The sequence below is a fragment of the Hydrotalea sp. AMD genome, assembly GCF_004100315.1.
Taxonomy (GTDB): Bacteria; Bacteroidota; Bacteroidia; order Chitinophagales; family Chitinophagaceae; genus Hydrotalea; species Hydrotalea flava.
On sequence record NZ_SCKY01000007.1, the window covers coordinates 1 to 212,144 of the forward strand.

Consider the following 212,144-nt stretch of genomic DNA (forward strand, 5'->3'; position numbering starts at 1 on the left):
GAGTGAAATGGGCTGGCATTGCCAACCGGGTTTCATTAAAAATTTGCGTAACAGTTCGGGGGCATTTTGTTTCACCAATATTTTACTTTCAAAATCAATACCTGCGCTGTAGCCCCAATATTCATGCACATTACGGGCATAGCAGTAAATACAGCCATGTTCGCAACCCTGATACGGATTCATACTGTACCACATACCCACATCGGGACTATCTACTTTGTTTACAATGCCGGTGGCTTTTGTGATAATATATTGCGTAGCGCTGCGGGTTATTTCCCAATCGTCTATGGCCTCAACATGTAATTTTTCTGTATTATTTTGTAAAAAATGGTTGGGCGTATTAATTTGAGCACCCCTGCCTTTCAGGTATTGCATAGCTGCCTCTTTTTGTGCCGGTACTGGTTGTTGGTTGGGGTTAGTGTTCATGGTGCTTTTTTGTATAGGTAAATATATAAATTTAATTTCAGGTTACTGCAGTTTTTTACGTAAATGGATAACCGTTGGTAGTAGTATCTGCTGCCTTGTATTGTTGCCGTACAAGTGTGCGACGCAACAACAGCTACATGGTAAAGCAGTAGCCGGCTACAATATTAATAATGAATGCCTTTTTTGTTATTGCTGTTTGTTTTGCCAACAGTGCCACCCGATAATAACCCCTTTTCTAAAATATGAATAACGCAGGTAACTACACCCCATATGTACTGCTCACTAAATTCGGTAATTTCAATAGAGGCGTAACGACTGTTTTCGGCCAGTAAGGTAGCATGGTTAAAGTTTAACTGCAGCCTCCGCACCAATAGCTCACCGTTCACCACGGCTGCAATTATTTTACCTGAGGCTATAGCAACGCTTCGGTCAACAATTAATACATCGCCACTATGAATGCCGGCCTCCGTCATGGCATCACCGTTCATACGGAAAAAAAAGGTAGCCGGTTTGTTCATAATCAGTTGTTCATTCAGGTCAATACCCCGTTCCATATAATCATCGGCTGCAGCGCTAAGACCATTGGCATTGGCAGTAGGTACCTGGTGTTGGGTAAAGTCTTTACTGCCCCGGTAGGCAGGTGTGTACGCTATATTATCTATCATAAAATATATTTTGCAGTTAACTAAATTATTTAGCAATTTTATGCTAAATTTGTTGGTATAAAAAAATTTGTTTTATGGATGTCGTTCATTTACCTGTAGCCCCTGTGGGCACCCTTCAACAAACGGTGTATCAGTACAGTTTGTGTGTTGTATTACCTGATTGTATTACCCAGATGCTGTTGCAGCAGCAGGCGTTTTTTACGGCGCAATATGGATATGTATGCAGTACGCCCCGTTTAACCATGGCGAGTTTTAAAGCCGATGAAGCTTTAGAAGACACATTGTTGCGTTACCTGCATCGTATTGCAGGCATACAGCAGTCGTTGCCCTTAACCTTTAACAATTACAGTGGTATGCCTGAACATAGCGTGTATGTGCGGCTGCAAGAGTATATGGCTTTTGGGCAATGGGTACAGGCATTACAGCCCATAGCCAATTATATTTTGGATAATGGCTTTCCGCAGATGCAAATTATGCAGCGTCCCAATATACCTCTTGCTGCAGCCTTGCCACCCAATGTGTATCACAAAGCCATAACCCATTATGCGCAACAGGTGTTTTATGCCACTTTTACGGCAACAGAATGGGTTTTATTAAAATACAAACCCAATTACGGCAATCAGGTACCGCTATGTAAATTTCATTTGTTATAATTTATGGTACCGGCGGTGGTACTTCGTGGCATCGCCTGTTGCGTCGCAATCACTTCATCGTTCCGGGCAATGGGCATCGGGTGTTTGTTTATTTTATTATTCCGTTTGTTTTTATTGTGGTATGAATACAATACAAGCCAATAATGTAATGCCTGAAACTTCGGCAGCCAATAATTTAAAAAGCATTCATACATGGTATGCCATTGTTGATTGCAATAGTTTTTATTGCAGTTGCGAACGTTTGTTTCGGCCCGATTTATGGAACCGGCCTGTAGTAGTGCTTAGCAATAACGATGGTTGTATTATTAGTAGAACCGATGAAGCTAAGCGGCTGGGGGTAGAAATGGCCGGCCCTTATTTTAAAGCCAAACCATTGATTGAACAATATGGGGTAACCACTTTTTCATCTAACTACAATTTATATGGCGATATGAGTAAGCGGGTAATGGATACCCTACGCTTTTTGGTGGGTGAACAAAATACGGAAGTGTATTCGGTAGATGAGGCTTTTTTAGCCTTATCGGGTTTTGGGGCTACGGATTATACAGCGTTGGCCCTGCATATACGGCAAACCGTAGAGCGGTGGACGGGCATTTCGGTATCGGTGGGTATTGCCCCTACTAAAGTGCTGAGTAAAATGGCCAACCATATAGCCAAAAAAAACAAACAGAGCACCCGATGTGTGTACGTATTAGATACGCCACAGGCTATACAGCAGGCACTGGCACAAACGCCGGTAGGCGAAATTTGGGGTATTGGTCGCCGTTATGCCGAAAAGTTGAACAGTTTTGGTATTTATGATGCGCTGCAACTAAGCCTTATGCCCGAAAATTGGGTACGCAAACAGTTAGGTGGGGTTGTGGGCGCACGGTTATTAAAAGAACTAAATGGCGAGCCGGCTATTGGACTGGGCGATGAATTGGTTACCAAAAAAATGATTGCTACTACCCGCATGTTTGGTACGCCTGTTACTGCATTGCAGCAGGTAAAAGAGGCGGTAGCAACTTATATAGCCCGTTCTGCCGAAAAGTTGCGCCGACAAAAAAGTGTGGCATCGGTTATTACTGTATTTATGGTATATAAGACTGAGCAGTTACCGGGTGCCCATTTTAGGCATGGTCCTTCGGTAAGTGCTTTTATTGTATTGCCGAATGCTACTGCCAATACCCATGAGTTGATAAAACCCGCTCTGCAATTAGCTGCACAACTGTATCAAACCGGTAAAATATACAAAAAGGCAGGGGTGTTGCTGAGCGGTATTACACCTGCCGGTGCCCCACAGGGAAATTTGTTTGTGCCTAAAAGCCCCAATGCCAATGAGCGATTAATGGAGGTGATGGATAATATTAATGTTAGCATGCGCAATGATGTGTTGCATTTTGCGGCCGGTTCCACCGGCCGCAATTGGAAAATGCGCCAGGAACTGCGCAGCCCCCGCTATACCTCCCGCTGGAAAGAATTGCCAGAGGTACGCTAAAGCTACAACCGTCGGAACCTATGGAACATCCATTCATTTCATAGTGTAGGAGTCCCATACTGCTTCGTAGTTGCCCGGATAAAGGTTGGTTATTGGGTAGAAAAAACTTAAAAAAACATAAAAATAATTTTATTTCTATTAAAATTTAATTATTTTTAACATAGCTAAAATCAATTTACTATGAAAAAATTAATTACCCCCCCCGCAGCAATTGCGAAACAAATGCTGTAACAATTTTTTGCTTTTTTATTCTTTTTATCATGGTTAGTTTTTTGTTTGGTTGCCGCAAATATGACAGTTTGCCCAATATAAAAAGCCCCAATTATGCGCAATTACAACAACAGTTTTTTAATACCAATACTACAGCGGACATTGCCATAAAAAAATTAGCTGCCGATATTAGAAGGCAGGATAGTATGTTTCATTTTTTACCTGCGTTTGTAAGGAAAAATGGGATACCGAGATGGGACAAAGTAATATATAGCAGCAATCATTCTAACTCAGGTAATCAATTATCTACTTATGGGGTTAATGCAACAGGTAACACTGTAAAATACACGCAAAGTAATAAAACCGAAGGCAGTCAGGGCATATTTTTTATACCATTACAAGCGCAAAATACTAATACCATACAGTCATACATAGTGGCTTATAAACACAATGATAGTTTATATACTTACCGGTTGTATAATCGGGATTCATTAAATGCAATCAGACCAAAAACTTCAATTGCAAAAAATAATTTATTAAATACGCAGGCAGTTTTTGGTTATTTTGAGCAAACGGTAAATAATCGGGATGGAATTACTATTGAATCACCTGTATCGGGCAAAATAAAAAATGTGGAGATAGCATTTCATGCTACAAGGAATAACAGCGCCAATAGCACGCAATCATTGAACGGAACAATGGTGGGTGGTGGTTGTGAAATGAGCATAGAAGTTACGATTTCGTATTCATTAGAAGTTACCCTTGATGGGAATACAATATACATTACAGAAAGTTACTCTGTAACTTTAACCATCATTATTGATTGTACAGGTGGTGGAAGTTGTAATTGTACAACACCCAAGGATAATATTATAGATGGTGTTGGTGGCACCGGAAATACTAATGGTAATTGGTGGGATTATGGAACGGGGTATCCTTATTTTCCCTGGAATCCGGGTGGAGGAATAATTGGTGGCGGCCCCACTGAACCCGATTGGAGTTGGTGGTGGACGGGTGGGGGTGCATCAAATTATGATTTTAAAACAGTTTTTGATAATTATTCGGGCGATGAAGATAACAATACACAAGGCGATTATGATAATACGCCATATATTGAATATGATCCTAATTCGCAAAGTTGGCCCACTATTTCAAATGTTATACCTGTAAGTGAATTCGTTGGGTGGGGTACACCAGGTATAAGAAGAAATTGTATGGATTATGCAAAAGCACAAATTTCTAAAATGGGGTATAAAATTTCAAATTATTCAGATCCAGGTCAAACTATTCAAATTTATACAGCAGCAAATGGCGTAAATATTAGTGCAGCCAAAAACGGTGTTGGGTATTTATTGTCAGCACTTCAAAGAGGAATACCTGTTATAGTAGGTGTTGATGATAAACCAGGATCCTCTAATCCAAATACTGATAATACAACAGATCATTTTGTAGTAATAATCGGTGCAGGTTCAGATTCTAAAGGTAAATATTTCACTTTTTTTGATAATGCCTCTGGAAATCCTAATCAAGGAGCTAATCCAGAAAATAAACTTTACTATAATGAATTAACTGGACTTATCAAAGGGAAATCACAAACTGATTATGCAAGTGGATTGAATGATTACATTGTTACAATGATAAGAAAAAGTAAATAATTTTAACGTAGAGTTGAATACTACAGTCAACTTCCTGTTTATTTATATTAAAATAATTATTTATGAAGTTTATCTTTATTATAATTGGTTTCTTAATTTCAGTTTATACCATGGGGCAATGTGTAAGTGATATAAAGTTAGATACTGCAATTTTTTATAAACATTTAAAAAAAAATGATACTATTTATTTTAAAGCAATTTATTATTCGTTAGGGAAAATTTCTCAAAAAAATATCTTGAAGAAATTAGAATCAAAAAAAGTTATTCATTCAAAAGATTATAAAACTGCTATTTCTTTTATTCCGTTAGGAAGCAATAATTTACTCTATTTGCCATATAAAGACAATGATTATTGTATATATAATGTGTTGTATGAAGAACAAAACAAGGGCAAAATAATTTGTATTCGTGCTGTATTGATTTCCGATTTACCATTTTTTAATAAAAAGCCTTTTTTTTTAATAGACAGGATTTGGTTTGATTAGAAAAATTTATATTATATAAATATTATATTTCATTTAAATATATATATTTTCAGAGGGATACACTAAGTTCAACATTGTTAAAAGCTGCCTTAGTGATATAGCATTTTATGTTCCAAAGAACAATAGCACGCAATCATTGAATGGAACAATGGCGAGTGTTAGTTGTGAAATGAGCATAGAAGTTACGATTTCGTATTCATTAGAAGTTACCCTTGATGGGAATACAATATACATTACAGAAAGTTACTCTGTAACTTTAACCATCATTATTGATTGTACAGGTGGTGGAAGTTGTAATTGTACAACACCCAAGGATAATATTATAGATGGTGTTGGTGGCACCGGAAATACTAATGGTAATTGGTGGGATTATGGAACGGGGTATCCTTATTTTCCCTGGAATCCGGGTGGAGGAATAATTGGTGGCGGCCCCACTGAACCCGATTGGAGTTGGTGGTGGACGGGTGGGGGTGGCGGTTCTTACATCCCATCTTACAACGACTATGCTGTGCCGCCATTTACGTGGACTTTCATAGGTGACGATGGAACTAGTTTCAATGACCCTGACCCATTAAACGAACCTGATTTTCAATTTGACCCAGCCGATAATTATGAAACTAATTACCCGAGATTTACTGATATGGTAAAGAATCTAAAAACGTTCGTAAAAAATAATCCAAAGGTTTTAAATGCATTACAAACGTATTCAGGCTTTAGTAAACAAAAAATTCTGAATCATTTAACCATTGGACAAGGACCAACTATCAAAGTTGAAGAAATGACTGGTAGATTCGGTTTTTACAATAAAAATAATGGTAATAAAACTCTCCACATTAGGGCAAGCTATGTACGTGGGCTTGAACAAGCATACTTGCAAAGTACACAGGAAGCTACTGCTTTTTTGTTAGCTGTAACAATATTGCATGAATATATACACCTCGGAACAACACAAAATAACATTAGCGAAGGCGTCTATGATTTTGGTTACGGTTTCGAAAGAGATGCTTTTAACGTTATTGTTGATGATGATAATGCAGGTACCGTAGTCCTTAAATTTAGTCAATACTTTTAATATGAGAATGATTCTAATTTTAGTCATTTTTATACTCTGCATCATCGGTTGCAAAGTGAGTTCCAAGGAAACCTTTTACGAATTGGTAAATGACAATTTTTTGCAGTTGGTCGATACGGCTGCATATAGAACAGGGCGTTTAATTCAAATCCCCAACGATACATTAAATGAACTTAAGTTAGAAAATCTCTGTATAGAAATTGATACGACTTTAGGTATGCCTACTGAACTTTCCTCGTCAATTCAAAATATGTTACGCAGTGAAAAAATAACTGATTTTGAAAAACTCTTTTTGGACGGAGCAGACTTGAGTATAGATAAAATAGAGTTAACAAAGTTAAAAAAGACAGGAAGATTTAACTTATTTACTGTTGAACAAATAAACAAAAACCGTTGTAGTAAAATGGTTGGTAAGATAAGATTTTACAGACCTTTCGTTTCAAATGACAGAGCAATTATTACTTTAACAATTTCTGAATCATCAAAGGCAGGATATACTAAGGTGTATTTATTTAACAAACAAAACGGCAAGTGGAAAAATATTAAAGTTTTAGAAATTGAAAGGTGGTAAAGTACTGCCTACAAAAAAAGTATTTATGCAATCTAGGCAAACGAGAAAAATCACAGTCCATATTTTCAATCAGCAACTGCCCACCACTCCACCCACAGGAAGGGGAAGTTGTAATTGTGCAACACCCAAGGATAATATTATAGATGGTGTTGGTGGCACCGGAAATACCAATGGCAATTGGTGGGATTATGGAACAGGTTATCCTTATTTTCCCTGGAATCCGGGTGGAGGAATAATTGGTGGCGGCCCCACTGAACCTGATTGGAGTTAGTGGTGGACGGGCGGGGGTGGCGGTGGGGGATATGATCCCGATTTTGATCCTTCAAATTATCCTGAAACATTTGAAATCCTTCAATTTGAAAATGATTATCGCAATCAAATGTCAACACAGGAATTGCAAATTTTTGATAACTTGTCAAGAATAAATCAATTGCAATATTTGTATAATGCCAAATATGCATTAGATAAAGCACAGGACTTGTATCAAAACTCTGTACACAATGGAAATGGGGACGCATTTAGACACGCATTGTTCAGTGGGTTGAATGCAAAAGTTTTAAGAGTTGCTTTAGCTAAGCAACTAGGGGATGCACATGAACTTATACCTAATAACCCTTTACTGGAAATTCAAATGGACTTGTTTAACAATCAAGTTGGGAGAGACCAATTTGTTTACTTACAAACTTAAGGTCAAGTAGGACATTTTTTTAAAGAAACATTAGTAATCAACCTTATGCAAAAAGTCCAAAACGGTGAACTGCGAAGACTTGACCCATTAGATGCAAATAGTCAGATAATACCTGGAGTTACACAATTAGTTCCAACAAATTAATAAATTATATGAAGAAGCTTATTCCTATAGGTTTTACAATAATTGCATTAAATTATGGATGTAAACAATATGAATTTACGACGTTTCGTTTGTGCAACTTAAAGGATACATCATTTTATTTTCAATCTAAATTGCTGCATCCAACTTTATTGGAAATATCAATCAGGGGATATAGTGATAATCCGTTTGTTATAAATAACATCAGATTGGAAGGTGGAAAGATTGACACATTGTTAAAAATGGACTGGTATGGTGATACGGTTATCATTAATTTCAAGCGTTATAAAGCTGCTGCGGGTAATTTGACTTTCAATTGTAGAACGTATTGACAGTACTGCCTACAACAACTAAGGCTTCGTTGTGTGCTAAGCGCTAACTATGAAGCCGCCTGTTGAACGAAACCGGTAAATTATCCGGGTATTTATTGATTATGGAGTTATCTTTTTGTTACTTTATTGTAGTAATTGAAAATCGGGGGGTATTATTTTTTTCAATTTTTTGGTCATTGCTGAGTGATAGACAATGATAGCCAAATTATAATAATTATTTATGACATTTCAAATCAACATAAAAGATAAAAGTGAAACAGACAAGTTAATTAAGATCACACTGTTTAAGAAGGAGATTAGGAAAACTGAACCACATAAACACAATAATTATTTTGAAATCATTTACCTTTCAAAAGGTAGCGGCACGCATGCTATTGATTATACCAAATACAAAGTACAGCCACCCGTTATCTTCTTTGTGCGCAAGGAACAGGTGCATTATTGGGACTTACGCACGGTACCTGAAGGGTATGTATTAATTTTAAAAAAAGGTTTTATAGATAAGAGCCTTGATGTAGAACTGAAAGCATTATTGACTAAAGTAAGCAGTTTTTCTAGTTTGCAGGTAAAAGATACCAGCACCATTAATCAACTCTTTCAGTTGCTCACCAAAGAAAACGATACAACAAATGAAAACCGATTTCCTGTTGTGGAAGGACTGCTAAAAGCCCTGTTAGCAAAAATATTAGAAGTGGCTAAGCCACTTATTAATAACGTGAAAGTAAAGGCAGATATCTTTCAATCATTCATGGAACTACTCTCGCAAAACAAGGAAATAAAAAACAATGTAGCATACTATGCAGGCTTGTTAAATACTACACCGCAAAACCTTAATGCAGTCTGCCGCAAAGCTGTAAATCAGTCCGCAGCAGAAGTGCTTGCAGAACTCATAATCAGTGAAGCTAAACGCTTATTAATTTATACCGATAATACCGTTTCTGAAATCTCCTTTGCCTTAGACTTTAACGACCCTTCTCATTTCGTTAAATATTTCAAACGTTATACTGGGTATACCCCACAGACTTTTCGAAGCCAGTAACCCCAGTGCCACAGTATTTTCAAATATACCATGCTTAATTAATTTCATGTACCATCTTTGTTAAGTGATATATTGTTTTTCACACCCTAAAAATCATAATGAACAATACTTTAAAATATTTATTTTACTTGTATTGTATGCGGTAAGCAATTCATTTCTTAGATGGCTTGACTAATTTAAAAAATTAAGTTATGGATCGTAGAAAATTTATTAAATCAGCCGGGTTAGCAATACCCATTGCAAGTAATTTGCCAATGAGTAGTTTAGTGCATAGTGAACCTAATATCCACAAATTCTCGTCAGTAGCAAAGGATGTAACACTACAGGATGAAAAAGCAGATTATACAATTCATATCGGCACAGGTTTGGTAGAGGTAGGCACACAGCATATTATTTCTACAACTACATACAATGGAGAGTTTCCGGGTCCTTTATTGCGCTTTAAAGAAGGGCAAAAGGCAATAGTAGATATTTATAATGATACTGATACACCTGAACAATTGCATTGGCATGGGCAGTTTTTGCCTACTGATGTTGATGGAGCTGCAGAAGAAGGCACCCCTTATATCCCTGCTCATGGGATGCGCCGTGAAGTTTTTGTACCTAAGCCAGCCGGTTTTAGGTTTTATCATACGCACTTGGTAGCTGGAGCTAATGTAAATGTCGGGCAATACTCCGGGCAGGTGGGCCCTGTTTATATTGAACCAAAAAATGAACCTGGCAATTATGATCGTGAAGCATTTATTATACTTAAGGAGTTTGAGCCTTACTTTATGCGGGGCGGCGATATGGCTATGGATTTCCTCACTGGTGAATCAATTCCCAATTTAGCAGCCATACAGGAAAAAGCCGAAAAGAAATCTCCAATTAAAACAAAAGGGTATGAAGTTGGGTATAATATTTTTACTATCAATGGCCATCAGCTCGGTCATGGTGAGCCTATTCGTGTTAAGGAGGGCGAAAGAGTACTATTCCATATACTTAATGGGAGTGCCACTGAAATCAGAAGCCTTGCATTGCCAGGTCATAGTTTTAAAGTGGTGGCTTTGGACGGGAACCCGGTACCAAATCAACGACAAGTTCCTGTGTTATGGCTGGGTACCGCTGAGCGAATATCTGCAATTGTAGAGATGAGAAATCCTGGTATATGGGTTATGGGCGATTTGTCTGATGATGACAGAAGTAACGGTATGGGTATTGTGATAGAATATGCAAACCATACAGGGAAACCACAATGGAAAACACCGGCACCATTTAAATGGGATTATACAATTTTTGGGAATGATCGTGGAATAGTAAGTCCGCCTGATGAGGTAATAAATTTGTTGTTTGCTAAACAAAATGCTGCTGAAAATGGGTTTAATAGATGGACTATAAACGGTGTTGCTTTTAACATGATGGATATGTCGCCTACGTTTCATCTGCAACAAGGGAAGCGGTATCGTTTGCACATGCGAAATGCTTCAGATGATATTCATCCGATGCATCTACACCGGCATAGTTTCGAGATTACAAGAATTGGAGGTAAGTCAACAACAGGTATTATAAAAGATGTTGTTATGTTTGGTGGTTTTCAAGAAATGCATCTTGATTTTACAGCAGATAATCCGGGATTAACTTTAATGCATTGCCATATGCAACTTCATATGGATTTTGGTTTTATGTGTTTGTTTAATTACAAATAAAATAAATTTTATAATTATGTTTTATAAAATCATTCATTCAGATAATGCAACAACTACAATTATTATCAGGTTAATGGTGGGAACAGTATTTCTTTCGGAAGGGATACAGAAATTTTTATATGCAGATGCTTTGGGCGCAGGCCGTTTCGCAAAAATAGGTTTACCCAATCCTGATTTTTTAGGTCCGTTTGTGGGCAGTTTCGAAATAATTTGCGGCACACTGGTTTTAATAGGTCTGTTTACAAGGTTGGCAGCTATTCCTTTACTCATTATCATGTTAGTTTCAATTGCAACTACAAAAGCAGAACTTTTACACAATAATGGCTTCTGGTCAATGTTGCATGATAGCCGTACAGACTGGTCAATGTTTTTGGGAAATATTTTCTTAATCATCAAAGGAGGTGGCAAATGGTCGATCGATAAACAAATTGAAAAACAAAAATGGAAATAATTATTTTATCAGTAGCCGCATTTATAGTAGCCATACTTACTTTTTTTTCCGGGTTTGGTTTAGGTACTATCCTTACCCCAGTATTTATGATTTTCTTTCCGGTAGAGGTAGCTATTACATTAGTTGGAATAGTTCATTTATTCAATAATATTCTTATTGCAGGAATGGTTGGTAAAAGTGCAGATAAAACAGTTTTGATTCGATTTGGTATCCCTGCAACACTTGCATCATTAGCAGGTGCATGGCTCCTGATGAATATTTCAAATCTTCCTGACCTTTATTCCTATACTATTTGTGAAAAAATATTTGAGGTAAAGCCTGTAAAATTAATCATTGCAAGTTTACTTATCGGCTTTGCACTGTTCAACATTATCCCATCTTTAAAGGCAATCCAGTTTAGCAGAAACAAGCTGCCAATTGGTGGTTTACTAAGTGGTTTTTTTGGCGGACTTTCCGGCCTTCAGGGAGCATTAAGAAGCGCTTTTTTAATTAAATCAGGCTTAACAAAAGAAGCATTTATTGCATCTGCGGCAGTCTTATCTGTTTTTGTAGATATCACAAGGCTTTCTGTATACGCAACGAGATTTTCAGAAACCAGCCTCCATGAAAATTTGAGTTATGTTTTTGCAGCAACATTTGCTGCATTAAGCGGTTCTTTAATTGGTAAAAGAATTCTTAAAAAAATTACCCTAAAGTTTATACAGGTAACAATAGCTATTATGCTTTTTCTTATTGCCATTGCTTTGGGTGCAGGGCTTCTTTAATAATTAAAATAAATTTAAATATATAATAATGAAATTATATAAAAGTGTAAAAATTAGTTATTGTTTGCTATTACTGCTGCTGCACCTTGAAGGGTTTGCACAACAACCACAAACAACACTGCCTCAATTGTTGCAATTAGCAGAAAAAAACTATCCTTTACTCAAATCGAAAATGTTGGATGTTAAAGCTACCCAAGAAGGTATAAATATAAGCAAGAATACTCTGATTCCTTCTATAGATGCATCCTACCAAGTAGACTATGCCACTTACAATAATATTACCGGTATGGCATATCCGCAATTTATTATGCCTATCAGTGGGCCGCCATCTTCCTCGAATAATATGAATGGTGTATTTGGCAGTGCTACAAGTCTTTTGCTTAATTGGCAGCCCATCACATTCGGTCAGCGAAAAGCTCAGATTGATTTTGCTAAAGCGGGCTTGCAATACGCCAATGCTGATGCCGAAAATGAAATATTTCAACACAAAATAAAAGTAATCTATGCCTATCTTGATGTAATAACGGCTGCAGAGTTGGTAAAAGTGTATCAGAATAATTTACAAAGAACAGAGGTAAATCTACAGGCAGTTCGATCGCTTGTTGTAAATGGTATAAGGCCTGGTGTTGATACCGAATTATTCAAGGCCGAAAATTCAAAATCAAAAGTTGAATTACTGAACAGTCAAAAATATAAAGAACAAACCCTCATCTATTTAACTCAGCTACTTGCAACAGATAATTATGTTACTGTTGCCGATACTTTTTTCTTTTCCAAACTTCCTGTAACAAATTTTAGTGCCGATTCAGTTAAAAATCCACTGATTCATTTATACAACTCCAATATTGCTATCGGTTTTGCCCGTAAGAAGGTACTTTCAAAAACTACTATGCCAACCTTGGGCATATGGACTACACTTTATGCAAGAGGTTCTGGTGTTGCATACAATGGTACGGTAAAAGCTGCAGAAGGCCTGGGCTTTCAAAGTATAAATTACGGTATAGGTTTACAGATAAGCTTACCCCTTTTACAATCTGCAAGAATTCGACCACAGTTGCAGCAACAGAACTTTCTGATACAATCAAATCAGGAAAAACTTAACGAAATTCAATTGCAATTGAAAAAACAAAATGCATTGGCAGATACTTCGCTCAATAGTGCATTTGCCATTGCAAAAGAAAGCCCTTTGTTTTTAGAATCTGCCAGGTTTTCATACAATTCTATGCAATCCCGTTACAAGTCTGGCCTTGCTACAATTTCAGATTTTATGCAGGCCCAATATGCTTTGATAAAGGCAGAAATAGATTATAAGCTTTCATACATGAGCGTTTGGAAAGCTTTCTTATATAAAGCAGCCGTGAATGGAGACATTAACTTATTTATCAATCAGGCTAACTAAAAACAAATTATGAATTTACTAAAAGGAGCATTGCAAAAACCCGTTACTATTGTAGTAGTTATATTAGCTATCCTGTTTTTTTCATATTTGGCTATTAAAAAAATGAGGGTCGATATTTTCCCTCAGTTAGGATTGCCAACTGTTTATGTGGCTCAACCTTATGGCGGATTATCACCAGAACAAATGGAAGGTTTTGTTACTTCTTATTACGAATATCATTTTTTATACGTAACCGGTGTTAAGTTTGTAGAATCGAAATCTATTCAGGGAGCAGCGCTCATTAAAATACAATTTAATGAAGGCACTGATATGAGCCAGGCAATGGCAGAAGTGGTAGGTTATGTAAATAGGGCAAAAGCCTTCATGCCACCTGGAACCGTGCCGCCATTTATTACCCGTTTTGATGCGGGAAGTGTGCCGGTTGGAGAATTGGTCTTTACTTCTAAAACCAGAACATTAGGTGAGATATCTGATCTTGCACTTTTCAGGGTACGGCCTATGTTTGCTACGCTTCCGGGAGTATCTGCCCCACCTCCTTTTGGTGGCAATCAGAAAACAGTTATAGTAAATGTTGATCCAAATAAAGTAAGGGAATATAATCTTTCACCTGATGAGATAGTTCAGGCATTAGCAAAAGCAAATAGCATTACACCTGCTGGTAATATAAGAGAGGGAGACAAAACTTTAATTACGTCTCAGAATGCAGTTGTCAATAATGTGCAGGAATTGGCAAATGTGCCCATTAGGATAGGCGCAGGGCCAACTGTTTACATTCGGGATATTTCCAGTGTAAATATTGGTTCAGATATAACTACAAGTTATGCTTTGGTAAATGGCAAACGTTCCGTTTACATCCCTGTTACCAAACGCTCAGACGCTTCTACCTGGGATGTGGTTCAAAGAGTAAAAGCGGCTCTGCCAGATATGCAGGCAGCAGTACCCAGCGATATTAAAGTGGCTTATGAATTTGACCAGTCTGGTTATGTAATCAACTCAGTAAAGAGTCTTTCATTTGAAGGTGCTCTTGGAGCCATACTAACAGGGTTGATGGTATTACTTTTTTTAGGCGACCAAAGAAGTGCCTTAATTGTTGTGTTAACTATTCCGATGTCAATTTTGTCAGCGATTATATTGTTGAACTTGTTTGGTCAAACTATCAATATAATGACGTTGGGAGGGTTGGCGTTAGCTGTTGGTATTCTGGTGGATGAGGGAACGGTGACAATTGAAAATATTCATCGGCATTTGGAGATGGGTAAATCTAAAGGTAAAGCTATTCTTGATGGTTGCAGGGAAATTTTTATTCCCAAACTGCTAATCCTGCTTTGCATTCTTTCAGTATTTGTACCATCCCTTTTTATGAGTGGGGTTCCCGAAGGAATGTTCCTTCCTTTGTCGTTGTCAGTTGGCTTTGCGATGATTTCCTCATTTCTTATTTCAAATACAATTATTCCCGTATTCTCAAATTGGATATTAAAAGGCAATCAGTTTAATCATTCAGGCAGCCACAAAGAAACTCGCTTTGAAATATTTCGCCATAAGTATATTGTTTGGCTGGAACAATTTATTAAAGGAGCAAAATGGAAATCCATGGCTTATGTTTTAGGTTCAATGGTTTTAGTAGTAATCTTATTTTCATTAATAGGTACGGATATATTTCCAAAAGTAGATGCAGGGCAGGCACAAGTTAGGTTGAGAATGCCAACCGGAACCCGAATAGAACGAACTGAAAGTGCTACACAAAAACTTTTGCATTTAGCAGATAGTATAACGAAAGGGAATATAGCAGCTAGTTCTGCTTTTATTGGCACACAACCTTCTAGTTTTCCAATTAACCTTGTTTACTTATGGACAAGCGGCCCGCAGGAATCTGTAATTAAAATCAACCTTAATAAAGAGGCAGGTATTGGTATTGAAAATTTTAAAGAACAAATGAGAGAAGCAGTGCACCAATCACTTCCTGATGCAACAATATCTTTTGAGCCAGGTGATTTAGTAGAGCAAGTTTTAAACTTAGGTTCCAGTAACCCAATTGAAATTGCAGTATTGGGCAGAGATCTTTCTCAATCAAGAGTAATTGCGGAAAAATTAAACAATAAATTGAAAAGTATTACTTATTTAAGAGATGTTCAAATTGCAACACCATTAGATTACCCAGAAATTAAAATAGACATTGATAGAGTGAAAGCAGGCCAATTAGGGTTAACTGTTGATCAAATCAGCAAATCAACAGTGGCAGCCACTTCATCAAGCCGATTTACGCAACCCAATTATTGGTTAGATAAAAGTTCGGGGATAGCTTATCAGGTGCAGATAGAATACCCGCAATACAAAATAAACAGTAATGAACAACTGGGACTGGTACCTGTTTCGGGCAATATTGGTAACCCTGTTTATTTAAGAGATGCTGCCTCTATGCAAAGAATTACTACGCCAGGTGAATATGACCGCATTAATCAGCAACGCTTCATTACTATTACTGCCAATATTAATAATAAAGACTTAGGTACAGCCCTTAAAGAAGTAAATGTTAAAATAGCCTCTTTAAGTCAGCTTCCACAAGGTGTAAAAATAATGGTAAGGGGCCAATCAGAATTACTCCATGAAACCATGAGTGAACTACAATCGGGGTTATTGATTGCTATTATAGTGATTTTTTTAATGTTAGCAGTAAACTTTCAGTCATTTAAACTTTCACTTACTATTCTTTCCATCATACCTACAGTAGTAGCGGGATCTATATTGTTGTTATTGTTAACTGGAAAAACATTAAACATACAATCCTATATGGGTACTATTATGGCTGTTGGTGTAGCAGTAGCCAACGCAATTTTGTTTGTTACAAATGCAGAACTCCATCGTAAACGAGATTTTTCATCCGGCTTTACTCTCAGTGCTACGTTTAACCGCTTGCGACCTATATTAATGACAAATATTGCTATGATTGCCGGGATGATACCTATGTCTTTGGGTATAGGAGAAGGTGGCGATCAGTCTGCCCCTTTGGCAATAGCAGTAATAGGAGGTTTGATATTCTCTGCTGTTAGTACACTCATATTCTTACCAATGATATATTCTTATGTAGTTGGGAATCAACCTTACAAAAACCTTTCGTTTGACCCCGAAGACGAAAATAGTATTTACTATGAAGCAGGCAATACAAATAATTCATCTTTATAAACCAACATTAGCATGAAAAATATTAAAGGCATATTGATTTTTACCATTGCAACTTTTGCACTTGCAATGGGTTGTAAAAACAAAGAAAACAGATTACAAATGCCAACAGCTATAACAGATTCAGTTGCAGCTTTTATTTTGAAAAAAGAAACCTTCAACAAGGAAGTTTCCTTCCCCGGCGAATTTCTTCCATTAGAGAAGGCCGAAATATATACTAAAGTACCCGGTTATATTAAAACCCTGAAAGTAGATATTGGAGATTGGGTTCAGGAAGGACAAGTTTTAGCGGTTTTGGAAGCACCTGAAATAATTGCCAATTATGCACAAAATCATTCTGATGTTCAAACAGCACGGTCAAAATATATGGGAAGTTTGGATGCATACAATCGTACCTTGAATGCAGCAAAAGTAGAGGGTACAATTGCAGCAGGGGAAATAGAAAGAATCAAAAGTCAGATGTTGGCAGATAGTGCGACATTAGAAGCTGCAAAATACAGGCTTAATGCTTATGCACAATTAAAAAATTACCTGATAATTCGTGCTCCCTTCAACGGTATAGTAACCCAACGAAATGTTGATCCCGGCACATTGGTGGGAACAGGAAATACCAATCCTATTTTGATAGTAGAAAATAATAGTATCCTTCGTTTACGCTTGCCCGTACCGGAGGCTTATGTCTCAGCTAACGTAGAAGGCGCTTCTGTTAAGTTTACAGTCGATGCTTATCCAGATGTTTTATTCAAGGCTAAACTATCCAGAAAATCAGGTGCTTTAAATCTTACTAATAGAACGGAAATCTGGGAATTTCTTTATGTAAACAAAGAAAATCAATTAAAACCAGGCATGTTTGCAAATGCTATCTTAACATTTTACAGGTCAACACCTTCTTTTATGGTACCTTCTACTGCAATTGTAACCAATCAGGAAAAACGTTTTGTTATCCAGTTGAAAGATGGGAAAACAGAATGGGTGGAAGTTCGCAATGGGATTTCTGTGGAAAATAAAACGGAAATTTTCGGTAACTTATCGGAAGGTGATACTTTATTAGTTAACGGAACAGATCAAATAAATACAGGAATTAACCTGAACCCAAAATTTCAATAAAAATATACATAACGTGTTGTGCTATTAAAATATGTTTTCGTTTGAAACTCATTGCCTAATGGTGTTTTAGTAAACTATGTATAACTAATGGTTGTTGAGCCAAGTTTATTGAAACCTAAGTCCAGTATGATTTTCAGAGCGTAATAGCACAACGCGTTATAAATAATGATTTAGTGTTTGTTTAGAAAAAATAGATGTTTGAATAATGTATTCATTTCATTCGTTTATAGAGTTCTACAAATTGCCAAATAAATAGACGTTTCTGTTTTTGTTAAAATGAGTAATGTATTATTTAATACATGTTAATTGCCATTCAAAACTATAAACCTACCATATTAGCCGGTACAACCCATTCATCAAACTGCTCAGGAGTAACATAGCCTAATTTTACCGCCATTTCTTTTAAAGTAGTGCCTTCTTTATGTGCTTTTTGCGCAATTTCAGCGGCTTTGTAATAGCCAATTTTGGTGTTTAAAGCAGTAACCAGCATTAATGAATTGTCTACATGCTTTTTAATATTGGCTTCAATAGGCTCAATGCCGATGGCGCATTTGTCATTAAAACTTACACAGCCTTCGCCAATTAAACGGGCACTGTGTAAAAAATTGTATACCATCATGGGTTTAAATACATTCAATTCAAAATGACCGGTAGCTCCGCCAATATTAATGGCCACATCATTCCCCATTACCTGTGCAGCAATCATGGTTAAAGCCTCACATTGGGTTGGGTTCACTTTCCCGGGCATGATAGAAGAACCGGGTTCATTGTCGGGAATATGAATTTCGCCAATGCCACTCCGTGGGCCGGATGACAACATGCGTATATCATTGGCAATTTTCATTAAGCTAACTGCTACCGTTTTTAAAGCACCATGTGCTTCAACAATCGCATCATGGGCTGCTAAGGCTTCAAATTTATTTTGTGCAGTAACAAAAGGTAAACCGGTTAATTTCGCTATTTTTTTTGCCACCAATACATCATATCCTTTGGGGGTATTAATACCGGTGCCCACAGCAGTACCGCCTAAAGCCAGTTCACTTAAATGCGATAAGCTGTTTTGAATGGCTTTTAAACCATGTGTAAGTTGTGCTACATAGCCACTAAATTCCTGTCCTAAGGTTAATGGCGTTGCATCCATAAAATGGGTACGGCCAATTTTAACCACATGCATAAATGCCTTACTTTTTTCAGCTAAAGTATCTCTCAGTTTGGTGATACCGGGGATAGTCGTTTCTATCAACATTTTATAAGCTGCAATGTGCATGGCTGTTGGAAAGGTATCGTTAGATGATTGTGATTTATTCACGTCATCGTTCGGGTGTAAAAACTTCTCTTTATCGGTTAATTGTCCGCCTTTTAATACATGTGCTCGGTAGGCAATTACTTCATTTACATTCATATTGCTTTGTGTGCCGCTGCCGGTTTGCCATACTACCAACGGAAACTGGTCATCTAATTTTCCGTCTAAAATTTCATCACAAACAGCACTAATGGCGGTGCATTTCTCTTCCGGTAGAACACCCAACTCAAAGTTGGCCAAAGCAGCAGCCTTTTTTAAATAAGCAAATGCCTGAATAATAGGTTTGGGCATTTGATTAATATCTCTTGCAATATTAAAATTTTCTACGCTTCTTTCTGTTTGTGCACCCCAGTATACATGTGCGGGTACTTTTACCTCGCCCATGGTATCTTTTTCAATTCTGTATTCCATGCTGTATATTTTTTAGGATAATAAAATAACTTTTTGAAGACGGCGCAAAGTTATGACTAAGTTTTATTTGGGTTTAAAAATGTAGGATTTGTTGAAGCATGGAAGATATTGTAGTAATATTAGTATTGCAAAATGAAAAATGTATTATGTTTAAAATATACTTATTCCTTTTTTTATTTGTTTTTTCAACATTTGGCATGTCACAAACCGGTGCAAATGGTTTACAAATATTACCACTACCTTCAAAAGCGCAATTGGTATGGCAGGATCAGTCGTTTTACCTGTTTGTTCATTTTGGTACCAATACATTTTCCAATAAAGAATGGGGTTTGGGTGATGAGCCGGAAAGTGTTTTTAACCCAACAGCATTAGATTGTAATCAATGGGCACGTATTGCCAAAGCGGTGGGTGCTAAAGGCATTATACTTATGGCCAGACACCATGATGGTTTTTGTTTATGGCCAGTAAATTCAGTACACATACGGTGGCCCAAAGTAAATGGCAAAATGGTAGGGGAGATGTTTTAAAAGCCTGTGCTGAAGCCTGTAAAGCAAAAAGTTTAAAGTTTGGGGTGTATTTATCGCCTTGGGATAGGAACCATCCTCAATATGGCACCCCGGCATATAATACTGTATTTGTAAATATTTGAAAGAAATTTTTACAAATTATGGGCATATAACTGAATTGTGGTGGGATGGTGCCAATGGGGAAGGGCCTAATGGGGAAAAACAAATGTATGATTGGCCGTTTTTTCAAAAAACGGTACGTCAACATTCACCTGAAACTCTCATTTTTAGTGATATTGGTCCAGATATTCGGTGGGTGGGCAATGAAAAAGGTATTGCAGGAACTACAAATTGGAATATTTTAGATACCGCCGGATTTACCCGTGGCATAGGTGCACCTCTTCCAGATACTTTACAATCGGGTAATTACAATGGTTGTTGTTGTATACCTGCAGCGTGTGATGTTAGTATCAGGCCGGGTTGGTTTTAGCATGCCAATGAAGATAGTTTGGTAAAAACGCCACAGTAATTGTTTGGTTTGTATGCAAAAAGTATTGGCAGGGGTGCTAATTTATTACTCAATGTGCCACCCAACCGGCAAGGGCGGTTTAGTTCACCCGATTCAGCAGCTTTAATAGGTTTTAAAGCAATGCTTGATAAGGCTTTTAAAACAGAACTCCTGAAAGTTAATGCGGTGGTTAATACGGTGCATCTGAACAAAAAATCTGTGAAAAGAAGATATCTGGGATACAACTATGTTTTTAAAGAACCAATTATGCTGAATTGTATGGTATTGGAAGAAGACATAACAAGCGGCCAGGCCATAAGTAGCCTTATCATTACCGTTAGTTTGCATGGTGAGGTTCAGCAATCTATTGCTATTACCACTGTTGGGCACTGGCGTATGGTTTGCTTCCCCAATTGTAGTGCTACAGAGGTTTCAGTAGTAGTAACCGGTGCAAAAAATTTGCCGTATTTAAAAAATATTGCTGCGTACCAAATACCGGATGATTTATTCCCCTTTATGTTATAAATTTATTTTCCGCTGAATACAGGTTTCCTTTTTTCAATGAAAGCTTGGGTTCCTTCCTGCATATCATCGGTTGCAAAGCAAAAGCCAAAAGCATCAATTTCTACCGCATAACCATCTCTGGCTTCATCAAAAGCGGCATTTACGGCACTAATGCAGGCGCCAATGGCCAAAGGTGCTTTGGTATTGATGTTGGCTAGCAGCTTGTAAGTTTCCGGTAATAATTGTTCGGGTTCAAAAACATGATTTACTATGCCATACTGCAAAGCAGTTTTGGCATCAATCATATTACCGCTGATTAATAATTCAATGGCACGGCCTTTACCAATTAATTGTACCAAGCGTTGTGTGCCACCATAGCCGGGTATTAAACCTAAATTTACTTCAGGCTGGCCAAATTTGGCATTATTAGATGCTACCCTAAAATGGCAGCTCATGGCTAACTCACAACCACCACCTAACGCAAATCCATTGACGGCGGCAATAATGGGCTTTGGGCAGTTCTCAATACGGAAAAAAGTATCTTGTCCGGCTTTAGCCAATGCTTTTCCCTCTTCAACAGACAGGCCTTTAAATTCAGTAATATCGGCGCCGGCTACAAATGCTTTGGTACCTGTACCAGTAATGACTGCAGATAAAATTTCATCGTTGGTATACACTTCATCCAATGCCTTATTCAAATCGTCGAAAACAGCTTTGTTTAAGGCATTCAACTTATCGGGCCGGTTAATAGTAATGGTAAATATGTGGTTGTTTAATTCGGTTAAAATACTAGTATACATCATTTAAAATTTTCGGTGTTCAATGGTCCACTCCTGAATATAATTGGCAATGTCGCTAACAGGTGTACCCGGTGCAAACAATTTGCCAACGCCTAATTGTTGTAGTGTTTTCATATCATCATCGGGAATAATGCCGCCGCCTGTTAGTAAAACATCATGCATTTGTTTTTCTTTCATCAATTCTAGTATACGGGGAAAAACTGTCATGTGTGCGCCACTTAATATACTAACCCCAATGGCATCTACATCTTCCTGTAAAGCAGCATTTACAACCATTTCAGGTGTTTGTCGCAATCCGGTATAAATTACTTCCATCCCGGCATCCCGAAGGGCAGTGGCAATAATTTTGGCACCCCTGTCGTGTCCATCTAACCCCACTTTTGCTACTAATACCCTAATGGGCCTGTTCATTACTGTTGTCATGCAATCGTATTGAATTGTGTTGGCAAAAGTAAGTAAAGCATATTTATTTTATAACTTATCGGTAATAAGGTGCTTTTAACCTGGCTATTCTTTTATCTAACCATGGGTTTAGTTGCGGATTGGCATTTTGAAAAAATATAATTTTTGTACCATTTTCTCTGGCTAACGGATTATTCAGCGAGTCGATTACTGCAAATTTTTCAAAGAAATGAAAAGCAGTGTCGTTTAAATCGGGTAGGTGTTTAGCTATTAGAATAATGTTTTGAATGTGGTAATGATTGGGCATCCATAATAAAAAAGATGCCTCATTGCTATATACTTCAGGTAAGTGGTATTGACTGCCGTAATAATTCATGGCACCTGCAAATGCGTAATTACGGCTGAAAATAAGGGTGGTGCTTTTTTCATTTTCCGGTATGCTATTGTAAAAATTAGCCAATTTAGTGGTAGTGCTTTTCCAGCCTATCATATCGGCAAAATCTTGTGGCAATGGATGCATTTTTTGGTCTTCCCATTTAAATAAACCTGTTTGGTTTAAATGTGTTTGCGAATAATAGCTTGCTAATTTTTCTGGCGTTGCAACAGGTAATAATATTGGCAGTGCAAATAAACCCAATAATATTGAAAAGGCTAATGCAGGATATTTTAACCAACGTGCATGACCTTGCGTAAACTGTTCAAAAGCATAACCGCCAAAGGCAAATAAAATAGGATAAAGTCCTAAGGCATAATAATCCTTTCCATGCATTACTAACAATAAAAAAATCACAGTAAGATAAGCCCATCCAAATAATCTGAATTTTTTTCCTTCAGGTAAAAAGAATACCCAGATTAGTCCGGTAAGCCATATATAAAAACAAGGCAGATTCATGAGTAACTGCCCCGTTAAAAAATCTTTGTAACCTATATGTATTAATTGTGATTGTTCTAGTAATTGCATATGGTGTATAAAAGGAAAGTTGTGCAGGTATTGCCAGATGATATTGGGTAAAAAAATCAGCAAGGCAAGTAATGCAGCTAAATAAATATCCGGTTTGCCGAATACTTTTCTATGTTGGGTGAGCAGCAAACCAATAGCAATACCAATGGCATAAAATGCCACAGAATCTTTGCTCAACAACCCTAAACTCAAGGCAATTCCGCTGAAATAAATCCATTTATTATTTTGTGTAATAATCCATTGCAGCCAGCAAAAGCCAATAGCAGTATAAAAAAATACTTCTAAAAAATTAGGTTGAAATAAATAAAACAAACGTAAGTAACCACCAAAAATAAAAGGCAGCCATCCAAATAATAAAGCCAGGCTCTTGCCACCTAATTGAATAATGATTTTACCTGCCAGAAGAAAGGTACAACTGCCAAATAAAGCAGGCCATATTTTAATCCAGAATATATCATCACCTAACCAATTGGTTATCCATCCCAAAAAAGAAAGCAGGGGCGGTGCTTCTAAATAACCCCAGGCTATATGCATGGCTTCAGCTAAATATAAAAATTCATCGCGGTGGGGTTCATAAAAACTGCTCTGCAAAAAAAATGGAAGCAACAATTGTATTAATGACAGAAAAAACAGGAGTTTATATATAGCCTTCATCTTTTTTGCATTAAGATAAAGCATACTGCTATATTCCTATTCATTTTTTTACAATTATGCCTGCATTAGTTGTAGGGTATGTTTTATCCGGTGAATGGTTGCTTCCCTGCCAATAGCAGCCGCAATATCAAAAACATGCGGCCCAAATTTGCCACCTACCAGCATAATACGAAGCGGTAACATCAGTTCGCCGGGTTTTAGCTGATGTGCTGCAGCCATTTCTTTAAAATCTTTTTCTAAATTTTCTGCATTCCAAATGGTGGCCAATTCTAAATTGCGAATCAGTTCTGCAAAAAATTGTTGTTTGGCTGAGTTCCATTTTCCAGCAATGGAGGCCGTATCTATATGTTCCGGATGTTTGAAGAAAAAGGCAGATTGCTCCACAAAATCCGGTAATACCTGGCAACGTTCTTTCATCAATTCCATTACTTTATGCAAATAAGCATCATCTGCTATGGTAATACCTGCTTTAACAAAATAGGGTTTTACTTTGTCTGCATACTGTTGTACAGGTAATTGTTGTAACCAGCTATGGTTAAACCATTTGGCTTTTTCATAATCGAATTTTGCGCCGCCTTTGTGTATTCGTTCAATCGAAAATTTTTCAATCAGTTCCTGTAATGAAAATATTTCTTGTCCGCTACCATCATTCCAGCCCAGCATGGCCAGCATATTCACAAAAGCTTCGGGTAAAAAACCACGTTCTTTAAATCCGGTAGTAGTATTGCCGGTGGCGGGGTCAGTCCAATCCATGGCAAATACTGGGAAGCCCAATCTTTCCCCGTCGCGTTTGCTGAGCTTTCCATTACCATCGGGTTTTAATATCAACGGTAAATGCGCCCATTGTGGCATCTTATCTAATCCAAACAAATATTTCCAAAGCAATATATGTACCGGTGCGCTGGGTAGCCATTCTTCTCCTCTGAATGCATGGGTAATTTGCATTAAATAATCATCAACCACAACTGCAAGGTGATAGGTAGGCATGCCATCTGCTTTCAATAAAACTTTATCATCACTTAAACCGGTATTAAATTCAACAGTTCCTCTAATTAAATCATGGCAGGTAACCGTTTCGTTCTCCGGCATTTTAATACGTATTACATAAGGTGCATTGCCGGCCAATTTTTCTAACACAGCTTCTGGGTTTAAAGTAAGCGAATTGGTGCATTGCCTGCGGGTTTGATGATTGTATTGAAAGTTAGGAATTGCTTTACGTTGAGCATCTAAGGCTTCGGGCGTATCAAATGCATAATAGGCATAGCCTTTTTCAACTAATTGTAAGGCATATTGTTTATAAATGTCTTTTCTTTCACTTTGTCTGTATGGCGCAAATGGGCCACCGTTAACAGGGCTTTCATCCGGTTTTAATCCGCACCATTGTAAACAGTCAAATATATATTGTTCAGCCCCTTCTACAAAGCGGGTTTGGTCGGTATCTTCTATTCTTACAACAAAAGTGCCCTTGTGTTGCCTGGCAAATAAATAATTAAATAATACGGTGCGTACACCTCCTAAATGTAAACCACCGGTGGGCGATGGGGCAAAACGAACCCTTACTTTTTTATTCTCCATGCTGCAAAGATAATACTGCCGCTTACTTTCTGTACTGATAAAAGTATTTAGAAATATCTTTGTACCATGTACTTTGTAAAAACACCCTGGTGGTTAAGTAAATTGTATCCGGCATTAACCTGGCGTATTCCGGTAAAGGAAAAAACTTTATTTTTAACTTTTGATGATGGCCCGGAAATAGCAGCAACACCTTTTGTATTAAATGTTTTGAAACAATACCATGCAAAAGCTACTTTTTTTTGTTTGGGAAAAAATGTAGCAGAATATATCGAAATCTATGAACGAATACTTGCAGAAGGTCATGCTGTTGGTAACCATACCTTCCGGCATTTGAACGGATGGAAAACCAATAATACGCTTTATTTTAATGATGTTTTTGAAGCTGCTAAATATATTGATTCCAACTTATTCCGGCCACCTTATGGGCGCATTACCCGTTTTCAGGCCGGTATATTGCAACGTCCTGCCAATTCATCCATGCAAAGAACATTTCGTGTAATTATGTGGGATGTGCTGAGTGGCGATTTTGATACCCGGATTTCATCTGTTGAATGTTTGGCGAATGTGGTAACCCATGCGCAACCCGGCTCTATCATTGTATTTCATGATAGTGTAAAAGCATTTCCACATTTAAAAAATGTATTGCCAAAGGTGTTGGCTCATTTTACCGAAAAAGGATATCAGTTTAAAACTATTCCTTTATAAAAAAATGGCCAGAGTAAATACTCCGGCCCTGTTTATTCCGTACCCTATGAAAACAAAATTTAATTTGTTCTTTTTAACTTTTTTCTGACGGACAATCGCAACACTTAAACGTTGCCTGTTCATTATTATTGTGAAAAAAATAATTTTTTTATGCTGCTGATTGATACACACACCCATTTGTATGTTGAAGAATTTAATGAAGACAGAGATGCTGTTGTGCACCGTGCCATTGCTTCCGGAATTACAAAAATGTTTTTACCTGCCATAGATGCTGCTACTTACAGCGCTATGATGGATATGGAAAAAAAATATCCGGGAAATTGTATTTCGATGATGGGACTGCATCCCTGTTCAGTAAACGAATCGGTTAACAATGCCCTGCAAATTGTAGAAGAATGGCTGAACAAAAGGCCTTTTGCGGCAGTTGGTGAAATTGGACTTGATTTTTATTGGGATAAAACTTTCATGCGACAGCAATATCAGGCATTTGATTTGCAAATGCAATGGGCGCTCGAAAAAAAATTACCCATCGTAATTCATACCCGCAATGCCATGCAGGAAACCATCAATCGCGTAAAGCCATTTGCACAGAAAGGGTTAACCGGGATTTTTCATTGTTTTAGTGGTAGTTATGAAAGTGCCAAACAAATAATTGATATGGATTTTATGTTGGGTATTGGTGGGGTGCTCACTTATAAAAATGCGGGTTTACCTGCTGCATTAGAAAAAATACCGGTTGAACACATGGTTTTGGAAACGGATGCCCCTTATTTAACCCCGGTTCCTTTCCGTGGCAAAAGAAATGAAAGTAGTTATTTACAATATGTAGCAACATATTTGGCTACCATTAAAAGCCTTACTTTAGAAGATTTGGCCGCTATCACAACAGCGAATGCTGAAAAAATATTTCATGTGTAACAAGGAACAACTATTTTTGCCGCCCGGTAAATGGATTCAATTTGGTATTTTTAATACCGGCTGAGCCACTCCGGTTGTGCTGCTGTTGCGTCGCAATCCGTTCATCTGCAACAAGCACAGCAGCAAATGGCATTATACAGAGGGGTGTCCGAGTGGTTGAAGGAGCACGCCTGGAAAGTGTGTATACGGGAAACCGTATCGAGGGTTCGAATCCCTTCCCCTCTGCTTTTATCTTTCGTTGTTTTCCTTGAATTTCCTTCTTCTTCAATATTAATTTTCAGTTAATTTTTTAGTACATAAACAGCTTAAAAGCATTGTTCCAAGTTATTTTGATGAAATTATAATAAACTTAATAAACTTAATAATTGCTTAATACTAAATCTTCTTTAACTGTTATTCTCACCAATACTTTTGCGCCAAACAAAGCCATTGTTTGTGAAGAAAATAATTTTATTACTCATTCCTTGTTTCTTTTTTATTGCAGTGGTTGCACAAACAGTAACCATTCAGGGTAAAGTAACCGGAAGTAAAAATGAACCTTTAACAGGCGCTACCATTACTATTAGCGGCGATATGCAAATGGTAATTAAAACCAATGTAGATGGGATTTTTTCTTTTAAAGCTATTCCCGGTAAAAAATATACACTTCAAATTGCATATGTGGGCTATCAGACTAAAACCATTACCGATGTTAATGCCGGCAGCAATACCGATCAGCTTTCTGTTCACTTAATGGATGCCGGTAATAATTTAGGCGATGTTACCGTAAAAGCCTCCTCCAGAACACAAGCTAAAGTAGAAACCATAAACAGTGCTATTCAATACCAAAAAAATACGGCAGTAGTAGCACAGGTTCTTTCTGCAGAAGCCATTAAACGTACACCCGACCGCAATACAGGTGAGGTGTTGAAACGTATTCCGGGATTATCGGTTATTGATGGCCGTTATTTGGTAGTTCGCGGTTTAGCCGATCGTTACAATCAGGCCATGCTAAATGGTATTTTATTGAGTAGTACTGAACCCGATCGTAAAACTTTTGCTTTTGATATTTTTCCTTCTAACATTATTGATAATATTATTATCAATAAAACATTTTTGCCTGAATATTCAGGTGAGTGGGCCGGTGGATTGGTGCAAATTACCACCAACGATGTACCATTAAAAAAGTTTATGGAAGTACAAGTGGGTACCGGTTTTAATACCCAAACCATTGGTCATGATTTTTATAATTATAAAGGTGGCAAACTCGATTTTTTAGGATTTGATGATGGTACCCGTGCTTTGCCTGCCGGCCTTCCTTCTAAATCGGTGTTTAATGAATTAACACCTGAACAAAAAACCACCTATGGAAAATTATTTGAGAATGTATGGACAGCCAATCCACAAAATAATACCCTCCAATTAATATCTAAAAACTTTAGAGTAGCAGGTGGTTTTAATACAGCAATGGGTAACCGTAATAAACTGGGGTGTGTGTTTGCATTAAACTATAATTTAACCCCACGCCGTATCTTTTTTAAAAATAGAATTTTTTCATTTTCCAATAATCAGGCAAGCGTAAATTTTGATTATTCCAACAACAAATATGCTAACGATGTGTTATGGGGTGCATTGGGTTCATTAACATTGCAATTGGGTAATTACAATAAACTATCTTGGAAAAATATTTTCAACGTAAATACATCTGATTATACTACAGGCAGAACCGGGAAAGATTTTGAAAGCAACTCAACTATAGGCGATAATATTCGTGCATCTGAACTGGCGTTTAAAGCCAATACTTATTACAATACCAACCTTTCCGGAGAACATTTTATACCAGCTCTGAAAGTAAAATTAGATTGGTTTGGCAGCTTTGCTATTTTAGATCAATACATTCCCGATCAGCGGCGTTTGCAATATAATCAGGAAGATCCATCTATTCCTTCATCACCTTACGCATTGTTAATCAGTGCCTCAAAAACCTCGCAACGTAGTGGCAGCAGGTATTACGGGTTTTTAAATGATTATATTTATACAACAGGTGCCAATATTACCAAATCATTACGTTGGAACAATCAATTACAAAATATAAAAGCCGGTTACTTTTTTCAGGTAAAAGATAGGTTGTTCGATTCACGCCCATTTGCAATTTATTTACCTGTCGATAATCCGACACTTCGTTTAGAGGATCCATCGGTTGTTTTTAGCGCTCAAAATTTTGGAAATGGTACCGATAATAAATTTGCTTTTAATGAAATATATGATATTCGTTACCGCTATTTAGCCAACTCTATTTTAAATGCAGGTTTTTTACAAATCGATAACCAATTACTGCACAACAAACTGCGTATTATTTGGGGTGCCAGGGTTGAGAATTTTGATCAGTTATTGGGCAGTGTACGCAAAACCGATCCCCGTTATCTTCATACCGAAAAATTAGATGTGCTACCCGGCTTAAATGCTACCTATAAATTAACTAACGCTGTTAATCTTCGTTTAGCAGGCTCGCAAACTGTTATCCGCCCAGAGTTTAGAGAGTTGTCTTCTTTTTCATTTTATGATTTTGATTTAGGTGCAACTATTACGGGTAATCCTAATTTGCCCCGTACCAAAGTAACCAATTTTGATTTGCGCTATGAGTTCTATCCTAAAGCAGGTGAAATATTGAATGTAGGTGTATTTTATAAATATTTTCAAAATCCTACTGAGCTTTATTTTAATAATACAGGCGCAGGTAGTTCAGGTACCTTTAATTATATTTCTCCTGATGATGCGCAAAGTTTTGGTGCTGAAATTGAATTTAGAAAGCGCTTAGACTTTACCACTGCGCTCAAAAACTTTACAGTACAGGGTAACTTGTCTTACATCTACAATCGTGTGCCAAGTTTAGGCAGGCCCATGCAGGGACAAAGTCCTTACTTGTTGAATATTGGCTTGCAATATGATGTTCCATCAATCGGACTGAATACCACCCTACTTTTCAATCAAATAGGCCGCCGAATTTATTATGTGGGTGGCAGCGATAATCCACCGGTATGGGAAGCGCCAAGGCCTTTATTAGACATGCAGATTGCCAAAAAAGTACTAAAAAACAGAGCAGAAATTAAATTAAATATTTCTGATATCATTAACCAGGAAGCACGTTTTTATCATGATTTGAATGATAATAAAAAATACGATGCAGGTATTGATGCACTGGCTATCAGAAAAAAATATGGAACCAATGTAACCTTATCATTTGCTTATACAATTCTTAAATAAAAAAACAGAAAACACATTTCTAAACCAAATCTTCATCACGTATGAAACAAACTATTTTATTCATGGCTACGGCACTTTTAGTGATAACCGGTTGCCGCAAAATTGAAATGGATGGGGGCACCACCATCAATCCTAATCCTGCACCAACACCGGGGGTGGAAAATACTATTTTAGAAGGTAGAATTAAAGTAAATACTACTTTAAAAGCCAATTATACCTATAAATTAAGAGGATTGGTGTATGTAACTGAAGGTGCCATTTTAACCATTGAGCCGGGTACTAAAATTGTAGGCGAATTAAACAAAGCAGGCGGATTAGTTATTACACGGGGATCTAAAATTATTGCCGATGGAACTGCCGATAAACCCATTGTATTTACATCTGAATCGCCCAATCCGCAACGTGGCGATTGGTCGGGTGTTGTTTTATTAGGTCAGGCGCCCACCAATGCTTCTTTTAATGGACAGACAGGTGTAGGTGAAATTGAAGGCGGTATTAATAATGCTGATGGTTTGGGCTTGTATGGTTTAGGTTCCAGTTCAAATCCTGCTGATAACAGTGGAATTTTACGTTATGTTAGAATTGAATATGCAGGGTATGCATTTTTACCCGATAAAGAAATTAATGGTTTAACTTTTGGTGGTGTAGGAAATGGCACTGTGGTAGATTATGTGCAGGTATCTTATGCCAACGATGATTCATTTGAGTGGTTTGGCGGTACTGTAAATTGCAAACACATGATTTCTTTTAGAACATTAGATGATGATTTTGATACGGATAACGGTTTTCAGGGAAAAGTGCAGTTTGGTATTGCCCTGCGTGATAGTGCTGTAGCCGATATTTCGAAAAGTGAAGCTTTTGAAAGCGATAACGACGCAAATGGTAGTACGTTATTACCTCAAACAAATGCTGTTTTTAGTAATATGACTGTTTTAGGGCCTAAAGCACAATTAAATAATAAAGGCAATAGTTTGTTTTTGTGTGGTGCACAAATCAGAAGAAATTCCAGTATCAGCATCATGAATTCTATTATTGCCGGATGGCCGCAGGGTTTGTTGATTGATGCCAGCAAAGGCACTCCAACCGATTTAAACATTACAGCTGCTACACCCAGCCTCTATGTTCAAAATACCATCATTGCAGGTTGCACTGCACCGGTAAAATATGCACCATCCACCACTGCACCTACCGGTGCAACAGATGCTTCTATTTTAAGTTGGTTTAATACTGCTGCCAATGGCAACGCAATTTTAGATAACAATAGTGATGTGGCTTTAGGCGATCCATTTAATTACAGTTCACCCGATTTCAATCCTACTGCAGCTTCTCCTGCTAAATCGGGTGCTGCTTTTGGTAATCCCAAATTAAATGCCTGGTTTACACCGGTGGCTTATATAGGTGCTTGTGCACCCGGAGATACCTGGTGGAAAAGCTGGACTAAATTCAACTAATATAAAATACTTTAACAAACAGCCTTGTATCGTACAGGGCTGTTTGTGTTTATGAAATATTTAATGTATTTAGCATGAGAAATGTTGCTTTCTTTTTTTTGATAAGCATTGTTTTGCTAAGTTGTGCTGACAAAAAACCATCTGCCAATTCTGTGAAAGATACAATTGCATTAATGCCTGTACATTTAATGGATAGTATTCAAAATGTATTTGGCAATGAAAACTGGCGGATAGTGAATGGAAAGGATACCACCTATCAGTATTTTAGCCGGCGAAACGATCTGTTGATTCATGTATACCAATATAAAATGCAGCACGGCGATTCAGTTCAATCGGTTTTAAATAAAATTTATTGTACACCGAAAGGCATACTCTGGCAGCAGGATACTGATACCTTTCAACTATTGAATGCAAAACAGAATAGCAACACTTGGGTACATCATTCAGATACTCTGCAATATCAATTGATATTGTCTGTTACTATTGAACAACAATTTCAGGGTAAACGTGCAATCATGCAGCAAACTATAAATCTTACCGATTTTTTGGTGCGTAGTCGGTATGATTTTTTACATGGCACCCATTATGCAAATGATACTGCACGATTTAAACGCACAGTAAACAAAAAGACAAAATAGCCTTCTTTTTTAAATTTTGTGTAAAACTGTTTGTAACGTCGTTTTTTATACTTTATATTACCGTTTTGACAAATTAACTATGACATTTGTACGAATGGTTTATTTGGTTATGTTTACCATAACCGGCGGTTATGCTCAGCAGCAAAATGGATTACGATTTGCACTGAATGAATCAGGCAGTCACTATTTTCAATTTACATTTCTAAATCAAACCTGGCTCCGGTTTAACCAAAACAATCCGGGTAGTCTGGGTAGTCTGGTTGAAGGCGAATCGCAAAAAAATACATTTGATATAGGCCTGCGTAGAACGCGGATTCAAATGTTTAGGAAAATAACGGATAGGGCTTTTCTTTACTTTCAATTTGGTCAAAATAATTTTAATGCGCAATATAACAGTAATGGTAACAGAAAAATTGCGGCTTTTTTTCATGATGCATTGTGTGAGTATAGTTTTGCAGAAGATAATACGCTGAAAATAGGCGCCGGTCTTACCATTGCTACCGGCCTTTCCCGGTTTACACAGCCAGGTATAAGTTCTATCCTAACCACTGATGTGCCGGTGTTTGCACAAACAACTGTAGATCAAACCGATATTTTTAGCAGAAAGTTAAGTGTGTATGCACGGGGCCAATTAGGCAAGTTTGACTATCGTTTTATTTTGAGCGATCCTTTCCCAATTACTTCTTCCGTAACTAATTTGCCACCCATTGGTAATGATGCCAACTTTGCTCAAAAAAACATTCATTACGGCAACAGGCTTATATCATCTATCAGTTTTTTGAACAGGAACCACACGCTACACCCTACATGGCAGGAACCTATTTAGGAAAAAGAAAAATTTTTAATGTAGCCATAGGTGGTATTTATCAACTCAATGCAACCTGGCATTTAAATAATAATGGTACAGCCTATCAACCCATGCAACATTTTGCTGTTGAAAGTTTTTTAGATATGCCTCTAAATACACAAAAAGGTTCTGCTATTTCAGCTTATATTGGCTATTTTAATACCAATTATGGTAGTAATTATTTGTGCTATAACGGTATTATGAATCCTGCTAACGGCACTTTATTGAATGCTACTAATAGTTTAACCGGTAATAAAACAGGAAATGAAAAGGGCAAATTTTTGCCTGATGTATTTTCTACATTGGCAAAATATGATAAGTTAAATGGTTTGTATATGCATACCATTAATATAGGTGTTCACTATTTAATAAATGGGCAGCAAGCCAAAATATCTCTCGATTTGCAAAACCGGCCTGTTTACGTTGTAGAAAACAATACCATCAATAACAATGGCAGATTGAATACGTTGACAATGCAGTATCAATTATTTTTTTAATGATTTGTGTACGGTTTGGTATGGATGTGAAAGAATAAAATGTAGATTAATATAATTTGTCTTTTACAGGATGATTAGCCCAATCGGGATCGTATTTTACAAACCAGCTTAGCCATAAGGAACGTGATAACCGCATAATAAAAGGTTGAATAAGAATGATGAGTACAATGGCCGTACCCATCCAATAAAATATACGCATATCATCAATATCGAACGACATGCCAATAAGTACCCACCAGGCAACAAATGTACTCACAAAGAATGCTACTGATAATGCATAGCTAACATAACCTGTACCATAATAAAATCCTTCTTCTACTTCAGTAGGCTGCCCACACACAGGGCATTTTTCATGCATATCCATATTGTGTTTAAAATCATAGGCATTATTGGTAACGAAAATATTGCCCTGTCTGCATCTTGGGCATTTATTGGTAAGCGTGGCAATTAAATAGCCCGGATTTTTTGAATGGTTACGCATATTGTTCAATCATTTTTTACTTAACAAAATACCTGTTCGTTTAGTTGTTGTCAGCTACCGCCATTATAAGCTTCAATACCAACAGCCCTCAGCATATTAACAGCTATACTGCTGGTTGCACCGGTTTCGCACACTAAAATATATATCCTTTTTATCTGCAAAAGTACAGGAATAGCATTTTATATCTGTTCAAAGGGGATATTTATGGTATTTGCTACATGCTCGTTTTGATAAGCTGTACGCGGTCGGAGATCAATTACAATGGCACCATTCAGAAAAAAAGTTTTCAAATAACTATCTGTTGGTATTAGTTTCTTTCGTAAAGTAAAAAGTTTCATTCGCACAAATTCATTTACTGCAAAGTTGAAAATGAATCCATGTAAAAAATGTGACAAATGTTACTTTGCTAAATCATTTCTTTATGAAAAGTTTCTTTTAACTCAATTGTATTTCTTGAAAGGCTTAGTAAATTCTTTTGTTCAAGTTTTTTTAACAATCTTGAAATAACTTCTCTTGATGAGTTCAACTCATCTGCTATTTGCTGGTGCGATAAATTAATTTGATTGCTTTTGTGTGCTTTGGAGTAACGCTTCAGATAAAAAATTAATCGCTCATCCATATTTCTGAATGCAATATGATCAATTAATAACAACAGTTCTTCAAAGCGATTTCTGTAGGTTTCTAAAACGTAATAATACCAGCTTTTGTATTTGCTCATCCATTGGTCCATTAAATGAATGGGTACCATCATAATGACACTTTCTTCAACCGATTTTACCATTACTTTACTGGCTTCCATTTTTGAAGCACATACCAATGAAATGGCGCAGGCTTCGCCGGGTTGCAGGTAGTACATTAAAAACTCACCACCATCTTCATTCTCTCTGAATATTTTCAATGTGCCTTCTACAACCAATAATGCACTTTTAATATATTGGCCTGTTCTGATTAATATTTCGTCTGCAGGAATGGTTTTTAGAATACTGTTTGCTTCTATTTCCTGCAATAAAGCAGGTTCTAACTGTGGAAACATTTTATAAAGTGGCTGCATAGCTATTCTTTACGTGTTAATTATTTTTTCCATTTGCATACTTCTGGAGCCTTTAATTAAGATATACGCCTGATGAAAATTTTGTTCGCGTAACCACTTACTGGCTTCTGAAGCATTATTCAGGTAAAGGTAGTTATGTTTTACCAGGCTGAAATCGCCTCCAACCAATATAACCGCATGCCATTTAAATTGTTCCAGTAAATGCACAATATTCTGATGTTCTGCAAGGCTTTCTTCACCCAATTCCATCATACCGCCAATCATAACTACCTTTTCCTTTCCGGGCATTTTAGCAAAATTTTCAATGGCAGCCTTCATGCTGGTGGGGTTGGCATTGTATGCATCTAAAATAATGTGGTTGTTGTTGAATTGAATCAGTTGCGAACGGCTGTTATTGGGCTGATAAGCTTCAATGGCATCTTTTATTTTTTGTTCCGGCACATTAAAGTGTTTACCTACGGCTACTGCACATAAAATATTGGGTAAATTGTAATCGCCAACTAAATGCGTTTTGATATGGCTGATTTCCTTTGTGCCTTTTGTAAGTTGTACCGATAGAAAATAATTGTTCTCCTGTATATTGCCAATAATATCTGCATTGGCCGTACCATAAGTTAGTTTAAGATGGATGCCTTTGCTCATTTCCTGTAAGTAATCATAATCAGCATTCATAAATACCATGCCGTTATGCGTTCTAATAAAATCATACAGTTCACCTTTGCCTTTGCGAACGCCTTCTATACTACCAAAACCTTCTAAATGTGCTTTGCCACAATTGGTAATAATGCCATGGGTAGGCAGGGTATAAGTGCAATAACCGGCAATTTCTTTTTGGTGATTGGCACCCATTTCAATTACAGCTATTTGGGCATCTTGTTTTACCTGTAAAATAGTGAGTGGTATACCAATATGGTTATTGAGGTTTCCATGAGTAGTATAGCATTTAAAATGGCTACCCAACACAGCGCTCACCAATTCTTTTGTGGTAGTTTTTCCGTTGCTGCCTGTAATGGCCAAAAAGGGAATGTTGAATTGCTTTCTATGATGAAGAGCTAATTGCTGCAGGGTTTGCAGTACATCATTCACAACAAAAATACGATTATTGATTATATCCGGTTGCTCATCTACAATTGCATAAGCTGCACCTTGTTGCAAAGCCTGTAGCGCAAAGGTATTACCGTTAAAATTGGGTCCTTTTAATGCAAAGAATATGTCATCTTTTTTTATTTTTCTGGTATCGGTTTGTACTTGCGGATATTGCAGATAAATTTGGTAGAGTACGTCAATGCTAATCATACAATAGGTTTATCATTTGTTTCAATATAAATTTAACTGAAAAGTTGTTTACGCAAGAACGCCATCTTCAAAAAAAGATGGCGTTTCATTTTTCCACTGATTAAGTGGAATTGCTGTATTTACCTTTCCTTTATCTTTTAGCTCTTCTTGCCGGGAAGAAGTTGCCTGTTTGTGCTTTTCTGGAAGTGCCTTCAGCAGCGCCATAATGCGTCATGGCACAACGGAAACCAATGGTACTGCTGCTTTGGTCTTCTTCTAAGAAGCGGCGGGTTCCGGGTGATAACCAGTAAGGTCTGTCGTTCCAACTGCCACCTTTTACTACTCTCGATTTATCTGAAATAAGTGTAGTAATGCCATAGCCATAATTCACCCCACTTAAAGAGTCACCATCTAAATAATTTTTGGCATATGCTCTTTGGTAATTTCTTCTTTCTCTCAATGCGGAATCAGATTCTGGTACCATTACAATACGACCTAAACTATCTCTTAAATTGCCTGTTCCGCGGCTCATATCTACTTTTTTGAAAACATTGCCTCTGAATGGATTAAAATCGTCTGCATCTAAGCTGGTTAATGGTCTGTACACATCTGCTACCCACTCGCTTACATTACCACTCATATTATAAATGCCAAAACCATTGGGAGAAAAGGAAGTTACTTCTGCAGGTATAGCTGCATTATCGTTTAAACCACCTGCAACACCCATATTATCACCTGCCCCTCTCTTAAAGTTGGCTAGAAAAGCACCCTGATAAGCACCTGCACGTGTAGAACGCAGGTTGTCAAATCCTGCATTTTTCCAGGCATAAATCTGTTTATTGGCAATATTCTCTTCTCCTCTGGTTTTCTTTCCTTTTTTTACCTGTGGGTTTTCAGCAATATAGCCGTAGGCTGCATATTCCCATTCGGCTTCTGTGGGTAAGCGATAGTCGCCATATAAAATACCATCATCAAATTTTACTGTGGTTCTGGGCCGGCCCTGTGCATCTTTTAAAGGGTTACTTTTAGAAGTAGCTAATTTACCTGGCTGTACCTGATATTCGCCCATTAAATAGGCTTTGGTATCAAAATTCTCCTGGCCACCGCCATTCAATTCGGTTTTAATATTGTTTTTATTGATGTAGCCTTTCTTAATAAGTTCTAATTCATTTACCCGGTCGGTTCTCCAAACACAAAAATCGCTGGCCTGTTTCCAGTTTACACCTACTACTGGATAATAATTATAAGCGGGGTGGCGAAAATAATATTCAACATAAGGCTCATTATAGGCCAATTCACTTCTCCATACCAATGTATCGGGCTTTGCTGCCTCAATTACTTCGGGATAAGCAGTGGTATCGCTGAAAACATTTTCTACCCAATACAAATATTCACGATAATGCACATTCGCAATTTCTGTTTTATCGATGAAAAAGGAATTCACCGTAACGCGACGGGGAATATTGTTCCAATCGCCCATTACATCTTCTTGTGTAGCACCCATAGTGAAAGTACCACCCTGCACAAATACCAAACCGGGAGCGGTATTAATGTCTTTAGGTTTTGCTACATAAAAATTACCCTGTGTTTTGTCATTATAATTCCAGCCGGTAACAGCCGATTTTTCAGGTTTTTTCTTAAATACTTTACAAGAAGCAGCAGCGCCAATCAGCGACAATAATAACACACAGTTTCTTGCAGTTGTAAGCAATTGCATGATATGAATTTTAAGGTTCTTAAACAGTAAAAGATAGAGGGTAAAGTTTTTGCGCTGTGCGAATATAGGCGATTTTTATACATGAATCATCTTAAATATAACAATCTACAGCCGAAAACCCTAATTTTAGCCTTAAAAAAGGGGATTGCCGCAGTAAATGATTATGCTAAATAAAACGATAAATTGTTTCCAGCCAAAAACAATTGCCTATTTTTTTAAAATTACCCTTGTTTTTTTTCTCCTAACTGCTGCTATAACGTTAAAAGCCCAAAGAAATTATGTGCCCAATTCAGTTTTATCTGCCGGTAATTGGTTCAAAATTGGGGTTACTAAAGCTGGCGTTTATAAAATAGATGTTGCCTTTTTAAAAAATATGGGCATAAATACCGCCAACCTATTGGCAGGTTCTTTACGCATTTATGGAAATGGGGGGCAAATGTTACCCGAAAATAATATTTTACCCCGAATAGATGATTTGTTTGAAAATGCCATTTGGGTAAATGATGGCGGCGATGGTATTTTCAATAACAACGATTATGTACTTTTTTATGCTGCGGGCCCGCATCAATGGATGTATGATGCTGCCAAACAGCAGTTCTTATACCAAAAAAACCTGTACAGCGATACCGCTTTTTATTACATTACCATTCAACCTTCAGGAAAAAGAATTAGCACACAAGTAACTGCTTTAAGCCCAACTGTTTTAGTGAATAGTTTTACTGATCATTTTGCCATTGAAAACGATTCAGTAAACTTGTTAAACAGTGGTAAAGCATGGTGGAGTAACCCTATGAGCCAAAATGCCGGATTAACCAGAAATGTTACTTTTCAGGTTCCGGGTCTTTTAAATAATACACCTGTAGGCGTAAGCTACCATTTGGCGGGTAGAAGTGTGGGGGCTAATAGTAGTAGTTTTTCGTTAAGCTTAAATGGCAATTTATTTGCCACACCTTCTATTGCCGGCGTTTCCGGTTATTTTTTAGATGCTTATGCCACTGAGGTACAGCAACAAGCATCGGTTAGTTTGCCGAATGCAGATTCGGTATTGAAAGTAACCCTCCAATTTAATCCCGGTGTTTCTGGCGCGCAGGGGTGGATGCATCAAATTGTATTGCAATGCCGGCGTAAATTAGCCATATACAATGGTATGCCATTGCTGTTTTCTGACCCTGCAGCTGTGGGTGCAGGCCGAGTTGCACAATTTCAGATATCGAATGCTAACGCTAATATTCGTGTTTGGGATGTTACTCAACCCCTTGTACCTATTGAAATGAATACGCAAATCATGAATCAGCAACTGTTATTTGTACAACCTGCTGATTCTTTAAAACAATACATTGCCTTTACTGACACGAATGCATTACAGCCACTTGCCTTGGGGGCAATGAATAATCAAAACCTGCATCGTACCAGTCCGGCCGATTTTATCATTATTACTCATCCGCAGTTTATAACACAGGCTAACCAACTGGCTGCATTTCATCAACAACAATATTCACAAAGGGTGCAGGTAGTTACTACGCAACAAATTTATCAGGAGTTTAGTAGTGGTAATCCGGATCCTACGGCTATCAGAGATTTCTTAAAAATGTATGATGATAAGTATGGCGCCGATTCAACTAACCAATTAAAATATGTACTATTATTTGGTGCTGCTTCTTTTGATTATAAAAATCGCATTCAACCCAATACCAATTTTGTACCTGCTTATGAAAGTGCCAACAGTGTTGAGCCTTTAAATACATATGTTACCGACGATTTTTTTGGATTATTAGGCAATACAGATGACATTAATCAGGTGAATGTGGCGCCGCCGTTGAAGTTAGCGATTGGTCGTTTCCCCGTTCGTACTACAACAGAAGCTACTACTATGGTGAATAAAATGATACACTATCATGCCAAAACGGCTTTTGGTGCCTGGCGCAATCAGTCGGTTTTTGTAGCCGATGATAAAGACAATGATTTGCATTTGCAGGATGCAGAATCAATTGCAGCTACCACTGCACAATACGATACAGCCATTAATATCAACAAAATTTATTTAGATGCCTATCCAATGATAAGTGGGGCAGGAGGCAGCAGGTATCCACAAGTCAATGCAGCCATCGTTAGCCAATTGTATAATGGGGCTTTAATTTTTAACTACAATGGGCATGGAGGGTATCAACAATTATCTAATTCTGCAGTATTTGGCCAAACCGAATTGCAACAACTCAATAATCCCGATAAATTGCCTTTGTTTATTACGGCTACCTGCGATTTTGCACCTTATGATGATCCTACCAAAAATTCTTTAGGCGGCGGTTTGTTATACAATGGTAATACCGGCGCTATTGCCTTATTAACTACTACCCGTGTCGTGTTTGCCTATAGTAACCAAATTATTAATAATAATTATATGCAGGCTGCTTTGCAACCCAATGCTTCCGGTGTATATCCTACTTTGGGTCAATCTGTTTTAACTGCTAAAAATATTACCTATCAAAACAGTAGCGATGTTTTAAATAACCGAAAATTTACATTATTGGGAGATCCTGCCATGCGGCTTTCCTTCCCGACACTTCAAATTAAAATTGATCAGCTGAACCAACAGGCTTTAACGGGTAATGATACGTTAAAAGCGCTGAATACCTATACATTTAGTGGGCATATTGCCAACGCACAGGGGCAGATGCAAACTTCATTTAATGGCAATTTAGTAGCCACTTTATTCGATAAGCCACAACAACTGCGTAGTTTAGGGAATGACCCTGCCAGCCCTGTTACTACTTTTATGCAGCAAACCAACATTATTTATAAAGGTCAGGTTTCTGTTACAAATGGTCGTTTTCAGGTAAGATTTGTGGTACCCAAGGATATTAACTATAAGGCCGGGAATAGTAAACTAAGTTTATATGCCTGGAATGATGTTTTGGATGCTACCGGTTACACTACGCAATTTTTAATTGGTGGTGGTAATAGTCTGTTGCCCGCAGATACGGCTGGCCCAACTATCAAAGCATTTTTAAATGATACGCTTTTTAGAGCGGGTAGTACGGTTGACCCCAACCCATTATTATTGGTGCATTTGTTCGATTCGTTAGGTATAAATACCATCGGCGCAGGTATTGGCCACGATATTACAGCTGTATTAGATGGTAATACGAATAATCCTATTATACTCAATAGTTTTTATGAGGCTTTGCCCAATAGTTATCAGGCCGGCACCATTCAATACCAGTTAAACGGACTAACTCCCGGGCCACACACCTTAACTATAAAAGCCTGGAATGTAGCCAACTATGCACGATCAGTCACTATTCATTTTATTGTTAGTGCGGCGGTACCACCGAAAATATTATCCGTATACAACTATCCTAATCCCTTTAGCAGTCAAACCACATTTCGTTTGGTGCACAATATGGATGCGCCGGAAATAAAGGTAGAAATTGATGTTTTTAGCATGAATGGCAGTTTAGTGGCAAGGTTATTGCAAACTTTGCCCAATTCTTCCGGAGGAGTAGTAGAACTGAACTGGGACGGGCGGGGATTGAACAACAAAAAAATCTTGAATGGTTTGTATTTTTATCATATTATTGCATCCTCCAATACAGGAAAAGCTGAAGCAACAGCCAAATTTTTTGTTCACTAAAATGCTTGAATGAAATAATTCTACCTCTTAGTTTTTTAACCCATAGGGTATATTCATCACATTAAAATCTGTTATGAGAATAAGGGTATTCTTTTTAGTTCTTCTGCTCTGCATTGTGAGCCTGTCTGTATTTGCACAAACACAAACCGTGAACGTAACCACAACGGCTGTGCCTTTTTTGCGTATTTCTTCTGATGCCAGAGCCAGTGGTATGGGCGATGTTGGTATTGCCACTTCACCCGATGCCAATGGTATGTTTTGGAACCGGGCTAAATTACCTTTTGCTACAAACGATAATTCTATTGCTGTTACCTATTCTCCCTGGTTTAAAGATTTGGGATTAAATGATGTTTATTTAGCCAGTATTGCCGGTTATCATCGGTTGGATAATGAACAGGTTATTTCTGCCTCTGTTCGTTATTTTAGTTTAGGCAATATTCAGTTTGCAGATGCCAATGGAAATTTATTAGGTTCGTCAATGCCCAGAGAATTTGGAATTGATTTCGGTTATTCCAGAAAGCTTTCCAGTCAATTGGGTATCGGTGTGGCGCTGCGTTATATTAACAGTAGCCTTGCATCCGGTGATCCAAATAACAGCGGTGTAATTTATAAAGCAGGTTCTTCTGTAGCGGGTGATGTTACTCTGTACCATATTGCAGCTGATACTACAAAAAATTATTTTACCTGGGGTGTAACTTTAAGCAACCTTGGTTCAAAAATCAGTTATACCAATGATGCCAATATCAAAGATTATATTCCTGCCAATTTAGGTTTGGGTGCAGCATACACTGCCCGGTTAGATAAAGACAATAGAATAACTTTTGCAGTTGATTTGAATAAATTATTGGTGCCTACTTATGATTCTGCTACAGCACCAACCTATTATACCCAAAGCGTTTTCTCCAGTTGGTTTAAATCGTTCAGCGATGGCAGTAACCAACTCACTTCCTGGTTAATTTCTGCCGGTGCAGAATATAATTATGATAATACTTTCTTTATAAGAACCGGATATTTTTATGAAAATAAATATCGGGGTAACAGAAATTACCTGACCTTTGGTTTGGGGCTGAATTACCAAAATATTGGCATTAATCTCTCTTATTTAGTGGCGTCAGGATATGTAACTACACGTAACCCATTATCTAATACCATCAGAATTGGTCTGAACTTTGACTTAGCTAATAATGGTTCAGGTAAAAAAAACAATTTGAATTAGTAATAGTCCGGCTAAGTGTGGCCGTATTTTTTAATATTCACAGTACAAACATTTTGCCGGTTTGGATTGTAACATTATGTTGCCGATTTCATATTTATTGAAAAAATATCTTTCAATTATTAAAATAGTTGTATGCGTATAGGTTTTGGCATTGATTTTCATCAGTTGGTAACGGATAGGGATTTCTGGTTAGGTGGTGTGCATATTCCTTACCATAAAGGTGCCTTGGGGCATTCAGATGCCGATGTATTATTGCATGCAATTTGCGATGCATTATTGGGTGCAGCCTGTTTAGGTGATATTGGTGTGCATTTTCCGGATACTTCTCCTGCATATAAAAATATTGACAGTAAAATATTGTTACAGAAAACAGTGGCACTCATTGCAGAAAAGGGTTATAAAATTATCAATATCGATTCCAGTATATGTCTGGAATCGCCTAAAATAAAACCTTATATTCCTCAAATGCAGGAAGTTATTGCAACAGCATGTCATTTAACTTCTGAAGAAGTTTCCATTAAAGCAACCACTACCGAAAAAATGGGCTTTGTAGGTCGTGAAGAAGGACTGGTTGCTTATGCAACTGTATTAATTCATCGGCCACAGCCTTTAGTAATATAAGGAGTCAAGATCTGTTTGCGCATAACAAAATCTGAAAACAGTTATTAACAGGATCGGAGCTGGTTATTTTTATTGCCTCTATTCTGCTTAATAAAATTAAAACCCGCAGCTAATGAAAGCCACGGGTTTTTTGAATCAACCAAATAATAAATATTAATATTTTAATATTTGTTTTACTGTAGTGCCATCCTTATGTGCTACTCGTAACATATATGTTCCTGCAGGTAAGTTTTGAATGGGTAAACTAATTACCTGACCCTTATTCACCTGTTCTGCAACCTGTTGCTGTAAAATTTGTCCGTTTAAATCCATTAATTGAATTTGTAAGCGGCTGTTAATGTTTTTGTTAAACATAAAGCGGATTTGCTGATGACCGGGATTGCCTAACAATGTGAGTAAATTGGGATCATTATTTACCGGATTTACCGCAGTAGCTGTTCCAAAATTAAAACGAACATAAATGGGGTAATGGTCGGATGTATTATTGGATAAATAATCCGGAATTACAGTGGTTACGTCTGTTCTAACCTTGGCAGAATTGTTGATGTAGCTACTTAATAAACTACTTGAAATGATATTGTGGTCAATCATTCCCGGATAATTAATAGTAGAAGCAAATCCCTGATAATCCAAGGGCAATGTTAATGCTTTGTAGAATTTGGTTCCAACAGAATCTTTTAAAATAGGATCCCATGAAGTAACCGGGCCTGAACCTGTAGAAATGGTACTTACCAAATCATCATTGTAATCGCCCAGAATCATCACGTTACTATTGCTAAAGATGGCATCCAAACTATCTTTCATTTCTTTCACACCGGCATATCTTCTATCGTAATCAGAGGCAGTACTGCCTGATTTAGCATGAATAATAAAAAAATTAATGGTTTTGGTAACACCCCCTTTATTAGTTACATCGGCAGTAACCAGATAAGGTACCCTGCTATTGGCCCAATTGCTGCTGGCAGTAGCACTGCTGAGCATGAGTCCTCTTCCGGATACATTACTTACCATATCTTTTTTATACACCAGTGCCATTTTTTGTCCGCTTAACCAGTTGCTACCCGATGGAGTGGCGGCACCGGTACAGAATGGCGAAATAGTATAGCCCCAATTGCTGCCTAATGAATCAATGAGCCTTCTGAAGCGGATTGTGTCCACTACTTCTATTAATGCATAAATATCAGCATCCAAATAGCGTAATACTTTTTTTACATTGGTTTCCTGTAAATTTTTATCAGAAGGACCAAAACCATTGCTACCGAACCATTCAATATTCCAGTTTACAATATCAATGGTATTGCTTCGGTTTACACTATTACCATACACTCTGGTGAAGTTTTTAGAAATAGAACCAATTGCAAAATTCAACTGGCCACTGTATTCTAAATTGTTTTGTGTAGGAGCAAACCGAACAAAAGCTTTAATATTGGTTTGCTCTAATTCATTTACAGTGTATTGAATGATACCTGCATATGTAATGCTATCTTTTGAAACCTGAAATTGTGCAGGTGCAGTAATGGTTAAATTGCCATTGGCATCTACCACTGTAAATTGGAATGCTTTACCGGCACTCACAACTCCGGCAGCAGCATATCCTAAAAATAAATTATCCGGTTGAACTGTCAATGTGGGTTGTGGCGCCTGTGTACTGTTAAGTACATGAATATTGTCTATTGTAGTGCGTGGTGCACCATCAGTTGGGCTGGAGGCATATCTCCAGGCAATATAAGTATTTGTTGACTTAAAGTTTGTCAGATTAATACTAGCACACTTCGTCCATGTATCTGAATTAATAGGCGGGAAATGACCATTGATTTCGGTCCAGGTGGCGGCAGATGGATTACCGGTTCCTGCATAATTGGTTGAAACCAACAGTTTTAATTGCGGGCCATTGTATTTGGTTCTATTATAAAATTGCAGTAAAGGAATATTAAAACCGGTTAAATCTAATGGCGGACTCATTAGCCAATCGTCATTTAATTGTGCACTGCCCCCACCAAATCCATTGATCTGAATACCATTGCCCTGATAACCATAAATGGTGCAATTCCAGGTTGAATCGCCAGCTGCGCTGAATTGGGTAAAGCCATCGGGTAAGCCATTGCTACAGTTATTCAGATTGAATAAGTAATCGGGGCTTTGTGTGGTAAATGTCCAGTATGTGCTATCCTTAAATCCGGCAAATGCATTGCCCGACAAATCCAGAAATGCACTGTCTGAAATTTGTACATAATATTTTTTGCTAAAACCTAAATTGGCAATTGCCGAAAATTGAACTGTACTATCCTGTGCTGTTACATTTGCAACGGGAATGGTTTGTACCAAACTATCATTACTTACTTGTTTAATGAGCAGGTTCCCAGAACCCAATACCATGCTTTCATTAAAATGAATGGTGAAATTTGGTTTGTTGGATATATTCACAGCGCCATTAGCGGGGGTGAGGCTTATAGCAAAAGGTGGTACTGTATCGTTACTTGCAGTTGTAAATTGCCAATTATTCCCATTTTTACCTGCGTAAGCGTTATTGGAAAAATCGGTAAATGCGCCTGCATCAATATTTATTTTATAATGTTTTAGTGGTTGTAATCCGGTGGTAATGGTAACAATATTGCTGTTTATAGCAACAATACTGCTATCCACACCAATGGTATCTGTCACATTGTCGGTCGTGTTTTCTACCACAATATTTCCTGTGGCTGCTACTACCGGTTCGCTGAAATAAATTTTCAAAGGCAATATAGATGAAACACCTGTGGCTCCATTTTGGGGAATCAGTAAAGTATCAACCGGTGGAATGGTATCTGCAGGTATATCATTCCAGCTTAAGCTAAAATTATCAATAGCAGAAGTAGCCCGGTTACTGCTGCCGGTACTGGCACTTAATGTGGCAATTCTAATCCATACAGTGTCATTAATATCATCTAATGAAGTACCGAAATTCACGTTCACCAATGTATCATAAAATTTTCTGTTACCGGTTACTAAAGGGGTAGGTGTGGAGGTTACCGTATTAAAACTGTTAGGATTGGTGCCCTTTGCATATTGCACTAAAAATGTTGTACTGCGGGGTGACGTGCTGTCGAGTGATTGTAAATTAAAACTCAAAGCAAAATCTTTTTTCCCTTTGGTATTTATAACCTGAAATACAAATGCAGCACCCGGATCGCCAAAACTACCGGTTTGTCGAACGCCCAAAGCACGGTTGGTGGCAGCCGCCTGAGTGGCAGGTGGGGTACTGGCTCTTAGTCCTGTTGCAGAAGCATAGTTGCCAAATCGGCCTGAAGTGCTATTCCAGTTAGTGGCGGCAGTATTAAAACTGGCAATCGGTGTACCTAAAGCAGAATTGGTGGCTCCGGTTCTTACCGTAAACCCATTGGGCAAAGCCGTTCTAATGGTATCGAAATTTTGGATATAGGGCGAAGTGGCTAAACTAACCTGCGCCTGCCCCATTGTTATCAAAAACAACGCAATCAATGAAAATAAAAAGCGAATTGTGTAAAATTTTCTCATAAATGCTATTTTGTTTTAGTTAATGTTTTTAAAGATTAAAAATAAATTAAAATATTTAATCTAATGATTTAAATAAATACTGTAAAATACAACCGGTGAATGAATTGTGTTGAAATGGTTCATGATTTCAAAACATTAATAAAAAATTAAAGCATCAAAAATAAATGCTTTAAAAGGGTTTAATCAACATCAAAAACATTCATAACATAAAATTCATGTGTGGCGGGGTTGAAAGCAGGGGAATATTAAGATTTTAAACTTTTTTCTTAAAAAAACATTGCAACAGCAAGGCAATGCTTATCTTAACAAACTAAACTACTGTCTATGCGAAATTTTGCGCTTTACATCCTATTCTGTTCCTTATTTTTTGCAGGCATTCAACAAACCCTATTCGCTCAAAACACCAACAAAGCGCAAATTAAACTCACTAAAAAGCAGGCTCGTATGCAGGCTAAATTTGAGAAATTAGCCATTCATCCATACATACAAAGCAGCTTATGGACGGGTGTTATTCCTGTAAAAGACATTACAGAAAACATTGATGTAAATATGCCTTATAAACTTTTATTCAACGTAACGGTTGGCCCAAACGATTCGCTAACTGCAAAAACTGAAAACCCCGGTTTTACCGAAGTGGGCAGGATAATGAACCTGCATGTGGCTTCCGGTGTACCTGCTAAAAATTTAGAAGTAGTGGTATTGGTGCATGGGCCTGCATTGTTTTCCCTTTTGAAGAATAATAATTATAGGTTAATGTATAAAGTTTCCAACAGCAATCTGCCTTTGATAGAAGAATTACAAAATAAAGGAGTAAAATTTATTGCCTGTGGCCAGGCATTAACCATGTTAAACCTGAACATGGATGAATTGATACCGAATATTGGGTTGGCTTTATCAGCACAAACCATGTTATCCTACTACCAGTTGAAAGGCTATATTTTGTATAATGAAGATAAGGCGGAATAGCATTTTGAAATAAATAATATAGCAAAATAAACGAACTGTTCACCTTGAAATTGAGGGTAGTGGAAGGGCTTCTATAAAAAATATTCTATCATTAAAAAATGGTTAGAATTTGAAACCTTCATTCCCTTACCTTTGCCGCAAATTTTAAAAAACTGTCTATTTATGGCCGCTACAGGTAATATTAAGCAAATTATTGGAGCCGTTGTGGATGTTCATTTCCCCAACCTGAACGATTTGCCCGAAATTTACAATGCATTAGAAATAAAAAAGCCCAATGGAGATACCCTTGTTTTGGAAGTACAACAACATTTGGGTGAAGATAGTGTACGTACCATTGCAATGGATGGTACCGAAGGTTTGGTACGGGGTATGGAAGTGATTGATACCGGAAAAGCCATTTCAATGCCCGTTGGCGAAGGTATTAATGGTCGTTTATTCAACGTTACCGGCGATGCCATTGATGGTTTGCCGCAGTTATCAAAAACAAATGGCCGCCCCATTCACAACAAACCACCATTGTTTGAGAATTTAAGTACTGCAACTGAAGTTTTATATACCGGTATTAAAGTAATTGACCTGATTGAACCCTATGCAAAAGGTGGTAAAATTGGTTTATTTGGTGGTGCTGGTGTAGGTAAAACCGTGTTAATTCAGGAGCTGATTAACAATATTGCCAAAGGCCACGGCGGTTTATCTGTATTTGCCGGTGTAGGCGAAAGAACCCGTGAAGGAAATGATTTGTTGCGTGAAATGATTGAAGCAGGCATTATGAAATATGGTGATGCTTTTAAACATAGTATGGAAGAAGGTGGTTGGGATTTAAGCAAAGTGAATCTGGAAGAATTGAAAGACTCAAAAGCCACTTTCGTATTCGGACAAATGAATGAACCCCCCGGGGCCCGTGCACGTGTGGCTTTAAGCGGATTAACCATTGCTGAATATTTCCGCGATGGTGATGGTACCGGAAAAGGAAGAGATATCCTATTTTTCGTTGATAATATCTTTCGTTTTACACAAGCAGGTTCAGAAGTATCAGCTTTATTAGGACGTATGCCTTCTGCGGTAGGTTATCAACCCACTTTGGCCACTGAAATGGGTTTAATGCAGGAAAGAATTACTTCTACCAAAAACGGTTCTATTACTTCTGTTCAGGCAGTATATGTACCTGCGGATGACTTAACCGATCCGGCTCCTGCCACTACTTTTGCGCACTTAGATGCTACAACTGTATTAAGCCGTAAAATTGCCGACTTAGGTATTTATCCTGCGGTAGATCCGTTGGATTCTACTTCCCGTATTTTAACCCCTGCAATTGTGGGCGATGCACACTATGATTGTGCCAACCGGGTAAAATTAATTTTGCAACGTTATAAAGAGTTACAGGATATTATTGCCATTTTGGGTATGGATGAGCTGAGTGATGAAGATAAATTAGTAGTAGCCCGTGCAAGAAGGGTACAACGTTTCTTATCACAACCTTTCCATGTGGCTGAACAATTTACCGGTTTAAAAGGGGTATTTGTTGATATTAATGATACCATTAAAGGCTTTAATATGATTATGGATGGCGAAGTTGATGAATATCCTGAAGCTGCATTTAACTTAGTAGGTACTATTGAGGATGCCATTGAAAAAGGTAAAAAATTACTGGCACAGGCCCGAAGTTAAATTGTATACCTTGTTATAATTGAAAATTTATGATGTTAGAAATATTAACACCCGAGAAAAAAGTGTACAGTGGCAATGTATATGGTGTTCAGTTACCCGGCATTTCAGGCTTATTTGAAATTCTTGAAAAGCATGCACCGCTGGTAAGTGCCTTGTCTAAAGGCAATATTAAAGTGTTGGTTGATAAACAAAAAACCGAACATTATACCATTACCGGTGGTTTTGCCGAAGTTTTCAATAATAAAGTAACTGTACTGGTAGAAGGTGTACATTAAGCTTAACTATAAAATAAAAAAATAATTTTTAGCACCCAATCGGGTGCTTTTTTTTGTTACCTGCATCCTGTTAATGTCAATAAAATCATAAAAAAGTATTTTACGCTTAACTATTAACAATCAAAATTATCTAAAGCATCAACTACAAACTAATTTTATATCATAAAAAAAATTTCTGTATGAAATACAATATTAAACTGACCTCCGGTTTTTTGGCGCTTGCTATTTTTGGTTTGGTAAGTTGTACCAAAAACAGCGCAGTAAATAATTTAAGTAATCCCGATACCCGAATTTACATTACACAAAGAGACTCAACGGTAAATTTTAGCAGTTACAAAACTTTTAGTATAGATGATTCAGTAACGGTGGTAGACAATGGGCAATCATCTAAATCGCTTACACCCACCGGTCAGGCTTTTATTGATGCCATTACTAAATACATGCAGCAGGCCGGCTATACCTTGGTGCCTAAATCTGCCAGCCCTGATTTAGGAATAAATGTAACCTATATTAACACCACTACTACCGGAATAATTGATTACAGTAGTTATTATGATTATTACGGGGGATATTATGATCCTACTTATTGGGGCTATGGCGGATATGGTTATTATTCTCCTTATATGTATGGTACCTACCAAATTAATTCTGGCGCACTTTCTATTGATATGTTAGATTTAAAAAATGCAGCGGCGAATGGAAAAATAAAGATTATTTGGAATGGCTTAATAAGAGGGGAAGGTATTGCTGATGCTACTACCGCCGACAGTCAGGTGTATGCTTTATTTAGCCAGTCGTCTTATTTAAAAGCCAATTAGTACCATTCATTATGTTATTGTATTATTCAACCATTAAAAAAAATATATGAAAAAATATATAATATTAACGCTGTTATTGTTTAGTTTGTTGCCTGCCTCATCTTTATTGGCGCAAAGAGGCATTGTAAAATTGAATGCTGCTTATGATTTAGGATTACCATTAGGCAATTTTAAATCGAACTATGTTTCCAATATATCACCACGGGGTTTAATGGGCGATGTCTCATTAGGACTAAACAATAAATGGGCAGTTGGACTTGGATTTGGTTATCAGGATTTTTATCAGAAATACCCGAGAACGGTGTATAATCTGGCACCCAATCAACAGATATCAGCCGTTCTTTCTAATTCTATTCAGGCAGTACCGGTTATGGCAAAAGTTACTTTTACACCTTTTTTGGGAACTACAAAACTAATACAGCCTTATGTTGCAGCCGGAGCAGGCATTAGTTTTATAACCTATAATCAATATCTGGGTGAGTTTTCTTCCAATAATACTTCCAATGGTAAGTTTACCGCGATGGCCGATGCCGGTGTGCAATTACCATTTAGCCGTTACAATTCAAATACCGCTTTTCAATTTGGAGTATCTTATAATTACACCAAATTTGGCATGAGCGATGCCATGAATATGAATATGGTGGGTATACATACCGGACTTATATTCCAGTTGCATTAGACTTTTTAAAAATATTTTTGGTAAGCAAAATAAAAGCCATTTCTTTCGGGAAATGGCTTTTTTATTTTACTATCATGTAGCACTTAGGGATTGTGCGATAACTGCGGCTTTTTTCTCGGTTTTACCGTTCTGTGCGAATAGTTTTTTGATAGTACACTAATGTTACCATCTACTTCTAAAATAGCGAGGTCAACATCTTCAATTTTATCTACACCATGTTCGCGAATAGCCCTTTCCAATTCATCTATATTAAACATAGATTTTTCCATTCCCTCTTTTAATACAATGCCATCATGTATCAGTAATATTTTTTCACCCTGCACCATTTTACTAAATATGCTATAGCGTTTTAAAAAGAGCTTTAAAATATAGTTACTAATGAATAATCCGGAAGCTGCAGCAAATCCACCAGATAGGGTAGTATTATTGCCCACCATTGCATTTTGTACACTATTACTAATGAGTAAAATAAAAACTAAATCAATTACCGATAATTGCGCCAATTCTTTTTTCCCGAAAATGCGTATGGCTACAATAATAAATAAATAAACAGCCGTAGATTTTACAGCAATAAGCAGGTAGGGGGGTAGCGTGGAGAGCATAAGTGAATAAGGTATTAAATATTTATAAAATAATGTATTTAAACTATTTGAATTTTTAAGCGACTATTCAATAACGACTGATTAAATGTAGTTCTAAATTCTATACTCTATGGGTTTTAGTTGAAATAGTAACCCGCTTTTACTGCCCCACTGAAATGAACGTATAATATTAGCCTCGATTAAAGCGTATCTGCTTTTTCAAATAAATTGAACTAAATTGTTAAACTTAGCCCACAAAAAAATGCAGTTTTAATGATTGAAGGTATTAAAACGCATCGTTTAAATAAATGTATTTTCGGTGTATCATTGATAAATAAACTACCATGCAAAAAATTTTCTACGCTTTCATTTCCTTCTTTTTTGTTTTATATGCCGAATCGCAAACGGCAAAGCAAAAAAATGTATTGATTCATACCATCGATAGCATCCTTCAATCACAAGTAAAACAGCAATTCATACCGGGTGCAGTGGTGTTGATTAAGAAAGATGGTAAAGTAGTGTACCAACAGGCATATGGTTATGCAAGGATGTACAGTAATGACCATCAACTATTGGCAAAACCTGAAAAAATGCAGTTGAATACAATGTTCGATCTGGCCTCACTTACCAAAGTTATTGGCACTACTACGGCCATTATGTACCTGGCTGATCGGCATTTATTATCGGTAAATGACCCGGTTTCAAAATACGTTGCTGATTTTAATACTCCCGACAAAAAAAATATTACCATCCGTAACCTGCTTACCCATACCTCGGGCATTGATGAATGGTACCCCTTATTTTATCGTGCCCATAACCGCCAACAGGTATTTTCGCTCATTGCTCAATTACCCTTACGGTACCCCATTGGTGCACAAAGAAAATACAGCGATTTGGGCTTTACCATTCTTGGCGAAATTATTCAGGTGGTTTCCGGTATGCCCTTTGAGCAGTTTGAACAAGAAAAAATATTTCATCCCCTTAGCATGTATCATACTACTTATAATCCTCTAAAAACCGGCAAGTTCAAAAACTTTGCTGCCACTTCTTTTGGTAATCCTTATGAAAAAAGAATGGTGTACGATAATACGCTTGGTTTTACGTACAAAGAAATTAATCCGCAATCGTGGAATGGCTGGCGCCATTATGTTTTAAATGGTGAAGTGAATGATGGGAATGCATGGTATGCCAATGGTGGGGTATCAGGCGCAGCCGGTATATTTTCAACAGCCGATGACGTGCAAAAACTGATAGATATACTCATGAATGATGGCAAAGTAAATGGAAAGGATTTTATTAGTGCCAATACCTTAAAAACATTCTTTACGAAAGATGCTTTTCAAAATGGATTGGGTTGGATGATGGATACCAACGATTCATTTATGAAACATGCACCCGAAGGTAGCTTTGGACATACCGGCTTTACGGGAACCAGTATTGTAGTGGTTCCACAATACCATACTTCTATTATATTGCTCATTAACCGCCAGCACATGGGCTTTTTACCCAATGGAAAATATTATGATGTTACGCCCATTCGCCAACAAATATTTGAAGCCGTACTGAATTTTTGTAGATAGTGATGTGGGGGTAATAATATGTTTGTTTAACATAGTAATCCGAACTCATCCCGCTTCGATACAAATTCGACTCAACAGCGTTGCGCAACGCTGTAAATAGGTAGAAGGGTAGGTGCCGTATGGTAATTAATTACTGCTAAAATTGTGCATTTTTCGCTAAAAAGAATTTGGAAACCCCCTATTGAAAGTTGTATATTGAAAACACAAAAAATCAATATGCCATGGCAACTGTTTCTTCGTTTTATATTAGTGGAACTTACGGCGGACTTACTTTTTATACGGTAAAAGGCCGCCAGTTGGTGCGTAGTAAAACTTCCATCAATAAAAAACGTTTTCAGCAGGATCCTGCATTTGTTGCACAGCGCCAATAAAGCGAATGGCTAAAAATAGCATCTCCCATTACCAGTAAAAATTACCGGCAATTACCCAGGCAAAAGGGTTTACAACAAAAAATGACGGGCATGGTTATGCGTTGGTTAAAACAAGGATGGAGTGAACTAGCCGCAACCGAAAATTTGATTGCTATATACTTAAAGCCGAAGGCTGATGAAAGTGTACAATAATGCATGTATAGCAAACAACTGCTTTTTCCGGACGATGCTGTTGGGAAGATGCAACAACGCATACATCCTGTTGCTTTTGCCAACTTTTACAGTATACCATTACGCATTTAGGAATGCATCCATTCCATGTGTTATTGCATGAATGGCTATTGGTTGATTAGTCCATCTGTGTAGAAAATGCTTACCATAGTGGGGTTGATGCAATTCATGCCATGACAGGAAATGCCGGCATGAAAAAAAACAAAAATGAGGCTTTCTAATCATTACTATTTTTTGGGAGGCGCTCCTGCAGCTTTAAACTGATAGAATAAATCAACTTTTCCGTCTTTATTAAATCGCCAGGTTTCCTGAATATAGGCAGAGTCTTTTTTTCCTTTTTTATCTGTATCTACTTCCTTGCCCCATATCAAAGCCCAGTTTTCATTTTTATCAACGCTTTTTACGGGCATAATGGCATTAATAGAACTAACTGAAGATGCCAGATTGTTTCTTTCGCGCTGGGCATGTGCCAAAGCACTATCATTACTAGTATGGATAGTATTCCCATCTGCAAATACCATGGTTACTGAATCAGCGAAAAAGTGTTTATGCGCTGCTAAATTACCATCATCCCAGTCTTTCCAAAGTATCAATAAGTTTTCAGCGTTTTTGGGATTGCCCATGGTGAAATTAGACGAATAAAGAATGGGATAGGGTGATTGAATGACCAGTCCCGTAGAATCTTTTGCCAATGTGGTGGTAACCTCTTTTGAGGCATCTTTTGGATTGCAGGAAATTAAAAAGGCCAAAATGGCCAATGTAAGCATTGTTTTCATGGTTGTTGTTGTATTAAAGGTTAAAAAAAATAAGAATAAAAATGGCGAAAGGCTTCGTGGGATATGAGATGCGCTGTTCGTTGGTTAAGATAGCTAAATAATTGAATAATACAAACCTTTTAGCTATTTTTTTTATGAATAATATTTTTTATTTAATAAGGTACATTTCTATGGGGTTCATGAAGCGTTGGCCCATTCATGACTAAAATGCTCCAATACATCTGTTTCGTCGCAACATTTTCTAATATGGTCGCAATTCAATTTTATTGGTTGAGTGGGTGAATAGTTTTGTGTATTATATCAAAAGATTATGAAACAACTTTTAATTTTTATTATCGCTGTTACACTCAGTTTTTCCGGTTTTAGCCAAATGCCGGGTATGGGTAAAGCGCAAGCTGCTGCAAACATTGGGCATATTTATGGCCGGGTGTTAGATAGTGCCGGAAAAACTATTCATGATGCTACCGTTTTGTTATTACATACCCGAATGGATGCTGCCACCAAAAAAATGAAAGAAGTGTTGTTTAAGGGTATTACTACAAAAGCCAATGGCGACTTTAGTTTTGAAGAGCTGCCCATAATAGGCACTTTGAAATTAAAGATTTCAGCAACAGGCTTTAAATCAATAGAACAAAATGTAAGTTTTAGTATGCCCAAACCGGCAACGCAACCTGCAATGGGCGATATGAGCCAGGCATTGAATGCTTTTGATAAAGATTTGGGTAATATTAAATTGGCTGAAGATGTGAATCAGTTGCAGGGTGTAGTGGTAACCGCCATCACAAAGCCTACTTTGAAAATGGATATTGACAAAAAAGTGTACAATGTAGAGAAAGATATTGTAAATGCAGGTGGTACTGCTTTAGATGTAATGAAGAATGTGCCTTCTGTAAATGTTGATATTGATGGGAATGTAACACTGCGTAATGCCACACCGCAAATATATATTGAAGGAAGGCCTACTACTTTAACCCTTGATCAAATACCGGCCGATGCTATTGAAAGTGTGGAAGTGATTACTAATCCTTCTGCTAAATACGATGCATCGGGTGGCGGTGCAGGCATTCTGAATATTATTTTAAAAAAGAATAGAAAAACCGGCTATAATGGCAATCTGCGTGTCGGTGTTGATAGTTATGGTGCTATCAATGGAGGTGCCGATTTTAATATTCGTCAGGGAAAATTCAATTTTAATGCCTCGGCATTTGTAAACCAAAACAAGGGTAAAACTTTTGGAACAACTTACCGTAACAACTTTGGCGATACAAGTACTGCCGTGCATCAAATATCAACTGATAAAGACAATGGGGGCTTTATATTTGGAAGAGTAGGCTTGGATTATTTTATGACCAACCGAACATCTTTTTCGGCCGGCATGGTTCGGGTGCATGCAGATATGAGCCCTTATCAGTTCTTAACTACAAACATTGATAGTTTACTCAATACAGGTACTACTACACAATATAGCGAACGATATGCTAATACCAAACGAATTTTTAATGGAACCGGTGCGCAGTTTGGGTTTAAGCAGTTATTTAAAAAAGAAGGTGAAACCCTAACTGCCGATATGAATTATTTCTCGGGTAATAATTCTAATAACGTATTGTACAACACCAATTATTATTTAAATGGAGCAGGAAGTGCAATCAATAATAACTCACAACAACAAACCATTGGTACGGGCTACAATCAGTTTCTTACTGCACAAACCGATTATGTAAAACCATTTGGTAAAAAATCGAAAATAGAAACCGGTTTGCGTTTTCAACAGCAAAAGTTGACCAACGGAACTGATAATTATTATATGGATAATACAAGTAAAAATTTTATATTATCTAATGCAGCCTCTATTAATTATAAAAACACCAATAATGTATATGCGGCTTATGCATCGGTTACCAGTGCCATTAAAAATTTTGGTTACCAGTTAGGGTTGCGTGCTGAACGTTCAGATTATTCGGGCGATTTATTGAACACACAGCAGCATTTTAGTAATAGCTATCCCATTAGTTTATTTCCTTCTGTTTTTTTAAGTCAGAAGTTTAAAGATAATAATGAAGTGCAATTCAGCTATACACGCCGTATTAACAGGCCCAACTTTTTTCAGCTTATTCCGTATACCGACTATTCAGACAGCTTAAACATTACCAGAGGTAATCCTAACCTGGTGCCTGAGTTTACCAGCTCATTTGAACTATCCTATTTAAAAACATTACCTCATAATAATACTTTCCTGGCTTCTTTATATTATAAACATACCGAGGGCTTGATAACAAGATACCTGGATACTGCACAAAACTATTTAACCGGTAAGCAGGATATTATTAACACCTATGTAAATGCCAATTCAAGTTATACAATAGGTGCTGAATTAACAGGTGTAACCAAGTTAACCAAGTGGTGGGATATGACGATGAATGTAAACATTTACAACTCTCAAATCAATACCAATAACATTATTGGTAATTCGCAAGCTGCATTATGGAGTTGGTTTGGTAAGATGAATAATAATTTTAAATTACCCGGAAAATTCAAATTGCAATTAACCGGATTGTATCAATCAAAAACAAATTTACCGGTAAATAACAATGGCGGTCAGCAAATGGGGCCACCTATGATGCAATCTCAGAGTGCTTCACAAGGGTATATCCGTTCTTTTTATAGTGTAGATGCTGCTATTAGCCGTAGTTTTTTAAAGAACGATGCGGCTACAATTAGCTTGAGTATGAGTGATATTTTCCATACAAGATATTCTGATCAATATTCTGTAAGTAACTTTTTTGTACAGGATTATAATAGGCTGCGTAACCCGCAAATGTTGCGTTTAAACTTTACTTATCGGTTTGGTAAAATGGATGTATCCTTATTTAAAAGAAAAAATACTAATACCTCGGGTATGGATGCTTTACAGGGAGTTCAATAATCTGGAGGATTGTTTCAAGCAAAAACCGCCTTTCCATTTTTGGAGGCGGTTTGTTGTTAGTTTGATGTATATTTTTTTCAATAAAATAACAAAGCAGGCATTTGTAAGCGTACTTGCTAAATGATAGTTTGTTGAATGAAGAAAAAAGTTAGGATGTTTTGCCGGTTAAAGCCGTAACAGCTTCTTTGTAATTATCACCAACTGGAAGTTCAATGCTGCCAATAAATACACTACTTTTTTTGATGGCAGTAATATGTTCAATAGATACAAAGTAAGATTTATGAATTCTGATGAATAGTGAAGCAGGCAATTGCTCTTCCATTGTTTTCATGCTCATTCTGGTAATAACCGGTTTTGATGAGCTATGCAGGTGTATTTTAATGTAATCTTTTAACCCTTCTATCCAAATAATGTCGGTAAATGTAATTTTCAGAAGTGTATAATCAACATTTACAAAAAAATAGTTAGGCGTATTGGCTGCAGGTGTAGGCGTATTTTTGAGTTGGTATAACTCCCATGCTTTGTTACAAGCTTTCACAAATCTTTCTAACGATACCGGCTTTACGAGATAATCTACCACATCCAGATTAAAACCTTCCAGTGCAAATTTTTCATAAGCAGTTACCAATATAATCATTGGTTTTTTGGGTAGGCTTTGAATAAATTGAAGGCCGGTAAGTCCCGGCATTTGTATATCTAAAAAAATAAGGTCAATAGGCTTCTCTTGTAATACTTTCATGGCTTCCATGGCATTATTGCAGGAAGCTTCTAATTGTAAATAGGGCAATTGGCTAATATTATCTGCCAAAAGCTCAAGTGCTAAGGGTTCATCATCAACAGCAATACAGTGTATCATCAATGAAAGTTTAATTGTAATGACACCATAAACCAATCGTCATTTTTTTTAATCAAAAGTGAATGACTTCCACCATATAACAAGTTCAATCTTCTTTCAACATTCGTTAATCCAATACCGGAGGTTTTATCTTTTATTTCATTTGAAACAGGATTGAATTTGTTGCTTACCATAAAATGAAGCAAATTGTTTTTTGCTTTTAGTTCAATATTTATCGTAGCGTTATCAACAATGCCTGTGCCATGTTTAAAAGCATTTTCAACAAATGGAATTAAAAGCATTGGTTCTATAGTATAACTTTTATCAGGCACTTCCGTATAAAAATTAACGGCCACATTATTTCCAAAGCGCTGTTGCTGCAAATCAATATAGCTTTGAAGGTACTCTGTTTCTTTTTCAAGTGGTACTTTTTCTTCATCGGCTTCGTATAACATATAACGCATTAAAGAGGATAATTTAATGAGTGATGGCTCCAGCAGGTCAGACTTTTTTCTTGCCAGGGCTACCATGTTGTTCAGTACATTAAACATAAAATGAGGGCTAACCTGCGATCTTAAAAAGGAAAGCTCTGTAGTTAAATTTTCTTTTTCTTTTTGTTGGAATATATGGTCGTATTTTATTTTATCGCTAATCATTCTATATGCGGTACTGGTAGCCAAAATAAAAATATAGGGAAAGAATACGAAGAGGATGGCCGGTTTTAATTCATATGTTCTTTCTGTTAGAAAGGTTTCAAATAAAATCCAGTCGAAAATAATTTGTATAATAAAAATGATGAGTTGTAAAAGTGCAAATTCCCAATACTTTTTTTTGTAGATAAATTTGGGCATTAAGAAGTAAGCATTCAAATAAAAGAAACCTGCCCAAAGTGCACCGGTGATAATATATTTAATAAGGGAAAAGGAATCGTTATGGTTATGGGCATTTTCGTAGGAAGGACGAAGTAAAAATGGCAAAGAGAATAGGAGGGTCCATGCAGCAATATGCATCGCAATGACTACCCATTTTTTTGCATACCACTGTTGTTTCATGGTACTAAAATAATGTAGTTATGATAGAATGTTGATGTAGGTGCGACAAAAACTTGTTTTTTAGCGACCAAATGCCAAATGATAGAAAAAGGCAACCTTTTGCAAGATTGCCCCCATCTCAGTAGTTTGTTCTTTTATAACCATACTCTCACCTTATGTTTTCAACTACGCCGTACTTTTTTATAGCATTGGCTACTTTGCACACATTCAACTCGCATAAAACGAATGTACAAATTTTGTAAATCTTATATCATCATTATTTAATGTAGCATTTGCTACTAAGAAAAATGGCGTAGGCACAGCGATAAGTCTGGTAAAATTTCGTTTTATTGGAGTAAACTACGATTAGTTGGGCTGTTTCAACTACCCTGTTGCTGACCCTACTTTTCCAAATGTAAACCATGTATATTATGCGGAAGTAACAGCAACACTTCTAAAGGATGCAGAGAAATACAAATTGCTTTATAGGCGCTATCATTTAGAAGTTACTTTACTGAACTATTTCAAACTATTGAAACAAAATAATTAAAAACATCCCCTCATATGAGCAAAATCATATTCATATTGAAATAAGACGTTCACTTTTGCATCAAAATATTTTGAATTGAAGGTTACTGTATCTATATTCTTAATTGTTATTGTGTTCGTACAAACATTTAGCACTTATTTCATTAAAGCTGATTTTTACTGGTACAGAGCCTATATTGTCAAAAATTTATGTGAGAACCGGGATAAGCCTTTGATGCACTGCAATGGTAAATGTTATCTCAACAAAAAAATAAATGAGCAAGAAAAACAGGATACTCAGGCACCTGAAACTAAAAATGAGCTTGTTGAGCTTTCACCCTGTTTTGTTGCAACAATATTTACTGTACCCGACCTGATAATCCCTCTTAAAAATCATTTCTTTCTTAAAAACGACACCAGGATATTTTGTATTTCCCGGACATTCTTCCATCCACCTACAGTCTGATAATAACTACTATTCTATTGATCAGCATTTGAATTACTCAAACAGGGTAATCTATTTTTCAATTTTAATTTATTAATGAATGAAAAAGCATCTATGCTTAATTGCATTGCTATGCATGTCAGGCAGTGCAGGATATACGCAATCAACCATGTCTGGTACTGTTTTGGATGCAGTAACCAAACAGGCATTACAAGGCGCAACCATTACTGACTTTGCAAATCATCACATATACCTGACAGATGCCAATGGCAATTTTTCAATACCGACAAAAACAGATAGTATATCTGTAACCTGCATTGGTTATTACCCCAAAAAAATAAAAACAACCAATCAAGGTAGAATTTTATTAACACCCTCGTTCAGCAACCTCAATGAAATAATCATTTCCGGAAGCAGGGAAACACAAAAGCGTACGGAAGTGCCGGTAGCTATAAATGTAATTTCAAAAACACAAATTAACGACACCAAGGCTACACGTCTGGATATGCTTATCAATAAAGTACCCGGAGTGTTTATGGTAGATCTTGGCAACGAACAGCACAGCATGGCGGTGCGGCAGCCTATAGGCACCAGTAATATCTTCCTGTATCTGGAAGACGGTATTCCAATAAGGACGGTTGGAGATTTTAACCACAATGCATTAATTGAAATTAATCAGGCTTCGCTGCAACGTATTGAGGTGATAAAAGGACCGGCATCGTCCTTATACGGAAGCGATGCGGTAGGTGGCGCCCTGAATTTTATCACGCAATCGCCATCGCCATACCTTACAGGTAAAATTCAGGCTGAAATAGGAAGCTTAGGTTACAAACGCACAGATGTTGCGGTTAGCAATACATATAAAAAAATAAGCATTTATGCTGCAGGTTATTATGCCAACCAGAATCAAAGTGTAAATGAACATAATGACTTTTACAAAGCAGCCTTTACTGTAAGGGGTGATTATACTTTTAATAAAAAATCAAAATTAATCAACGTTTTGGATCTGATTCATTACAAAACCGATCAAAAAGGAGGTCTGGACAGTCAGCATTTTTACCGGAAAGATTATTCCAGTTTTTATAGGTTTACCTATCGCAAAGTAGATGCATTAAGGTTTCGGAGCACCTTAAATCAGGAATGGAATGACAACAACCAAACCAGCTTCACCATCTTTTATCGTAATTCCTCTATAGGGCAAAATCCATTTTATGCTATTAAAAATGTGACCGGAAATTCCTTAAAAGCAAATGGACAAATTAATGTCGATGCCTTTCAAAGTTTTGGAACCCTGGTGCAGCATACTACCCAAATACCATCAGTGCAAATTAAATGGATTTCCGGTATTGGCGCAGATTACAGCCCTGCTATCTATCTTGCTAAATACATAAATATAGACAAAGATGCTAACGGCGTATTTTATCAATATCATTTGAGCGACAGTGTGCTAACTGATTATAAGATCGGGTTATTCAATACAGCTCTTTACACACAGATAGAATACCAGCCTGTACATACGCTGCGTCTTGTAGCCGCTGCACGATATGACAGGCTTGATTACAATTTTGACAATCATTTACCTCCAGGGGCATATTCAGGAGCGCCGGATGCTGTTAACCACTTCGATCATTTCTCTCCGAAGCTGGGCCTCACTTACAATTTTGGGAACCAAAAAGGAATTTATTTAAATTATAGTGTAGGTTTTGCGCCACCTAATATAACCGATTTATACAGTGGAGTACTGATACCCACTTTACAACCTTCCTCTTACAATAATTATGAAATAGGCGGATGGCTTGGATTTGCCGGTTCAAAAGGATCTGTTGAAGCATCTCTATACAAATTGAATGGAAAGAACGAAATTGTAAGTGTACGCCTTCAGGATGGAAGTTACCAAAAACAAAATACAGGTATAACCAGTCACAAAGGAATAGAATTGAATATAAAATATGCACCCACGCAGGAGTTGATGTTTCGCATAGGTGGTACCGTTGCCAAACACAAATACATCAATTACCTGCAGCAGGGAAAAGATTTTTCCGGGAACGATATGCCCCAGGCACCTGCTTATATTATAAATGGCGAAATAACCTACAAGCCATTATTTGTAAGAGGTTTCAGGATTGCTGCAGAATGCCAGAGTCTTGGTTCCTATTTTACAGACCCGCAAAACACTTCGAAATATAATGGGTTTACAGCTTTCAACATCAGGATGGGATACCGCTTAAAAAACTATGAAACATGGATGAATTGCCTGAATGTTGCGAATGGAAATTATGCTGTAACGGTGGAGAAAAGCGCCTATGGTACTTCGTACAGATCAGGGCAATTGAGAACCCTGCAGGTAGGGGTTGCTTACCATTTTGATAAAAACAAAAATTAACCTTAAGAATATTTCTAAACAATGATTTATACAGGCAGATAAATAACAGCATTGTTACTTCAACCAAAAAATTAAAAAATGAAAAAAATTATATATATTATATATTACAGTTTGTCCGGGATTATCCTTTCCTGTAATCAAACAAACCATGCTTCCAACCTTGTTGTTTCAAACGAAATGAATACAGATACTACTGAAGGCTCCTGCCCATACCTTACAAAAGATATCAATGGAAACCTGGTGATGAGTTGGATAAAAAAAACGAGTGATTCCACCCGGGTAGTGTGCTATGCCATTTCAAGTGACCATGGAAAAACGTTTGGTAAAGAAACCATCATTCCACAAAGTGCAAATGTTTTTCCACATGGAGAAAATATGCCTAAAATAATTTTTATGCCCGCAGGGGAGGTTATTGCAGTTTGGGGAGCTGCTAATCCCAATCCTATAAATTCTTATGCAGGCATCGTTTATTATTCCCAATCGTTCGATGGAGGCAAAACATGGAATGGAGCAGTAAAACTGGTTAAGGATTCTTCGGGTATTGATCAACGTTATTTTGATGTAGCACTGTTACCGGATGGATCGGCAGCCATTACGTGGTTAGACAATAGAAAAAAGGGCACAGGAGATGGATCTTCTCTTTTCTTTGCAAGTTCTCATGGTACTTCAGGATTTGAAAATGAGAAAAGAATTGAAGGGCCCTGCTGCCCCTGTTGCAGAACGGGTATTTTTATGGATCATAACCATAATATTCATATCATATACAGGGCTATCTTAAATGACAGCATTCGCGATATGGTACATATTTTTTCTACAGATATGGGTAAAACTTTTTCACCACCACACAGAATTAGTAATGATAACTGGGTGATCAACGGCTGTCCGCATAGCGGGCCGGCCATGACGGAAAATAACAATGGATTGCAATTTTCCTGGTTTACCGCCGGGGGACAGGCGGGTATATATTATTGCCACGCAGATATGGATGGAAAAAACTTTTCTCAGCGAGCATTAGTCAGCGGGCCTTCGGGCCGACATCCTCAAATGACTTCTATTGGCAATCGTGTTATAATGGTTTGGAATGAAAATATAATCAAAGGACAAAATGTTGCCACACGAATTGGTCTGGAGATAAGAAATCCTCAGGGAACTAATCCTGAAAAACAATTTATAACGGATGATATCGGCCTGGCCACCTTTCCGGTTATTAAAACAATAGATGAAACCACAGTCTTAATTGCTTATACTAAAAGCATCGGCAATAAAGATTTCGTAAAATATAAATTGATACATATTAAGTAGCTGTAAGGTAAATTTAAGTAACCACTTAAATTTAATAGAATCTCTCTTCAGCATAGTTTATTCTTATCTAAACAAACACTCGGTGTATGTTTTCAACTACTGTTGTCCGGTAAAAGAATTAAGAAAAGCAAAAGTATTAATGCTGCCTTATTTACTATACTAAAACAGATGTTTTATATGGCAGTTTGATTTTACAGGACAACAGTAGACACAGACATACGCCAGGATAATCTTGTTTTTGCACAAACAAATGATGATGCGATGCCCATCACCACTGCATTACAGCACAAAATAAAAAAAGCAATCCTTGTTAATGGATTGCCTTTTTGAAGCTTCTGTCGGGAGGACAGGATTCGAACCTGCGACCCCCTGGTCCCAAACCAGGTATTCTACCGGGCTGAACTACCTCCCGAGCCCTATGGATAAAAAAACGCACTTTGTTTGTGCGTATATTTTGCGGTGAGGGAGGGATTCGAACCCTCGGTACAGTTTAACCCGTACGGCAGTTTAGCAAACTACTGGTTTGAGCCACTCACCCACCTCACCATTCCCATTCTTTCGTTTGGGGTTGCAAAAATAGGAACACCAGTTGTAAAATCCTAAAATCAGCTTTGCTAATTCTTAAAATATTTTTTGGCCTTTATTTTTTTTGACCCATTACATAGCAGCTAACTGCACTTTTTGCGTTAATTCCATTACATTTTCTCTGAATATGGTATCGGTATCCATTAAATCTTTTACCGTTTGGCAGGAGTGAATAACGGTTGTATGATCTCTTCCGCCAAAATGTTCTCCAATGGTTTTTAATGAGTTTTTGGTAAAAGCTTTGGCTAAGTACATGGTAATTTGCCGGGCCTGTACTATTTCACGCTTTCTGGTTTTATGTAATAAACGTTCATAAGGTACATCAAAATATTCGCATACCATTTTCTGAATGGCTTCTATGGTAATTTCTTTACTGCTGGTTTTTACAAAATTGCGTAGTACCTTTTTAGCCAACTCTAAATCAATCTCTTTCTTGTTTAAAGACGATTGTGCCAATAACGATATTAAGGCTCCTTCTAATTCTCTCACATTGGTATTAATATTGTAGGCCACATATTTTACTACCTCTTTACTCATGTCCAACCCGTCGTTCTTCATTTTATGTTCTAAAATTTCAATACGGGTATCATAATCGGGTAATTGCAAATCGGTGCTTAAGCCCCAGCGGAAACGGCTTAACAGGCGTTCCTGCATGCCGTCTAAATCTTTCGGCGATTTATCGGAAGTAAGTACCAATTGTTTGCCACTTTGGTGTAAATGGTTAAAAATGGCAAAGAAGGCATCCTGCGATTTTTCAGCACGATTAAAAAATTGCACATCATCAATAATCAATACATCTATTAACTGGTAAAAATGAATGAAATCGTTGATGGCATTATTACGGCTGTGGTCCTGAAACTGATTAATAAATTTTTCACTACTTACATATAACACTACTTTACCGGGATGCAATCGTTTCACTTCATTTCCAATAGCCTGTGCCAAATGTGTTTTACCCAAACCCACGCCACCATAAATTACCAATGGATTGAATGAATTGGCGCCTGGTTTTTCAGCTACGGTTTTTCCGGCCCTGCGGGCAACACGATTACAATCGCCTTCAATAAATGAATCGAAAATATAAGATGCATTCAACTGAGGGTCTATTTGCATTTTCTTTAACCCGGGAATAATGAAAGGATTTTTTACAGGATTATCTATTACCAGCGGAAAACTCATTTCATTGTTGGCATAAATTTTCATGCCGCTGGCGGGTAAGTCCATACTGCCATTGCGACCATTGCCACTGTCTACCATAATACGGTATTCTAAACGGGCATCTTTTCCTAATTCACGCTTTAGCGTTTTTGCTAATAAATTAACGTAGTGTTCTTCTAAATATTCATAGAAAAATTGGCTGGGTACCTGAATCAGTAACACATTATTTTTAAGCTCAATAGGTTTGATGGGTTCAAACCAGGTTTTGTAATGTTGCCATTCTACAATGTCTTTAATAATTTTAAGGCAATTGTCCCAGATTGATTCAGCAGTTTTTACCATACTATTTGCAACAATTTATCAATAAGTTTAAGAAATATTTTTTTTCGAATGCCCGATATAGTACCTCAGCATCAAACTGCACAAAAAAAGTATAGACGGACTGCGAATATGTAGACTTTATGTTGAAAAAAAAATTTTTTATTCATTCTTTTTTTCCTTTAGGAAAATGTTTCGCGTTCGAATTAACTTTTTATGGGTTGTATTGGTGAATACATAATCTAATTGCCCCATTTGTATACCGCCCCATCCTGCCTGATTTACAAGTGTATGGCCACTGCTTTTGTTTTGATATACACGTGGTTGATTAAAAAATTTATGTGTATGTCCGCCAATAATTACATCAATACAATCATTATTTTTTGCCAGTACTTCATCGCTGATTCGGCCATCAGCATACCGATCACCTAAATGTGATAAACAGATGATGATATCACATTGCTGCTGTTGTAAAATGTTGGCTGTTTTATTGGCTTGTTCCACCGCATCAAGGTAAACTAAATTTTCTATCCCTGAAATAGAAATTTTGTCATGCAATGGCAGTAATACACCCAGGACTCCTATTTTCAGGTTTTCTCTATGAATAATGGTGTAAGGCTGATAATAATTTTGAAGCGCAGTATAGGTAAAATCATAATTGCAAATGGTAGGTTTCATGCCCGTGGCCTGTATTTGTGTAGCAAGATTGTCAATACCTCCTGAAAAATCTTTTTCACCTAAGGTAAAAGCATCATAACCCAATAAACGCATGGCTTCTAATTCTGCTTTTCCTTTAAAAGCATCATAAATGGGTCTGTCACCGCAAAAATCGCCTGCATCTAATAATAAAGTCGGTTGTCCTTTACTTCTTATTTGCTCAATCATTCGTTTCCTGCTTTCAATACCACCCATACCTGCGTAGTGGCCGCTGTTACTTTCAAATGGAAATATTTGGCTATGTGTATCGTTGGTATGCAGCAGGGTTAAATAGGTTTCGTTAACCATTTTTTTTGCCAATAAGCTACTGGCCGGTAATATGGAAATGCCGGTGAAAAGTCCGGCCTTGAAAGTATTTTGTATGAAGGTTCTTCTATTCATAGATATTGAAAATAGGCTCATTTTTGTTGATGGCTATTGGCACATTATTTTTAGTAAATGATAGAATATAATTTTTGCAGGTTTCTATCAGGTTAGTATGTAATGCGATGGAGGGTAGTGTTCGCAACATACCACAATTACTTCCACCATTAGCCATATAATCAGTTACCACAATGCAATATACTGCGCCGGGTACAATAGGTTGTTGTTGTATCATAATTTTTTTTGCCTTACCATGAATATCAATAGCGTATTGAACGCCGGCGGCAGGCCAACCGCCATCAGTTGCCATCCTGTCGAAAAATAATTGTAAAACATCTCCTCTTATTTGTTGCACAACTAAACGATTGGTGTAGGGAAACATAGCATATAATGTGCCAATGGTTATATTGCCTTGCGGAAGAAAACCTTTAATACCGGCAGGATGCATAAATGCGGCATCAATCTTCGTTCCGGTTTGTAAGGTTGCCTGCTGTAACATGGCTTCCGTAATAAAATTTCCCAATAGCCCTCCGCCACTTTTTTTATAAACTTTTTCTAATGAAAAGCCTATAACCTGATTCAGGTAATTGTGTACACTATCGGCATAGGGTTGTAACCATTGCTGCACAACTGTATCCTTTTCATTAGTAGAATATATGGCATGATATTGATAATTGACTTGTATGGCCTGTGCAGTAAGGCTTTGTGTGTATAATAAATAAAAAAATAGAATACTTAAAATAGAGCGCATCATAGAACAGTAGTATTGGAAAAAGTAAGGTACAAAATTTATTTTGCGAAAAGAATAAATTTTAGATAAGGTATTGCATTTGTAAAAAGCTACTTTTGCCGCAATAAATTATTTTTTATGAGTTACGAGATTACAGGAAAATTAGTGGCCCGCTTTGATATTGTGCAACGCACTGAAACTTTTAAAACACGTGAGTTTGTAATTGAAAAGTCGGAAGATATTGGTGGACGCATCATTACAAATTATGTAAAATTTCAATGTGTACAGGATAAAACTTCAATGCCCGATAGATTTACCCTTGGCGAAACTGTAAAAGTGCTGTTTAATATTAAAGGCACCAAATGGGTAAAAGATGGTAAGGAAAATTATATTACCAATTTAGATGCCTGGAGAATGGAATCGGCCAAACTATCTGAAGGTAATACTGCAACCGGCGATTATATTCCCGATGCACCGGCTGCTGATATGATAGCAGATGATTTGCCGTTCTAAAAAATGTACATGGTTTTATAGGGTAAAAACCTATCAACATGCAAAAAAGTATTTCGCTTCGTTTAACACCTGCACAGGCAGCCGATGCCTTATTTGTAGAAAATTATCTGGCAAAAGAACTGGGCATTGCACCTGAACGCCTGAGTGGTTTTTTTGTTGAAAAAGAATCAATTGATGCCCGAAGCAGACAACAGGTATGGATGAATAAAACCATTCGGGTATATGTGGATGAACCTTTTATCGAAAGGCCACGCCATATTATTCAATTTCCTTCTGTACATCATGCCACAAAAAAAGTGATTATTATTGGCGCTGGCCCTGCAGGTTTATTTGCAGCGCTTTCATTAATTGAAAAAGGCATTCAACCCATTATCCTGGAACGGGGAAAAGCAGTTAGAGAAAGAAGAAGAGATTTAGCCAGGCTCAATAAAGAAGGTATTGTAAATACAGATAGTAATTATTGTTTTGGTGAAGGGGGAGCCGGTACTTACAGCGATGGTAAATTATATACCCGAAGTACGAAGCGGGGTGATGTAAACAGAATTTTACAATTGTTTGTACAATTTGGGGCAGATGAAAAAATTTTATACCAGGCCCATCCGCACATTGGTACCAATAAATTGCCACATATTATTACTGCGATGCGGCAGCAAATTATTGATGCCGGAGGCGCTTGCTATTTTGAACAGCGTGTGGTTGATTTTTTGATAGAGCACAATCAAATAAAAGGCGTTCTCACAGCAAACAATGCAGTTTGGAAAGCAGATGCGGTAATTCTGGCAACAGGCCATTCGGCCAGAGATATTTTTCATTTGTTTTTCCAAAAAAAAATAGGGATAGAAGCTAAACCGTTTGCATTGGGGGTTCGAGTAGAACACCCCCAGGCATTAATAGACGCCATTCAATACCATTGCCCCATTTCAAATGGGCATGTGGCTGAAAGTAACCGAGATCTTCATTTGCCGCCTGCCGCTTATAGTTTGGTAGAACAGGTAAATGGAAGAGGGGTATTTAGTTTTTGTATGTGTCCCGGCGGCATTATTGCACCTGCAGCAACATCACCCAACGAATTGGTGGTGAATGGGTGGAGCCCTTCTAAGCGCAATAATCCATTTGCCAATAGCGGTATGGTAGTACAGGTTGGTTTAAAAGATGCAGCGCATTGGTTGCTGCAACATGAAAATTGGTATCGGGAACAACAGGTTGCATTATCTATTCCTTCTAAAGTAATTCCACCTGAACAGCACCCATTGGCACTGTTGTATTTTCAGCAATGGGCTGAGCAATTGGCTTTTACAGCAGGTGGTGGTCATTTTGTTGCACCTGCTCAACGATTAATTGATTTTACAAATAATAAAATGTCATCCTCTTTACCCGATTGTAGTTACATACCCGGCCTGCAATCTGTAGATTTAAAAGGCGTTCTTCCTGATTTTATTCATCAATCATTACAACAAGGGTTTAAAAATTTCGGTAAAAAAATGAAAGGTTACTTAACCAATGAAGCAGTGGTGGTAGCTACTGAAAGTCGTACATCTTCACCGGTACGTATTCCCCGAAATTCCCACACATTGCAACATCCGCAAATTCAATATCTATATCCTTGTGGGGAAGGTGCCGGATACGCCGGAGGTATTGTTAGCGCCGCCATTGATGGTGAGTTGGTTGCGGCTGCTATTGCACAACGGTATGTATAAAAGGTATTGTATACCGATTGCTCAATTATTCATAACACTTAAAATATTTAATACGTTATTTCAATAAAATATATTAAAATTGCTAATGGTTGTTTATTCCAATCAATCATAAACCCAACATTAATTATTACAATGTTATGAATGCTATTTTACAATTACACCATTTAAAAAAATATTATGCTATCCAAAAAGCGGTAGATGATATTAGTTTTGAAATTGAGGCTGGCAGCATATTTGGCTTGCTGGGCCCCAATGGTGCCGGTAAAACCACTTTGCTGCGTATGATAACGGGCATCATTTATCCGGATGAAGGTGATATAACATTTGATGGCAAACCATTTAGCCCCTTAGATGATACGGTTAAAATTGGGTATATGCCGGAGGAACGGGGTTTGTATAAAAAAATGAAAATAGGAGAGCAGGCTTTATACTTGGCACAATTAAAAGGATTAAGCAGGGCAGAAGCACTTTCCAAAATTCGTTTTTGGTTTAAGAAGTTAGAAATGGAAAGCTGGTGGAATAAAAAGGTGGAAGACCTGAGTAAGGGGATGAGCCAAAAACTACAATTTGTTACCACTGTTTTACACGAACCTAAATTAATTATATTAGATGAACCTTTTAGTGGCTTAGATCCGGTGAATGCTAATTTGATAAAAGATGAAATTTACCGGCTGGCACAACAAGGCAGTACCGTTATTTTCAGTACGCATCGTATGGAGCAGGTAGAGGAAATTTGTAATCATATTGTTTTAGTTAATCTGGGTAAGAAAATTCTGGATGGTAAAGTACAGGATATTAAACAACAGTTTAAACAGCATACCTTTAATATTGCTTTTGACACTGCTCCTGCAAGTCTTATACATCCTTCTTTTGAAGTTGTGCATCAGAAAGGCAATGATTTTACCCTGATTATTCATTCCGGGTTTAGGAGCAATGATGTATTGCAGTTTTTTATTGCACAAAATGTAAATGTGGTTGCTTTCAATGAAATATTACCATCACTGAATGATATATTTATTCAGTTGGTTGAATCAACACATAGTGCTGCAAGAAGTTTTGAAACAGTACAATAATTAATTTTTATTGATTCATTACAACAAAATGATTCAACCGTATTTTCAAAAGTTTATGCATCATCTCATCTATTCCATTTAAAACGATTTAAATTAACAGTATGAATAAAACTTTTTTAATAGCCCGCCGCGAATTTTTAAGCCGGGTGCAAAAGAAAACTTTTTTATTAACCACAATTCTATTGCCGTTGTTTATTTTTGGTTTTTATGCATTGATAATCTATTTCTCTGTAAAAACCAGCGATAATATTCAAATTGCAATTGTAGACCGTGCACATATTATGGATGATATTTCGACCAAACAAAGTGGTGATGTGCAGTTCAGTATCTTGAAAGATGCATCGGTAAACGATTTGGATAAACAAATACAACAAAAAAAGATTACCGGCTATATTGTTGTACCTGAGCATTATAATATTATGGGGTTTGATACCCTCTCATTAAAATCAGATAAATCAATTGGATTGCTGACACGTGATAAAATTCAAAAAAAATTTTCTGATTTATTGGAAGAAAAAAGGTTAATAGCATTGAACCTGAATAAAAGACAAATTGATAGCATACAAAATGCAAATACTTTACAGTTTACAAGTCTGGAAGGGAAAAAAGACTCTGATGCCAAAGCCGGCGTTAGTTATGGAGTAGGCTATTTTAGTGGGTTCTTAATATATATTATTCTGTTTATTTATGGAACAATGGTTATGCGTGGTGTAATGGAAGAAAAAATGAATCGCATTGCAGAGGTAATTGTAAGCAGTGTTAAACCATTTAAATTAATGATGGGAAAAATAACCGGTATTGGTGCCGTAGGTCTGGTTCAATTTATTATTTGGATTGTGTTAATTCTCGGATTAACCATGTTACTTCCTTTTATTTTTCCGCAGATTGGTCAACAGACAAGTGAGCTACCTATGCAACCGGGTGCTATGCAGGCTGCTGCTTCCATGAAAAATAGTGGCGGGTTACAGGAAGTAATGGCCGGATTAAGTACCATTAATTTTCCTTTCATTATTGGCACATTCATATTTTATTTTCTTGGTGGTTATTTACTGTATGCTTCATTATTTGCGGCTGTGGGTAGTGCCGTGAATGAAGATCCGCAGGATGCACAAAGTTTGTTATTGCCGATTACAATGCCCATTATTTTTGCAATGGTTATTATGACAAAAGCAGTGAATGAGCCCAACAGTTCATTGGCGGTATTTGGCAGCATGTTTCCACTTACATCGCCCATAGTTATGATGGCCCGTATTGCACATGGTGTGCCTGATGGTGTTCCACTTTGGCAATTATTGATGAGCATGGCATTATTGATTGGAGGCTTTTTGGCCACTACCTGGCTGGCTGCAAAAATTTACAGAGTGGGTATTTTAATGTATGGTAAAAAACCTACATGGAAAGAGATGTGGAAATGGGCATTTATCAAGAATTAAAAATATTTTGTAATGATGAATCAGGCAGCTTTTGGGCTGCCTGTTTTTTATATAATATTATCGGAAAATACCAGTGGCTGTTGTAATGCAACATTAAATTCGTTCCATATTTCATGGACAATATCAGCGGCTGGTTTTATATCGTCAATTAAAGCACTTACCTGGCCAATTTCTAATTCACCTTCTTCCATATCGCCTTCAAACATACCTTTTTTAGCACGTCCTTTACCTAGTAGTTGCTGTAATGTGGCAGCATCGGCTCCATTCATTTCTGCTTCATGAATTTGTTGGTAGAACGGGTTTTTTAATAGTCGGACAGGTACGTGTTTTTTCAGGCTTAAAACAGTATCACCCTCTTTTGCTGCTATTATTTTTTGCTTGAAGTTGATGTGTGAGGAGGCTTCAGGTGTGCATACAAACCTACTTCCAATCTGTACTCCATCGGCGCCCAATACCATGGCAGCAAGCATTTGTCTTCCAGTAGCAATGCCTCCTGCAGCAATTACCGGAATGTTGATTGCTCTACGAACCAAAGGGATTAAAACAAAGGTGGTTGTTTCTTCTCTTCCATTGTGCCCACCTGCTTCAAAACCTTCTGCAACTACCGCATCAACACCTGCAGCTACTGCTTTTTGTGCAAACAAACTGCTGCTTACCACATGAACAACGGTAATGCCTTTACTTTTTAAAAGTGGGGTAAAGGTTTTTGGATTTCCTGCACTGGTAAAAACAATGGGTACCTGCGCTTCAATAATGGTAGCAATATGCTGGTCAATATCCGGATACATTAAAGGCAAATTCACTGCAAAAGGTTTTCCGGTTGCTTTTTTGCATTGTTGTATATGTTCTTTTAAAACTTCAGGATACATGCTGCCTGCGCCAATAATTCCTAATCCACCTGCATTGCTTACGGCAGCTGCTAATTTCCACCCACTGGCCCATACCATACCTGCCTGAATGATGGGATACTCAATGGAGAAAAGCTTTGTAATCCTGTTCGAAAACATAGCATACATTAATTCATTATATAAAATATCGGATAAATATTAATTATCATATTGTCGTTATCCGAAATCAATTTCAGTATTATCGCCAATATTTAAACTTCGGCTTAAACCTTTTACTGAAGCATCGCTTCCAATCAGCGAATTATCGAGTACTACTTCAAATAAATGTGTATAAGAGCCAATAATGCTATCACGCAAAATAGAAAATTGAATATGGGTATTGGCACCAATCGCTACATGCGGGCCTACAATGGCATTTTTTAAGGTACAACCTGCACCAATACTAACCGGTGGAATAATAATGGTATTTTCTAATTTAGCTGTATCATCAGTTTTGCCGCCAAATTTTTTTAATAATGTGGCATTACTTTCTAAAAGTGTTTCTTTTTTACCACAATCGAACCAATTTTTTACTTTAAAAGATTGAAATTTTGCACCCCTTGCAATCATACATTCCAATGCATCAGTTAAATTATATTCACCTAAGGTTCGGATGTTTTGTGTAAAAATGTGATGCAGACATTCATACAAAAAATTGGTTTCTTTAATTTTATAAAGACCCACCAATGCCATATTGCTTTTAGGGATAGCAGGTTTTTCTACCACTTGCTCAATAAATCCATTTTCATCAATTGCTGCTACACCAAAATGTCTGGGATCATCTACTTTTTTTACACCCAACATGCTATAAGGGCTGTTTAAAACTTCTTTTACATCAAATTCGCAAATTGTATCTCCCAGGGTTACAAACACTTCATCATCACCTACAATATTTTTAGTTAATTCAATGGCATGTCCGGTTCCCTGTCTTTCATTCTGGTAAACAAAGTGTGTGATTAAATGAGGGTAGGTTTGGGCAACATATTCTTGAATTTTTTCCCCTAAATAACCTACTATAAAAATAAATTCATTGATGCCGGCTTCATGTAATTGGTCAACAATAAAACTTAATATGGTTTTACCTGCAATGGGTATTAATGCTTTGGGTTGTGTATAGGTGTGGGGCCTTAATTTAGTACCAGCACCAGCAACAGGTATGATTGCTTTCATTACTAAAGAGTCGGTTTTGTTTCGTTGATTAAACGATTCTGCTCATTAAAACTATGCATTCGAATTGGTTTCGTAAAAATTTGTTTGGAATGCGGGATGCTGAATTACAGGGTAGTTGCATCTTTACAAACCTTTCCAACCAATATTTTGGGGTGTGAAAATAGGGAAAACTTTTTTTTATCAGCAAATCATCTTTTTTTACAGTGTTATAAACAAGTTATGGCAAGCTAAATATGAAGAACTATTTTTGCAGGAAATATTATTTGTTTCATCATTTTACCCCTTATTTTAAATACGCCAATTTATGCAAAGAGATACCTTGGTTTTTAACCTTATACAGCAGGAATTAGAAAGACAGCGCAGAGGCATTGAATTAATTGCTTCAGAAAATTTTACCAGTTTACAGGTAATGCAGGCCATGGGTGGGGTAATGACAAATAAATATGCCGAAGGATACCCAGGCAGAAGGTATTATGGTGGTTGTGAAATAGTTGACCAAACTGAACAATTGGCTATTGACCGTTTAAAGCAAATATTTAATATTGAGTATGCAAACGTACAACCACATAGCGGCGCACAGGCCAATGCTGCATTAATGCTGGCTGTTTTGCAACCTGGCGATGCTATTTTAGGATTGGATTTAAGTATGGGCGGCCACTTAACCCATGGTGCGGCCGTGAATTTTAGCGGTAAGTTATACCAACCTCATTTTTATGGAGTTACCAAAGAAGAAGGCTTATTAGATTATGCCATGCTGGAAGAAAAAGCCCGCAGCGTTAAACCTAAACTCATTATTTGTGGTGCCAGTGCCTATAGCAGAGATATTGATTATGCCCGTATTAGAAAAGTGGCCGATGAAGTAGGTGCTTTTGTAATGGCAGATATTGCACATCCGGCAGGATTAATTGCCAAAGGTTTGTTAGGAAACCCATTTGAGCATTGCCATTTTGTAACATCAACAACCCACAAAACTTTAAGAGGTCCGAGAGGTGGTGTGATTATGATGGGAAAAGATTTTGAGAATCCGTTTGGATTAAAAGATATGAAAGGAAATATTAGAATGATGAGCCATTTAATTGATATGGCGGTATTTCCAGGCACACAAGGCGGTCCGTTGGAACATGTTATTGCAGCCAAAGCAGTGGCTTTTGGTGAAATACTTTCAGACGAATTTACACAATATGCCAAACAAGTACAATTGAATGCACAAGCCATGGCAAAGGCTTTTGTGGACAAAGAATACAAGATTATAAGTGGCGGAACCGATAATCATCTAATGCTCATTGACTTGCGTAATAAAAATATCAGCGGAAAAAAAGCAGAACAGGTACTGGGCCGGGCTGATATTACAGCCAATAAAAATATGGTACCCTATGATGATAAAAGTGCTTTTGTAACTTCCGGTATTCGTTTTGGCGTGCCTGCTATTACAACCAGAGGGTGCAAGGAAGAGCACATGCAATTTGTGGTAAATGCCATCGATACGGTATTAATGAATGCTGATGATACATCCACTGTTGAAAAGGTGAAAAAACAGGTGAATGATTGGATGCTGCAGTTCCCATTATATCCTGAATTGGGTTAAAGGAGTTTATATAATCATTTCTGAATGAATCAATTACTGTTTTATGATACAACGTATTCAATCTTTTTGGTTACTGTTAACCGCTGTTTGTGCTTTTGCCACTTTAAAACTGCCATTTTACAGTGGAAATAAAATTGCTGACCAGGCCGGCAGTTATCAATCAGTTACCGGCAATACAACCATATTGTTGAATATTATTACGGTAGCAATTGGAATAATAGCCTTGGTATTTATTTTTCTATACAAAAACCGTAAGCAACAATTGTGGTTAACGCTACTATTGTTTCTGGTATCACTTTTACAGCTATTTCTGCTCTACCTTCAAACCAAACAATTTGTGCAAGGCGCTTATGAAATTTCGGTACTGGTTTATATCGCTATGCCTGCTTGGTTAATATTGGCCATGCGTGGCATGTATAAGGATGAACAATTGGTGAAAAGTGTAGACAGATTGAGATAAACGTTAGTAGAATACTTATTTAATTTCCTAATTAGTTGACTATTTAAAGGTGGATTGGTGATAAAGAACCTTTTTATATTTGCAAATAAAAATATTTGATTGATAAATTTGTTACATTTCAGTTTCAATACTGTTTAAAATTTTATAGTATTAATTTAAAAACAATTGTAAGAATACTACTACAAATTCTTCAATTTAACTTTAAATTATTATTTATCAATAATTTATATATTTATATTAAATTTATTTTGTTTTTCTTTTAAATCAGACTAAATTCCTTTTAAAATCTTTCCATTAATGTATTACTAATTTTGTTTAGTTATTTTTTACCTGCAATTGATAAAATGGAATAAATCCGAGTTCGCTTATTAGTGTTATTTGCTTTATTATTAACTATTTTTAATTAATTAAAAATTTGAATACTATTTTGACAATACAAATGAATTGTCAGAGAAAATTTAAATAAAGTTTTAGTGATTGAATTTTATTTAATATAAAATAATTAAATCATGAATTAAATGAGGTTATTAATTCGCCATCTTAATTCAATATCTTAATCCTGCAATATGCCTAATAGATGTATTTACAATTTCATAATGTGGATTATACTAATATTAGCTGGAGCCGTTAACAGTGCCAATGCACAAGATCCGCATTTTTCGCAATACTTTACTTCACCCATGACTATTAATCCATCCCTAATGGGAAAAGATGTGGAAGATTGGCGTTTAACCAGCACATTACGGCGCCAATGGTGGGGAGGAACCGTAGCACCTTATAATACCTATACTGCTTCCATTGAAAAACGGGTAGCCACGAATAGCACCGGCGATAATCAGTTAGGTATTGGCATGATGGTATTCAGTGATGAGTCGAATAACGGTTTATTGAAAGATACTTATCTAAGTTTGGGTGCAGCTTATAATATAACATTGGATGGAGCAGGCCATCATCATTTAGGTGCCGGTTTAACCGCCAATTATGCAGGCCGATTGGTTGACCCCAGTAAGTTTGAGTTTCAGTCGCAGTTTGGTAGCATGGGTTTTCAAAGAAGTGTTCCTTCTAACGATCCGGTAACCATACAAAGCAACCATTACTTAGAAGTGAATGCCGGTTTAAACTACAATTATACAGATACGAAGTGGGGTTTTAATGTAGGTGCAGCAGTATTTCATGCATCCAAACCCAAAGATGGCGTGTATTTAAACTCAACCTATACTGTTGAAGCAAGGTATAGTATACAGGGAAGCGTGTATTTTAATTTAGCGAACCACAACCAGTTGTTGTTTAGTGAAATATCGGAGATGCAGGGTCAGAACAGCATTCATTCCTTAGGAGCTGTTTATAAAATTAGCGTGAAGGACAAAACATTAAGGAGTTTTAATGTGGGATTATGGGATCGGTTTGGCGATGCAGTGTATCCATACATTGGATTAGAATCAGAAAGATGGATAGCGGGTTTAACGTATGACGTGGTTACTTCAGGCGTAAAAACAGCATCCAACAGTGTACAGAGTATGGAGTTGAGTTTTGCCTGGCAGTTCTTTTCTGCCAAACACCAACCAAGGCCCGTTAAGAAGATTATACAGTATTAAACAATGCTGCTAATAACAAATATATGCAACTAAACAAATTACAGGGGAGTATAACATAATTATAAACCGCTTGAAACCAAAACAAATGCCGGTATGCATCATGTATTTACCGGCATTTTGTTGGTACTAATGAAAGTGATCAGATTGTAATTTTATTATTTCTGTCATTTTTATTCATCTCCGAATAATAAATAAAAATATAGTATATAAATTAAGTTTTATTTTTTTGTGCTCCTGTGTATGATTGCTAATCATATGTAACATAGCATCTTTGATGCTACTGCCTGTAATAGATTGTCAAGGTGAGGTTAATTCAATGAAGCCAAATTTGAATATTACTACAAAACCTGTATTGCTTTTATTATTCTTTTGAAAAAAAGCATGGATACGCCATTTTTTTGATTGAATTCAATTTCTTTCAAATAAAATCCATTAACTAATTTGAAATAATAAATAATAGAAGCCAAAATTTTTACTGCATTCCACTATTATTATTACTACACAATATTATCAAAAGATACGACTTTTCTTTACTTCCCTTTGTTACAATGTCTTTGAATATGCATAACTACTTTCATTAGAGTGAACGATGTTCCCTGTCTGATTTCCATGAAAACCGTGAAAAACCATATAATTTTTCAAAGACTACCATTCCTGTTGAAGTATATGATGAGCTTCATGGGAATGGTGGTTTTTTTTAGTGCAGGCGCACAGTCTTTTCAGTTTGAAAAAGGGTTTGCTGATTTTCCTTTTACCTATAACAACATTACAGTTACATCTTTTGGTTCCGGTTCTTTTGTTGATTATGGTGCTGCCTGGAGCAGTTGTGGTGTGGCAATCAAACCGGGCAGTATATGGCTGGGTGCTTATGGGCCTGCTTCTTTTACCAATACATTTTCACAAGGGGTAAATGATATGGTGTACAATATCAATGCTGCTGATACTACTGAAACCTTTACTTTTTCAGTAAACAGAGGGAACGTTCAAATTAGCATACTTTCCGGTTGTGCTGATAAATGGACGATTGCCGGTAATCAATTAATTTGTAAAGGAATAAATGCGGGTGCACGTATACAAGTGCATGCATCAGAACCTTTTACCAATGTTACAATAGAACACAACGGATTAATGGATGGTTCTTTAATTATAATGGTATTCGATGAGGCTTTAGAATATGCCGAGAGCCATGCCGCTATCAGGGTACAACCCATCCTTTCACAAAAAATTTGTTTGGGGGATGCTATCTCTGATATTCCCATTCCCATTACCGGAGATGCAAATGAATTAGCAGATATTGTTTGCAGCGTAACTTCTTCAAATCAAACTTTTTTACCCGATAATGCTATTCAAATAATTGAAAAAAATAGTAACAAACTGCTTCATTTTACCGCTATTCCTGCATATGTAGGGATGGTACAGTTGCAATTAACCATCAGCAATAAAGATGGATTATTCATGCAAGTGCCCATTGTATTAGAAGTAATAGGCATGAAAGGAAAAGTTACTATTGATGCGAAAAGTAGTATCTGTAAAGGTGAAAAAATTGCGTTGAAAGGCACTCCATCTAATGGCGTTTGGGGCATAAATAATCCAACCTTTTCAGACGCTGTTAGCAATAATTTGCTTGCTAATATAAATACTGATGGTACATTAGTAGCCAATTATCCGGGTATACTTCAAGTCTTCTATACAGTAAAAGACAGTAGTGGTTGTACCGGTACTACCACAGCTAAAATACAGGTGCATGATATTCCGGTAAACAAAGTAATATCTCCTAAGGGAACTTTGCTGTGTGAAGGTAGTCAGCTACAATTAATGGCACCACAAGCTGAATCCTATCAATGGTTTAAAAATCAACAACCTTTGCAAGAAAAATCAAACATACTACAGGTAAATACTGCCGGTAATTATGGTGTACAATTAACCGATTCTAATGGTTGTAGTAATCCTGCTATTGTGCAGGTAACCATTGCCGGCATTGCAAAACCTAAAGCTGCTTTTAACTTTACAACTTATTGTACCAATTTACCGGTACATTTTCAAAACTTATCAGAGGTAAGTAATAGTGGTCCTGTAAACTTTGAGTGGACAGATAATAGGGGGAATATCAGTTATGAAGCCAGTCCTGCATTTACTTATAACGTAGCCGGTGAAGTGAAAGTGCAACTAAAAATTACTTCTCAGGTTTGTATAGCATTAACAACTGAAGCTATTAAAACCATTCAAATTGAACGCCCGGATGCAGGAAAGCTATTGCCTGTTATAGAAACAGAACAAACTGCCATCCGTTTACAGACCGGCAGAGTAGGGGTTCAGTACCAATGGCAACCTGCTACAGCTTTTGTAAATGCCAATACTGCTAATCCGTTATTGAATGTAACTGCCGGCCGTCAGCAATATACCGTTATGGTAACTGCCGCATCCGGTTGTACTGTTACTGATACAGTAGCAGTAAATGCCACAGCCAATGCCGGCATTTATGTGGCCAATGTATTTTCACCCAATGGCGATGGGCAAAATGATAGATTGTTGGTGAATTTAATTGGCTACAACCGTTTGAATTTCTTTAGAGTATACGATCGTAAAGGCAGGCTATTGTTTCAAACAGCCGATGAAGGCAATGGATGGGATGGCACCGTAAATGGTACTTTACAGCCTCTTGATACCTATGTTTGGGTAGCCGAAGCTTCTAATGAAAAAGGCCAAAGAATTTACAGGGAAGGAAGCACTACTTTATTACGATAAAAAATCTATTGGTTTTAAATTTTATTGATTTTAAGAACATCTCATAGTGGTTCCGTATTTGTGTAGTTTAAAACATAATTTACAGCCTGCCGAACGCTTATTAAATTCTAACACCCAATCCAAAGGTAATGTAAAACAAATTTTTACCATATTCCCCCGGAATAAGATTCATGGGTATGGTATAGGAGGGAGTAATATTAATATTAAATTTTCCTGCTACAAAAACAATCGGCACTGAAAATTCATATGAAAGTAAATTAAATTTTACACTATTATCTGTAACAGTTTGTTGAGAAATGGGGATAAATAATATTGAACTTTTTTCAAGATAAGTTCTTGAAAAATTTTGAGTACCAAAATATGCATAGGCTGTTGGATCAATTGCAAGTGCCATTGGAATTTTATTTCTTATTTTTAGAATAAATATATGGTCTAAACCTGGAGAAATTCCAATATCAGTTTTGTTACTAAATTTTAAATCTGCACCGAAATTAAAATTAATTATCTTGTTTGTATAAGCCGCGTTTAATCCACTCTGGTATTGTAAAGCCGATTGTACTAAAGTGCTATTTTCATTGTAGAATAATTTAGTAAAAAAAATATTGCCACTAAAATTTTTGGTAGATTGGAATCTATAACCAATTTCTCCCAATGCTCCTGTATAGTTTAAACTGGTGGTAGAATTTTCTAAAAATATAAAGCTTCCCTGTGCATATAAGCCACATTTGAGTTGATAACCTATATAAGGTACCATACCGCTGCTCTGTAAACTATCTGTTCTTCCAAAATATTGGAATCTGGAAACACCATTTATTCCGAAAGAGAATTCATTAGAACGTGTGGTATCATTCTGTGCATAAAGTTGCACAATTGATAAAATAAAGCTGAAAGTACCCAACATTGTTATTGCAATTTTATTAATCATATAAATATTTATTAAAATTAATAAAATAAAACACTTTTATAGAACAGATTGCCTGAAAACCGTTGAAAACCTAAAAATTTGTATGCGCATTATATTAAGGAAAAGAGGCTATTCATTTTTTTAAGTAGCCTCTTTTCTTTGAAATTAATTTAATTATGGATGGAAGTTTCTGAGTTGGCTTTAGCAGCAACTTTAATTTTTGCTTCTTTCTTTTCTTGGGAAGATTTATCTCCTACCTTTTGAATAGTCTGATTAGCCTCGTTTTCTTTAGATTTCACATACTTTTTTGCTGGTTTAGTATTAAGATCTGCATTAACATGAGCAGAATTGTCTGCATTTAAATTATTTTGTAGAGAACCTTTATCAGAACCACTCTTAAAGGCAGCATTTTCATTTGCATTTGTTTGAGCACTTGCATTGGCATGTGCTGAAGACTCTATAATGCCCTTAATATTGGTAGCTTCTTTTGTAGCATCGCTTTTGATTGTATTTGCACTGCCTGCCATATTTTTGTGTAATTCGCTATTCCCTGATACCCCGGTGTTACTTTCTATTGAAGCATTCATATTGGTATTGCTGCCTTGATGTTCAGTATTCAAATAGCTATTTGAATTTGTACTTCCTGAAACATTATTGCTTGATTCTGCTTTCAGTTGTTTTGAAGTACGTCTGGCTGCACTTTTTGATTCTTTTGTTGCAGCTTTACTTTCTGTATTGACTGCATTAGAAGTATTGATAACGGCTCTTGAAGCAGCAGTTGTTACTCTTTCGGCATTAACAGTTGCAGCAGTAGTGCTTCTTATAGTTCCTCCTACATTAATAATTTGTGCATCTGTTCTGATACAAAAAAACAGGGCAGTCATGAAAATGGTTGATTGAATCATTGTTTTCATAATTGTAATTTTTAAAGTTTGAAAATAGAATTGAATGAATATTTATTCCAAAGACAATTTTTATGCCAGAAATAATTTTTATATTGCTGTTTCCTCAGCCAAACCGGTCAGGTGATAAATACGAATAATTTGGAAATTTAGATGGAAATGCAAATAAATAGTGGCATAGAGCCTGATTTTATTATAAATTAGATGGCTTAGGTGTTGATTTTTAAAATTTAAAATTGTATTTAGAGTAAATTCAGTAAGATTAATTTAAAAGTTTTTTTAGTACTTTTTTTCACATATTTCGATGAAAGAATTAAAAATTAAAGCGAAAAAATGTTTCATTTTCATTTTTCAACCCATCATAAAGTATTAATTATCTGCATCGCCATCTGTTTGTTTACAGGTTTTCTGAATTATTTTTTACTGCAGCCCAATATTTTTCTGTTTCATGTGTTGCATCTTTCCATTCATCCTGTTTTTGTGATTCATTCCACTTTTATCAGGAATTTTTTGCTTGGTTACTTTGCAGACGGGTTGTGGTGTCTTGCCCTATGCCTCCTAACCTTGCTATTAAAAGAATTAAATTATTTGAAGAAAGCCGGAATAATAACTATATTAGTAGTACCATTTTTAACGGAAATATTACAATACTTTGGCATTATTGGCGGTACGTTTGATTGGTTGGATATACTGACTTACCTGCTCATTATTTTGGCCTTTCTGCTTTTTTCAACCTTGCTAAAAAAACAATAACATGAAAAGGTTTACCTCGCTTATTGCACCAATGCTGGTCATTGCTCTATTTTTGTGTATGGCTATAGCCAGCACCCCTCCGAAAGCACCTTCCCCGGTTGTTTTTGACGGTATTTTTAGTTACAAAGCTGATAGGGATGAAGTAGTAAAAAATGCCGCCAAAGTGGGCTTTATTAAAAATAGTGTTAGTCCGAGTATTGTATTAAGGGTTCCACATGCCAACCAGCAGATTCTGGAACAGGATAAAAATACAAATGCCAATAACATTAGCTCTTCCGGAATCTTTGATCCGAATAACAATTTGTATGATTTAAATGTATATAATACTATTGAAAAGGAGTTGCTAAAAGGGGGCTTTACGGTTCGCGACAGGGCATTGTTTGATAAAGTGCTGGGCGACAAAAGTGTGAGTGATTATTCTAAAATAAAGGAATTAACAGAAACGGATTTGATACTGGAATTAAGCAATATTCAGTATGTGCCTTATGCCTTTAATGCATTCAGTTACCATACCAAAGGCCGGCATGGTGTTATCAATACCAACATACACAACTGTGCCCATACCATTTATTTATATGGGTTAAAACTTGAGTTTAAGTTAATCAGGGTAAAAGATAACGATTATATTGGTTCTTTTACCTATAACTATTCACCCTGTAATAATGCACCCTGCGATTATTTGGTGAGTTGTTTGGGTGATGATTGCAGTGAGCCTTATGTTCAACAGGGAGATGTAAAAATTACTGCACAAAGATTAATTACCCGTGAAATAATTACCCGGTTTGTGAAAGAGTCATCACAAAATTTGGTAAAACAAATTTTAGAATAATAAGTAAATTAAGAGGGGAAAGTACTTAAAACTTTCCCCTCTTTTAAGTGTAGAATAATGTTTGATTTTATCTATAAGTTTACACCTGCCAGTTCTAAACTTCTTTTTTTCAATTTTACAATTTCTACATTTTCAATAATGGGTTCGGGCATTACAATCAAAGAGGTTTCATTTTCCTTCCACCATGTTTGGCCATATAAATGACTGGCATGAATAACGCCAATCAAATATTTTCTTTCTTCGCCGGCATGCCATTCTTCTATCCACTCAAAATCATCTTTTTGAATAAAGTGCCAATCGGTAAAACTAAGGTATACTTTCAGGTAAAAATCATGCGTAAGGGTATGCGGCTGGTGGTGGTATAGTTTCTTATATTCATATTTGTACTGGTAGCGCAGAGCGGCAATATCGCTCAAAACAGCCGATGCTGTTGGGAAGCTGCCTGCTCCTTTTCCATAAAAAAACTGTTTGTCGGCAAAGCCGCTTTCAATGACTACACCATTGTATTCATTTTTAACAAATGAAAGAGGTTCGTCTGTTTTTGTAAATTGAGGTAACACAAATGCGGATACGTTACCATCTTTTAATTTCTTGGCTTGTGCTACTAATTTTATTTCATATTTTTTTTCCTGGGCTACCTGTGCATCTGCAGTTTGTATGCTTTGAATGCCTGTAAACAGAATATTTTTAGGATGCTCTACAATTCCGTAAGCATGATTTAATAAAAGCGACCATTTGTTTACCGCATCATATCCTTCCACATCCAACACAGGATTGCTTTCTGCAAAACCCGATTGTTGCGCCAGTAAAAGTGCTTCCGAAAAACTCAGTTGATCTTCAAACATTTTGGTTAAAATAAAATTGGTAGATCCGTTGACTATAGCTTTAATGGCATGCAACAAATCATTATCGTAGTATTCCTCTAGATTTCTGATTACAGGTATCGATGCACAGGCAGCACTCTCATACAATAAGGAGCAACCGGTTTCCAATTGTATCTGCAGCAGCTCAGGTAAATGTTCTGCCAGCATTTTTTTATTGGCACTTACCACTGCCTTTCCATTGCGCAATGCAGTAGCAACAATTTCAAATGCGGCTTCAGCATCATCGGTTACTTCTACAATTACGTTGATGTGTTCATCAAATAATAAACTGTTTTTATCGGTTGTAAATAACTGGTCGGGCGCATTTCTTTTTTTCTGCAGGTGTTTAATACACACTTTTGTTAACTCGGCCTTTAATGAGGGGGTTTGCTGCAATACTTTGTATAAACCTTCTCCTACTACCCCAAAGCCAAATAAACCAATGTGTAATGATTGATGTTGCATAATAAATTCTAGTTATAATTAATTAAAAATCATCTGGACAAAAGAACCGGTAACAAAAAAGCCCGCCATTGATAAATCAGGCAGGCTTTATATAATACATCTATATATTAGGGGGATGTAAATAAAAATTGACTGACTTATCTTTCCCATTGGTATGGGATGGAGTTGGCACCTTCATGTTATAAAAACATGGGTTGCCAAGGCTTCATTGGGCCAATTCCCTCTGCCTTTCTTGATAAGTGATAAAAAAGAACTGGCGCAAAAGTACAATAAGTGGTTTCAAATCTCCAAATATTTTTTTAATCGGGTGGAATTAGCTTTCTATGCTGTTGCAAAACGTGTCAACAATTCCTTCAAAGGCTTGTTCCTATCTTTGATACAATTTTATGGCAAAAAAAATGAAGAATAAGATAGTGACAGATGGTGCCGGTGTTACCGATGCTATTGAAATAATGGGTGCAAGGGAACATAATTTAAAAAATATAGATGTTTCTATTCCTAAAAATAAATTGGTAGTTATTACCGGTGTAAGTGGCAGTGGTAAATCATCCCTGGCTTTTGATACCATTTATAATGAAGGCCAACGCCGTTACATGGAGAGTTTTAGCGCCTATGCCCGCCAGTTTATTGGCGATATGGAGCGGCCTGAAGTTGATAAAATTACCGGTTTATCGCCCGTTATTTCTATAGAACAAAAAACTACTAATAAAAATCCGCGCTCAACAGTAGGTACGGTAACTGAGGTGTATGATTTTCTACGTTTGTTGTATGCACGTGTAGCAGATGCCTACAGTTATGAAACCGGGAAAAAGATGGTAAAATTCTCTGAAAAAGAAATCATTGATCATATTTATACTTCATTTCCCAATCAAAAAATTTCTATTCTTGCGCCATTGGTAAGAGGCCGCAAGGGGCACTATCGCGAATTATTTGAAGAAATAAGAAAAAAAGGTTTTTTAAAGGTACGAATTGATGGTGAGATAAAAGATTTAACGGCTAAACTGCAGGTTGACCGGTATAAAGTGCATGATATTGAAGTGGTAATTGACCGTATGCCGGTTTCAACGGATATGCACTTGCGTATTACAAAAAGTGTGGAGCAGGCTTTAAAAATGGGTAAAGATCTGATGTTTTTATTGATAAATGATACCAATAAATTAGTGCAATACAGCAGCAGGCTTATGTGTATGGATACCGGTATTAGCTATGAAGAGCCATCGCCCAATGCATTTTCTTTTAATTCGCCTTATGGTGCCTGCCCGGTATGTAAGGGCCTGGGTTCCATTTATTCAGTTAGTTTAACGCAAATTATTCCTGATAAAAATGTTTCAGTGAAAAATGGTGGAATTGCCCCCCTGGGTCAGGAGCGAAACACCCAATTGTTTCAGCAAATGGCTGCATTTGCAAAAAAACATAAAATCAATATTGATAAACCTATTGCCACCCTCAGTAACACTGAACTGAATTTATTGTTATACGGTACCGAATTGCCGGACGATGCCGATACTTTATTGAATGCCTCAGACGATGCATTCATAGCAAGCCAGGGATATACCGGATCTTTTGAAGGTATAATTCCTATGTTGAAGAGATGGTTTACTTCTTCTGGTAGTACTGAAACTACCAGAGAATGGGTGGAGCAATTTATGGAGCTGAAAACCTGCCCCTCCTGCAATGGTGCCCGTTTAAAAAAAGAAAGTTTATGGTTTAAAATTGATGGTAAAAATATTGCAGAATTGGGTGATATGAGTTTGGATTTATTAACCCAATGGTTTCAGCAACTACCCAAAAAATTAAGCGAAAAGCAAAGCGTTATTGCCAAAGATGTTTTAAAAGAAATTAATGATCGTTTAGGGTTTTTAACCAACGTAGGCTTAACTTATTTGCATTTAAACCGACCATCCCGATCATTGAGTGGAGGAGAAAGCCAACGGATACGGCTTGCTACACAAATCGGTTCACAACTGCAGGGTATTACCTATATTTTAGATGAACCATCTATCGGATTACATCAGCGGGATAATCACAGACTCATACAGGCTTTGCAAAATTTAAGAGATATAGGTAATAGTGTGCTGGTAGTGGAACATGATAAAGACATTATGCTGGCTGCCGACTATTTAATAGATATTGGACCGCGTGCCGGTAAAATGGGTGGTAGTGTGGTTGCTGCAGGCACACCTGCAGAAGTAATGCAGTTACAAACACCCACAGCCGGTTATTTAAATGGAAGCATTCATATTCCTATACCGGCGGCAAGACGAAAAGGGACTGGCCAATTGATTGAATTGAAAGGTGCATCGGGTAATAATTTAAAGAATGTTTCGGTACATTTTCCTTTAGGTACTTTAATATTGGTTACCGGTGTTAGTGGTAGTGGTAAATCTAGCCTGATTAATGAAACGCTTTATCCGCTATTGGCGGCACATGCTTACCAGTCGCGCATAAAACCCATGCCCTTCAAAGCCATTAAAGGGTTGGAATATATAGACAAGGTAATTGAAATTGACCAATCGCCCATTGGTCGCACACCACGCAGTAACCCTGCTACTTATTGTGGATTTTTTACAGATATACGTACCTTGTTTGCATCGGTACCGGAGGCAAAAATACGCGGCTATAATGCCGGACGATTTTCTTTTAATGTAAAAACAGGCCGTTGTGAGGTATGTGAGGGCGGCGGGATGCGTGTAATTGAAATGAATTTTTTACCTGATGTATATGTGCCCTGCGAAAAATGCAATGGCAAGCGGTACAACCGCGAAACACTTGAAATAAGATATAAAGGCAAATCTATTAGCGATGTGTTGGATATGTCGGTAGATGAGGCCTGTGATTTTTTTCAACCTGTTCCCTGGATTTATCGTAAAATAAAAATACTACAAGAAGTAGGGCTGGGTTATATTACTTTAGGGCAAAGTGCTGTAACATTGAGTGGGGGTGAGGCACAACGGGTAAAATTAGCAACCGAGTTAGGAAAAAAAGATACCGGTAAAACCTTTTATATTTTAGATGAACCTACTACCGGTCTCCATCTTCAAGATATTATGTTGTTAATGGATGTATTACAAAAATTAGTGAACCGGGGTAATACTGTATTGGTGATTGAACATAATCTGGATGTAATTAAACAAGCAGATCATGTTATTGATTTAGGTCCGGAAGGTGGTGCAGGTGGCGGAAAAGTATTATTTGAAGGAACGCCAGAGGGTTTGTGTACTGTAAAAGACAGCCATACGGGACATTTTCTGGCATTAGAATTAAAACAATTTATTCAAACTACTTCAAAGAAAACAAATAAAAGAGTAGGCGGATAATACTTACAACTGTTTGTATTGGCTGTGTTTTCATCTATAATCAGATGCAATATGCTGCAATTTAAAAATTCTAATCCACTTCTAATCTATTCTTTGCATTTCTAACAAAAAATTTTATTGTTCCTGTTTAGCTTTGCAGTAAAAATAGCAGTAACCCATGCATCGCTTTTACAAAGCATATAATTTAATTGTTAAGTTACTTTTTTTTATCCTGTACATACTTTTTTTTGGGGTACAGTTGCTATTTAATTTTGATGCAGTACCTGAAGATCAAATTATTTATACACAGCTTCATTTACATGAAACTTATCAGCCGCATCAATATTTTAAAAAAGCAGTTTACACGCACAATAGTTCTCAACGGGGAGATAATATTCGTTTAAACAAACGTTATCAGCCCGAAACTGTAGCAGCTTCTACTTTCTTTGTATTAGCCATTATTCCGCTATTATTTATTTGCATTCCCTATTGCAAATATAGGGAATCTTTTGTATCTTACTTTCAGCATACTCTGGCGCTGAGAGGGCCACCCGTAGGTATGTAAACCAATCATTTCTTTTATTTCATTTTAAAAACCAACAGGTTATATGTTTGTATTAAACAGAAAGTCAATAATTGGCTGTATGCTAATTGTTGTATGGATAGGTAGTAGTGTAACTGTTACCGGCCAAACAATCCAGCCATTTTACTCATTACCTCAATTAACAGATTCTGCATTGCAGTATTATCCATCTATTATGAGTAAGCAGGCTTTAATAGCCAGTGCTAAAGCGGGTATTATGGATGCCAAACATGCTGCATTGCCATCACTTCAGGTACATGATCAGATAACAATGGCCACTGCCAATGGTGTTACCGGAACATTTCTTCCTTTGGGAATTGCTATTCCAACAGCAGGTGGCATAACCGCCGATAATAATTCACAAGCTGCTTCAGGCAATCTGGGTATGATATACAGCCAGTATGAGTTGTATAATTTTGGATTGAATAAAGCACGTGTAGAAGATGCAAAGGCCAATGAAAAATTTAGTGAAGCAGATTATGCAAAAGAATCATATCTGCTGAAACTAAATGTTGCGAATTATTATCTGGCCTTATTAAAAAATATACAACAGTTAGGTGTAGAACAAGATAATGTTCGGCGTTATGAAACCTTATTTAGTGTAATTAGAGCACAAACTGCCAGTGGGTTAAAGCCCGGTGTAGATTCTTCTTTAGCTAAGGCAGAATTAGCCAAAGCGCGTATTAATTTAAATAATCAGTCAGATGTGGTGCTTCGCTTACGCGAACAACTCTCTATGTTAACCGGCATACCCATGCAACGGTTAAATATAGATACGGCAGTAGATCGTTTTAATACCTTGATTAATCAAAATAATTTTACCAATCAGATAGATACCTTAGGTAATCCATTGATAGATTATTATCAGCAGATTAAGAACAGGTATATTTCTCAGGGACGTTTGATTCAAAAAACCTATCAGCCTAAAATTTATCTGGCAAGTGGTTTTTGGGGTCGCGGTTCCAGCATCGATTATCAGGATCAATACAAAGCTATCGGTACCGGATTTGGGTACCAACGGTATAACTACGCACTGGGTTTGGCATTTACCTATAATTTATTTGATGGTATTCATCGCAAAGATCAGATGGCTGTGAACAAGTTTGCTACACAATCCAGCGACTATGATTTGCAACAGCAAAAATTATATTTATCGAATGCCTATCAAAAGTCATTGGCTTCTATTGACATCATTCAGAAAAATTTGCAGGAAATACCCATTCAGTTACAATCGGCTCGCGATGCCTATCATCAAAAAGTTGCGCAATACAATGCCGGTTTAATTAATCTGATTGATTTAACCAACTCTGCTTTTGTATTATACCGCAGCCAAACAGACTATATTCAAACCATTACCAACTGGTTGCAGGCTAACTTAGATAAATCTGCCGCAGCCGGAACAATTGATTCATTCATCCAAACAATAAAATAATTTATATGGTACGAGCAGCCCTTAAAAGGCCCATTACGGTAATTGTATTGTTTGCAGGGTTATTGCTGTTTGCAGTAATGGCTTTACGAACCATACCTATTGATATATTCCCTAAACTAAATTCTCCTACCATTTATGTAATTGAACAATATGGCGGTATGTCTGCCGCACAAATGGAAGGTTTTTTTGCCACCCGTATGGCCGACCAGTTTTTGTATATAGATGGTGTCAAGAATATTGAAAGCAAAAATATTCAGGGTTTAACTTTAATTAAACTTACCTTTTATGAGGATGCAAATATGGCGGAAGCCTCAGCACAGGTTGCTTTGCAGGTAAATAGAACCATGGCATTCTTTCCACCAAGTGCCTTACCACCTACCGTTATTCGGTTTGATGCCTCTTCATTGCCGGTTGGTGAGTTAGTGTTTAGCAGCAAGACACGTCCGTTAAAAGACATCTTCGATCTGGCTGTTACGCGGATACGCCCTTTGTTTGCAACGGTACCGGGCTTGTCTGCACCACCACCTTTTGGTTCTAATGCACGTACCGTATTAATTAATATTGATCCTACTAAACTAAGTTCATTTAACCTATCTGCTGATCAGGTGGTAGAAGCCATTGCTAAAAACAATGCCATTTCACCATCAGGCAACATACGGATAGATAGTACCATGTATGTTACTTCGGTAAACTCATTGGAAACCAAAGTAAAAGATTTTGAAAATATACCTATTGTAAGTAATAATGCTACTTCCATTTTTGTAAAAGATGTAGCAAAAGTTACCGATGGGGCGGATATTACGGTAGACTATGCATTAATTAATGGCAAACGTTCGGTTTATATACCGGTAGTAAAAACAGCCAGTGCATCAACCTGGGGTGTGGTGCAAGACCTGCGTTCAAAATTACCTGAAATGCAAAGTTTGTTGCCCAGCGATGTACATATTCAATATGCATTTGACCAATCGGTGTTTGTAATTAACTCGGCCAAAAGTTTAATGACAGAAGGCATATTGGGCGCCATACTTACCGGGTTAATGGTACTACTATTTTTACAAGATTGGCGCAGTAGCGTGGTGGTAATTATTACCATTCCGGTAGCTATTTTGAGTGCTGTTTTCTTCTTAAAAATCGCAGGGCAAACCATTAATATCATGACACTAAGTGGTTTGGCTTTGGCCATAGGAATATTGGTAGACCAGGCAACGGTTACCATTGAAAATATACACCAGCACTTAGAAATGGGTAAGCCGAAAAAACAAGCCATTTTAGATGCCTGTCAGGAAATATCGTTCCCGCTTTTATTAATTTTATTATGTATCCTGGCGGTGTTTGCCCCTGCATTTGTAATGTCGGGTGTACCAAGAGCCATGTTCCTTCCTTTATCATTGTCCATTGCTTTTGCAATGATAGTATCTTATGTAGGTGCTCAAACTTTGGTGCCGGTTATTTCAAACTGGTTGTTGAAAGAAGATATGTTCAACAAATACAGCCATACCAAACAACATGCACATGCAGGTTTGGCATTAGACCAGCAGGAAGATGCCGAAGTAATTGAGCATACCAAAGAAGACGAAGAACACCAGGAAGAAGACAACTTCTTTCAACGGATTAAAGTGGCATTAGCCAGCCGCTTAACCAAGTGGATACCCAAGCGTAAACTGATTGTAATTGTTTATTTGATATTGGCATTTGGAGCAGCCGGATTTTGTTTTGTGATTATAGGTAAAGATTTATTGCCTAAAACCAACACCGGAGAATTGCAACTTCGGTTAAGAGAACCCGATGGAACCCGTTTAGAAGTTACAGAGCGGGCTACCAAAGGTGTTTTGAATATTATTGATTCAACAGTTGATAATAATGTTGAAATATCTTCTGCTTACGTAGGTTTGGTACCCAGTAATTTTGGTACCAGTAATTTATATATTTTTAATAGTGGTACGCATGAAGCCGTTATTCAAATTAATTTGAATGAAAAGTATAAGGTGAATATGGAAAACTTAAAAGAAAAATTACGGTATGCCATTGCCAAAGCATATCCTGATATTAAAATTTCTTTTGAGCCCATTGAATTAACCGAGAAAATTATGGCACAAGGTGCATCAACACCCATTGAGGTTCGCGTAGCGGGTAAGAATATGACCGATATTGAGAATTATGCCAATCGGGTAATGGGAAATATGAAGGCAATTCCTTTTCTGCGCGATGTGCAAATTGCAGAGCCTTTAAAATATCCTACCATCAATATAAAAGTAGATCGTGAAAAATTGGCGTTAATGGGTTTAACCATTGATAATGTTTCGCGAAGTATTACTGCCAGTACATCTTCCAGTCGTTATACCAATAAAAATTTCTGGTTAGATCCCAATAACTCTTATACCTATCAAACACAGGTACAAATTCCGGAATATGCCATGAATTCATTGGAAGAATTACAGGCTACTCCGCTGGTAAAAGGACAGGCCAGACCGGTGCTATCAGATGTAGCTACGCTTTCAGTAGATAGTTTACCGGGTGAATATGACAGAAGTGGCCCCAGACGTTTTGTTGTAATTAGTGCCAACATTTATAAAAAAGATTTAGGAGCTGCTACTACTGCAGTGCAGGCAGCGATTCATCAATCTGGCACACCGCCATCCGGATTAGTTACACAGGTAAAAGGAATGTCTTCGCTGCTGGTTGAAACATTAGATTCATTGCAAAGTGGATTGTTAGCAGCCATTATTGTAATATTGTTGTTATTGGCAGCAAATTATCAATCATTTGGTTTAGCAGTATCAGTATTGGCAACTGTACCTGCAGTATTGCTGGGTTCCATGCTCATGTTGCTGGCCACAGGTGCAACGCTGAACCTGCAATCCTATATGGGTATTATTATGTCAACGGGTGTATCGGTAGCTAATGCCATTCTTATTGTAACCAATGCTGAATCTTTACGGTTAGAATATAAAGATCCGTTTAAAGCAGCAGTAGTAGCTGCCAGTATCAGGCTAAGACCTATCTTAATGACCAGCCTTGCCATGATAGCAGGTATGATACCTATGGCAAGTGGTTTGGGTGAAGCAGGCGATGAATCAGCTCCATTAGGTCGTGCGGTGATAGGCGGATTGGCTGCATCTACAGTAGCTGCCTTATTCATAGTGCCTTTGGTATATGGATGGGTACAGCAAAAAGCTTCATTCAGGGATGTATCTCTGTTGCCTGAAGATGAGGTAAAAGATGATCATGCACCCAATCCCGCATAACATAAAATAACTATTTTATATGCAATTCATGTTATTCAATAATTAACTATAAAATTTACCACAATGAAATATTATATTGTTCTTTTCGGTACTTTATTGATGCTTGCATCCTGCTCTTCTAAAAAAGTAGAAAAGCAAAAAGACCCGCCTACAGTAGATACCACCACACATTATACGATAGCAACTGTAAAGAAAGGTGGCGTAAGTGTGGCATTAAAATTACCGGCCAAACTTGCTGCCTATCAGGAAGTAAGTATCTTTCCCAAAGTGAATGGCTATGTAAACAGTGTTTTGGTGGATATTGGTTCCAGGGTTTCAAAAGGCCAGCTTTTAATGGTATTGGAAGATCCGGAATTAGAACAAGCCATGTTACAAGCCAAAGAAAGATACGAACGATCTAAGGCAGATTTGTCTATTGACAAAGAAAATTATGTTCGTTTGTTAGAAGCAGCTAAAACACCCGGTGCTATTTCTCCATTAGATGTATCTGCAGCGCGAACCAAAGTGCAAGCCGATAGTTCATTAAGTAATGCCGAAAAAGCTAACTGGAAATACCAGGAAACCATGCTGGGCTATTTAAAAGTGTTTGCACCTTTTTCCGGAGTGATAACTGAAAGAAATGTGCATCCCGGTGCGCTGGTAAGTGCAGCCATTAAAGATCAACGTATGTTAGAACTGAAAGATATAGCACACCTGCGTTTACAAATTGATGTACCGGAAGATATTGCTGCTCATTTTAAAGATAAAGATACAATTGCCTTTTATACCAGTGCTTTTCCGGGAAAAAGGAATATTGGTTTTGTAAGCAGAAATTCTTATAATGTTAATCCTCAATTTAGAACCCAACGGATGGAAGTTGACGTATACAATAATAATTACCTGCTTTCTCCGGGTATGTTTGTAGAAGTGCAATTATTTACAAAAGGTAATCCGAACGCTATGTCTGTTCCTAAATCAGCAGTTGTTACATCTACTGAAAGAAAGTATGTAATTGTTGTCAGAAATGGAAAAGCAGTTAAAGTAGATGTACATACCGGAAATGATGATGGCACTCAGATTGAAGTGTATGGTGCAATACAACCCGGTGAAGAAATAATTAGTAATCCAAGTGATGATATTAAAGATGGAAGTACCATTCATGCATAAATAGCATTACTGATATATAAAAAGCGACCGGGAAGTAATTTTCGGTCGCTTTATGTTTTATGATACTTATCTTATTTGGTATATGATTCTATGTTAGTTTTGGTTGCAAAGCGCATGAATAAAACAGTAGCTGCATCCGGTTGTCCGTGCAGATGTATAAAAAACTGTACCCAACACAATAATCACCAATAATGCCAGTATAATGATAAATCCGTTTTTACGCATATATTTTCTTTATTTTCAACTATACAAAATTACCCGGGATTCTTGCTTTACTCATATAATATCCTTTTATGCACTATAACTGTTGGTAATCACTATGCTTATTTAGTAGGCTAATTCCCATACATTTAATCTGGCTGTTTAATCATTTCTATGTGATCTATTCCATCTTCATCATATACATCACTGCTTTGTACAAAACCAAGCGATTCATAAAACTGTTTTAAATACAATTGCGCACCAATTTGTATAGGAGCTTTTCCAAACAATTCATAGCAAGATGCAATTGAATGTAGCATTAATGCACGCCCTATTTTCTGTTTACGAAAATTTGGTGCAGTAACCACTCTTCCTATACTCATAAATCGGTATACCTTGCCCGGTGCTATTAAACGGGTATAAGCGGCCAACTGATTATTCACAAATCCCATGCAATGGTAGCTGAATTGGTCTTTATTATCCATATCTAAAAACACGCAATTTTGCTCCACTACAAATACTTCACTTCTTAGTCTTAGCAGGTTATATAATTCATCGGGTGTTAATGTATGAAATGCTTTTATCTGCCAATCAATACTTTTATTGCTATCTTCCATTCTAAAATTATTTTTTGTAGGTTTAATCGGGCATTATTTGTTGTAAAAACTGGATGCTTTTGTTGTATGTGTCAATTAAGTTTACTCCTGTCCACCCATGTCCTGCACCTGCATATTGATTATATTGATGGGTTATATTGTACTGAATCAGCCGGTTATTTAAACTATCACTTTGGCTAATGGGTATCACATCATCAGCCGTTCCGTGAAAGATAATGGTGGATGGCAGGTTGGCTGTGATAACTAAATATAACGGGTTGGAACTGATGTGGCCTGGTATGTTAGTAGCAGGTGTTCCACTCATGAAAATAGATATCAGTGCCGGATATGTTGGATTCGGCGCATTATAATACAACGCAGCTAAATCAGTGAGGTCAAATAAATCAACCACTGCTTTTATTTTATTGGGATGGGTATAACCTAATAGTAAAGCTAATTGAGCACCTGCTCTGGCGCCAAATACAGCCGATTTGCCGGCATTGATAATATACTTTGCTTGTTGCTGTTGAATGAATTGAAATGCGCTGTTGATATCTGATAATTGTGCAGGCCATACATTGGCTCCCTGAATGGTTGCCAAACGGTAATTGATATTGCACAATGCAAAATTGGGTAAACTGTTTTGTAGGGTTTGTATAGCGGTATCAAAATCAGCTTTATCTCCTGATGTCCATGCGCCTCCATGAATGAGGATTAATGCTTTGGTATGGAGGGTATTTCTTCCGGCAGGTAAGTAAACATCCATTTTTTGTAACGGGTCATTTCCATAAGATACATTCTTGATAGTTTGAGCTGTTAATGACCCATTATTGGATACCATATTTTTTTTGTTGCAGGCCATGAAACCTGTTAAGGTAAATGCAACAAAAAAAAGATAACAGCAACTATTGTTGATTTTCATGCAGCTATGTTGATGGCAATAAAATTAATTAAAACTTTGGTTGCAAATAGGCTACAGTTTTCAAAACAGTTTTCTATTATCTATTGCTGGCTGGTATTCACACGCTTTACTGGTTATAAAAGTATGCCACTGAATACTAAAATAATTAAGAAGCTTCAATGTTTATCTTCCTTCAATACCAGGCACCACAGGCAGACTTTCATTCCCAGCTTCACCAACTGATTGTACTGCAAAAAAATAATTGTCCTTAGAATATGGCAGATCAGCACTGGTAGCAGTGGTAAATAATTTCTTTTGCCAGAAAGCGCTGGTAGTTTCCCGCATTAAAATATAATATCCCTTTACGTTGCCGGTGGCGGGTTTATCCCAATGCAGGCTGGTATAATTGCTTAATTTTTTTACTTCTACAGTTACATTTTGTGGCATGGCAGGTGCTTTGGCTAAATTTGCAAGGTTGGCTAAGTTAATGGCTGTGTTTTTTCTTAGGTATTCATAGTCCATAAATTCAGGCAAATCGCCATATTGAATGCCATTTTCTTTTCTTACATCCTGATGTTGGTGGTAATAGTTTTCATTCATTTCAGTAAACCTTACTGCAGCAAAACCATTTTCAACATAGGGCAAGTGGTCGCCACCTCTTAAAAAGCGGTCGTTTCTGTAAATCATTACCACCTGAATATTGTCTACATATCTTTCGCCAATTTCTTTTACATAACGGGCTAACTGACGGGCCTTACCGTCGTTTTCCAAACCTAATGCCCGAATACGTTTGGCTTGTTTTTCTGTTTCATAAGCCGGTAATCCTTCGCTAAAAACTCTGATTCTTGTATTGTCAATAATATTGGTTTCGCTGCTGTTGTTGCTGCCCATGATATCGTTGTTTAGTACAGCTTCAATATCCCAACCTTCTTTTTTGGCTTTTTTGGCCATATAGTATGCACCTAATAAACCCTGCTCTTCTCCACTCACTGTTACAAAAATTACAGTAGCAGGAAAAGCATGTCGGCTCATAATTCTGGCACATTCAATTACAGCTGCTGAACCGCTGCCGTCGTCGTTGGCACCGGGTGCATCATTTACCCGATCCATTACATTGGTGCGCATATTATCTAAATGCCCGCTGATAATAAAAACACGATGGTCGTTCGGATCAGTGCCTTTTAAAGTAGCTATTACATTGCCTAAAATAATGGTACTATCTACTCTTTTTCCATCCGGATGATACGTAACCGTGTCAATAAAAGCAGTTAAACGGCCGTTACTGGCAGTAGCAAATTCATTGAATTTTTGTAATACCCATTTTCTGGCAGCACCAATACCTCTTTTAGGATTGGTTTGTGTGCTGAGCGTATTGCGTGTGCCAAAGTTTACTAAAGTTTTAATGTAACTGTGTAGTGAATCGGAAGATACTTCTTTTACCATTGCTGCAATTTCAGGATCGCGGTCAATAATGGTTTGGCTATAAATAGCTGAAGAGCTAACTGCTAAAAGCAGTAGGGTGCAATAAAATTTTCTCATAGCATTTGTTTATTGTTTAAAGATAAATAGAAAGATGGTTTTGAAGATTAGTAATTGTATTTGTTTTTCCAGCGTTCTTTTAAAAATTTTCTGATTTCATTTTCTCTGGTATTGTTTCCGGGTGAATAAAACGTTGTGCCAGATATTTCTTTGGGCAAATATTCCTGATTCAAAAAATTACCTTCACCCAAATGCGGATATTGGTAGTTTTTTCCATAATCTAAATTTTTCATTAAAGTAGTAGGGGCATTGCGAATGTGTAATGGAACGGAAAGATCGCCGGTAGTTCTTGCTGTTTGCAATGCTTTATTAATGGCTTCGTATGCAGCATTACTTTTTGGTGAACCTGCTAAATACGTGGCACACTGGCTTAAAATAATTCTGCTTTCCGGATATCCGATTTTATTCACTGCATCAAAAGTGGCATTGGCCAATAATAACGCATTGGGATTGGCGTTGCCAATATCTTCACTGGCAAAAATAACCATACGCCGGGCAATAAATTTAACATCTTCCCCGCCTTCTATCATACGTGCCAGCCAGTATACAGCAGCATTCGGATCGCTTCCCCGCATGCTTTTAATAAAGGCAGAAATAATATCATAGTGTTGCTCGCCATTTTTATCATACAGCGCCACTTTTTGTTGGGCAATGGCTGTTACCATTTCGTTGGTAATTGTAATATTTTTTTCTTTGGAGGATAGAATAACCAGTTCAAATAAATTGAGCAATTTTCGGGCATCACCTCCGGAAAGTTGCAATAGCGCAATGGTTTCTTTTAATTGAATGGAGTAGGTTTGCAGAGTTGCATCTTTCTCAATAGCGGTTTGCAATAGTTGCAACAAATCATTTTCCTGTAATGGTTTTAAAAGATATACCTGGCAACGGCTCAGCAAAGCTGCATTAACTTCGAAAGAAGGATTTTCGGTTGTTGCACCAATTAAGGTAATAATGCCTTGTTCAACAGCGCCTAATAATGCATCCTGTTGGCCTTTGTTGAAGCGATGAATTTCATCTATAAATAAAATGGCACGTTTGGTTTGCCTGGCTGTTTCAATGACTTCTCTTACTTCTTTTACGCCGCTGCTAATGGCGCTGAGTTGAAAGTAAGGTACCTGTAAAGTATTAGCAATAATATTGGCTAAGGTTGTTTTACCCACGCCAGGTGGTCCCCATAAAATAATGGAAGGAATATAACCTTGTATCAGCGCTTTATTGAGAATACTGTCTTTTCCGGTAAGGTGCTGTTGGCCGGATAATTCCTGTAAAGACTTTGGACGCATTCTTTCCGCCAAAGGAGGCATTGTGTTCATGCCTGAAAAGTAAAAAAAAATATTCAGGGTATGGCCAACAAAAAATTATTTTAAGAATAAAGCTGCATATTTTTTCATGAGTTGGTAGGTGGTTAAAATATGCACAAATAAAACAATAGAAAAAGGCAGCATAATTAAAATGGCATTGTGCATGGCAGCCATTAATTCGGATGAAGTGATGTTGGCAGGCAAGTTAGCTGGTTTAGATTCGTTTAATACAGCTAAAAATTTGGCATACATGTCCTTGTTGGAAAAGAAATATAAAATGGAAACACAAGATATAATGGCTAATACTGAAAAGATAATAGCTATTGCAGCATTAATTTTAATCCAATCTTTCAAGGTTGCTTTACAAGGGCTGTTTTTTAAGATGCCTTTGTATAAAAAAACAGCACTGGCAAAAATATAAATTACCACACAGGCCAATATCACAGCACTTAGCATAACAGTTGGATTGCCAATGCCGGCAAAAATGGAAATTACACTCTCAAAGCCAAACAGGGTAGCAAAGGGAAGTAAAATGATGGTAAGAATTCTATAAATACTTAATATTTTCATACTTATTTTTTACTGTTTCAATATTTCAGACTGCTGAGGTGTTGTTATTTGAATCGGTTACTGTAGGTTCAGTTTTATTTGTAACTCTTTAAATTGTTTTTCATCAATAGGGCCGGGGGCATCTAACATCACATCTCTGCCGCTGTTGTTTTTGGGGAATGCAATAAAATCGCGGATGCTTTCGCTGCCGCCTAAAATGGCGCAAAGCCGATCGAACCCAAATGCCAATCCGCCGTGTGGTGGTGCACCATATTCAAATGCACCGAGTAAAAATCCAAATTTGTGTTGTTGTTCTGCTTCATCCATACCCAGTGCATCAAACATTTTTTCCTGGAGTTGGCGTTGATAAATACGAACAGAACCACCGCCAATTTCATTGCCATTCAATACCATATCGTAGGCATTGGCTTTTATATTGGCATAGGGGTGCTCTAAATATTTTGCAGGATCAGTAATAACTGGCGAGTGTTGAATCATGGTTTCAATGTCTTCCGGTTTGGGCGAGGTGAAAGGATGGTGCCTGGCAACCCATCGGTTGTCTTCTGAATCATATTCAAACAATGGAAAATCAAGTACCCACAATAATTTAAATTCATCTTTTTTGCGTAAGCCTAAACGGTTGGCCATTTCAAGCCTCAATTCGCTCATGGCCTTACGTGTTTTTTCTTCTGTTCCGGCTAATAATACAATTAAATCGCCGGGTTGTGCATTGGCTGCGGCTGCAATGGCTTTTAGCTTATCCTCACTGTAAAACTTATCTACACTGCTTTTGAGTGTTCCATCGGTATTGTACTTAATAAATACCAAGCCTTTCATGCCAATTTGTGGTCTTTTTATCCATTCGGTTAATTCGTCGGTTTGTTTACGGGTATATTCACTACAGCCCGGAATGGCAATGGCAATAACGGTTTCGGCTTCATCAAACACTTTAAAATCGGCACCATTAATAAGATGTGCCTGATTTTGTTTACCAGAAAATGCATGTGCCGGAAATTTAATATTACACAGGGGCATATTAAAACGAATATCGGGTTTGTCGTTTCCAAATTGCCACATCGCTTCTTCCCACGACATGCGTTCAACCGGTGCTGTATAGTCAATATTTTTTACTGCTTTAAAAATGTGTTTCACCAACCCTTCAAACATGTTTAAAATATCTTCCTGTTCCACAAAACTCATTTCACAATCTATTTGTGTAAACTCGGGCTGGCGGTCGGCTCTTAAATCTTCATCTCTAAAACATTTTACAATTTGGTAGTATCGGTCGTAACCGCTTACCATTAGCAATTGCTTAAATGTTTGCGGGCTTTGCGGCAGTGCATAAAATTGTCCCGGATTCATGCGGCTGGGTACCACAAAATCTCTGGCCCCTTCGGGGGTAGATTTAATAAGGAAAGGCGTTTCTATATCCATAAAACCGTGTTCGTGCAGGTAGTTGCGGGTTGCACGGCTCACTTCGTATCGAAGCACTAAATTTTTCTTTACAGTATTTCTGCGTAAGTCGAGAAATCGGTATTTCATGCGCACATCATCACCACCATCGGTATCATCCTGAATAGTAAAAGGTGGTACAGCCGATTTATTTAGAATGCTAAATTCAGTCACCACTACTTCAATATCGCCGGTAGCTAATTGAGGGTTTTTATTGCTTCTTTCCTGCACCATGCCTTTTGCCTGAATTACAAATTCGCGGCCTAAAGGATTGGCTTCTAAAGTATCGTTCAAACTTTCATTAAAAAGCAGTTGCGTAATGCCATACCGGTCTCTGATATCTACAAAAGTGATGCTGCCAAATTTCCGAATGGTTTGCACCCAGCCTGCCAGGGTTACATTTTTTTGTACATCGTTGCTGTTTAATTCTCCACAGGTATGCGTTCTATACATGATTCTTTTTTTAATATTTGTATTTATATTGCCAAAGTATGTTTTAAAATGGGTTATTTTTTGTAAGGGTAAACCCCTGTTAGAAGGTTGCCGGGCAGTAAGGAAGGCGCTGCAGTGTGCGACGCAACGAAGCTGAACCTACTACAAAAGCCGGTAACATAACTAACTTTATGGGCTGCAAATATAGCTGAAATGCGATTTGATGGATGCAGAATTATGCCGTTAGTTGTATGGCCTTTTGCCGATAATGTTGTGTGTAAGTACGACTATTGCTGTTTTACAAACTATCCAATGCATTTTTGTGTTTGGGTTTCCAATACAAATAGTAGAAGGCCAAAATAAGAATACCAATGCTAAAGGGAATCATGGCCAGATGTTTGAATGTGATACCCGGTAAAACCATTTGTTCATCAAAATGGAGAAATTCACTAATCATCCAATAAGAGTTAGCAGTAATCCAAACGGTTATGGCCAAATTGTGGCACAACTCCGACATGAATTGCCGGGTCCGATATGCAATAACAATAGAAATAATCAGGGTTGGAAAAATCATGGCAATGCCTAAGGCGCCAAAACATGCACCAGCTAATGTCTTTAAACAGCCAGAAAACTATGTGCAGGTTTTCCATTTTTCGGTATTTTAATGGAATATTATATTGTTTTTCGGAAGTGATTGTATCGATATCCATATCTATTGGATTGGCTAAACCATTGGCAATAATTGCAGGTTGAGGCACTTTCATTCGTTTGGGTTGATGAATTAAGCAAATAGTCTGCAATATTAATTTTTTATGAACAAATCAGGGAGCTAAAATTTTATGGAAACGATGGATGGCCACCTCCGGTATAAGTGGCTGACCATACTTTAAATGTTCGCTGAATACTTTAGCAAAATAAGGTGCCAATGAACAACCTTTGGTACCCAATCCATTGAATATGCCAATTTGCGGAAAATAGGGGTGCATTCCTATAAAAGGTCTTCGTTCCAGTGTGGCAGGCCGCTCAGCAGCAACATGTGCCTTTATTTCAAAAGGCAATTGTAGCCATTGCTGTAATTGTTGCAGGGTTTTTTGACGAAAAACTTCTGTTGGATTAGCGTGTTCATAATTCCATTCATACGAAGACCCTGCCCACCACAGGTTGTTTTGACAGGGCACCAGACTAAGGCTCTGTTTATAAATGTGTTGCCTTGGTAATTGTTGTATTGCTAAAATCAATGCTTCTCCTTTATTGGGTGCAAAAGGAAGTTTTTGAAAATAAGGTAAATTGGCAGCCTGTGTACCATTACAAAAAATAATAGCTTTTGCTTGAATACCCTGATATTGAATATAAGAGGGATGGATTTGTAATGCCTCTATGCTAAAATGTTCTGCAATCAGTAATTGCTGTGTACATAATTTTTTCCGCCAGGTTTGAATGAGCAGTTGCAGGTTCACCAGCCAGGTAGGATGGGTTTCGCCAACACCGAATGGGTAGTTAAAATATTTTTTCCATTGAAGCGAATTTTCCGGAACACGTAAATATTCAGTTTCGGTGGGTAATCGATTGGTAAATGCCAGCTGCATTTGTGGCGTGGAATGAAAATCGAGTAAATTGGTTTGTTGTATCAACGAAATATTCAATTCTTTTTCTAATGCCTGATAGGCGTTTACTGCAAATGGCATAAGAGTTTCAATCATCCAGGTTCTTACAAATCTTCTGCCTGTAATAGGATTTATTACACCGCTGGCAATATTAGAAGCAGATGACGGATTGTAATTATCAATAATAGTAACGGTATTGCTTTGTTGTAATAAATAATAACTGAGCATAGTGCCTGCAATGCCTTGCCCAACAATTAAATAATCCACTTCCATTTTTCAAAAATATAAATAAAATGAACCGGATGAGGCTAATTTTTTTTTTCTGAAACATTGATTTGTATTGAAGGCGCATAGCTTTTGTATTCCTGAAGTTCGGCTGCAATACTTGCAATGCCCGATGAAAATCGTCCGGATTGTGTAATGACAGCAAAATATTGCAGATTAGTTTTTCCTTTAGGCAGGGAAGCAATGAAAAAATGATTGCCAGAAAGGTTGATTTGTTCAGCTACAAGAACAGTTGATTGGCGAGGATGGGCAATGATTTGCATACAAGCAGAATAATTATCTGTAATGGTAACTGCCTTAACTGAAGGTAATGTATTTTGAATGGAGAGTTGAATCATAATTGTATCGCCAATGGCAAGTGGTTCATTTTCTGATAAAAGCTGTAGTTGTGTTTGGTGGTTGAATGTTTTTTGTACAAAAAGTTTTTTACTCAGCTTCCAAGATTGATGGGTAGCAGGAATTGCAGCAACATCCTGCAAATATTGCCATTGAATATTGCCATAAAAGATTGACGTTTCGTTTTGTGAGGTTTGAATAGTAATATGGGCCAGAGTTGAGTCTATGCTATTGCCGGAAATATGAACGTTACAATTCTTTTCAATTGAAAAAATATGATTCCCCAGTGTAAGAGTAGCAGGAGGATTTAACAATATTCTTTCCTGCAATATTAAAGCACCTGCCTGCGCTATTAACCAGCTTTCGGCAATATTATTATTGTGTTGTATCTGCAAAGCCAATGTGTGTAAGGCTTTGGGTAAAACGGTTTTGATAAATGGATATTGGTGCACGTCTGCATTTTGTAAAAACTGAATGATCTGAATTTGCGTGTCAAACGCATTGGGTGAAAAAATATCTTTTGTTCCCGATGGCCAGCTTGCAGTTGCATTGTTTGCACTTGTAATAACGCTCTGTTGAATGGTTTGCAGTATAGTTTTATACAGCAATCCGGTATCGTTATATTGTTGTAATATGGCTCCCATTAATGCCTGATTAGCCAGTGTGTATTGAGTAGCATGTTTTTTTAAGCTGTTGAAAAGAATAGTATTTGAAGGGTAGGTAACCAGCCAATTTTTCAACAGGCTTTTACTATAGCAGTAAAGTAATGCTGTAATTGTTAAATCAGGTGCTATTGTGTTGGATAGTGATTTTTGAACAAACAACAATCCCTGTTGCATCAAAGGAAATAATGCTGCTTTGGTAGCACTGTCAGTTTGATGGTTTATATATACCTTACTTAAGATGGTAATAATTTTTGCAGTAAGCAGTGCATTGACTTCTTTATTCAAACCTGTTGCAAAACTGCCATTGGTTTGTTGTAATTTTTTTAAACTTTCAATAGCATTTTCATCTTGCAATTCTTTTTGTGGTGCATTACTACTTAAATGAAAGAAATTGAATTTAGAAGTGGGCTGGGTGTTATTTGATGCCGTAAAAACAGGCGAGGGCAATAATGATAAACAGGCAGGTAATGTTTGATAATTTTGTAAAAGTTGTTGGGAAAAGAATTGTGATACAACTGACATTGGATTGTTTTTGTTTGCAAATTGCAATTTTTTCAGGGCTTCTATGGCCTGCCATATTGGTTGTGTTGCAATAATTGCTGTAAATGATTTGTTGGAAATACTTTCTTCATTGGCATTGTTCAAATCTTTCAAATAAATAGAATTGCCATTGCCTGTATGAAATGTGCATGAAAAGTTTTTATGAATGATGGCACGGTTCGGGAAAATGGGGATTGTGTTTTTTGCACTATCTGTACAATTACCGGATACTGCTTTTACAGAAAGTAGTATAGGTTGATTGAATCCGTATGGAACCTGAATTGGAAAATTGATAGCAACACTATCTCTTTGGGATGCAGTAAAATACTGTACCGGAAAGGTGTTGACAAACCAGCCATCTACCGGATTTCCTGTTGCTGCATCTGTAAGTTGTAATTGCATTTGTCCGGTTAATTCGGCATTGGTTTTATTGTGAATGTTTACGGTTAGATATGCCAAATCGCCCTCTCTTAAAAAAGCAGGTGTTTTTAAATGAATTTCTATTCCATTCCGCGTATTGAAATTGGTTTTTGATTCTACCTGTGTAAAAACTAATAAAAGGCTACAAAATAAAAAAATAATTACTGCCGTTTTTTTTAAGTGCATGTAACAATATTAGTGATAAAAAATTAAGAATGGGCTTGCATACATGAGTTCATTCATGATAGGGCAATAAAAAAATCCTGCCATAAGCAGGATTCATTCTATAGATTACTATTGTATTATTTTTTCAGAACAGCAGCCATGGTTTTGCCAATATCTGCAGGGCTGGCTACTACATGAATACCACAGTCGGCCATAATTTTCATTTTTGCAGCAGCAGTATCTTCTGCGCCGCCAATAATGGCACCTGCGTGTCCCATTCTTCTACCGGGAGGTGCGGTTTGTCCGGCAATAAAGCCTACTACAGGTTTGGTTGCATTCTCTTTAATCCAACGGGCAGCATCAGCTTCCATACTACCGCCAATTTCACCGATCATTACAATGCCTTCTGTTTCAGGATCATTCATTAAAAGTTTTACTGCTTCAACAGTTGGGGTGCCGATAATGGGGTCACCACCAATACCAATGGCAGTGCTGATACCTAAACCTGCTTTTACAATTTGGTCAGCCGCTTCATAAGTTAAAGTGCCTGATTTTGAAACGATGCCTATTTTACCGGGTTTAAAAATAAAGCCGGGCATAATGCCAATTTTTGCTTCGCCTGCTGTGATCACACCTGGGCAATTGGGTCCTATTAAGCGGGTATTTGTACCTTGTAAGTAATTTTTTACTTTCACCATATCTTGTACGGGAATTCCTTCTGTAATACAAACCACCAGTTCAATACCTGCTTCAGTTGCTTCCATGATGGCATCAGCAGCAAAGGCAGGAGGAACAAAAATGATGCTTACATTGGCCTGGGTTGCTTTTACAGCATCGGCTACCGTATTAAAAACAGGCCTGTCTAAATGGCTGGTACCGCCTTTATTGGGTGTTACACCACCCACAACCTTGGTGCCATATTCAATCATTTGCGTGGCATGAAAAGTGCCTTCCGTTCCTGTGAATCCTTGTACCAAAACGCTGGAACTTTTATTTACTAATACAGACATAATAAAAAATTGAAATTAAAAAGATGTGCAAAAATAATGAATTATGCCCCAATAAGATGATGCCGGTTTATGAATTACATGAAAACTTTGGCAGATAAAAAAATCACCGGGATAATTCATGATTAGTTTTGTGCATTTTTCCAAGCAATCCCTACATTTGCAACCTTAATTAAATTTTATTTAAATTATTGAATAATGGCAACTACAGCAGACATCAGCCGCGGCTTAATCATTAAATTAGACGGAAGCCTTTACAGTGTTGTTGATTTTGGAGAGAATAAAACAGCACGTGCCGCTGCAAAAGTTTGGGCAAAATTAAAAGGTGTAGATAATAAACGCACCATTGAAAAAACCTGGAATAGTGGTGAAAATATTTTTCCTGTTCGGGTAGAAAAAAAAGCTTTTCAGTTTTTATATAAAGATGATAGTGGTTATAATTTAATGAATAATGAAACTTTTGAGCAAATTAGCCTTTCAGAAGAAATGATTGATGCACCTCAGTTTTTGAAGGATGGTTCAGAAGTATTTGTTTACATCAATACCGAAACAGAAACACCAATTGGTGCAGAATTGCCGGAGAAAATTGTTGTAAAAATTACGTATTGCGAACCCGGATTAAGAGGCGATACCGCTACCCGTGCACTAAAGGCTGCAACCATTGAAACCGGTGCAACTGTGAATGTACCGTTGTTTGTAGAAGAAGGTGAACTTATAAGAGTGAATACTAAAACCGGCGATTATATTGAACGCGTAAAAGAATAAATTCACGTTACAATAAAAATAGCTTCGCAAATTGCGGGGCTATTTTTTATTATACAAGGTTTGTTTGGAACAGGAAAAAAAATCAAATTCCAAAAAATGACTTAATTTGAACAAAAATTAGCTATTTTGCCCCACTTTTAGTTAAAAAACCCCTTTTTTAAGCAAAAAATATGCACTATGGACTTAAAGCAAATTCACGAACTCATTAAGATTATTAATAAAAGCAACATCGGAGAAATAAGTATTGAAGACAAAGATGGTAAAGTAACCATCAAGCAAAAAGAAGAGCAGGTAATTACGATGTCGGCACCGCCACAGCAAGTATACAATGTTGCCCCGCCTGCTGCTCCCACAGTAGTAGCATCAGCTCCAGCCCCTGCACCCACTGCTGCACCTGCAACTCCAAAGCCTACTGAAGAAAGTAAGTTATTAACTATCAAAAGCCCAATGATTGGTACTTTTTATCGAAAATCAGCACCCGGTAAACCCAATTTTGTAGAAGTGGGAAGCGAAGTTGAAGTAGGTACCGTGGTATGTATCATCGAAGCAATGAAATTATTTAATGAAATAGAAAGTGAAGTGAAAGGTACTATAGTTAAAGTGTTAGTGGAAGACAGTACTCCTGTAGAATATGATCAACCATTATTTTTGGTAGAACCTAACTAAGCATTATTTATTACCAAATCATTGTTGATGTATTGATGTAGCCAAGTTTTTGATCTGTTCAATTACAAAAGCTGCACATCCTATCAATTACTGAAATTCATCCATTGAAAATCAGTTCTATTAGTGTAGTTCAATTATTTTATTTGTTTTCAACAGTACAACTTAAAAAAAATGTTTAAAAAAATACTAATCGCAAACAGGGGTGAAATTGCTTTAAGAGTTATTAGAACCTGTAGAGAAATGGGTATTAAAACTGTAGCCGTTTATTCAACTGCTGATAAAGACAGTTTGCACGTTCGATTTGCCGATGAAGCTGTTTGTATTGGAAAACCTGCAGGCTCTGAATCGTATTTAAATATACCTCATATAATGGCTGCTGCTGAAATTACCAATGCAGATGCCATTCACCCCGGATATGGGTTTTTAGCAGAAAATGCAAAATTCTCTCAAATATGTGCCGATCATGGCATTAAGTTCATTGGGCCAACTCCGGAAATGATTAATGCAATGGGCGATAAAATTACTGCCAAAGAAACTATGATTAAAGCTGGCGTACCTGTAGTTCCGGGTAGTGGAGGTTTATTAGAAAGTGTAGAGCAAGCAAAAGTATTGGCAAAAGAAATTGGCTATCCTGTAATTTTAAAAGCAACTGCAGGTGGTGGTGGAAAAGGTATGCGTGAAGTATGGCAAGAAAGTGAAATGGAACGTGCTTTTAATACCGCTAAAGCAGAAGCCGGTGCCTCATTTAAAAATGATGGGGTGTATATGGAAAAATTTGTAGAAGAACCCCGCCATATTGAAATTCAGATAGCCGGTGATCAGTATGGAAATGTTTGCCATTTAAGTGAGCGAGATTGCTCCATTCAAAGAAGGCACCAAAAGTTAATAGAAGAATCCCCATCACCCTTCATGACTCCCGAATTGCGTGAAGCGATGGGTGCTGCAGCTATTAAAGCTGCTTCAGCCATTAATTATGAAAGCGTTGGTACCATTGAGTTTTTGGTAGACAAACACCGAAATTTTTACTTCATGGAAATGAATACCCGTATTCAGGTAGAGCATTGTGTAACGGAAGAAGTAATTAATCACGATTTAATTAAAGAACAAATCAAGATTGCATTGGGCGAACGTATTTCAGGAAAAAACTATTTTCCGCAAATGCATGCTATTGAGTGCAGAATCAATGCAGAAGATCCCTATAATGATTTCAGGCCATCGCCCGGAAAAATTACTACCTTACATACGCCAGGTGGGCACGGGGTTCGGGTGGATAGCCATGTATATGCCGGATATGTAATTCCCCCCTATTATGATTCTATGATTGGTAAATTAATTACCGTTGCACAAACCCGTGAAGAAGCCATTGATACTATGTACAGGGCTTTAAGTGAGTATGTAATTGAGGGTGTAAAAACTACCATTCCTTTTCATTTGCAATTAATGAAGAATGAAGATTTCAGGAGTGGCAACTTTACAACTAAGTTTTTAGAAACATTTAAAATGCAATAAAAAAGATTTGCCTGAATGAAAAATAAAAACCCTTTGGAAGATTAAACTTCTTAGAGGGTTTTTTTGAAACATATCTAAAACAAGCGGGGTAATAATATCAGTTTTTATTCTGTTGCATTATTGTTGGTTTCGGTTTTGCATCCGTTGTTTGCGTTCCTGTTCATAAAAATCTGCTACTTTTTGTGCAAGTGCCGGATCGTTGTTTAAAGCGGCAGTCCAGCGTTTCATTCGTAAATCATTCAATGCTTTCATTTTGGCCATTCTTTCATCCCGACTTAAATCACGCATGCCACGCGTTTGCTGCATCATGTCCATATTAATCGAAACAACCGAATCAGCCTGAACATCGGTTAAATGTAAGTTGGAGGCTTTCAGCTGCTCTAACTGACGGGCTTTCATTTGTGCCGGATCAAAATTGCCGCCCATCCGCTGGGCCATACTTTTACCTGCAAAACCAACGGTAAAAATAATTAGTGTAATAAAAATTTTTTTCATACAATCTTGTTTATTTGTTTTTAATATTTGTTTATTACGACCTTAAAGCTACAACAGGGTTTATTACATTACTATTCTATTCGGCGAAAGGAATAAAAATGCGGTTAAATTCAAAAGCCCTGAACAAAAAAATGAACAGGGCTTTTGGGGTTAAAATTTGGATTAATTTAGGCTTTATCTTAAAAATAACAACTCACGGTATTTGGGTAAGCTCCAGTGTTCATCATCTACCAAAGCTTCTAATTTATCAACATGGTATCTGATTACATCAAAATACGTTTCCTTCACCTGTGTACAATAAGCAATAGCTTTGGTTCTTGTATTTTCAATATTATTAGCAACTTTTCTGGCTTCTACCAGTGCATGTACTTTTTCATATACTACCTGCAAATGCTCACTGATTTTATTCAAAATTTCTAATTGGCTTTTATATTGGCTTTCCGGTATACCTGCTGCTTTTAAACCTGTAATATTCTGAATCAATTCATTTTGATATTTAATGGCTGTGGGTATAATATGGTTGAGTGCCAAATCGCCCATAATTCTGGCTTCAATCTGTACCTTTTTAATATATTTTTCCAGCTCAATTTCGTGTCTGGCTTCTAATTCTGCAACAGAAAATACGCCATTCTTTTCAAATAATTTCTTTGCTTTATCTGTAACCATAGCATCCAATGCTAATGGGGTAGTGGGTACATTCGGTAAACCTCGGCGTTCAGCTTCATGGTGCCAGGCTTCACTGTAACCATCACCTTCAAATAATACTTTTTTGCTTTCAACAATATATTTTTGGATGGTTTGCATAATGGCAATTTCTTTTTTATCGCCTTTCTCAATTAATGCATCCACATCTTTTTTAAATTGTTGCAGTGTTTCAGCCATAATCACATTTAAAACAGTCATGGGGTTTGCACAGTTTGCAGAAGAACCAACTGCTCTAAATTCAAATTTATTGCCTGTAAATGCAAATGGTGAAGTTCTGTTTCTGTCAGTATTGTCTAACATCAACTCAGGAATCGATCTGTGAATGTCTAATTTTAAAATGGCTTCATCCTGCTCGTCAAATTTGTCGCTTACACGGGTTTCAATTTCATTCAACACTTTGGCTAAATATTGGCCAACAAATACAGAAATAATTGCCGGAGGTGCTTCGTTTGCGCCCAAACGGTGATCATTACCAGCAGATGCAATGGAAGACCTTAATAAATCTGAGTAATCGTGAACAGCTTTAATGGTATTCACAAAAAAGGTTAAGAACATTAAATTGGTTTTGGGCGTTTTGCCGGGCGATAATAAGTTTACCCCGGTATCGGTAGCCATACTCCAGTTATTGTGTTTGCCGTTTCCATTAATACCTGCAAATGGTTTTTCATGAATCAATACTCTTAATTTATGGCGGCGTGCAACACGATCCATAATATCCATCAATAAAGCATTGTGATCTACTGCTACACTAACTTCTTCAAAAATAGGCGCTACTTCAAATTGCGAGGGGGCTACTTCATTGTGTCTGGTTTTTAAAGGAATACCCAATTTATAACACTCATTTTCAAAGTCGCGCATGAAATGGTATACTCTTTCCGGAATAGAGCCAAAATAATGGTCTTCTAATTGCTGTCCTTTTGCCGGTGCAGCTCCAAATACGGTACGGCCGCATTGAACCAGGTCAGGACGTGCATTGGCAAGGCGTTCATCAATCACAAAATATTCCTGTTCCCAACCTAAGGTAGCTGTTACTTTGGTTACATTTTTATCGAAATAATTACAAACATCAACAGCGGCTTTATTTAAAGATTCTAAGGCTTTTAATAAAGGCGCTTTATAATCCAATGATTCGCCGGTATAGGAAACAAAGATGGTAGGAATACATAAAGTTTTTCCCTGGCCAATTTCTATAATAAAAGCCGGAGAAGAAGGATCCCAGGCAGTATATCCACGTGCTTCAAAAGTAGCCCTTAAACCGCCACTTGGGAAAGAAGAAGCGTCCGGTTCCTGTTGAATCAGCGCATCTCCGTCAAATTGTTCCAAAGCAGTACCATCTCCTTTTAAAGTAAAAAAGCTATCATGCTTTTCGGCAGTAGTACCGGTTAAGGGTTGAAACCAGTGTGTAAAGTGCGTAACGCCTTTGCTTTCGGCCCATGCACGCATTCCGTTGGCAATAGAAGCCGCAACAGCACGGTCTATTTTTTTGCCGCCTTTAATACTGCCTAAAAGACTTTTATATGCATCATCACTCAAATATTCTCTGGCGGTTTTTAAAGTAAACACATTCTCGCCAAAAATTGCTGAAATTTTGCTGGTTGCTACCGCTAAATCGGCAGGCTGATTAGAAAGGTTGTTGATTGCCTGAAATCGTAATGACATATTTTTTTTGATTTTGAGCTACAAAATAAAAGTAATTTTTTAGAAAAATTGCAAAAATTTTCGAATTAGCTTATGAATTTTCCATTAAAATGCAAAAAATAAAAACATTTCAATAAATATAATGTGTATTTGTGTCTTTTGTAATACTTTGTTTAAATATATTACTTATTGATAACGGCTGATTATTGAGCAAGATTTTTTATTTTTTTAAAGTTATTAATAAATGGGAAAGTCCATTTAACTGAATTTCATACATGGTTTCTAATAATATGCCCAGCCGTCCTTTGGGAAAACCTTTTCTGGCAAACCATTCCAAATAAGCAATGGGCAGGTCACAAATAAGCCGGTCCTTATACTTGCCAAAAGGCATTTTTACGCGAACTAAATCTTGTAAAATGGTAGGATCGCCGGCTATCATTTGAAAAAAATATTTTATTTAAAATAATTGCAGGCTAAAAGTAATTACAAAAATGTACTAAATGCAGCTATTTGACAATTGTTTGAAGGCCCATTGCTTTATATGGCTTGTGATACAATAAATAAAACGAATGGACGTTATATTTGGAAATACAAATATTTTTTTAATAAATATTTGGTCTAATGTTTTGAGCATGTGCTTTTGGTGAACTGTCTTCGTTTGTTCTTATTCCCAAATTCCTTCGAAAAATCCGATGTAGCATAGTTTGTGTGATAGTTGTAGTTTAAATTTTTACCTGATTATTATAAATGAATATTAAATAAATATTTTATAGAATTGGCATTGATTTTGGTAATTAATGACCAACTTCTATGCCAATTCTTTGAAAAATTAAAATTGGCCGTACTATGTTATACTTACGCCCCTGGTTTAAAAAAGAACAGTTTTGTAAAAAAATACGTTTTGCAAAGTTGATATTGGCTATTACAGAACGTATTAAGCGTATTATTTGGCAGAAATACGAATGCCCCGTTGGAAAAGTTGCCGATGTTTCAGATAGTATTATTTGGAATTACAGTATGCTGAAAAGCCGTTACATGTACAAAGACTACTGGGTAGATGTGGTTCCTTGCAGCAGTAATGAACGATATCTTAAAAAATTAGTTCATATTGCCGATGAATTAAACCCTTACTTGTCTGATGAAGAAATGGTTGAACATATAGTCTTTTAGCTTCTTAAGGTACTTTTTACACTTTGTCTTGGTTTTTGGTAAATAATTTTCTTAATAATCTGGTAAAGTTTCTTAGTTGTATTTTGTATCAAAATCTGTACATTAGCACAAGTGAATGAAAATAAAACTTTTTCAAGCACATAACTTTATCCAAATCCATCCGCAAAAACCAAAAGCTATGTATTTAATTAAACCATGGTTCAGACAGCATCCTTTTTCTCCCAAAATTAGATTGGCGAGTTTAGTTGTAAAACTCTCAGAAAAATTGATTCAACAAAAAATGGACATTGCCAAAAATGGCCTGTCTTCAGAATCAGAAAGTATTGTATGGAGTTATACCATGCTGAAAAGCAGGTATATGAACAAGATGTTTTGGTTAGACACCATTTCCGGTAAAAGCAGTAATGACAGGTATTTGCATCAATTGGTTCCATTACTGTCTGATGAACTGCGCAGTGAATTAAATGATGTTGAATTAATTGAAGTCTATCAGCAAGTTGCTTCGCATACAGCATAGGTTATTTATAGAATCATTTTTCAATTTGTCGTGCCTTGCAGCAGTTTTTCAATTGCTGGCAACCGGCTCTTTATTACCTTTGCAACATTGTTGGTACAACACACCAATGTTATTCTTACAATTTAAGCAATGGAAATAACAGTTACTACTGCAAAACAACTTCGTTTAACAGAAGATGAATTTGCGCTTATTCAACAAAAACTTGGAAGAATCCCCAATTTTACAGAGCTCTGCTGCTTTAGTGCCATGTGGAGCGAACACTGCAGTTATAAAAACTCTATCAAATGGCTAAAAACACTGCCCAGAGAAGGAGGGAGGATGCTGGTTGCTGCCGGTGAAGAAAATGCAGGGTTAATGGATATGGGAAACGGATACGGCGTTGTATTCAAAATTGAAAGCCACAATCACCCCTCTGCTATTGAACCTTTTCAAGGTGCTGCAACAGGTGTTGGTGGAATACAGCGCGATATTTTTACAATGGGCGCCCGACCTATTGCTTCCTTAAACAGCCTTCGATTTGGGAATTTAAAAGATAAAAAAACGCAACGTTTGCTTTCAGGAGTCGTGAAAGGTATTGGCCATTATGGTAATTGTTTTGGCGTTCCTACAGTTGGAGGTGAAGTATATTTTGAAGATTGTTATCATACCAACCCATTGGTAAATGCCATGAGTGTTGGTATTATGAAGGCAGATAAAATGATTAGTGCTACTGCAAAAGGAACTGGTAATCCGGTGTTTTTTGTAGGTAGTGCTACCGGTAAAGATGGAATTGGTGGTGCCAGTTTTGCCAGTGCAGATATCACTGCCGATAGTACCGAAGAATTGCCGGCAGTGCAGGTAGGTGACCCCTTTCAGGAAAAAAAATTATTGGAAGCTTGTTTAGAAGTAATTGAAACAGGAGCCGTTGTGGGTATGCAGGATATGGGGGCAGCCGGTATAATTTGCTCAACTTCAGAAATGAGTGCAAAAGGCGGAGTGGGTATGCGTATTGATTTAGAGAAAGTACCTACCCGGCAACAAAATATGAAAGCATGGGAATTGCTTTTAAGCGAAAGCCAGGAACGTATGCTATTGGTAGTAGAAAAAGGAAGAGAAGCAGAGGTATTGGCCGTTTTTGATAAATGGGATTTAAGTGCCAGTAACATTGGCGAGGTAACCAATGACGGCTTATTGCAATTTTATTATCATGGAAAATTGGAAGCTGTAATTCCTGCAGAAGAACTTGTTTTAGGAGGCGGAGCCCCCCAATATACACGGGAATACAAAAAACCGGCTTATTTAAATAGAATACAAAGCTTTGACATTAAATCTATTAAAGATATAACAAATTTAAAATCTGTTGTTACTGAATTAATTCAAATACCCAATATTGCAAGTAAGAAATGGGTGGCCGAGCAATACGATAGTATGGTAGGTACTGCCAATGCCAGTACCAATGCACCCAGCGATGCTGCTGTAGTTTTAGCAAAAGGCACAGGGAAAGCGTTGGTCATGACGGTTGATTGTAATAGCAAATATGTATTTGCAGACCCTTATACAGGTTGTGCCATTGCTGTAGCAGAGGCTGCCAGAAATATTGTATGTTCCGGCGGCGAACCATTGGGGGTTACCAACTGCCTGAATTTTGGTAATCCTTATGATCCGGAAGTGTATTATCAGTTTGTAGAAGCCATTAAAGGTATGGGCGATGCATGCCGTGCATTTAATACGCCTGTAACAGGTGGTAATGTTAGTTTTTACAATCAGAACCCTGATGGTCCGGTTTATCCAACTCCTACTATTGGTATGGTTGGTGTGATTGATGATTTTAAAAACAGAATGACATTAGATTTTAAATCAGCGGATGATGTAATTGTTTTAATTGGCAAACAGGTAAATGATATTGGTTCATCTGAATACTTGCATAAATTAAAAAAACACGAGTTCTCGAATGTTCCCTATTTTAATTTGGATGAAGAGTTGTTAATGCAGCAGTTTTTGTTGCAGTTAATTAAAAACCATTCCATTCAAAGTGCGCACGATATTAGTGAAGGCGGATTGATTACAACTTTGTTGGAAAAAGGATTTAACCGTTTACTCGGCTTTCAGGTAAGTGCAGAAGGATTTGAACACCTTCGTGCAGATGCGTTTTGGTTGGGTGAAGCACAGGGAAGAGCAGTGATTACTTGTTCTGCAACACAATGGCCGGGCATACAGCAATTGGCTCAACAATATAAAGTTCCCGTACATCAATTAGGTAAGGTAACTGCAGGCAACATTGCTGTAAACAATGAAGACTGGGGTGAGATTAACGAATGGAAAAATTTATATGAAACTGCAATTCAAAAATTGATTCAATAATGGCAACAAAAATTTCAGCAAACAATCAGGATATTATTATTGTTACAGGAGCTGCCGGTTTTATTGGTTCTTGTTTGGTGCAGCAACTGAATGATACCGGTATTGAAAACATTGTAATGGTAGATGATTTTGGCGTGGAAACCAAACGCCGGAATTGGGAATATAAAAAATTTATAGCAACTGTAGAAAGACTTTCTTTATTTGACTGGCTGGCAACACATCAACCTAACGTTGCCGCATTGCTGCATATTGGTGCAAGAACTGATACAACTGAGTTTGATTATGCTGTTCATGAAAAACTCAATGTACAATACTCAAAAGATGTTTGGAGTTACTGTACTGCACATAAAGTGCCCTTAATTTATGCTTCATCTGCTGCTACTTATGGGGATGGTAGTTTTGGTTACAATGATGACCACTCAGTTGTTGCGCAGTTAAAGCCCTTAAACCCATATGGCGTTAGCAAAAATGAATTTGATAAATGGGCATTGCATCAGGCATTTACTTTAGGTTCGCAGCCACCCTATTGGGCAGGATTGAAATTTTTTAATGTATATGGTCCGAATGAATACCATAAAGGAAGAATGGCCAGTGTTATTTTTCATGCCTTCCACCAAATTGCGCAACACAGTTTTGTAAAACTATTTAAAAGCCATCGGCCCGACTTTGAAGATGGTCAACAACTGCGAGATTTTATATATGTAAAAGATGTGGTTGCCGTAATTTTTTGGATGATGAAGCAGATGTTACAAAAAAAATGGTTGCCAACAAACAATGGACTTTACAACCTGGGCACTGGACAAGCCCGTAGTTTTTATGATTTAGCTGTTGCTACTTTTGATGGATTGGATAAAACAGCCGATATTAAGTTTATTGATATGCCGGAAGATATTAGGGATAAATACCAGTATTTTACCGAGGCCAATATGCAAAAACTTAGAAATATTGGTTATCAACAACCCTTTTATTCTTTAGAAAAGGGTGTGGATGATTATGTGCGCCATTATCTTAAACCACAAAAATTTTATTAGGCAACTTAAAATAATTCATAAGTATTTATCCTACTAATTTTTTATTTCAACATATAAATATGCAAATACAAGCAAAAATTGCAATTATAGGAGGTGGTAATCTGGGTTCTGCCATTGCAGAAGGGCTGCTGAACAGTGGCTTTATTTTGCCCGAGAACTTATGTATTACTAAACGAAATATTGAAACCCTTGGTTCTTTCAAAGAAAAAGGCGTGCATGTATTTTCAAACAATAGTGATGCAATTCATTTTGCCGACTACATCATCTTTGCTATAAAACCATTTCAAATACGAGAAGTATTACAACAACTGCAACCGCTTTTGCAACCCAATAAACATGTTCTAATTAGTGTGGCAACCGGCGTTTGGATTAAGGATATTCAGAAAATGGTTGGCAATCAGTTTACTATTTTCAGGGCTATGCCCAATACAGCCATTGCCATTCAGCAAAGTTTAACCTGTATCAGTGCCTTTCAGGCTTCTGCTGCACAAACGGCTTTTGTAACCGAATTATTTAATAAGCTGGGTAAAACAGTATTTATTGAAGAAAAATTGATGGATGCGGCTACAGTATTGGGCGCTTGTGGTACAGCTTATGCCATGCGCTACATTCGTGCCAATATTCAGGGAGGGATTGAAATTGGTTTTAGCGCATCAGTTGCCTCATTAATAGCAGCACAAACAGTGAAAGGTGCTGCCGAATTATTACTGCAAAAAAATACACATCCTGAACAGGAAATAGATAAAGTAACTACACCAAAAGGTTGTACGATAGCCGGATTGAATGAAATGGAACACCAAGGCTTTAGCTCCTCGCTTATTAAAGGTATTGTTACAAGTTATAAAAAAATATTAGACGACATGTGAAGCATTTTTACTATAAAAGGTATTTTATTAGGTTAGGCTTAACAACTAAATACTTAAACATATAGCCAGTTTAATTGTCTTATTTAAAGATAATCCTGTTTGCGTAAATTATATTATACTTCTCTATTGATTTTTATTTGGTGTATACAGGTTAATGCACAAACCATTTTTAATTCGGGGGCTGCAGTTCATTCTGTTTATACAGGTGTAGATAGCTTATTGGAAAGAGATTTGGTAGATGTTACGCATCATCTTTTTCACAAAAAAAATAAACTTTCAACAGATACCACACAAAAAAACGAACAACATCATAAATACAATTTGGCCATTGTACCTGCTGTTGGGTATACTTTACAAACTGGTTTTGCTGGAATATTAAGCGCTAATATTGGCTACTTCAATACCGGATCTAATAAAATATCCAGTATTACTACCAGTATAACTTACTCACAATACCAACAAACTATAGTGCCATTGGTATTAAATATATGGACAAAAAATGATAAATATAATATTGTATCTGATAACCGGTTTATTGATTATCCCTCCAGCATTTACGGTTTAGGGGGTAGAACAGACCCCAATAAAGGACACACGATTGATTTTGTTGGGTTAAAATTGCATGAAAGTATTTTAAGGTCGGTTGGTAAAAATATATATGCGGGTGTAGGATATTATTATGATCAGTTTTGGAATATCAAAGCAATTAATCTAGGTACAAGGCGTATTAATACAATTATAACTAAAGAGCTGGGTTACGATGAAATCGCATCCGGTCCGGTATTAAAGTTTTTATATGATAACCGGGAAAATCAAATCAATCCTACCCAGGGCTTATATGCCAATTTTGTATTAAGAAATAGTTTTACATTTTTGGATGGTGATCAAAATTTTAAGTCGGTATTAATCGATGTAAGAAAGTATCTTCCTTTCCCACATAAATATTCTAAAAATACATTGGCATTGTGGAGTTATAACTGGCTAACACTCTCCGGAACACCACCTTATTTATTATTGCCCAGTACCGGTTGGGACGATCAGTACAATACCGGAAGAGGGTACATACAAGGAAGGTTTCGCGGCAGAAACATGGTATATCTGGAAGGTGAATACCGCTATCGTATTTCTAGAAACGGATTAATTGGCGGTGTGGTTTTTGCCAATGTTGAAAATTTTTCCGGCGATCTCTCACAACAATATAATACCCTGTTACCTGGCTATGGGTTAGGTATTCGCGTTAAATTAAATAAACATTCCGGCACCAACCTTTGTGTAGATTATGGTTTTGGTAAGAATGGTTCAGGTGGTTTTTATGTAAATATTGGCGAAGTGTTTTAATTCCTACCTTTATTCCTTCAATGTAATTTTTCCTAAACAGGCTGTAAGCTTTATAAGCTTTGTATAGCAATTTGCAGTGTTGTTTTTGAATGGTTGGCTCATTTTTTAATTGTAACCTTATGAAGTATCTCATCCTTAGTACAATGGTTGGAATGGTATTTTTTTTGACTGCCTGTAATAATTCTGCCACAGAACAACATGTTAAAACCGATAGTATGGCCTCCAAAAAAGACTGGTGGAAAGAAGTAGTAGTATACCAGATTTACCCACGAAGTTTTAAAGACAGTAATGGAGATGGAGTAGGCGATTTAAAAGGTATTATTTCTAAATTAGATTATATTAAAAGCTTAGGAATTGATGTGGTTTGGCTGAATCCAATATTTGAATCGCCCAATAAAGACAATGGCTATGATATTAGTAATTATGAAGCCATTATGAAAGATTTTGGAACCATGGCCGATTTTGATACCCTGTTACATGGCATGCATGAGCGGGGAATAAAGTTGGTATTGGATTTGGTGGCTAACCACAGCAGCAATCAAAACAAATGGTTTATTGAAGCACGCAAAAGTCGTAAAAACCCATATTATAATTATTACCATTGGTGGCCTGCAGAAAAAGGCAAACCGCCGTTCCGTCAGGGTTTTTTTGATATAAACGGCAGTGCATGGACTTTTAATCCGGCAACCAATTCTTATTACCTGCATTATTTTAGCCAATACCAACCCGATTTAAACTGGGAAAATCCAAAAGTGCGTGAAGAAATATTTGATATGATGAAGTTCTGGTTTAATAAAGGTATTGATGGCTTTAGAATGGATGTTATCCCATTCATATCGAAGGATACCAGTTTCCCGGTAATAACGCCTGAAATTTTAAAAGAAAAATACAATGGCGATTGGGCACAATACTATGCCAGTGGTCCCAATTTACATGAATATTTACGCGAAATGAATGCACAGGTGCTGAGTAAATACACTGATATGTCGGTAGCCGAAGGTGCCGGCGTTACTTTAGAAACAGCGAACAAATTTGTTGATGCCAACAGACATGAATTAAATATGCTATATAATTTTGATGGGGTAAGTTATGGTTATGTTCCCGGTAAATTTAAAACGCCGGAACCGGATGGATACAAACTTCCCGGATTTAAACAAATTTATACCCGTTGGGATAGTGTTTTTGCTACTAAAGGCTGGGGTACCATCTATTTGGGAAACCATGATCAACCCCGTATGGTAACGCGTTGGGGCAATGATAGTCCCGAATTTAGAGAGCCATCTTCTAAAATGCTCACCACATTTTTACTTTCTATGCGGGCTACTCCTTATTATTATTTTGGCGATGAGTTGGGCATGTGTAACATAAAATTCGATAAAATTGATGATTATCGAGATATTGAAACACTCAATATGTACCAGCAAATTAAAAATAAAGGCGGCAATTTGCAAGAATTTTTAAATGCACAAAAAATATCGGCAAGGGATAATGGTAGAACACCATTTCAATGGAGTAATGCACCCAATGCCGGTTTTACTACCGGTACGCCATGGATTAAAGTAAACCCCAATTATGCAACCGTAAATGTGGAAGATGAGGCAAAAGAGCCTAATTCATGTTTGAATTACTTTAAGAAAATGGTGTTACTTCGTAAAACATATAAAGATGTTTTGGTGTACGGAAAATATCAATTATTAGATCCTGATAATCCAAAAATTTATGCTTACACCAGAGGTAATGGCGCTAATAAGGTTTTGGTTATTTTAAATTTTAGTAAAGACCATGTGGGTTGGGATATTCCTGAAGGCATGCAGGTAAAACCAACCCCGCTTATTAATAACTACAATTCTTTCTTGCCCGGCAAAACCATTTCAATGGAGCCTTATCAGGCAGTAATTGTTGGTTTACAATAAATACAAATCTATTCAATAAAAATATCCGGTAACTTCAAAAGCTGCCGGGTATTTTTATTTTGTTCTTCCTCAATAGCTATTAATGCGATTTTAAAAAAGCCAAAGCTTTTGCATTGGCATCATCCGTAGCTGCCTTATTATAAATGGGGTTAGATGGGTTGGCAAAGCCATGTCCGGCATTGTATCTGTACACAGTTAATTTTTTTCCGGCAGCCTTCATGTTCTCTTCAAATTGGGTAACTACTTCCGGATTTATGCCTTGATCCTGATTGGCAAAAAACCCAATTACATCACAATTCAAACCTTTTAAACGCTCAATTTTGTTTTCAGGTCGGCCATAGTACATTACACAACCAACCGCTTGTTTACCGGCCAATAAAGCTGCTTGTAAGCTCCAACCACCACCAAAACACCAGCCAATAGTATAAATTTTTGCTTCTTTACCTGCATAGGCAATAGCTCCATTCACAATGGCATCTAATCTATCGGCACTGGCATTGCGCATATACACCATGGCACTATCGGGTGTAGTGGCCACTTTTCCATCGTACATGTCAGGCGCCAAAACATTTACATCACCAAGCTCAGAATATAACTTGTCAGCTTCATTTTTAATATTATCGTTTAAACCCCACCATTCCTGAAATACCAAAACCCATTTTTTGGTAGGATTTTTAGCTTTAATAAAATAGCCGGAGGCCATTTTTCCATGAGCAGTAGCAAATTGAATGGTTTTACCCAATGCTTTAAAATCTTTTAATATAATTGGGTTTGGATGTAATTTGCCAAAACCTGGTTTGGCTGCATCTAACTCAATTAACTGGCGGGTTTCCGCATTAAAACAACTGATATAACATTCCGGAGTTAAAGGATCCGGTTCTTTTTGTTTAAGCGTTGCACTTAACAAAAGTGCGGTAACAAAAGCTGTACCGGCAAGTAACATAAGTTTTTTCATAAATTTTTTTTGGTTTGTGAACGATGTACCAATTCATTCCGTTTTTATTGGCACGATTGGTATTCTTTAAAATTAAATAAAACTTCTTTTATTTAAATTTTGTTCGCTTGTTAACACAAAATACAATGAACTGTTTAATTTTTCTACAGCCATTTTTTAGAGAGAAAAAATTGCCGTAGGTTTGTGCGACCTCCAAGAGTTATCATTTCAACTTTTTTCAATTCTCTTAAGGTCTGTTGGTTACACAAAAGCCGGCTTTTGTTAATGAAAGGTGTAATTGTATTCGTTTTTTATGTAATGTTATTTGCTGAAACGCTTTTTGTGCAGGTAAAAGTTTAAAACAACATCCATTTTTTATGGCCAAATATATATTTGTTACCGGAGGGGTAACAAGCAGTTTAGGAAAGGGTATTATTGCAGCCAGTCTTGCAAAACTATTGCAGGCTCGTGGTTTTAGCGTAACTATCCAAAAATTCGATCCATACATCAATGTAGATCCCGGTACTTTAAACCCTTATGAACACGGCGAGTGTTTTGTTACCGAAGATGGTGCAGAAACCGATTTGGATTTAGGCCATTATGAGCGGTTTTTAAATATTTATACCTCACAAGCTAATAATGTTACAACGGGTAGAATTTATCAAACCGTTATTAATAAAGAAAGAGCCGGCGATTTTTTAGGAAAAACCGTACAGGTAGTACCACATATTACCGATGAAATAAAACGCAGAATGTTATTGTTGGGTAAGGATGGTAAGTTTGATATTGTAATTACCGAAATAGGTGGTACCGTGGGCGATATTGAAAGCCTGCCTTTTATTGAAACTGTACGTCAAATACAATGGGAATTACCTGAAGAAGATGTGGTGGTAGTTCATTTAACTTTAATACCCTATTTAAAAGCTGCAAAAGAACTGAAAACAAAACCAACACAACATAGCGTTAAAATGCTCAGTGAAACAGGTGTGCATCCAGATATTATTGTATGTAGAACGGAAGAAGCACTGAATGATGATATAAAACGCAAAATTGCTTTATTCTGTAATGTAAAAAAAGAAGCAGTAATTGAAGCCATGGATGCTGCTTCTATTTATGAAGTGCCACTGTTAATGCAAAGTGAGGAATTAGATGTGATATGTATGAATAAATTACAAATTACTTCTAAACAGGAACCTAAATTAGATGAATGGATTTCTTATATAGATAAAATAAAATATCCAAAAGGGAAAGTAACGATTGGGCTTATTGGCAAATATATTGAGTTACAAGATGCTTACAAATCCATTCTAGAAAGTTTTATACATGCCGGTGCAGCGAATGAAGTAAAAGTACAGGTTGTAAATGTGCATAGCGAACATATTACAAAAGAAAATGTAGCCGAAAAATTGGAGGGTCTGGATGGGCTGTTGGTTGCGCCAGGATTTGGTAATCGCGGTATTGATGGAAAAATTTTTGCCGTGCAATATGCCCGGGAAAATAAATTGCCATTTTTTGGTATTTGTTTAGGAATGCAAATGGCAGTGATAGAATATGCACGAAACGTATTGGGTGTTAAAGATGCACATTCGTTAGAAATGGAACCCAATACCCTTAATCCGGTTATTAATTTAATGGAAGATCAAAAACAAATTACCTCAAAAGGAGGTACCATGAGGCTGGGTGCATATCCTTGTGCTATTAAAGAAGATACTTTGGCTTTTGATATTTATAAACAAACTTTAATTAGTGAAAGACATCGGCACCGTTATGAATTTAATAATGCTTACAAAGAAATTTTTGAGCAAAATGGTATGATTGCGAGTGGAATTAATCCTGAATCAGGGCTTGTAGAAATTGTGGAGTTACCGGCACATCCTTTCTTTATCGGTGTACAATACCACCCTGAATTAAAAAGTACTGTAGAGAAACCGGCACCACTATTTGTGCATTTTGTAAGGGCGGTAAAAAAATATCATGAAGCAAAAAAACAATTGAAGTTAAATTCTCCAGCCATACAGGATGCATTGATATAAATATTCAATTTTTTTAAATACTTGAACGTGCAATATGTTAAATCATATTGTTCGTTTTTTTTGAGGAACATTTAAAATGATATTTGCTTTCAACGAATATCATTATATTGTTGTGTGAAAAAGAGTAGGATGAAATTGGTTAGATAAATTTATTTTATATGAAAACATTTTTTTTATTTTTTCTTTTCTTTATTTCATTCAATTTAATGGCACAGCCTCCTCAGGGCATTCATTGGAATAAAGCAGGAAACACAGTTTTTACCGTGCAGGATAATAATATTGTGGCTACGCAATTCCCTGCCATGGAAAGCAGTACTTTAATCAGCGCTGCCGAATTAACTCCAACAGGTGCAACTGAACCACTTGCTGTTCGCAATTTTTTCTTTAGCAATGATGAAAAAAAATTGTTGATTTATACCAATTCTAAAAAAGTTTGGCGCTATGATACCAGAGGCGATTATTGGGTGTTGAATCTGATAAACAAAAAACTAACCAAATTAGGAAAAGGGAGGCCGGCATCTTCACTCATGTTTGCAAAATTTTCACCCAATGGCAATAAAGTGGCCTATGTTTGTGAACATAATATATATGTGGAAGATTTAAATACAAATGCTATTAAAGCCTTAACAACTGATGGTAATTATTTCTTAATCAATGGTACATTCGATTGGGCTTATGAAGAAGAATTTTTTTGCAGAGATGGTTTTCGTTGGAGCCCGGATGGTGCTAAAATTGCCTACTGGCAAATTAATGCAAAAAATACCAGAAATTATTTAATGATTAATAATACCGATTCAAGTTACCCTTTCATAAAACCCGTAGAATACCCCATTGCAGGTCAGGCACCTTCACCTTTTAAAATTGGTGTGGTTGAAATTGCCACTGCTAAAACAAAATGGATGCAGATTCCTACAGATCCTGTGTTGCAATCATATGTTCCTCGAATGGAATGGGCAAACAATAATAAAGAATTGATTTTGCAACATTTAAACAGAAAACAAAATGTTTCTGATATTTTACTTTGCAATATAAAAACAGGCCAGCCAAAAACCATTTATCATGAAACCGATAGTGCGTGGATTGATATTTTGGCACTATGGGATGAAGATTATTCTTATGGCGGATGGGACTGGCTCAATAACGGTGATGCATTTTTGTGGGCCAGTGAGAAAGATGGATGGCGTCATTTATACAGTATTCGTAAAAATGGCAAATCAGAACTAAAAATTACAAATGGTAATTATGATGTAATGGGTATTAGCGCAATTGATCAAAAAAATGGATACGTCTATTTTTTGGCTTCCCCTTTCAATGCAACTCAAAAATATTTATACAGAACAAAATTAGATGGAACTGGAACGGCAGAGCGTTTATCGCCCGAAAACCAAAATGGTTTTCATGAATATGCAGTTTCACCAACAGCTCTTTTTGCTGAACATATTTTTTCGAACCATTATACACCTTTTGTACGCGAATGGATTTCATTACCCAATCATCAGGGTTTAGATGGTAATTTGGTGAATACTGCTATTGCACAGGCCGATCCTGCTAATTCTAATGTTCAATTTTTTAAGATAAAAAATAAAGATGGGATTGAGATGGATGGTTGGAAAGTGATGCCAGAACATTTTGATTCTACCAAAAAATATCCGGTTGTATTTTATGTGTACACCGAACCCTGGGGTCAAAATGTAAAAGATGAATATGGCATTGCCCATAATTTTTTGTATAATGGAAATATGTCAAAAGATGGTTATATATATATATCCATCGACAATAGGGGTACTCCTGTGCCGAAAGGCCGTGAATGGCGGAAATGTATTTATAGAAAAATTGGCCGCTTAAATATCAGCGATCAGGCAGATGCTGCCAGCCAAATTTTGCAATGGCCTTATGTTGATACTTCCCGAATTGCGGTATGGGGTTGGAGCGGGGGCGGTTCGGCTACTCAAAATTTAATGTTTCAGTATCCAAATATATATAAAACCGGTATTGCAGTAGCAGGCGTTGCCAGTCAGTTTACTTACGATAATATTTATCAGGAACGTTATATGGGTTTGCCACAGGAAGATAGCGCCGATTTTGTTGCCGGTTCTCCTATTACTTATGCAAAAAATCTACAGGGTCATTTGTTATTGATTCATGGTACAGGCGATGATAATGTACATTATCAAAATATGGAACTGCTTGTAAATAAATTGGTGAAATATGGTAAACAGTTTGATATGATGAGTTATCCCAACAGAACGCATAGTATTTCTGAAGAGCCTGGAACCAGAGAACACTTAATTCATTTGTATACCCGCTATTTGCAGCAGTATTGTCTTCCGGGGCCACGCTAAAAAGCAATAATTGTACAATTTTTAAATGGATATTATAAAATTGTAAATTTTGGTCATAATTGCCTGATCAATGAATATTTAGGGAATAGCCTAAGCGCATTCAGTTGTCAATCCCTACCTTTGCCGCTCAATATTTTTTCAATATGAATTTTGACAAGAATACGATTATTGGTTTTGGTTTGTTAGCAATTTTATTTTTTGCGTTTTTTTGGATGAATAATCAGTCTCAGCAGGAAATGCTGAAACAGCAAAAACATGTGCAGGATTCTATTGCACGGGTCAATGCGCTTCGGCAAACCCAGGATCCGGAGGCCATTGTAAAAGATTCATTGAAACAGGATTCATTGATTAAATTATCAACTGCAGGAAATTTTGCAACCGCAGCCATTGGCAAAACATCATTCGATACAGTTGAGAACGATGTTATGAAAATTGTATTCTCCAATAAAGGTGGAAGAATTGAATCTGTAATATTAAAAAATTACAAATCATACAACGGCCAACAGGTTATGTTGGGTTCAACGAATGACATTTTAGGTTATAATATCAATACCGGTAACAATAGCTCAGCCAACACCAATGATTTATATTTTACTCCATCTGCTATTATAAAAAACACTGATGGCACACAAACCATTCAATACACTTTAAGTGATGGTGCAGGACAAAGTATTGTACACAGTTTTGTGATTCAGCCTAATAATTACATGGTGAATTGGAATATTACTATGCAGGGAGCCAATCGTTTGTTAACGGGCAATGAAATGAATTTTATATGGGTTGATCATGCTCAGCAAATGGAACGCTCTGCACACTATGAACGGATAACCAGTAATTTATGCTTTTATGAAGGTGGAAATTTTGATTATTTATCTTCAAAAGAAACCCATCAATTCGAAAAACCGGTAAGCTGGTTTTCTAATGTACAACAATTTTTTAATGTAACATGGGTTGCAAAAAACGATTTTAGCGGGGGTGAAGTAAAGTGGAAGAGAGAAACGGATGACTCTTCAAAAACTTTATTTACCAGCACCGCTAACCTGCACGTGAAAATACCTGCAGAGGCATCTGTAACAATTCCCATGCAATTGTATTATGGACCCAATGAATATGCCATATTAAAAAAAGAAGCCAAGGGCATGGACCAAATTGTTAACCTGGGTAGAAGTTTATATGCTTTTGTAAGACCTATTAACTTATATGTTATTATGCCTGTATTTAACTTCTTTGCCGGGTTTATTAGTAATTACGGATGGGTTATTTTCTTATTAACGCTTTTTATACGTTTAATCACTTCTCCATTAACCTATAGCAGTTATTTAAGTGGTGCAAAAATGAAAGTTTTAAAGCCTGAGTTAGATGCATTGAAACAAAAATTTGGAACAGACCAGCAGGGATTTGCAATGGAACAAATGAAGTTGTATCGGGAGGCGGGCGTAAATCCATTGGGAGGATGTATTCCGGCGCTGCTGCAAGTGCCCATATTCTTTGCATTGTATAGTTTTTTTAATTCTAACATTGCATTGCGTGGACAGCCATTTTTATGGAGTAAAGATTTATCCTCTTACGATGTAATAGCCCGGTTACCTTTTAGTTTACCTTTTAATTTTGGTGATCACATCAGTTTGTTTACCATTACGGCTGTATTAACCAGTTTCTTTATTTCTATTTATAATATGGCATCTACGCCAACGCAGGATAATCCGGCACTAAAATACATGCCATATATTTTTCCATTTATGATGTTGTTTTTCTTCAATGGCATGCCATCAGCTTTAACATGGTATTATACCGTTTCAAATACAGTTACCTTAATATTACAGTTCATCATTCAAAAAAGGATTATTGACCACGATAAAATTTTAGCAAAAATTGATCAAAAACGTAAATCGCCGAAAGCCAAAACAAAAAGTAAGTGGCAGGAACGGTATGAACAAATGATGGAATCGCAGAAAAAAGTGCAGGAATTAAAAGAAAGAACTCAAAAGAAAAAATAGTAAAAAATTCTGTTAAGATAGTTTTAGAGACTGTTTGCAATAAGCCTTACAGTCTCTTTTTAATTTGAGATAAGTTAAGAAATTTGGCTTATTAAAATTTGTAATCAATTTTTACTTGCAGCTTACTTGGTTGGTTTATGAGCTGAATTAACAGCTTCTTTAAGTAAATCATTGTAATTTGTAAGTACATTAGCTTTGCATTATTCATTAACGCTGTATCAAATACATTTTATTTAAATTGAAAATTATGAAACTAATTTTGGTGGCTTTATTTTTTCCATCAATTTACATTTTTTCGCAGCAACGTACTGTTGCTGAATGTACCATTTATTTTCAAAATGTAATTGATGTAAATCAGTCTGCTAACCCTTATTCTGCAGCAAACGAAGTAGTACATAAAACGGTATACATAAAAGGGAATAACAGTAGGGTAAATGTGGTTAGTCCATCTTATCAAATTTCTACTATTATTGATCAGTCAACCGGCAAAGTAGTGGTGTTAAGAAGTTTTGGAAATAACAAGTACATGACTGCATTAACCAAAACACAATGGGTGGCTGCCAATAAAAAGTTTGCAGGCATTCAATTTGTTCCTTTACCCGATACCAAAACCATATTGGGATATAATTGTAAAAAAGCACAACTTTTACTGCAAGATAGTTCTGTATATACACTTTACTATGCAACCGCTATAGTTCCATCAGTAAAAGATTTTGAATATGAATTTAAAGATGTACCCGGATTTGTACTTGAGTATCAAGCAGAAGACAATAAAAAGAATAAAGTACATTTTATAGCAACAAAAATCAGTTTAGATCCTGTGTTACTTTCAGAATTTGAATTGCCCACCAAAGGGTATAGAATTATCAATTATTAGTTAGTTATTGGAGAAGGTGTTTTAAACTTGGGAACATGCACTTTAAATTTATAAGGAAAAACATAAGTCGTATTTCCACTTTTGTATTGCATGATTGAATTTACCTCGGCACCCGAAGCGTAATTCTGAGTTTTAAGAATATGTGTACCATTGTATTCTAAACCAGCCTTAATAAGTGAAAGGGAGAAAGTTTTATGGCTGTAATGGCTTAAGTTTTTTAAAGAATACTTACTGCTGTTTTTTGATTCATCTGTTGTGCCACTAAATGTAATAGCAGCAACAGCACATTTCGTAACAATAATGAATAGTGTTAGAAAAGTCAGTTTGGATATGAATCTGTTGTTAAACATTTATACAAAATTATACATTTTTTACAATTTTTAACAATTTTCTTTTTATTAATTGATTTTTAACAAATTTCTTTTCCAAAATAATGCCAAAATTGTAAAACTTTTACTGTACATTAGATAAACGTTACATCTATGAGAGATCCATCCTACCACGACGAAGACAGAGATTCATTAAGAGAACTGCTACAGCAGTATCAAAACTTAAAAACAGGTCGGGGCCATTCTTTTCTGGAAGAGGAGGCGTTTGAAAAAATTGTGGATTACTATGACGAAAGGGATGATTTGAATGAAGCATTTAAAGCCGTTGAAACCGGCTTAGAACTGTATCCATACTCATCCCACCTGATGATTAAGAAAGCAGACTTGTTAATTGCCCGCAGAAAGTATGCCCAATCACTTGAATTATTGGAAAAAGCGGAATTGTTTGATAGTACAGACATCAATTTATATATTCTAAAAACAGACGCGTATCTGGCACTAGATCAACAACCTAAAGCAGTAGAGCTTTTGGAAACAGCCCTTCATTTATTTGAAGGAGAGGAAAGAATTGATTTATTGTTTGAGTTGGCCGATGTTTATGATGATTATGAAGAGTTTGATAAAGTATTTGACTGTCTGCAGCTAATTTTGGAAGAAGACCCAAACAATGAAGAAGCACTGTATAAAATTTGTTTTTGGACAGATTTTACCGGAAGGAATGAAGAAAGTATCAAAATCCACCAAAAAATTATCGATAATTATCCATACAATGAAATTGCCTGGTTTAATTTGGCAGCAGCATTTCAGGGGCTGAAGTTGTATGAAAAAGCCATTGATGCTTATCAATATGCATTGGTGATTGATGAAAAGTTTGAATATGCATACAGAAATATGGGCGATGCATATTTACGCTTACGCAAATACAAGGAAGCAATTGAAGCACTGGAAAAAGTATTGGAATTGTCTCGCCCGGAAGACGTAATTTATGAAGCCATTGGGCATTGTTACCATAAAATGGGTCATACTGCGCAAGCCCGGTTCAACTATAAAAAAGCGGTTCATCTCAATACAGATGATAGCAAGCTGCATTTTAAAATTGCCACCACCTATATGCAAGAAGGGCAATGGAATAATGCCATCAAACATTTAGAAAATGCACTGCGCATACAACGCAATGTGGCAGAATATAATTTGGCTATGGGTGAGTGTAAATTGCACCAGCAGCAATTTAAAGAAGCCTTGTTTTATTTTGGTTATGTAGTAAAACATAAACCCAAAAAAATAGCCGGTTGGGAGGCTTTAATTCGTTGTCTGTACATTGCCGGTTATTATGAAGAAGCTGCAGGGCAATGTTTACAGGCCATGAAAGCTGCAGAACAAAAGCCATTGTTTATATTTTATCAGGCAGCTTGTTCATTTGCGCTAAACAGAGGCAAGGAGGGACTTTTATACTTGGAGAGTGCTATGGAAAAAGCACCCAGGCAACTGAAAAAGTTGATTGAACTGGCCCCATCGTTATTACAAAACAGTAAGGTGATTGATATTATTGCCAGATACAAAAAAGGGAAAAAATTTTAACTATTCTATTCCAATTTTCTATAATTAAAGCAATTCACTTACCCGAATTGCTTTAATTTTGCGCCCAATTAATAACAGCCCCATGAATTATAATCTAACGCAAATCCCTGAAAGGATGAAAAAGCCCCGTAATCATGGTATTACCATGGTAATGGATAAAGGCCTTAGTATGAATGAAGTTGAAAATTTTTTAAGCGTCGCGGGTCCACATGTTGATATTGTAAAATTAGGTTTTGGTACTTCTGCAGTTACGCCCAATTTAAAAGAAAAAATTAATTTATACCATCAATACAACATGCCCATTTATTTTGGGGGTACTTTGTTTGAAGCTTTTTTAATACGCAATCAAATAGATGATTATATTGCTATTTGTAAGGAATATAATATCACTTATATGGAAGTGAGTGATGGCTCCATTACCATTCCTCACGCTGAAAAATGCGGATATATTGAAAAATTAACCAAATATGGAACCGTTTTAAGTGAAGTTGGAAGTAAAGATGCTACCAATATTATGGCGCCATATAAATGGATTGAATTGATGCGTGCAGAATTAGAAGCAGGCGCTTCTTATGTAATTGCCGAAGCCAGAGAAGCCGGTAATGTAGGTATTTACAGAGACAGTGGAGAAGTTAGGCAGGGTTTAGTTGCTGAAATATTAACACAAATACCTGAGGAAAAAATATTATGGGAAGCGCCACAAAAAGCACAGCAGTTGTATTTTCTTCAATTATTAGGCTGTAATGTGAACCTTGGTAACATTGCTCCCAATGAAGTAATACCATTAGAAGCCATGCGAATTGGCTTAAGAGGCGATACTTTTGATTTATATCGTAACAAGTAATTGAGTGCATTAAATTCAACATTCATTATGCGCATATTTGGTTTAATTGGTTATCCATTATCGCATTCTTTTTCAAAAAAATATTTTGATCAAAAATTTGCATCAGAAAATATTACTGATGCAAATTTTTTTCTGTATCCTATTGAAAAAATTGAAGGCATTACTGATTTATTAAAAGCAACACCCAATTTGAAAGGGTTGGCCATTACCATTCCCTACAAAAAACAAATTATTCCTTATCTGCATGAATTGAGTCCTGCAGTTCAAAAAATGAATGCCTGCAATTGTATTCATATTCAAAATGGTTTGCTGAGTGGCTTTAATACAGATGTTATCGGGTTTAAAAATTCTTTTCTCAAAAAGAAAGCGGCACATCATACCAAAGCAATGATTTTGGGAACCGGTGGAGCCGCGGCTGCTGTAGCATTTGTATTGGATGAACTGTGTATACCGTATATATATGTTTCAAGAAAACCATCTGCTGCCAATAACAGCATTCATTATTCTGAATTAGATGATGCTATGATGCAGAACTATACAATCATCATCAATACTACACCGTTAGGCACATTTCCGAATATTCAATTTTTTCCGCCCATACCATATCATTGTATCAATGAGCACCATTATTTGTTCGATTTAATTTATAATCCGGCAGAAACGATTTTTTTACAAAAAGGCAGAGAAAATGGTGCCATTACGCAAAATGGGTATGATATGCTGGTGATTCAGGCAGAAGAAAACTGGAAAATATGGAATGGTTAATGACTCAGTTTTTCCAATGCTTTTGAAGGAATTGGCGCTAACTTCTTCAGCGCATAATGATAACACAACATGCCGGTTTTAGCAGTACCTGCCAATATCCATTCGTTTGCATTTTTGATAGAAATTTTATAAAACAAATCAAAACCCATAGCATCAATTCTGGAAGTTGCTACATCAATCTGAATGGTATCGCCATAATGCAGTTCCTTTTTAAATTCAATGACTGCATCACGCATTATTAGTCCAACACCTTCCATATCTAGTTCACTATAGCCTAGTGATTGCAGGTATTCCATTCTTGCTTCCTGTAGTAATGCCAAAAATCGGTCATTACCTACATGTCCACCATAATTCATGTCGGTTACTCGTATTTTCATTTCTGTGGAAAATGGAAATACATCCGGCAGTTGCAGTTTAACTCTTTTCATGTTGAAGGCTTTCTAAAAAAGCAACCATTTTATCGATGGCTTTTTTACGGTGACTAAATTTATTTTTTTCTGCTATATTCATCTCCGCAAAACTATGGTTACTCCCCTTTGGAATAAATATGGGGTCATATCCAAAACCCTGAATTCCTTTAGGTGCAAGTGCAATGGTGCCTTCACAAATTCCTTCAAAATAATGCACATGATTATCCATTATTAAACAAATTACTGTTCTAAATCTGGCAGTGCGATCATTTTTGTTAGCCAATTCCTGCAACAGTTTTTCATTGTTTTTTTTATAGTCTCTTTCAATGCCTGCATATCGTGCACTTTTTACACCCGGAGCACCCTCTAAGCTATCTACTTCTAGTCCGGTATCTTCACTAAAACAGTTTTTGCGTGTCATCTCAAAAATGGTATGGGCCTTTTTATGCGCATTTTCTTCCAATGTATCGTAGGGTTCTTCAATTTCGATTGTTATATCTGCTTCAAGTAAGCTCATTACAAGGTAAGGGGCCGGTAAAACTTTTTGTATTTCTTCAACTTTATGTTGGTTGTTGGTGGCAAATAGGAGCGTTTGCATAAAAATTGACAGGTTATTTTAAGTTAAATAGGTTCTTCAAACTTAACCAAAGTTTTCTTTTTTCTTCTTTTGTAATAGCATCATCAGGTAAATAAGTGCTGAGGGGCTTTGCCGGTAAAAAACTGCAATTGCTATGCTTTTGCATTCGATAGGCAGGTACAACAAATGGTAAATCAAGGGTCTGCATATCTGATAAAAACATGATGCAATAATTCGACTGTAATGTTTGCTGTAATGCTTTGAAAGTTTGTATTGTTGTATACTGATTTACGATTGCTACATCCCCTATATTCAGTTTGCAGGCTAAAAGTATATTACTTAAAAATTGCAGCCATTCTTCTCTAATAAAAGGAACGGTTTCATCCCATACTAAAATGGCAATTTTCTTTTTATTCTCTCCTAAAAATGGCAATACAGTTGCATTGTCTAAATTATTGTCTGCCTGAACTACCTGTTTTTTGTTGGGTTGTAGTGTTGTTGTTGCAGTTTTTTCTTTCAGATGCTCCTGAATGGGTGCATTTTGTGGTTGGTCATTTATATTTGGATTATCTATAATTACCAATGTATCTTTGTACATGGAAGCAATATAGTCTGCAGGTAACTGTATATCTTCAAATTTCATCGGAATTAATTTTAAATAAACACTTGTTAGTTTTTTGTTTCTTTGCACCAAAAATATAAAGATATGATAAAGGCATCAGGCTTTCCTGTTACAAAAGTTGTGCACAGTAGGTTAAGCAATTTAAGTTTAGAGAATATCCCATTTGGGAAATACTTTTCTGACCATATGTTTATGGCTACTTATAAAAATGGGGCATGGCAGGATCCGCAAATTATTCCATATCAATCATTACAAATGGAGCCCTCCCTGGCCGCCTTGCATTATGGCCAGGCTATATTTGAAGGCATTAAAGCCTACAAACATGCTTCCGGAGAAGCCTTTATTTTTAGGCCTTACGATAATTTTATACGATTTAATTTATCGGCCGAAAGAATGTGTATGCCGGAAGTTCCTGAATATATTTTTATAGATGGCATGCATCAGTTACTGGCTATTGATAAAGACTGGATTCCGGCAAAGGCGGAACATGCGTTATACATTCGGCCGGTTATGTTTTCTACAGATGTTACACTGGGCGTAAAGCCATCTGAAAGCTATACTTTCATTATTTTATTAAGTCCAACAGGCCCCTATTATGCCAAACCCATGAAAATATTTGTGGAAGAAACCTATACTCGTGCTGCCCGCGGTGGCGTTGGTTTTTCAAAAAATGCAGGCAACTATGCCGGTAGCATGATGGCTGCCAAAAAAGCCAATGAAATGGGGTATGATCAGGTACTTTGGACAGATGCTGTTGAACACAAATGGCTACAAGAAGTGGGCATGATGAATGTGGTTTTTGTTATTAATAATATTGCCATTACACCTTCGTTAGAAGAAGGTACCATACTAAATGGCGTTACTAGAAACAGTGTTTTGGTGTTGTTGCAAGAAATGGGTATACCGGTGGAAGAAAGAAAAATAAACATAGATGAAGTAACGGTAGCCTATAAAAATGGAACATTACAAGAAGTATTTGGAACAGGAACGGCAGCAACCATAGCCCTTATAAAAGAATTACGTTATAAAAATGAGCAAATGGTTTTTGATACCGACAATTGGAAAATTGCCCCGGCCATTCGTGAAAAACTCAATCAATTACGCTATGGAAAAGTGGCAGATACCCATGGCTGGCTGTATAAAATTTAGCTTTTTATGCTGCTAACGCCATCTTTTAAATAAATTTTATCTTTTAAGATTTTTCTTTTTGGAATTTACGACAAGGGCTATTACCTTTGCCGTCCTAAAAATTAAATAAAGTAGAATGCCTACTATACAACAATTAGTTAGAAAAGGCCGCGAAATTATCAGGGCTAAAAGTAAGTCAAGAGCATTAGACGCTTGTCCACAACGTCGTGGTGTTTGTACCCGTGTATACACTACAACACCTAAAAAGCCAAACTCAGCTTTACGTAAAGTGGCCAAAGTACGGTTAACAAATAAAATTGAGGTAATTGCTTATATACCCGGTGAAGGTCATAACCTACAGGAGCACTCTATCGTTTTAATCAGAGGCGGTCGTGTAAAAGATTTACCCGGTGTTCGTTACCATATTGTAAGGGGTAGTTTAGATACTGCCGGTGTTAAAGACAGAAAAAAGAGCCGCTCTAAATACGGTACAAAGAAAGAAAAAGCAAAAAAATAAATCAGTTAAACAGCTAATTTTTATATAACATGCGTAAAGCACAAGCCAAAAAATTACCTATAGCACCCGACGGTAGGTTTAATGATAAACTAGTAAGCCGTTTTATCAATAATATAATGTGGGATGGCAAAAAAAGTACTGCCATTAATATATTTTACGATGCCATCGATAAAGTGTCTAAAATGACCAATGAAGATGGTTATGAAGTTTGGAAAAGAGCTTTAGCTAATATTACTCCTGCTGTAGAAGTACGCAGCCGTAGAATTGGAGGTGCTACTTTTCAAATTCCTTCTGAAGTGCGCCCCGACAGAAAAATATCTTTAAGTATTAAATGGATGGTGCGCTACAGCCGCGAAAGAAACGGTAGAACCATGGCCGATAAACTGGCTAATGAAATTATTGCTGCCAGCAAAGGGGAAGGAGGTGCATTCAAAAAGAAAGAAGATGTGCATAGAATGGCCGAAGCCAACAAAGCTTTCTCACATTTCAAAGTGTAAATAAAAAATAACATAGAAAAAGGCTGCCTGTATCAGGTGGCCTTTTTTATTGGTAGAAGCTATAAGAAATGATATTGGTTGCTAATTTCTTGACATATAGTCATTATTCTCAATAAAAAACATAGTTTCATTCCTCGAATTGCTTTACAGTTAACCCATCAATTGCATATTTGAGCAACTAATCATTAAATCTTTGATTAAAATCTTGTAGAAATTCCTAAATCCCTACCTTTGCCGCCTGAAAAAAAATAAACAATCACTTTATGGCGGATTTGAAATTTCAACGCAATTTTGGTATTGCCGCTCACATTGATGCCGGTAAAACCACAACTACCGAGCGTATCCTACGGTATACCGGTATGATACATAAAATTGGTGAGGTGCACGATGGCGCTGCCACTACCGACTGGATGGAACAAGAAAAAGAAAGGGGTATTACCATTACCTCAGCAGCAGTAAGCTGTCAATGGAATTTTCCAACCGTATTAGGTAAAGTTACCCCTGAAACAAAAAAATATTATTTTAATATTATTGATACTCCCGGACACGTTGACTTTACTGTAGAAGTAGAACGTTCAATGCGAGTATTAGATGGGTTGATTGCCTTGTTTTCGGCTGTGGATGGTGTAGAGCCACAATCAGAAACCGTATGGCGCCAGGCCAATCGTTACAAAGTACCTCGTATTGGTTTTGTCAATAAAATGGACCGTTCCGGTGCCGATTTCTTAAATGTGGTAAAACAGGTAAGAGAAATGCTCGGAGCCAAAGCTGTACCATTACAATTACCCATTGGGGCAGAAGATAATTTTAGAGGGGTTGTAGATTTAATTAAAATGAAAGGCATTGTATGGCATGCTGAAACAGAGGGAATGACTTTTGATGAAATTCCGGTGCCCGAAGATATGTTGGAAGAAGTAAATTTCTGGAGACAAAACTTAGTTGAAGCGGTTGCAGAATACGATGATCATTTAATGGAAAAATTCTTTGATGATCCGAATACCATTAGCGAAGATGAGGTTCATGAAGCCATTCGTAAAGCTACTATCGATTTAAGTATAGTGCCCATGATGTGTGGTTCTTCTTTCAAAAACAAAGGCGTACAAACCGCATTAGATGCCGTTTGTAGATATTTGCCTTCTCCTGTTGATATTGAAGCGGTAACAGGTATTAATCCTGATACCGGCTTAGAGGTAAGCCGTAAACCCGATGCCAAAGAGCCCTTTGCAGCCCTGGCTTTCAAAATTATGACTGATCCATTCGTAGGTCGTTTGGCTTTCTTCCGCTGTTATAGTGGCCATTTAGATGCCGGCAGCTATGTATTAAACGTAAGAAGCGGTAAAAAAGAGCGTATCAGCCGTATTATGAAGATGTTTGCCAACAAGCAAAACCCAATCGATTTTATTGAAGCGGGCGATATTGCTGCTGCAGTTGGTTTCAAAGAAATTAAAACCGGAGATACACTTTGTGATGAAGCGCATCCAATTGTACTGGAAAATATGTTTATTCCTGAGCCAGTTATTGCCATTGCCATTGAGCCTAAAACACAAGCCGATGTGGACAAAATGGGTATGGCCATTGCCAAATTGGTAGAAGAAGATCCTACTTTGCGTGTAAACACAGATGAAGATACCGGGCAAACCATTTTGCGTGGCATGGGAGAATTGCATTTGGAAATTATTCTTGACAGGATGCGCCGCGAATTTAAAGTAGAAGTAAATCAGGGTGCACCACAGGTAGCATACAAAGAAGCCTTCCAGGCAACCATTCAACATCGCGAAATATTGAAAAAACAAACCGGTGGTCGCGGTAAATTTGCCGATATTCAATTTGAAATTGGCCCCGCCGATGAAGAATGGTTAAAAGAAAATGAAGGAAAGAATTTCCAATTTGTAAACGATATATTCGGAGGTTCTATTCCCCGTGAATTTGTACCTGCTATCCAAAAAGGTTTTGAAACAGCAATGGGAACCGGTGTATTGGCAGGATATCCGGTTAATAACATGAAAATCAGAGTTTTTGATGGTAGTTATCATGACGTGGATTCAGATTCTATGTCGTTTGAACTATGTGCTAAGTCCGGATTCCGTGAAGCAGCCAAAAAAGCCAAACCGGTATTATTAGAACCCATTATGAAAGTGGAAGTATTAACTCCAGATCAGTACATGGGTGATGTAACCGGCGACTTAAACCGCAGAAGAGGAATGTTGGAAGGAATGGATAACCGTAACAATTTACAGGTAATTAAAGCCAAAGTTCCATTGAGTGAAATGTTTGGTTATGTAACCCAATTACGTTCTTTATCTTCAGGTCGTGCTACTTCCACCATGGAATTTTCTCATTATGCACCTGCTCCAAATAACGTAGCAGAAGAAGTAATGGCCAAAAATAAAGGGAAAGTAAAAGTAGAAGATTAGGATGTAGAACAAGTAAATACATCATAAAGAGCCACATTTTAAAGCGTGTGGCTCTTTTTTTTAGCAGCATTTATCCTAACAAAAAAATATTTCGCTTTTCTTATAAATATTTTTAAAAAAACTTTCTTTTTTCTTGCCCATTTAAACCTGTAGCCATACCTTTGCAACCCAATCGGAAAATTAGGTAAAGATTATGTCTCAAAGAATCAGAATAAAATTACAATCATACGATCACAATCTGGTAGATAAATCTGCCGAGAAAATTGTGAAAACTGTTCGTAGTACTGGTGCCGTTGTAACCGGACCTATTCCTTTGCCTACGCATAAAAGAATTTTTACTGTTTTGCGTTCACCCCACGTGAATAAAAAAAGCAGAGAGCAATTCCAGTTGTGTACGCATAAGCGGTTATTAGATATTTATACATCATCATCCAGAACGGTTGATGCTTTGAGCAAATTAGATTTACCTTCCGGTGTTGAAGTGGAAATCAAAGCTTGATAAAGTTGATTAAGTAGGCTACCTCCCAATCGTTATTGAAAAAGGAGCTCTGGCTTTTGAATATAAAATTTGACATATAAACAGGCCCTTCGAGGTTTGTTTACTTCCGGTACTTCCATCGTCTTTGAAGTGTATATTTCAAAGAGCAGGCAAAACCACCGGGTTTTGGTGGCAAAAGGGAAAAGGTCGGCAGCAAACAAGGATTGAATTTTGCTTCATGGCAAAATGTCCTCTACACCTTAGCGGGGCAAAAACCGCAAAACATGAAAGGTATTATTGGAAAAAAAATTGGAATGACCAGCATTTTTGCCCAAGATGGCAAACAGGTGGCATGTACCATTATTGAGGCAGGTCCTTGTGTAGTAACACAAGTGAAAACCAAAGAAACAGACGGTTATGAAGCTTTGCAATTAGGCTTCACCGATAAAAAAGAAAAACACTCCACTAAGTCTGAGTTAAATCATTTCGTAAAAGCTCAAACTGCTCCCAAAAGATTTATAAAAGAATTTCGCAACTATACCATTGAAAAAGCATTAGGCGAAACCATTACACTCGATATTTTTTCTGAAGGTGATGCTGTTGAAGTAATTGGCACCACAAAAGGAAAAGGTTTTCAGGGTGTTGTGAAACGTCATGGTTTTAGTGGTGTTGGTGAAGCTTCTCATGGTCAACATGACCGTTCAAGAGCCCCCGGTTCAATCGGTGGTTCATCTTATCCTTCAAGAGTTTTTAAAGGAATGAGAATGGCAGGTCGAATGGGTAATGACCATGTAAAAATGAAAGGATTGAAAATAGTAAAAATATTCCCTGAGAAAAATTATCTGTTAATCAGTGGTTCAGTACCGGGTCATAACGGTTCTATAGTTTATATCCAGAAGTAGTCACCTATAATTCACACAAATCATGCAATTAGAAATATTAAATATAAAAGGCGAAAAAACAGGCAGAACGGTTGAATTACCGGAAGATATTTTTGGTATTGAACCCAATGACCATGTTATTTATTTGGCTGTTAAACAACATTTAGCTGCTCAACGTCAGGGTACACATAAGGTAAAAACACGTGCTGAGGTACATGGTGCCAGCCGTAAATTACACAAACAAAAAGGTACCGGTGGTTCTCGTAAAGGTAATATCCGTAACCCTTTGTACAAAGGTGGTGGTACTATTTTTGGACCTAAACCACACGCTTATACTTTCAAATTAAACCGTAAAGTAAAAGATTTGGCAAAAATTTCTGCCCTTAGTTATAAAGCAAAAGAAAATGCCATTATTGTAGTAGAAGAATTTGCAATGGATGCACCTAAAACAAAGGAAATTACCAATATCATGCGTGCTTTGAAGGTAGCTGAAAAGAAAACAATTATTGTTTTGCCTGAGTATAATGATAATGTGTATTTAAGTTCCAGAAATATCCCGAATATTACCAGTACATTATTAGCAGATATCAACACCTATGATGTAATGAATGCAGATGTTTTGGTAATAACAGAAAATGCAGCGAAGATATTTGCAGAAAACGAAATGGTAGAAGCATAATTTACAAACGTTTCAAAAGAAATAGAATGAAACCAACTGATATTTTAATTAAGCCTGTTTTATCTGAAAAGGCAAATGTACAACAGGAAAAGTTACGCCGTTATACTTTTAAAGTAGTTCGTGCAGCAAATAAACTTCAAATAAAACAGGCAATTGAATCCTTTTATGGCATTACCGTAGTGGATGTTAACACTGTAGTAGTTCCAGGAAAAAACAAAACCCGTTACACAAAGGCTGGTTTTATCAAAGGGAAAAAATCATCTTATAAAAAAGCATTGGTAACAGTTGCTGAGGGTGATACAATTGATTTATACGCAAACATTTAGTTATAGCAGCGAAGCTGAAAATTTCGCATTAAAATTTAAGAAACAATGGCATTAAAAAAGTACAAACCAATCACTGCCGGCACCCGTTGGAGAATTGGCAATGCTTATGCTGAAATTACCACTAATGAGCCTGAAAAAAGCTTGTTAGAACCACTTAAAAAAACAGGTGGACGTAATGCTCAGGGTCGCAGGTCAATGCGTTACATAGGCGGGGGTCATAAAAGACATTACCGTATTATTGACTTTAAGCGCAATAAGCAAAATATTGAAGCAACTGTTGTATCAATTGAGTACGATCCAAACCGTACTGCTTTTATAGCGCTGTTACAATATGCAGATGGTGAAAAAAGATATATTCTGGCTCCTCAGGGTTTACAAGTAGGTGCCAAAGTTATTGCCGGCGATGCAGTTGCACCCGAAATTGGCAATGCACTTCAAATGAAGAATATGCCTTTGGGTACCAATATTCATAATATTGAAATGCAACCCGGACAAGGTGGAAAATTAGCACGTAGTGCCGGTGCATCTGCTCAATTAGCCAATAAGGAAGAAAAATACGCCGTATTAAAAATGCCTTCCGGAGAGTTGAGAAAAGTTTTAATTAACTGTTACGCAACTGTTGGAGTGGTATCTAATAGCGATCATAATTTACAAACTGCCGGTAAAGCAGGTGTAAATCGTTGGAAAGGAATCCGCCCAAGAGTTAGAGGTGTAGCCATGAACCCCGTAGATCACCCAATGGGTGGTGGTGAAGGTAAAGCTTCCGGAGGTCATCCACGCAGCAGAACCGGTAAATATGCCAAAGGTGAAAAAACCAGAACAAGAGGCAAAGCCAGTGATAAGCTGATTATTCAAAGAAGAGATGGTAAAAAAATTACCAAGTAACAATATTTAGATAAACGCACTAAATCGTAAATCCAAATGGGTCGTTCGATTAAAAAAGGTCCTTATGTTGACGCAAATCTTGATGAAAAAGTAACCGCCATCAACGAAGGTAAAACAAAGAAAGGGGTGATAAAAACCTGGAGCCGTCGCAGTACAATTACACCCGATTTTGTTGGGCATACATTTGCTGTACACAATGGTAACAAGTTTATACCTGTATATGTAACTGAATTTATGGTTGGACATAAATTAGGAGAATTTGCGCCTACCAGAAACTTCAGAGGTCACTCAGGACAAAAAAAATAAATTAATTCAGGGCAAACAGTAAAACAGTTTGCCGAATGATAGAAATCAAATCAAAATGGAAGCAGTAGCTAAACTGAAAAATTATCCCACTGGTCCGCTCAAAATGCGGTTATTAGCCGATGTGATCCGTGGAATGGAAGTAGAAAAGGCTTTGGCTATATTAGAATTTCACCCGCAACACAATGCTACCCCGTTAGCAAAACTGTTGAAGAGTGCCATTAATAATTGGGAACAAAAAAATAATGGAGCCAGTGCTGCAGATAGTAGTCTTATTGTAAAAACAATTTTTGTAGATGGTGGCCGCATTTTAAAAAGAATGCGCCCGGCACCACAAGGTCGTGGTTACAGAGTAAGAAAACGCAGCAATCATGTAACAATCATTGTAGATTCTAAAAACTAATTGAAACCATATTATGGGTCAGAAAGCAAATCCAATTGGTAACAGGTTAGGTATCATCCGTGGATGGGAAAGTAACTGGTATGGCAATAAAAAAGACTTTGCCGTTAAGTTAATTGAGGATCAAAAAATCCGTACTTACCTGAATGCCCGTATAAACAAAGGTGGTATAGCAAAAATAGTTATTGAGCGTACGCTTGGTAAACTTATCGTTACCATTCATACATCAAAACCAGGTATTATTATCGGTAAAGGTGGTGGTGAAGTAGATAGTATTAAAGAAGAATTGAAGAAATTAACCGGTAAGGATGATGTTCAAATCAATATTCTTGAAATACGTCGTCCTGAATTAGATGCAACCATTGTTGGCGATACTATTGCACGGCAAATTGAAAACCGTATTAACTTTAAGCGTGCCATTAAAATGGCCATTGCCTCAACACTCAGAATGGGTGCAGAAGGTATTAAAGTAAGGGTGAGCGGACGTTTAGGCGGTGCTGAAATTGCTCGTAGTGAAGAATTTAAACAAGGCCGTGTACCATTGCATACTTTACGTATGGATATTGATTATGCAAGTGTATTTGCACAAACTGTATATGGTAAAATCGGTATCAAAGTGTGGATTTGTAAAGGTGAAGTATTAGGTAAACGCGAATTGAACCCAAATTTTGTTGGTGGAAAAAATGACCTAAGCGATAGAAGAGAGAGAACCGGTGGAGATGACAGACGCGGAGGCGGTAATCGCGGAGATCACCGTGGCGGTGGAAGGAACAATGATTCCAGAGGACCAAGAAAACCACAGCATTAAAACAGGTACTAGCAATTTGCTATACTTTTTTTGAATACCACACAGTAAATACTGTGTAAAAACAACAAAAAAATGTTACAGCCAAAAAGAAGTAAACATAGAAAACAACAAAAAGGCCGCATTAGGAATGTTGCTAAAAGGGGCACCTCTATTGCTTTCGGTTCGTTTGCATTAAAAGCTTTAGAACCCATTTGGTTAACCAACCGTCAGATTGAAGCTGCCAGACAAAGTATGACACGTGCCATGAAGCGTGAAGGAAACGTTTGGATTAGGGTATTCCCCGATAAAATTATTACCCGTAAACCTTTAGAGGTAAGGATGGGTAAAGGTAAAGGTAACCCTGAATTTTGGGCTGCTGTAGTGGAACCGGGTCGTATTATTTTTGAGTGTGATGGTGTAAGTGAAACAGTTGCCAGAGAAGCATTGCATTTGGCAGCTCAAAAATTACCAATTGCAACCAAATTTATTGTAAGGAGAGACTTGCAAGCATAAAATAAACACTTTAATATTATTTGCAATGGCAAAAAAATTTGATTTTAATAAGAGCCTAAAGGAGATGACTGAATCTGACATTAAAGCCAGAATTGAGGAGGATACCTTAAGGTTAAAGAAATTGGAATTTGCACACGCAATTTCTCCGTTGGAAAATCCAATGAGTATTCGTGAGTTAAGAAAAGATATTGCCCGTTTAAAAACGGCATTACATAACAGAGCTATGGCTTAATAACCAATAAATTGCTAACAATGGTTGAAAGAAATTTGCGTAAAACAAGAATTGGGGTGGTAACCAGTAATAAAATGGCTAAAACCATTACCGTTGCTGTAGAAAGAAAAGTAAAACACCCTATTTATGGAAAGTTCGTTAAAAAAACGACTAAGTTCCATGCACACGATGAAAAAGATGAGTGCACAATTGGTGATATGGTTAAAATAATGGAAACCCGCCCACTAAGCAAAACCAAACGTTGGAGATTAGTTGAGGTGATTGAAAAAGCCAAATAAAATTATTATCGATAGCCTGCTTATAGCAGCCTGTTAACTATCAAATTATTAAACAATGATCCAGCAAGAAAGCAGACTAAATGTAGCTGATAATAGCGGTGCCAAAGAAGTACTTTGTATTAAAGTACTTGGAAATAGTGGCCAGGATTATGCCAAAATTGGCGATAAAATTGTGGTAACTGTTAAAGATGCCATTCCTGCCGGTGGTATTAAAAAAGGTACCGTATCCAAAGCCGTAATTGTAAGAACCAAAAACAAATTACGCAGAAAAGATGGTTCTTATATTCGTTTTGATGATAATGCTGTTGTGTTATTAAACAATGCTGATGAGCCACGTGGAACTCGTATTTTTGGGCCGGTTGCCCGTGAATTAAGAGATAAAGGCTACATGAAAATAATTTCATTGGCACCTGAGGTTTTATAAATCGCTCCGTAGCGTAACAACTGTACAAGTACAAGTGTGCGACGCAACGAAGCTGAATATAGATTAAAAGCTGGTAACAAAACAAATAACTAACCTTTTAAAAAAGGGTTATATAAAAGGGTAAACACCATGAGTAAAAGATTTAAACCCAAATTTAACATCAAAAAAGGCGATACTGTTGTAGTAATTGCCGGTGAAGACAAGGACTTGAAAAAACCCAGAAAGGTATTAGAAGTTCTGATTGATGAAGCACGAGTTGTTGTAGAAGGGGTAAACATTGTTACAAAACATACCAAACCCAATGCTCAAAATACAAAAGGTGGTATTGTTAAAATAGAAGCTCCTGTGCATATCAGTAATGTAATGCTTTGGGATGCAAAAGCCGGCGGCCCTGCAAAAATTAAAAAAAGCCGAGAAGAGGGTAAATTAATTAGAATATCAAAAAAATCAGGGGAGGTTATTAAATAATGAGTACAACTAAATACACTCCAAGAATGGCGGAAAAATATCGCCAGGAAGTAATTCCCGTATTGATGAAGAAGTTTGCTTATAAAAGTGTAATGCAGGCTCCTAAAATCGAAAAAATTTGTATTAACCGTGGCGTGAACGGTGCTGTTACCGATAAAAAATTGGTAGATGTTGCCGTAAACGAATTAGAACAAATTACAGGTCAAAAGGCCGTACCTACTTATTCTAAAAAAGACATTTCTAATTTTAAATTACGTAAAGGCATGCCCATTGGCGCAAGAGTTACTTTACGTGGCGAAAAAATGTATGAATTTTTAGACAGGCTGGTATCTGTAGCATTACCCCGGGTACGTGATTTTAAAGGAATTAGTGATAAAGCTTTTGATGGGCGTGGTAACTATACTTTAGGCGTAACTGAACAAATTATATTTCCGGAAATTGATATTGATAAAGTTAATAAAATTACCGGTTTTGATATAACCATTGTTACAACTGCGCAAACCAATGAAGAAGCATATGAGCTGTTGAAAGAATTGGGAATGCCTTTTAAAAGTGCAAAAAAAGAAAATAATTAAAATATAAATGGGCAATTTGCCCATTCAGAATCAACATTAAAATTATGGCAAAAAAATCAATTATAGCCAGACAAGCAAAAAGAGAAGCAATGGTGGCCAAGTACGCAGAAAAACGTGCTGCTCTGAAAGCTGCAGGTGATTATGCTGCTTTAGATTTATTACCCAAAAACGCTTCACCGGTACGATTAAAAAATCGTTGTCAGTTAACCGGCAGACCTCGTGGATATATGCGTTATTTCGGTGTATCCAGGGTAATATTCAGAGACATGGCTTTAAATGGTAAAATTCCTGGTGTAACAAAAGCCAGCTGGTAATTTTAATCCGTTTAGTAAACAAAATTTAGAACAGCATTTAATTAATATACAATGGTAACTGATCCTATTGCAGACTTTTTAACAAGGATTCGTAATGCTCAAATGGCCGGTCACAGACTGGTAGAAATTCCCGCCTCTAATTTAAAAAAGCGGATGACTGAAATTTTATATGAGCAGGGTTATATTTTAAAGTACAAATTTGAAGAAAATACCAAACAAGGTATTATCAAAATTGCACTGAAGTATGATCCTACGAGTAAACAACCTGCTATTCGTTCCTTAGAAAGAATTAGCAGACCAGGTTTACGTCAATACGCAAAACCCGCTGATATGAAACGTGTTATTAATGGGTTGGGTATTGCTATCATCAGCACCTCTAAAGGCGTATTAACCGACAAACAGGCAAAAGCGCAAAATGTTGGTGGTGAAGTGCTTTGTTATATTTATTAATCACTTTTTGATTTAAGTAGATAATTAAGCCTTTTAGTCGGGGCTGAACACAACTTAAATTGTAATTATAAAAAACGAAACGACTATGTCTAGGATTGGAAAACAACCCGTAATACTTCCCAAGGGCGTTACTGTTACACTTGGAAAAGATAACGTAATTACAGTGAAAGGGCCTAAAGGTGAATTAAAGCAAGCAGTTGACAGAGATATTGTGATTGAAATTTCTGACACTGAAGTGAATTTAAAAAGACCTACTGATCAAATTCGCCATCGTGCCATGCATGGTTTGTACCGTTCTTTGGTATCTAACATGGTAAAAGGTGTAACAGAAGGATTTAGAAAAGATCTGGAATTGGTGGGTGTGGGTTTTAAAGCTGCGAATCAAGGTAATACATTGGATTTATCATTAGGTTACTCTCACAACATTATTTTTGAAGTGCCTAAAGAGTTGAAAGTTGCCACTGCTACTGAAAAAGGTAAGAACCCAACCATTACTTTAGAAAGTATTGACAAACAATTATTAGGACAGGTGGCTGCTAAGATACGCGGATTACGTAAACCTGAACCATACAAAGGAAAAGGTGTAAAATATAGCGATGAAATTATCAGAAGAAAAGCTGGTAAAGCTGCTGGTAAATAACAATTATAAATGACACTTCCGGCAGTATCGGAAGACAAAATAAATAGAAATGAATAGTAAACTTGTTCAAAGACAAAAAATCCGGTACCGTATCCGTAAAAAAGTTGCCGGTACAGCTACTAAACCCCGTTTATCGGTTTTTAGAAGTAATGCAGAAATTTATGCTCAATTAATTGATGATGATAATAGCGTAACACTGGCTGCTGCCTCTTCAAGAGATAAACATTTAGTTGCTCAAAAAGTTACAAAAATTGAAAAAGCTAAAATGGTAGGTGTAGCTATTGCGCATAAAGCAAAAGAATTAGGTATTACCACCTGTGTTTTTGACAGAGGCGGGAACTTATACCATGGCAGAGTGAAAAGTGTAGCAGATGGTGCCAGAGAAGGTGGTCTTCAATTCTAATCTAAACAAATACTTAATAATTTAGGTCCATGTCTAAAATAACTGAAAATAAAGTAAAGCTAACCGGTGAAATTGAACTGAAAGAAAAAGTAGTTGCGATTAACCGTGTTGTAAAAACTACAAAAGGCGGACGTACTTTTAGTTTCTCTGCTTTAGTAGTAGTTGGTAACGAAAAAGGAATTGTTGGCCAGGGTTTGGGAAAAGCAAAAGAAGTTCAGGAAGCTATAGCAAAAGGTATTGATGATGCAAAAAAGAACTTGGTAAAAGTTCCTGTAATGCATGGAACCATACCACACGAACAATGGTCAAAAGCCGGTGCAGCCAAAGTATTAATTAAACCCGCAGCACACGGAGCCGGTGTAATTGCTGGAGGCAGCATGCGTGCTGTTTTGGAAAGTGCAGGTGTTACCGACGTATTGGCCAAAAGTCTTGGTTCTGCCAATCCTCATAATGTTGTTAAGGCTACCATTAAAGCTTTAACCGAATTACGTGAGCCAATTCAGGTTGCCAAAAATCGTAACGTAAAATTAAATAAAGTTTTTAACGGGTAAACTTTAGCATATTTTGCTGAGGTTAAAATTCTGAAGATTATGAAAAAAATTAAAGTTACTCAAATAAAAAGTGGTATCGACAGGTCTGAACGTCAAAAAAAAACCTTAGAAGCCCTTGGTTTAAATAAGTTAAATGCATCACGTGAAGTAGAAGCAACTCCTCAAATTGTTGGCATGATCAATAAAGTAAGCCACTTAGTGAAAGTTGAAGAAGTAAAGTAATTCAATCATTGAATGCTAAATGATATGTGAATTAATTTCGCATATCATTTCGCATTTATCATTTATTCATCAAGCGAGGGGCGATTCCCCGATAAGTACAAAATCAAATACAATGAAATTACACAATTTAAAATCCGCAGAAGGCGCAACGCACAAACAAAAAAGATTAGGCAGAGGTGAAGCATCTGGTAAAGGTGGTACATCTACAAAAGGTAACAAAGGTGGACAAAGCCGTGCCGGTTACCAACGTAAAAATGCTTTTGAAGGCGGTCAGATGCCTATCCAACGTCGTTTACCAAAACGTGGCTTTAAAAATATTAATCGTGTTGAATACAAAGTGTTCAACTTAGGTCAAATAGAAACATTGAATGAAAAATATGCTTTCTCAGAATTTTCATTGGAAAACTTATACATCAACGGATTGGTAAACAGGACTGATAAAGTTAAAATTCTGGGTAATGGAGAATTAAAAACTAAATTGAATTTTAAAGTAAATGCCATTAGCGATAAGGCAAAAGCTGCCATTGAATCTATTGGCGGTACAGTAGAGTTAATTAAATAATTTACTGTATATTGCCTCCCGCATTCATTAGCGTTTGAAATGCTTTCGATTTTAATCTCTTAACAAAAGTATTTGTGAAAAAATTCATCAAAACAATTAAGAATATTTGGGGTATTGAAGAGTTGCGTGATAAAATTATTGTAACGCTTGCTTTAATATTAGTATACCGGTTTGGTACCCATGTAGTATTACCCGGAATTGACCCGAATTTATTAGATCAGGCAAAATTAAATGCTGCAAATAAAGGTTTGTTAGGTTTGTTCGATACTTTTGCAGGTGGAGCTTTTACACAAGCTTCCATTTTTGCATTGGGCATTATGCCTTATATATCTGCCTCTATTTTTATGCAGTTAATGACCATTTTAGTGCCTCAATTACAAAAAATTCAAAAAGAAGGTACCAGCGGTCAGAATAAAATTAACCAATGGACTCGTTATTTAACTGTAATTGTAACCGCTTTTCAGGCAGGTGCTTATGTTGCTTATTTAACTAACCCACAGGGCGGCTATGCACAGGCTATCTTATTAGACAGAACAGTATTTACAATTACCACTGTTATCACACTTTCAGCAGGAACTTTGTTTGTAATGTGGTTAGGAGAAAGAATCCAGGATAAAGGTTTGGGGAATGGTACCTCTATTATTATCATGGTGGGTATATTAGCACGTTTTCCACAGGCAACCATTCAGGAATTTTCTGCCAAAAGTGAAAAAGCGGGTGGTGGTTTATTAATTTTCCTGATTGAAATTGCCATTCTGGTTGCTGTCATTATGAGCTTAATTATATTGGTGCAAGGTGTACGTAAAATACCTGTGAATTATGCCAAACAAATTATAGGCAATCGTCAGTTTGGCGGTGCAAGACAATTTTTACCGGTAAAAGTGAATAGTGCAGGTGTAATGCCTATCATCTTTGCACAGGCAATTATGTTCTTACCTACATTGGTTTCTTTCACTAATATTGAATCTGCAAAAGGAATTATAAAAATATTCAATGATCACAGTAACCCTTGGTACATGCTGATTTATGGTGTTATGGTAATTGGATTTACCTTTTTGTATACCGCTTTAATATTCAACCCCAAACAAATTTCTGAAGATTTAAAACGTAATAACGGTTTTATACCCGGTGTTAAACCCGGCCAACCTACAACAGACTTTATAGGCGCTATTATGGATAAAGTAACCTTACCCGGTGCCATTTTTCTTGCAATTGTAGGTATCATGCCAGGTTTTGCTCAAAAATTAGGTGTAACCAGTTCATTCAGTACGTTTTATGGAGGTACCTCTTTGTTAATTATGGTAGCGGTAATTTTAGATACGCTGCAACAAATAGAAACTTATTTATTAATGCGTCAGTACGATGGATTAATGTCTGGTGGCGGTAGAATACAGGGAAGGCAAGGTGTAACATCTTCTGTATTATAATATTGAAGAATTGCTTTTTAAATATTAACCTGTTGGGCCTTGGCTCAGCAGGTTTTCTTTTTATTGACGTTCCATTTATACTTTAGATAATAGCACTAATTTAAATTGAATCAATTAATTTTATTTTCAAATGTCACGAAGAAATAATGTAAATATGATGTATGCTAAAACTGAACAGGAAATTGCATTGATGAAAGAAGCCGCTTTGCTGGTTAGTAAAACATTAACGGCTGTTGCTACATTTTTAAAACCCGGCGTTACTACCTTACAAATAGATAAACTTTGTTTTGAATTTGTGAAAGATCATCAGGCTATTCCTTCATTTCTAAATTATCACGGATATCCATACTCAGTATGTGCTTCGGTGAACGACGTGGTGGTACATGGTTTTCCGAATCATACTCTAATTAAAGAAGGTGATATTGTTTCAATTGATATGGGTGTCATTTTAAATGGATGGCATGGCGATCATGCGTATACCTTTATTGTTGGAGAGGTTGCACCTGAAGTATTGCAATTGGTAAAAATTACAAAAGAAAGCCTTTATAAAGGAATTGAAAAAGCAATAGCCGGTAACAGAGTAGGTGATATTTCTTTCGCCATTCAAGAACATACTGAAAAGAAAATGGGTTATGGGGTAGTGCGTGAATTAGTAGGTCATGGATTAGGACGTTCATTACATGAAGAGCCACAAGTGCCTAATTATGGTAAACGCGGTAATGGGCCAAAACTGAAAGAAAATCTTGTGTTGGCTATTGAACCGATGATTAATTTAGGTACCAAAGACGTGTATACAGAACAAGATGGCTGGACGGTTAGAACAAGGGATGGCAAAGTTTCTGTACATTTTGAACACGATGTTTGTGTGAAGAAGGAGCATCCGCTCATTCTATCTGATTACAGCATTATAGAAGCTGCTGAAAAAAGCAATACGAATCTAAATACCAGTTATTACGCATAATCTGTTTCAGTACTTGATTTTATTCTAAATAATCCAGAAAATCAAGTGCATGGTGTATTTAATTGTGTTTTAACCTGGCTGCAATATAATGCATTGACTGTATTGTTACATACTATAAAATAAATACATGAATAGATTGAATATTTTATCGTTTGCTTTTTTTTTAGCCCTCATGCAAGTGCAGGCACAGCAAAAGCATCCATTGCCTTGGTTCAAAGATTATCAACAGCAAAACAAAGCCACTATTCTGCAGGATTATATTGATTTTATTGCCATCCCTAATATTGCAGTAAATAAGATTGCCTTGCAGAATAATGCGGAATATTTAATGCGGCTAATGCAATCTGCCGGTATTGAACATACCCGTTTTCTTTTTCCTGAAGATGAATCAGCACCACCGGTAGTATATGGAGAAATAATAGTACCCGGAGCCAGGCAAACTATTGTATTTTATGCCCATTATGATGGACAGCCCGTTGATAGCGCTAACTGGCATATCGGTTTACATCCCTTTCAACCTGCTTTATACAGTAATAAAATTGAACTTGGCGGTAAGCCATTGACGAAAGATGAATTTATTAATAATTTGCAGGATGAATTTCGAATTTATGCTCGTGGTGCTGCCGATGATAAAGCCGGTGTAATGGCAATCATCAATGCCTACATTGCTTTAAAAAAGAAAAATATTGCGCCTGCAGTAAATGTAAAGTTCTTTTTTGAAGGGGAAGAAGAAGCCGGTTCGCCACATTTGGCTGAGGTATTATTCAAATACAAAAATCTGCTTCGCTCTGATGTTTGGATTATTTGCGATGGCCCACAACCCTCATCCGGAAAAAATTTGATATCATTCGGTGTTCGGGGCGATACGCATATAGACATCACTTTGTATGGAAGCAAATTCCCATTACATAGTGGTCACTATGGCAATTGGGCACCCAATCCTGCATGGAATCTGGTTCGCTTATTATCTTCCATGAAAAACGATAGTGGTTATGTTACCATCAAAAATTTTTATAGTGATGTGACACCCTTATCCAATCTGGAGAAAAATGTATTGGCACAATTAGATCAAAATGATACAGAATTGAAACACCAATTCGGTTTTATTATGCCGGAAATGAAAAATATTGCTTTATCTGAAGCCATTCTTTTACCCACTTTAAATATCAATGGTATCGAAAGCGGAAAGTTTGGTGCATTGTCTACCAATAGTATTCCTGCTACCGCTTCTGTAAGTTTAGATTTACGTTTGGTGCCCGGAAACGATTACAAAGTACAGCAGGAAAGAGTCATTAAGCATATTCAAGATAAAGGTTATTACATCATTAACAGAGATCCTACTGATGTGGAACGAATGGCTCATCCATTCATTGCCAAAATTATTTGTAGTGATGGGTATAATGCGCAAAAAACACCAATGGACTTAGCAGTTTCGCAGCAAATCATTCGTGCACTTGCTGCAACTTCAACAAAGGGGTTAGTAATCATGCCTTCTACAGGTGGCAGCTTGCCTTTGTATGTTATTGAACAACAACTCAATGCCAAAGCCATTTCTATACCCATTGCCAATTACGATGATAATCAACATGCGGCCAATGAAAATATCCAAATGGGTAATTTTTGGAATGGTATTCAAGAAATCATTTCAATTATGATAATGCAATAAATGCGTAATTCAAAATCTTTAATAGTAATTGGAGGAGGTGCTGCCGGTTTTTTTTGTGCGGTAAACGCTGCTCGGATGAACCCTGATTTGCGGGTAATGATTGTTGAAAAATCAGATAAAGTGCTTTCAAAAGTAAAAATTAGTGGTGGTGGGCGTTGTAATGTTACCCATGCATGTTTCGAACTCAATCAGTTTTTTCAATATTATCCACGTGGTGCGCAGTTTTTAAAAAAATGTTTTCATTGGTTTAATGCAAAACATACGGTTGAGTGGTTTAAAGAGCGCCATGTAAACCTGATTGCAGAACCAGATGGGCGGATGTTTAGCGATACCAATACCTCTCAAACAATTATTGATTGTTTGTTAGGCGAAGCAAAACGTTATGAGGTTAATCTTCTGTTGAAAACAAATATTATCAAAATTTTGCCTGTTAAAAATTATTTCAAATTAACTGCTGTAAATGGAAAAGAAATGGTAGCAGATTATGTATGTATTACAACAGGTGGTTTTCCTAAATTATTGCAGTGGAATTGGCTGGCCGATATAGGTCATACTATTGTTCCGCCTGTACCCTCGTTGTTTACATTCAACCTTTCTTCGCACCCTATTCATGAATTAACAGGTATTAGTATTCCTGCTGTTGCAATAAAAATTAACGGAACAAAATGGAAACAAACAGGCCCTCTGTTAATTACCCATTTTGGTTTCAGCGGACCTGCTATTTTAAAGCTTTCGGCATGGGGTGCCCGTTATTTGGCTGAAAAAAATTATGTTTTTGATTTACTTATCAATTGGATTCCTGAAATGAATGAGCAGGTATTGCGAAATACCCTGAATGGTTTCAGAATGAATGCATCCCGGCAAATGATTGGTTCTAAATGCTATTTCTCTTTTCCTCTAAGGTTGTGGCTTTATTTCTTAGAACAAATCCATCTTTCACCTCAAAAAAAATGGGCCGATATCAGTAATCATCAAATCAATCAACTGGTATTGAAATTGCAGCAGGATAAGTATACCATTCAGGGCAAAACTACTTTTAAGGATGAATTTGTTACGGCTGGCGGCATCGATTTATCTGAAGTAGATGCCAATACTTTAGCAAGTAAAAAAATACCTCATTTGTTTTTTGCCGGTGAAGTGTTAGATATTGATGGTATAACAGGCGGATTTAATTTTCAAAGCGCATGGACAACAGCATTTATGGCAGCGAAAGCCATTGCTGCAGATAGTTCAGCAAGTGCATAAAAAAACTGCTCACTGAAACAACAGGAACAGTTTATTATTTCATAGCAATATTTATCCTTTCTTCTTTTTGTCGGCGGGCTTATTGGCTTTATACCGCATATCCGGTGTGCCATCTTTTTTCATTGGGCCGGCTGCCTCTTTTTTGCCTTTATTTTCTTTGTAACGCATATCGGCAGTACCATCTTTTTTAACATGGGTTGTTTTAGGCGCTGTCATTTCTTTTTTCTCTTTTTTAGGCTGAGTTTTAGCTGCCTGCGCAAAAGATGCTGTTGAGAAAATAGCTAAAGCCAGCACCAGTGCAAAAATTCTTTTCATTTTTTTGTGTTTTTAGTGAATAAAGTAGTTGAATGCAGGGTTTATCTGTTTTGAATAACCCGGTTAAATTTAAATAAAATTTTAAATCAATAAACATTTATTCCTCTTTTAATATTTTATTAATGTCTTGGTTATTAACGTTGCTATGAGGCATCAGATTGGTAAAAAAACTGCTATAAAATCAGTTTTTTTGGCTTGAAATACATACTTTTGCAGCCCGAATTAAAACAATCGGGTATTATTATGATTTCTATTAACAACCAATTAAACGCTGATGCACAGGAGAATGTATCCGGTGCTGCTCAGGAAGCAGTACAGGAACAATCTGCAGCGACAACAAATGTACCTGTAGCTGAGCCGGTTGAAGAAGTGGCAACCGCTCATGATGATTTTGACTGGAGTATTGATAAACGCAATGTAAGTCTGTACACCCCTGATGAAAAAGCTAAATATGACAAAGTGTATGAAAACACTTTTGTGCAAATTGAAGATGGCGAAATTTTACAGGGTGATATTGTTGGCTTAACCAAAACAGATGCTGTTATTAATATCGGGTTTAAAAGTGATGGTTTAATTTCTCTCAATGAATTCCGCGATACACCCGGTTTGAAAATTGGTGATAAAGTGGAAGTAATGGTGGTAGAAAAAGAAGACAGAGATGGCAATCTTCATTTAAGCCGCAAATCTGCCCGTATTTTCCGTGCTTGGGAAAAAATTGTAGAAGTACACAAAACCGGTGAAGTTGTTACCGGAACTGTTACCTCTAAAACCAAAGGCGGATTGATTGTTGATGTTTTTGGTATGGAAACCTTCCTTCCTGGCTCTCAAATTGATGTGAAACCGGTTACTGATTATGACCAGTTTGTTGGAAAAACAATGGAATTTAAAGTAGTTAAAATTAATGAAACCATTAAAAATGCCGTTGTATCACACAAAGCATTGATTGAAAGTGATATTGAAGCTCAAAGAGCTGAAATTATGAGTAAGTTAGAAAAAGGTCAGGTATTAGAAGGTACTGTAAAAAATATTACAGACTTTGGTGCATTTATGGATTTAGGTGGATTAGATGGCTTATTATATATTACCGATATTTCATGGGGAAGAATTTCTCACCCATCAGAAGTGGTAAAAATGGATCAAAAATTACAGGTGGTTGTATTAGACTTTGATGATGACAAAAAACGCATCAGTCTGGGTCTGAAACAATTAACGCCACATCCATGGGATGTATTACCTGCTGATTTAGCAGAAGGTGCAGTTGTAAAAGGTAAAGTGGTGAATATTGAAGATTATGGTGCTTTCTTAGAAATTCAACCCGGTGTTGAAGGCCTGGTACACGTTTCTGAAATTACCTGGGCAAATACACCCATCAACGCAAAAGAGTTCTTTAAATTAGGTGATGAGTATGAAGCTAAAGTGGTTACTTTAGATAAAGAAGCACGCAAAATGAGTCTTTCTATCAAACAAATGACAGAAGACCCATGGAGCACCATTGAAATCAAATTTGCAGAAGGCAGCAAACACAAAGGATTAGTGAAAAACATTACGCCTTATGGTGTGTTTGTTGAATTGGAAGCAGGAATTGGTGGAATGATCCATATTAGTGATTTAAGTTGGTTAAAACGCTTCAATCATCCCAGTGAATATGTAAAAGTGGGCGAATATATTGATACCATCATTTTAGGTATTGATAAAGAAAACCGAAAATTACAATTGGGCCACAAACAATTGGAAGAAGATCCCTGGAATGCACTGGAAGAAACCTTTGGCGTTGGAACTATTCATGAAGGAACTGTGATTCGTAAAGATGATAAAGGTGCCGTAGTGCAACTGTCTTATGGTTTAGAAGGTTTTGCTCCTAACCGTCATCTGGTTAAAGAAGATGGAAAATCTGTTGGTGCCGATGAAACTGCACAATTTGTAGTAATTGAGTTTGATAGAAATGAAAAAAGAATTGTGTTGAGCCATAGCAGAATTTGGGAACAGGCGCAGGCTGAAGAAAAAGAATCAGTGAAGAAAGAAGCCAAAGCCGAAGCTGAAAAAACCAAAAAAGCCGTAAAGAATATTCAGAGCAAAGTTGAAAAAGCAACTTTAGGCGATTTAGGTGCATTGGCCGATATTCGTGCCAAATTAGAAGGCGACGAAAAAGAAGGAGATAGCAAATAAATAAATCCTTTTTTCGAATAAGTTAACGTCTCATGTTGAACCCGACATGGGACGTTTTTTTTTGAAGCACATTTAATTTTTAACCAATTATACAGCAGTGTATCATTCGTGAAACGGTCGGCTCGGATACAGTTAAAAGGCTTCTTTAAGGGTATCTTCTTTTTTTACTTTCCTTGTACTTATTGTAAATAATTTCACTCATGGTTTTGTGATATACCTTCGATTCAACCCATGAAATAATATCCAGGTAGGCAAATGCACGGGTTTCAAAACGGTTCTTTTCAAGATGTTTTATTTTAGAAAGTAAAATAACCAGTTCGGGTTGTAATTTTTCTTCAGCTACATAAAAGGATCTCCGTAAGAAAGCAAAAATTTCTTCTTCAACAATGGTTAAATTTTGCATGCGGGCCATATACCGGTATACCGATTTTATTAAAGAATCAATAATATCATTATTACCCATTTCGTAATGTGCTAATAAATGCATTAAACGGGCATAACATTGCAGGTCATTTCGTAAAGAAAAATTATCATTAATTATTTTTTGCAAATAGTCAATACAGGTGGCAAATTGCCGGTTGCCAAAGTATAATGAGGCTATTTTATAGTTAAATACCAGAATACGGTGTGCATCAATAAATCGCCCATATTGATGTAATTGAGCCTCAATAAAAGGAACGATGGTTAACCCTTCTGAAAAGGTACCGGCCATTAAATGCCAGTTAATTTTTGCGCTATGAATATAGATAAAGGTTTGAATTCTGAAATTGTCGTGCTGGTTAGCCAAATCAGTTGCAGCAAAAGCTTCAAAACGTTGCAATATCAATTGAAACTTATCAAAATTTCTTAAATCAAAATGAGCATTGAGTAAGTTGTGCAATCCTTTAATGTAATGGCCGGTTTCAACTGCAATCATATTCGGCTGCTCATCAAATAAACCCAGCCATTTTTCACTGTAACGATAATACATTAAAAAATCTTGCCGAATAAATGCATACCAGGTATAGCTTTGGTATAGGTACAAACGTTCATAAAACCCTTTTAAAATATAGGCATTTGCAGGAAGGTTTTCTTTAAAGAATAGTTTTACATCTGCCTCATCCTGTTCATTTCTGGCATGTCCGTTTTTAATATACCAGGTATACAGGTGTAAAGCCAGGTTGGATAATGCAGCAACCTGTGTAACATGCTCACTTACTTTTATTGATTCGGAAGTGATTTGCATGGTTTTACCAGGCATGCTTCGGGTAATATGGAGGGTTTCAATTTTTTTTTCCAGTGAAAGTACCTGCGTCATGAAATTGAACTTATTGGCAGTTTTGGCCATTTCCTTTGCTCTTTCTAAAATTTTAAGGCTTTGTAAAAAAAGGCCTTTATTGTACAATATTCTGGCATAATCTAACTGCTCATTCAATTGTAAATCAATACTGTCAGTACTTTTTAGTAAACGCAAACTGGCTAAAACCTGTTTGTACAGATGTGTTTTTAAATTGGCTAATTGTGGTTTATTAATATTATTTAAACGCTTCAGTAAAGTTTTTTCATCATAATCCTGCATTTTTTCCAATGCATCGAATAATTGTACAATTTTTAGTTCGTCTTTATTAGAACTTCTTTTAATATAAAGTTTAAAATGCCTTTTTTCTGACTTTTGTAAGGATTGAATTAATAGAAATAATGGGTCTGAATTTCTGTTGGACATCATGTATTTTTTTTTATGAAACACAGTCTCTACGCGGTTTTTTCGTATTTTAATTACGGTTTAAGGTAATAAAATCGTGCCTAAATTGATTTCTACCAATAAAAAACCCACCTTACTTTTGTTAAAGAAAGATGAGTTAAAGGCAATAAGCAATCGTTAGAGTGGCAAATCGTTAGAGGCAAAATTTTAAGGTAATACTTTTTGTACCTACCTTTCAGGAATAAGACTCAAGAATTTTCATATGGCAAGCAATCGTTAGAGGTCGTTCTGTTTCTACGGGATGACCCTTTTTTTTATTCGGCACAGCAAGTTAAAGATAATTTAACAATCACCAATTTTTTTCACAATTTTTTTTAAAAATTATTGATTGAGCACATTCAGATGCAGTGCCCCAAAATTTTGCAAAGAACTTAATTTTAAATCTGCAGACCTCCACCGCTCTTCTTTTTGCTGATGATACATTGGGATTACTACACATTTCATTCTGGCAGCTTTCGCTGCAATCATGCCATTAAATGAGTCTTCAAAGCACAGACATTCAGTTGGAACTGAGTTGAGTGCTGACGCGCAATTTAAATACACTTCCGGGTGCGGTTTCCCATATTTTAAATTACCTGCCGAAGCCGTGGCCATAAGGTAGGGGGCAATGTTTATTTGTTGTATTACCTGATCTATAATAAATTGTGGAGATGAGGAGGCCAGCCCAATTTTAAAATGATGTGATTGGAAAAATTCAAAAATATACCCAACGCCGGGCATTGTTTCGCCTTTTTCTGCAATTTTATAACTAACAACCTCTAATATTTTTGTTTCAGCAATACTTATTTCAGTATCTGGAATTTTAAATTTGGAAAACCAAGTAGCTACAAATTCATTGGTACGTAAACCCGTAGTAGTATGGTATTCAGTTTCGGTTAGTTGAATATTATAGTGCAAAAAAACTTCATCTGCTGCTTCTTTCCATAATGGCTCACTATCAATTAATAAACCATCCATATCAAATATTACAGTATTTAGTGCCATTATTTTTTTGCGCAAAGGTATTCTAATGTAATAAATGATGAGTGATAAATTCAATGCTCATTCACTTCTATCAAACAAAGAAAATTTAATAACAATGTTTATATTGTGCAGTTTTGTTTTTAAAATACTTGTACTTGTCTTTCATAGAAAAAATAAAACATTTTAAGATAGTTCGCAGATGTATTTATATCATTGTTGGTTTGAAATCTTATCCGGGAATTGCCATTTTTAACCCACCTAAAATTGGGTACTGAATATCTGGAACAGTTGCCTGAAAATAATGTTTTATTTGTAAGCAATCATCAAACATATTTCGCAGATGTTATTGTTTTTATACACATATTTTTTGCAGTAAAATGGCGCAGATATAATAGATTAAGATTGCCGTTTTACTTATTCAATCCATTTATACCTGTTTATTTTGTTGCTGCTGAAGATTCCGTGCGTAGCAGTGGATTATCGTTTATTTATTTTAGGCGGCGCTTTGACTGTTAAACGTACCTGTCGTCGGCATGAAGCAACAGAAGTAAGAAGAGGGCTTGATCTTTCTGATACCAGATAGATCCATCGTACATTGGAAAAGAACTGGGTAATTACTTTTTCTCAGAGAACAACAAAGCCCTTTGCACCCGGCAGAAAAGGAACTGCCTATATCATTAAAAATAACCGGCAAATTGTGATACCTGTTGTGATTAATGGATTTTGGCGAGCTTTTACTATACAAGGATTGCAGTTTAAAAAAAGAGGTGTTTTGCTATGAGTACAATTTAAACCACCCTTACAAATTGATTATGATGCTGGTGTCGATATAATTTTAGAACAGGTAATGGATGCAATAGAACAAAGCAGACAATTTATGCTGAAAGGTCTGCATCATCATTCAGGGCTACAATAATTTTATTTGCCAAACAATGCTTTTAATTCATTGGCATCATCGGGTTTCATTTTACCTGCCAATATTAACCTTAATTGCCTTCTTCTTAATGCCCCTTCAAATAATTTAATTTCTTCTTCTGTTTCTGGTATTAATGCCGGTACAGGTCTGGGCTTACCGTTTGGATCTAATGCAACAAATGTAAAATAAGCTTCATTGCTTTCATATTGGTATTGATGCAGGCTGTCTTCCCCCCATACCTTTAAAAATATTTCCATAGATGTGTTGAAAGCTCTCGTAACCTTTGCCTCAATATGAACAATATTTCCTAATTTAATGGGATTTTTAAAACTAATATTATCTACACTCGCAGTCATGCAGGGTGTATTGCTGTGCTTCATGGCCGAGAGCGCAGCAGCAATATCCATCCAATACATTAAACGACCACCCATTAAATTGCCAAAGCTGTTGGTATCGTTTGGTAATACCAATTCATTCATAATGGTAAAACTATTGCTTGCTTTTCTGCCTTGCATGATGGATTGATTTGGGTGCGAAGATAGTACAATAGCCCCTTGCAGTAAAAAAAGCAATTTTAAATTGTGGTACTTTCCAGTGCGTTCAGGTAGCTTTCATCTACCGTTGCACCAATACCGGGTGCCTCAGTAGCGGTAAGTTGTAATCCATTATAGGTTACACCACCCAAAACAGGATCTTCTAAATGTCCTAACAAGCATGTATCTATATCATAAAAATGAATATTATTGTGTGCAATTGCAAAATGTACCATGGCAGTTAATGCCAGCCTGCTTTCTAACATTCCCCCCATCATACAAGGTATGCTATGTGCAGCAGCTGTCTGGTGAATTGCTTTTGCTTCCAGTATACCCCCGCTTTTAGAAAATTTGATGTTAATGGAATGGCAGGATTTTGTTCTGATAATTCTTTCCGCATCATGTTGTGTAAATACACTTTCATCTGCCATTATTGGAATAGGCGAACCGGCACATAATGCAGGCAAAAAGTCATCATTGTATTTGGCCATGGGTTGTTCGCAAAATTCAATGTGGTAGGGGGCAAGTGCATGTAAAATTGATGATGCATCAGCAGGGCTCCATCCCTGATTGGCATCAATTCTTAAGGTAATTGCATTGCCAATTGCGTTGCGTATTTGTTTTATTCGCTCAATATCGTCCATTTTGGTTTTTCCTAATTTTACTTTAATACAACGCACACCCTTTTGTGCAAATTTGAATGCAGTTTCAGCCATAGCTTCAGGGGTATCTATCCCAATCGTTAAATCGCTTTCAATCGTTTTATTCTTACCTCCAAGAAATGCATAGAGTGGTACCTGTTGGTATTGAGCAGCTATATCATATAAAGCCATGTCAAATGCACTTTTAATGGTATAATTACCGGTGATGTGTTGATGCAATTCCTGCATCCTGCATTCAATGTCAAGTGGGTCTTTGTATTTCCATAAAAGTGCAAAATCTTTCGCCAGTGTATAGCAGGAATTTTGATTTTCTCCAACAATCATTGGAAATGCTGAGCATTCACCCAGCCCTGTAATGCCTTCATCCGTAAATATTTTAATTAAAATATTCTGAGCAAAATGCATGGTGCCGGTGGCAATAGTGAAAGGTACCATGGGAATTGAATACTTGTAAATTGAAATATATTTTATTTTCATCTTGATCTGTTCAGGTATTTTGTGAGGCCTAAATTTATACAATGTTCGCTGAAAAAATAAAAACCAGCATTTATAGAGGCATATATGGCAGTATACAAGTTGCATCATTTTAAATGATGTTGCTGTAGTTTTAAAAAAGAAAATAGATATTTGTACAATGGATACAATTCAACTGAAACAAAAAGCTGCTGAAAAGGCCATTACTTATGTAAAAAGTGGAATGACTGTTGGTTTGGGCACCGGTAGCACAGCTTATTGGGCTATTCAATTTTTAGGAGAAAAAGTGAAGCAGGGACTGGCTATTCAATGTATTGCTACTTCACAACAAAGTGATGAATTGGCCCGTTCATTGGGCATACCAATGACGAATTTTGCCGAAATCTCAAAAATTGATATTACCATTGATGGGGCGGATGAAACCACCCGTGATCGTCAATTAATAAAGGGTGGCGGTGCTGCATTGCTTCGTGAAAAAATTGTAGCTGCTGCAACAGAATTTTATATCATTATTGTTGATGAACATAAAGTAGTAGATAAATTGGGTAAGTTTAAAGTGCCAATTGAAGTGGTACCTTTTGGATACGAATTTACCATTCGTAAAATTCAGGCTTTGGGCGCAATTGCCACACTACGCATAACAAAAAAAAACAATATATTGATAACCGATAATCACAATTATATTGTAGACGCTGATTTTGGTTTAATTGAAGATGCATCTTCATTGCATAACCGTATTAATGATATTGTTGGTGTGGTTGAAAATGGTTTATTTATCAATATGGCTTCAATTGTAGTTGTGGCCCATTCGGATGGAAATATAGCTTTTTTATAGTAAGCAATTCGTTCCTCAGTATATTAGATGAATATTAGTATACACTTTGATAATTTATTGAAAAAGTAAGCATTTTTATTAAAAATAATATTTAATGTTTCAAGCGTATTTAATTTTTATTCTTTTCTTGTTGTATATAGCATATTCAAACATGTGCTTCAGTGTTTTCCCATACGTTTTGCATTGAAATCAATGACTTTAATTTTATAGTTTAAATCATTTGATAAACAAAAGCATTTCCATTTTGTTGGTATTCCACAATCATACAGCTATGGAAACTTTAAAAGACAAATGCGTATTATTAACAGGAGCAACCGGTGGAATAGGCAGTAAATTGTTACCATTGTTGCATTATGCAGGTGCACGTGTGTTTATTACCGGGAGAAATCAGGAAAAGTTAGCAGCATTGGCAGCATCGCTAAAATTGCCTGCGCAGCAAATGTTTGTTGCAGATATTAGTCAGCAGGAAGAAGTAACTGCATTAAAAAATATTTTTTTTTCTGTATTTGAAAATATAGATATTGTAATCAATGCTGCAGGAATAGGTATTATCAAGCCTGTTGAACAATTATCAACCAACGATTTTTTAAAAAGTATAGAATACAATTTATTGGCACCCTTCTTGTTAATTCAGGCATTTTTACCCGCCATGAAACAACAAAGAAAAGGCCTTTTGATTAATATACCCGGGGTATTGGGTAAAGTACCCATGGCAGGTGCTGCTGCTTACAGTGCTTCTAAATATGGGTTGGTGGGCATGATGCAAAGTATTCGGGAAGAAGTGAAGAGAACCGAAATTCGATTCACTAATTTGTATTTAGGAGGTGTTGATTCTCCATTTTGGGATAATATTGATTTGCGTGTACAAAAAGATAAGATGATTGTGGCAGAAGAAGCTGCAAAAGCTATCTGGTTCCTTTGTCAGCAACCGGCCAGCGGTGTGGTAAGCGAAATGGTTTTACAACCATTTAACCATCAGGCTATTTAATTTACTAATAAGAATTGACGATTCTGCTTCGCTTTTTTGCAAATTTTATTCTAAAACCGTTATCCTATTTTTTAGTTTACTGTTTGCATACGATATTCGCATCGCGAACAATTGTTAGTATGGATATTTCATTTGAAAATACAGAACAGGCTTTTGCCTATAAAACAGATAAGGAGCTTAAACAATCAAGATTTTTGTTTAATACCATGGGCTATCCTTTATTCGTGCCTATCGGTACACGTGTCACTCCTTTTTTAATGAAAACGGGCTTGCCGATTCATGGAATTGTTCGTAAAACCATTTTTAAACAATTTGTAGGTGGAGAAACATTAGAGGAAACTACACCTGTTGTGGAAACCCTTGCAAAATATGGCGTTCAGGTAATATTAGATTATGGTGTGGAGGGAAAACAAGATGAAGCAGATTTTGATCATGCAACAGAATCTTTCATTAAAACCATTGAATATGCCGGAACTCAAAAAAATATTCCTTTTATAAGTGTAAAGGTTACAGGAATTGCCCGGTTTGATTTGTTACAAAAGTTAAATGAAGCACCCCGGTTGCGTAGTGGTATTCATGATAATGAATCAGAAATGAATGAATGGAACAGGGTGGTTGATAGAATGTATGCCATTTGTGCAACAGCTGCCGAAAAAAATATTGGGGTTTTAATTGATGCAGAAGAAACCTGGATTCAGGATCCAATCGATCGACTGACTATGGAAATGATGGAAATTTTTAATAAAGAAAAAGCAGTTGTTTACAATACCATTCAACTATACCGGCACGATAGATTGAAATTTTTACAGATTTCACATCAAATTGCAAAAGCCCAAAATTTTATTTTGGGTATGAAATTGGTACGTGGTGCTTATATGGAAAAAGAGCGGGCAAGAGCACAACAAATGGGATATGAAAGTCCTATTCAGGCTACTAAAGAAAATACCGACCGCGATTTTGATGCAGCAGTTCGGTATTGCATCCAACACATGCACGAAATTTCTACCATTATAGCCTCTCACAATGAAGCCAGTAATTTATTGGCAGCCGAACTTTTGAATGCATCAGGTGTTTCACCGGCTCATGCACATGTTCATTTTTCTCAATTGTATGGTATGGGCGATCATATCACCTTTAATTTGGCCAAAGCCGGTTTTAATGTAAGTAAGTATGTGCCATTTGGTCCAATTCGGGATGTAATTCCTTATTTAATGCGAAGGGCTCAGGAAAACTCGAGTGTAAGTGGACAAACCAATAGGGAGCTGAGTTTAATTAAGAAAGAATTGAAACGTAGAAAATTGGCTGACACCATCAAAGCTTAAAAGCAGGGTTAACCTTTTATTACATAGCTTTTAAAATTTCATCTGACTCAGTACTGATTTTTTCCATCAGAGGAGCTATCTGATCAAATTCATTGGCTTTATCTATAAAATGATAAGCACCAATGTTGTAGCAGGTATTTCTATAATATTCAGTTGAGTGGTTGGTGAGCATAATTACTTTTACAGCAGGATAATGTTCTTTTACTTCTTTTAAAACCTCTATGCCATTTTTTTCGGGCATATTAATGTCTAACAATAATACATCCGGTTTAAATTCTTCAATGGTTTGTAATGCCTGCACTGGTGCTGAACTGGTTTTAATAGTTGCTACACAGGGAATAGTGGCCAGTACTTCCGACATTACTGTAAGTATGATGGTTGAATCATCTATTAATAATACTTTCAAATTTTTAGCCATAGCCAATTTTTCACTTTTATAAATGATCATAGTGCTACATTTTAAATACGAGTTAAATACGAGTATTTTTTAATTGATACCCCGTATTAGAAAAACACCATTCTCCCTTTTGTTGGGAGATGGATGTTTCTACTTTTCAAAGGAATAAGATTAGGGGATATTGGGTATTAAAGACGGATCGGAGTAAAATTGGCTCTCAATAGGTATTCGTATTTTGGTAGAACAAAGTAACACTCATAATACGGGCTATTCAGTAGCCAAACGTATCATTTATTTGTAGTGTGTTTTCTACAATTCAGATAGATTTCGGTTAATTTAAATGTAGTTTTTTATTTTATGTATTCGGTTTTCCGGGTATTTTAATCAACAAATGGCCACCTTCCCCTTCTTTGTTGCTTATTAGCATACAGGTTCCTTTTAAGTTTCTGGCTCTGTCTTTAATCCCTATAATAATAAGGCTTTTGTTTTTTTCTTCTAAGTGGTATCCTTTCCCGTTATCTTTTACCGATAGTATAATTTCATTATCTATTTTTTGCAGGCTGATGGTTATTTTAGTGGCTTTTGCATGCTTATCGATGTTTGAAAGTGCTTCTTGTACAATTCGGTATAAATTGGATTGTAACTCAGCCGATTCATTTTTGAGGCTATTATCATATTCAAAAAAACAATGAATTCCTGTTCTTTTTTCAAATTCCCTGCATTCCCATTCAATGGCAGCAGCCAATCCAAAATCATCTAAAATACTGGGTCTTAAATCAGCGGCCATTTTACGAATAGCCAAAATAACACTATTGGCAATTTCAATATCATGGTTAATTTTTTCAGCAAAACCCGGATCTGTTTTTTGAATTTTATTTTTAAGAACGGTTAAATCTATTTTTATACCTGTAACCTGTTGTCCAATGGCATCATGTATGTGCTCGGCAATAAATTTGCGTTCTTGCTCTTTGGTTCGGTGTTGGTGAGCCGATAAACGTTGCAATTGTATATGTGAAGCTATCAACTCTTTTTCAGCTTTTTTTCTTTCTGTAACATCTACAAAAATAATGTAAACTGTTTTTTTGTAAATGCTAAATAAATAGCTGAATGTTTTAATGCTGCCATCTTTACAGGTAATATCGCTTTCTAAATAAGGAATTTCCTGTTGTGGATTTTTACTGAAAGCATCAATCAATGCTACCCAGTGTTCATAATATTGTTTTCTTTTTACCGGGTCGGGTTGTGTACGGTAATACCAGTCTTCAATGGTGGGTAAATCTTCTGCCACATACCCAATGGTTTTGGTAAAATAGTTATTGATAAAGTTTACAGTTCCATCCGTATTATAACTGCCAATGGCAATGGGCATATTTTGTGCCAATGCTTTAAACCGTTCTTCACTTTCCTGTAATAATTTGATGTAATTGTTTTGTTCGGTAACATCTTCTAAAATGGCAAACAATTCGTTGTCAAATAAATTAAAAATGATATTTATATCTCTTAGTTCTCTTTTTTTATTGTATATCTGTCTGTATAATACAGGTGCTATTTTTTTGGGATTGATTTGTACTTCTTTTAAATAACCATAAAATTCAGCATCGTGTTCAGCTTCTGCTTCAGGAGAATCGAATTGTATTTTTTTAAACCAGGCAGGGTACATTTTAATTTCTTCCATTTCATAACCAAATATTTCTTTGAATTTTTTATTGGTAAACAATAAATTATAATTCAAATTGCAACTGGCCATAGGAACAGGAAAGTTTTCGATAATACGTTTGAACTTTGAAGCAGTTTCTTTTGCCTCGGCTTCAATACTTCTTTTTTCAGTTAAATCAATAAAAATATTGTATATATTTCCGTTGCTATAAGCAGTTTTTATTTCAATAATTTTTTTGGTGCCATTTTTAGCTAACAATACTAACTCATGTGTAGTGCTCATATTTTCATGTTGCACTTGTTGTACATGATTGGCCCAACGATTTTTAGCTTGTTGTGCTGACATTTTATCGGGGTAAGCTTTGTTAAACCAATCCTGAATTGTTTTTAAATTTTTACCGGTATGACCAAAAATTTTTGTAAATGCTTTGTTGATGTAAATTATATCGCCTTGTGTATTGCAAAAAGAAATACCAACGGGTATGGCTTCTGTTAATGATTTAAATTTATGTTCACTCTGCTGTAAGGCAATGGTTGTTTTTTTTAAATCCGAAATATCAATTCCAATACTTAATGAGCCTTTAAAAATATTATCGGAAAATATGGGTGTGTTCTTCCATTGTATGGTTTTGAGTTGATTTTTCCTGGTTAGTATGCTATTCTCAAAATCAATTGCCTGCTTATTTGTTTTTAATTTTTTAAATATTTGTCTCGCTTTTTCCCTTTCAATTTCAGGAATAAAAATGCTGAACCAGTCTTGATGTAATATTGATTTTAATGTGTAACCGCAAATTTTTTCGCCGGCTTTGTTGAGATAAGTAACCATTCCATTTGAATCTAAAATAACAATAATGGCATGTACATTATCTATCATTTTTTCTCTTAACAAAAGTTCAACCGGAAATGATTTTGTTTTGTTTTGAACGGGTTGAATGTTTTGAATGGTAAAAACATATTGCAGGAAAACATTTAATTTTTTAATTTTTTGGATGGTTATTTCAGCCGAAAATTTTTTGCCTTTTTCATTTTGTAAAAAAGTTTTAATTGTTATTTTTTTTAATGATGCAGCAGCAAAATTTTTAAATGCTGCATTAAAAGCAGAGCGCTCTTTTGCAACAATAAGGTTTTGAAATTTTTTCTTCAACCATTGGTTGTTGTTTTTAAAATGCAAGGTTTCCTCAGGCCAAATATTTTCGATGACTACCCGGGCATTGGTTGCCAATACCAGCGTTGTTGCAAAGCAGCTAAGGAAATTATTTTTCATACTGGTTAAAATTGGCTTTTGATGCTTTTGCATATAGCAATCATTATTCGTTTGAATGCGGTATTTGATGTGCATCGGTAACCTTACTTCAATAGGAATAATTTTGTAAAATATTCGTAATTGTTTCAGGCTAATAAGAAAATAAATATAAGCAATTGCCGCGTAGAAAAAGTGATAAATATCACTCCTTCAATACATTATCCCAAATATCCACAGCTTTTAAACATTTTAAATTTATTTTCAGGCAGGTTTAAGTACCAGTTTGTATTTTGCAGTATGGAGCAATACCAACAGTTATTAAAGCATGTTATTGAAAATGGTCAGCAAAAGCATGACCGCACCGGCACCGGTACCCGTAGTTGTTTCGGGTATCAGATGCGTTTTGACCTGGAAAAAGGGTTCCCTTTGGTTACTACCAAGAAAATGCATGTAAAAAGTATTATTTATGAATTACTGTGGTTTTTAAAGGGAAGCACCAATATTCAATACCTCAATGATCATGGTGTTACTATTTGGGATGAATGGGCAGATGCAAATGGAGAACTGGGCCCGGTATATGGCCATCAATGGAGAAGCTGGCAGGGTGCTGGTGGTACAAGCATTGACCAGATAACAGAAGTAATTCAACAAATTAAAACCAATCCGGATAGCAGGAGGCTGATTGTCAGTGCATGGAATGTAGCAGATTTGCCTAAAATGGCCCTAATGCCCTGCCATGCCTTATTTCAGTTTTATGTTGCCAATGGCAAATTAAGTTGCCAGTTATACCAGCGTAGTGCTGATGTGTTTTTAGGTGTGCCCTTCAATATTGCATCATATGCTTTGTTAACTTTAATGATAGCGCAGGTTTGTAATTTAAAGCCCGGTGAGTTTATTCATACTTTTGGCGATGTGCATTTATATAACAATCACATGGAACAGGCAACTTTGCAATTGAACAGAAAACCATTTCCGCTGCCACAAATGCACTTAAATAAACAGATAACCAATATATTTGATTTTAATTATGATGATTTTATATTAGAAAATTATCAATGCCATCCGGCCATTAAAGCGCCGGTAGCTGTTTAGTATTCAAATTAAATAATGTAGCTTTTGTTATCAATACCAACTAATCTAAACAAACCGGTTATTACTTTGATAGTAGCTGCTTCCGAAAATAATGCCATTGGAAAAAACAATGCATTGCTTTGGCACTTACCCAACGATTTAAAGTTTTTTAAAAATAAAACATGGGCAATGCCGGTTGTATATGGCCGAAAAACTTTTAACGCATTGAATAATCAGCCTTTAAACGGGCGTTATAATATGGTATTAACCCGTAATCAATTGTTTCAATCACCGGGTATTACAGTAGTGCACGAATTTGAGGAAGCCCAGCAAAAAGCACTTCAATTGGGTTATAAAGAATTGATGGTTTTAGGTGGGAGTGAAATTTATGCGCAAACCATAGCATTGGCGCACAAAATGTATATTACAAGAGTGCATCATGTGTTTGAAGATGCTGATGCATTTTTTCCTGCATTCAGTACAACGGAATGGCGCTTAACATCGGAAATAAAGTATAATGCCGATGCGAAACATGCGTACGCTTACGCTTTTCAGTGCTGGGAACGAAAAGTATAAAATTGGATAAGATTTCCACAGATGTAGCAACAAAATTTTTTCGCTATACAGCCTCAAAATATTATGTATTCAAAAACTAAACTGGCTTCAAAATATATACAGTACTGGATAAAAGCCTCTAACGGTAAGGGGCATGGTATTCACTCTCCGTTTGTATTTGAATTTGTTCAGCAGGTATTGGTCCCTAAAATTCATATAGCAGCTGCTTCTGATATTGAGCGAATGCGTCAACAACTAAAAATAAGCCAACAGGAAATACTGTTAGATGATTTTGGAGCCGGATCCAGAGTGGTGAAGCAGAGTAAAAGAAGTATTGCTACCATTGCCCGGTCTTCATTAAAGCCCCGAAAATACAGCAGTTTATTGGCCAGAATGGTGGCATTTTATCAACCCGCTTCCATTATTGAATTGGGTACTTCTTTAGGAATTACTGCTGCCTATATGGCTGCAGCCAATCCCAACGCAACGGTTTATACTATTGAAGGCGCACAAGTGGTGGCTGCAGTTGCCAATAAAAATTTTGAAATTTTGGGATTGAAGAATATTCACTCTTATGTAGGAAATTTCGATATTGTATTACCCGAATTGTTGCAACAAATTAATAAGGTAACCGATTTTGTATTTATTGACGGGAATCATCGGTTACAACCAACCTTACAATATTTCCATTGGTTATTAAAGCATTCCAATGAAGATACTATTATGATATTTGATGATATTCACTGGAGTAAAGAAATGGAACAAGCCTGGCATGAAATTCAAAATAATCCCGCCGTTACCGCCACAATAGATTTGTTTTTTATTGGCATTGTATTGTTTCGAAAATCGTTTAAATCGAAACAGCATTTTACCATACGATTTTGATTGTTACTGTTGTAATACCTTTTTTTAGCATGCAATGAGCCATCATTAGGTTAAATACCAACAGGAATGAGCATAGTCGAATTCCATGTGGTCAAAATCAATATAAAAGAGCACATGAAAAAATACATTCAGAATCTGCAAAATCTTGGTTCTTAAATTTTGACATTGTATTTCATGTAAAAAATCTCTTGAACAACTTCAAATCGCCTACATTTGTTTTATAATGTAATGCACATGATAGCAGGGGTATTAAAAGAACCGTCAGGAGAAAATCGGGTGTCACTTTTACCCGAACAATTACCGTTACTTTTTAAAAAAAACATACAGGTTTGGGTGCAGCAACAGGCCGGCATTGCAGCTTATGCAACTGATGCAGCTTATACACAAGCAGGCGCAAATATAAATGACCGAACGGAAATTTTGCAGCAGGCTGATGTTCTGTTTTCTATTCATCCCCTTACCAATGATGATATACAACTGATTAAGCCCGGAACAATTGTAGTGGGTGTTTTTCAACCCTTGTATGCATATAAAACCATGCAGGATTGGGCTTCAAAATCCATCACCACATTTAGCTTAGATGCAATTCCCCGGACTACCCGTGCACAAAGCATGGATGTACTAAGCAGTCAGGCTAACATAGCCGGTTATAAAGCCGTTATAATAGCTGCCGCTAATTATGGCAGATTTTTCCCCATGTTTATTACTGCTGCCGGAAGTATTCCTCCTGCTAAAGTTCTGGTTTTGGGCGCAGGTGTGGCAGGCTTGCAGGCTATTGCTACTGCAAAAAGGCTAGGTGCTGTAATTGAGGTTTTTGATACAAGGCCTGCCGTAAAAGAAGAAGTAATGAGCCTTGGAGCAAAGTTTGTGGAAGTTGAAGGTGCTGCGGATGCTTCCAATGCAGGCGGTTACGCAGTGGAACAATCTGCGGCTTATCAACAAAAGCAGCAACAACTTATCGCTGAAGCTGCTGCAAAGGCTGATATTATTGTTACTACTGCTCAAATACCGGGAAAACCTGCACCAAAATTGTTAACCGAAGCCATGATTACACAAATGCGCAATGGTAGTATTGTTGTTGATTTGGCTGCTGCTACGGGTGGTAATACACCTCTCACTCAAAACAATGCAACTATTGTAACAGGGAACGGTGTTACCATTATTGGAAACAGTAATTTACCCGCTACCATGCCATTCGATGCCAGTAAATTATATGGCAAAAATTTATTGAATTTTCTTCAATTAATTGTAACATCTGAAGGGAATATTTATATACCATTTGAAGATGATATTGTGCAGGGTTGTTGCATTACACACAATGGTAAAATTGTAAATGAAAGAGTATTGGCTTTGATTCAATAATTCGCGATTAAAATTTATTTTATGGAAGCAGCTTTAAAATGGGTTTCTGAAAATCAGCAAATGATTTACATTGTTATTTTGATGATATTTCTGGGTATTGAAATTATTGGCAGAGTACCCAGTGTATTACATACACCATTAATGAGCGGGGCTAATGCCATACACGGTGTAGTTATTATCGGAGCTATTATTGTAATGGGCCGTGCTGCTGAAACCAATTATCTGGCGCTCATTTTAGGATTTTTGGCTGTAATACTGGGCACATTAAATGTAGTAGGCGGATTTGTGGTAACCGACCGTATGCTGGAAATGTTTAGGAAGAAAAAATAATTATTTATTAAAGTATTGTATATGCAGTTGGATATTTTGACCATTTGTTACATAGCCGCCTCCGTTACTTTTATCATGGGTTTAAAAATGTTATCCTCTCCTGCTACAGCAAGGCGCGGTAATTTAGTGGCTGCAGCCGGTATGTTAGTGGCCATTATCGGTACCATCTTTTTGTATAAAGATGAAAATGGTAATTCATTACACAATTACAGCTGGATTTTTGCCGCTCTTATTATTGGGGCTATAATTGGGGTAGTAGCAGCAAAAAAAGTAAAAATGACTGCTATGCCCGAAATGGTAAGCTTTTTTAACGGAATGGGCGGTGCCTGTGCAGCACTCATTTCAGTTATTGAATTTGATTATGTGTTTCGGACTGCAGAAAAAGTGCAAACTCTGCATTTTGCCGACTCAGTGGCAACCGGACATTTTTTAGCCATTGCTGCCGGGGCTATTATTGGTAGTATTTCATTTGCCGGAAGTATGGTAGCCTGGGGTAAGTTGAATGGCAGTTTTAAAGATGTTGTTTTTAAAGCACAACATAGCTTAAATTTATTGGTTTTTGCGCTGGTAATTGTTTTGGCATTTGTTACCTATTTCGCATCAAATCAATATGCCGACTACTTTTTTATTGCAACTGTATTGTTGGCCTTAATTTACGGTGTATTGTTTGTGTTGCCCATAGGTGGTGCAGATATGCCGGTTGTAATTTCTTTATTGAATTCGTTTACTGGCGTGGCTGCAGCCTGTGGTGGTTTTTTGTATAATAACAAAGCCATGCTGACAGGTGGAATTTTAGTAGGTGCAGCCGGAACACTGCTTACCATATTAATGTGTAAAGCCATGAACAGAAGTTTAACCAATGTATTAATTGGCTCATTCGGATCAAAAGAAAATACAACATCGGGTTCAGCTACAACAAACAGTGGTTCTTACAAGGAAATTTCTACTAGCGATGCGGCAATGGTAATGCGTTATGCCAACAAAGTGATGATTGTACCAGGCTATGGATTAGCGGTTGCTCAGGCACAACATACCTGTCATGAGCTTGAAAAATTACTTGAAGATAAAGGAGTAGAAGTGCAATATGCCATTCATCCTGTAGCAGGCAGAATGCCAGGCCACATGAATGTTTTGCTGGCTGAAGCCGATGTTAGTTACGATAAATTGTTGGAATTGGAACAAGCCAATAATACTTTAAAATCAACCGATGTGGTACTGGTATTAGGTGCCAATGATGTGGTGAATCCGGCTGCAAAAAACAATCCTGCATCTCCCATTTATGGTATGCCTATTTTAGATGTAGAACAGGCTAAAAACGTTATTGTTAATAAACGCAGCATGAAGCCAGGCTATGCAGGGATTGATAATGATTTATTTTATCAGCCCAAAACATCCATGCTGTTTGGTGATGGCAAAAAAGTGCTGCAGGATTTAATCAATGAAATAAAAACATTGTAAGGCATTCTTGTATTTTAATATCAATATGAATGGAATAACAGCCTTGTAATTTTGGTTAAAATATTGTCGTTTTTTTAATAGTCGTTCATTACTCGCTTAACTTCGTTCAGTGCTACCTATTTCTTTTATTGAATCTATGCAGGGTGTAAAAGGCTTTCAAAAAGAAGCTTTTCTGGCTGCGCATGTGCATGATATTCCTGTTACTTCTATCCGTTTTAATCCTTTCAAAAAAAAATTATTAAAACAATTACCCCTTGCCCATCAATTAGATGAAAAGGTACCCTGGACTTCAGATGCATGGTATTTAAAAGAGCGCCCCTCGTTTACGTTTGATCCCTTTTTGCATGGTGGCGCCTACTATGTTCAGGAAGCCAGCAGTATGTTTATTGAACAAATTTTACAACAAGCAATACCACAACCAGAGCAGGAAATTGTATTGGATATAAGTGCTGCACCTGGCGGTAAAACAACTTTATTATCCGGTTATTTTAAAAATGGTTTAGTTGTAGCGAATGAAGTAATTAAGTCAAGGGCTGCAATTTTAACGGAGAATGTGATAAAATGGGGTGCAGATAATATCATCGTTACCAATAATGATCCTGTACATTTTCACCGCCTTCCTGCATTTTTTGATGTGGTTTTGCTTGATGCGCCTTGTAGCGGCAGCGGACTTTTTAGAAAAGATGCAGGTGCCATTGCCGGCTGGAGTCTTGAAAATGTACATACCTGTAGTTTAAGGCAGCAAAGGATTATTCGGGATACAATGAGTGTTTTAAAACACGATGGTTTGTTTATTTACAGCACCTGTTCTTATTCAACTGCCGAAGATGAAGCAATACTTGACTGGATGGTTCAGGAATATGCATTTGAACCACTTCGTATACAATTGCAACCCAATTGGGGTATTGTAGAAGTACGAACCACTCAACAGGAGGCATGGGGCTATCGTTTTTTCCCTGATCAGGTAAAAGGAGAAGGCTTTTTTGTTGCTGCTTTTCGAAAAAAATCGGCAGGAATACAACCTGTATTTCGATTGGAAAATAATTTAACACAACCTCCAGGCAAAGAATTAGCGTTACTTTCTGAACATATACAATTGCCAGAAAATTACAGGGTATTTATGCAGGAGAATGAATTTAGGGCCATTCAAAACCATTATTGGCAACCTTTACAACAACTGGCTCAACAACTCTACATAAAAAAAGCCGGGATAGAACTGGGTAGCCTGAAAGGAAAAGATTTTGTTCCTTCGCATGAATTAGCGCTAAGTTTGCTGCCTTTAACACAAATGAACAATGTTGAAGTAGATTTGGAAACTGCTTTACATTATTTACGTAAACAGGTGCCGGCTATTCAGGGGGCCAAAGGATGGTGTACCATTAGCTATTGTGGATTAAGATTGGGTTGGATAAAAGTTTTACCCAATCGAATCAATAATTATTATCCGGCTGAATGGAGAATTTTAAAAGATTAATTTTACGAAGTTGAAAATTTATTGAAATGAATGTATCTTCTATTTTAAAAGCAATTTTATGCTGTTGTGTAATTTTTCTGTTTAGCGCACTGCATGCGCAAACAAATGGTTCTGCAATTGAACATGTTATCAAGAAGGGTGAAACTTTATCGGCATTGGCGCACCAATATCATACTACTGTTGGCGATATTATGCGTTTGAATGGCATGAACAGTAAAAGTGTTCTGCGCATTGGGGAAAAAGTAAAAATACCTGTTAAAGGAACTAAGGTTGCACACGCTGAAGCACCCGTTCTCAAACAAACCAAAACAGTTGCAACAACTTCTCAAAATGAAGGTAAAACAATCATTCACATTGTTGAACCGAAAGAAACCTTGTATGCCATCAGCAGAAAATATAAAGTAACTGTGGCACAAATTCAGCAATGGAATCATTTAACTTCTAGCAATATTCATACCGGTCAGCATTTAACAATTGGTACTGAGGCAAGTGAGCCTGTTGTTGCAAAAGTTTCAGAACCTGTTACCCACAATGAAAATGTACCAACCACTACACCTGCAAAACCTGCGGCTGCAAATACATCTGCTGTTGCACCTGTTGTTCAAAATGCAAATACATCTGTTGAGAATAATACAACAAAAAATCAGGTAATTCCTGTTAACAATAGCAGTAATTCAAATACAGATGACATTCCTACCGGCGGTTTTTTCACCGATTTTTATAAACAGACCGGGCAGTCAATTTCAGGTGATGCTTCTATTTTTAAAACTGCCAGCGGTTGGATGGATAAAAAATATTATATATTAATCAATAATATTCCTGAAGGTACCGTTGTAAAAATAGAAAGCAATCAAAAAGTGGTGTATGCTAAAGTATTGGGTGCACTGCCCAATATTAAAGAAGATGATGGTTTGTTGCTGCGTATTAGTAATGCTGCAGCAGCAGTATTGGGTATGGCTGATAAACGATTTCCGGTTACAGTGCAATATTAGTGGCTATTCCATGTGCAGCAGATGATGATATCCTCTCAAAAAAGTTGCTGTATCCATTCTCTTTTTGCCTTCTAATTGCAGGTCAGATAGCAGAACCCATCCATCCAGGGCGGCCATCTTTAAAAATGTTTTCCCATCGGTATAAATACTGCCCGGTATTGCAGCAGTTTGCATAGGTTCAACAGTGCAACGATAAATTTTTAATTTTTTTCCTTTCAAAAATGTAAATGCTCCTGGGTAAGGTGAAAGTCCTCTGATTAAATTATGGATGTTATCAGCCGGCTTATGCCAATCTACTTGACAAGTTTCTGTAAAAATTTTAGGTGCGTGTTTTATGCTAAGTGTTGTATCGTTCGCTGACACTATCTGCGGTTGTTCTGTTAGCGTTCCTGCAGCCAGCTGTTGTAAGGTTGTAACCAATAATTCGGCCCCAATTATTTTCATACGGTCGTGTAATTCGCCTGCTGTTTCTTCCGGGAAAATGGGCATGGATTGTTGCAATAATATATTGCCAGTATCAATAGCATGTTGCAATTTAAAAGTGGTAACACCTGTTTCTTTTTCCCCATTTATAATAGCCCAGTTAATGGGAGCTGCTCCTCTGTATTGTGGTAACAATGATCCGTGTAAATTAATGGTACCCATTGGGGGTAGGCTCCAAACCACTTCGGGCAACATTCTAAAAGCTACCACCACCTGCAACTGTGGTTGAAGCGATTGCAATGTTGCAATAAAATCGGGATGTTTCAATTTTTCTGGTTGAAGTACAGATAAACCATGCGTCACGGCATATTGTTTTACTGCACTTTGTTGTAACTGCATGCCCCTGCCTGCAGGTTTATCGGGTGCTGTAACTACTGCTACAATATTGCAGCCGGCCTGCACCAGCGAATCGAGAGCGGCTACCGCAAAATCGGGGGTGCCCATAAAAATGATTCTGATATCAGAAACTTGCATGCTGCAAATGTAGGGGATGAATTTCTTTTGTACATTGCAAAGCATTAGCGGAAATAGCTCATCCGGTAGAGCATCAGTTTCCCAAACTGAAGGTGGCGGGTTCGAGTCCCGTTTTCCGCTCAATTAAAATCTTTATACAACAAATATTTTTTTCTGATTTTTTTGAATACCTCTAATTGGGGCTGCCAGCTTGCTCTTATTTCATCTTCTGTTAATCCGGCTTGTATTTGTTTCATTAGCTGATTGGAACCTGCCAATCGGTTAAATGCATTAAATTTTTCATTCCCCTTTTTGGGTAAAATAAAAAAATGTGCTTTGTCGGGAAATAATGCATAAGCTTTTAAAATATATTGTATGGGCAAGTGGTTGTTAATGGCTTGTAATACCTCTTTTTCGGGTTGATACAAATTCCATCCATAACAAGTTACACCGTTTAATTTTGGATTTGCTGCACCAGGCCCGGGTGTTGGTGTAAATGCAAACAGGTTTTTGGGTAAATCCGGGTGCCCGATATAACAAAATGGGTGTGGTGTTCCTCTACCTTCACTCAGAACAGTACCCTCAAACAAACAATTGCCTGCATACCAGTAAACACTGGCCATGTCTGGTAAATTGGGCGATGGGGGAATGGGCAGCCTGTATTTGCTGTTGTGATCATAATTTTTACAACGTACAATTAAAAACGAAGGCAGATACCTGGAAAAGCCATGCTGTGCATAGTATTGATAAAAATGGCTGTCTGCTTCTTTCGAAAGCCAGTGTTCTCCAATCAGCATGTTAGCATATTCCCCTATCGTCATGCCATACACCGTTGGTATAGGTTGCATGCCTACAAAACTTTTATATGCAGTATCTAAAACAGGCCCATCAACATAAAAGCCGTTTGGATTGGGTCTGTCTAAAAGTATAACCGATTTATTGTTTTCAAATGCCGCTTCCAGCATCTCCTGTACCGAAGAAATGAAGGTATAAAATCGTGTTCCAACATCCTGAATATCAATGATAATCACATCAACATTTTTTAAGTCATCCGGTGTTGGTTTTCTTTTCTTGCCATATAGCGAAATAATGGGTATGCCTGTAAGGAGGTCTATATCATCTTGAATTACTTTACCATCATCTGCTTTTCCTCTGAAACCATGTTCGGGGCCGAAAGCTTTTACAATATGTATACCCGCTTTTAATAATGTATCTGCCAAATGCGTATCATCAATCGTAGCGGTATGATTGGCAAATAGTGCCACATTTTTGTGTTGCAGCCATTTGAAATAGGTCTGGGTTTGATAAGCACCCGGCAATATAGGAACCGTTGCTTGTGCAAAATTTGAATTGAAAATAAGCAGGTAAACTGCCAATAAAAGGTAGGATTGAATTGAAATTATTTTTTGAACTGCTGTACGATTCATTGTTAAATTTAAATTATTTAGAATACATTTTTGCATATGGTCTATTCTTTCTTTTGAATATGGGAGTTGAAAGTTAACGAAAAATAATTGTCTGTTATAGCAGTTCGGCGTATTTTGCAGGCGAAGCCGGTTTTCAATTCTTTCTGATAGTTGATGTTGAATGCTTCCGTAGAAGTTTGCGATGCAACCACAGTGGAGAGGTGAAATAGGAGCTGACTTCTTAAACAATAAAAAAGCAAACAATGCAACAAGTTAAAAAGGGTGATACTGTAAAAGTACATTATCACGGAAAGTTAGAAGATGGTACTACCTTCGATTCATCTGAAGGCCGTGAACCACTTGAGTTTGAAGTAGGCAGTGGTATGGTAATTGCCGGTTTTGATGATGGCGTAACCGGAATGCAGGTAGGTGAAAAAAAAACCATACATATTCCTGCTGATGAAGCATATGGACCTGTTCAGGAAGAAATGATTATGGAATTTCCACGCGATCGTTTTCCTGCCGATATGACACCGGAAGTAGGAATGCAATTAAACATGAGCAATGGCCAGGGCCAGAATTTTCCTGTGGTGATTGTTGATGTAAAAGATACAGTAGTTATTCTTGATGCCAACCATCCTTTGGCTGGAAAAGATTTGATTTTTGATTTGGAATTGGTTGCCATTGCTGGCGGAAGCCCGTTAATTATCATGCCATAACCTATTATTGAATTAGTTGATAAGCCCGGATATATTGTTCCGGGTTTTTTATGCATGAATCGTTAAGATTATCTTGCTAAACTGTATATTTAGGCATACTGCACAAGAATTGTATTAAATTGCCTTCAAAATTTTTCGGGATATGTTAAAAGATTATTCCTATTCAGTAGTAGAAAGATTCATGCGGTATGTGCAAATTGATACACAAAGTGATCCCGCTATAACTAATTTCCCTTCCACAGAAAAACAAAAACAGTTAGCACAGTTGTTGGCAGCTGAATTGAAGCAGATGGGTATTGACGATGCAAAAATGGATGAATATGGTTACGTTTATGGTACAATTCCCTCTAACAGCCCACAAAAAAATATACCTGTTATTTGTTTTTGTGCCCATATGGATACCAGTTCCGATTGCAGTGGTACAAATGTTAAACCAATTTTGCATCAGCAATACAACGGCGCCCCAATTGTGTTACCGGATGATGATACACAGGTACTAACAGTCGATAATTATCCATACTTAAAAGAACATATCGGAAAAGATATTATTACTGCTTCCGGAAATACTTTATTAGGTGCCGATGATAAGGCCGGCGTTGCTATTATTATGGATACTGCCAATTATTTAATGCAGTATCCTGAAATAAAACATGGCGATATAAAAATTTTGTTTACGCCGGATGAAGAAGTAGGCCGTGGCACAGAGAAAGTAAATCTGCAATATTTAGGGGCTGATTACGGATATACTTTAGATGGGGGTGAAGCGGGCCATTTGGAAGTAGAAACTTTTAGTGCAGATAGTGTAACTATTACCATTTATGGGGTAAGTGCGCATCCGGGTTATGCAAAAAATAAATTGGTGAATGCATTAAAACTGGCAGGTGAACTGTTAACCGTTTTACCAAAGGAAGAATGGAGCCCCGAAACCACTGATAAAAAACAGGGTTTTGTTCATCCCGTACGTATGGAGGGTATTGCAGAAAAAGCTACTATCGAATTTATTATTCGTGATTTTGATACTGCTAATTTGTTGAAGTATGAAGAAAGATTAAAACATTTTACTGAAACAGTGGTAGGATGCCATCCCGGTGCCTATTTTGAAATGCAGGTTAAAGAGCAGTACAGAAATATGTATGAGATTTTACAGCATCATCCGCAAGTAATTGAATATGCGGAAGAAGCTTACCAACGTACTGGCCTTGTTGTAAGAAAAGAACCAATTAGGGGTGGTACCGATGGCAGCCGTTTAAGTTTTATGGGTTTGCCCTGTCCGAATTTATTTACCGGTATGCAGGGTATTCACAGTAAAAAAGAATGGGTGGGTATAAAAGATATGGAGTTGGCTGTTGAAATTTTGGTACATCTTGCACAAATTTGGGAAGAAAAAACAATTACACAATAAATATGAAAATGAAAACATGGTTAACCGTGGCTTTAACAGGAATTTTATTGTCCTGTCAGGCGCAAAGCACTAAAAATGAAGCATTAACACCGGATGTATTTCAGCAACAAATACAACAACCCGGTGTACAAATTCTGGATGTTAGGACAGCAGAAGAATTTGCAAGTGGGCATATTGATCATGCACTGCAGGCCGACTGGCTCATACCTGATCAGTTTCAGGAAAGAGTAAAGAGTATAGACAAAGATAAACCGGTGTATGTGTACTGTTTATCTGGTGTTAGAAGTGCTGCCGCCGCCGATTGGTTGCGTGCCCATCAATATAAAACAGTATATCATTTAGCCGGCGGTATACAGGCTTGGAAACAAGCAGATAAACCTTTAATGGGTGAATCAAATGAGCCGCAAATAAACATGGAACAATACAAGCAAATGATACAGCAAGGTAATACCGTTACCTTAGTTGATTTTGGTGCCGACTGGTGCCCGCCCTGCAGAAAAATGCAGCCTGTGTTAGAGGCTTTGAAAAATACCTACGGTTCAAAACTCAATATTGTAAAAATTGATGCCGGCAAACAGTCTAATATCATGAAACAAATGAATTTGCCCGCTATTCCTGTATTTATTATTTATAAAAACGGACAGGAAGTTTTTAGAAAAAATGGGATAGTAGCACAAAGTGATTTTGATGCTGCCATTAAATCCTTGTTATAATTGAATAGTTATGCAACATAAAAGCCGGAGATGTTTTGCAACAATCCGGCTTTTTTAATCAAGGGTATTGGGTAATTAACGGCTGCTTTTTAAAAACGCTACAATTTTTTCTCTTTCTGTCTGTGTAATTAATGCTCTTGTTTGCATGTGCATGCCTATGGTTTCCCATTGTTCTGCCGAAAATGATACAGGAGATGGGGTGTTATGGCAACGCTGACAATTTTCTGCCCATAATTGTGCTCCCGATTTGGCTGCAACTGCCTTGGTAGGCGCACAACCATTGATGGATAATATACCTGTTATTGCAAAAACAATAACGAGTGCCAGCGTGATAGTATAGAGTGGTTTACGATTTTTCATCTTTTTAATTTTTAAAGTTGAATAGAGAATTGCAGATAAAATGTATTGGTATTGGTGGTGCCGTTGTATGCACTTAATAATTTACTGGCAGTACTGTTGCCGGTATAAGTTTCGTAAGTGGCTTTTACAACAGTTCTCCAGGTTAACCAATAATCTAAACCTACAGTAACAGCGTGTTGGTCTGCACCAAAGGTAGAGTTACCCGGTAAATTATAACTGGTATATCTGCCTGCAATTTCAAAATTTTTCAAAAAATTATTGGCTTCAGTTGGTCGGATAGAGCATTGCACAAACCCGGCTGTGGTATGGTTATTGAATGAGTAACTTTGAGTGCTGTCATTCGGATTTAAATAATTCTCATTGCTGATATTTTGTATATCATACTGAGCCTTAATGTTTACTAAGACGGGGCTGAAGGTTTTGACATAGTTTAAATCAAATGCATACATATTGCCCGTTGCATTTTGGTAGGGCGAACCCAGATCTCCTACTTTACCAAACATTCCCGATACTCCAATTTCTAATGATGAATTAGAAAACGGTAACCAGCCAATTCTTGCAGTAATGGTTTTATTATTGTTATTATCTACAATATTGCCACTGGTTAAAGTGCCATTACCCAGTAACTGACTACCATTACTTAAAGCTACATCATAATTAAGTTTCATGCTACCTAAAGGCAATCCTCCTTCAACTTCCACGCCATAATCAGTAGGTGTCATACCTGCAATTCCCATTGGGTCGGTGGCTAATTTGTTAATCCACCCAGCGGCTAATCTTTTAGCATAAGTTCCAAAAGGCAACACCAGATATCCTGCACTTATAATTACGTTTGGCGCTGCAAAATAGGATACATCAGCCAAGTTAACTCCCAAGCCATTATTACTAAACGAAGGCTCAAATTCTAATAAAAACTTTTTTCCATGACGCCATAAAAACATGGGCATGAATTCGTAGTGATCTGCATCAGCTAAGCTGTTTGTTTTAGAAATAGAACTAACACCGTCTAATGTATTGGTGCTTTTGCTTGCAGCAAAACCAAAGGTGGTTAATCCTGCTACCATAAAATGGTCATTACCCGGTTTTTGATAATTGGCCTGTTGTTCCAATGCATTTAAGCGGTCCAATACAGTGGAATCCAAGCCTCCGGTAGTTTGGGCAAATAAATGAGGTAATATACCGCCCATAGCTAAGGCAAGTAATCCCCAAAATTTATACATTTTATTTTTCATGTTTGAGTATTTTAAGGTGAAGATTGTTTTGCTATCTTTATCTTTTTTTAGCAAGAGTGCGTATATAATTCACTAATTCCCAACGTTGTGAATCTGTCAAGGCTTGTTTATACGAAGGCATGGGTGTGCGGCCTTCTGTCATTTTCCAATACAAAGCACCATCTGTTTCTTTTTGAACAGCAGCAGAAGTATGGTCGGCGGGTTTGGGTTTCAGGGCAGCGGCAGCTATCCCGTCTCCTTTTCCATTGTTGCCGTGGCAAGGCCCACAGTTGGTAATGTATAATTTTTTTGCATCCTTTAATACCGATGTATTACCTGCTAACGGATTTTTAAGTTGATTCGCCGAAGCCGGTACATTCCAATTACTGGTTTGTGCCTTTGATAGCGTAGGTAGCAATAATGCTGCAGCTATAAAGCAGCCTGCTGTAATGATGTTTTTCTTTATTCCTTTTGTTAATGCTTGCGTGTCCATGGTATACTGTTTTATTTAACAAAGGTTCATTTAGTTCTTAAACATTATTTATGACGATTGTTAGTTTCTGGAATTTTAATCATTTTTTAATATGACTACAATCACTGGTTATGAAATCATATCCAATATATTTAACACTTAGCCAGTTTTTTGTAAATTCCAAAAGTTAATCTGCATGCAAACTTTATTCAGTCTGCTTTATACCTAAAAAATTTATTATTTTAAAATTGCGCTTATCATTGAAAAAATCAATTATCTTTCCTCAAAAAATGATATGGAAACAGTTATTTCATTTTGGTGGTTAATCGTTTTAATCATTATTTTATTTACAGGCCTGGTAACGGTACCCCAGGCCAATATGGCGGTAATTACTTTATTTGGTAAATACAGGCGTGTATTAAGGCCGGGTTTAAATTTTAAAATTCCCTTCTTAGAGCAGATTTATAAAATTATTAGTGTACAAAACCGTTCTGTTGAGTTGGAGTTTCAGGCCGTTACGGTAGATCAGGCCAATGTGTATTTTAAGAGTATGCTGCTGTATTCTGTAATTAATGCAGATGAAGAAACCATTAAAAAAGTAGCGTTTAAATTTATCAGTGATAAAGATTTGATGCAGGCGCTTATCCGCACTGTTGAAGGCTCTATCCGCGCTTATGTAGCTACAAAAAAGCAGGCCGAAATTTTATTGCTGCGCAGAGAAATTGTAGAATATGTAAAACAACAAATTGACCATTCGTTAGAAGAATGGGGCTATCATTTACAAGACTTGCAAATCAACGATATTACTTTTGATAAAGCCGTTATGGAAAGTATGAGCAAGGTAGTGGCCAGCAATAATTTAAAAGCCGCTGCCGAAAATGAAGGTCAGGCCTTACTCATCACTAAAACCAAGGCTGCGGAAGCAGAAGGTAATGCCATTAAAATTTCTGCGGAAGCAGAAAAAGAAGCAGCCCGCTTAAGAGGGCAGGGGGTTGCCTTATTTAGAGAAGAAGTGGCTAAAGGTATGAGCCAGGCCGCCGAACAAATGAAACAGGCTAATTTAGATACCAATGTTATTTTATTTAGTATGTGGACAGAAGCCATTAAAAACTTTGCCGAAGTAAGCAATGGCAATGTTATTTTTTTAGATGGTAGCCCTGAGGGAATGGATAAAAATATGCAACAAATTAAAGCGATGCTGCAAATGAAGACCAATAAGCCTTAATATTGGTGTGCACTATATCTGGCATTGTAGTTGCTATTGCTTCCCATTGCTAAATGTGTAAAAGCTTTGCTAAAACGCAAAGGCTGCACAATTTTATGCACAAGTATCCTGTTAAGTTTGTTTAGCATTTACTTTAGTGTTATCAAAAAAAATCAATAGCATGTTTCATTTGCTTCAGGTTGCTGCAACACCCATTGCAGATACATTACATAAAGCTGTAACTGCCATTCCTGCGGTAGAAGAAAAAATTTCTATGTGGGATATGCTGCAAAAAGGTGGTTTTATTATGTACCCGCTGTATTTTTTACTGGTTTTAGCGCTATTTTTCTTTTTTGAACGTTTAATTGCCATTCGTAAGGCATCTAAAATTGAGCCCAATTTTATGCGCATTATTCGCGATAATATTCTTACCGGCAATATTAGCGCTGCCCGTAGTCTGGCAAAAAATACACCCAATCCGGTAGCTAAAATGATCGATAAAGGTTTGCAACGCATTGGTAAACCCATTGATGCCATTGAAAAAAGTATGGAAAATGTAGGTAAATTAGAAATGTACAATATGGAACGCAACTTATCTGTTTTATCGCTGATAGCAGGTATTGCCCCCATGTTTGGATTTTTAGGAACCATTGTAGGAATGGTACAATTGTTTTATGGCATTGCCTCAACCGGAGAATATACGCTGAATACCATTGCCGGGGGTATTTATACTAAAATGGTAACCAGTGCTACAGGATTAATTATTGGTTTAATGGCTTATGTAGCATACAATTATTTAAGTACACAAATAGATAAAACCGCCAATAAAATGGAAGTGGCTAGTGCAGAGTTTATTGATATATTGCAGGAACCAACCAAATAAAAGTTGAGAAAGATTTTGTTACCGGCTGCAGAACTTTGGGCGTCGCACACTGCAACTGCAGTATAAGAATCAGCTTTTCAATCATAAATAACCGTTTTTATACTCATGAACATACGTCAGGGAATCAGAAAACGACATGCAGAAGTGCACACCGGTGCTTTAAACGATATATTGTTTATTCTGTTACTGTTTTTTTTAATTGTTTCTACTTTGGCCAATCCCAATGTAATAAAAGTAGCCAACCCCAAAGCAAAAAGCGATACCAAAGCCAAACAAACTGTTGTAATTACAGTGGATAAAGATCAGAATATCTACATTGGACAAAAATTAGTGCCATTTGATCAGTTAGAATCGCAATTACAGGCCTTTTTAGCCAAAGAAACTGATAAACCTTCGGTAGTAATTAATGGCGATAGTACTTCACATTTAGGTACTGCCATAAAGGTAATGCAGGTAATCAAAAAGTTAGGTGCTACACCGGTTGTGGCAGTTGATAATAATGGTGTTCAATAGATTATCAAAGCGCATCAACTTTTAGGAACTACCCTGTCTTTTACATAAGTTATTTGCGTTTTGCCATGTGCCTTCGGCTTACCATCTTCTCCTAAGTTCACAAATACTAATTTATCAATCGTCAATATTTGTTCACGGGTTAATTTATTGCGTACCTCGCAGCGCATGGTGATAGAGGTTTTGCCAAATTCGGTTGCAATAATGCCAATCTCAATAATATCGCCTTGTTTAGGTGCATTTACAAAATTAATTTCTGAAATATACTTTGTAACTACTTTTGTGTTTTCTAGTTGTATAATGGCATATATCACGGCTTCTTCATCAATCCATTGTAACAGTCTGCCGCCAAACAAAGTATGATTCGGATTTAAATCTTCCGGTTTTACCCATTTTCGGGTATGGAAATTCATTTCTTCTGATGCCATATTGCATGTATTAATTTTTTAAAGCAGGTTCTATCAAATCCCATTTATTGCCATACAGGTCTTCAAATACCAATACGGTACCGTAAGGTTGAGCTTCCGGTTCCCGAATAATGCGGATTTTGTGCTGTTGCAAATTTTCATAATCACGCTGCAAATTATCTGTATGCAGAAACAGAAATACTCTTCCTCCGGTTTGGTTTCCAATCATATTTTCCTGTTGTTCGTTTGCGGCTTTGGCCAGCAATAACCTGCATCCTTTACTGCCGGGTGGCGCTATCACCACCCATCTTTTAGATTCTGTTAAAACTGTATCTTCTATTAAAGTAAACTGTAATTTTTGGGTATAAAAGGCAATGGCTTCATCATAATCACGCACCAGCAAAGCCATTTGTACTATTTCCTGTTTCATTCCTTTCTCATTTAATCCTGCTCATTTATTCTAAATCTTCCAATCATATTAAAAATTGCATCAAGCCTAATTACGAAAGGGTTTTCCTGTTTTTAATACACTTTGTATACGCTCTAATGTTTTCTTTTCACCACATAAACTTAAAAATGCTTCGCGTTCTAAGTCTAATAAATATTGTTCAGATACCTGGGTGGGGGCACTTAAATCGCCACCACACATTACATGTGCCAATTTGGTGGCTACCAGGGCATCATGATCGGTTGCATAACCGCCACGCTTCATGGCATTGATACCTACCAACAGGGCACCCAAAGCTGAACGACCTAAAACGGTAATGTCTTTTCGTTGGGTAGGCATGGTATAGCCGGCATCATATAAATCAATCACTGCTTTTTTAGCGGCTGCAATTCTTCTGTCGGGGTTTAATAGTATGGCATCTCTGTCTTTTCTGAGTATGCCCATTTTATAGGCTTCAAAAGCACTGGTAGCTACTTTAGCAGTTGCAATAGTTAAAAAACGTTCTTTTAATGGATTTAATTCCGGTTCATCTTTGTGTAGTTCATCTGAGGCACGCAATACAAATTCTTTGGTGCCGCCACCTCCGGGTATCAATCCAACACCTAATTCAACCAACCCAATATATGTTTCAGCTGCAGCGCATACTTTATCGGCATGCAGGTTTAACTCGCAACCACCACCCAAAGCCAATCCATGCGGTGCTGCCACTACGGGAATGGCAGAATGCCGTACCCGCATCATGGTATTTTGAAACAATCGGATAGCCATATCTAATTCATCATATTCCTGCTCAATAGCCAACATAAAAATCATGCCTACATTAGCCCCGGCACTAAAATTAGGACCTGGGTTTGCTATCACCAATCCCTTGTATTTTTCTTCTGCAACGGTAATGCCTTTCTGTATGCCTTCTAATACTTCGCTGCCAATGCTATTCATTTTGGTACTCCATTCTAATGCTGCGACATCATGGCCAATATCATATAATTTACATCCGCTGTTTTTCCATATAAGTCCGTCGGTAAAATTGCCCAATACAATAAAGCTGTCTTCGCCAGGCATAAAACGATATGCCTTACCGGGTATATCATAATATTTCTTTTTGCCTTTTTCCAACGCATAAAATGAAGTTTTGCCTGCTGCTAACATTTCATCTACCCAGTTTGCAACAGTATAACCCGCTGTTTTCATTTCATGAACCGTTTTGGCTACGCCCAATAAATCCCAGGTTTCAAATGCGCCTATTTCCCATCCAAAACCGGCTTTCATGGCATCGTCAATGCGGTACAGCTCATCTGATATTTCCGGTATGCGGAAGGATATATAGGAAAACAAAGCATAGTGGAAACTTCTGTAAAAATCACCTGCTTTGTCCTTCGATTGTTGCAATAGCTTTATTCTTTCTTTTACATCTTCAATGGGTTTGGCTGCATCTATAGAGACAAATTTTGGTTTTTGACGGGCTTCGTACGCTAATGTTTGCAGGTTAATAACCTGTATATCTTTTCCTCCGGCGCTTTTTATTTTTTTGAAAAAGCCTTGTCCGGTTTTATCACCTAATCTGTTTTCCTGCACCATACTTTCGAGCCAGGCAGGTATTTGAAATATATGTTTGGCTTCATCATTGGCGCAATTCTCGGCTACCCCTTTCGCAACTTTCACTAATGTATCAATACCCACTACATCGGCTGTTCTAAAGGTAGCTGATTTAGGCCTGCCAATAATAGGGCCGGTTAATGCATCTATTGTATCAATGCTTAAACCTTGCTGTTCCATGATGTGGAAAATACTCATGATGCTGAAAACCCCAATGCGATTGGCAATAAATGCGGGAGTATCTTTACACAATACGGTTGTTTTTCCTAAATACAAATCGCCATACTGTAAAAGAAAATCAATCACCTCTTGTTTGGTATGTGCAGTTGGAATAATTTCCAGTAATTTTAAGTAGCGGGGCGGATTAAAAAAATGCGTGCCGCAAAAATGTTGTTGAAAATCTTCACTTCTTCCGGCAGCCATTAAATGTATGGGAATGCCGGAAGTATTAGAAGTAATTAACGTACCCGGCTTTCTGTATTTTTCTACCTCTGCAAATATTTGTTGTTTTATATCTAAACGCTCTACTACAACTTCTATAATCCAGTCGGCGGTAGCTATATCTTTCATATTATCGGTAAAGTTGCCGGTTGTAATTCTCTTAGCCACATCAGGGGTATATACCGGCGAGGGATTACTTTTTAATGCCGTTTGTAAAGCATCATTTACCAATTTGTTTCTTAATGCAGTTTTGGTACTTTCTACTGCATCTTTGCCAATCATGTCTAATAACAATACTTCTACACCTGTTCCTGCAAAATGACAGGCAATGCGTGAACCCATGATGCCGCTTCCTAAAACAGCTACCTTTTTAATAATACGTTTCATGTGTTTGTAATTTTCTTTTTTATTTCCTGTTCAAGCAACAGTAATACCGAAAGTTGGTGATTACTATGCTAATGTATTTTTTTATACGATAGTTTTAATTGTTTGAAACCATCCTGTGATAGTATATTTTTAAATACATGTTTACCACCAATAAAGCGTTGTTGTAACTTCATTTATGTAAACATGCGTTTTACACATTATGACCATGTAACTTGATTAAAAACAAAACTTTCCTCCAAAGCTAAATAAAAAATAGTTAGCTATGCAACTAATTTTATAGGAAAATACAGGCTTTTACAAAAGTAAGGATAGGGAGTGTTAGGGTAGTTTACTTCTTCGTTGCATTAATTCCCGCCAGGTAGTTAAAATAATCCCTTTTTCTTGAATATAAGCTTTTAATCGTGGATCGAGCATGGCTAATAAATCGCCGCGGCGTGTGGGGCCGCTGTCAGATATATATTTGAATTGTGGGGTAGTAGCTGTGCAATGCATAATTACCATGGTAATGCCGGGTTGCAGGCTATCTAATGCAGCTATATAACGATTGGTTCTGTAGGCTTGCAAAAGGCTATCGTTTTGTAATGTATTTGTTGGGTTTACCCAATCATAGCTTTCATTGTACAAATCATCTAAAACGGGTAAGCCGGCTTTCCATAATAAATTACCCATGAAATGCATTTGTGCCATCAATTGTTGCGATGCATGCATTTGCAGGGCAATCAGGGTAGCGTGTCCGCTGGGCAACATCACCGGAATATGGTTCTTTATACCCAATTGAATATATTGTTCTGCAAAAGCAGGTGTAGCCAATAAGGTGCCCATGTGTGTATCTACATGGGTGGGTGTAAAGCCCATTGTTAAAGCTCTTTGCAGTTGTGCATTGATTTCAGTAGCTACTTCCGCGGCACTGGCATGCTGTACTACATCGGCCACATTGGGCCATAAACAGCCCTGCTGATCTACCAGTCCCTGTGTAGCAGGTTTGCCGCTGAGCGGTCCCCAACGATAATTTTTCCATTCAGCGGTTAAGGTTAAATGCAACCCGGCATCTATCTGTGGATGTTCTTTTAAAAATTGTACAAATCCGGGCACCCATGAGCAGGGCATCATTACACTGGTTGAAGTGGCCACCCCTTTGGTTAATGCTAATATGGCACCTTCATTCGATTCATAGCTCATGCCGGCATCATCTACATGTAATATCACTACTTTTGCTCCTTTTGGAAAGCCTAATTTTTCTGCATAAGTACTGTCTGTTGCCTTTGCTGTAACAATTAAACTGATGCATACGGCCAATAGCAACATTTTTTTTCGGGTATGCTTGTATACATGTGTGAATAGAATGGCTTGCATGGTTGTTTTTATTTTTTTAATGATGCAATTAAGTTAAGTAAGTTTCAGATTCCTGCACTGTTTTTTGCTGTTTTTTATTTCAATGAAAAAAGTTATAGGATAATTGAAGTTGTGGCTTATACTTAACCATCAAAATATGGTACTATTTTTACTGCTTGTCATACAATTTTAATCCTGCTTTAACCTGCAAAATAAAATGGCCATCTTTCACTTGAATTGCTGCAAAAATCATTACTTTCAAACATCCGAATCAAACATTAAAATCCTACCATATTATGGGTGTATTACAAATTAAAAAAGCAGCAAAAAAGTACGATGCCATTATTATTGGCTCCGGTGCCGGTGGCGGTATGGCTGCTTATGTGCTGGCCAATGCAGGCTTAAAAGTATGTTTATTAGAAGCCGGACCCAATTACGATCCGGCTATTAATTCTGATCAGTTAAAAAATCCATGGGAGTCACCCCGGCGTGGCGCCAGCACCAAGTTTCGTCCTTTTGGCGATTTTGACGGTTGCTACTGGGGCTGGGAAATTGATGGTGAACCTTATACCCATGCCAATGGTACCAAATGGGATTGGTGGCGTGCTAGAATGGTAGGTGGCCGCACCAACCACTGGGGAAGAATTTCGCTACGTTTTGGCCCTAAAGATTTTAAAAGAAAAAGTATTGACGGCCTGGGTGATGACTGGCCAATTGGCTATGAGGATGTGAAACCTTACTATGATAAAATTGACCGCTTAATTGGCGTATTTGGTACCAATGAAGGTTTGCCCAACGATCCGGATGGTGTTTTTTTACCACCCCCCAAACCAAGGCTGCATGAATTGATGCTGCAGAAATCAGCAGCAGGTATTAATATTCCGGTAATTCCCTCTCGTTTATCTATTTTAACCAAACCCATTAATAAAGACCGTGGTGCCTGTTTCTTCTGCGCTCAATGCAACAGAAGCTGCAAAGTATATGGCGATTTTTCTTCTTCTTCTGTATTGGTAAAACCTGCAATGGCTACCGGTAATGTTGATTTAATTACCAATGCTATGGCAAGAGAAGTACTGACCGGTAGCGACGGACTGGCTACAGGCGTTTCCTATGTTAATAAAACGGATATGCTGGAATATCAGGTAATGGGCAGAGTGGTTATTTTAGGGGCCAGTGCCTGTGAAAGTGCTCGCTTATTACTCAATTCTAAATCGAGCCGGCATCCCAATGGGCTGGCCAATAGCAGCAATGTGGTAGGAAAATATTTACACGATTCTACAGGCGCAGGTATGGGTGGGGTATTGCCACAATTATTTGACAGAAAACGATACAATGAAGACGGTGTTGGCGGTATGCATGTGTATACGCCCTGGTGGTTAGATAATAAAAAATTAGATTTCCCCCGTGGCTATCACATTGAATATTGGGGAGGCATGCAACAACCTGCCTATGGCATTGGCATGGGCATACAATCTTTAAACGGAAAATTTGCAGTACATGGTAAAACCAAAGAAGCCGGCGGTTATGGTGCTTCATTAAAAGAGGATATCCGCTTTTTTTATGGCGCCAGTTTTGGAATGGCCGGCAGGGGCGAAGCCATAGCAAGAGCCGACAGTTATTGTGAAATTGACCCGAGTGTGGTAGATAAATTCGGTATTCCTGTACTGCGTTTCAATACTACTTATACCGATTATGAAATTAAACAAGCCAAACACATGCACGAAACCTTTCAGGAAATTATGCACCAAATGGGTGCCGTTATAACCTGGGGTGCAGATAATGGTCCGCACAATAACTGGGGTCTTGCAAATCCAGGTAATATTATACATGAAGCCGGCACCGTTAGAATGGGTAATGATCCTAAAACATCTGCGCTGAATAAATGGAGTCAGGCGCACGATTGTAAAAACGTATTTTGTGTAGATGGCGGACAATTTGTATCACAGGCAGATAAAAATATTACCTGGACTATTCTTGCTTTATCTATGCGTGCCAGTGAATATATTATTGACCAAATGAAAAAACAAAATATTTAATGGGAAAAAGCAGAAATGATATGGATGCAAATGTGCATTTCAGGCAGTATTGTAATGCTGCTGTGCAATTTTATGGCACCAACAGCTTACTGATACTGATTCTTGCCACTCAACAATCTACAATTCATACAAAATAATATTTTATGGACAGAAGAAAATCTATTAAAGCATTATTCATTACTACTGCCTCTGCAGGCGTGTTGGTAGAAGCCTGTAAAAATGCAGATAAAAAAGTTACCGATGCTTCTACATTAAGTGCCAACCCTTTCCTTGGTCCCGACAGAATGGCGGAAGAAAAAAAACACTATGAAAAAGTAGCAGCAGAAAAGTTTTTTGATGAGCATGAAATGGCCACCATTGCCATTCTTTCAGATATTATTATTCCGAAAGATGAAGTAAGTGGAAGCGCAACTGAAGCAAAAGTGCCTGAATTTATTGCGTTTATTGTCAATGATATGCCCGAACACCAATTACCCTTAAGGGGTGGCTTGCGTTGGTTAGATATGCATTGCCTCAATAAATATGGACATGCCTTTAAAGATTGCACGGCACAACAACAATTAGAAATGGTAGATGCTATTGCTTATCCTAATAAAGCAAAACCCGAAATGTCGCAAGGGGTTTCTTTTTTTAATAAAATGCGTGATTTGGTGGTAACCGGTTTTTATACCTCAGAAATGGGTGTGAAAGATATTGGCTATATGGGTAATGTGCCCAACCAATGGAATGGTGTACCCGATGATGTGTTAAAACAATATGGGCTGGCTTATTCAGAAAAAGAAATGAAAGAATGTGCCCATTACGATAAAGCGTAATTACTATTTTTAAATACACAAATGCCGCTCCATTTATATTTCAGAGCGGCATTTTTATGATGTATTCTATCAGCCTTTATCTTACTTCACTTCCATTTTCAGTTACATCTTCGGGATGTATAAAATGTAATTTGCCTTTACTGTCTTCAGCCATTAATATCATGCCATTACTTTCAATACCCCTCATTTTTCTCGGTGCTAAATTGGCCACAACGGTTACCTGTTTACCAACAATGGCTTCCGGTGTAAAATGTTCTGCAATGCCCGATACAATGGTGCGTGTTTCAAAGCCCATATCTATTGTTAATTGCAATAATTTATCGGCCTTGACCACTTTTTCGGCTGCAACAATTGTCCCTACTCTAAAGTCTAATTTTGCAAAATCATCATATACAATTTCCGGTTTTAGGGGCTTGTATTCAGGTGCTGTAGTTTCCATAGCGGCTGTGTTGTTTAAAGGTTTACTTTGTGTTTGTAGTTTTTGTACTTGTGCGGCAATTTCTTCATCTTCTATTTTTCTGAACAACAATTGCGGTGCTCTTAATGAATAGCCAACTCGCAATAAATTTAAACTACCGGCATTTTGCCATTCTAACATTTTCTCTACTACTTTCATCATGTGCAACATTTTGCCGGCAGTATGCGGCAGAAAGGGGTTGATTAAAATAGCCAGATTGGCGGTTAGTTGTAAGCTTAAGTGCAAACAATTGTCAATCAGTTGCTGACTAATAGGATCTTCTGCAACATTTCCTGCTTTCTTCCAGGGTTCTTTTTTCTGTAAATACTGATTACCTTTTCTTGACAGGTCAATCACTTCAAATAATGCATCTCTGAATTTATATTGTTCTAAATTTTCTTCCACTTTTGTTTTTGCCTTTTGAATATCGGCAATTAAAGCGTGGTCTGTTTCATCTAAATGTACATTGTGTAACTGTGGCACCTTTCCGTTGCATAATTTATGCATCAGCACAAAAGTTCTGTTCACAAAATTTCCAAATATGGCCACCAGTTCGCTGTTGTTCCTGTCTTGAAAATCTTTCCAGGTAAAATCATTGTCTTTTGTTTCGGGGGCATTGGCACATAACACATACCGCAGCACATCCTGTTGTTCAGGAAAGTCTTTTACATATTCATGTACCCAAACAGCCCAGTTGCGTGAGGTAGATACTTTTTCGCCTTCAATATTTAAAAATTCATTGGCCGGCACATTATCCGGTAACACAAAATTACCGTGTGCTTTCAACATGGCCGGAAATATAATACAATGAAATACAATATTATCCTTGCCAATAAAGTGTACCAATTTAGTATCTTCTTTACACCAGTAATCTTTCCATTGCGGGGTAAGTTCTTTGGTGGCAGAAATATATCCGATAGGGGCATCAAACCAAACATACAATACTTTTCCTGCCGCATCGGGTAATGGTACTTTTACGCCCCAGTTGCTGTCTCTCGTCATGGCACGTGGCTGCAAACCATTGTCTAACCAGCTTTTGCATTGCCCATATACATTGTTCTTCCATTCTTTGTGCCCTTCAATAATCCATTCTTTTAACCAGGGCTCATAGTTTTGTAACGGAAAATACCAGTGTTTGGTTTTCTTTTTAACAGGTATGGCATCGCTTAAAGTACTGCGTGGATGGATCAGTTGCTCCGGACTTAATGAAGTGCCGCATTTTTCACACTGATCGCCATACGCAGACAGACTGCCGCACACCGGGCAGGTGCCGGTAATATACCGGTCAGCCAGAAATGTTTGGGTGGTTTCATCAAAATATTGTTCGGTTTCTTTTTCTTCAAATAAACCTTCATTATACAATTTTTTAAAAAAAGCGGCAGCAGTTTCATGATGCACTGGATTAGAGGTACGGGAAAAAATATCAAATGCAATGCCCATTTGTGCAAAGCTTTCTTTGATCAAAGCATGGTATTTATCTACTACTTCCTGCGGTGTTGTGCCTTCTTTCATAGCACGTATCGTAATAGGTACCCCATGTTCATCACTTCCACACACAAATTGTACATCCCTTTTTTGTGCTTTCTGGTAGCGCACATAAATATCTGCCGGTAAATAACAACCCGCCAAATGGCCAATATGCACCGGGCCATTTGCATAGGGAAGGGCGGCGGTTACCAATAATCTTTGATAGTTTTTTGTAGTCATCTATATCACTTTAATCAACTTCCGTTGCGTCGCACACCTGTACTGTAATGCGCTATGCGGCAATTGAGCCCGCAAAAATAAGCATTACCCGCAAGTATGCGGCATTTATCAATGAATGGTTCTTTTTTTAATATATGATGTTGCTCACGCTTTTGTTTTAACTTGCTCTTTTAATTCTTTCATCTTTTATAATTGCAACCATGCAACTTTATAAAATTTCCATTGCCCTGTTTGTAACAGGAATGGTATGCGCAGTATCCGGCAAGGCACAGCAAATACAAGTTAATCAGTTGGGCTATGGTACTCTTGCCCCCAAAATTGCCGCTGTATGCAATATGGCACAAGGTAGCCGCTTTTATCTTACCGCATTGCCAACAGGTGATACGGTTTATACCGGGCAATTGTTACCTGCCAGGTTAGATCAGTATGCCAACCAAATGCCGGTGCAATTGGCCGATTTTAGTGCCTTTCAGCAACCGGGTAGTTATCGGCTATTAGTGACCGGGGTACAAAACCAACCTGTTATCAACATTAACGCACAGCCTTTTTATATGGTTGGTAAGGCACTCATCAAAGGCTTTTATTATCAGCGCGCCTCAATGCCCTTATTGCAACAATATGCAGGCATCTGGCAAAGGGCCGAAGGGCATCCCGATACTTTGGTAATGATTCATCCATCCGCTGCAACACCACAACGCCCGGCAGGTAGCACTGTTTCAGTGCCCGGCGGCTGGTACGATGCAGGCGATTACAACAAATACATCGTAAATTCTGGCATAACGGTAGCCACTTTGCTGAGCGCTTATTCCGATTTTGCACCATATTTCGATAGCCTTGCACTCAATATTCCGGAAAGTAACAATTGGTTACCCGATCTTATTGATGAAGTTTTGTACAACCTGCGTTGGATGCTCACCATGCAGGATACCGATGGCGGTGTATACCACAAATGCACCAATGCTGTTTTTGATGGTATGGTAATGCCCAATGTAGCAACGCAACCCCGTTATATAGTACAAAAATCTACTGCTGCTACCTTAGATTTTGCTGCAGTAATGGCTCAGGCAGCCAGATTATTTGCCAAATGGAATCAGGAATTACCGGGCTTGTCAGATTCCTGCAAACAGGCCGCTGTACATGCCTGGCAATGGGCCGAACTGCATCCCAATATCGATTACCGGCAAGAGCAAATGAATACAAAATTTAAACCCGCTATTACAACGGGCGCTTATGGCGATACCCAACTGTTAGATGAATGGTTTTGGGCAGCAGCCGAACTGGCAGTTACCACTAAAGAGGCCGTGTATGCCAATTGGCTGTTGCAATATAAAGTGCCTCCCGTTACCATTCCTTCCTGGAGCCAGGTAACAGCGCTGGGTATGTATAGTTTGTTGGAACACCGCAAAGCATTGCCTCAAAAATTGTTGCCGTTAACCGATTCGCTTTATGCTGTATTCATAAAAAAGGCAGATGACTTGTTGCAACATGCCAATGGGGCCATGCATACGGTAATGGGACAATCGGCCAACGATTTTATCTGGGGCAGCAATGCTGTTGCAGCCAATCAGGGTATTTGGTTATTGCATGCTTTTATGCTCACCGGCCAACGGCGCTACATCAACGGGGCGCTATCCAATGCCGATTATTTATTGGGCCGCAATGTCACAGGATATTGTTATGTTACCGGCTTCGGTTCAAAAAGTCCCATGCATCCGCACCATCGGCCTTCTATTGCCGATGGAATTGAACCTCCTGTTCCCGGATTATTGGTGGGTGGTCCTAACCCCGGTAAACAAGATGGGCAAATCTATCCCAATACTTTTCCTGAAACTGCTTATACTGATAATGATAAAGCCTATGCCTGCAACGAAATTGCTATCAACTGGAATGCACCGGCAGTATATTTATTCAATGGATTATCTTACCTGGCAACACTGGGGGTATGGGGAAAGTAAAGCAGTACGGTGTATGAATATTTTTGCTGAATGAAAATTATATTTCATAAAATGCTTATTATTGAAAGTAAAAGGCAGTAAAGCTCTGCTGCCAACCATTTGCTATGCAACAAAAAGTACTGCTGATTTTACCTTGTTACAATGAAGAAACAGCTTTGCCAGGTCTGTTATCCGAGTTGGCAGCTACCTGTTTCCCGGAAAATTATCAGGTAGATGTGCTGGTGGTCAATGATTGTTCGAAAGATGGAACAGCACAAGTGGCCCGCCGTTTTCAGGTAACATTGGTTGATTTACCCATGAATCTGGGTATTGGCGGTGCCGTTCAAACAGGTATTAAATATGCGTACCGCAATGGCTATGATATGGCCATTCAGTTAGATGGCGATGGTCAGCATCCACCTAATCAGGTACAGGTTTTATTAGCGGCACAAAAAGAACAACAGGCCGATGTGGTTATTGGTTCGCGTTTTGTGGGTAACGGTGGTGGGTTTCAGTCGTCATTGATTCGCCGAATGGGCATTCGCTATTTTCACTGGCTCAACCGTTTGTTTACCGGTAATAGAATATTCGACAGTACTTCGGGCTTTCGGCTCCTCAACCAAAAAGCTATTGCACTTGCGGCTGCCTATTATCCCGATGAATATCCTGAACCTGAATCATTAATCTTGTTTTCTAAAGCCGGTTGTACCATTGTTGAAGTGCCGGTATTGATGCGTGAACGGCAGGGCGGAGCATCTTCTATTGGAAAAACCGCCTCTGTTTATTATAGCTTAAAAGTTACACTGAGTATGTTTTTTACCTTTATTCGTCATTCAAATTCATGATTATGATACGCATTCAAATCCTCACTATTGTTACCAATATTTTATTCTTAGCTTATATTGCCCGCTTAATTGTAAAAGGGAAATTAAGGGAGGAATATGCCATTGTATGGATTATCTGTACTTTATTTATCATGGTATTTTCTTTTTGGCGGAAGGGATTAGATATAATGGCACATTTGCTGGGTGTATATGAAGCCCCGAATCTGGTATTTACCGGTGCTATTTTTGCCATATTAATTTACCTGTTACATTTAAGTATTGTGGCTTCCAAATTGCAAAACGATATTAAACAGTTATCACAGGAAATTGCCCTGATGAAAACAAAATTAGAGCACACCGATGCCAACCATTAACAACACTCATTCATTACACTAACAACAACTGATGTACTACGATAATAACTGGGCAGCCATTATACCCATGGCCAATGAGGAAACAGATTTTGATGAGTTTATACAGGAATTGACAGCCGTATTAAACCGACTGCAAACCGGTACCGTTTATTTGGTGGTAGATACCGTTTCAAAAGACCGCACTTTAGAACTTTGCCGTGCATTATCGAAAAAAGATGCAAGATTTATTACGGTATTTGCTCCTGAAAATAAAAATGTGGTAGATGCCTATATCCGTGGATATAAAGAAGCGTACCATAAAGGTCACGATATTATCATTGAAATGGATGCAGGCATGAGCCACGACCCCAAAGCCATCCCCATGTTTTTGCGGGTATTGAATGAAGGAAATGAATGTGCTTTCGGCAGTCGGTTTATTAATGGAGGTTCTATGGTAAAATCACCGCCATCCCGGGTATTTTTATCGCGTACCGGCACTTTTTTATCGAACCTGCTGTTGGGTACAAAAATGTATGATATGACTTCCGGTTACCAGGGGTTTCATGCTTCCATTGTTAAAAAAATCATTGAGTATCCTTTGTTATCAAAAGCGCACTTTTATCAAACGGAAATCAGGTATTTATTGCGCCATTCAAAATATGCTGAAATTCCTATTCACTATCAGGCGCCTTCGCCCAGTGTTTCTAAAAAAGCAATTAAAAATTCAATTGAAGTGTTGTGGCATTATTTTGTCAATCGTTTTTCAAAACGTTCTCCCAATCAATTATAAATCATGCAACAAAAAATTAGTCTGGTCATTACCTCAATAGCAGCCCCCAATGAAGTGCTGAAAAGCTATGCTGTATTATGTAAACAACATAATGTAGACTATATTGTAATTGGTGATACCAAATCGCCCAATGATTTTTTTATTGAAGACTGCCAATTTTTATCTATAGAACAACAAAAGCAGGTAAATGAACTCTTTGCTGCATTGTTACCTGTAAAACATTATGCCCGAAAAAATATTGGTTATTTACTGGCCATGCAGCAGGGCAGTACCGTTATCATAGAAACAGATGATGATAATTTTGGTACGGAACATTTTTTCAATTTTTTTCCGCTGCAAACCACACAGCCCGTTTATGAGGCTACGGGTAATTGGGTAAATGTATATCAACATTTTACCGATAAAAAGATATGGCCACGAGGGCTGCCGTTAGATCGTATTTTAGATACACCTGCCGGCTTCCAGCAAGCTGTTCCGCAAACCATTACAGCACCCATTCAACAGGGTTTGGTCAACGATAATCCCGATGTAGATGCGGTATACCGGTTGGTGAGTGATGTGCGGATTACCTTTGATGCCAATAAACAAATTGCATTGGGTAAACATTCCTGGTGTCCTTTTAACAGCCAGAATACGGTTTGGTATGCAGAAGCTTTCCCGTTATTGTATTTACCTTCTTATTGCAGTTTTAGAATGACAGATATATGGCGCAGTTTTATTGCCCAGCGCATTGCCTGGGAAAACAACTGGCACCTGCTGTTTTATTCACCAACGGTGTGGCAGAAACGTAATGTACATAACTTAATGCGCGACTTTGAAGAGGAAATACCCGGTTACCTGCACAATGAACAAATAAAGCAAACATTAGATGGGTTACAATTAAAAAGCAGCAAAGCTCATTTAGGCGATAACTTGAAAAAATGTTATGATGCTTTGATTCAACTGCAATTGGTTGGTGAACAGGAAATGCCATTATTGGAGGCCTGGTTGCAGGCATTGCGGTGAAATTAGCTTGATGCTTATTAAAAGCAATTTTAGGATACAGCAGGACGTATCAATTTTGTAAAGCAAAGATTGTAAAATAACCCATACATGAATACTAAGTTAAAAAATACTTTGGTTCTTTATTTACCTGTTATTACCATTGTATGGTGTATAATAATGCTGGCTTCATTAAAAACCGGTTGGCTCAATGCATTCTTTTATGATGCTGCGAATCTGCAGGTACAGGGTATTGACTATTTTGCTTTGCCCAAAACTTTTTTAAATTTAAAAGCAGGAATCAGTATGTTCGATACTTGGGGTGGAGTACCTTATGGCCCTTATGCAACCTGGTATTTGGGGCATCCTGCTTTTGGGGTATTGGTGTGTAGTTGGTTTGCATTTTTTGCACCCTGGACAAGTTACTGGTTGTTTGTTGGTTTTTCTTTTTTACTGATGCTGTTTGCTGCTTGGTTAGTAGCTGAAAGAGCGGCTTCCTTTTTATCAAAAAGATTGGCCTGGTTGCTCATGTTATTTGGTTTTCCTACTTTCTGGATGTTTTATGTAGGAAATATGCATGCGCCATTAATATTGGCATTAACATTTATTTTTTTGGCAATAGATACTTTTTCTTTTACAGAACTAACTGTTACAAATATTCAACAGGCGAATCGTTATCTGATGGCGGGTTTATTGATTTCTTTTTTTACAAAACCCATTGTTTTACTAATGCTCCCATTGTTATTGTTGCTGAAACAAACCCAAAAAACTACGCTTGTTTGCTTAGGTATTTATGCTGTGGTTTCTTTTCTATTTATCGTTGTTCCCGTATTAAATCCGGAAGGAATTGGTTTGGAAAAACTGCTGAAAGTGGCAACTGATTTTGGATTCATAAAAAACAACATGAACATTTACCAAAATCATTTTGTGTTGAATGCATACATGAAGGACAACAGTATTCACTGGCTGAATTTGATTGCACAAAGCGATTACAGGTTGATGCATGTAGATGTATTTTCTTTTCCCGTATTTATAGATACTTTATTGGGCTACCCATTGAATGCAGCTTGGTATAAATTGCCTATATATCTTACTATATTGTTATCCTTTTTGGTCCCATTTATATCAAACAGACAAATGAAATTTCAAACTGCCTTATTGTTATTAATGGCCATTACATTCACTTTTTTTCTGAGTTATAATACAGTGTGGGAGTATCAATATGCTTCTGTTGCACCCGTTTTGGCGTTATTTCCTGTTTTATATGAAAGAAATGTTTTTTATAAAAAATGGATTCCTTTGCTATTTGTTTCAGCGGTGATTATTGATTTACCCAATCTCTATTTCTTATTGCATGGCAAATTAATTACAAATAATTTGCTATTATTAATCCGATTCAACAGGGTAATACCTGTTGTTGTTATGTTTATTGTGATGATAAGCCTCATTATACAATCATTTTTCAAGAAAAATAAATAAGTTGGTGTGTATTTTTTCTGTACTCCTATTGTTCTGATCTGAATATAACTGTCATCCATTCATTCATTTATTTTTATCTATTCATTCTTTTTATAGGATGGGTTAATGAATCATTATTTTAAAATTTGGATGCATCATCAGTTGTTGCAAATAATCTTTTCTGTAATAACCCACACAACAATATTCAGGATATTGCAGGTTGATAACAGCCGCCAACTGATATTTGTCTCTAAACATCATATCATTGAATAGATCTTTAAAAATTAAATTATCCCAACTCTTTCTGTCGGTATAATAATTGTCAACTGCCTGCAAATTTACATTTGTTGGCTTGGGTGTTTGTGCCATCAATATGTCAGGCGATAAATCATAGAATACATTTTTATTAAAAGATTCATGTCCTTTAGGACCTTCCTTTATGGCATCTGCATGTGCCATAAGTGTATTATTCAAACCCATCATATCATACACATTGCCTTTGTATCCATAGGCAATGCCTCCGGCAGAGCCGTAACCAATGCTTGGTAAACGATTTTCAAAAATAACAGATAAATGCCGGCCATTCTCTCGCTCATTAGCGGCTATATAAAATTCATTAAAAATAGAGAATTGGTAATTGTTGTATGAATTTGAAAATTGCTGGCTATTTTTAAACTTATTCCAATCATATATTGCAAAAATAAAAATTGCTACTCCCAATACCCCCATGTATGCAGCTATTTTTTTAAAGGAGGATAACTGCGATAAAATAAATACAGGACTAATATAAATGAAATATAATAATGGATAAATGGGTTGGTACATCCTAAATCCTCTAAAATGATCGGCGCCTTCTAAAATGGGAATAAGCAGACCGGTTATACTAAATATAAAGATAATTATACATGTTAAAAATTTATTATTTTTACTTCCTCGAATAAATTGATAGCCTATCCATACCATATCAATTACTAAAAATGGAATCAATTGAAAGCCATATAAGTGTAAAAAGTTCCAAAAATATTGAGCGCCATCACCAATGGTTTGTGTAATAGAAGCAGAAACTTTTGCATAAAAGGTATTGGGTAGTGGGTAACCAAAATAAAGTATCCTAAACAGGGTTAATAATAGAAAACTGCCAAAATATGCCATAACAGGCCAGGTTAATAATGCTGTTAACTGATAAAAAGATTTATTCTTTTGGTAATAAATAAATGCATACAATACAATAAACAAAATACACCAAACAATGCCTTCCGGCCTGGTTAAAATAATTGCAACAATGAGCAGGGCTAACCAAATGGCCATCTTCTTTTCATCAATGGCATCAGTTAATGCTAAATGAATCAAATAACTGAACGCTGCTATAATTATAAAACTATATAAGCCACTATCCATCAGCGATACAATATTCCATGTAAAATACAGCGGGTTACTGAAAAGCCAGAGTAACAAACCTGCCTGCAAAAACAAGGTATTGATTTTTTTAAAACTTAGCTTTATGGCAATTGTTGCTATCGATTGCATTAACAACACAATGCTCCCAAAAGCTAAAAACAGGTTAACAAGAAAAATATATGCTTCGGGATTGGGGCTAAACAAATAACATGCACTGCAAATAAAAAAATATAACAAACAGGTAAAACCTTCTACATGTTCGCCCCCCACATTGTAAACAATACCGGCACCAGTAGTAAAATTTCTGGCATATACAAACAAGATATTTGCATCATCTGTTCCTGCCAAAGGCTGATTAATGTATTCAAATGACAGATAGCTGCCCGCTGCGATGCATACAAAAGTGAGCAGTATGATTACTAAATTGTTTTTGATGTATGGCATGGTGATAAAAATGAAAAAAATACCGGGGATATTGGTACTTTAAATGATATACACTCTTATTATTGAACTGCTATTGTGGTGCATTATCTTTTTTTTCCTGTTGTGCCCAGTTAATGTTGTTTTTTACTAATTGATTGGATGGGTCGGCAGCTAATGCTTTATTAAACATTTCAATTGCTTTATCATAATCTTTTTTTAATACCATTGCGGTACCAATATTGTTGTAATAAACAGCTTTATTTTCCGGAAATTTATCTATGCCTACCTGCCAGGTGGCCATACTTTTTTCATAATTTCCTACCTGTAAATACAATAAACCTAATTGTACAAAATAACCTGCATCTCTTTTTTCAAGCGTAATAGCCTGCATGGCCTCAATGGAATTCAGGGCTTTGTTCTTTTCATCTAAACCCCATTTTAAATTGTTTTTTGCCAATTGAAAACTGGTATCAATCTGAATGGCTTTTGTACAGGCCTCAATACCGGTTTGATAATTTTTTAATAGAATGTTGGCCACACCTAAATTGTTGTAGGCGGTAGCATTTTTAGGATCTTTTTTAATTAAATCGGTTAAAGGTTTTACAGCTTTTCCGGGCATATTATTGTTTATGTAAGCCACAGATAATGCAATAACATTGGCAGAGGTTGGATTGCTGTTTGCTAATTGTTCTAATGCAGCTATATCAGTATCTTTTTTTTCAACTGCTATATTGTTTTTATTTTTGGGTGCACTGGAAAATAGAATAACCAATGGAATACTTAATACAATAACAACGCCTGCAATGATTAATAATTTTTTTACTGCAGGTTTCAATTCTTTCTCCTCTGGTTGTAAATTGGATGTATTTTCTGTCATAATTTAAGTTTTTTATAAGTTATGTGATGCATTTGATCTAATATATAAAAGTATTGAGTGGGTGGCTATTTTTTTGGTGATTGAATAAATTTGTTGGCTAATTGCAAATTATTAATTGCCAGTTGAAAGTTGGGCTTTAAAGCAATTGCTTTTTGAAGTGGTTCAATGGCCTTATTATATTGGTGCAGCCCAATATAAGCCGAGCCAATGTTATTGAGCGCTTCCGGATAATTGGGTTTTAACTGTAATGCCTTTTCTGCGGCTCTGATACAGCTTATATAATCTCCTTTTTGGTAATAGCCCAAGCTAAGGTCTAAATATTTACCCGCATCTGGTTGTTGGTCTATTTGTGCTTCCTGCATGGCCAAGCCACTTTTTTGCGCTAATGCCATTACCAAATATTCTTTTGCCGTTGCATTATCGGGTAAAATAGTTAAGGTATTATTGGCCAAATCTTTCAGCAATGTCCATTGGGCAGTTTCACTGTAGGCTTTCATCAGCAGTGTTCGGGCGTCCATATGTGCCGGCGACAATTCAATTGTTTTAACAAAATAGGGAATGGCTGCTGCATATTGTTGATGATTTATTAAAAACCTGCCATAAAAAAACCAGCTCTCCGGATAGGCAGGGCCTAAAGCCAATGCTCTTTTAAAATAAACGGCTGCTGCGGTTGTATCACCCTTTATGTCATTTATAATACCCAAATTAATTTGCAAAGCATGGTAATTGGGTAATAAATGCAGGGCTTCTATAAAATATTGCTCTGCCGTTGCATAATCGCCTTTTGCCATTTGGGTTAAGCCATAATTCATGAGGCCGCGGCCATTTGCGGAACTGTTTTCTGTTACATTTTTCCAAAGGCTTTCTTCTGTATGCCAAACTGCATTGCGTTGTATGGTGCCATAAGCATATACAGATAAAAAAAGCATTGCAAGAATAGCTAATGTTGCTGTATAGGGTAATGCTTTTTGTTGGAACCAGATTTTTACTGGGGTTAATACCCTGCCCAGGGTCCATACCACGCTAATCATTAAACCAATATAAGGAAAGAAAATACGATGGTAGTTCAATACTTCTGCCAAAGGAAAAATACTGGATGTTGGAATTAATGCCAGAAAAAACCAGATAATACCAAAACTAACCGGCCGCCAGTTTTTGTACATAGAGGTAATCATGGCAATGAGTACCAATGCCAATACAAATAGCAATCCTGCAAAAAAACGGGGGTCAGTAATACCGGATAATAATCCCCAGTCGGTATCTGCACTTAAATGTACGGGCACAAAAAATATTCCGAAATAATGGGCAATAATATAGGGTTGTGTAAGCAGGTATTGTATGGCAGAAGTGCCTCCGGGTACCCAGGTGGGGGGCGTCATCCAATCAATGAACCCATACATGAATCCACATACAAAAAATGCCGGAATTACCTGTTTGGTAAGTTGCCTGATTTCACTACTGTATTTTTTTTGAAATAATTGCCCTATACTTAACCGGTATTCGAAATAAAGAAGATAAATAAAAAAAATTGGTGCAAACATTATGGTTGTTGGTTTTGCCAATGAACCCAGAATAACCGGCAGCAGGTACAGGTATTTTTTTCTGTATTTTGGAAAATACTGGTACACTACAAAGGCCAATACCACAAATAAGGTAGATTGTAAATCGCTGCGGGCAATAATATAATTAATGGTTTCTGCATTAGCGGGATGAAGCATATACCAGGCTATACCAAAAGCCGCCAGCCAGTAATTTTTTTGTGGATTGGGCTGCACTAATTCAAATAACTGCCAGATAAAATAAAACATTAGTATGCCCTGCAGCAGAAAAACAATAAAATCATCCATCTGAAACCAAAAGGGATGGTAGCCATCGGCTAACCAATAATCAATGGCTAACGATAAACTTACCAATGGGCGGTACGACTGATTTTGTGGCAGTGTACTAAATGTAGTACCATCCGTAAAAAAAGAGGGGGCGTTTTTTAAACTGCGGACGTAAACATTGTTTAAAATAGTGTGTGAATCATCAAAATGGAAATCATTCTGAAAATGATTCCAATACACCAGCGTTGTGAGCATTACAATGGATAAAAGCAGGTATACATGCTTGTGTTCCTTCATATAAATAAATAGTTTACAGGGTTGCTGCCATTTGAATGGATAATATGTAAATATATATAATGATTCAATTTTATTCATGGTAAATTTCAATATTCTTTTCAAAATTTTTAACAGCTTTTGTAACGATATTCAAAAATATCAGCTCATAGCGTTAACAATCTTACCTAACAATTAAAATAAATTTAGTGTAGTTACTGTAACTTTTTTGTACTTACAAAATTATTATTATTTTTGTAGTTAAATAACTACATGAATGTATATAAATCTACACTATTTTGTAGCAATAATCGCAGTTATTTTGGCTGTTTCTACTACTGTATCTGCGCAATCTATTCAACGTCAGGTAGTTGCTACCGCCGGTGGATATACCGATCAGGGCAGCGTTTCTATCTCCTTTACCGTAGGCGAGCCGGTAGCTGATTTATTTCCCAATCTATTTCAGGGAAAAGCCATAACAGCCGGTTTTCAGCAACCCGATCCTGAAATACAAGAGAATATATATCGTGATTTTAGTAACTATTTTGTTTTATTTCCCAATCCAACCATTGATGGGAAAGTCAAATTAGGTTTTAGGGATGTACCTAATGGAATTTATACAATTGATATTATTGATGCCTTAGGAAGGGTGTTACAAACCACTACTGTAGAGTATTTTAATCATAATTTCTTTTATGTTGACTTGGATGTAACTAATTTAGTAAGGGCTTTTTATTTTATCAGAATAAGAAGCGATAAAAATTTCCGTGGGGAATTGAAGTTAATGCGTCTGTAAAATAAGCCATTCGGGTGAATTTTTTCGACCATGTAATTTTATTCCTACTTGAACGTTTAACTTTTTAATATGATTATTTTCGTGAAGTAAATTGTTAATAGGAATTTAACCGTAGATTGCGCATACAACCTACAATAATATCTTGATTGTGTGAAATGGACTTTACTAACCTTATTCTTATTGGCAGGCTTTGTATCTGTATCCTATGCACAACCCCAATCCTTTAAATACCAAGCTGTTGCCCGGGGTTTAAATGGTGCTTTGCTTAGTAACCAGCAAATCAATGTACGTATCAGTATATTGTTGGGAACCAGTCCCAACCGTACCTTGGAATACCAGGAAACACAAACTGTTACTACCAATCAATATGGCCTGTTTTATTTAGACATTGGAAGGGGAACACCGACCACCAGTGCCAAATTTGCGGACATCAATTGGGCCAATCCATTACAACAATACATCCAAACAGAAATAGATTTAGGACAAGGTTATGTGAATATGGGCGCCTCAGAAATGCTGAGTGTGCCTTATGCCTTGTATGCCTTAAACTCTCCCAAAGGGCCTACTGGTGCAACCGGGGCCACCGGTGCTACAGGAACCACCGGTACACCAGGTGCGAATGTGTTAACCGGTTCAGGAATGCCTGTTCCTTCATTGGGGTTTAATGGGGATAGTTATGTAGATATAACCAATGGAAATGTTTATACCAAAAATGCAGGTGCCTGGATAAATTCTGGGGCATCTTTAAAAGGATCTAGCGGGCCCACTGGTCAAACCGGCGCTACTGGCCAAACCGGAGCCACCGGCCAAACAGGCGCCACAGGTAACACAGGCGCCACTGGCCAAACCGGAGCCACCGGCCAAACAGGTGTAACAGGAAATACCGGAGCCACAGGAAATACCGGAGTAACCGGTCAAACCGGAGCCACAGGAAATACCGGAGTAACCGGTCAAACCGGAGCCACCGGCCAAACAGGTACCACCGGCCAAACAGGCACCACTGGACAGACAGGCACCACTGGACAGACAGGTGCCACTGGACAGACAGGTGCCACAGGAAATACCGGAATAACAGGTAACACAGGAATAACAGGTAACACAGGAGTAACCGGTCAAACCGGAGCAACAGGAAATACCGGAGCAACAGGAACTACAGGAGCCACTGGTCAAACAGGCACCACCGGTCAAACCGGAGCAACAGGAAATACTGGAGCAACAGGAAATACCGGAGTAACAGGTCAAACCGGCGCAACCGGAAATACCGGAGCAACAGGTAACACAGGAATAACAGGTAACACAGGAGTAACCGGTCAAACCGGAATAACAGGTAACACAGGAATAACAGGTAACACAGGAGTAACAGGTCAAACCGGCGCAACAGGAAATACCGGAGCAACAGGTAACACAGGAGCAACAGGTAACACAGGAATAACCGGTAACACAGGAGCAACCGGTAACACAGGAATAACCGGTAACACAGGAGCAACCGGTAACACAGGAATAACCGGTAACACAGGAGCAACAGGTAACACAGGAATAACCGGTAACACAGGAGCAACCGGTAACACAGGAATAACCGGTAACACAGGAGCAACCGGTAACACAGGAATAACCGGTAACACAGGAGCAACCGGTAACACAGGAATAACCGGTAACACAGGAGCAACCGGTAACACAGGAATAACCG

The 212,144-nt window shown here is 37.1% G+C and carries 191 protein-coding genes, 4 tRNA genes, 1 pseudogene and 1 riboswitch; of the genes and pseudogenes, 131 read left to right on the plus strand and 65 right to left on the minus strand.

Annotated elements, in window-relative coordinates:
* Positions 1 to 426 (minus strand): annotated as a pseudogene (locus EO766_RS06295) (PA0069 family radical SAM protein); the annotation flags it as partial.
* 164 nt (positions 427 to 590) lie between these two features.
* Entirely contained in the window at positions 591 to 1,091 is a 501-nt protein-coding gene (locus EO766_RS06300; protein WP_074419597.1) for a LexA family protein, read from the minus strand.
* A gap of 74 nt (positions 1,092 to 1,165) precedes the next feature.
* Between EO766_RS06300 and EO766_RS06305 the strand changes: the two genes are divergently transcribed.
* The 16 genes from EO766_RS06305 (at position 1,166) to EO766_RS06380 (ending at position 17,997) form a co-directional block, all read left to right on the plus strand.
* Positions 1,166 to 1,744 (plus strand): hypothetical protein, encoded by a 579-nt coding sequence (locus EO766_RS06305; protein ID WP_074419596.1) that lies wholly within the window; start codon positions 1,166 to 1,168, stop codon positions 1,742 to 1,744.
* 121 nt (positions 1,745 to 1,865) lie between these two features.
* On the plus strand, positions 1,866 to 3,221 hold the full coding sequence (locus tag EO766_RS06310; protein ID WP_081301249.1) for a Y-family DNA polymerase: 1,356 nt from the start codon (positions 1,866 to 1,868) through the stop codon (positions 3,219 to 3,221).
* A 299-nt stretch (positions 3,222 to 3,520) separates the two neighbouring features.
* Entirely contained in the window at positions 3,521 to 5,086 is a 1,566-nt protein-coding gene (locus tag EO766_RS06315) for a hypothetical protein (RefSeq protein WP_287100808.1), read from the plus strand.
* Positions 5,087 to 5,148: 62 nt separating this feature from the next.
* Positions 5,149 to 5,571, plus strand: a complete 423-nt coding sequence (locus EO766_RS06320; RefSeq protein ID WP_074419555.1) for a hypothetical protein — start codon at positions 5,149 to 5,151, stop codon at positions 5,569 to 5,571.
* Between the two features lie 148 nt (positions 5,572 to 5,719).
* Positions 5,720 to 6,643: a hypothetical protein gene (locus EO766_RS06325; RefSeq protein ID WP_081298691.1), complete on the plus strand. Its 924-nt coding sequence runs from the start codon at positions 5,720 to 5,722 to the stop codon at positions 6,641 to 6,643.
* 1 nt (position 6,644) lies between these two features.
* Positions 6,645 to 7,214, plus strand: a complete 570-nt coding sequence (locus EO766_RS06330) for a hypothetical protein (protein WP_074419553.1) — start codon at positions 6,645 to 6,647, stop codon at positions 7,212 to 7,214.
* A 25-nt stretch (positions 7,215 to 7,239) separates the two neighbouring features.
* Complete coding sequence (locus EO766_RS06335; RefSeq protein WP_143439157.1) at positions 7,240 to 7,485, plus strand: hypothetical protein; 246 nt, start codon at positions 7,240 to 7,242, stop codon at positions 7,483 to 7,485.
* 108 nt (positions 7,486 to 7,593) lie between these two features.
* Positions 7,594 to 7,902: a DUF6973 domain-containing protein gene (locus tag EO766_RS06340; protein ID WP_074419551.1), complete on the plus strand. Its 309-nt coding sequence runs from the start codon at positions 7,594 to 7,596 to the stop codon at positions 7,900 to 7,902.
* A gap of 152 nt (positions 7,903 to 8,054) precedes the next feature.
* The gene (locus EO766_RS06345; protein WP_074419550.1) at positions 8,055 to 8,375 is read left to right on the plus strand and encodes a hypothetical protein; all 321 of its coding nucleotides are present in this window, start codon (positions 8,055 to 8,057) and stop codon (positions 8,373 to 8,375) included.
* Positions 8,376 to 8,595: 220 nt separating this feature from the next.
* Positions 8,596 to 9,414: an AraC family transcriptional regulator gene (locus tag EO766_RS06350; RefSeq protein WP_074419549.1), complete on the plus strand. Its 819-nt coding sequence runs from the start codon at positions 8,596 to 8,598 to the stop codon at positions 9,412 to 9,414.
* A gap of 191 nt (positions 9,415 to 9,605) precedes the next feature.
* A complete protein-coding gene (locus EO766_RS06355) occupies positions 9,606 to 11,099 on the plus strand; it encodes a multicopper oxidase family protein (RefSeq protein WP_074419548.1) in 1,494 nt (497 codons plus the stop codon).
* A gap of 16 nt (positions 11,100 to 11,115) precedes the next feature.
* A complete protein-coding gene (locus EO766_RS06360; protein WP_074419556.1) occupies positions 11,116 to 11,550 on the plus strand; it encodes a DoxX family protein in 435 nt (144 codons plus the stop codon).
* Complete coding sequence (locus EO766_RS06365) at positions 11,541 to 12,314, plus strand: sulfite exporter TauE/SafE family protein (RefSeq protein WP_074419547.1); 774 nt, start codon at positions 11,541 to 11,543, stop codon at positions 12,312 to 12,314. Before EO766_RS06360 ends, EO766_RS06365 begins: the two co-directional genes overlap by 10 nt.
* Before the next feature lie 28 nt (positions 12,315 to 12,342).
* Positions 12,343 to 13,713 carry a TolC family protein gene (locus EO766_RS06370; protein ID WP_074420982.1) on the plus strand — a complete coding sequence of 457 codons (1,371 nt, stop codon included), beginning with the start codon at positions 12,343 to 12,345 and terminating at the stop codon, positions 13,711 to 13,713.
* 9 nt (positions 13,714 to 13,722) lie between these two features.
* On the plus strand, positions 13,723 to 16,893 hold the full coding sequence (locus tag EO766_RS06375) for an efflux RND transporter permease subunit (RefSeq protein WP_074420983.1): 3,171 nt from the start codon (positions 13,723 to 13,725) through the stop codon (positions 16,891 to 16,893).
* Positions 16,894 to 16,905: 12 nt separating this feature from the next.
* Complete coding sequence (locus EO766_RS06380) at positions 16,906 to 17,997, plus strand: efflux RND transporter periplasmic adaptor subunit (RefSeq protein WP_074420984.1); 1,092 nt, start codon at positions 16,906 to 16,908, stop codon at positions 17,995 to 17,997.
* A gap of 319 nt (positions 17,998 to 18,316) precedes the next feature.
* Here the strand turns inward: EO766_RS06380 and fumC are convergent, their stop codons facing one another.
* On the minus strand, positions 18,317 to 19,711 hold the full coding sequence (gene fumC, locus EO766_RS06385) for a class II fumarate hydratase (RefSeq protein ID WP_074420985.1): 1,395 nt from the start codon (positions 19,709 to 19,711) through the stop codon (positions 18,317 to 18,319).
* Between the two features lie 197 nt (positions 19,712 to 19,908).
* On the opposite strand from fumC, the gene EO766_RS06390 reads away from it, so the two are divergent.
* The 3 genes from EO766_RS06390 to EO766_RS06400 all read left to right on the plus strand — a co-directional run bounded on the left by EO766_RS06390 (position 19,909) and on the right by EO766_RS06400 (position 21,250).
* Positions 19,909 to 20,238, plus strand: coding sequence for an alpha-L-fucosidase (locus tag EO766_RS06390; protein WP_179855930.1), 330 nt, complete (start codon positions 19,909 to 19,911; stop codon positions 20,236 to 20,238).
* Positions 20,239 to 20,356: 118 nt separating this feature from the next.
* On the plus strand, positions 20,357 to 20,707 hold the full coding sequence (locus EO766_RS06395; RefSeq protein WP_074420987.1) for a hypothetical protein: 351 nt from the start codon (positions 20,357 to 20,359) through the stop codon (positions 20,705 to 20,707).
* 48 nt (positions 20,708 to 20,755) lie between these two features.
* Positions 20,756 to 21,250 carry a PH domain-containing protein gene (locus tag EO766_RS06400; protein ID WP_074420988.1) on the plus strand — a complete coding sequence of 165 codons (495 nt, stop codon included), beginning with the start codon at positions 20,756 to 20,758 and terminating at the stop codon, positions 21,248 to 21,250.
* A 2-nt stretch (positions 21,251 to 21,252) separates the two neighbouring features.
* Here the strand turns inward: EO766_RS06400 and EO766_RS06405 are convergent, their stop codons facing one another.
* The 4 genes from EO766_RS06405 to gltX are packed head-to-tail and all read right to left on the minus strand — an operon-like array spanning position 21,253 to position 25,621.
* Positions 21,253 to 22,032, minus strand: a complete 780-nt coding sequence (locus EO766_RS06405; protein ID WP_074420989.1) for an enoyl-CoA hydratase/isomerase family protein — start codon at positions 22,030 to 22,032, stop codon at positions 21,253 to 21,255.
* Positions 22,033 to 22,452 (minus strand): cobalamin B12-binding domain-containing protein, encoded by a 420-nt coding sequence (locus EO766_RS06410; RefSeq protein ID WP_074420990.1) that lies wholly within the window; start codon positions 22,450 to 22,452, stop codon positions 22,033 to 22,035.
* A 55-nt stretch (positions 22,453 to 22,507) separates the two neighbouring features.
* The gene (locus EO766_RS06415; RefSeq protein ID WP_179855931.1) at positions 22,508 to 24,046 is read right to left on the minus strand and encodes a glycosyltransferase family 39 protein; all 1,539 of its coding nucleotides are present in this window, start codon (positions 24,044 to 24,046) and stop codon (positions 22,508 to 22,510) included.
* Between the two features lie 54 nt (positions 24,047 to 24,100).
* Complete coding sequence (gene gltX, locus EO766_RS06420; RefSeq protein WP_074420992.1) at positions 24,101 to 25,621, minus strand: glutamate--tRNA ligase; 1,521 nt, start codon at positions 25,619 to 25,621, stop codon at positions 24,101 to 24,103.
* 66 nt (positions 25,622 to 25,687) lie between these two features.
* On the opposite strand from gltX, the gene EO766_RS06425 reads away from it, so the two are divergent.
* The 8 genes from EO766_RS06425 to EO766_RS06460 all read left to right on the plus strand — a co-directional run bounded on the left by EO766_RS06425 (position 25,688) and on the right by EO766_RS06460 (position 33,920).
* A complete protein-coding gene (locus tag EO766_RS06425) occupies positions 25,688 to 26,326 on the plus strand; it encodes a polysaccharide deacetylase family protein (RefSeq protein WP_074420993.1) in 639 nt (212 codons plus the stop codon).
* A 150-nt stretch (positions 26,327 to 26,476) separates the two neighbouring features.
* On the plus strand, positions 26,477 to 27,244 hold the full coding sequence (locus tag EO766_RS06430; protein ID WP_074420997.1) for a TatD family hydrolase: 768 nt from the start codon (positions 26,477 to 26,479) through the stop codon (positions 27,242 to 27,244).
* 138 nt (positions 27,245 to 27,382) lie between these two features.
* A tRNA-Ser gene (locus EO766_RS06435) sits at positions 27,383 to 27,469 on the plus strand.
* Positions 27,470 to 27,679: 210 nt separating this feature from the next.
* The gene (locus EO766_RS06440; protein WP_074420994.1) at positions 27,680 to 30,487 is read left to right on the plus strand and encodes a TonB-dependent receptor; all 2,808 of its coding nucleotides are present in this window, start codon (positions 27,680 to 27,682) and stop codon (positions 30,485 to 30,487) included.
* Positions 30,488 to 30,528: 41 nt separating this feature from the next.
* A complete protein-coding gene (locus EO766_RS06445; protein ID WP_074418054.1) occupies positions 30,529 to 31,938 on the plus strand; it encodes a beta-helix domain-containing protein in 1,410 nt (469 codons plus the stop codon).
* A gap of 152 nt (positions 31,939 to 32,090) precedes the next feature.
* Positions 32,091 to 32,576: a hypothetical protein gene (locus tag EO766_RS06450; protein ID WP_287100809.1), complete on the plus strand. Its 486-nt coding sequence runs from the start codon at positions 32,091 to 32,093 to the stop codon at positions 32,574 to 32,576.
* Between the two features lie 79 nt (positions 32,577 to 32,655).
* Positions 32,656 to 33,402: a hypothetical protein gene (locus EO766_RS06455; protein ID WP_218836934.1), complete on the plus strand. Its 747-nt coding sequence runs from the start codon at positions 32,656 to 32,658 to the stop codon at positions 33,400 to 33,402.
* The gene (locus tag EO766_RS06460; RefSeq protein ID WP_218058126.1) at positions 33,384 to 33,920 is read left to right on the plus strand and encodes a hypothetical protein; all 537 of its coding nucleotides are present in this window, start codon (positions 33,384 to 33,386) and stop codon (positions 33,918 to 33,920) included. Before EO766_RS06455 ends, EO766_RS06460 begins: the two co-directional genes overlap by 19 nt.
* 46 nt (positions 33,921 to 33,966) lie before the next feature.
* Here the strand turns inward: EO766_RS06460 and EO766_RS06465 are convergent, their stop codons facing one another.
* The 4 genes from EO766_RS06465 to EO766_RS06480 all read right to left on the minus strand — a co-directional run bounded on the left by EO766_RS06465 (position 33,967) and on the right by EO766_RS06480 (position 38,444).
* Positions 33,967 to 34,401 (minus strand): DUF983 domain-containing protein, encoded by a 435-nt coding sequence (locus tag EO766_RS06465; RefSeq protein WP_074418052.1) that lies wholly within the window; start codon positions 34,399 to 34,401, stop codon positions 33,967 to 33,969.
* 406 nt (positions 34,402 to 34,807) lie between these two features.
* Positions 34,808 to 35,452, minus strand: a complete 645-nt coding sequence (locus EO766_RS06470; protein WP_074418051.1) for a Crp/Fnr family transcriptional regulator — start codon at positions 35,450 to 35,452, stop codon at positions 34,808 to 34,810.
* A 9-nt stretch (positions 35,453 to 35,461) separates the two neighbouring features.
* The gene (locus tag EO766_RS06475) at positions 35,462 to 36,748 is read right to left on the minus strand and encodes a UDP-N-acetylmuramoyl-tripeptide--D-alanyl-D-alanine ligase (RefSeq protein ID WP_081299028.1); all 1,287 of its coding nucleotides are present in this window, start codon (positions 36,746 to 36,748) and stop codon (positions 35,462 to 35,464) included.
* Between the two features lie 130 nt (positions 36,749 to 36,878).
* Positions 36,879 to 38,444, minus strand: a complete 1,566-nt coding sequence (locus EO766_RS06480) for an SUMF1/EgtB/PvdO family nonheme iron enzyme (protein ID WP_074418050.1) — start codon at positions 38,442 to 38,444, stop codon at positions 36,879 to 36,881.
* A gap of 280 nt (positions 38,445 to 38,724) precedes the next feature.
* On the opposite strand from EO766_RS06480, the gene porU reads away from it, so the two are divergent.
* From porU to ispF, 3 genes are all read left to right on the plus strand, one after another.
* Entirely contained in the window at positions 38,725 to 42,075 is a 3,351-nt protein-coding gene (porU, locus tag EO766_RS06485; protein WP_176712997.1) for a type IX secretion system sortase PorU, read from the plus strand.
* A 73-nt stretch (positions 42,076 to 42,148) separates the two neighbouring features.
* Positions 42,149 to 43,291, plus strand: coding sequence for a type IX secretion system outer membrane channel protein PorV (gene porV / locus EO766_RS06490; RefSeq protein ID WP_074418048.1), 1,143 nt, complete (start codon positions 42,149 to 42,151; stop codon positions 43,289 to 43,291).
* A 132-nt stretch (positions 43,292 to 43,423) separates the two neighbouring features.
* Complete coding sequence (ispF, locus tag EO766_RS06495; protein WP_074418047.1) at positions 43,424 to 43,912, plus strand: 2-C-methyl-D-erythritol 2,4-cyclodiphosphate synthase; 489 nt, start codon at positions 43,424 to 43,426, stop codon at positions 43,910 to 43,912.
* Between the two features lie 153 nt (positions 43,913 to 44,065).
* Here the strand turns inward: ispF and EO766_RS06500 are convergent, their stop codons facing one another.
* Positions 44,066 to 47,425 carry an Ig-like domain-containing protein gene (locus EO766_RS06500; RefSeq protein WP_287100810.1) on the minus strand — a complete coding sequence of 1,120 codons (3,360 nt, stop codon included), beginning with the start codon at positions 47,423 to 47,425 and terminating at the stop codon, positions 44,066 to 44,068.
* A gap of 324 nt (positions 47,426 to 47,749) precedes the next feature.
* On the opposite strand from EO766_RS06500, the gene EO766_RS06505 reads away from it, so the two are divergent.
* The 5 genes from EO766_RS06505 (at position 47,750) to EO766_RS06525 (ending at position 51,831) form a co-directional block, all read left to right on the plus strand.
* On the plus strand, positions 47,750 to 48,391 hold the full coding sequence (locus tag EO766_RS06505; protein WP_074418045.1) for a DsrE family protein: 642 nt from the start codon (positions 47,750 to 47,752) through the stop codon (positions 48,389 to 48,391).
* A 162-nt stretch (positions 48,392 to 48,553) separates the two neighbouring features.
* Positions 48,554 to 50,059: a F0F1 ATP synthase subunit beta gene (gene atpD / locus EO766_RS06510; protein ID WP_074419500.1), complete on the plus strand. Its 1,506-nt coding sequence runs from the start codon at positions 48,554 to 48,556 to the stop codon at positions 50,057 to 50,059.
* A 29-nt stretch (positions 50,060 to 50,088) separates the two neighbouring features.
* Entirely contained in the window at positions 50,089 to 50,334 is a 246-nt protein-coding gene (gene atpC, locus EO766_RS06515) for an ATP synthase F1 subunit epsilon (RefSeq protein WP_068242796.1), read from the plus strand.
* 179 nt (positions 50,335 to 50,513) lie between these two features.
* A complete protein-coding gene (locus EO766_RS06520; RefSeq protein ID WP_074418622.1) occupies positions 50,514 to 51,152 on the plus strand; it encodes a DUF4136 domain-containing protein in 639 nt (212 codons plus the stop codon).
* Between the two features lie 46 nt (positions 51,153 to 51,198).
* Positions 51,199 to 51,831, plus strand: coding sequence for an outer membrane beta-barrel protein (locus EO766_RS06525; RefSeq protein WP_074418621.1), 633 nt, complete (start codon positions 51,199 to 51,201; stop codon positions 51,829 to 51,831).
* Between the two features lie 83 nt (positions 51,832 to 51,914).
* On the opposite strand, the gene EO766_RS06530 is transcribed toward EO766_RS06525, so the two are convergent.
* Entirely contained in the window at positions 51,915 to 52,433 is a 519-nt protein-coding gene (locus EO766_RS06530; RefSeq protein ID WP_074418620.1) for a DUF421 domain-containing protein, read from the minus strand.
* Positions 52,434 to 52,756: 323 nt separating this feature from the next.
* Between EO766_RS06530 and EO766_RS06535 the strand changes: the two genes are divergently transcribed.
* Together EO766_RS06535 and EO766_RS06540 are read left to right on the plus strand one after the other, a co-directional pair.
* Complete coding sequence (locus EO766_RS06535; protein ID WP_074419499.1) at positions 52,757 to 53,992, plus strand: serine hydrolase domain-containing protein; 1,236 nt, start codon at positions 52,757 to 52,759, stop codon at positions 53,990 to 53,992.
* Positions 53,993 to 54,213: 221 nt separating this feature from the next.
* On the plus strand, positions 54,214 to 54,363 hold the full coding sequence (locus EO766_RS06540) for a hypothetical protein (RefSeq protein WP_179852348.1): 150 nt from the start codon (positions 54,214 to 54,216) through the stop codon (positions 54,361 to 54,363).
* Positions 54,364 to 54,821: 458 nt separating this feature from the next.
* Here EO766_RS06540 and EO766_RS06545 read toward each other — a convergent pair whose 3' ends face one another.
* The gene (locus EO766_RS06545; protein WP_143439148.1) at positions 54,822 to 55,370 is read right to left on the minus strand and encodes a hypothetical protein; all 549 of its coding nucleotides are present in this window, start codon (positions 55,368 to 55,370) and stop codon (positions 54,822 to 54,824) included.
* 310 nt (positions 55,371 to 55,680) lie between these two features.
* Here EO766_RS06545 and EO766_RS06550 point away from each other — a divergent pair, with 310 nt between their 5' ends.
* A complete protein-coding gene (locus tag EO766_RS06550) occupies positions 55,681 to 58,293 on the plus strand; it encodes a TonB-dependent receptor (protein ID WP_074419495.1) in 2,613 nt (870 codons plus the stop codon).
* Between the two features lie 148 nt (positions 58,294 to 58,441).
* Here the strand turns inward: EO766_RS06550 and EO766_RS06555 are convergent, their stop codons facing one another.
* Together EO766_RS06555 and EO766_RS06560 are read right to left on the minus strand one after the other, a co-directional pair.
* Complete coding sequence (locus tag EO766_RS06555; RefSeq protein WP_074419494.1) at positions 58,442 to 59,149, minus strand: LytR/AlgR family response regulator transcription factor; 708 nt, start codon at positions 59,147 to 59,149, stop codon at positions 58,442 to 58,444.
* Positions 59,149 to 60,180 carry a sensor histidine kinase gene (locus tag EO766_RS06560; protein ID WP_074419843.1) on the minus strand — a complete coding sequence of 344 codons (1,032 nt, stop codon included), beginning with the start codon at positions 60,178 to 60,180 and terminating at the stop codon, positions 59,149 to 59,151. The genes EO766_RS06555 and EO766_RS06560 overlap by 1 nt, the downstream gene beginning before the upstream one ends.
* Positions 60,181 to 61,232: 1,052 nt before the next feature.
* Between EO766_RS06560 and EO766_RS06565 the strand changes: the two genes are divergently transcribed.
* Both EO766_RS06565 and EO766_RS06570 read left to right on the plus strand, forming a co-directional pair.
* A complete protein-coding gene (locus tag EO766_RS06565) occupies positions 61,233 to 63,515 on the plus strand; it encodes a TonB-dependent receptor (RefSeq protein ID WP_074419845.1) in 2,283 nt (760 codons plus the stop codon).
* Between the two features lie 78 nt (positions 63,516 to 63,593).
* Complete coding sequence (locus EO766_RS06570) at positions 63,594 to 64,817, plus strand: sialidase family protein (RefSeq protein WP_074419134.1); 1,224 nt, start codon at positions 63,594 to 63,596, stop codon at positions 64,815 to 64,817.
* Positions 64,818 to 65,155: 338 nt separating this feature from the next.
* Here the strand turns inward: EO766_RS06570 and EO766_RS06575 are convergent.
* The 5 genes from EO766_RS06575 to EO766_RS06595 all read right to left on the minus strand — a co-directional run bounded on the left by EO766_RS06575 (position 65,156) and on the right by EO766_RS06595 (position 68,712).
* Positions 65,156 to 65,229 (minus strand) — tRNA-Pro (locus EO766_RS06575).
* A 45-nt stretch (positions 65,230 to 65,274) separates the two neighbouring features.
* A tRNA-Ser gene (locus tag EO766_RS06580) sits at positions 65,275 to 65,363 on the minus strand.
* Between the two features lie 111 nt (positions 65,364 to 65,474).
* Positions 65,475 to 66,902 (minus strand): chromosomal replication initiator protein DnaA, encoded by a 1,428-nt coding sequence (gene dnaA / locus EO766_RS06585; RefSeq protein ID WP_074419135.1) that lies wholly within the window; start codon positions 66,900 to 66,902, stop codon positions 65,475 to 65,477.
* A 138-nt stretch (positions 66,903 to 67,040) separates the two neighbouring features.
* Positions 67,041 to 67,976 carry a bifunctional metallophosphatase/5'-nucleotidase gene (locus tag EO766_RS06590; protein ID WP_179852364.1) on the minus strand — a complete coding sequence of 312 codons (936 nt, stop codon included), beginning with the start codon at positions 67,974 to 67,976 and terminating at the stop codon, positions 67,041 to 67,043.
* Positions 67,969 to 68,712 carry a 5'-nucleotidase C-terminal domain-containing protein gene (locus tag EO766_RS06595; protein WP_074419136.1) on the minus strand — a complete coding sequence of 248 codons (744 nt, stop codon included), beginning with the start codon at positions 68,710 to 68,712 and terminating at the stop codon, positions 67,969 to 67,971. The genes EO766_RS06590 and EO766_RS06595 overlap by 8 nt, the downstream gene beginning before the upstream one ends.
* A 114-nt stretch (positions 68,713 to 68,826) precedes the next feature.
* On the opposite strand from EO766_RS06595, the gene EO766_RS06600 reads away from it, so the two are divergent.
* The 4 genes from EO766_RS06600 (at position 68,827) to EO766_RS06615 (ending at position 73,404) form a co-directional block, all read left to right on the plus strand.
* Positions 68,827 to 69,201 carry a DUF3127 domain-containing protein gene (locus tag EO766_RS06600; RefSeq protein WP_074419137.1) on the plus strand — a complete coding sequence of 125 codons (375 nt, stop codon included), beginning with the start codon at positions 68,827 to 68,829 and terminating at the stop codon, positions 69,199 to 69,201.
* Between the two features lie 38 nt (positions 69,202 to 69,239).
* A complete protein-coding gene (locus tag EO766_RS06605) occupies positions 69,240 to 70,898 on the plus strand; it encodes an NAD(P)/FAD-dependent oxidoreductase (RefSeq protein ID WP_074419138.1) in 1,659 nt (552 codons plus the stop codon).
* A gap of 137 nt (positions 70,899 to 71,035) precedes the next feature.
* Entirely contained in the window at positions 71,036 to 71,971 is a 936-nt protein-coding gene (locus EO766_RS06610) for an ABC transporter ATP-binding protein (RefSeq protein WP_074419156.1), read from the plus strand.
* A gap of 101 nt (positions 71,972 to 72,072) precedes the next feature.
* Positions 72,073 to 73,404, plus strand: a complete 1,332-nt coding sequence (locus EO766_RS06615; RefSeq protein ID WP_074419139.1) for an ABC transporter permease — start codon at positions 72,073 to 72,075, stop codon at positions 73,402 to 73,404.
* 47 nt (positions 73,405 to 73,451) lie between these two features.
* Here the strand turns inward: EO766_RS06615 and EO766_RS06620 are convergent, their stop codons facing one another.
* Together EO766_RS06620 and EO766_RS06625 are read right to left on the minus strand one after the other, a co-directional pair.
* Positions 73,452 to 74,411 carry an NAD(P)H-dependent flavin oxidoreductase gene (locus tag EO766_RS06620; RefSeq protein ID WP_074419140.1) on the minus strand — a complete coding sequence of 320 codons (960 nt, stop codon included), beginning with the start codon at positions 74,409 to 74,411 and terminating at the stop codon, positions 73,452 to 73,454.
* A 57-nt stretch (positions 74,412 to 74,468) separates the two neighbouring features.
* Entirely contained in the window at positions 74,469 to 75,461 is a 993-nt protein-coding gene (locus tag EO766_RS06625) for a sugar phosphate nucleotidyltransferase (RefSeq protein WP_074419141.1), read from the minus strand.
* Between the two features lie 304 nt (positions 75,462 to 75,765).
* Here EO766_RS06625 and glyA point away from each other — a divergent pair, with 304 nt between their 5' ends.
* The 4 genes from glyA (at position 75,766) to EO766_RS06645 (ending at position 81,846) form a co-directional block, all read left to right on the plus strand.
* Positions 75,766 to 77,046: a serine hydroxymethyltransferase gene (gene glyA / locus EO766_RS06630; RefSeq protein WP_007743935.1), complete on the plus strand. Its 1,281-nt coding sequence runs from the start codon at positions 75,766 to 75,768 to the stop codon at positions 77,044 to 77,046.
* Between the two features lie 43 nt (positions 77,047 to 77,089).
* Positions 77,090 to 77,506: a DUF4293 family protein gene (locus EO766_RS06635; RefSeq protein WP_068242746.1), complete on the plus strand. Its 417-nt coding sequence runs from the start codon at positions 77,090 to 77,092 to the stop codon at positions 77,504 to 77,506.
* A 596-nt stretch (positions 77,507 to 78,102) separates the two neighbouring features.
* Complete coding sequence (locus tag EO766_RS06640; RefSeq protein ID WP_179853191.1) at positions 78,103 to 79,101, plus strand: PorP/SprF family type IX secretion system membrane protein; 999 nt, start codon at positions 78,103 to 78,105, stop codon at positions 79,099 to 79,101.
* A 666-nt stretch (positions 79,102 to 79,767) separates the two neighbouring features.
* Positions 79,768 to 81,846: a T9SS type B sorting domain-containing protein gene (locus tag EO766_RS06645; protein ID WP_179853192.1), complete on the plus strand. Its 2,079-nt coding sequence runs from the start codon at positions 79,768 to 79,770 to the stop codon at positions 81,844 to 81,846.
* Between the two features lie 100 nt (positions 81,847 to 81,946).
* Here the strand turns inward: EO766_RS06645 and EO766_RS06650 are convergent, their stop codons facing one another.
* Positions 81,947 to 82,771, minus strand: coding sequence for a hypothetical protein (locus tag EO766_RS06650; RefSeq protein WP_081298640.1), 825 nt, complete (start codon positions 82,769 to 82,771; stop codon positions 81,947 to 81,949).
* Between the two features lie 149 nt (positions 82,772 to 82,920).
* A complete protein-coding gene (locus EO766_RS06655; protein WP_074419145.1) occupies positions 82,921 to 83,664 on the minus strand; it encodes a hypothetical protein in 744 nt (247 codons plus the stop codon).
* 321 nt (positions 83,665 to 83,985) lie between these two features.
* On the opposite strand from EO766_RS06655, the gene EO766_RS06660 reads away from it, so the two are divergent.
* Both EO766_RS06660 and EO766_RS06665 read left to right on the plus strand, forming a co-directional pair.
* A complete protein-coding gene (locus tag EO766_RS06660) occupies positions 83,986 to 84,405 on the plus strand; it encodes a hypothetical protein (RefSeq protein WP_074419146.1) in 420 nt (139 codons plus the stop codon).
* A gap of 1 nt (position 84,406) precedes the next feature.
* The gene (locus EO766_RS06665; RefSeq protein WP_074419147.1) at positions 84,407 to 85,234 is read left to right on the plus strand and encodes a hypothetical protein; all 828 of its coding nucleotides are present in this window, start codon (positions 84,407 to 84,409) and stop codon (positions 85,232 to 85,234) included.
* 71 nt (positions 85,235 to 85,305) lie between these two features.
* Here the strand turns inward: EO766_RS06665 and EO766_RS06670 are convergent, their stop codons facing one another.
* Positions 85,306 to 86,562 (minus strand): homoserine dehydrogenase, encoded by a 1,257-nt coding sequence (locus tag EO766_RS06670; protein ID WP_081298641.1) that lies wholly within the window; start codon positions 86,560 to 86,562, stop codon positions 85,306 to 85,308.
* A 134-nt stretch (positions 86,563 to 86,696) separates the two neighbouring features.
* Positions 86,697 to 86,804, minus strand: a riboswitch (SAM riboswitch).
* 156 nt (positions 86,805 to 86,960) lie between these two features.
* Between EO766_RS06670 and uvrA the strand changes: the two genes are divergently transcribed.
* The 5 genes from uvrA (at position 86,961) to EO766_RS06695 (ending at position 96,264) form a co-directional block, all read left to right on the plus strand.
* Positions 86,961 to 89,879, plus strand: a complete 2,919-nt coding sequence (gene uvrA / locus EO766_RS06675) for an excinuclease ABC subunit UvrA (RefSeq protein WP_074419157.1) — start codon at positions 86,961 to 86,963, stop codon at positions 89,877 to 89,879.
* A 157-nt stretch (positions 89,880 to 90,036) separates the two neighbouring features.
* A complete protein-coding gene (locus EO766_RS06680; RefSeq protein WP_074419149.1) occupies positions 90,037 to 90,423 on the plus strand; it encodes a hypothetical protein in 387 nt (128 codons plus the stop codon).
* 79 nt (positions 90,424 to 90,502) lie between these two features.
* Positions 90,503 to 91,873, plus strand: a complete 1,371-nt coding sequence (locus EO766_RS06685) for a TolC family protein (protein WP_179852345.1) — start codon at positions 90,503 to 90,505, stop codon at positions 91,871 to 91,873.
* Between the two features lie 5 nt (positions 91,874 to 91,878).
* Positions 91,879 to 95,118 carry an efflux RND transporter permease subunit gene (locus tag EO766_RS06690; RefSeq protein ID WP_081298643.1) on the plus strand — a complete coding sequence of 1,080 codons (3,240 nt, stop codon included), beginning with the start codon at positions 91,879 to 91,881 and terminating at the stop codon, positions 95,116 to 95,118.
* A 63-nt stretch (positions 95,119 to 95,181) separates the two neighbouring features.
* Positions 95,182 to 96,264 carry an efflux RND transporter periplasmic adaptor subunit gene (locus EO766_RS06695; protein ID WP_074419152.1) on the plus strand — a complete coding sequence of 361 codons (1,083 nt, stop codon included), beginning with the start codon at positions 95,182 to 95,184 and terminating at the stop codon, positions 96,262 to 96,264.
* 350 nt (positions 96,265 to 96,614) lie between these two features.
* Here the strand turns inward: EO766_RS06695 and EO766_RS06700 are convergent, their stop codons facing one another.
* The 11 genes from EO766_RS06700 to sucD form a co-directional block, all read right to left on the minus strand.
* Positions 96,615 to 97,082 carry a GNAT family N-acetyltransferase gene (locus EO766_RS06700; protein WP_074419153.1) on the minus strand — a complete coding sequence of 156 codons (468 nt, stop codon included), beginning with the start codon at positions 97,080 to 97,082 and terminating at the stop codon, positions 96,615 to 96,617.
* 22 nt (positions 97,083 to 97,104) lie between these two features.
* Positions 97,105 to 97,902, minus strand: coding sequence for an alpha/beta hydrolase (locus EO766_RS06705; RefSeq protein ID WP_179855962.1), 798 nt, complete (start codon positions 97,900 to 97,902; stop codon positions 97,105 to 97,107).
* Between the two features lie 243 nt (positions 97,903 to 98,145).
* Positions 98,146 to 99,501, minus strand: coding sequence for a M20/M25/M40 family metallo-hydrolase (locus tag EO766_RS06710; RefSeq protein ID WP_218331373.1), 1,356 nt, complete (start codon positions 99,499 to 99,501; stop codon positions 98,146 to 98,148).
* 47 nt (positions 99,502 to 99,548) lie between these two features.
* Positions 99,549 to 100,814, minus strand: a complete 1,266-nt coding sequence (locus tag EO766_RS06715) for a replication-associated recombination protein A (protein WP_025584905.1) — start codon at positions 100,812 to 100,814, stop codon at positions 99,549 to 99,551.
* Positions 100,815 to 100,859: 45 nt separating this feature from the next.
* Complete coding sequence (locus EO766_RS06720) at positions 100,860 to 101,372, minus strand: hypothetical protein (protein ID WP_075051534.1); 513 nt, start codon at positions 101,370 to 101,372, stop codon at positions 100,860 to 100,862.
* 57 nt (positions 101,373 to 101,429) lie between these two features.
* Positions 101,430 to 103,256 (minus strand): aspartate--tRNA ligase, encoded by a 1,827-nt coding sequence (gene aspS / locus EO766_RS06725; protein WP_218331374.1) that lies wholly within the window; start codon positions 103,254 to 103,256, stop codon positions 101,430 to 101,432.
* Between the two features lie 277 nt (positions 103,257 to 103,533).
* Positions 103,534 to 103,692: a hypothetical protein gene (locus tag EO766_RS06730; RefSeq protein WP_287100811.1), complete on the minus strand. Its 159-nt coding sequence runs from the start codon at positions 103,690 to 103,692 to the stop codon at positions 103,534 to 103,536.
* A gap of 10 nt (positions 103,693 to 103,702) precedes the next feature.
* Positions 103,703 to 104,035, minus strand: coding sequence for a hypothetical protein (locus EO766_RS06735; protein ID WP_287100812.1), 333 nt, complete (start codon positions 104,033 to 104,035; stop codon positions 103,703 to 103,705).
* 21 nt (positions 104,036 to 104,056) lie between these two features.
* Positions 104,057 to 105,112, minus strand: a complete 1,056-nt coding sequence (locus EO766_RS06740) for an NAD(P)/FAD-dependent oxidoreductase (protein WP_075051536.1) — start codon at positions 105,110 to 105,112, stop codon at positions 104,057 to 104,059.
* Between the two features lie 35 nt (positions 105,113 to 105,147).
* Positions 105,148 to 107,271: an alpha-2-macroglobulin family protein gene (locus EO766_RS06745; protein WP_218331376.1), complete on the minus strand. Its 2,124-nt coding sequence runs from the start codon at positions 107,269 to 107,271 to the stop codon at positions 105,148 to 105,150.
* A 116-nt stretch (positions 107,272 to 107,387) separates the two neighbouring features.
* Positions 107,388 to 108,260 (minus strand): succinate--CoA ligase subunit alpha, encoded by an 873-nt coding sequence (gene sucD, locus EO766_RS06750; RefSeq protein ID WP_287100813.1) that lies wholly within the window; start codon positions 108,258 to 108,260, stop codon positions 107,388 to 107,390.
* Positions 108,261 to 108,455: 195 nt separating this feature from the next.
* Between sucD and efp the strand changes: the two genes are divergently transcribed.
* The 3 genes from efp to accC all read left to right on the plus strand — a co-directional run bounded on the left by efp (position 108,456) and on the right by accC (position 111,197).
* The gene (gene efp / locus EO766_RS06755; protein WP_068242686.1) at positions 108,456 to 109,022 is read left to right on the plus strand and encodes an elongation factor P; all 567 of its coding nucleotides are present in this window, start codon (positions 108,456 to 108,458) and stop codon (positions 109,020 to 109,022) included.
* A 177-nt stretch (positions 109,023 to 109,199) separates the two neighbouring features.
* Positions 109,200 to 109,688 carry an acetyl-CoA carboxylase biotin carboxyl carrier protein gene (gene accB / locus EO766_RS06760; protein WP_075051539.1) on the plus strand — a complete coding sequence of 163 codons (489 nt, stop codon included), beginning with the start codon at positions 109,200 to 109,202 and terminating at the stop codon, positions 109,686 to 109,688.
* 171 nt (positions 109,689 to 109,859) lie between these two features.
* The gene (accC, locus tag EO766_RS06765) at positions 109,860 to 111,197 is read left to right on the plus strand and encodes an acetyl-CoA carboxylase biotin carboxylase subunit (protein ID WP_075051540.1); all 1,338 of its coding nucleotides are present in this window, start codon (positions 109,860 to 109,862) and stop codon (positions 111,195 to 111,197) included.
* Positions 111,198 to 111,314: 117 nt separating this feature from the next.
* Here accC and EO766_RS06770 read toward each other — a convergent pair whose 3' ends face one another.
* From EO766_RS06770 to EO766_RS06780, 3 genes are all read right to left on the minus strand, one after another.
* The gene (locus EO766_RS06770) at positions 111,315 to 111,692 is read right to left on the minus strand and encodes a hypothetical protein (RefSeq protein WP_075051541.1); all 378 of its coding nucleotides are present in this window, start codon (positions 111,690 to 111,692) and stop codon (positions 111,315 to 111,317) included.
* Between the two features lie 174 nt (positions 111,693 to 111,866).
* Positions 111,867 to 114,056 (minus strand): glutamine synthetase III family protein, encoded by a 2,190-nt coding sequence (locus EO766_RS06775; RefSeq protein WP_075051542.1) that lies wholly within the window; start codon positions 114,054 to 114,056, stop codon positions 111,867 to 111,869.
* A 199-nt stretch (positions 114,057 to 114,255) separates the two neighbouring features.
* Entirely contained in the window at positions 114,256 to 114,474 is a 219-nt protein-coding gene (locus tag EO766_RS06780) for a DUF3820 family protein (protein WP_218331378.1), read from the minus strand.
* Between the two features lie 407 nt (positions 114,475 to 114,881).
* Here EO766_RS06780 and EO766_RS06785 point away from each other — a divergent pair, with 407 nt between their 5' ends.
* The 7 genes from EO766_RS06785 to EO766_RS06815 all read left to right on the plus strand — a co-directional run bounded on the left by EO766_RS06785 (position 114,882) and on the right by EO766_RS06815 (position 123,210).
* Positions 114,882 to 115,205: a hypothetical protein gene (locus EO766_RS06785; protein ID WP_075051544.1), complete on the plus strand. Its 324-nt coding sequence runs from the start codon at positions 114,882 to 114,884 to the stop codon at positions 115,203 to 115,205.
* Between the two features lie 178 nt (positions 115,206 to 115,383).
* Positions 115,384 to 115,722 (plus strand): hypothetical protein, encoded by a 339-nt coding sequence (locus tag EO766_RS06790; protein WP_143439235.1) that lies wholly within the window; start codon positions 115,384 to 115,386, stop codon positions 115,720 to 115,722.
* A 129-nt stretch (positions 115,723 to 115,851) separates the two neighbouring features.
* Positions 115,852 to 118,062, plus strand: a complete 2,211-nt coding sequence (gene purL / locus EO766_RS06795) for a phosphoribosylformylglycinamidine synthase subunit PurL (RefSeq protein ID WP_075051546.1) — start codon at positions 115,852 to 115,854, stop codon at positions 118,060 to 118,062.
* A complete protein-coding gene (gene rfaD, locus EO766_RS06800; RefSeq protein ID WP_218836667.1) occupies positions 118,062 to 119,093 on the plus strand; it encodes an ADP-glyceromanno-heptose 6-epimerase in 1,032 nt (343 codons plus the stop codon). Before purL ends, rfaD begins: the two co-directional genes overlap by 1 nt.
* Positions 119,094 to 119,152: 59 nt before the next feature.
* Entirely contained in the window at positions 119,153 to 119,959 is an 807-nt protein-coding gene (gene proC, locus EO766_RS06805) for a pyrroline-5-carboxylate reductase (protein ID WP_075051547.1), read from the plus strand.
* Between the two features lie 99 nt (positions 119,960 to 120,058).
* A complete protein-coding gene (locus tag EO766_RS06810) occupies positions 120,059 to 121,297 on the plus strand; it encodes a BamA/TamA family outer membrane protein (protein WP_143439236.1) in 1,239 nt (412 codons plus the stop codon).
* A 119-nt stretch (positions 121,298 to 121,416) separates the two neighbouring features.
* Complete coding sequence (locus EO766_RS06815; protein ID WP_081299021.1) at positions 121,417 to 123,210, plus strand: glycoside hydrolase family 13 protein; 1,794 nt, start codon at positions 121,417 to 121,419, stop codon at positions 123,208 to 123,210.
* A gap of 79 nt (positions 123,211 to 123,289) precedes the next feature.
* On the opposite strand, the gene EO766_RS06820 is transcribed toward EO766_RS06815, so the two are convergent.
* Positions 123,290 to 124,165, minus strand: a complete 876-nt coding sequence (locus tag EO766_RS06820) for a dienelactone hydrolase family protein (protein ID WP_075051549.1) — start codon at positions 124,163 to 124,165, stop codon at positions 123,290 to 123,292.
* Positions 124,166 to 124,521: 356 nt separating this feature from the next.
* On the opposite strand from EO766_RS06820, the gene pyrG reads away from it, so the two are divergent.
* The 4 genes from pyrG (at position 124,522) to EO766_RS06840 (ending at position 131,393) form a co-directional block, all read left to right on the plus strand.
* Positions 124,522 to 126,177, plus strand: a complete 1,656-nt coding sequence (gene pyrG, locus EO766_RS06825; RefSeq protein ID WP_075051550.1) for a CTP synthase — start codon at positions 124,522 to 124,524, stop codon at positions 126,175 to 126,177.
* Between the two features lie 158 nt (positions 126,178 to 126,335).
* The gene (locus tag EO766_RS06830; RefSeq protein WP_075051551.1) at positions 126,336 to 128,519 is read left to right on the plus strand and encodes a S9 family peptidase; all 2,184 of its coding nucleotides are present in this window, start codon (positions 126,336 to 126,338) and stop codon (positions 128,517 to 128,519) included.
* A gap of 143 nt (positions 128,520 to 128,662) precedes the next feature.
* On the plus strand, positions 128,663 to 130,516 hold the full coding sequence (gene yidC / locus EO766_RS06835; RefSeq protein WP_075051552.1) for a membrane protein insertase YidC: 1,854 nt from the start codon (positions 128,663 to 128,665) through the stop codon (positions 130,514 to 130,516).
* 247 nt (positions 130,517 to 130,763) lie between these two features.
* Positions 130,764 to 131,393 carry a hypothetical protein gene (locus tag EO766_RS06840; RefSeq protein WP_287100814.1) on the plus strand — a complete coding sequence of 210 codons (630 nt, stop codon included), beginning with the start codon at positions 130,764 to 130,766 and terminating at the stop codon, positions 131,391 to 131,393.
* Here the strand turns inward: EO766_RS06840 and EO766_RS06845 are convergent.
* The gene (locus EO766_RS06845; RefSeq protein ID WP_287100815.1) at positions 131,390 to 131,743 is read right to left on the minus strand and encodes a hypothetical protein; all 354 of its coding nucleotides are present in this window, start codon (positions 131,741 to 131,743) and stop codon (positions 131,390 to 131,392) included. The two genes, EO766_RS06840 and EO766_RS06845, sit on opposite strands and share 4 nt — an antisense overlap.
* A gap of 132 nt (positions 131,744 to 131,875) precedes the next feature.
* On the opposite strand from EO766_RS06845, the gene EO766_RS06850 reads away from it, so the two are divergent.
* The 3 genes from EO766_RS06850 (at position 131,876) to EO766_RS06860 (ending at position 134,909) form a co-directional block, all read left to right on the plus strand.
* Positions 131,876 to 133,300: a tetratricopeptide repeat protein gene (locus EO766_RS06850; protein ID WP_287100816.1), complete on the plus strand. Its 1,425-nt coding sequence runs from the start codon at positions 131,876 to 131,878 to the stop codon at positions 133,298 to 133,300.
* An 82-nt stretch (positions 133,301 to 133,382) separates the two neighbouring features.
* On the plus strand, positions 133,383 to 134,144 hold the full coding sequence (locus EO766_RS06855) for a phosphosulfolactate synthase (protein WP_218331441.1): 762 nt from the start codon (positions 133,383 to 133,385) through the stop codon (positions 134,142 to 134,144).
* A gap of 27 nt (positions 134,145 to 134,171) precedes the next feature.
* Positions 134,172 to 134,909 carry a shikimate dehydrogenase family protein gene (locus EO766_RS06860; protein ID WP_218331440.1) on the plus strand — a complete coding sequence of 246 codons (738 nt, stop codon included), beginning with the start codon at positions 134,172 to 134,174 and terminating at the stop codon, positions 134,907 to 134,909.
* On the opposite strand, the gene EO766_RS06865 is transcribed toward EO766_RS06860, so the two are convergent.
* Genes EO766_RS06865 through EO766_RS06875 form a run of 3 tightly spaced genes read right to left on the minus strand, consistent with a single transcriptional unit; the run spans position 134,906 to position 136,539 of the window.
* The gene (locus EO766_RS06865; RefSeq protein WP_287100817.1) at positions 134,906 to 135,337 is read right to left on the minus strand and encodes an acyl-CoA thioesterase; all 432 of its coding nucleotides are present in this window, start codon (positions 135,335 to 135,337) and stop codon (positions 134,906 to 134,908) included. The genes EO766_RS06860 and EO766_RS06865 overlap by 4 nt on opposite strands.
* Positions 135,324 to 135,917, minus strand: a complete 594-nt coding sequence (gene rdgB / locus EO766_RS06870; protein ID WP_075051462.1) for an RdgB/HAM1 family non-canonical purine NTP pyrophosphatase — start codon at positions 135,915 to 135,917, stop codon at positions 135,324 to 135,326. Before rdgB ends, EO766_RS06865 begins: the two co-directional genes overlap by 14 nt.
* A gap of 13 nt (positions 135,918 to 135,930) precedes the next feature.
* Positions 135,931 to 136,539 carry a hypothetical protein gene (locus EO766_RS06875; protein WP_287100818.1) on the minus strand — a complete coding sequence of 203 codons (609 nt, stop codon included), beginning with the start codon at positions 136,537 to 136,539 and terminating at the stop codon, positions 135,931 to 135,933.
* A 63-nt stretch (positions 136,540 to 136,602) separates the two neighbouring features.
* On the opposite strand from EO766_RS06875, the gene EO766_RS06880 reads away from it, so the two are divergent.
* From EO766_RS06880 to EO766_RS07020, 29 genes are all read left to right on the plus strand, one after another.
* Positions 136,603 to 137,667 carry a branched-chain amino acid aminotransferase gene (locus EO766_RS06880; RefSeq protein ID WP_075051464.1) on the plus strand — a complete coding sequence of 355 codons (1,065 nt, stop codon included), beginning with the start codon at positions 136,603 to 136,605 and terminating at the stop codon, positions 137,665 to 137,667.
* A gap of 115 nt (positions 137,668 to 137,782) precedes the next feature.
* Entirely contained in the window at positions 137,783 to 138,163 is a 381-nt protein-coding gene (gene rpsL / locus EO766_RS06885) for a 30S ribosomal protein S12 (RefSeq protein ID WP_068242627.1), read from the plus strand.
* 29 nt (positions 138,164 to 138,192) lie between these two features.
* Positions 138,193 to 138,660: a 30S ribosomal protein S7 gene (gene rpsG / locus EO766_RS06890; protein WP_068242621.1), complete on the plus strand. Its 468-nt coding sequence runs from the start codon at positions 138,193 to 138,195 to the stop codon at positions 138,658 to 138,660.
* Between the two features lie 263 nt (positions 138,661 to 138,923).
* The gene (gene fusA / locus EO766_RS06895; RefSeq protein WP_075051465.1) at positions 138,924 to 141,074 is read left to right on the plus strand and encodes an elongation factor G; all 2,151 of its coding nucleotides are present in this window, start codon (positions 138,924 to 138,926) and stop codon (positions 141,072 to 141,074) included.
* 193 nt (positions 141,075 to 141,267) lie between these two features.
* Complete coding sequence (gene rpsJ / locus EO766_RS06900; protein WP_068242832.1) at positions 141,268 to 141,573, plus strand: 30S ribosomal protein S10; 306 nt, start codon at positions 141,268 to 141,270, stop codon at positions 141,571 to 141,573.
* Between the two features lie 263 nt (positions 141,574 to 141,836).
* Entirely contained in the window at positions 141,837 to 142,454 is a 618-nt protein-coding gene (rplC, locus tag EO766_RS06905; protein ID WP_075051467.1) for a 50S ribosomal protein L3, read from the plus strand.
* A 22-nt stretch (positions 142,455 to 142,476) separates the two neighbouring features.
* Complete coding sequence (gene rplD, locus EO766_RS06910) at positions 142,477 to 143,112, plus strand: 50S ribosomal protein L4 (RefSeq protein ID WP_074419562.1); 636 nt, start codon at positions 142,477 to 142,479, stop codon at positions 143,110 to 143,112.
* Positions 143,113 to 143,138: 26 nt separating this feature from the next.
* Positions 143,139 to 143,438: a 50S ribosomal protein L23 gene (gene rplW, locus EO766_RS06915; protein WP_074419561.1), complete on the plus strand. Its 300-nt coding sequence runs from the start codon at positions 143,139 to 143,141 to the stop codon at positions 143,436 to 143,438.
* Between the two features lie 45 nt (positions 143,439 to 143,483).
* Positions 143,484 to 144,323 (plus strand): 50S ribosomal protein L2, encoded by an 840-nt coding sequence (gene rplB / locus EO766_RS06920; RefSeq protein WP_068242609.1) that lies wholly within the window; start codon positions 143,484 to 143,486, stop codon positions 144,321 to 144,323.
* A 36-nt stretch (positions 144,324 to 144,359) separates the two neighbouring features.
* Complete coding sequence (rpsS, locus tag EO766_RS06925; protein ID WP_068242606.1) at positions 144,360 to 144,629, plus strand: 30S ribosomal protein S19; 270 nt, start codon at positions 144,360 to 144,362, stop codon at positions 144,627 to 144,629.
* Positions 144,630 to 144,684: 55 nt separating this feature from the next.
* On the plus strand, positions 144,685 to 145,029 hold the full coding sequence (rplV, locus tag EO766_RS06930; protein ID WP_074419560.1) for a 50S ribosomal protein L22: 345 nt from the start codon (positions 144,685 to 144,687) through the stop codon (positions 145,027 to 145,029).
* Positions 145,030 to 145,042: 13 nt separating this feature from the next.
* The gene (gene rpsC, locus EO766_RS06935; protein WP_074419559.1) at positions 145,043 to 145,834 is read left to right on the plus strand and encodes a 30S ribosomal protein S3; all 792 of its coding nucleotides are present in this window, start codon (positions 145,043 to 145,045) and stop codon (positions 145,832 to 145,834) included.
* A 72-nt stretch (positions 145,835 to 145,906) separates the two neighbouring features.
* Positions 145,907 to 146,326, plus strand: a complete 420-nt coding sequence (rplP, locus tag EO766_RS06940) for a 50S ribosomal protein L16 (protein WP_068242597.1) — start codon at positions 145,907 to 145,909, stop codon at positions 146,324 to 146,326.
* A 25-nt stretch (positions 146,327 to 146,351) separates the two neighbouring features.
* Positions 146,352 to 146,558, plus strand: coding sequence for a 50S ribosomal protein L29 (gene rpmC / locus EO766_RS06945; RefSeq protein ID WP_068242592.1), 207 nt, complete (start codon positions 146,352 to 146,354; stop codon positions 146,556 to 146,558).
* A 20-nt stretch (positions 146,559 to 146,578) separates the two neighbouring features.
* Positions 146,579 to 146,836 carry a 30S ribosomal protein S17 gene (gene rpsQ / locus EO766_RS06950; protein ID WP_068242590.1) on the plus strand — a complete coding sequence of 86 codons (258 nt, stop codon included), beginning with the start codon at positions 146,579 to 146,581 and terminating at the stop codon, positions 146,834 to 146,836.
* Between the two features lie 55 nt (positions 146,837 to 146,891).
* Entirely contained in the window at positions 146,892 to 147,260 is a 369-nt protein-coding gene (rplN, locus tag EO766_RS06955; RefSeq protein WP_068242586.1) for a 50S ribosomal protein L14, read from the plus strand.
* Positions 147,261 to 147,389: 129 nt separating this feature from the next.
* Positions 147,390 to 147,728, plus strand: coding sequence for a 50S ribosomal protein L24 (rplX, locus tag EO766_RS06960; protein WP_074418249.1), 339 nt, complete (start codon positions 147,390 to 147,392; stop codon positions 147,726 to 147,728).
* Positions 147,728 to 148,303: a 50S ribosomal protein L5 gene (gene rplE, locus EO766_RS06965; protein ID WP_068242580.1), complete on the plus strand. Its 576-nt coding sequence runs from the start codon at positions 147,728 to 147,730 to the stop codon at positions 148,301 to 148,303. The genes rplX and rplE overlap by 1 nt, the downstream gene beginning before the upstream one ends.
* 44 nt (positions 148,304 to 148,347) lie before the next feature.
* The gene (gene rpsN / locus EO766_RS06970; RefSeq protein ID WP_068242576.1) at positions 148,348 to 148,617 is read left to right on the plus strand and encodes a 30S ribosomal protein S14; all 270 of its coding nucleotides are present in this window, start codon (positions 148,348 to 148,350) and stop codon (positions 148,615 to 148,617) included.
* Between the two features lie 51 nt (positions 148,618 to 148,668).
* Complete coding sequence (gene rpsH, locus EO766_RS06975) at positions 148,669 to 149,067, plus strand: 30S ribosomal protein S8 (protein ID WP_068242573.1); 399 nt, start codon at positions 148,669 to 148,671, stop codon at positions 149,065 to 149,067.
* An 85-nt stretch (positions 149,068 to 149,152) separates the two neighbouring features.
* Complete coding sequence (rplF, locus tag EO766_RS06980; protein WP_074419558.1) at positions 149,153 to 149,707, plus strand: 50S ribosomal protein L6; 555 nt, start codon at positions 149,153 to 149,155, stop codon at positions 149,705 to 149,707.
* 49 nt (positions 149,708 to 149,756) lie between these two features.
* Positions 149,757 to 150,110 carry a 50S ribosomal protein L18 gene (gene rplR / locus EO766_RS06985; RefSeq protein ID WP_074418247.1) on the plus strand — a complete coding sequence of 118 codons (354 nt, stop codon included), beginning with the start codon at positions 149,757 to 149,759 and terminating at the stop codon, positions 150,108 to 150,110.
* Between the two features lie 29 nt (positions 150,111 to 150,139).
* On the plus strand, positions 150,140 to 150,661 hold the full coding sequence (gene rpsE, locus EO766_RS06990; RefSeq protein WP_068242564.1) for a 30S ribosomal protein S5: 522 nt from the start codon (positions 150,140 to 150,142) through the stop codon (positions 150,659 to 150,661).
* 39 nt (positions 150,662 to 150,700) lie between these two features.
* Positions 150,701 to 150,883 (plus strand): 50S ribosomal protein L30, encoded by a 183-nt coding sequence (gene rpmD / locus EO766_RS06995; RefSeq protein WP_074419557.1) that lies wholly within the window; start codon positions 150,701 to 150,703, stop codon positions 150,881 to 150,883.
* Positions 150,884 to 150,995: 112 nt separating this feature from the next.
* Positions 150,996 to 151,445, plus strand: a complete 450-nt coding sequence (gene rplO / locus EO766_RS07000) for a 50S ribosomal protein L15 (protein ID WP_074418252.1) — start codon at positions 150,996 to 150,998, stop codon at positions 151,443 to 151,445.
* A gap of 74 nt (positions 151,446 to 151,519) precedes the next feature.
* Positions 151,520 to 152,872 (plus strand): preprotein translocase subunit SecY, encoded by a 1,353-nt coding sequence (gene secY / locus EO766_RS07005; protein WP_068242557.1) that lies wholly within the window; start codon positions 151,520 to 151,522, stop codon positions 152,870 to 152,872.
* Between the two features lie 154 nt (positions 152,873 to 153,026).
* The gene (gene map / locus EO766_RS07010) at positions 153,027 to 153,833 is read left to right on the plus strand and encodes a type I methionyl aminopeptidase (RefSeq protein WP_068242554.1); all 807 of its coding nucleotides are present in this window, start codon (positions 153,027 to 153,029) and stop codon (positions 153,831 to 153,833) included.
* Positions 153,834 to 153,960: 127 nt separating this feature from the next.
* Positions 153,961 to 155,499, plus strand: a complete 1,539-nt coding sequence (locus tag EO766_RS07015; RefSeq protein ID WP_074418976.1) for a M20/M25/M40 family metallo-hydrolase — start codon at positions 153,961 to 153,963, stop codon at positions 155,497 to 155,499.
* Complete coding sequence (locus EO766_RS07020) at positions 155,500 to 156,744, plus strand: BaiN/RdsA family NAD(P)/FAD-dependent oxidoreductase (RefSeq protein ID WP_074418977.1); 1,245 nt, start codon at positions 155,500 to 155,502, stop codon at positions 156,742 to 156,744. It begins immediately after the preceding gene.
* Between the two features lie 51 nt (positions 156,745 to 156,795).
* Here EO766_RS07020 and EO766_RS07025 read toward each other — a convergent pair whose 3' ends face one another.
* Entirely contained in the window at positions 156,796 to 157,059 is a 264-nt protein-coding gene (locus EO766_RS07025) for a hypothetical protein (protein ID WP_068242822.1), read from the minus strand.
* Positions 157,060 to 157,254: 195 nt separating this feature from the next.
* Between EO766_RS07025 and rpsA the strand changes: the two genes are divergently transcribed.
* Complete coding sequence (gene rpsA / locus EO766_RS07030; protein ID WP_287100819.1) at positions 157,255 to 159,225, plus strand: 30S ribosomal protein S1; 1,971 nt, start codon at positions 157,255 to 157,257, stop codon at positions 159,223 to 159,225.
* A gap of 145 nt (positions 159,226 to 159,370) precedes the next feature.
* Here rpsA and EO766_RS07035 read toward each other — a convergent pair whose 3' ends face one another.
* The 4 genes from EO766_RS07035 to EO766_RS07055 form a co-directional block, all read right to left on the minus strand.
* Positions 159,371 to 160,930 (minus strand): hypothetical protein, encoded by a 1,560-nt coding sequence (locus EO766_RS07035; protein ID WP_317196307.1) that lies wholly within the window; start codon positions 160,928 to 160,930, stop codon positions 159,371 to 159,373.
* Positions 160,931 to 161,287: 357 nt separating this feature from the next.
* Positions 161,288 to 161,950: a hexitol phosphatase HxpB gene (gene hxpB, locus EO766_RS07040; RefSeq protein WP_074418978.1), complete on the minus strand. Its 663-nt coding sequence runs from the start codon at positions 161,948 to 161,950 to the stop codon at positions 161,288 to 161,290.
* Positions 161,951 to 162,847: 897 nt separating this feature from the next.
* Complete coding sequence (locus EO766_RS07050; RefSeq protein WP_068242537.1) at positions 162,848 to 163,360, minus strand: acyl-CoA thioesterase; 513 nt, start codon at positions 163,358 to 163,360, stop codon at positions 162,848 to 162,850.
* A gap of 59 nt (positions 163,361 to 163,419) precedes the next feature.
* Positions 163,420 to 164,475: a mandelate racemase/muconate lactonizing enzyme family protein gene (locus EO766_RS07055; RefSeq protein ID WP_245634875.1), complete on the minus strand. Its 1,056-nt coding sequence runs from the start codon at positions 164,473 to 164,475 to the stop codon at positions 163,420 to 163,422.
* A gap of 199 nt (positions 164,476 to 164,674) precedes the next feature.
* Between EO766_RS07055 and rpiA the strand changes: the two genes are divergently transcribed.
* The 3 genes from rpiA (at position 164,675) to EO766_RS07070 (ending at position 167,659) form a co-directional block, all read left to right on the plus strand.
* The gene (gene rpiA, locus EO766_RS07060) at positions 164,675 to 165,349 is read left to right on the plus strand and encodes a ribose-5-phosphate isomerase RpiA (RefSeq protein WP_245634876.1); all 675 of its coding nucleotides are present in this window, start codon (positions 164,675 to 164,677) and stop codon (positions 165,347 to 165,349) included.
* Between the two features lie 271 nt (positions 165,350 to 165,620).
* Complete coding sequence (locus tag EO766_RS07065) at positions 165,621 to 166,337, plus strand: SDR family oxidoreductase (protein ID WP_074418980.1); 717 nt, start codon at positions 165,621 to 165,623, stop codon at positions 166,335 to 166,337.
* Positions 166,338 to 166,456: 119 nt separating this feature from the next.
* Positions 166,457 to 167,659: a proline dehydrogenase family protein gene (locus EO766_RS07070; protein WP_074418981.1), complete on the plus strand. Its 1,203-nt coding sequence runs from the start codon at positions 166,457 to 166,459 to the stop codon at positions 167,657 to 167,659.
* A gap of 19 nt (positions 167,660 to 167,678) precedes the next feature.
* Here the strand turns inward: EO766_RS07070 and EO766_RS07075 are convergent, their stop codons facing one another.
* Both EO766_RS07075 and EO766_RS07080 read right to left on the minus strand, forming a co-directional pair.
* Positions 167,679 to 168,107, minus strand: coding sequence for a response regulator transcription factor (locus tag EO766_RS07075; RefSeq protein ID WP_074418982.1), 429 nt, complete (start codon positions 168,105 to 168,107; stop codon positions 167,679 to 167,681).
* Positions 168,108 to 168,411: 304 nt separating this feature from the next.
* On the minus strand, positions 168,412 to 170,976 hold the full coding sequence (locus EO766_RS07080; RefSeq protein WP_287100820.1) for a PAS domain-containing sensor histidine kinase: 2,565 nt from the start codon (positions 170,974 to 170,976) through the stop codon (positions 168,412 to 168,414).
* 276 nt (positions 170,977 to 171,252) lie between these two features.
* Between EO766_RS07080 and EO766_RS07085 the strand changes: the two genes are divergently transcribed.
* From EO766_RS07085 to EO766_RS07120, 8 genes are all read left to right on the plus strand, one after another.
* Entirely contained in the window at positions 171,253 to 172,047 is a 795-nt protein-coding gene (locus EO766_RS07085) for a thymidylate synthase (protein ID WP_074419009.1), read from the plus strand.
* 24 nt (positions 172,048 to 172,071) lie between these two features.
* Complete coding sequence (locus EO766_RS07090; protein ID WP_228733251.1) at positions 172,072 to 172,602, plus strand: dihydrofolate reductase; 531 nt, start codon at positions 172,072 to 172,074, stop codon at positions 172,600 to 172,602.
* A 63-nt stretch (positions 172,603 to 172,665) separates the two neighbouring features.
* Positions 172,666 to 173,466, plus strand: coding sequence for an O-methyltransferase (locus tag EO766_RS07095; RefSeq protein WP_074418984.1), 801 nt, complete (start codon positions 172,666 to 172,668; stop codon positions 173,464 to 173,466).
* A gap of 234 nt (positions 173,467 to 173,700) precedes the next feature.
* Entirely contained in the window at positions 173,701 to 174,828 is a 1,128-nt protein-coding gene (locus tag EO766_RS07100; protein WP_074418985.1) for a Re/Si-specific NAD(P)(+) transhydrogenase subunit alpha, read from the plus strand.
* 21 nt (positions 174,829 to 174,849) lie between these two features.
* A complete protein-coding gene (locus EO766_RS07105; protein WP_074418986.1) occupies positions 174,850 to 175,158 on the plus strand; it encodes an NAD(P) transhydrogenase subunit alpha part 2 in 309 nt (102 codons plus the stop codon).
* A gap of 21 nt (positions 175,159 to 175,179) precedes the next feature.
* Positions 175,180 to 176,616, plus strand: coding sequence for an NAD(P)(+) transhydrogenase (Re/Si-specific) subunit beta (locus tag EO766_RS07110; RefSeq protein ID WP_074418987.1), 1,437 nt, complete (start codon positions 175,180 to 175,182; stop codon positions 176,614 to 176,616).
* Between the two features lie 109 nt (positions 176,617 to 176,725).
* Positions 176,726 to 178,090, plus strand: a complete 1,365-nt coding sequence (locus tag EO766_RS07115; protein WP_143439092.1) for an RsmB/NOP family class I SAM-dependent RNA methyltransferase — start codon at positions 176,726 to 176,728, stop codon at positions 178,088 to 178,090.
* A gap of 26 nt (positions 178,091 to 178,116) precedes the next feature.
* Complete coding sequence (locus tag EO766_RS07120; RefSeq protein WP_074418989.1) at positions 178,117 to 179,082, plus strand: LysM peptidoglycan-binding domain-containing protein; 966 nt, start codon at positions 178,117 to 178,119, stop codon at positions 179,080 to 179,082.
* A gap of 3 nt (positions 179,083 to 179,085) precedes the next feature.
* On the opposite strand, the gene fmt is transcribed toward EO766_RS07120, so the two are convergent.
* Positions 179,086 to 180,039 (minus strand): methionyl-tRNA formyltransferase, encoded by a 954-nt coding sequence (fmt, locus tag EO766_RS07125; protein ID WP_074418990.1) that lies wholly within the window; start codon positions 180,037 to 180,039, stop codon positions 179,086 to 179,088.
* 47 nt (positions 180,040 to 180,086) lie between these two features.
* Here fmt and EO766_RS07130 point away from each other — a divergent pair.
* Positions 180,087 to 180,159 (plus strand) — tRNA-Gly (locus EO766_RS07130).
* Here EO766_RS07130 and EO766_RS07135 read toward each other — a convergent pair.
* Positions 180,159 to 181,445, minus strand: a complete 1,287-nt coding sequence (locus EO766_RS07135; protein WP_074418991.1) for an exo-beta-N-acetylmuramidase NamZ family protein — start codon at positions 181,443 to 181,445, stop codon at positions 180,159 to 180,161. The genes EO766_RS07130 and EO766_RS07135 overlap by 1 nt on opposite strands.
* Before the next feature lie 242 nt (positions 181,446 to 181,687).
* Here EO766_RS07135 and EO766_RS07140 point away from each other — a divergent pair, with 242 nt between their 5' ends.
* The 3 genes from EO766_RS07140 (at position 181,688) to EO766_RS07150 (ending at position 184,258) form a co-directional block, all read left to right on the plus strand.
* Positions 181,688 to 182,143: an FKBP-type peptidyl-prolyl cis-trans isomerase gene (locus tag EO766_RS07140; protein ID WP_074418992.1), complete on the plus strand. Its 456-nt coding sequence runs from the start codon at positions 181,688 to 181,690 to the stop codon at positions 182,141 to 182,143.
* A gap of 142 nt (positions 182,144 to 182,285) precedes the next feature.
* Complete coding sequence (gene pepT / locus EO766_RS07145; RefSeq protein WP_074418993.1) at positions 182,286 to 183,545, plus strand: peptidase T; 1,260 nt, start codon at positions 182,286 to 182,288, stop codon at positions 183,543 to 183,545.
* A 2-nt stretch (positions 183,546 to 183,547) separates the two neighbouring features.
* Positions 183,548 to 184,258, plus strand: coding sequence for a thioredoxin domain-containing protein (locus EO766_RS07150; RefSeq protein ID WP_074419994.1), 711 nt, complete (start codon positions 183,548 to 183,550; stop codon positions 184,256 to 184,258).
* 75 nt (positions 184,259 to 184,333) lie between these two features.
* Here the strand turns inward: EO766_RS07150 and EO766_RS07155 are convergent, their stop codons facing one another.
* From EO766_RS07155 to EO766_RS07165, 3 genes are read right to left on the minus strand one after another with little or no spacing between them, the layout of a single operon-like run.
* Positions 184,334 to 184,618 carry a c-type cytochrome gene (locus tag EO766_RS07155; protein ID WP_218836720.1) on the minus strand — a complete coding sequence of 95 codons (285 nt, stop codon included), beginning with the start codon at positions 184,616 to 184,618 and terminating at the stop codon, positions 184,334 to 184,336.
* 11 nt (positions 184,619 to 184,629) lie between these two features.
* Complete coding sequence (locus EO766_RS07160) at positions 184,630 to 185,850, minus strand: putative porin (RefSeq protein WP_074419993.1); 1,221 nt, start codon at positions 185,848 to 185,850, stop codon at positions 184,630 to 184,632.
* 37 nt (positions 185,851 to 185,887) lie between these two features.
* The gene (locus EO766_RS07165; protein WP_081298619.1) at positions 185,888 to 186,322 is read right to left on the minus strand and encodes a c-type cytochrome; all 435 of its coding nucleotides are present in this window, start codon (positions 186,320 to 186,322) and stop codon (positions 185,888 to 185,890) included.
* Between the two features lie 274 nt (positions 186,323 to 186,596).
* Here EO766_RS07165 and EO766_RS07170 point away from each other — a divergent pair, with 274 nt between their 5' ends.
* The 3 genes from EO766_RS07170 (at position 186,597) to EO766_RS07180 (ending at position 188,901) form a co-directional block, all read left to right on the plus strand.
* Positions 186,597 to 187,526, plus strand: a complete 930-nt coding sequence (locus EO766_RS07170) for an SPFH domain-containing protein (protein WP_074418996.1) — start codon at positions 186,597 to 186,599, stop codon at positions 187,524 to 187,526.
* Between the two features lie 160 nt (positions 187,527 to 187,686).
* The gene (locus EO766_RS07175; RefSeq protein WP_074418997.1) at positions 187,687 to 188,388 is read left to right on the plus strand and encodes a MotA/TolQ/ExbB proton channel family protein; all 702 of its coding nucleotides are present in this window, start codon (positions 187,687 to 187,689) and stop codon (positions 188,386 to 188,388) included.
* 105 nt (positions 188,389 to 188,493) lie between these two features.
* Positions 188,494 to 188,901, plus strand: coding sequence for an ExbD/TolR family protein (locus EO766_RS07180; protein ID WP_068242467.1), 408 nt, complete (start codon positions 188,494 to 188,496; stop codon positions 188,899 to 188,901).
* Between the two features lie 14 nt (positions 188,902 to 188,915).
* Here EO766_RS07180 and EO766_RS07185 read toward each other — a convergent pair whose 3' ends face one another.
* The 4 genes from EO766_RS07185 to EO766_RS07200 all read right to left on the minus strand — a co-directional run bounded on the left by EO766_RS07185 (position 188,916) and on the right by EO766_RS07200 (position 193,530).
* Positions 188,916 to 189,326 carry an acyl-CoA thioesterase gene (locus EO766_RS07185; protein ID WP_228733119.1) on the minus strand — a complete coding sequence of 137 codons (411 nt, stop codon included), beginning with the start codon at positions 189,324 to 189,326 and terminating at the stop codon, positions 188,916 to 188,918.
* Positions 189,327 to 189,336: 10 nt separating this feature from the next.
* Positions 189,337 to 189,735, minus strand: coding sequence for a VOC family protein (locus tag EO766_RS07190; protein ID WP_074418998.1), 399 nt, complete (start codon positions 189,733 to 189,735; stop codon positions 189,337 to 189,339).
* Between the two features lie 66 nt (positions 189,736 to 189,801).
* Positions 189,802 to 192,177, minus strand: a complete 2,376-nt coding sequence (locus EO766_RS07195) for a 3-hydroxyacyl-CoA dehydrogenase/enoyl-CoA hydratase family protein (protein WP_074418999.1) — start codon at positions 192,175 to 192,177, stop codon at positions 189,802 to 189,804.
* Positions 192,178 to 192,495: 318 nt separating this feature from the next.
* Entirely contained in the window at positions 192,496 to 193,530 is a 1,035-nt protein-coding gene (locus tag EO766_RS07200; protein WP_081298620.1) for a polysaccharide deacetylase family protein, read from the minus strand.
* A gap of 275 nt (positions 193,531 to 193,805) precedes the next feature.
* Between EO766_RS07200 and EO766_RS07205 the strand changes: the two genes are divergently transcribed.
* The 3 genes from EO766_RS07205 to EO766_RS07215 are packed head-to-tail and all read left to right on the plus strand — an operon-like array spanning position 193,806 to position 196,360.
* Positions 193,806 to 195,545, plus strand: a complete 1,740-nt coding sequence (locus EO766_RS07205) for a GMC family oxidoreductase (RefSeq protein ID WP_074419000.1) — start codon at positions 193,806 to 193,808, stop codon at positions 195,543 to 195,545.
* Positions 195,545 to 195,682 carry a hypothetical protein gene (locus EO766_RS07210; RefSeq protein ID WP_179853184.1) on the plus strand — a complete coding sequence of 46 codons (138 nt, stop codon included), beginning with the start codon at positions 195,545 to 195,547 and terminating at the stop codon, positions 195,680 to 195,682. The genes EO766_RS07205 and EO766_RS07210 overlap by 1 nt, the downstream gene beginning before the upstream one ends.
* A 6-nt stretch (positions 195,683 to 195,688) precedes the next feature.
* Positions 195,689 to 196,360, plus strand: coding sequence for a gluconate 2-dehydrogenase subunit 3 family protein (locus EO766_RS07215; protein WP_074419001.1), 672 nt, complete (start codon positions 195,689 to 195,691; stop codon positions 196,358 to 196,360).
* A 76-nt stretch (positions 196,361 to 196,436) separates the two neighbouring features.
* Here EO766_RS07215 and metG read toward each other — a convergent pair whose 3' ends face one another.
* The gene (gene metG / locus EO766_RS07220; protein WP_074419002.1) at positions 196,437 to 198,524 is read right to left on the minus strand and encodes a methionine--tRNA ligase; all 2,088 of its coding nucleotides are present in this window, start codon (positions 198,522 to 198,524) and stop codon (positions 196,437 to 196,439) included.
* A 200-nt stretch (positions 198,525 to 198,724) separates the two neighbouring features.
* On the opposite strand from metG, the gene EO766_RS07225 reads away from it, so the two are divergent.
* From EO766_RS07225 to EO766_RS07250, 6 genes are all read left to right on the plus strand, one after another.
* Positions 198,725 to 200,479, plus strand: coding sequence for a glycoside hydrolase family 9 protein (locus EO766_RS07225; RefSeq protein WP_074419003.1), 1,755 nt, complete (start codon positions 198,725 to 198,727; stop codon positions 200,477 to 200,479).
* Positions 200,480 to 200,583: 104 nt separating this feature from the next.
* Positions 200,584 to 201,303, plus strand: a complete 720-nt coding sequence (locus tag EO766_RS07230) for a glycosyltransferase family 2 protein (protein WP_074419004.1) — start codon at positions 200,584 to 200,586, stop codon at positions 201,301 to 201,303.
* A gap of 2 nt (positions 201,304 to 201,305) precedes the next feature.
* On the plus strand, positions 201,306 to 201,656 hold the full coding sequence (locus tag EO766_RS07235) for a DUF2304 domain-containing protein (RefSeq protein ID WP_179853185.1): 351 nt from the start codon (positions 201,306 to 201,308) through the stop codon (positions 201,654 to 201,656).
* Positions 201,657 to 201,687: 31 nt separating this feature from the next.
* Positions 201,688 to 202,425 (plus strand): glycosyltransferase, encoded by a 738-nt coding sequence (locus tag EO766_RS07240; protein WP_218836721.1) that lies wholly within the window; start codon positions 201,688 to 201,690, stop codon positions 202,423 to 202,425.
* Between the two features lie 3 nt (positions 202,426 to 202,428).
* On the plus strand, positions 202,429 to 203,430 hold the full coding sequence (locus EO766_RS07245; RefSeq protein WP_074419006.1) for an STELLO glycosyltransferase family protein: 1,002 nt from the start codon (positions 202,429 to 202,431) through the stop codon (positions 203,428 to 203,430).
* Positions 203,431 to 203,517: 87 nt separating this feature from the next.
* The gene (locus EO766_RS07250) at positions 203,518 to 204,885 is read left to right on the plus strand and encodes a hypothetical protein (protein ID WP_074421196.1); all 1,368 of its coding nucleotides are present in this window, start codon (positions 203,518 to 203,520) and stop codon (positions 204,883 to 204,885) included.
* 102 nt (positions 204,886 to 204,987) lie between these two features.
* Here EO766_RS07250 and EO766_RS07255 read toward each other — a convergent pair whose 3' ends face one another.
* The 3 genes from EO766_RS07255 to EO766_RS07265 form a co-directional block, all read right to left on the minus strand.
* Positions 204,988 to 206,706: a hypothetical protein gene (locus EO766_RS07255; protein WP_074419683.1), complete on the minus strand. Its 1,719-nt coding sequence runs from the start codon at positions 206,704 to 206,706 to the stop codon at positions 204,988 to 204,990.
* 70 nt (positions 206,707 to 206,776) lie between these two features.
* Positions 206,777 to 207,562, minus strand: coding sequence for a tetratricopeptide repeat protein (locus EO766_RS07260; protein WP_074419682.1), 786 nt, complete (start codon positions 207,560 to 207,562; stop codon positions 206,777 to 206,779).
* 65 nt (positions 207,563 to 207,627) lie between these two features.
* A complete protein-coding gene (locus tag EO766_RS07265; RefSeq protein WP_179855952.1) occupies positions 207,628 to 209,685 on the minus strand; it encodes a tetratricopeptide repeat protein in 2,058 nt (685 codons plus the stop codon).
* Positions 209,686 to 209,938: 253 nt separating this feature from the next.
* On the opposite strand from EO766_RS07265, the gene EO766_RS07270 reads away from it, so the two are divergent.
* Both EO766_RS07270 and EO766_RS07275 read left to right on the plus strand, forming a co-directional pair.
* Positions 209,939 to 210,457 carry a T9SS type A sorting domain-containing protein gene (locus EO766_RS07270; protein ID WP_074419689.1) on the plus strand — a complete coding sequence of 173 codons (519 nt, stop codon included), beginning with the start codon at positions 209,939 to 209,941 and terminating at the stop codon, positions 210,455 to 210,457.
* A gap of 150 nt (positions 210,458 to 210,607) precedes the next feature.
* Positions 210,608 to 212,144, plus strand: a 1,537-nt coding sequence (locus tag EO766_RS07275; RefSeq protein ID WP_502697231.1) for a beta strand repeat-containing protein, incomplete at its 3' end; no start/stop codon positions are given.

What these genes read in the sequence shown, in the direction of transcription:
- EO766_RS06855 (WP_218331441.1), top strand. Translation starts at nt 133,383, where the DNA reads ATGAATTATAATCTAACGCAAATCCCTGAAAGGATGAAAAAGCCCCGT.
- purL (WP_075051546.1), top strand. Translation starts at nt 115,852, where the DNA reads ATGGAAATAACAGTTACTACTGCAAAACAACTTCGTTTAACAGAAGAT.
- EO766_RS07085 (WP_074419009.1), top strand. Translation starts at nt 171,253, where the DNA reads ATGGAGCAATACCAACAGTTATTAAAGCATGTTATTGAAAATGGTCAG.
- EO766_RS06455 (WP_218836934.1), top strand. Translation starts at nt 32,656, where the DNA reads ATGACATTTGTACGAATGGTTTATTTGGTTATGTTTACCATAACCGGC.
- EO766_RS06500 (WP_287100810.1), bottom strand. Translation starts at nt 47,425, where the DNA reads ATGAGAAAATTTTACACAATTCGCTTTTTATTTTCATTGATTGCGTTG.
- EO766_RS07205 (WP_074419000.1), top strand. Translation starts at nt 193,806, where the DNA reads ATGGGTGTATTACAAATTAAAAAAGCAGCAAAAAAGTACGATGCCATT.
- EO766_RS06555 (WP_074419494.1), bottom strand. Translation starts at nt 59,149, where the DNA reads ATGATACACTGTATTGCTGTTGATGATGAACCCTTAGCACTTGAGCTT.
- EO766_RS06740 (WP_075051536.1), bottom strand. Translation starts at nt 105,112, where the DNA reads ATGGAAGTGGATTATTTAATTGTTGGGCAAGGCATTGCAGGCACTATG.
- EO766_RS07240 (WP_218836721.1), top strand. Translation starts at nt 201,688, where the DNA reads ATGTACTACGATAATAACTGGGCAGCCATTATACCCATGGCCAATGAG.
- EO766_RS06525 (WP_074418621.1), top strand. Translation starts at nt 51,199, where the DNA reads ATGAAAAAATATATAATATTAACGCTGTTATTGTTTAGTTTGTTGCCT.
- EO766_RS06300 (WP_074419597.1), bottom strand. Translation starts at nt 1,091, where the DNA reads ATGATAGATAATATAGCGTACACACCTGCCTACCGGGGCAGTAAAGAC.
- EO766_RS06320 (WP_074419555.1), top strand. Translation starts at nt 5,149, where the DNA reads ATGAAGTTTATCTTTATTATAATTGGTTTCTTAATTTCAGTTTATACC.
- EO766_RS07165 (WP_081298619.1), bottom strand. Translation starts at nt 186,322, where the DNA reads ATGGACACGCAAGCATTAACAAAAGGAATAAAGAAAAACATCATTACA.
- EO766_RS07020 (WP_074418977.1), top strand. Translation starts at nt 155,500, where the DNA reads ATGCGTAATTCAAAATCTTTAATAGTAATTGGAGGAGGTGCTGCCGGT.
- EO766_RS06425 (WP_074420993.1), top strand. Translation starts at nt 25,688, where the DNA reads ATGTACTTTGTAAAAACACCCTGGTGGTTAAGTAAATTGTATCCGGCA.
- EO766_RS06350 (WP_074419549.1), top strand. Translation starts at nt 8,596, where the DNA reads ATGACATTTCAAATCAACATAAAAGATAAAAGTGAAACAGACAAGTTA.
- rplW (WP_074419561.1), top strand. Translation starts at nt 143,139, where the DNA reads ATGAAACCAACTGATATTTTAATTAAGCCTGTTTTATCTGAAAAGGCA.
- EO766_RS06745 (WP_218331376.1), bottom strand. Translation starts at nt 107,271, where the DNA reads ATGCACTTAAAAAAAACGGCAGTAATTATTTTTTTATTTTGTAGCCTT.
- EO766_RS07175 (WP_074418997.1), top strand. Translation starts at nt 187,687, where the DNA reads ATGTTTCATTTGCTTCAGGTTGCTGCAACACCCATTGCAGATACATTA.
- EO766_RS07230 (WP_074419004.1), top strand. Translation starts at nt 200,584, where the DNA reads ATGCAACAAAAAGTACTGCTGATTTTACCTTGTTACAATGAAGAAACA.
- rplE (WP_068242580.1), top strand. Translation starts at nt 147,728, where the DNA reads ATGAGTACAACTAAATACACTCCAAGAATGGCGGAAAAATATCGCCAG.
- EO766_RS06380 (WP_074420984.1), top strand. Translation starts at nt 16,906, where the DNA reads ATGAAAAATATTAAAGGCATATTGATTTTTACCATTGCAACTTTTGCA.
- rplC (WP_075051467.1), top strand. Translation starts at nt 141,837, where the DNA reads ATGAAAGGTATTATTGGAAAAAAAATTGGAATGACCAGCATTTTTGCC.
- EO766_RS06830 (WP_075051551.1), top strand. Translation starts at nt 126,336, where the DNA reads ATGAAAACATTTTTTTTATTTTTTCTTTTCTTTATTTCATTCAATTTA.
- EO766_RS06540 (WP_179852348.1), top strand. Translation starts at nt 54,214, where the DNA reads ATGGCAACTGTTTCTTCGTTTTATATTAGTGGAACTTACGGCGGACTT.
- EO766_RS06620 (WP_074419140.1), bottom strand. Translation starts at nt 74,411, where the DNA reads ATGTTTTCGAACAGGATTACAAAGCTTTTCTCCATTGAGTATCCCATC.
- EO766_RS06610 (WP_074419156.1), top strand. Translation starts at nt 71,036, where the DNA reads ATGAATGCTATTTTACAATTACACCATTTAAAAAAATATTATGCTATC.
- EO766_RS06790 (WP_143439235.1), top strand. Translation starts at nt 115,384, where the DNA reads ATGTATTTAATTAAACCATGGTTCAGACAGCATCCTTTTTCTCCCAAA.
- EO766_RS06430 (WP_074420997.1), top strand. Translation starts at nt 26,477, where the DNA reads ATGCTGCTGATTGATACACACACCCATTTGTATGTTGAAGAATTTAAT.
- EO766_RS07225 (WP_074419003.1), top strand. Translation starts at nt 198,725, where the DNA reads ATGCAACTTTATAAAATTTCCATTGCCCTGTTTGTAACAGGAATGGTA.
- glyA (WP_007743935.1), top strand. Translation starts at nt 75,766, where the DNA reads ATGCAAAGAGATACCTTGGTTTTTAACCTTATACAGCAGGAATTAGAA.
- EO766_RS07235 (WP_179853185.1), top strand. Translation starts at nt 201,306, where the DNA reads ATGATACGCATTCAAATCCTCACTATTGTTACCAATATTTTATTCTTA.
- EO766_RS07260 (WP_074419682.1), bottom strand. Translation starts at nt 207,562, where the DNA reads ATGACAGAAAATACATCCAATTTACAACCAGAGGAGAAAGAATTGAAA.
- EO766_RS06615 (WP_074419139.1), top strand. Translation starts at nt 72,073, where the DNA reads ATGAATAAAACTTTTTTAATAGCCCGCCGCGAATTTTTAAGCCGGGTG.
- rpsH (WP_068242573.1), top strand. Translation starts at nt 148,669, where the DNA reads ATGGTAACTGATCCTATTGCAGACTTTTTAACAAGGATTCGTAATGCT.
- metG (WP_074419002.1), bottom strand. Translation starts at nt 198,524, where the DNA reads ATGACTACAAAAAACTATCAAAGATTATTGGTAACCGCCGCCCTTCCC.
- EO766_RS06530 (WP_074418620.1), bottom strand. Translation starts at nt 52,433, where the DNA reads ATGCTCTCCACGCTACCCCCCTACCTGCTTATTGCTGTAAAATCTACG.
- EO766_RS07105 (WP_074418986.1), top strand. Translation starts at nt 174,850, where the DNA reads ATGGAAGCAGCTTTAAAATGGGTTTCTGAAAATCAGCAAATGATTTAC.
- accB (WP_075051539.1), top strand. Translation starts at nt 109,200, where the DNA reads ATGGACTTAAAGCAAATTCACGAACTCATTAAGATTATTAATAAAAGC.
- EO766_RS06815 (WP_081299021.1), top strand. Translation starts at nt 121,417, where the DNA reads ATGAAGTATCTCATCCTTAGTACAATGGTTGGAATGGTATTTTTTTTG.
- EO766_RS06475 (WP_081299028.1), bottom strand. Translation starts at nt 36,748, where the DNA reads ATGATTAGCATTGACGTACTCTACCAAATTTATCTGCAATATCCGCAA.
- EO766_RS07210 (WP_179853184.1), top strand. Translation starts at nt 195,545, where the DNA reads ATGGGAAAAAGCAGAAATGATATGGATGCAAATGTGCATTTCAGGCAG.
- rpsQ (WP_068242590.1), top strand. Translation starts at nt 146,579, where the DNA reads ATGGTTGAAAGAAATTTGCGTAAAACAAGAATTGGGGTGGTAACCAGT.
- EO766_RS06470 (WP_074418051.1), bottom strand. Translation starts at nt 35,452, where the DNA reads ATGCAGCCACTTTATAAAATGTTTCCACAGTTAGAACCTGCTTTATTG.
- fusA (WP_075051465.1), top strand. Translation starts at nt 138,924, where the DNA reads ATGGCGGATTTGAAATTTCAACGCAATTTTGGTATTGCCGCTCACATT.
- efp (WP_068242686.1), top strand. Translation starts at nt 108,456, where the DNA reads ATGGCAACTACAGCAGACATCAGCCGCGGCTTAATCATTAAATTAGAC.
- EO766_RS06520 (WP_074418622.1), top strand. Translation starts at nt 50,514, where the DNA reads ATGAAATACAATATTAAACTGACCTCCGGTTTTTTGGCGCTTGCTATT.
- rpsL (WP_068242627.1), top strand. Translation starts at nt 137,783, where the DNA reads ATGCCTACTATACAACAATTAGTTAGAAAAGGCCGCGAAATTATCAGG.
- atpD (WP_074419500.1), top strand. Translation starts at nt 48,554, where the DNA reads ATGGCCGCTACAGGTAATATTAAGCAAATTATTGGAGCCGTTGTGGAT.
- rpmC (WP_068242592.1), top strand. Translation starts at nt 146,352, where the DNA reads ATGGCAAAAAAATTTGATTTTAATAAGAGCCTAAAGGAGATGACTGAA.
- EO766_RS06710 (WP_218331373.1), bottom strand. Translation starts at nt 99,501, where the DNA reads ATGAGAAAATTTTATTGCACCCTACTGCTTTTAGCAGTTAGCTCTTCA.
- EO766_RS07110 (WP_074418987.1), top strand. Translation starts at nt 175,180, where the DNA reads ATGCAGTTGGATATTTTGACCATTTGTTACATAGCCGCCTCCGTTACT.
- EO766_RS06330 (WP_074419553.1), top strand. Translation starts at nt 6,645, where the DNA reads ATGAGAATGATTCTAATTTTAGTCATTTTTATACTCTGCATCATCGGT.
- rplD (WP_074419562.1), top strand. Translation starts at nt 142,477, where the DNA reads ATGCAATTAGAAATATTAAATATAAAAGGCGAAAAAACAGGCAGAACG.
- EO766_RS06305 (WP_074419596.1), top strand. Translation starts at nt 1,166, where the DNA reads ATGGATGTCGTTCATTTACCTGTAGCCCCTGTGGGCACCCTTCAACAA.
- EO766_RS06325 (WP_081298691.1), top strand. Translation starts at nt 5,720, where the DNA reads ATGGCGAGTGTTAGTTGTGAAATGAGCATAGAAGTTACGATTTCGTAT.
- EO766_RS06650 (WP_081298640.1), bottom strand. Translation starts at nt 82,771, where the DNA reads ATGATTAATAAAATTGCAATAACAATGTTGGGTACTTTCAGCTTTATT.
- EO766_RS07150 (WP_074419994.1), top strand. Translation starts at nt 183,548, where the DNA reads ATGAAAATGAAAACATGGTTAACCGTGGCTTTAACAGGAATTTTATTG.
- EO766_RS06705 (WP_179855962.1), bottom strand. Translation starts at nt 97,902, where the DNA reads ATGGTATCCAATAATGGGTCATTAACAGCTCAAACTATCAAGAATGTA.
- EO766_RS06410 (WP_074420990.1), bottom strand. Translation starts at nt 22,452, where the DNA reads ATGACAACAGTAATGAACAGGCCCATTAGGGTATTAGTAGCAAAAGTG.
- EO766_RS06850 (WP_287100816.1), top strand. Translation starts at nt 131,876, where the DNA reads ATGAGAGATCCATCCTACCACGACGAAGACAGAGATTCATTAAGAGAA.
- gltX (WP_074420992.1), bottom strand. Translation starts at nt 25,621, where the DNA reads ATGGAGAATAAAAAAGTAAGGGTTCGTTTTGCCCCATCGCCCACCGGT.
- EO766_RS06545 (WP_143439148.1), bottom strand. Translation starts at nt 55,370, where the DNA reads ATGAAAACAATGCTTACATTGGCCATTTTGGCCTTTTTAATTTCCTGC.
- sucD (WP_287100813.1), bottom strand. Translation starts at nt 108,260, where the DNA reads ATGTCTGTATTAGTAAATAAAAGTTCCAGCGTTTTGGTACAAGGATTC.
- EO766_RS06625 (WP_074419141.1), bottom strand. Translation starts at nt 75,461, where the DNA reads ATGAAAGCAATCATACCTGTTGCTGGTGCTGGTACTAAATTAAGGCCC.
- map (WP_068242554.1), top strand. Translation starts at nt 153,027, where the DNA reads ATGATGTATGCTAAAACTGAACAGGAAATTGCATTGATGAAAGAAGCC.
- rfaD (WP_218836667.1), top strand. Translation starts at nt 118,062, where the DNA reads ATGGCAACAAAAATTTCAGCAAACAATCAGGATATTATTATTGTTACA.
- EO766_RS07100 (WP_074418985.1), top strand. Translation starts at nt 173,701, where the DNA reads ATGATAGCAGGGGTATTAAAAGAACCGTCAGGAGAAAATCGGGTGTCA.
- EO766_RS07270 (WP_074419689.1), top strand. Translation starts at nt 209,939, where the DNA reads ATGTATATAAATCTACACTATTTTGTAGCAATAATCGCAGTTATTTTG.
- EO766_RS06370 (WP_074420982.1), top strand. Translation starts at nt 12,343, where the DNA reads ATGAAATTATATAAAAGTGTAAAAATTAGTTATTGTTTGCTATTACTG.
- EO766_RS07265 (WP_179855952.1), bottom strand. Translation starts at nt 209,685, where the DNA reads ATGAAGGAACACAAGCATGTATACCTGCTTTTATCCATTGTAATGCTC.
- EO766_RS06600 (WP_074419137.1), top strand. Translation starts at nt 68,827, where the DNA reads ATGAGTTACGAGATTACAGGAAAATTAGTGGCCCGCTTTGATATTGTG.
- fmt (WP_074418990.1), bottom strand. Translation starts at nt 180,039, where the DNA reads ATGCAAGTTTCTGATATCAGAATCATTTTTATGGGCACCCCCGATTTT.
- EO766_RS06670 (WP_081298641.1), bottom strand. Translation starts at nt 86,562, where the DNA reads ATGCAACATCAATCATTACACATTGGTTTATTTGGCTTTGGGGTAGTA.
- EO766_RS07025 (WP_068242822.1), bottom strand. Translation starts at nt 157,059, where the DNA reads ATGAAAAGAATTTTTGCACTGGTGCTGGCTTTAGCTATTTTCTCAACA.
- atpC (WP_068242796.1), top strand. Translation starts at nt 50,089, where the DNA reads ATGATGTTAGAAATATTAACACCCGAGAAAAAAGTGTACAGTGGCAAT.
- EO766_RS06465 (WP_074418052.1), bottom strand. Translation starts at nt 34,401, where the DNA reads ATGCGTAACCATTCAAAAAATCCGGGCTATTTAATTGCCACGCTTACC.
- EO766_RS06780 (WP_218331378.1), bottom strand. Translation starts at nt 114,474, where the DNA reads ATGATAGCCGGCGATCCTACCATTTTACAAGATTTAGTTCGCGTAAAA.
- aspS (WP_218331374.1), bottom strand. Translation starts at nt 103,256, where the DNA reads ATGTATAGAACGCATACCTGTGGAGAATTAAACAGCAACGATGTACAA.
- EO766_RS06345 (WP_074419550.1), top strand. Translation starts at nt 8,055, where the DNA reads ATGAAGAAGCTTATTCCTATAGGTTTTACAATAATTGCATTAAATTAT.
- pepT (WP_074418993.1), top strand. Translation starts at nt 182,286, where the DNA reads ATGTTAAAAGATTATTCCTATTCAGTAGTAGAAAGATTCATGCGGTAT.
- EO766_RS07200 (WP_081298620.1), bottom strand. Translation starts at nt 193,530, where the DNA reads ATGCAAGCCATTCTATTCACACATGTATACAAGCATACCCGAAAAAAA.
- EO766_RS06865 (WP_287100817.1), bottom strand. Translation starts at nt 135,337, where the DNA reads ATGAAAAGAGTTAAACTGCAACTGCCGGATGTATTTCCATTTTCCACA.
- EO766_RS06480 (WP_074418050.1), bottom strand. Translation starts at nt 38,444, where the DNA reads ATGCAATTGCTTACAACTGCAAGAAACTGTGTGTTATTATTGTCGCTG.
- EO766_RS06875 (WP_287100818.1), bottom strand. Translation starts at nt 136,539, where the DNA reads ATGAAATTTGAAGATATACAGTTACCTGCAGACTATATTGCTTCCATG.
- hxpB (WP_074418978.1), bottom strand. Translation starts at nt 161,950, where the DNA reads ATGGCACTAAATACTGTAATATTTGATATGGATGGTTTATTAATTGAT.
- EO766_RS06645 (WP_179853192.1), top strand. Translation starts at nt 79,768, where the DNA reads ATGATGAGCTTCATGGGAATGGTGGTTTTTTTTAGTGCAGGCGCACAG.
- EO766_RS07195 (WP_074418999.1), bottom strand. Translation starts at nt 192,177, where the DNA reads ATGAAACGTATTATTAAAAAGGTAGCTGTTTTAGGAAGCGGCATCATG.
- EO766_RS06335 (WP_143439157.1), top strand. Translation starts at nt 7,240, where the DNA reads ATGCAATCTAGGCAAACGAGAAAAATCACAGTCCATATTTTCAATCAG.
- EO766_RS07180 (WP_068242467.1), top strand. Translation starts at nt 188,494, where the DNA reads ATGAACATACGTCAGGGAATCAGAAAACGACATGCAGAAGTGCACACC.
- EO766_RS07070 (WP_074418981.1), top strand. Translation starts at nt 166,457, where the DNA reads ATGGATATTTCATTTGAAAATACAGAACAGGCTTTTGCCTATAAAACA.
- EO766_RS06700 (WP_074419153.1), bottom strand. Translation starts at nt 97,082, where the DNA reads ATGGAAGATAGCAATAAAAGTATTGATTGGCAGATAAAAGCATTTCAT.
- EO766_RS06640 (WP_179853191.1), top strand. Translation starts at nt 78,103, where the DNA reads ATGTGGATTATACTAATATTAGCTGGAGCCGTTAACAGTGCCAATGCA.
- fumC (WP_074420985.1), bottom strand. Translation starts at nt 19,711, where the DNA reads ATGGAATACAGAATTGAAAAAGATACCATGGGCGAGGTAAAAGTACCC.
- rplB (WP_068242609.1), top strand. Translation starts at nt 143,484, where the DNA reads ATGGCATTAAAAAAGTACAAACCAATCACTGCCGGCACCCGTTGGAGA.
- EO766_RS07055 (WP_245634875.1), bottom strand. Translation starts at nt 164,475, where the DNA reads ATGGTACCTTTCACTATTGCCACCGGCACCATGCATTTTGCTCAGAAT.
- EO766_RS06685 (WP_179852345.1), top strand. Translation starts at nt 90,503, where the DNA reads ATGCTAATTGTTGTATGGATAGGTAGTAGTGTAACTGTTACCGGCCAA.
- EO766_RS06820 (WP_075051549.1), bottom strand. Translation starts at nt 124,165, where the DNA reads ATGAAAAAACTTATGTTACTTGCCGGTACAGCTTTTGTTACCGCACTT.
- rplR (WP_074418247.1), top strand. Translation starts at nt 149,757, where the DNA reads ATGAATAGTAAACTTGTTCAAAGACAAAAAATCCGGTACCGTATCCGT.
- EO766_RS06655 (WP_074419145.1), bottom strand. Translation starts at nt 83,664, where the DNA reads ATGAAAACAATGATTCAATCAACCATTTTCATGACTGCCCTGTTTTTT.
- EO766_RS06635 (WP_068242746.1), top strand. Translation starts at nt 77,090, where the DNA reads ATGATACAACGTATTCAATCTTTTTGGTTACTGTTAACCGCTGTTTGT.
- EO766_RS06560 (WP_074419843.1), bottom strand. Translation starts at nt 60,180, where the DNA reads ATGAAACAACAGTGGTATGCAAAAAAATGGGTAGTCATTGCGATGCAT.
- EO766_RS07080 (WP_287100820.1), bottom strand. Translation starts at nt 170,976, where the DNA reads ATGAAAAATAATTTCCTTAGCTGCTTTGCAACAACGCTGGTATTGGCA.
- EO766_RS06310 (WP_081301249.1), top strand. Translation starts at nt 1,866, where the DNA reads ATGAATACAATACAAGCCAATAATGTAATGCCTGAAACTTCGGCAGCC.
- EO766_RS06360 (WP_074419556.1), top strand. Translation starts at nt 11,116, where the DNA reads ATGTTTTATAAAATCATTCATTCAGATAATGCAACAACTACAATTATT.
- EO766_RS06445 (WP_074418054.1), top strand. Translation starts at nt 30,529, where the DNA reads ATGAAACAAACTATTTTATTCATGGCTACGGCACTTTTAGTGATAACC.
- EO766_RS07155 (WP_218836720.1), bottom strand. Translation starts at nt 184,618, where the DNA reads ATGAAAAATCGTAAACCACTCTATACTATCACGCTGGCACTCGTTATT.
- EO766_RS06390 (WP_179855930.1), top strand. Translation starts at nt 19,909, where the DNA reads ATGTCACAAACCGGTGCAAATGGTTTACAAATATTACCACTACCTTCA.
- EO766_RS06460 (WP_218058126.1), top strand. Translation starts at nt 33,384, where the DNA reads ATGGCAGGAACCTATTTAGGAAAAAGAAAAATTTTTAATGTAGCCATA.
- EO766_RS07245 (WP_074419006.1), top strand. Translation starts at nt 202,429, where the DNA reads ATGCAACAAAAAATTAGTCTGGTCATTACCTCAATAGCAGCCCCCAAT.
- rplP (WP_068242597.1), top strand. Translation starts at nt 145,907, where the DNA reads ATGTTACAGCCAAAAAGAAGTAAACATAGAAAACAACAAAAAGGCCGC.
- rpsE (WP_068242564.1), top strand. Translation starts at nt 150,140, where the DNA reads ATGTCTAAAATAACTGAAAATAAAGTAAAGCTAACCGGTGAAATTGAA.
- dnaA (WP_074419135.1), bottom strand. Translation starts at nt 66,902, where the DNA reads ATGGTAAAAACTGCTGAATCAATCTGGGACAATTGCCTTAAAATTATT.
- EO766_RS06570 (WP_074419134.1), top strand. Translation starts at nt 63,594, where the DNA reads ATGAAAAAAATTATATATATTATATATTACAGTTTGTCCGGGATTATC.
- EO766_RS07185 (WP_228733119.1), bottom strand. Translation starts at nt 189,326, where the DNA reads ATGGCATCAGAAGAAATGAATTTCCATACCCGAAAATGGGTAAAACCG.
- EO766_RS06415 (WP_179855931.1), bottom strand. Translation starts at nt 24,046, where the DNA reads ATGAAGGCTATATATAAACTCCTGTTTTTTCTGTCATTAATACAATTG.
- rplV (WP_074419560.1), top strand. Translation starts at nt 144,685, where the DNA reads ATGGAAGCAGTAGCTAAACTGAAAAATTATCCCACTGGTCCGCTCAAA.
- EO766_RS07250 (WP_074421196.1), top strand. Translation starts at nt 203,518, where the DNA reads ATGAATACTAAGTTAAAAAATACTTTGGTTCTTTATTTACCTGTTATT.
- uvrA (WP_074419157.1), top strand. Translation starts at nt 86,961, where the DNA reads ATGAAGAATAAGATAGTGACAGATGGTGCCGGTGTTACCGATGCTATT.
- EO766_RS06605 (WP_074419138.1), top strand. Translation starts at nt 69,240, where the DNA reads ATGCAAAAAAGTATTTCGCTTCGTTTAACACCTGCACAGGCAGCCGAT.
- EO766_RS06845 (WP_287100815.1), bottom strand. Translation starts at nt 131,743, where the DNA reads ATGTTTAACAACAGATTCATATCCAAACTGACTTTTCTAACACTATTC.
- EO766_RS07140 (WP_074418992.1), top strand. Translation starts at nt 181,688, where the DNA reads ATGCAACAAGTTAAAAAGGGTGATACTGTAAAAGTACATTATCACGGA.
- rpsJ (WP_068242832.1), top strand. Translation starts at nt 141,268, where the DNA reads ATGTCTCAAAGAATCAGAATAAAATTACAATCATACGATCACAATCTG.
- rplF (WP_074419558.1), top strand. Translation starts at nt 149,153, where the DNA reads ATGTCTAGGATTGGAAAACAACCCGTAATACTTCCCAAGGGCGTTACT.
- EO766_RS07170 (WP_074418996.1), top strand. Translation starts at nt 186,597, where the DNA reads ATGGAAACAGTTATTTCATTTTGGTGGTTAATCGTTTTAATCATTATT.
- EO766_RS06695 (WP_074419152.1), top strand. Translation starts at nt 95,182, where the DNA reads ATGAAATATTATATTGTTCTTTTCGGTACTTTATTGATGCTTGCATCC.
- EO766_RS06720 (WP_075051534.1), bottom strand. Translation starts at nt 101,372, where the DNA reads ATGAAAATATTAAGTATTTATAGAATTCTTACCATCATTTTACTTCCC.
- EO766_RS06565 (WP_074419845.1), top strand. Translation starts at nt 61,233, where the DNA reads ATGAAAAAGCATCTATGCTTAATTGCATTGCTATGCATGTCAGGCAGT.
- EO766_RS07135 (WP_074418991.1), bottom strand. Translation starts at nt 181,445, where the DNA reads ATGAATCGTACAGCAGTTCAAAAAATAATTTCAATTCAATCCTACCTT.
- EO766_RS07120 (WP_074418989.1), top strand. Translation starts at nt 178,117, where the DNA reads ATGAATGTATCTTCTATTTTAAAAGCAATTTTATGCTGTTGTGTAATT.
- EO766_RS06535 (WP_074419499.1), top strand. Translation starts at nt 52,757, where the DNA reads ATGCAAAAAATTTTCTACGCTTTCATTTCCTTCTTTTTTGTTTTATAT.
- EO766_RS06505 (WP_074418045.1), top strand. Translation starts at nt 47,750, where the DNA reads ATGCGAAATTTTGCGCTTTACATCCTATTCTGTTCCTTATTTTTTGCA.
- rpmD (WP_074419557.1), top strand. Translation starts at nt 150,701, where the DNA reads ATGAAAAAAATTAAAGTTACTCAAATAAAAAGTGGTATCGACAGGTCT.
- EO766_RS07065 (WP_074418980.1), top strand. Translation starts at nt 165,621, where the DNA reads ATGGAAACTTTAAAAGACAAATGCGTATTATTAACAGGAGCAACCGGT.
- EO766_RS06550 (WP_074419495.1), top strand. Translation starts at nt 55,681, where the DNA reads ATGAAACAACTTTTAATTTTTATTATCGCTGTTACACTCAGTTTTTCC.
- EO766_RS06340 (WP_074419551.1), top strand. Translation starts at nt 7,594, where the DNA reads ATGTCAACACAGGAATTGCAAATTTTTGATAACTTGTCAAGAATAAAT.
- EO766_RS06375 (WP_074420983.1), top strand. Translation starts at nt 13,723, where the DNA reads ATGAATTTACTAAAAGGAGCATTGCAAAAACCCGTTACTATTGTAGTA.
- EO766_RS07215 (WP_074419001.1), top strand. Translation starts at nt 195,689, where the DNA reads ATGGACAGAAGAAAATCTATTAAAGCATTATTCATTACTACTGCCTCT.
- EO766_RS06770 (WP_075051541.1), bottom strand. Translation starts at nt 111,692, where the DNA reads ATGAAAAAAATTTTTATTACACTAATTATTTTTACCGTTGGTTTTGCA.
- porV (WP_074418048.1), top strand. Translation starts at nt 42,149, where the DNA reads ATGAGAATAAGGGTATTCTTTTTAGTTCTTCTGCTCTGCATTGTGAGC.
- EO766_RS06785 (WP_075051544.1), top strand. Translation starts at nt 114,882, where the DNA reads ATGTTATACTTACGCCCCTGGTTTAAAAAAGAACAGTTTTGTAAAAAA.
- rplN (WP_068242586.1), top strand. Translation starts at nt 146,892, where the DNA reads ATGATCCAGCAAGAAAGCAGACTAAATGTAGCTGATAATAGCGGTGCC.
- EO766_RS06660 (WP_074419146.1), top strand. Translation starts at nt 83,986, where the DNA reads ATGTTTCATTTTCATTTTTCAACCCATCATAAAGTATTAATTATCTGC.
- rpsC (WP_074419559.1), top strand. Translation starts at nt 145,043, where the DNA reads ATGGGTCAGAAAGCAAATCCAATTGGTAACAGGTTAGGTATCATCCGT.
- EO766_RS06595 (WP_074419136.1), bottom strand. Translation starts at nt 68,712, where the DNA reads ATGATGCGCTCTATTTTAAGTATTCTATTTTTTTATTTATTATACACA.
- EO766_RS06860 (WP_218331440.1), top strand. Translation starts at nt 134,172, where the DNA reads ATGCGCATATTTGGTTTAATTGGTTATCCATTATCGCATTCTTTTTCA.
- rpiA (WP_245634876.1), top strand. Translation starts at nt 164,675, where the DNA reads ATGGATACAATTCAACTGAAACAAAAAGCTGCTGAAAAGGCCATTACT.
- proC (WP_075051547.1), top strand. Translation starts at nt 119,153, where the DNA reads ATGCAAATACAAGCAAAAATTGCAATTATAGGAGGTGGTAATCTGGGT.
- EO766_RS06680 (WP_074419149.1), top strand. Translation starts at nt 90,037, where the DNA reads ATGCATCGCTTTTACAAAGCATATAATTTAATTGTTAAGTTACTTTTT.
- EO766_RS06405 (WP_074420989.1), bottom strand. Translation starts at nt 22,032, where the DNA reads ATGATGTATACTAGTATTTTAACCGAATTAAACAACCACATATTTACC.
- EO766_RS07075 (WP_074418982.1), bottom strand. Translation starts at nt 168,107, where the DNA reads ATGATCATTTATAAAAGTGAAAAATTGGCTATGGCTAAAAATTTGAAA.
- rpsN (WP_068242576.1), top strand. Translation starts at nt 148,348, where the DNA reads ATGGCAAAAAAATCAATTATAGCCAGACAAGCAAAAAGAGAAGCAATG.
- EO766_RS06775 (WP_075051542.1), bottom strand. Translation starts at nt 114,056, where the DNA reads ATGTCATTACGATTTCAGGCAATCAACAACCTTTCTAATCAGCCTGCC.
- EO766_RS06365 (WP_074419547.1), top strand. Translation starts at nt 11,541, where the DNA reads ATGGAAATAATTATTTTATCAGTAGCCGCATTTATAGTAGCCATACTT.
- EO766_RS06715 (WP_025584905.1), bottom strand. Translation starts at nt 100,814, where the DNA reads ATGAACACAATGCCTCCTTTGGCGGAAAGAATGCGTCCAAAGTCTTTA.
- yidC (WP_075051552.1), top strand. Translation starts at nt 128,663, where the DNA reads ATGAATTTTGACAAGAATACGATTATTGGTTTTGGTTTGTTAGCAATT.
- rplX (WP_074418249.1), top strand. Translation starts at nt 147,390, where the DNA reads ATGAGTAAAAGATTTAAACCCAAATTTAACATCAAAAAAGGCGATACT.
- EO766_RS07190 (WP_074418998.1), bottom strand. Translation starts at nt 189,735, where the DNA reads ATGAAACAGGAAATAGTACAAATGGCTTTGCTGGTGCGTGATTATGAT.
- EO766_RS06590 (WP_179852364.1), bottom strand. Translation starts at nt 67,976, where the DNA reads ATGAATAGAAGAACCTTCATACAAAATACTTTCAAGGCCGGACTTTTC.
- EO766_RS07050 (WP_068242537.1), bottom strand. Translation starts at nt 163,360, where the DNA reads ATGCAAGGCAGAAAAGCAAGCAATAGTTTTACCATTATGAATGAATTG.
- EO766_RS06355 (WP_074419548.1), top strand. Translation starts at nt 9,606, where the DNA reads ATGGATCGTAGAAAATTTATTAAATCAGCCGGGTTAGCAATACCCATT.
- rpsS (WP_068242606.1), top strand. Translation starts at nt 144,360, where the DNA reads ATGGGTCGTTCGATTAAAAAAGGTCCTTATGTTGACGCAAATCTTGAT.
- EO766_RS06690 (WP_081298643.1), top strand. Translation starts at nt 91,879, where the DNA reads ATGGTACGAGCAGCCCTTAAAAGGCCCATTACGGTAATTGTATTGTTT.
- rdgB (WP_075051462.1), bottom strand. Translation starts at nt 135,917, where the DNA reads ATGCAAACGCTCCTATTTGCCACCAACAACCAACATAAAGTTGAAGAA.
- EO766_RS07095 (WP_074418984.1), top strand. Translation starts at nt 172,666, where the DNA reads ATGTATTCAAAAACTAAACTGGCTTCAAAATATATACAGTACTGGATA.
- rplO (WP_074418252.1), top strand. Translation starts at nt 150,996, where the DNA reads ATGAAATTACACAATTTAAAATCCGCAGAAGGCGCAACGCACAAACAA.
- EO766_RS06880 (WP_075051464.1), top strand. Translation starts at nt 136,603, where the DNA reads ATGATAAAGGCATCAGGCTTTCCTGTTACAAAAGTTGTGCACAGTAGG.
- EO766_RS07035 (WP_317196307.1), bottom strand. Translation starts at nt 160,930, where the DNA reads ATGATGTCCAACAGAAATTCAGACCCATTATTTCTATTAATTCAATCC.
- rpsG (WP_068242621.1), top strand. Translation starts at nt 138,193, where the DNA reads ATGCGTAAAGCACAAGCCAAAAAATTACCTATAGCACCCGACGGTAGG.
- accC (WP_075051540.1), top strand. Translation starts at nt 109,860, where the DNA reads ATGTTTAAAAAAATACTAATCGCAAACAGGGGTGAAATTGCTTTAAGA.
- EO766_RS06840 (WP_287100814.1), top strand. Translation starts at nt 130,764, where the DNA reads ATGAAACTAATTTTGGTGGCTTTATTTTTTCCATCAATTTACATTTTT.
- ispF (WP_074418047.1), top strand. Translation starts at nt 43,424, where the DNA reads ATGCGTATAGGTTTTGGCATTGATTTTCATCAGTTGGTAACGGATAGG.
- EO766_RS07015 (WP_074418976.1), top strand. Translation starts at nt 153,961, where the DNA reads ATGAATAGATTGAATATTTTATCGTTTGCTTTTTTTTTAGCCCTCATG.
- pyrG (WP_075051550.1), top strand. Translation starts at nt 124,522, where the DNA reads ATGGCCAAATATATATTTGTTACCGGAGGGGTAACAAGCAGTTTAGGA.
- EO766_RS07255 (WP_074419683.1), bottom strand. Translation starts at nt 206,706, where the DNA reads ATGCCATACATCAAAAACAATTTAGTAATCATACTGCTCACTTTTGTA.
- EO766_RS06665 (WP_074419147.1), top strand. Translation starts at nt 84,407, where the DNA reads ATGAAAAGGTTTACCTCGCTTATTGCACCAATGCTGGTCATTGCTCTA.
- EO766_RS06730 (WP_287100811.1), bottom strand. Translation starts at nt 103,692, where the DNA reads ATGATTAGTGAATTTCTCCATTTTGATGAACAAATGGTTTTACCGGGT.
- EO766_RS07160 (WP_074419993.1), bottom strand. Translation starts at nt 185,850, where the DNA reads ATGAAAAATAAAATGTATAAATTTTGGGGATTACTTGCCTTAGCTATG.